At 72.7% G+C, this 228,072-nt stretch carries 218 protein-coding genes, 5 tRNA genes and 1 riboswitch (1 of these 224 only partly in view); of the genes, 173 read left to right on the forward strand and 50 right to left on the reverse strand.

Annotation, left to right across the window (positions count from 1 at the left end):
• Positions 1-76: 76 nt before the first annotated feature.
• Positions 77-1,207 (forward strand): C40 family peptidase, encoded by a 1,131-nt coding sequence (locus FRAAL_RS03870; protein ID WP_011602137.1) that lies wholly within the window; start codon positions 77-79, stop codon positions 1,205-1,207.
• 113 nt (positions 1,208-1,320) lie between these two features.
• Here the strand turns inward: FRAAL_RS03870 and FRAAL_RS03875 are convergent, their stop codons facing one another.
• Positions 1,321-2,010, reverse strand: coding sequence for a metal-dependent transcriptional regulator (locus FRAAL_RS03875; protein WP_011602138.1), 690 nt, complete (start codon positions 2,008-2,010; stop codon positions 1,321-1,323).
• A gap of 202 nt (positions 2,011-2,212) precedes the next feature.
• Here FRAAL_RS03875 and FRAAL_RS03880 point away from each other — a divergent pair, with 202 nt between their 5' ends.
• The 3 genes from FRAAL_RS03880 to FRAAL_RS03890 all read left to right on the forward strand — a co-directional run bounded on the left by FRAAL_RS03880 (position 2,213) and on the right by FRAAL_RS03890 (position 4,263).
• On the forward strand, positions 2,213-2,437 hold the full coding sequence (locus FRAAL_RS03880) for a DUF3039 domain-containing protein (RefSeq protein WP_011602139.1): 225 nt from the start codon (positions 2,213-2,215) through the stop codon (positions 2,435-2,437).
• A gap of 153 nt (positions 2,438-2,590) precedes the next feature.
• Positions 2,591-2,663: transfer RNA gene (locus FRAAL_RS03885), tRNA-Arg, on the forward strand.
• A 349-nt stretch (positions 2,664-3,012) separates the two neighbouring features.
• Positions 3,013-4,263 carry a hypothetical protein gene (locus tag FRAAL_RS03890; protein WP_011602141.1) on the forward strand — a complete coding sequence of 417 codons (1,251 nt, stop codon included), beginning with the start codon at positions 3,013-3,015 and terminating at the stop codon, positions 4,261-4,263.
• A 47-nt stretch (positions 4,264-4,310) separates the two neighbouring features.
• Here FRAAL_RS03890 and FRAAL_RS03895 read toward each other — a convergent pair whose 3' ends face one another.
• Positions 4,311-4,754 carry a type II 3-dehydroquinate dehydratase gene (locus tag FRAAL_RS03895; protein ID WP_041938808.1) on the reverse strand — a complete coding sequence of 148 codons (444 nt, stop codon included), beginning with the start codon at positions 4,752-4,754 and terminating at the stop codon, positions 4,311-4,313.
• 336 nt (positions 4,755-5,090) lie between these two features.
• On the opposite strand from FRAAL_RS03895, the gene FRAAL_RS03900 reads away from it, so the two are divergent.
• From FRAAL_RS03900 to FRAAL_RS03910, 3 genes are all read left to right on the forward strand, one after another.
• Entirely contained in the window at positions 5,091-6,257 is a 1,167-nt protein-coding gene (locus tag FRAAL_RS03900) for a DegT/DnrJ/EryC1/StrS family aminotransferase (RefSeq protein ID WP_041940149.1), read from the forward strand.
• Entirely contained in the window at positions 6,254-7,384 is a 1,131-nt protein-coding gene (locus tag FRAAL_RS03905; RefSeq protein WP_041938809.1) for a Gfo/Idh/MocA family protein, read from the forward strand. The genes FRAAL_RS03900 and FRAAL_RS03905 overlap by 4 nt, the downstream gene beginning before the upstream one ends.
• A 78-nt stretch (positions 7,385-7,462) precedes the next feature.
• Complete coding sequence (locus tag FRAAL_RS03910; RefSeq protein WP_011602146.1) at positions 7,463-8,191, forward strand: HAD-IA family hydrolase; 729 nt, start codon at positions 7,463-7,465, stop codon at positions 8,189-8,191.
• Positions 8,192-8,213: 22 nt separating this feature from the next.
• On the opposite strand, the gene FRAAL_RS03915 is transcribed toward FRAAL_RS03910, so the two are convergent.
• Genes FRAAL_RS03915 through FRAAL_RS03925 form a run of 3 tightly spaced genes read right to left on the reverse strand, consistent with a single transcriptional unit; the run spans position 8,214 to position 11,233 of the window.
• Positions 8,214-9,305 (reverse strand): ROK family protein, encoded by a 1,092-nt coding sequence (locus FRAAL_RS03915; protein ID WP_011602147.1) that lies wholly within the window; start codon positions 9,303-9,305, stop codon positions 8,214-8,216.
• A gap of 30 nt (positions 9,306-9,335) precedes the next feature.
• Positions 9,336-10,166, reverse strand: a complete 831-nt coding sequence (locus tag FRAAL_RS03920) for a shikimate dehydrogenase family protein (protein ID WP_197537246.1) — start codon at positions 10,164-10,166, stop codon at positions 9,336-9,338.
• Positions 10,163-11,233 (reverse strand): 3-dehydroquinate synthase family protein, encoded by a 1,071-nt coding sequence (locus tag FRAAL_RS03925; RefSeq protein ID WP_011602149.1) that lies wholly within the window; start codon positions 11,231-11,233, stop codon positions 10,163-10,165. The genes FRAAL_RS03920 and FRAAL_RS03925 overlap by 4 nt, the downstream gene beginning before the upstream one ends.
• 240 nt (positions 11,234-11,473) lie before the next feature.
• Between FRAAL_RS03925 and FRAAL_RS03930 the strand changes: the two genes are divergently transcribed.
• Positions 11,474-11,926 (forward strand): MarR family winged helix-turn-helix transcriptional regulator, encoded by a 453-nt coding sequence (locus tag FRAAL_RS03930; protein WP_011602150.1) that lies wholly within the window; start codon positions 11,474-11,476, stop codon positions 11,924-11,926.
• Between the two features lie 450 nt (positions 11,927-12,376).
• A complete protein-coding gene (locus FRAAL_RS34580) occupies positions 12,377-12,598 on the forward strand; it encodes a hypothetical protein (RefSeq protein ID WP_231861498.1) in 222 nt (73 codons plus the stop codon).
• Positions 12,599-12,922: 324 nt separating this feature from the next.
• Here the strand turns inward: FRAAL_RS34580 and FRAAL_RS03940 are convergent, their stop codons facing one another.
• Complete coding sequence (locus tag FRAAL_RS03940) at positions 12,923-13,492, reverse strand: VOC family protein (RefSeq protein ID WP_041938810.1); 570 nt, start codon at positions 13,490-13,492, stop codon at positions 12,923-12,925.
• A gap of 116 nt (positions 13,493-13,608) precedes the next feature.
• On the opposite strand from FRAAL_RS03940, the gene FRAAL_RS03945 reads away from it, so the two are divergent.
• Together FRAAL_RS03945 and FRAAL_RS03950 are read left to right on the forward strand one after the other, a co-directional pair.
• Positions 13,609-13,977 carry a cupin domain-containing protein gene (locus FRAAL_RS03945; RefSeq protein ID WP_011602153.1) on the forward strand — a complete coding sequence of 123 codons (369 nt, stop codon included), beginning with the start codon at positions 13,609-13,611 and terminating at the stop codon, positions 13,975-13,977.
• A 45-nt stretch (positions 13,978-14,022) separates the two neighbouring features.
• Entirely contained in the window at positions 14,023-15,075 is a 1,053-nt protein-coding gene (locus FRAAL_RS03950) for a pirin family protein (protein WP_011602154.1), read from the forward strand.
• A 26-nt stretch (positions 15,076-15,101) separates the two neighbouring features.
• Here the strand turns inward: FRAAL_RS03950 and FRAAL_RS03955 are convergent, their stop codons facing one another.
• The 3 genes from FRAAL_RS03955 to FRAAL_RS03965 form a co-directional block, all read right to left on the reverse strand.
• Positions 15,102-15,539, reverse strand: a complete 438-nt coding sequence (locus tag FRAAL_RS03955) for a hypothetical protein (RefSeq protein WP_041938811.1) — start codon at positions 15,537-15,539, stop codon at positions 15,102-15,104.
• 170 nt (positions 15,540-15,709) lie between these two features.
• On the reverse strand, positions 15,710-17,359 hold the full coding sequence (locus FRAAL_RS03960) for an NAD(P)/FAD-dependent oxidoreductase (protein ID WP_011602156.1): 1,650 nt from the start codon (positions 17,357-17,359) through the stop codon (positions 15,710-15,712).
• A gap of 368 nt (positions 17,360-17,727) precedes the next feature.
• Positions 17,728-17,988: a hypothetical protein gene (locus FRAAL_RS03965; protein ID WP_173402673.1), complete on the reverse strand. Its 261-nt coding sequence runs from the start codon at positions 17,986-17,988 to the stop codon at positions 17,728-17,730.
• Positions 17,989-18,381: 393 nt separating this feature from the next.
• On the opposite strand from FRAAL_RS03965, the gene FRAAL_RS03970 reads away from it, so the two are divergent.
• Positions 18,382-19,083 carry an HD domain-containing protein gene (locus FRAAL_RS03970; RefSeq protein ID WP_011602158.1) on the forward strand — a complete coding sequence of 234 codons (702 nt, stop codon included), beginning with the start codon at positions 18,382-18,384 and terminating at the stop codon, positions 19,081-19,083.
• On the opposite strand, the gene FRAAL_RS03975 is transcribed toward FRAAL_RS03970, so the two are convergent.
• On the reverse strand, positions 19,066-19,599 hold the full coding sequence (locus tag FRAAL_RS03975) for a hypothetical protein (RefSeq protein WP_011602159.1): 534 nt from the start codon (positions 19,597-19,599) through the stop codon (positions 19,066-19,068). The two genes, FRAAL_RS03970 and FRAAL_RS03975, sit on opposite strands and share 18 nt — an antisense overlap.
• Positions 19,596-21,176 (reverse strand): L-seryl-tRNA(Sec) selenium transferase, encoded by a 1,581-nt coding sequence (gene selA / locus FRAAL_RS03980; protein WP_041938812.1) that lies wholly within the window; start codon positions 21,174-21,176, stop codon positions 19,596-19,598. Before selA ends, FRAAL_RS03975 begins: the two co-directional genes overlap by 4 nt.
• A 446-nt stretch (positions 21,177-21,622) precedes the next feature.
• Here selA and FRAAL_RS03985 point away from each other — a divergent pair, with 446 nt between their 5' ends.
• The gene (locus tag FRAAL_RS03985) at positions 21,623-22,318 is read left to right on the forward strand and encodes a TMEM165/GDT1 family protein (protein ID WP_011602161.1); all 696 of its coding nucleotides are present in this window, start codon (positions 21,623-21,625) and stop codon (positions 22,316-22,318) included.
• Between the two features lie 15 nt (positions 22,319-22,333).
• On the opposite strand, the gene FRAAL_RS03990 is transcribed toward FRAAL_RS03985, so the two are convergent.
• Positions 22,334-22,789: a hypothetical protein gene (locus FRAAL_RS03990; protein WP_011602162.1), complete on the reverse strand. Its 456-nt coding sequence runs from the start codon at positions 22,787-22,789 to the stop codon at positions 22,334-22,336.
• Between the two features lie 316 nt (positions 22,790-23,105).
• On the opposite strand from FRAAL_RS03990, the gene FRAAL_RS03995 reads away from it, so the two are divergent.
• Positions 23,106-23,465 (forward strand): STAS domain-containing protein, encoded by a 360-nt coding sequence (locus tag FRAAL_RS03995; RefSeq protein ID WP_011602164.1) that lies wholly within the window; start codon positions 23,106-23,108, stop codon positions 23,463-23,465.
• 6 nt (positions 23,466-23,471) lie between these two features.
• Here the strand turns inward: FRAAL_RS03995 and mshD are convergent, their stop codons facing one another.
• Positions 23,472-24,473, reverse strand: a complete 1,002-nt coding sequence (gene mshD / locus FRAAL_RS04000; RefSeq protein WP_011602165.1) for a mycothiol synthase — start codon at positions 24,471-24,473, stop codon at positions 23,472-23,474.
• Positions 24,474-24,608: 135 nt separating this feature from the next.
• Positions 24,609-25,361: a response regulator transcription factor gene (locus FRAAL_RS04005; protein ID WP_041938813.1), complete on the reverse strand. Its 753-nt coding sequence runs from the start codon at positions 25,359-25,361 to the stop codon at positions 24,609-24,611.
• 274 nt (positions 25,362-25,635) lie between these two features.
• Here FRAAL_RS04005 and FRAAL_RS04010 point away from each other — a divergent pair, with 274 nt between their 5' ends.
• The 9 genes from FRAAL_RS04010 (at position 25,636) to FRAAL_RS04045 (ending at position 31,065) form a co-directional block, all read left to right on the forward strand.
• Positions 25,636-26,367 (forward strand): alpha/beta hydrolase, encoded by a 732-nt coding sequence (locus FRAAL_RS04010; RefSeq protein WP_231861667.1) that lies wholly within the window; start codon positions 25,636-25,638, stop codon positions 26,365-26,367.
• Between the two features lie 98 nt (positions 26,368-26,465).
• Entirely contained in the window at positions 26,466-26,762 is a 297-nt protein-coding gene (locus FRAAL_RS04015) for a MoaD/ThiS family protein (protein ID WP_231861500.1), read from the forward strand.
• A gap of 92 nt (positions 26,763-26,854) precedes the next feature.
• Positions 26,855-27,823: a hypothetical protein gene (locus FRAAL_RS04020; protein ID WP_157734125.1), complete on the forward strand. Its 969-nt coding sequence runs from the start codon at positions 26,855-26,857 to the stop codon at positions 27,821-27,823.
• On the forward strand, positions 27,820-28,557 hold the full coding sequence (locus FRAAL_RS04025) for an LmeA family phospholipid-binding protein (RefSeq protein WP_041938815.1): 738 nt from the start codon (positions 27,820-27,822) through the stop codon (positions 28,555-28,557). The genes FRAAL_RS04020 and FRAAL_RS04025 overlap by 4 nt, the downstream gene beginning before the upstream one ends.
• A gap of 129 nt (positions 28,558-28,686) precedes the next feature.
• Positions 28,687-29,304: a thioredoxin family protein gene (locus tag FRAAL_RS04030; protein ID WP_011602171.1), complete on the forward strand. Its 618-nt coding sequence runs from the start codon at positions 28,687-28,689 to the stop codon at positions 29,302-29,304.
• A gap of 37 nt (positions 29,305-29,341) precedes the next feature.
• Positions 29,342-29,419: a putative leader peptide gene (locus FRAAL_RS35995; RefSeq protein WP_372666999.1), complete on the forward strand. Its 78-nt coding sequence runs from the start codon at positions 29,342-29,344 to the stop codon at positions 29,417-29,419.
• A gap of 93 nt (positions 29,420-29,512) precedes the next feature.
• Positions 29,513-29,932 (forward strand): DUF4395 domain-containing protein, encoded by a 420-nt coding sequence (locus FRAAL_RS04035; RefSeq protein ID WP_041938816.1) that lies wholly within the window; start codon positions 29,513-29,515, stop codon positions 29,930-29,932.
• A complete protein-coding gene (locus tag FRAAL_RS04040) occupies positions 29,929-30,762 on the forward strand; it encodes a sulfurtransferase (protein WP_041938817.1) in 834 nt (277 codons plus the stop codon). The genes FRAAL_RS04035 and FRAAL_RS04040 overlap by 4 nt, the downstream gene beginning before the upstream one ends.
• A gap of 3 nt (positions 30,763-30,765) precedes the next feature.
• The gene (locus tag FRAAL_RS04045) at positions 30,766-31,065 is read left to right on the forward strand and encodes a DUF1416 domain-containing protein (protein ID WP_011602174.1); all 300 of its coding nucleotides are present in this window, start codon (positions 30,766-30,768) and stop codon (positions 31,063-31,065) included.
• Positions 31,066-31,256: 191 nt separating this feature from the next.
• On the opposite strand, the gene FRAAL_RS04050 is transcribed toward FRAAL_RS04045, so the two are convergent.
• Both FRAAL_RS04050 and FRAAL_RS04055 read right to left on the reverse strand, forming a co-directional pair.
• Positions 31,257-31,523 carry a hypothetical protein gene (locus tag FRAAL_RS04050; RefSeq protein WP_011602175.1) on the reverse strand — a complete coding sequence of 89 codons (267 nt, stop codon included), beginning with the start codon at positions 31,521-31,523 and terminating at the stop codon, positions 31,257-31,259.
• A 104-nt stretch (positions 31,524-31,627) separates the two neighbouring features.
• Positions 31,628-31,990: a DsrE family protein gene (locus tag FRAAL_RS04055; protein WP_011602176.1), complete on the reverse strand. Its 363-nt coding sequence runs from the start codon at positions 31,988-31,990 to the stop codon at positions 31,628-31,630.
• Positions 31,991-32,189: 199 nt separating this feature from the next.
• On the opposite strand from FRAAL_RS04055, the gene FRAAL_RS04060 reads away from it, so the two are divergent.
• Positions 32,190-32,771 (forward strand): nitrobindin family protein, encoded by a 582-nt coding sequence (locus tag FRAAL_RS04060; protein WP_041938818.1) that lies wholly within the window; start codon positions 32,190-32,192, stop codon positions 32,769-32,771.
• A gap of 54 nt (positions 32,772-32,825) precedes the next feature.
• Here the strand turns inward: FRAAL_RS04060 and FRAAL_RS04065 are convergent, their stop codons facing one another.
• Together FRAAL_RS04065 and mshA are read right to left on the reverse strand one after the other, a co-directional pair.
• Positions 32,826-33,320, reverse strand: coding sequence for a type III secretion system chaperone family protein (locus FRAAL_RS04065; protein WP_011602178.1), 495 nt, complete (start codon positions 33,318-33,320; stop codon positions 32,826-32,828).
• A 73-nt stretch (positions 33,321-33,393) separates the two neighbouring features.
• Positions 33,394-34,698 carry a D-inositol-3-phosphate glycosyltransferase gene (gene mshA / locus FRAAL_RS04070; protein ID WP_041938819.1) on the reverse strand — a complete coding sequence of 435 codons (1,305 nt, stop codon included), beginning with the start codon at positions 34,696-34,698 and terminating at the stop codon, positions 33,394-33,396.
• 368 nt (positions 34,699-35,066) lie between these two features.
• On the opposite strand from mshA, the gene FRAAL_RS04075 reads away from it, so the two are divergent.
• A complete protein-coding gene (locus FRAAL_RS04075; protein ID WP_011602180.1) occupies positions 35,067-35,930 on the forward strand; it encodes a class I SAM-dependent methyltransferase in 864 nt (287 codons plus the stop codon).
• On the opposite strand, the gene FRAAL_RS04080 is transcribed toward FRAAL_RS04075, so the two are convergent.
• A complete protein-coding gene (locus FRAAL_RS04080; protein WP_041938820.1) occupies positions 35,896-36,420 on the reverse strand; it encodes an O-acetyl-ADP-ribose deacetylase in 525 nt (174 codons plus the stop codon). The two genes, FRAAL_RS04075 and FRAAL_RS04080, sit on opposite strands and share 35 nt — an antisense overlap.
• A gap of 256 nt (positions 36,421-36,676) precedes the next feature.
• Here FRAAL_RS04080 and FRAAL_RS04085 point away from each other — a divergent pair, with 256 nt between their 5' ends.
• On the forward strand, positions 36,677-37,177 hold the full coding sequence (locus tag FRAAL_RS04085) for a DUF1269 domain-containing protein (protein ID WP_011602182.1): 501 nt from the start codon (positions 36,677-36,679) through the stop codon (positions 37,175-37,177).
• A 91-nt stretch (positions 37,178-37,268) separates the two neighbouring features.
• Here the strand turns inward: FRAAL_RS04085 and FRAAL_RS04090 are convergent, their stop codons facing one another.
• The 4 genes from FRAAL_RS04090 to FRAAL_RS04105 form a co-directional block, all read right to left on the reverse strand.
• Complete coding sequence (locus tag FRAAL_RS04090) at positions 37,269-38,225, reverse strand: aldo/keto reductase (protein ID WP_085949656.1); 957 nt, start codon at positions 38,223-38,225, stop codon at positions 37,269-37,271.
• A 118-nt stretch (positions 38,226-38,343) separates the two neighbouring features.
• Positions 38,344-38,895 carry a hypothetical protein gene (locus FRAAL_RS04095; RefSeq protein WP_011602184.1) on the reverse strand — a complete coding sequence of 184 codons (552 nt, stop codon included), beginning with the start codon at positions 38,893-38,895 and terminating at the stop codon, positions 38,344-38,346.
• 285 nt (positions 38,896-39,180) lie between these two features.
• Positions 39,181-40,167, reverse strand: a complete 987-nt coding sequence (locus tag FRAAL_RS35725) for a helix-turn-helix domain-containing protein (protein ID WP_011602185.1) — start codon at positions 40,165-40,167, stop codon at positions 39,181-39,183.
• A gap of 354 nt (positions 40,168-40,521) precedes the next feature.
• Positions 40,522-41,736, reverse strand: coding sequence for a DUF349 domain-containing protein (locus FRAAL_RS04105; protein WP_173402674.1), 1,215 nt, complete (start codon positions 41,734-41,736; stop codon positions 40,522-40,524).
• A gap of 470 nt (positions 41,737-42,206) precedes the next feature.
• On the opposite strand from FRAAL_RS04105, the gene FRAAL_RS04110 reads away from it, so the two are divergent.
• From FRAAL_RS04110 to FRAAL_RS04130, 5 genes are all read left to right on the forward strand, one after another.
• Positions 42,207-43,109, forward strand: a complete 903-nt coding sequence (locus tag FRAAL_RS04110; RefSeq protein ID WP_041938821.1) for a carbohydrate ABC transporter permease — start codon at positions 42,207-42,209, stop codon at positions 43,107-43,109.
• Entirely contained in the window at positions 43,106-44,077 is a 972-nt protein-coding gene (locus FRAAL_RS04115; RefSeq protein ID WP_011602188.1) for a carbohydrate ABC transporter permease, read from the forward strand. Before FRAAL_RS04110 ends, FRAAL_RS04115 begins: the two co-directional genes overlap by 4 nt.
• 12 nt (positions 44,078-44,089) lie before the next feature.
• Entirely contained in the window at positions 44,090-45,448 is a 1,359-nt protein-coding gene (locus FRAAL_RS04120) for an extracellular solute-binding protein (protein ID WP_011602189.1), read from the forward strand.
• Entirely contained in the window at positions 45,445-46,719 is a 1,275-nt protein-coding gene (locus FRAAL_RS33940; RefSeq protein WP_011602190.1) for an ABC transporter ATP-binding protein, read from the forward strand. The genes FRAAL_RS04120 and FRAAL_RS33940 overlap by 4 nt, the downstream gene beginning before the upstream one ends.
• Positions 46,720-47,537: 818 nt before the next feature.
• Positions 47,538-48,887: an NsdA family TPR-like regulatory protein gene (locus tag FRAAL_RS04130; protein ID WP_041938822.1), complete on the forward strand. Its 1,350-nt coding sequence runs from the start codon at positions 47,538-47,540 to the stop codon at positions 48,885-48,887.
• A 22-nt stretch (positions 48,888-48,909) separates the two neighbouring features.
• Here the strand turns inward: FRAAL_RS04130 and ygfZ are convergent, their stop codons facing one another.
• Positions 48,910-50,067 carry a CAF17-like 4Fe-4S cluster assembly/insertion protein YgfZ gene (ygfZ, locus tag FRAAL_RS04135; protein WP_041938823.1) on the reverse strand — a complete coding sequence of 386 codons (1,158 nt, stop codon included), beginning with the start codon at positions 50,065-50,067 and terminating at the stop codon, positions 48,910-48,912.
• Between the two features lie 652 nt (positions 50,068-50,719).
• On the opposite strand from ygfZ, the gene FRAAL_RS04140 reads away from it, so the two are divergent.
• Positions 50,720-51,454: a phosphoglyceromutase gene (locus FRAAL_RS04140; protein WP_011602193.1), complete on the forward strand. Its 735-nt coding sequence runs from the start codon at positions 50,720-50,722 to the stop codon at positions 51,452-51,454.
• Between the two features lie 91 nt (positions 51,455-51,545).
• Here FRAAL_RS04140 and phoU read toward each other — a convergent pair whose 3' ends face one another.
• Positions 51,546-52,193 (reverse strand): phosphate signaling complex protein PhoU, encoded by a 648-nt coding sequence (gene phoU, locus FRAAL_RS04145; RefSeq protein WP_011602194.1) that lies wholly within the window; start codon positions 52,191-52,193, stop codon positions 51,546-51,548.
• 383 nt (positions 52,194-52,576) lie between these two features.
• Here phoU and FRAAL_RS04150 point away from each other — a divergent pair, with 383 nt between their 5' ends.
• From FRAAL_RS04150 to FRAAL_RS04195, 11 genes are all read left to right on the forward strand, one after another.
• Positions 52,577-53,971: a sensor histidine kinase gene (locus FRAAL_RS04150; RefSeq protein WP_011602195.1), complete on the forward strand. Its 1,395-nt coding sequence runs from the start codon at positions 52,577-52,579 to the stop codon at positions 53,969-53,971.
• Positions 53,968-54,648 carry a response regulator gene (locus FRAAL_RS04155; protein ID WP_011602196.1) on the forward strand — a complete coding sequence of 227 codons (681 nt, stop codon included), beginning with the start codon at positions 53,968-53,970 and terminating at the stop codon, positions 54,646-54,648. Before FRAAL_RS04150 ends, FRAAL_RS04155 begins: the two co-directional genes overlap by 4 nt.
• Before the next feature lie 47 nt (positions 54,649-54,695).
• Positions 54,696-55,955, forward strand: a complete 1,260-nt coding sequence (locus tag FRAAL_RS04160; protein WP_231861501.1) for a Ppx/GppA phosphatase family protein — start codon at positions 54,696-54,698, stop codon at positions 55,953-55,955.
• Between the two features lie 291 nt (positions 55,956-56,246).
• Positions 56,247-57,188, forward strand: coding sequence for a sugar phosphate isomerase/epimerase family protein (locus FRAAL_RS04165; RefSeq protein WP_011602198.1), 942 nt, complete (start codon positions 56,247-56,249; stop codon positions 57,186-57,188).
• A gap of 31 nt (positions 57,189-57,219) precedes the next feature.
• Positions 57,220-57,990, forward strand: a complete 771-nt coding sequence (locus FRAAL_RS04170) for a class I SAM-dependent methyltransferase (RefSeq protein WP_041938824.1) — start codon at positions 57,220-57,222, stop codon at positions 57,988-57,990.
• Between the two features lie 767 nt (positions 57,991-58,757).
• A complete protein-coding gene (locus tag FRAAL_RS04175) occupies positions 58,758-61,559 on the forward strand; it encodes an acyltransferase (RefSeq protein ID WP_011602201.1) in 2,802 nt (933 codons plus the stop codon).
• A gap of 95 nt (positions 61,560-61,654) precedes the next feature.
• Positions 61,655-62,452, forward strand: a complete 798-nt coding sequence (gene proC / locus FRAAL_RS04180; protein WP_041938825.1) for a pyrroline-5-carboxylate reductase — start codon at positions 61,655-61,657, stop codon at positions 62,450-62,452.
• Between the two features lie 81 nt (positions 62,453-62,533).
• Positions 62,534-62,632 (forward strand): 30S ribosomal protein bS22, encoded by a 99-nt coding sequence (locus FRAAL_RS31315; RefSeq protein WP_003948845.1) that lies wholly within the window; start codon positions 62,534-62,536, stop codon positions 62,630-62,632.
• Between the two features lie 227 nt (positions 62,633-62,859).
• Positions 62,860-63,723: an SAM hydrolase/SAM-dependent halogenase family protein gene (locus FRAAL_RS04185; protein ID WP_041938826.1), complete on the forward strand. Its 864-nt coding sequence runs from the start codon at positions 62,860-62,862 to the stop codon at positions 63,721-63,723.
• 214 nt (positions 63,724-63,937) lie between these two features.
• Positions 63,938-64,978 carry an NAD-dependent epimerase/dehydratase family protein gene (locus tag FRAAL_RS04190; RefSeq protein WP_041938827.1) on the forward strand — a complete coding sequence of 347 codons (1,041 nt, stop codon included), beginning with the start codon at positions 63,938-63,940 and terminating at the stop codon, positions 64,976-64,978.
• A 54-nt stretch (positions 64,979-65,032) separates the two neighbouring features.
• Positions 65,033-66,601, forward strand: coding sequence for a 1-acyl-sn-glycerol-3-phosphate acyltransferase (locus FRAAL_RS04195; RefSeq protein ID WP_173402675.1), 1,569 nt, complete (start codon positions 65,033-65,035; stop codon positions 66,599-66,601).
• A gap of 49 nt (positions 66,602-66,650) precedes the next feature.
• Here the strand turns inward: FRAAL_RS04195 and FRAAL_RS04200 are convergent, their stop codons facing one another.
• Together FRAAL_RS04200 and FRAAL_RS04205 are read right to left on the reverse strand one after the other, a co-directional pair.
• Complete coding sequence (locus FRAAL_RS04200; protein WP_041938828.1) at positions 66,651-67,532, reverse strand: HAD family hydrolase; 882 nt, start codon at positions 67,530-67,532, stop codon at positions 66,651-66,653.
• 286 nt (positions 67,533-67,818) lie between these two features.
• On the reverse strand, positions 67,819-68,745 hold the full coding sequence (locus tag FRAAL_RS04205) for a sigma-70 family RNA polymerase sigma factor (protein WP_011602207.1): 927 nt from the start codon (positions 68,743-68,745) through the stop codon (positions 67,819-67,821).
• 182 nt (positions 68,746-68,927) lie between these two features.
• Here FRAAL_RS04205 and FRAAL_RS04210 point away from each other — a divergent pair, with 182 nt between their 5' ends.
• The 8 genes from FRAAL_RS04210 (at position 68,928) to FRAAL_RS04245 (ending at position 79,724) form a co-directional block, all read left to right on the forward strand.
• The gene (locus FRAAL_RS04210) at positions 68,928-69,239 is read left to right on the forward strand and encodes a glutaredoxin family protein (RefSeq protein WP_011602208.1); all 312 of its coding nucleotides are present in this window, start codon (positions 68,928-68,930) and stop codon (positions 69,237-69,239) included.
• A 170-nt stretch (positions 69,240-69,409) separates the two neighbouring features.
• Positions 69,410-70,564 carry a redox-sensing transcriptional repressor Rex gene (locus tag FRAAL_RS04215; RefSeq protein WP_083866704.1) on the forward strand — a complete coding sequence of 385 codons (1,155 nt, stop codon included), beginning with the start codon at positions 69,410-69,412 and terminating at the stop codon, positions 70,562-70,564.
• Positions 70,561-71,973: a glutamyl-tRNA reductase gene (locus FRAAL_RS04220; RefSeq protein WP_041938829.1), complete on the forward strand. Its 1,413-nt coding sequence runs from the start codon at positions 70,561-70,563 to the stop codon at positions 71,971-71,973. Before FRAAL_RS04215 ends, FRAAL_RS04220 begins: the two co-directional genes overlap by 4 nt.
• Positions 71,970-73,178 carry a hydroxymethylbilane synthase gene (gene hemC / locus FRAAL_RS04225; RefSeq protein WP_011602211.1) on the forward strand — a complete coding sequence of 403 codons (1,209 nt, stop codon included), beginning with the start codon at positions 71,970-71,972 and terminating at the stop codon, positions 73,176-73,178. The genes FRAAL_RS04220 and hemC overlap by 4 nt, the downstream gene beginning before the upstream one ends.
• 2 nt (positions 73,179-73,180) lie before the next feature.
• Positions 73,181-75,001: a bifunctional uroporphyrinogen-III C-methyltransferase/uroporphyrinogen-III synthase gene (locus FRAAL_RS04230; protein WP_011602212.1), complete on the forward strand. Its 1,821-nt coding sequence runs from the start codon at positions 73,181-73,183 to the stop codon at positions 74,999-75,001.
• A gap of 95 nt (positions 75,002-75,096) precedes the next feature.
• The gene (gene hemB / locus FRAAL_RS04235; RefSeq protein ID WP_083866705.1) at positions 75,097-76,215 is read left to right on the forward strand and encodes a porphobilinogen synthase; all 1,119 of its coding nucleotides are present in this window, start codon (positions 75,097-75,099) and stop codon (positions 76,213-76,215) included.
• A gap of 664 nt (positions 76,216-76,879) precedes the next feature.
• Positions 76,880-77,092 (forward strand): heavy-metal-associated domain-containing protein, encoded by a 213-nt coding sequence (locus tag FRAAL_RS04240; RefSeq protein ID WP_041938830.1) that lies wholly within the window; start codon positions 76,880-76,882, stop codon positions 77,090-77,092.
• A 109-nt stretch (positions 77,093-77,201) separates the two neighbouring features.
• Complete coding sequence (locus FRAAL_RS04245) at positions 77,202-79,724, forward strand: heavy metal translocating P-type ATPase (protein ID WP_231861670.1); 2,523 nt, start codon at positions 77,202-77,204, stop codon at positions 79,722-79,724.
• On the opposite strand, the gene FRAAL_RS04250 is transcribed toward FRAAL_RS04245, so the two are convergent.
• The gene (locus FRAAL_RS04250) at positions 79,721-81,232 is read right to left on the reverse strand and encodes a methionine--tRNA ligase (RefSeq protein ID WP_011602217.1); all 1,512 of its coding nucleotides are present in this window, start codon (positions 81,230-81,232) and stop codon (positions 79,721-79,723) included. The genes FRAAL_RS04245 and FRAAL_RS04250 overlap by 4 nt on opposite strands.
• A gap of 441 nt (positions 81,233-81,673) precedes the next feature.
• On the opposite strand from FRAAL_RS04250, the gene FRAAL_RS34590 reads away from it, so the two are divergent.
• Positions 81,674-82,504: an FG-GAP repeat domain-containing protein gene (locus tag FRAAL_RS34590; protein ID WP_231861502.1), complete on the forward strand. Its 831-nt coding sequence runs from the start codon at positions 81,674-81,676 to the stop codon at positions 82,502-82,504.
• A gap of 90 nt (positions 82,505-82,594) precedes the next feature.
• Here the strand turns inward: FRAAL_RS34590 and FRAAL_RS04260 are convergent, their stop codons facing one another.
• Complete coding sequence (locus FRAAL_RS04260; protein ID WP_011602220.1) at positions 82,595-83,431, reverse strand: alpha/beta fold hydrolase; 837 nt, start codon at positions 83,429-83,431, stop codon at positions 82,595-82,597.
• A 304-nt stretch (positions 83,432-83,735) separates the two neighbouring features.
• Here FRAAL_RS04260 and FRAAL_RS04265 point away from each other — a divergent pair, with 304 nt between their 5' ends.
• From FRAAL_RS04265 to ccsB, 10 genes are all read left to right on the forward strand, one after another.
• Positions 83,736-85,379, forward strand: coding sequence for a DHA2 family efflux MFS transporter permease subunit (locus FRAAL_RS04265; protein ID WP_041938831.1), 1,644 nt, complete (start codon positions 83,736-83,738; stop codon positions 85,377-85,379).
• A 337-nt stretch (positions 85,380-85,716) separates the two neighbouring features.
• Complete coding sequence (locus tag FRAAL_RS04270) at positions 85,717-86,652, forward strand: beta-ketoacyl-ACP synthase III (RefSeq protein WP_011602223.1); 936 nt, start codon at positions 85,717-85,719, stop codon at positions 86,650-86,652.
• Between the two features lie 830 nt (positions 86,653-87,482).
• Positions 87,483-88,841, forward strand: coding sequence for a glutamate-1-semialdehyde 2,1-aminomutase (gene hemL, locus FRAAL_RS04275; protein WP_041938832.1), 1,359 nt, complete (start codon positions 87,483-87,485; stop codon positions 88,839-88,841).
• Positions 88,838-89,518, forward strand: coding sequence for a histidine phosphatase family protein (locus FRAAL_RS04280; protein WP_011602225.1), 681 nt, complete (start codon positions 88,838-88,840; stop codon positions 89,516-89,518). The genes hemL and FRAAL_RS04280 overlap by 4 nt, the downstream gene beginning before the upstream one ends.
• 143 nt (positions 89,519-89,661) lie before the next feature.
• Positions 89,662-90,597 carry a putative RNA methyltransferase gene (locus FRAAL_RS04285; protein ID WP_041938833.1) on the forward strand — a complete coding sequence of 312 codons (936 nt, stop codon included), beginning with the start codon at positions 89,662-89,664 and terminating at the stop codon, positions 90,595-90,597.
• A 184-nt stretch (positions 90,598-90,781) separates the two neighbouring features.
• Positions 90,782-91,561: an SDR family NAD(P)-dependent oxidoreductase gene (locus tag FRAAL_RS04290; protein ID WP_011602227.1), complete on the forward strand. Its 780-nt coding sequence runs from the start codon at positions 90,782-90,784 to the stop codon at positions 91,559-91,561.
• Between the two features lie 241 nt (positions 91,562-91,802).
• Complete coding sequence (locus FRAAL_RS04295) at positions 91,803-92,369, forward strand: TlpA family protein disulfide reductase (RefSeq protein WP_050997008.1); 567 nt, start codon at positions 91,803-91,805, stop codon at positions 92,367-92,369.
• Between the two features lie 34 nt (positions 92,370-92,403).
• A complete protein-coding gene (locus tag FRAAL_RS04300; RefSeq protein WP_011602229.1) occupies positions 92,404-93,468 on the forward strand; it encodes a cytochrome c biogenesis CcdA family protein in 1,065 nt (354 codons plus the stop codon).
• Positions 93,465-95,642: a cytochrome c biogenesis protein ResB gene (gene resB / locus FRAAL_RS04305; protein ID WP_011602230.1), complete on the forward strand. Its 2,178-nt coding sequence runs from the start codon at positions 93,465-93,467 to the stop codon at positions 95,640-95,642. The genes FRAAL_RS04300 and resB overlap by 4 nt, the downstream gene beginning before the upstream one ends.
• Entirely contained in the window at positions 95,642-96,796 is a 1,155-nt protein-coding gene (gene ccsB, locus FRAAL_RS04310; RefSeq protein WP_011602231.1) for a c-type cytochrome biogenesis protein CcsB, read from the forward strand. The genes resB and ccsB overlap by 1 nt, the downstream gene beginning before the upstream one ends.
• A 492-nt stretch (positions 96,797-97,288) precedes the next feature.
• On the opposite strand, the gene FRAAL_RS04315 is transcribed toward ccsB, so the two are convergent.
• The gene (locus tag FRAAL_RS04315; protein ID WP_011602232.1) at positions 97,289-97,705 is read right to left on the reverse strand and encodes a PLD nuclease N-terminal domain-containing protein; all 417 of its coding nucleotides are present in this window, start codon (positions 97,703-97,705) and stop codon (positions 97,289-97,291) included.
• 347 nt (positions 97,706-98,052) lie between these two features.
• Between FRAAL_RS04315 and FRAAL_RS04320 the strand changes: the two genes are divergently transcribed.
• The 8 genes from FRAAL_RS04320 (at position 98,053) to FRAAL_RS04355 (ending at position 105,536) form a co-directional block, all read left to right on the forward strand.
• Positions 98,053-99,504 (forward strand): menaquinone biosynthesis decarboxylase, encoded by a 1,452-nt coding sequence (locus FRAAL_RS04320; RefSeq protein WP_041938834.1) that lies wholly within the window; start codon positions 98,053-98,055, stop codon positions 99,502-99,504.
• 84 nt (positions 99,505-99,588) lie between these two features.
• Positions 99,589-100,545: a menaquinone biosynthesis prenyltransferase MqnP gene (gene mqnP, locus FRAAL_RS04325; protein WP_083866979.1), complete on the forward strand. Its 957-nt coding sequence runs from the start codon at positions 99,589-99,591 to the stop codon at positions 100,543-100,545.
• 115 nt (positions 100,546-100,660) lie between these two features.
• A complete protein-coding gene (locus FRAAL_RS04330) occupies positions 100,661-101,470 on the forward strand; it encodes a UbiX family flavin prenyltransferase (RefSeq protein ID WP_011602235.1) in 810 nt (269 codons plus the stop codon).
• Between the two features lie 992 nt (positions 101,471-102,462).
• Positions 102,463-102,723: a hypothetical protein gene (locus tag FRAAL_RS04335; protein WP_011602236.1), complete on the forward strand. Its 261-nt coding sequence runs from the start codon at positions 102,463-102,465 to the stop codon at positions 102,721-102,723.
• Positions 102,724-102,878: 155 nt separating this feature from the next.
• Positions 102,879-104,027: an aminofutalosine synthase MqnE gene (gene mqnE / locus FRAAL_RS04340; RefSeq protein ID WP_041938835.1), complete on the forward strand. Its 1,149-nt coding sequence runs from the start codon at positions 102,879-102,881 to the stop codon at positions 104,025-104,027.
• 11 nt (positions 104,028-104,038) lie between these two features.
• The gene (locus tag FRAAL_RS04345; RefSeq protein ID WP_041938836.1) at positions 104,039-104,374 is read left to right on the forward strand and encodes a hypothetical protein; all 336 of its coding nucleotides are present in this window, start codon (positions 104,039-104,041) and stop codon (positions 104,372-104,374) included.
• Positions 104,374-104,679 (forward strand): hypothetical protein, encoded by a 306-nt coding sequence (locus FRAAL_RS04350; protein ID WP_011602239.1) that lies wholly within the window; start codon positions 104,374-104,376, stop codon positions 104,677-104,679. The genes FRAAL_RS04345 and FRAAL_RS04350 overlap by 1 nt, the downstream gene beginning before the upstream one ends.
• Positions 104,676-105,536, forward strand: coding sequence for a menaquinone biosynthetic enzyme MqnA/MqnD family protein (locus FRAAL_RS04355; RefSeq protein WP_011602240.1), 861 nt, complete (start codon positions 104,676-104,678; stop codon positions 105,534-105,536). The genes FRAAL_RS04350 and FRAAL_RS04355 overlap by 4 nt, the downstream gene beginning before the upstream one ends.
• Before the next feature lie 105 nt (positions 105,537-105,641).
• Here the strand turns inward: FRAAL_RS04355 and FRAAL_RS04360 are convergent, their stop codons facing one another.
• Positions 105,642-106,814: a helix-turn-helix domain-containing protein gene (locus tag FRAAL_RS04360; RefSeq protein WP_041938837.1), complete on the reverse strand. Its 1,173-nt coding sequence runs from the start codon at positions 106,812-106,814 to the stop codon at positions 105,642-105,644.
• A gap of 505 nt (positions 106,815-107,319) precedes the next feature.
• On the opposite strand from FRAAL_RS04360, the gene FRAAL_RS04365 reads away from it, so the two are divergent.
• From FRAAL_RS04365 to cobA, 6 genes are all read left to right on the forward strand, one after another.
• Positions 107,320-107,850: a response regulator gene (locus FRAAL_RS04365; protein ID WP_231861504.1), complete on the forward strand. Its 531-nt coding sequence runs from the start codon at positions 107,320-107,322 to the stop codon at positions 107,848-107,850.
• A 272-nt stretch (positions 107,851-108,122) separates the two neighbouring features.
• Complete coding sequence (locus FRAAL_RS04370) at positions 108,123-108,311, forward strand: putative leader peptide (protein WP_011602243.1); 189 nt, start codon at positions 108,123-108,125, stop codon at positions 108,309-108,311.
• Positions 108,312-108,371: 60 nt separating this feature from the next.
• Entirely contained in the window at positions 108,372-110,171 is a 1,800-nt protein-coding gene (locus FRAAL_RS04375; protein ID WP_011602244.1) for a nitrite/sulfite reductase, read from the forward strand.
• Entirely contained in the window at positions 110,158-110,433 is a 276-nt protein-coding gene (locus tag FRAAL_RS04380) for a hypothetical protein (protein WP_041940160.1), read from the forward strand. Before FRAAL_RS04375 ends, FRAAL_RS04380 begins: the two co-directional genes overlap by 14 nt.
• Positions 110,433-111,104: a phosphoadenylyl-sulfate reductase gene (locus tag FRAAL_RS04385; RefSeq protein WP_041938838.1), complete on the forward strand. Its 672-nt coding sequence runs from the start codon at positions 110,433-110,435 to the stop codon at positions 111,102-111,104. The genes FRAAL_RS04380 and FRAAL_RS04385 overlap by 1 nt, the downstream gene beginning before the upstream one ends.
• A gap of 102 nt (positions 111,105-111,206) precedes the next feature.
• Entirely contained in the window at positions 111,207-112,772 is a 1,566-nt protein-coding gene (gene cobA / locus FRAAL_RS04390; RefSeq protein WP_011602247.1) for a uroporphyrinogen-III C-methyltransferase, read from the forward strand.
• A gap of 60 nt (positions 112,773-112,832) precedes the next feature.
• Here cobA and FRAAL_RS04395 read toward each other — a convergent pair whose 3' ends face one another.
• Together FRAAL_RS04395 and FRAAL_RS04400 are read right to left on the reverse strand one after the other, a co-directional pair.
• Entirely contained in the window at positions 112,833-113,297 is a 465-nt protein-coding gene (locus FRAAL_RS04395; protein ID WP_011602248.1) for a sirohydrochlorin chelatase, read from the reverse strand.
• Between the two features lie 39 nt (positions 113,298-113,336).
• Positions 113,337-114,302 carry an NAD(P)/FAD-dependent oxidoreductase gene (locus tag FRAAL_RS04400; RefSeq protein WP_173402723.1) on the reverse strand — a complete coding sequence of 322 codons (966 nt, stop codon included), beginning with the start codon at positions 114,300-114,302 and terminating at the stop codon, positions 113,337-113,339.
• A 529-nt stretch (positions 114,303-114,831) separates the two neighbouring features.
• Between FRAAL_RS04400 and FRAAL_RS34595 the strand changes: the two genes are divergently transcribed.
• From FRAAL_RS34595 to FRAAL_RS04430, 6 genes are all read left to right on the forward strand, one after another.
• Entirely contained in the window at positions 114,832-117,027 is a 2,196-nt protein-coding gene (locus FRAAL_RS34595) for a serine/threonine-protein kinase (protein ID WP_011602250.1), read from the forward strand.
• A 72-nt stretch (positions 117,028-117,099) separates the two neighbouring features.
• Entirely contained in the window at positions 117,100-117,528 is a 429-nt protein-coding gene (locus FRAAL_RS04410; RefSeq protein ID WP_011602251.1) for a hypothetical protein, read from the forward strand.
• Between the two features lie 97 nt (positions 117,529-117,625).
• Positions 117,626-118,831 carry a cyclic dehypoxanthinyl futalosine synthase gene (mqnC, locus tag FRAAL_RS04415; protein ID WP_050997010.1) on the forward strand — a complete coding sequence of 402 codons (1,206 nt, stop codon included), beginning with the start codon at positions 117,626-117,628 and terminating at the stop codon, positions 118,829-118,831.
• A 302-nt stretch (positions 118,832-119,133) separates the two neighbouring features.
• Positions 119,134-120,567, forward strand: coding sequence for a cupredoxin domain-containing protein (locus FRAAL_RS04420; RefSeq protein WP_011602253.1), 1,434 nt, complete (start codon positions 119,134-119,136; stop codon positions 120,565-120,567).
• Positions 120,568-120,667: 100 nt separating this feature from the next.
• On the forward strand, positions 120,668-121,876 hold the full coding sequence (gene add / locus FRAAL_RS04425; protein ID WP_011602254.1) for an adenosine deaminase: 1,209 nt from the start codon (positions 120,668-120,670) through the stop codon (positions 121,874-121,876).
• A gap of 61 nt (positions 121,877-121,937) precedes the next feature.
• A complete protein-coding gene (locus FRAAL_RS04430) occupies positions 121,938-122,816 on the forward strand; it encodes a demethylmenaquinone methyltransferase (RefSeq protein ID WP_011602255.1) in 879 nt (292 codons plus the stop codon).
• A gap of 254 nt (positions 122,817-123,070) precedes the next feature.
• Here the strand turns inward: FRAAL_RS04430 and FRAAL_RS04435 are convergent, their stop codons facing one another.
• The gene (locus FRAAL_RS04435) at positions 123,071-123,787 is read right to left on the reverse strand and encodes a dienelactone hydrolase family protein (RefSeq protein ID WP_011602256.1); all 717 of its coding nucleotides are present in this window, start codon (positions 123,785-123,787) and stop codon (positions 123,071-123,073) included.
• Positions 123,788-124,528: 741 nt separating this feature from the next.
• Between FRAAL_RS04435 and FRAAL_RS04440 the strand changes: the two genes are divergently transcribed.
• The 16 genes from FRAAL_RS04440 (at position 124,529) to FRAAL_RS04515 (ending at position 144,390) form a co-directional block, all read left to right on the forward strand.
• Entirely contained in the window at positions 124,529-125,833 is a 1,305-nt protein-coding gene (locus tag FRAAL_RS04440) for a geranylgeranyl reductase family protein (protein ID WP_173402676.1), read from the forward strand.
• 425 nt (positions 125,834-126,258) lie between these two features.
• Positions 126,259-126,621, forward strand: a complete 363-nt coding sequence (locus tag FRAAL_RS04445; protein ID WP_041938839.1) for an NADH-quinone oxidoreductase subunit A — start codon at positions 126,259-126,261, stop codon at positions 126,619-126,621.
• Positions 126,612-127,457 (forward strand): NuoB/complex I 20 kDa subunit family protein, encoded by an 846-nt coding sequence (locus tag FRAAL_RS36005; protein ID WP_041938840.1) that lies wholly within the window; start codon positions 126,612-126,614, stop codon positions 127,455-127,457. The genes FRAAL_RS04445 and FRAAL_RS36005 overlap by 10 nt, the downstream gene beginning before the upstream one ends.
• A complete protein-coding gene (locus FRAAL_RS04455; RefSeq protein ID WP_011602261.1) occupies positions 127,444-128,196 on the forward strand; it encodes an NADH-quinone oxidoreductase subunit C in 753 nt (250 codons plus the stop codon). Before FRAAL_RS36005 ends, FRAAL_RS04455 begins: the two co-directional genes overlap by 14 nt.
• Positions 128,197-128,254: 58 nt before the next feature.
• Positions 128,255-129,667 (forward strand): NADH-quinone oxidoreductase subunit D, encoded by a 1,413-nt coding sequence (locus tag FRAAL_RS04460; RefSeq protein ID WP_011602262.1) that lies wholly within the window; start codon positions 128,255-128,257, stop codon positions 129,665-129,667.
• On the forward strand, positions 129,667-130,437 hold the full coding sequence (gene nuoE / locus FRAAL_RS04465) for an NADH-quinone oxidoreductase subunit NuoE (protein WP_041938841.1): 771 nt from the start codon (positions 129,667-129,669) through the stop codon (positions 130,435-130,437). The genes FRAAL_RS04460 and nuoE overlap by 1 nt, the downstream gene beginning before the upstream one ends.
• A 3-nt stretch (positions 130,438-130,440) precedes the next feature.
• Positions 130,441-131,772 (forward strand): NADH-quinone oxidoreductase subunit NuoF, encoded by a 1,332-nt coding sequence (gene nuoF / locus FRAAL_RS04470; RefSeq protein WP_011602264.1) that lies wholly within the window; start codon positions 130,441-130,443, stop codon positions 131,770-131,772.
• Between the two features lie 2 nt (positions 131,773-131,774).
• A complete protein-coding gene (locus FRAAL_RS04475) occupies positions 131,775-134,495 on the forward strand; it encodes an NADH-quinone oxidoreductase subunit G (protein WP_011602265.1) in 2,721 nt (906 codons plus the stop codon).
• Entirely contained in the window at positions 134,492-135,841 is a 1,350-nt protein-coding gene (gene nuoH / locus FRAAL_RS04480; RefSeq protein WP_011602266.1) for an NADH-quinone oxidoreductase subunit NuoH, read from the forward strand. The genes FRAAL_RS04475 and nuoH overlap by 4 nt, the downstream gene beginning before the upstream one ends.
• Before the next feature lie 3 nt (positions 135,842-135,844).
• A complete protein-coding gene (gene nuoI, locus FRAAL_RS04485; RefSeq protein ID WP_011602267.1) occupies positions 135,845-136,507 on the forward strand; it encodes an NADH-quinone oxidoreductase subunit NuoI in 663 nt (220 codons plus the stop codon).
• Complete coding sequence (locus FRAAL_RS04490; RefSeq protein ID WP_011602268.1) at positions 136,504-137,580, forward strand: NADH-quinone oxidoreductase subunit J; 1,077 nt, start codon at positions 136,504-136,506, stop codon at positions 137,578-137,580. Before nuoI ends, FRAAL_RS04490 begins: the two co-directional genes overlap by 4 nt.
• Positions 137,577-137,876 (forward strand): NADH-quinone oxidoreductase subunit NuoK, encoded by a 300-nt coding sequence (nuoK, locus tag FRAAL_RS04495; protein ID WP_011602269.1) that lies wholly within the window; start codon positions 137,577-137,579, stop codon positions 137,874-137,876. Before FRAAL_RS04490 ends, nuoK begins: the two co-directional genes overlap by 4 nt.
• Before the next feature lie 99 nt (positions 137,877-137,975).
• Positions 137,976-139,961, forward strand: a complete 1,986-nt coding sequence (gene nuoL / locus FRAAL_RS04500) for an NADH-quinone oxidoreductase subunit L (protein ID WP_011602270.1) — start codon at positions 137,976-137,978, stop codon at positions 139,959-139,961.
• Position 139,962: 1 nt separating this feature from the next.
• A complete protein-coding gene (locus FRAAL_RS04505; RefSeq protein WP_011602271.1) occupies positions 139,963-141,795 on the forward strand; it encodes an NADH-quinone oxidoreductase subunit M in 1,833 nt (610 codons plus the stop codon).
• Positions 141,792-143,366: an NADH-quinone oxidoreductase subunit NuoN gene (gene nuoN / locus FRAAL_RS04510; RefSeq protein ID WP_011602272.1), complete on the forward strand. Its 1,575-nt coding sequence runs from the start codon at positions 141,792-141,794 to the stop codon at positions 143,364-143,366. Before FRAAL_RS04505 ends, nuoN begins: the two co-directional genes overlap by 4 nt.
• Before the next feature lie 7 nt (positions 143,367-143,373).
• A complete protein-coding gene (locus FRAAL_RS04515; protein WP_041938842.1) occupies positions 143,374-144,390 on the forward strand; it encodes a polyprenyl synthetase family protein in 1,017 nt (338 codons plus the stop codon).
• Between the two features lie 132 nt (positions 144,391-144,522).
• Here the strand turns inward: FRAAL_RS04515 and FRAAL_RS04520 are convergent, their stop codons facing one another.
• The 3 genes from FRAAL_RS04520 to FRAAL_RS04535 form a co-directional block, all read right to left on the reverse strand.
• Positions 144,523-146,424, reverse strand: a complete 1,902-nt coding sequence (locus FRAAL_RS04520; protein WP_041938843.1) for a hypothetical protein — start codon at positions 146,422-146,424, stop codon at positions 144,523-144,525.
• Between the two features lie 856 nt (positions 146,425-147,280).
• Positions 147,281-148,342: a 2-oxoacid:ferredoxin oxidoreductase subunit beta gene (locus tag FRAAL_RS04530; protein WP_011602277.1), complete on the reverse strand. Its 1,062-nt coding sequence runs from the start codon at positions 148,340-148,342 to the stop codon at positions 147,281-147,283.
• The gene (locus FRAAL_RS04535) at positions 148,339-150,225 is read right to left on the reverse strand and encodes a 2-oxoacid:acceptor oxidoreductase subunit alpha (RefSeq protein WP_041938845.1); all 1,887 of its coding nucleotides are present in this window, start codon (positions 150,223-150,225) and stop codon (positions 148,339-148,341) included. The genes FRAAL_RS04530 and FRAAL_RS04535 overlap by 4 nt, the downstream gene beginning before the upstream one ends.
• Before the next feature lie 490 nt (positions 150,226-150,715).
• Here FRAAL_RS04535 and FRAAL_RS04540 point away from each other — a divergent pair, with 490 nt between their 5' ends.
• The gene (locus FRAAL_RS04540) at positions 150,716-151,714 is read left to right on the forward strand and encodes a Rossmann-like and DUF2520 domain-containing protein (protein WP_083866706.1); all 999 of its coding nucleotides are present in this window, start codon (positions 150,716-150,718) and stop codon (positions 151,712-151,714) included.
• Between the two features lie 40 nt (positions 151,715-151,754).
• Positions 151,755-152,627 (forward strand): zinc metalloprotease HtpX, encoded by an 873-nt coding sequence (gene htpX / locus FRAAL_RS04545; RefSeq protein ID WP_011602280.1) that lies wholly within the window; start codon positions 151,755-151,757, stop codon positions 152,625-152,627.
• A 222-nt stretch (positions 152,628-152,849) separates the two neighbouring features.
• On the opposite strand, the gene FRAAL_RS04550 is transcribed toward htpX, so the two are convergent.
• The gene (locus tag FRAAL_RS04550) at positions 152,850-153,338 is read right to left on the reverse strand and encodes a YajQ family cyclic di-GMP-binding protein (RefSeq protein WP_011602281.1); all 489 of its coding nucleotides are present in this window, start codon (positions 153,336-153,338) and stop codon (positions 152,850-152,852) included.
• Between the two features lie 197 nt (positions 153,339-153,535).
• On the opposite strand from FRAAL_RS04550, the gene FRAAL_RS04555 reads away from it, so the two are divergent.
• Positions 153,536-153,620 (forward strand) — tRNA-Tyr (locus FRAAL_RS04555).
• A 245-nt stretch (positions 153,621-153,865) separates the two neighbouring features.
• On the opposite strand, the gene pyrE is transcribed toward FRAAL_RS04555, so the two are convergent.
• Positions 153,866-154,399, reverse strand: a complete 534-nt coding sequence (pyrE, locus tag FRAAL_RS04560) for an orotate phosphoribosyltransferase (RefSeq protein ID WP_011602282.1) — start codon at positions 154,397-154,399, stop codon at positions 153,866-153,868.
• Between the two features lie 137 nt (positions 154,400-154,536).
• Here pyrE and FRAAL_RS04565 point away from each other — a divergent pair, with 137 nt between their 5' ends.
• The gene (locus FRAAL_RS04565) at positions 154,537-155,010 is read left to right on the forward strand and encodes a gamma-glutamylcyclotransferase family protein (RefSeq protein WP_011602283.1); all 474 of its coding nucleotides are present in this window, start codon (positions 154,537-154,539) and stop codon (positions 155,008-155,010) included.
• Positions 155,011-155,084: 74 nt separating this feature from the next.
• Here FRAAL_RS04565 and FRAAL_RS04570 read toward each other — a convergent pair whose 3' ends face one another.
• Both FRAAL_RS04570 and FRAAL_RS04575 read right to left on the reverse strand, forming a co-directional pair.
• Positions 155,085-155,693 carry a DUF7144 family membrane protein gene (locus tag FRAAL_RS04570; RefSeq protein ID WP_041940166.1) on the reverse strand — a complete coding sequence of 203 codons (609 nt, stop codon included), beginning with the start codon at positions 155,691-155,693 and terminating at the stop codon, positions 155,085-155,087.
• A gap of 198 nt (positions 155,694-155,891) precedes the next feature.
• A complete protein-coding gene (locus FRAAL_RS04575; protein ID WP_372666449.1) occupies positions 155,892-157,607 on the reverse strand; it encodes a GH25 family lysozyme in 1,716 nt (571 codons plus the stop codon).
• Positions 157,608-157,995: 388 nt separating this feature from the next.
• On the opposite strand from FRAAL_RS04575, the gene FRAAL_RS04580 reads away from it, so the two are divergent.
• The 5 genes from FRAAL_RS04580 (at position 157,996) to FRAAL_RS04600 (ending at position 159,833) form a co-directional block, all read left to right on the forward strand.
• Positions 157,996-158,071: transfer RNA gene (locus FRAAL_RS04580), tRNA-Thr, on the forward strand.
• Positions 158,072-158,172: 101 nt separating this feature from the next.
• Positions 158,173-158,246 (forward strand) — tRNA-Met (locus tag FRAAL_RS04585).
• Between the two features lie 97 nt (positions 158,247-158,343).
• The gene (gene rpmG, locus FRAAL_RS04590) at positions 158,344-158,508 is read left to right on the forward strand and encodes a 50S ribosomal protein L33 (protein ID WP_009740545.1); all 165 of its coding nucleotides are present in this window, start codon (positions 158,344-158,346) and stop codon (positions 158,506-158,508) included.
• Between the two features lie 344 nt (positions 158,509-158,852).
• Complete coding sequence (locus FRAAL_RS04595; RefSeq protein ID WP_041940167.1) at positions 158,853-159,311, forward strand: MaoC family dehydratase N-terminal domain-containing protein; 459 nt, start codon at positions 158,853-158,855, stop codon at positions 159,309-159,311.
• Positions 159,312-159,404: 93 nt separating this feature from the next.
• The gene (locus FRAAL_RS04600; RefSeq protein ID WP_011602287.1) at positions 159,405-159,833 is read left to right on the forward strand and encodes a MaoC/PaaZ C-terminal domain-containing protein; all 429 of its coding nucleotides are present in this window, start codon (positions 159,405-159,407) and stop codon (positions 159,831-159,833) included.
• Positions 159,834-159,870: 37 nt separating this feature from the next.
• Here FRAAL_RS04600 and FRAAL_RS04605 read toward each other — a convergent pair whose 3' ends face one another.
• Positions 159,871-161,079: a pyridoxal phosphate-dependent aminotransferase gene (locus FRAAL_RS04605; protein ID WP_041938846.1), complete on the reverse strand. Its 1,209-nt coding sequence runs from the start codon at positions 161,077-161,079 to the stop codon at positions 159,871-159,873.
• 404 nt (positions 161,080-161,483) lie between these two features.
• On the opposite strand from FRAAL_RS04605, the gene FRAAL_RS04610 reads away from it, so the two are divergent.
• The 10 genes from FRAAL_RS04610 (at position 161,484) to FRAAL_RS04655 (ending at position 175,381) form a co-directional block, all read left to right on the forward strand.
• Positions 161,484-161,556, forward strand: a tRNA-Trp gene (locus FRAAL_RS04610).
• Positions 161,557-161,604: 48 nt separating this feature from the next.
• Positions 161,605-161,868, forward strand: a complete 264-nt coding sequence (gene secE / locus FRAAL_RS35520; protein WP_041938847.1) for a preprotein translocase subunit SecE — start codon at positions 161,605-161,607, stop codon at positions 161,866-161,868.
• Between the two features lie 170 nt (positions 161,869-162,038).
• Positions 162,039-162,914: a transcription termination/antitermination protein NusG gene (nusG, locus tag FRAAL_RS04620; RefSeq protein WP_011602289.1), complete on the forward strand. Its 876-nt coding sequence runs from the start codon at positions 162,039-162,041 to the stop codon at positions 162,912-162,914.
• A 35-nt stretch (positions 162,915-162,949) separates the two neighbouring features.
• Positions 162,950-163,384: a 50S ribosomal protein L11 gene (gene rplK / locus FRAAL_RS04625; protein ID WP_009740540.1), complete on the forward strand. Its 435-nt coding sequence runs from the start codon at positions 162,950-162,952 to the stop codon at positions 163,382-163,384.
• Positions 163,385-163,512: 128 nt separating this feature from the next.
• On the forward strand, positions 163,513-164,229 hold the full coding sequence (gene rplA / locus FRAAL_RS04630) for a 50S ribosomal protein L1 (protein ID WP_011602290.1): 717 nt from the start codon (positions 163,513-163,515) through the stop codon (positions 164,227-164,229).
• A gap of 468 nt (positions 164,230-164,697) precedes the next feature.
• Positions 164,698-165,282: a 50S ribosomal protein L10 gene (rplJ, locus tag FRAAL_RS04635; protein ID WP_011602292.1), complete on the forward strand. Its 585-nt coding sequence runs from the start codon at positions 164,698-164,700 to the stop codon at positions 165,280-165,282.
• Positions 165,283-165,458: 176 nt separating this feature from the next.
• The gene (gene rplL / locus FRAAL_RS04640) at positions 165,459-165,851 is read left to right on the forward strand and encodes a 50S ribosomal protein L7/L12 (RefSeq protein WP_009740537.1); all 393 of its coding nucleotides are present in this window, start codon (positions 165,459-165,461) and stop codon (positions 165,849-165,851) included.
• A gap of 974 nt (positions 165,852-166,825) precedes the next feature.
• Positions 166,826-170,251: a DNA-directed RNA polymerase subunit beta gene (gene rpoB, locus FRAAL_RS04645; protein ID WP_011602294.1), complete on the forward strand. Its 3,426-nt coding sequence runs from the start codon at positions 166,826-166,828 to the stop codon at positions 170,249-170,251.
• A gap of 105 nt (positions 170,252-170,356) precedes the next feature.
• Complete coding sequence (locus tag FRAAL_RS04650; protein WP_011602295.1) at positions 170,357-174,247, forward strand: DNA-directed RNA polymerase subunit beta'; 3,891 nt, start codon at positions 170,357-170,359, stop codon at positions 174,245-174,247.
• Between the two features lie 222 nt (positions 174,248-174,469).
• Positions 174,470-175,381, forward strand: coding sequence for an RluA family pseudouridine synthase (locus FRAAL_RS04655; RefSeq protein ID WP_011602296.1), 912 nt, complete (start codon positions 174,470-174,472; stop codon positions 175,379-175,381).
• Between the two features lie 13 nt (positions 175,382-175,394).
• Here the strand turns inward: FRAAL_RS04655 and mug are convergent, their stop codons facing one another.
• On the reverse strand, positions 175,395-175,985 hold the full coding sequence (gene mug, locus FRAAL_RS04660) for a G/U mismatch-specific DNA glycosylase (protein WP_011602297.1): 591 nt from the start codon (positions 175,983-175,985) through the stop codon (positions 175,395-175,397).
• Between the two features lie 788 nt (positions 175,986-176,773).
• Between mug and rpsL the strand changes: the two genes are divergently transcribed.
• The 36 genes from rpsL (at position 176,774) to truA (ending at position 200,348) form a co-directional block, all read left to right on the forward strand.
• A complete protein-coding gene (rpsL, locus tag FRAAL_RS04665; protein WP_009740532.1) occupies positions 176,774-177,148 on the forward strand; it encodes a 30S ribosomal protein S12 in 375 nt (124 codons plus the stop codon).
• Positions 177,148-177,618 (forward strand): 30S ribosomal protein S7, encoded by a 471-nt coding sequence (gene rpsG / locus FRAAL_RS04670; protein WP_011602298.1) that lies wholly within the window; start codon positions 177,148-177,150, stop codon positions 177,616-177,618. Before rpsL ends, rpsG begins: the two co-directional genes overlap by 1 nt.
• 6 nt (positions 177,619-177,624) lie before the next feature.
• The gene (fusA, locus tag FRAAL_RS04675) at positions 177,625-179,721 is read left to right on the forward strand and encodes an elongation factor G (RefSeq protein WP_011602299.1); all 2,097 of its coding nucleotides are present in this window, start codon (positions 177,625-177,627) and stop codon (positions 179,719-179,721) included.
• Between the two features lie 72 nt (positions 179,722-179,793).
• The gene (gene tuf / locus FRAAL_RS04680; RefSeq protein WP_009740529.1) at positions 179,794-180,987 is read left to right on the forward strand and encodes an elongation factor Tu; all 1,194 of its coding nucleotides are present in this window, start codon (positions 179,794-179,796) and stop codon (positions 180,985-180,987) included.
• Positions 180,988-181,292: 305 nt separating this feature from the next.
• Positions 181,293-181,601: a 30S ribosomal protein S10 gene (gene rpsJ / locus FRAAL_RS04685; protein ID WP_007514815.1), complete on the forward strand. Its 309-nt coding sequence runs from the start codon at positions 181,293-181,295 to the stop codon at positions 181,599-181,601.
• A gap of 17 nt (positions 181,602-181,618) precedes the next feature.
• Positions 181,619-182,323, forward strand: coding sequence for a 50S ribosomal protein L3 (gene rplC / locus FRAAL_RS04690; protein ID WP_011602300.1), 705 nt, complete (start codon positions 181,619-181,621; stop codon positions 182,321-182,323).
• Complete coding sequence (rplD, locus tag FRAAL_RS04695; RefSeq protein WP_011602301.1) at positions 182,320-183,030, forward strand: 50S ribosomal protein L4; 711 nt, start codon at positions 182,320-182,322, stop codon at positions 183,028-183,030. The genes rplC and rplD overlap by 4 nt, the downstream gene beginning before the upstream one ends.
• Positions 183,027-183,323, forward strand: a complete 297-nt coding sequence (gene rplW / locus FRAAL_RS04700) for a 50S ribosomal protein L23 (RefSeq protein ID WP_009740526.1) — start codon at positions 183,027-183,029, stop codon at positions 183,321-183,323. Before rplD ends, rplW begins: the two co-directional genes overlap by 4 nt.
• 61 nt (positions 183,324-183,384) lie before the next feature.
• Positions 183,385-184,218, forward strand: coding sequence for a 50S ribosomal protein L2 (rplB, locus tag FRAAL_RS04705; protein ID WP_009740525.1), 834 nt, complete (start codon positions 183,385-183,387; stop codon positions 184,216-184,218).
• A gap of 90 nt (positions 184,219-184,308) precedes the next feature.
• Complete coding sequence (gene rpsS / locus FRAAL_RS04710) at positions 184,309-184,590, forward strand: 30S ribosomal protein S19 (protein WP_009740524.1); 282 nt, start codon at positions 184,309-184,311, stop codon at positions 184,588-184,590.
• Positions 184,583-185,008, forward strand: a complete 426-nt coding sequence (rplV, locus tag FRAAL_RS04715; RefSeq protein ID WP_011602302.1) for a 50S ribosomal protein L22 — start codon at positions 184,583-184,585, stop codon at positions 185,006-185,008. The genes rpsS and rplV overlap by 8 nt, the downstream gene beginning before the upstream one ends.
• A complete protein-coding gene (rpsC, locus tag FRAAL_RS04720) occupies positions 185,008-186,060 on the forward strand; it encodes a 30S ribosomal protein S3 (protein ID WP_011602303.1) in 1,053 nt (350 codons plus the stop codon). The genes rplV and rpsC overlap by 1 nt, the downstream gene beginning before the upstream one ends.
• Positions 186,061-186,063: 3 nt before the next feature.
• On the forward strand, positions 186,064-186,480 hold the full coding sequence (gene rplP / locus FRAAL_RS04725) for a 50S ribosomal protein L16 (RefSeq protein ID WP_009740521.1): 417 nt from the start codon (positions 186,064-186,066) through the stop codon (positions 186,478-186,480).
• Positions 186,480-186,746, forward strand: a complete 267-nt coding sequence (gene rpmC / locus FRAAL_RS04730) for a 50S ribosomal protein L29 (protein WP_197537247.1) — start codon at positions 186,480-186,482, stop codon at positions 186,744-186,746. Before rplP ends, rpmC begins: the two co-directional genes overlap by 1 nt.
• 5 nt (positions 186,747-186,751) lie before the next feature.
• On the forward strand, positions 186,752-187,060 hold the full coding sequence (gene rpsQ, locus FRAAL_RS04735) for a 30S ribosomal protein S17 (RefSeq protein WP_050997011.1): 309 nt from the start codon (positions 186,752-186,754) through the stop codon (positions 187,058-187,060).
• A 120-nt stretch (positions 187,061-187,180) separates the two neighbouring features.
• The gene (gene rplN, locus FRAAL_RS04740; RefSeq protein WP_009740518.1) at positions 187,181-187,549 is read left to right on the forward strand and encodes a 50S ribosomal protein L14; all 369 of its coding nucleotides are present in this window, start codon (positions 187,181-187,183) and stop codon (positions 187,547-187,549) included.
• A gap of 2 nt (positions 187,550-187,551) precedes the next feature.
• Positions 187,552-187,878, forward strand: a complete 327-nt coding sequence (gene rplX, locus FRAAL_RS04745) for a 50S ribosomal protein L24 (RefSeq protein ID WP_085949702.1) — start codon at positions 187,552-187,554, stop codon at positions 187,876-187,878.
• Positions 187,879-187,916: 38 nt separating this feature from the next.
• A complete protein-coding gene (gene rplE / locus FRAAL_RS04750; protein WP_011602307.1) occupies positions 187,917-188,501 on the forward strand; it encodes a 50S ribosomal protein L5 in 585 nt (194 codons plus the stop codon).
• 4 nt (positions 188,502-188,505) lie between these two features.
• On the forward strand, positions 188,506-188,691 hold the full coding sequence (locus FRAAL_RS04755; protein ID WP_011602308.1) for a type Z 30S ribosomal protein S14: 186 nt from the start codon (positions 188,506-188,508) through the stop codon (positions 188,689-188,691).
• A gap of 147 nt (positions 188,692-188,838) precedes the next feature.
• Positions 188,839-189,249 (forward strand): 30S ribosomal protein S8, encoded by a 411-nt coding sequence (rpsH, locus tag FRAAL_RS04760; protein ID WP_041938849.1) that lies wholly within the window; start codon positions 188,839-188,841, stop codon positions 189,247-189,249.
• Positions 189,250-189,261: 12 nt separating this feature from the next.
• Positions 189,262-189,798 carry a 50S ribosomal protein L6 gene (gene rplF, locus FRAAL_RS04765; protein ID WP_011602310.1) on the forward strand — a complete coding sequence of 179 codons (537 nt, stop codon included), beginning with the start codon at positions 189,262-189,264 and terminating at the stop codon, positions 189,796-189,798.
• Between the two features lie 10 nt (positions 189,799-189,808).
• The gene (gene rplR, locus FRAAL_RS04770; RefSeq protein WP_041938850.1) at positions 189,809-190,183 is read left to right on the forward strand and encodes a 50S ribosomal protein L18; all 375 of its coding nucleotides are present in this window, start codon (positions 189,809-189,811) and stop codon (positions 190,181-190,183) included.
• Between the two features lie 53 nt (positions 190,184-190,236).
• Positions 190,237-190,845 (forward strand): 30S ribosomal protein S5, encoded by a 609-nt coding sequence (rpsE, locus tag FRAAL_RS04775; protein ID WP_009740511.1) that lies wholly within the window; start codon positions 190,237-190,239, stop codon positions 190,843-190,845.
• The gene (rpmD, locus tag FRAAL_RS04780; protein ID WP_011602312.1) at positions 190,845-191,030 is read left to right on the forward strand and encodes a 50S ribosomal protein L30; all 186 of its coding nucleotides are present in this window, start codon (positions 190,845-190,847) and stop codon (positions 191,028-191,030) included. The genes rpsE and rpmD overlap by 1 nt, the downstream gene beginning before the upstream one ends.
• Positions 191,031-191,032: 2 nt before the next feature.
• Complete coding sequence (gene rplO / locus FRAAL_RS04785) at positions 191,033-191,563, forward strand: 50S ribosomal protein L15 (RefSeq protein WP_011602313.1); 531 nt, start codon at positions 191,033-191,035, stop codon at positions 191,561-191,563.
• A gap of 255 nt (positions 191,564-191,818) precedes the next feature.
• The gene (gene secY / locus FRAAL_RS04790) at positions 191,819-193,111 is read left to right on the forward strand and encodes a preprotein translocase subunit SecY (protein ID WP_011602314.1); all 1,293 of its coding nucleotides are present in this window, start codon (positions 191,819-191,821) and stop codon (positions 193,109-193,111) included.
• Complete coding sequence (locus tag FRAAL_RS04795; RefSeq protein WP_011602315.1) at positions 193,111-193,764, forward strand: adenylate kinase; 654 nt, start codon at positions 193,111-193,113, stop codon at positions 193,762-193,764. Before secY ends, FRAAL_RS04795 begins: the two co-directional genes overlap by 1 nt.
• Positions 193,765-193,928: 164 nt before the next feature.
• Entirely contained in the window at positions 193,929-194,774 is an 846-nt protein-coding gene (gene map / locus FRAAL_RS04800; protein ID WP_011602316.1) for a type I methionyl aminopeptidase, read from the forward strand.
• A gap of 254 nt (positions 194,775-195,028) precedes the next feature.
• Positions 195,029-195,250: a translation initiation factor IF-1 gene (gene infA / locus FRAAL_RS04805; RefSeq protein ID WP_006541558.1), complete on the forward strand. Its 222-nt coding sequence runs from the start codon at positions 195,029-195,031 to the stop codon at positions 195,248-195,250.
• Positions 195,251-195,329: 79 nt separating this feature from the next.
• The gene (rpmJ, locus tag FRAAL_RS04810) at positions 195,330-195,443 is read left to right on the forward strand and encodes a 50S ribosomal protein L36 (RefSeq protein WP_003956441.1); all 114 of its coding nucleotides are present in this window, start codon (positions 195,330-195,332) and stop codon (positions 195,441-195,443) included.
• A gap of 205 nt (positions 195,444-195,648) precedes the next feature.
• Positions 195,649-196,029: a 30S ribosomal protein S13 gene (rpsM, locus tag FRAAL_RS04815; RefSeq protein WP_009740504.1), complete on the forward strand. Its 381-nt coding sequence runs from the start codon at positions 195,649-195,651 to the stop codon at positions 196,027-196,029.
• An 81-nt stretch (positions 196,030-196,110) separates the two neighbouring features.
• Positions 196,111-196,515 carry a 30S ribosomal protein S11 gene (gene rpsK / locus FRAAL_RS04820; RefSeq protein ID WP_009740503.1) on the forward strand — a complete coding sequence of 135 codons (405 nt, stop codon included), beginning with the start codon at positions 196,111-196,113 and terminating at the stop codon, positions 196,513-196,515.
• A gap of 95 nt (positions 196,516-196,610) precedes the next feature.
• Positions 196,611-197,240 (forward strand): 30S ribosomal protein S4, encoded by a 630-nt coding sequence (gene rpsD / locus FRAAL_RS04825; RefSeq protein WP_011602317.1) that lies wholly within the window; start codon positions 196,611-196,613, stop codon positions 197,238-197,240.
• 223 nt (positions 197,241-197,463) lie between these two features.
• Entirely contained in the window at positions 197,464-198,513 is a 1,050-nt protein-coding gene (locus tag FRAAL_RS04830; protein WP_009740501.1) for a DNA-directed RNA polymerase subunit alpha, read from the forward strand.
• A gap of 117 nt (positions 198,514-198,630) precedes the next feature.
• The gene (gene rplQ, locus FRAAL_RS04835; RefSeq protein ID WP_011602318.1) at positions 198,631-199,245 is read left to right on the forward strand and encodes a 50S ribosomal protein L17; all 615 of its coding nucleotides are present in this window, start codon (positions 198,631-198,633) and stop codon (positions 199,243-199,245) included.
• Between the two features lie 206 nt (positions 199,246-199,451).
• Complete coding sequence (gene truA / locus FRAAL_RS04840) at positions 199,452-200,348, forward strand: tRNA pseudouridine(38-40) synthase TruA (RefSeq protein ID WP_231861507.1); 897 nt, start codon at positions 199,452-199,454, stop codon at positions 200,346-200,348.
• A 21-nt stretch (positions 200,349-200,369) separates the two neighbouring features.
• On the opposite strand, the gene FRAAL_RS04845 is transcribed toward truA, so the two are convergent.
• The gene (locus FRAAL_RS04845; RefSeq protein ID WP_231861508.1) at positions 200,370-202,226 is read right to left on the reverse strand and encodes a hypothetical protein; all 1,857 of its coding nucleotides are present in this window, start codon (positions 202,224-202,226) and stop codon (positions 200,370-200,372) included.
• A gap of 321 nt (positions 202,227-202,547) precedes the next feature.
• On the opposite strand from FRAAL_RS04845, the gene rplM reads away from it, so the two are divergent.
• The 4 genes from rplM to glmS all read left to right on the forward strand — a co-directional run bounded on the left by rplM (position 202,548) and on the right by glmS (position 207,064).
• Positions 202,548-202,991 carry a 50S ribosomal protein L13 gene (rplM, locus tag FRAAL_RS04850; protein WP_041938851.1) on the forward strand — a complete coding sequence of 148 codons (444 nt, stop codon included), beginning with the start codon at positions 202,548-202,550 and terminating at the stop codon, positions 202,989-202,991.
• A gap of 93 nt (positions 202,992-203,084) precedes the next feature.
• Positions 203,085-203,492: a 30S ribosomal protein S9 gene (rpsI, locus tag FRAAL_RS04855; protein ID WP_011602322.1), complete on the forward strand. Its 408-nt coding sequence runs from the start codon at positions 203,085-203,087 to the stop codon at positions 203,490-203,492.
• A 115-nt stretch (positions 203,493-203,607) separates the two neighbouring features.
• Complete coding sequence (gene glmM, locus FRAAL_RS04860; protein WP_041938852.1) at positions 203,608-204,975, forward strand: phosphoglucosamine mutase; 1,368 nt, start codon at positions 203,608-203,610, stop codon at positions 204,973-204,975.
• Between the two features lie 103 nt (positions 204,976-205,078).
• Positions 205,079-207,064, forward strand: a complete 1,986-nt coding sequence (gene glmS / locus FRAAL_RS04865) for a glutamine--fructose-6-phosphate transaminase (isomerizing) (protein WP_011602324.1) — start codon at positions 205,079-205,081, stop codon at positions 207,062-207,064.
• A gap of 426 nt (positions 207,065-207,490) precedes the next feature.
• Here glmS and FRAAL_RS04870 read toward each other — a convergent pair whose 3' ends face one another.
• Positions 207,491-208,066: an SWIM zinc finger family protein gene (locus FRAAL_RS04870; RefSeq protein WP_041938853.1), complete on the reverse strand. Its 576-nt coding sequence runs from the start codon at positions 208,064-208,066 to the stop codon at positions 207,491-207,493.
• Positions 208,067-208,224: 158 nt separating this feature from the next.
• Between FRAAL_RS04870 and FRAAL_RS04875 the strand changes: the two genes are divergently transcribed.
• The 4 genes from FRAAL_RS04875 (at position 208,225) to alr (ending at position 212,582) form a co-directional block, all read left to right on the forward strand.
• A complete protein-coding gene (locus tag FRAAL_RS04875; RefSeq protein WP_041940175.1) occupies positions 208,225-209,145 on the forward strand; it encodes a PadR family transcriptional regulator in 921 nt (306 codons plus the stop codon).
• 191 nt (positions 209,146-209,336) lie between these two features.
• On the forward strand, positions 209,337-209,693 hold the full coding sequence (locus FRAAL_RS04880) for a holo-ACP synthase (RefSeq protein ID WP_011602327.1): 357 nt from the start codon (positions 209,337-209,339) through the stop codon (positions 209,691-209,693).
• A 78-nt stretch (positions 209,694-209,771) separates the two neighbouring features.
• Positions 209,772-211,379, forward strand: a complete 1,608-nt coding sequence (locus tag FRAAL_RS04885) for a bifunctional ADP-dependent NAD(P)H-hydrate dehydratase/NAD(P)H-hydrate epimerase (protein WP_011602328.1) — start codon at positions 209,772-209,774, stop codon at positions 211,377-211,379.
• Positions 211,380-211,427: 48 nt separating this feature from the next.
• Entirely contained in the window at positions 211,428-212,582 is a 1,155-nt protein-coding gene (gene alr / locus FRAAL_RS04890; RefSeq protein ID WP_041938854.1) for an alanine racemase, read from the forward strand.
• Here the strand turns inward: alr and FRAAL_RS04895 are convergent, their stop codons facing one another.
• Positions 212,583-212,930 carry a hypothetical protein gene (locus tag FRAAL_RS04895; RefSeq protein WP_231861509.1) on the reverse strand — a complete coding sequence of 116 codons (348 nt, stop codon included), beginning with the start codon at positions 212,928-212,930 and terminating at the stop codon, positions 212,583-212,585.
• A 160-nt stretch (positions 212,931-213,090) separates the two neighbouring features.
• Positions 213,091-213,176: riboswitch (ZMP/ZTP riboswitch) on the forward strand.
• Positions 213,177-213,203: 27 nt separating this feature from the next.
• Here FRAAL_RS04895 and glyA point away from each other — a divergent pair.
• From glyA to rimI, 5 genes are all read left to right on the forward strand, one after another.
• Positions 213,204-214,466, forward strand: coding sequence for a serine hydroxymethyltransferase (gene glyA, locus FRAAL_RS04900; protein WP_011602332.1), 1,263 nt, complete (start codon positions 213,204-213,206; stop codon positions 214,464-214,466).
• Between the two features lie 138 nt (positions 214,467-214,604).
• Positions 214,605-215,813, forward strand: a complete 1,209-nt coding sequence (locus FRAAL_RS04905) for an alpha/beta fold hydrolase (protein ID WP_041938855.1) — start codon at positions 214,605-214,607, stop codon at positions 215,811-215,813.
• Positions 215,814-215,853: 40 nt separating this feature from the next.
• Positions 215,854-216,342, forward strand: a complete 489-nt coding sequence (gene tsaE / locus FRAAL_RS04910; RefSeq protein ID WP_011602334.1) for a tRNA (adenosine(37)-N6)-threonylcarbamoyltransferase complex ATPase subunit type 1 TsaE — start codon at positions 215,854-215,856, stop codon at positions 216,340-216,342.
• A 143-nt stretch (positions 216,343-216,485) separates the two neighbouring features.
• Complete coding sequence (gene tsaB, locus FRAAL_RS04915) at positions 216,486-217,292, forward strand: tRNA (adenosine(37)-N6)-threonylcarbamoyltransferase complex dimerization subunit type 1 TsaB (protein WP_011602335.1); 807 nt, start codon at positions 216,486-216,488, stop codon at positions 217,290-217,292.
• Positions 217,293-217,456: 164 nt separating this feature from the next.
• On the forward strand, positions 217,457-218,023 hold the full coding sequence (gene rimI, locus FRAAL_RS04920; protein ID WP_041940176.1) for a ribosomal protein S18-alanine N-acetyltransferase: 567 nt from the start codon (positions 217,457-217,459) through the stop codon (positions 218,021-218,023).
• A gap of 36 nt (positions 218,024-218,059) precedes the next feature.
• Here rimI and FRAAL_RS04925 read toward each other — a convergent pair whose 3' ends face one another.
• Positions 218,060-218,695 carry an FMN-dependent NADH-azoreductase gene (locus FRAAL_RS04925; protein WP_011602337.1) on the reverse strand — a complete coding sequence of 212 codons (636 nt, stop codon included), beginning with the start codon at positions 218,693-218,695 and terminating at the stop codon, positions 218,060-218,062.
• A gap of 150 nt (positions 218,696-218,845) precedes the next feature.
• Here FRAAL_RS04925 and FRAAL_RS04930 point away from each other — a divergent pair, with 150 nt between their 5' ends.
• Positions 218,846-219,472 (forward strand): MarR family winged helix-turn-helix transcriptional regulator, encoded by a 627-nt coding sequence (locus FRAAL_RS04930; RefSeq protein ID WP_011602338.1) that lies wholly within the window; start codon positions 218,846-218,848, stop codon positions 219,470-219,472.
• Positions 219,473-219,550: 78 nt separating this feature from the next.
• Here the strand turns inward: FRAAL_RS04930 and FRAAL_RS04935 are convergent, their stop codons facing one another.
• On the reverse strand, positions 219,551-219,847 hold the full coding sequence (locus FRAAL_RS04935; RefSeq protein WP_041938856.1) for a hypothetical protein: 297 nt from the start codon (positions 219,845-219,847) through the stop codon (positions 219,551-219,553).
• Between the two features lie 283 nt (positions 219,848-220,130).
• Between FRAAL_RS04935 and groES the strand changes: the two genes are divergently transcribed.
• Positions 220,131-220,436, forward strand: coding sequence for a co-chaperone GroES (groES, locus tag FRAAL_RS04940; protein WP_009740479.1), 306 nt, complete (start codon positions 220,131-220,133; stop codon positions 220,434-220,436).
• Between the two features lie 126 nt (positions 220,437-220,562).
• A complete protein-coding gene (gene groL / locus FRAAL_RS04945) occupies positions 220,563-222,215 on the forward strand; it encodes a chaperonin GroEL (protein WP_011602340.1) in 1,653 nt (550 codons plus the stop codon).
• A 278-nt stretch (positions 222,216-222,493) separates the two neighbouring features.
• Here the strand turns inward: groL and FRAAL_RS04950 are convergent, their stop codons facing one another.
• Together FRAAL_RS04950 and FRAAL_RS04955 are read right to left on the reverse strand one after the other, a co-directional pair.
• The gene (locus FRAAL_RS04950) at positions 222,494-222,826 is read right to left on the reverse strand and encodes a WhiB family transcriptional regulator (protein ID WP_011602341.1); all 333 of its coding nucleotides are present in this window, start codon (positions 222,824-222,826) and stop codon (positions 222,494-222,496) included.
• Between the two features lie 961 nt (positions 222,827-223,787).
• Complete coding sequence (locus tag FRAAL_RS04955; protein WP_009740476.1) at positions 223,788-224,204, reverse strand: DUF5319 domain-containing protein; 417 nt, start codon at positions 224,202-224,204, stop codon at positions 223,788-223,790.
• A 211-nt stretch (positions 224,205-224,415) separates the two neighbouring features.
• Between FRAAL_RS04955 and FRAAL_RS04960 the strand changes: the two genes are divergently transcribed.
• From FRAAL_RS04960 to FRAAL_RS04975, 4 genes are all read left to right on the forward strand, one after another.
• Positions 224,416-224,595 carry a hypothetical protein gene (locus FRAAL_RS04960; RefSeq protein WP_055749742.1) on the forward strand — a complete coding sequence of 60 codons (180 nt, stop codon included), beginning with the start codon at positions 224,416-224,418 and terminating at the stop codon, positions 224,593-224,595.
• Complete coding sequence (guaB, locus tag FRAAL_RS04965) at positions 224,592-226,214, forward strand: IMP dehydrogenase (protein WP_041938858.1); 1,623 nt, start codon at positions 224,592-224,594, stop codon at positions 226,212-226,214. The genes FRAAL_RS04960 and guaB overlap by 4 nt, the downstream gene beginning before the upstream one ends.
• Before the next feature lie 158 nt (positions 226,215-226,372).
• Complete coding sequence (locus FRAAL_RS04970; RefSeq protein WP_011602345.1) at positions 226,373-227,503, forward strand: GuaB3 family IMP dehydrogenase-related protein; 1,131 nt, start codon at positions 226,373-226,375, stop codon at positions 227,501-227,503.
• Between the two features lie 190 nt (positions 227,504-227,693).
• Positions 227,694-228,072, forward strand: the beginning of a protein-coding gene (locus FRAAL_RS04975) for a hypothetical protein (RefSeq protein WP_011602346.1). Its footprint extends 1,031 nt past the window's final position; 379 of the gene's 1,410 nt are visible here — the first part of the coding sequence; its start codon is at positions 227,694-227,696; its stop codon lies off the right edge, out of view.

Consider the following 228,072-nt stretch of genomic DNA (forward strand, 5'->3'; position numbering starts at 1 on the left):
GCGCGACAACGTCGCGGGCCCGAAAGTCGCAGGCCTCTTTGTCCTCGGCCTGGTCGGCATTCTGTTCGCCGGTCCTGTGACGATCGGCGGCCCGGCGGGCTCCGCCTGGGCGGTTCCTGCGACGTCGGCCGCTCGCCCGACGTCGCAGAGTCTCGCCGACGTTCAGGCCGACATAGGACGTACACGCTCAAAGCTAGACGAATCGGCCCAGCAGGCGGCCAGCGCCACCGAGGCCTTCAACGCCGGACGGATCCGGCTCGCCGAGGCGGAACGGGCCGCCCGGGACGCCGCCGACCGGGTCGACCGGGCCGACCGGGCGGTGCGTGAGGCCGCGGATCGACACCGGGGCCTCGCCGTGTCGGCGGACCGGGCGGGGGGCTTCGCCCAGGTGTCCCTGCTGCTCACCGGCGATCCTCGCCGCGCTCTGGACCGGGCGGGCGCCGTCGAGGCCCTGGCTCGCCGGCAGCGGGTCGCGGACATCGGTCTGCGGCTGGCGCGCCGAGATCTCACCGAGGCCCGCCGCGGTGCCGACGCTGCCCTCGCCGACAAGAAGAAGATCATCGAGGATCTCGCCCGGCGCAAGCGGACCATCGAGGCCGCGGCGGACGAGCAGCAGGGGCTGTTGCAGCGGCTGGAGTCGCGCTACGCCGAGCTGGAGCGGCAGGCCAAGGCTCGGCAGGCGGCCGCCGCGCGGGCCCGGAAGGCGGCTGAGGCCGCCGCGGCGGCGCGGGTGGCCCGCGAGGCAGCGGCGGAGCGGGTCCGCTATCAACAGGAGACCGGGGTGGCCGCGGCGGCGGGCCGGGCCTTCGCCGCGGCGCCGGTCACCGCTGCGGCGGCCGCGCCGATGGGTGGCGGTGGTGGTGCGGTGGCCGCGGTGCGGGAGGCCTACGCCCAGCTCGGGAAGCCCTATGTGTGGGGGGCCGAGGGGCCGGCGACCTTCGACTGCTCCGGGCTGACCCAGTGGGTCTGGGGAAAGGCGGGCGTCGCTCTCAGTCACTACACCGGATCGCAGTGGGACGAGGGGCGTCGGGTGAGCCGCGCCGCGCTGGTTCCGGGAGACCTCGTGTTCTTCCACCCGGATGTCGACCACGTCGGGATCTACGTGGGGAACGGGAAGATGATCCATGCTCCCCGCACCGGAGAGGTGGTTCGAGAGGAGAACGTCTGGTGGTCGAGCTTCCAGGGAGGCATTCGGCCGGGAGCCTGACGCCGGCCACCCGGGGAACGGGTGGCCGGCAGGCCCGACGTCGGCAGGCCCGACGTCGGGGGTGCGGCGTCGGCAAGGTGCGGCGCCGAAGGGGGGCTGGGGGTGCGGCGAGGTCAGCGGTCCACGTAGACGAGGGCCGCCGTGCTGCGACTGATCTCCGCGTCGCTCTGGCCGTTTGGAGAGACGACGTGGATCAGGTCGCCGCGCGAGCCCGGCATGATCTGAGCGCCGGGCACGATCGCCGCATCCTGCAGGCGGCGCATGGCGACCTCATCGGTCTGCAGCCGTTCGGAGATCCAGCTCACCGTCACCGGCCTGCTGCCGTCCGCGGCTGCCCGATCGGCCGAGGCCAGCAGGCTCACCGGCGCGGACGCGGGCCGCGGCGCATCGCCTCGCTGGGCGGGCGGGATCTCGTTACCGAACGGACAGCGCTTCGGATCACCGAGCAGCACGGTGAGCCGGGCCTCGACCTCGTCGGAGATCACATGCTCCCAGCGGCACGCCTCGTTGTGCACCAGGGCCCAGTCGAGCCCGATGACCTTGGTGAGCAGCAGCTCGGCCAGCCGGTGCTTGCGCATGACGGCGGTGGCCCGCAGCAGACCCTTCTCGGTGAACTGGACGGTCCGGTCGTCAGCGAGGGAGACCAGCCCCTCGTTGGCCATCCGAGCGGTCGACTCGCTGGCGGCAGGCGCGCTCACGTGCAACCGCTCCACCAGACGCGCGCGTAGCGGGGGGATGCCCTCTTCCCTCAGTTCGTACAGGGTGCGGAGGTACATCTCGGTACTGTCGATCAGTCCAGTCACCGGTCTCCTTCGTCCCGTCCAGAGTACGCCCCGTCCCCAGGGTGCAAGGGCCATGCGTCCCGTGTATGCCGTGTCCCCCGGACAGTTTCCCCGTGGGTCCGGACCCGCCCGCACGCCGGTCAGGCGCCCGCCCGGTCGGCCGCCGCCGAACGGGGGCTCACCCGCCCGGGACGCCGGCGGTGTCCGCACTAGAATCAACACCATGAGCACGACTCAGATCGCACCTGAGACGTCGGACACCCGCACGGACGAGGGCGACGACCACTCCCACTACGCCCGCCGGGAGGAGATCGTCCGCGCGTCCATCGAAGGCGGTCGGGTCACCGCGCTCTGCGGCTACAAGTTCGAACCCGTCCGGGACCCCTCGCGGTTCCCGATATGCCCGAAGTGCAAGGAGCTCGTCGAGATGGCCCAGCAGTTCGGTTGACCGGGCGGGCCGCGCGAACCCGGACGAAGCGGAAGAATCGGGACGGACTTCCGATCTCGCGCGGCATATCGCGGTCGTGACGCGTCAGCCTGCCGTCGGCATCCCCGCCGGCGGCCGTAAGATCGCCCATGGCGTCGATTCGATGCCCCGTCCGCCCCAGTAGCTCAGTGGATAGAGCGACCGCCTCCTAAGCGGTAGGCCGTAGGTCCGATTCCTACCTGGGGCACGTTCCCGCACCGCGCAGAGAGTCTCCCGGTCGGGCCGCCTCTGTGGGAGGCGGTGTGACGCGTCGGCGCTCACCGCCCTGTCCTGCCGGCGGCGCGGGGGGCGAGGCACCCGGGCCGGGCCGCCGGAACGTGCTTGCACAGGTGGCGCGTCCGACGCCGCTCGGGTCAGGATCTCGGTATCGGTGAGAAAATCGGCCAACCGCCGGAAGTACGCATAATCCGCTCCCGCGAGCGGTGGCGCTTCGCCGCGGCGGTGGCGGGCCCAGCGATGGCGCGGCGTCTCCGCGTCGCCGGACCGGACCGGTCCACCGGCTCCGTCCCGGGTGGGACGATCATGGAGAGTGGCTCGTGACAGGGCGGGTACCAGGCCAGGGCGACGCCGGCGGGTCCGGGCCGGCCGCCGCGGCCAATCCGGCATACAGCGTCACGATCCGGGTGCCGCGCGGAGTCCGGGCGGACATCGACGCCGTCATCGCCGCAGGTCCCGGCGCGATCACCTGTTATGCGGACGAGCCGGACCCGGCCGGCCGCCGGATCACGCTCGACGCCGACAGCGGCCCGACGTTGACGTGGCTGCTGAGCGCCCTGCGCAACCGTCTCGGCGCCGACCTGCTCCAGACCGAGGACCCGGTCTTCGTCGTCGCGTCGACGGGCAAACTCACCCAGGCCCTGTGCGCGTCGGTGACCACGGGGCACGATCTCGCGCTCCTCGACGCGGACGCGGATCGTCGGGTGATCCGCCATCTGGCCACCCACCCGACCCACACCGACCTTTTCACCGGGCGACCCCGCCGGGTGGCGCTGCTCTCCGACGCCAGCGCCGTGCTGGACTTCGAGCCGCTCGCCGCCGAGGCGGCCCTGCCCGCGGTGGAGTCCCAGGCGGTCCACCTGCACCGGGCCACCGGTCTGGACGTCATCCCGATGCCCATCGCGGCGCGGGATGCCGCGGAGCTCGGCCGGGCGATCGGCATGCTGGCACCCGGATTCGCCGCCACGGTGCTGGTCCACACGCACGTCAGCCACATCGACGCTGTCCGCGCCGCGCAGCTGCCGAGCGCCACGCCGCTGCTCGACACCGTCAACGACGGCCTCGCCGTAGCCGCCACCGCCGCCGTCCTGACCCACCTGCGCGGCCGGGGAGTGCGGCCGCAGTCGGCCCGGGTCGCCGTCGTGGATCCCGCCCGCGGTGGCGACCTCGCCGGCCTGCTCCTCGCCGCGGGGATCCGGGACCTCACCCTCTACGATCCGCTCGCCTTCGGGATCCAGCCGCTGCATCGGCTCGCGGCCCACCTCGACCTGCTCGTCGACCTCATCGGCCTGGCCTCGCCGCCGGAGCAGGTACCGGTCCTGCGGACCCGGCCCGAGACACCCCCGCCGCTGGCCTCGGCCACCTCGGGTCCGCGTCCGCTGCACGCCCTGCCCGGCCTGTTGCGCGCCGCGGTGCGCACCCACCGACCGATCAGCGCGGCGGCGCGACTGGCCGCCGTCCAGGCCCTGGTCGACCTGACCCCGCCCGGCGGGCTGCTGCCGCCCGTCGACCATCCGCGCCTGACCCCGGCCGTCGCCGACGCGGCCGCCCGGGCACTGGCCGCGGACTGACGACGGCGGTGGTACGTGACGGATCGGCCGGATCGGCCGTGGCCGGATCAGCCGGACGAGGAGGGCACCAGGCTGAGCAGTGCCTGGGCGGCGAGCTCGTAGCCCAGCGGGCCGAGGCCGACGATCACTCCGCGGGCCAATGCCGACAGAATCGACTCGTGCCGGAAGGACTCCCGCGCCCAGACATTCGACAAATGGACCTCGATCCATGGATTCGGGTAGTTCGCGAGCGCGTCCCGCAGGCTCCAGCCGTACATCATGAGCGCCCCGGGGTTGACGATTGCGCCGACCGAGTCGTAGTTATCCTGAATCGCGTGGATCAGCTCGCCCTCGGATTCCCGTTGGACGGAGACCAGTTTCCAGCCGCGCTCGGCGATCCGGGCGGTGACGGCGGTTTCAATGTCGGCCAGAGTGGCCGTGCCGTACACCTCCGGCTGCCGCCGACCGAGTATGCCCAGGTTCGGACCGTTCACCAGAAGAAGCGTGCTCACCAGACCTCATCACTCGCGCCGGCACCGGTGCCGACCGGCCGGGTCGGTCGGCGTCCCGTGGACGATATCGCAGCTATGGCGCGGTCAGCGACGGGCCATATCGACCCGTAGACGACACGACCGAGCGCGTTGGTAGTGTCTCCGTGGCGTGTCGATTGCTCTCTCGTTGGTGAAGCGGTAGTCCCGTCCGGGGGACGACAGGCGAGTCCGAGGCGTTGAGGTACCGTCCGTCGCGCACCTCTCGCGTAAATCCTTCGGTCAGCTCACGGTAATGAACCGTAGACGGCCTGGATCCTTGCGCGAACCTTATCGTCACGTAAGAAAAGGGTGGGGACCATGAGCGGTGTAGTGCGACGCGCACCGGAGTTGCCGGCCTGGCCGCAGTACTCCGACGAGGAACGCGCCGGACTGATCCGAGCCTTGGAGCAGGGTCAGTGGTGGCGCATGGGCGGCAGCGAGGTCGACAGCTTCGAGCGGGAATTCGCCGACTATCACGGCGCCGACTATGCGCTCGCCGTCACCAATGGCACCCACGCCCTCGAGCTCGCCCTCCAGGTTCTGGGCGTCGGCCCGGGCACCGAGGTCATCGTTCCGGCGTTCACGTTCATCTCCTCATCCCAGGCCGCGCAGCGCCTCGGCGCGGTCGCCGTGCCGGTCGACGTCGACCTGGACACGTACTGCATCGATCCGGCGGCGGCGGCGGCCGCGGTCACCCCCCGCACCAAGGCGATCATGCCGGTGCACATGGCCGGTCAGGTCTCCGACATGGACGCCCTGGCGAAGCTGTCCGCCGACACCGGCGTCCCGCTCATCCAGGACGCCGCCCACGCGCACGGTGCCCAGTGGCAGGGACGCAAGGTCGGCGAGCTCGGCTCGGTGGCGGCGTTCAGCTTCCAGAACGGCAAGCTGATGACCGCGGGCGAGGGCGGCGCCGTCACCTTCCCGGACTCGGAGCTGCACGAGATCGCCTTCCTGCGGCACAGCTGCGGACGACCGCGCACCGACCGCCGGTACTTCCACCAGACCTCCGGGTCGAACTTCCGGCTCAACGAGTTCTCCGCCTCGGTCCTGCGCGCCCAGCTCGGCCGCCTGGCCGGCCAGATCGACACCCGCGAGCAGCGGTGGCCGGTGCTCGCCGAGGCCCTGTCGGCCATTCCCGGCGTCGTGCCGCAGAGCCGCGACGAACGCTGCGACCGCAACCCGCACTACATGGCGATGTTCCGCCTTCCGGGATTCAGCGAACAGCGGCGCAACGCCGTCGTGGACGCGCTCGTCGAGCGGGGCCTGCCCGCCTTCGCCGCCTTCCGGGCGATCTACCGTTCCAACGGGTTCTGGGAGACCGGCGCTCCGGCGGAGTCCGTCGACGACATCGCACGGCGGTGCCCCAACACCGAAGCGCTGAGCGCGGACGGCGTCTGGCTGCACCATCGCACCCTGCTGGGCAGCGAGGAGCAGATGCACGAGGTCGCGGCAGTCGTGGCCGACACCCTGGCGGCGCAGTGACGGCGCCGTTGCCGGTGCGGGTCGCCGTCGTCGGGCTGGGCTGGGCCGGCCGGTCCATCTGGCTGCCCCGGCTGCGCGAGCACCCCCGGTTCGCGGTGGCCGCGGCGGTCGATCCCGATCCCGCCGCCCGCGCCGCGGTGGCCGCCGAGCACCCGGACCTGGCGCTGCTCGCCGACGTCGCCGAGCTCGGCTCGGCCCGGTTCGACCTCGCCGTCGTGGCGGTGCCCAACCATCGGCACGCCGACATCGCCGAGCGGCTGCTGACCGCCGGCATCCCGGTCTTCCTGGAGAAGCCGGTCTGCCTGAGCTCGGCGGAGGCGGACCGGCTCGCCGCCGCCGAACGGGCCGGCGACGTTACCCTGCTGGCCGGCAGTGCCGCGCGGTACCGCGCCGACGTCAGCCGGCTCTACGAGGTCGCCGCGGGGCTCGGCGCGATCCGCCACGTCGACCTCGCGTGGATCCGCGCCCGCGGCATCCCCGACGCGGGTGGCTGGTTCACCCGCCGGGAGCAGTCCGGCGGTGGCGCGCTGGTCGACCTCGGCTGGCATCTGCTGGACACCCTCACCCCCCTGCTCGGCAGCGTCGAGTTCCGCCAGGTGGTCGGGACGACGTCCGACGACTTCGTCAGCGACGGCGCGTGGGCGGCATCCTGGCGGCACGGTGAGCAGGTCGCTTCCGCCGGTCCGGCCGGTCCGGCCGGTCCGGCCGCCGGCGGGGACGTCGAGGACACGGCGCGCGGATTCCTGGTGACCGAGAACGGGACCTCGGTGTCGTTGCGGGCGAGCTGGGCCTCGCACGAGGCCCGCGACCTCACCGCGATCAACGTCGAGGGGGCCGCCGGAACCGCCTCGCTGCGCTGCACCTTCGGCTTCGGGCCGAACCGGCAGGATCGGTCGGTCCTGTCCCTGACCCGCAGCGGGCAGACGACCGCGGTGGCGCTGCCCGACGAGCCGATCGGGACCGAGTACCGCCGCCAGCTCGACGAGCTGCCGGCCATGCTGACCGATCCGGCCTCCCGAGGGCGGGCGATCGCCGAGGTCCGGCCGACGATCGCGGCCATCGAGCGCCTCTACGACTCGGCGCGCTCGCACCGCCCGACGCCGCAGCTCGTCCGCGCGGGCTCATGATGTCCCGCAGATAAGGCACCGTTGTTCTCGTCGTCGAGCCCGGGGGGGCATGTGGGAACGGAACCGGGGGGCCGGCCGATGGCCGGCGGCGCGCACCGGCAGACAGTGATCTTCGATCTGGACGGCGTGCTCGTCGACAGCTTCGGCGTGATGCGGCAGGCGTTCACGATCGCCTACGCGGAGGTGGTCGGTCCCGGCGAGCCGCCCTTCGAGGAGTACAACCGCCACCTCGGCCGCTACTTCCCGGACATCATGCGGATCATGGATCTGCCGCTGGCGATGGAGGAGCCGTTCGTGCGGGAGAGCTATCGGCTCGCCCGCGAGGTGGTTCTCTTCGACGGCGTGGAGGAGCTGCTGCGCCGGCTGCGCGCCCGCGGCCACGGGCTCGCGGTCGCCACCGGCAAGTCCGGCCCGCGGGCCCGCCACCTGCTCGGCGAGCTCGGCGTGCTGTCGTTGTTCGACCACGTCATCGGCTCCGACGAGATCCCGCGGCCGAAGCCCGCCCCGGACATCGTGCTGCGCGCGCTCGACCTGCTGGGAGCGGCGCCGGGGGAGGCGATGATGCTCGGTGACGCGGTCGCGGACATCGACAGCGCCCGCGCCGCCGGCGTGATGGCGGTCGCCGCGCTGTGGGGCGAGACGGACGGCGTCGAGCTGCGCGCGGCCCGCCCGGACGCCGTGCTGCACCGTCCCGCGGAGCTGTTGGCACTGCTCGGCGACGCCGCCGTCGATGGGGATCCGCCGGCCGGGCCGCCGTCGCTGGCGGCCGCGGCCGGCGGGGCCGGGAGTCTGCTCGCGCGCGACTGACCCACGAGCCGGCGGGGCCGGGTCAGGACCCCTGGCGTGCCAGCAGGATCGCGCCCGCCAGGGACGACAGGCCGCCGAGCGTCGCCGCCCGCACCGGCGCGGGCGGATGACCCGGGCGGCCGAGCTCGCGGGCGCGTTCGTCGACGGCCTGGGCGAATCCGGGCAGCCCGTCGGCGAACCCGCCCCCGACCACCGCCATCGCCGGATGCAGCAGCTCGGTCAGCCCGACCACGGCGACGGCGGCCGCCTGCGCGCTTTCCCCCACCGCCCGCGCCGCCCAGCCGGTCCCCGCGAGCCAGGCCGCGCGTAGCTCGGCGAAGGTCACCTCCGCACGGGACGCCGACCCGCCGTCCCCGCCGTCCTCGGCGTCCTCGGCGTCCTCGGCGACACTGTCGACATCGCCGTCGCGGTACCGCGCTGCCCGGTGCAGGGTGGCGGGGCCACTGGCCGTGGCCTGCACGCAGCCCCGCCGACCGCAGGTGCACCGCGGGCCTCCCGCGGAGATCACCAGATGGCCGATCTCGGCCGAGCCGTGGCCGGGTCGCGGGCAGGGCCGACCGTCCAGCACGATCCCGCCGCCGACGCCCGTGCCGAGGCCGAGGTACACCAGGTCGGGGCAGCCGACCGCGTGCGCCTCCGCGAGCGCGGCGAGGTCGCCGTCGTCGGCGCAGGCGACGGTCGCCCCCGGCACGAGGTCACGCAGCGCCTCGGCCAGTGCCAGTCCCGTCCAGCTCGGCCGGCCCGGCCAGGTCGTCACCCGGCCGGCGGCGTCCAGGGTCGCGGGCATCGCGACCCCGACCGCGGTCACCGGCCCGGCCCACTTCGTCCGCAGTGCGGCGACGTGCGCGGCGAGATCGTCGAGATCCCGCGTGGCGCTCGCCGACGGCTCCCAGCGGAACGTCGCCTCGACCGGCGTGACGGTGCCGTCGGGAGCGTCCACGCGGCCTGGCCCGCCGACCTGGGTCAGGCCGCCGGTGGTGGTGGGCGTGGTGGTGGATGTCGCGGCGTGGGCGGGCGCGGTGACGTGAGCCGGTTCGAGGCGCAGCGCGACCTTGGTCCCGCCGATGTCGATGCCCAGAACGCCGGGCGTCACCGGCGGGGCGAGGGTGTGCATGTGCAGTGCATGTGCAGCCTCCGGGGCTCGTCAGGGGCGGTCCGCCGGGCCGAGTTGGAAGAACGACCGGTACAGGTCCACCTGATGGGCAAGCATGTGGATGCCCGGATGGGTCGCCAGCCCGAGCGCGCCGGCCGCGTCGAGCAGCCGGGTCCGCGGGGGCTTCATGATGATGTCGGCGACGACGCATCCCGCTGGCAGCGCAGCGGGCGGGAAGGGCAGCGGGTCTTCGGGACGCAGGCCGAGCGGGGTCGCGTTCACCGCCAGGTCCGCGTCGCCCAGCGCCGGCTCGGCCACGGCCACCGCGGCGGCCCGGCCCGGCCAGTGTTCGTCCAGTCTGGCGAGCAGGGCTGCGCACTTCGCCCGGTCCGGGTCGTGGACCGACAACGGCCCGCAGCCGGCGTCGAGCAGCGCGACCGCGATGGCGCTGCCGGCTCCGCCGGCCCCCATGAGCGCGACCCGCCGGCCGCGCACGGGATGGCCGGCGGCGGTCAGCCCGCGGACGAACCCGGCCCCGTCGAAGTTGTCGGCCCGCCAGCCGCCGCCGGGAATCGGGCGCAACACGTTGGCGCTGCCGCTGATCCGCGCGGCGGCGCTGTGCTCGGTGGCCAGGGCGCAGGCGGCGACCTTGTGCGGGATCGTGACGAGAACGCCGTCGAGGTTCCCGGTGGCCGCGAGCCCGCGCAGGACGGTGGCGAAGCTCGCCGGTCGGGCGTGCACCGGGACGAGGACGGCATCGATCGCGAGCCGGGCGAACAGCGGATTGAGCAGCGACGGCGCCTGCACCTGGGCGACCGGGTCACCGATGACGGCATACAGCCGGGTGGTGCCGCTCACCGGCAGCCCCGCCGGGGCCGTCACGCCGGGTCCTCGCGGGGCATCGCGGCGAGCGCCGCCAGCACCACGTCCTCGTCGACATCGGGCACGAGTTCCGGGCCGTGCGCGCCGTCGAGGACGAAGGTCAGCCCAGTACTCGTCGACTTCTTGTCCAGCCGCATCACCGCGACGAGCTCGGCGGGCTCCACCCCGGCGGGCAGCGCGGCGGGCAGCCCGTAGCCCTGCACGACGTCGAGGTGTTCGCGGATCCGCTCGGGCCCGATCCGGCCGAGTGCCCCGGCGAGCCGGCCGGCGAACACGGTGCCGACGGCGACGGCCTCGCCGTGGCGCAGTGCGTAATCGGTGGTGCGTTCCAGGGCGTGACCGAGGGTGTGCCCGTAGTTGAGGATGTGGCGCAGGTGGGAGTCCCGCTCGTCGCGGGCGACGACCCCGGCCTTGAGCGCCACGCTGGCCGCGATCTGCTCGGCGACCGGCCGGCCGAGCAGCCCGGGTGCCCCGATGAAGTGGGCTCGCGCGATCTCGCCGTAGCCGTTGATCCATTCCCGGCGGGGCAGGGTCGCCAGGTAGTCGGTGTCGCAGAGGACGGCGCTGGGCTGCCAGTAGGCGCCGACCAGGTTCTTGCCGGCCGGCAGGTTCACCGCGGTCTTCCCGCCGACGCTCGCGTCGACCTGGGCGAGCAGCGAGGTCGGCAGGTGCACCACGGCGACGCCGCGGTGGTAGAGCGCGGCGGCGAGCCCCACGACGTCGGTGGTCGTCCCGCCGCCGCAGGAGATGACGACGTCCCCGCGGGTCAGCCCGAAGTCCGCGAACCGGCTGCACAGCGCCTCGACGTTGGCGAGCGTCTTGTCCGCCTCGCCGTCGCGGGCGGCCAGCCGCAGCGCCGGCACGCCCGGGTCGGGCACGGCGTCGAGGGGGCGGGCGGACACGATGGCGGCCCGCCTCGCCCCGATGGCGGCCACGACGTCGGGCAGGGTCCGGCGGACCCCGGCGCCGATGTCGACCGGGTAGCTGCGCGGACCGAGTTCCACCGGGATGCGCCGGTGGTCGGCGGCGATCCGCTCGATCGGGCTGAGCGGAAGGGTTGCAAGCATGCCCGTCACGTTTCGTCTCCGGATTTGCGAGGTGTCGTGGCCGTCCGCCGTGCTCCCCGATGGTCCGCCGCGGCGCCTGCGCCCCAGTCTGCCGAAGCGCCGCCAGGACGCCCCACCCGGGGCACCCGACCCGAAGATCGACGTTGTGTCCCGGTCCGCGTGGCGGGTCCCCAGGCGTGTCCTGGTGTCCACCAGATGGCGGCCGGCTCGTGCACCGTGCACGCAGAGTAAGGTCGAGCGGTGGGATCAGAGGACGGCGCCAGGCTCGCCGCCGCGCTGGGGATGCTGCTCGCGCGGCCGACCCGGATGCGGCTGTTCGGAGACCTGCTGGCCGCGGGCGATGTCAACCTGGACGAGGCGACCTACCCCGTGCTCAGCGGTCTGGCGCGGACGGGCCCCACGACGGCGCGCAAGCTCAGCACGGAGATCGGCATCGACCGGTCGGTGGTGAGCCGGCACAGCGACCGGCTTGAGGCGCTCGGGTTGCTGCGTCGCTCGGCCGATCCCGACGACGCCCGGGCCACCCGGCTCACCCTCACCGACGAGGGGCACGCCGCCATCGAGCGGCTGCGCGGCCGGCTGGCGGGCGCGTTCCAGCGCAGGCTCGACGCCTGGCCGGCCGAGGACGCGCGGGCCTTCGTCGCGGGCATGGAGCGTTTCGTCGAGGAGAACCTGGCCGAGCGGGGCCGTTAGTCGCATTTCACCGAGGCCGCGGGCGACGGCGACCTATGTCACGGTCGGTGGCGCTTTCGGGTGGCCGATGCCTCCGCGCGGCGTGCCTTTCGGGAGGATCTGGGACACCGGCGGGATTCTGCGTCAGGCTCTGTGGCCACGGGCCGGTTCTCCGACCGCAGATCCGTCGAGAAACCCGGAAAGTACGTAAACGAGGAGTCCGTGATGACCAAGCCGACCCCGGTGACCAGCGCTGATTCCGGCTCGCTTCCCGCGGAAACGCCCGCCGGTGCACCGGGCACGGCGCCGGACGGGTGGACCGCAGCGCAGGTCGGGGATGGTCGAGGTCGCTCCACGCCGACGTCGAAGGAGCCGGAACAGGCCGGGACCGCTTCCCCCGTTCCCGCTGGGGCCCCACCTGCTCCGTACCCTGACGGTGGCCTGGACCAGGGGGAACACGCTGCGTCGGCGGTGTCGGAGGAGGCGGAGCTGCCCGGCGCCCGCGCGCTGTGGATCCTGGCGTTCACCTTCGCCGCACTCGGGCTGTTCTTCCCGCTCGCCGGGCTGATCGCGATCGGCTGCGGGGCGATGGCCTGGCGGAAGGGCAGCGGGCGAGGCAGGATCGCGACGTTCGTCGCGCTCGCGACGACCCTGGTCGGCCTGATCCTCACGATAGTCGTCGTCACCACCTGACCGGCGGTCTCCGACGGGATCGACGGGGCCCTTTCCTCGGCTGGCCTCGCTCTGACCGGCGGAGGGTTCTTTCCCGGCTCGCAATGTGCGGTGGGGAACGCGGCGCGGCTGGTGGGCCGACCGCCGGGATGCTTTTCGGGAGTTCCCCCGACGGCACGTACCCTGCGGAATTGTCCGTACCCGGCGGGCCTGCGCCGGGCGGCGCCTTCATGGCGCAGGTGAGGCCGCCCAGCTCGGGGGGTGCCGGGCGGCCTCTGAACCGATGATGACATTCAACGGGTCGCCGGCACAAGTCCATGGGATCGCGCCACGGCGTGCCGGTGGTCAGACCGGCCAGGATGAGCCGCTTTGGACCAGGTCGACCAACAGACCGGAGCCCGCGTCCAGACAGGCCTCGACCGGATGCCGCGCATCCGGCCTGACCTGCTCGATCCGGGCCCCGGCGGAGACCGGGACGCGAAGCTGGGCGGCCACGTCGTCGACGAGGTAGCCGATGGCGAAGAGGCCCTCGCCGCGCCGGTCGAGGGTCTCCCGCGCCGCCGACGGCTGGCAACCGGGGGCGATCAGCTCCACCAGGCCGGCACCGAGCCGCCCGATCGCGACGCGGGCGCCGTCGAGCGCGACGGGCCGGCCGCGGTACACGGCGGGCCCGGACAGCGCCCGGGTGTGCCAGGAGTCGATGCCGAGGGAGACGGTGTAGAGCTCGCGGGCGAGCTCCAGATCCGTCACCACGATGGCGAAGTGATGGAACGTCAGCCCGGCCAGCGCCGCCTCGACGGCGCCGAGACCGGTGAACGGCGCACCGGCTGGCGGGGGATCCATGGCGCCGTGACGTGCGGGAATGACCCCGGTCGCCATCCAGGCCCTGGGGTGAAAGATTGATTCGGTTGTCACGACGCCCCCTCCGCGCCCCGCCTGAACCGGGGGAGCGCGACCGGATCGTACCGTCGGCCGTCGCGACCTGCCTTCCACCGTCGCCGGGCCGGCGGCCAGGCACGATGATGCATCCCATGCCGACCTTCATCGAGTCCCCGACCGTCGTCGAGGCCGCCGGGAACCTTCCAAAGATCATTCGCGAGTACGTGGGCGGAGTGAACACGGGCACGCGGAGCCTGAGCATCGCGCACATGTCGAGTCCGGGCGGCTGGGCCGAGCCGGGGCAGCGGCCGGAGTTCGACGAATACACGATCGTCCTGCGCGGCTCGGTGACGGTGGAGCACGCCGACGGGATCATCGAGGTCGCGGCCGGCCAGGGGGTGCACACCGCCGCCGGGGAATGGGTCCGTTACAGCACGCGTGGCGCGGACGGCGCGGACTACATCTCGGTGTGCCTGCCGGCCTTTCTCCCGGAGACCGTCCACCGGGACGAGGGTGAGTAGGGCGACTGTTTGTTGCGTATGCAACGATTGTCGTAACGTTGGGGGATGAGTGGACCCGTTCTGCCCGTCGACGTCGCCCCCGTGCCGGCGGAACCGCCGGTGCCGAGTCTCCCCCCGTCACCGCCGTCGGGAGCCGACCGGGCCTCGGCGGTCGAATCGGAGCGGGCGGTCGGATCGGAGCGGGCGGTCGGATCGCAGCGGGCGGTCGGGCCGGAGCGGGCGGTCGGGCCGGCGCTGACGGTCATCGAAGGGCGGACCGCCGAGGTGGGCGGCATCCCGGTGCGGCGGGTCCTGCCCCGCCGGGCCCGGCGAACCATCGGTGCCTGGTGCTTCGTCGACCACCTGGGTCCGATGGCGATCTCACCGTCGAATCCGGTGTCCGTCGGGCCGCATCCGCACATCGGGCTGGCCACCGTCACCTGGCTGCTGAGTGGTCGCCAGGTCCATCGGGACAGCCTCGGGTCCGAACAGGTCCTACGTGCGGGCGAGCTCAACCTGATGACCGCCGGGCACGGGGTGACCCACGCGGAGGAGTCCGAGGATCACCGGGGTGACCTGCACGGCGTGCAGCTGTGGGTGGCACAGCCCGAGCACACCCGGCACGGCCCACCCGCCTTCACCCACCACGCCGAGCTGCCCGTCGCCCGATTCGGGGCGGCCGAGGCGACGGTGCTGCTCGGCGAGCTCGACGGCAACGTCTCCCCGGCGCGCACCGACACCCCGCTCGTCGGCGCCGACCTCGTGCTGCGGACCGGCGGCACCGTTCTGCCGCTGCGGCGCGACTTCGAGCACGGGCTGGTGGTTCTGGCCGGGGCGGTGCAGGTCGGCGCGCAGGTCCTGGGCCCCGGTCGGCTGGGCTACCTGGGCGCCGGGCACGACGAGCTGCCGCTGCGCGTCGGCGACGGCGCCCGCGCGCTGCTGCTCGGCGGGGAGCCCTTCGCCGACCGGCTGGTCATGTGGTGGAACTTCGTCGCCCGCTCCCGGGCCGAGATCGACGCCGCCCGCGCCGACTGGCAGGCCGGGGCGGACCGGTTCGGCGCCGTGGCGACCGCCACCGGGCGGATCCCCGCGCCCAGGCCCCCCTGGGCAGTCCGCTGACCCGGGCTGATCGGTGGCGGCGCGGGCTAGTCGGTGGCCCGGCTTCGGCGGGCGCCGAGACCCTGGACGACGAAGCCCAGTCCGATGCCGAGCAGCCAGACGTCCTTGGCGATGGGCAGCCCCTGCTGCGTCGGCCAGATCGTGCCCTCCTCGCGCATGCCCTCCGTGTGGGCGTAGAGCCCGAGCAGCCCCCCGGAGAAGGCGGACAGCCCGAGGCCGGCGAGTGCGGTGGGGACGACGGGGGTGACGAGTGCCGTACCCAGGGCGATCTCGGCGCCGGCGAGCACCTTCGTGAAGGTCACCGGGTCGAGCTTCGCCAGGAACGGATAGGTGTTCGCCGCCAGGCCGTGCAGTCCCTCGGCGGTGGCCCGGTCGGCCTTCCACTTGCCCAGACCCGAGTGCAGGATGAACGCCCCGGCCGCGGCGCGGCCGGGGACGTCACGTGCCTTGAGGGGCAGTCCCATGGTGGGCAACCTTCCGTCAGGCGGCGCTGCCTCCGCTGGCCGCTGGGTGCCGGACGGCTCGCGCCGGCCGACGTGTCATCCCAAACGTAACGTCGCCGGCGGCCGGACGGCGAGCGGGACCGCCCGACCGGCGGTACGGGCGGACCGCGCCCGACCGGGGCCCGGCGGTGTCAGAAGACGGCCGGTTGCGGCGTCCCGCCCGTGCGGGTCAGCAGCTCGTCGAGGTCGTAGTCGTACCAGCGCCGCAGCGGCGTCGGGGAGTCGGTCCGACCCCACTCGTACATCCGGCGCTGGGCCTCGAAGGAGCCGTCGTGCCAGCGTCGCAGCACGTCGCCGAGCCGCAGCGGCGCGGGCAGGAAGTCGGCCCCGCCGAGCAGGCCGGCGAGCCGTTCGACCGCGGCCGCCGGGGCCAGCCGGCTGGCCTCCACCTCGACCATCACCGCGCTCAGGGAGTCGAAGAACGGCTGGAACTCCGGCAGGTCCGGGCAGAAGGTGCCCAGGTGTGGGGCGTCGAGCAGCCGGTCGAACAGGGCTCGGTCACCCTTCTCGAGATAGCCGAAGTAGGTCCCGACGATCCTCGCGATGCCCATGTTCCAGCCGAGGAACCACACCTTCGACCAGGCCCGCCACAGGTCGAAGTCCCGGAACGAGACGTACGAGCCGTGCACGAGCTTGTCGTTGACGTCGAGGATCGTCTGGTTGAGCGTGTCGATGTGGCCGAACCGCTCGGCGGAGAAGTCGTCGTCGGCGAGCGCGGCCAGCAGCGTCGGGGTGAAGGCGTAGATCACCTGCATGGTGTTGGCCATGCCCCGGGAGAACAGCGCGTCGATGGCCCCGGCGGCGTGACTCATCATCGCCCAGCGGTCGCCGACCGTGCGGGTGCTGGAGTACTGGGTGCGCCCGGTGGAGACCCAGTCCCAGGCGGGTCGGGCGCCGGCGAACTGGCGGGCCACGCTGGGGAAGCGGTCGAGGTAGGCGGCCCACTCCTGCTCGGCGGTGCGCCCCGGCTCCTTCGGGAAACGGCCGGCGTCCAGGTTGAGCCCGACGCTGCACAGCGGGTTGGTGGCCCTGCGATGGTTGTCGAACGGGATGACCCACAGCCAGCCGCCGTCGAAGATGTGGTGCAGGGTGCCCTGGTGCCACAGCGACGGCTGACCGCTGGGGGTCGTCACGTCGTCGAACGGGGTGACGCCGACCATGTGGGTGAACAGCGTCCGGGAGTTCGTCCGGAACCGGCAGGGCTCCTCCCGCAGGGCGAACTGGTTCGCGAGCACCGAGTTGCGGCCCGAGGCGTCCACGACGTACCGGACCCGCAGCGTCTCGCCGGACTTCGTCGTCAGGGTCGCCGCGTCGGCGGTGAACTCGACGCGCTCGACCATGGTCCGCTGGCGGGGGTCCGCTCCGTAGCGGACCGCGGAGTAGAACAGGTAGGAGTCGATGTCCTGACGGTGCATGTGCATTTCAGGACCGTTCGGGAACTCCGAGACGCTGCACTGGGTGACCTCCTCGGGGTTCTGCACCTGCCCGTCCCGGTGGTACACGAAGCCGAAGTTTCGCTTGACGCCGCAGGCCGAGGTGACGTGCGAGCGCACTGCCTCGAAGCTGCTCACGTGGCCGAGTTCGGGTACGTCGAACCGCTCGGCGAGCAGTTTCAACAGGTATGTCGTCTCTCCGATCGTCGACTCGCCGAGCGCGAAGCGTGGGTGGGTGCCGCTGTCGACGAGGACCACGCTGTGACCGTGTCGGGCGAGGATGTTGGCCAGTGTCGAGCCGGCGATGCCGCTACCGAGGATGGCAACCGAATAGTCGTACCCGCTCATTACGAGACTCCCTGTACGCCGCTACACGAAGTGGGCCGGCTGCGTCCGTCCTCTCGTAAAGATCACAATCACCGCAACCGGTGCACAAATAACACCTAACCAGCTCGACGGATCATGGTTGAGGTAAACGGCGCATCAATGCCAATGCGTAAGCGATCATCCCGAATCTGAGCTTTTACCCGTATGTCGGAAAGTTGCCGCTTGGTCCGGATGGTCCGACGGGGACCTGGGGTGGCGGTGGCTGGTGACCTGGGCGGACGGGTGTCGGTCGTGTCGACGCCGGGTCGCATCGTGAACCGCGTGTTTCCCAACCATTGTTGAGGTAATGCAGGCGCGCGCACCGGCCGGACACGGATGATCGGATCTTGCTAGTGGTCGCCGACCCGCCGCCGCTCGTGCCCGGTGTCGTTCTCGCGGCCCTCCGGGCGAGGCGGCGGGTCCGCGTCCGAGCGGACCTCGATGAGTCGGACGGACCGCCAGTTGACCAGCATCGTCCGGCCGTCCGCGAGGTGGAGCTGCTCGACCTCGCAGCGGAAGACCGCCTGGGCGATCCGCCTGCGCAGTTCGTCCGGATCGGTACCCGCCGGCAGGAGGTAGGGCTGCCCGTCGATCACGATCTGCACTGCCACGGCCCAACACTCGCACGCCTGTTCGATTCACGCAAACGCCGGGTGGCCCGGACGGGTGATGCGTCCCCGGCGGGCGCGACCCCGGCCGCCGGCGGCGCCCTGGCCCCGTGCGGGTGTCAGGGGGCCGGGGCGGTGACCGGTAGGGAAGAACCATTCTGGTATCAGGTGGAGGCATTCGTCCGGTCGCGGACCCGTGTCGGGAGCACGCTCGTCGTCGTGATCCCCCGCCGGTGGCCTGCCGGGCCGGCGACGACGCGAGGGTCCGGGAGGGGGTGTGCGGGGGTGCGCGGGCATGAGGGGGCGTGCGGACGTGAGGGAGCGCGCGGACGTGAGGGAGCGTGCGGACGTGAGGGGCTCGCGGAGGTGAGAGGGCGGGTGGACAGGGGCGAGAACATGAGCCACGTCAGCGAGGTCGCCGAAGCCATCCCCCGATCGCCGCTGGCCCGGGTCTTCGACGACGCGCTGGTCACCGCGGGCTCCCGCGCCGACGTGGGCGAGCGGGTGGCGGCCTTCGTCGACCTGGCTCGGCGCTACCAGGAGCCGGGTAGGCACTACCACACCCTGCGACACGTCGCGGAGATGTCGGCCGCACTGCGGGTGCTGCTCGCCGCCGACCGCCGGGCGCCGGCGGCCTGCGCCGTGCACGTCTGCGTGCTCGCCGTGTACTTCCACGACGCCGTCCACGAACCGCGGCTGGCGGACAACGAGCGGCGGTCCGCGGAGTTGGCGATCGACGTGCTTGCGCGACTGGGCTGCCCCGAGCGGATCGGGGCGGATGTCGCCCGGCTGGTCCTCGCCACGGCCTCGCATCGCTCGACCCACGACGACGAGGCCCTGGTCAACGACGCCGACCTGCGGGTGCTGGCGCGACCACCGGCCGCCTACGACCGCTACGTGCGCCGGGTCCGCCGGGAGTACGGCTGGGTCGGCGAACGCGCCTGGCGCGAGGGGCGAGGGGCGCTCCTGCGCGGCCTGCTGGACGGCGGTCCGCTCTACGCGACCGCATGGGCGCGGCGGAACTGGGAGCCGCTGGCCCGCCTCAACGTGACCCGGGAGCTGCACGCCCTCGGCCGAGGCCTAGACGCCGGCCCGTGAGCGCGTCTTCGCCCCGGCCGGGTGGCTTCGGTCGGGTTGGCGGGCGCCGGCCGGCGGGGGGTGGCGCCGGGCCCACGCCGTCGCGACGACACTTGCCAGCAGCACCCCGCTGACGATCGGACCGGCGCTGAACTCGGTGGGTGTGGGTGCCAGGCCGGGCCAGGCCACCGCGAACAGCGCGAGGGAACCGGCCGCTCCCGTCCCGGTCGCGGCCAGCCGGTACCGACGCGCGACGGGCAGCCCGGCGAGTCCGGCCCCGCCGACGGCGTGGCCCAGCACGGCGGCGGCCAGCAGCACCCCGCTGACCGTCCAGACCGCCCAGAGGGGCAGCCACCCGAGCAGCTGCGTCTGCCCGTCCCAGCCGTAGCGCTCGCCCGGCGTGCCGGTCGGGGCGCCGGGCCAGACCAGCAGGTGGACCAGCCCGTAGCAGAGCAGGGCCGAGCCACCGGCCGCACCGGCGAGTCGGCGCCCGGCGTCGGCGACGGCGGGGATGTCGCGCAGCCGGGCGCGGCTCACAGCGCCCGCCGATCCGCTACGGCGATGGGCGGGATCGCCAGGGACTCGACGGTCACCATGTCCGCTGCCGCGACGGCGCCGCCCGGCGCCTGGATGCTGCCCGCCACCGCCGAGCCGCCCGCCACCGTCGGGATGCCGCCCGCCATTGCCGACCCGCCCATGCTCGCCGACCCGCCCATGCCCGCCGACCCGCCCATGCCCGCCGACCCGCCCACCGTGGCGACGGTGTCGGACGGCGCTGTGCCGTGCGGCTCGGTGGGGGCGTCGGTGAGGACGGCGGCGCCGGCCTCGGTCGCCGCGGCGAGGACGGCGGCGGCGAGCACCGGATCGAGCTCCGCCGGCACGGTCCGCAGGTCGAGCAGGCAGCAGCCCTGCTCGACGCGCCCGAGGACGGCCGGCTCCCCATGGCGCAGCGGCGCGGCGATCATCGCGTCCAGCGCGACCGCCGCGCTGGGCAGCTCGGCCCCGACGCACCCATACCCTCGTGCACCGCAGGCTGCTCGCCCGGCGGCCTGATCGACTCCGGTGGCGTACCCACGCCGACATCCGCAGGCGTGGATGTCCACCGTCGCGCCGGTGCCGCCGTCGACGAGCGCGCGGCTGGCGACGGCGGACGCCGCGATCCCGGCGCGGCGCAGCCAGGCCGCCAGCGTCTCGGCACGGGCGGCGAGGCGTTCCGGCCGGGCGCGCAGGGCCTGCCGGACCGGCGAGTCGGGGTGGCGCAGGGTCGCCTCCAGCGCGGCGAGGGTGAGCTTGCCGGCGCGCAGCGCCCGGGACATCGGATGGCGGCGCAGCCGGTCGATCAGGTCGGCCCGGCCGAGGAGAAGACCGCACTGGGGGCCGCCGAGCAGCTTGTCGCCGCTGGTCGTGACCACGCCGACCCCCCACCCGAGCCAGCTCGTGACGTCGGGCTCGGCGGCGAGCAGCGGCTCGTGATGGAGCAGGCCCGAGCCGCAGTCGCCGACGAGCGGCACCTCGAAGTCGGCGCAGAGGGCGGCGAGATCGCTGATGGCGGGGCTGTCGGTGAACCCGACAACCTGGTAGCTGGCCGTGTGCACACGCAGCACCAGGCCGGTGTCGGGGCCGATGGCGTCCGCGTAGTCGCCGAGGGTGGTGCGGTTGGTCGTGCCGACCTCGCGCATCCGCGCGCCGGTGGCAACCAGCAGTTCCGGCAGCCGGAATCCGTCGGTCGTCTCGACGAGCTCCCCCCGGCTGACCACCACCTCGCGCCGCCCGGCGAGCGCGGCCACCGCGAGGGCGAGGCCCGCCGCGTTGTTGTTGACGACGTGCACGCCCGCCGCCGCCGGCACTGCCGCGGCGAGGGCGGCCAGGGCGGTGCGCCCCCGGCGGTCGCGGCGGCCGGTGTGCAGGTCCAGCTCGAGATCGGTGGTGCCGGCGGCGAGATCCACCGCGGCACGCGCGGCCGCGGACAGCGGGGCCCGACCGAGCGCGCCGTTGAGGATGACCCCGGTGGCGTTGATCACAGGGTGTAGTCCCGTCGCTGTGCGGGCGAGCGTCATGGGCGCCGGCACCGGACCGTCCCCGGCGCGGTACGCAAGGGGAAGCGCGTCGTCCATCACTCCACGTGAAGTTAGTGCTTCTTTCCGAGATTTTCACGGACGCCACCACCGATGGATGGTGTCCTTTCGTGTTCCTGTGGCTCGTTCCACGTCAGGGCGCCCGTTGGAGCGGAGTCGGGGAGAACGAGGCGGATGCCGACGGTCCGCCCAGGCTGTACTGTCTCCCCCGAAGGGGAGTAGCCCCGCCGAGCGGCCCGATCCCGGTGTGCGCGGCCTGGGACGACGGACGTGACCGTCGCCGGGCCGGCCGGGTGCGGCGCCGAGCGGCCCGGTCGTCGACATGCTGGCGTCCGCCGATCGACCCGTCGTGGGCCGGTCTGCGGGTACCCGGCGGCCGGGCCCGGCCCACGCGGCCGGGTGGGCGAGACCTTCGACACGGCAGGCATGCCGGGTCGAAGGCGCGTCCCCGCTCCCGGCCCGGTTCCACGGAGAGGTCCCGGGCATTGAGCATCACCGCAGCACTCATCACCTTCGGCGTGATCTTTCTGGCCGAGCTGCCCGACAAGACGATGGTCGCGAGCCTCGTGCTGGGCAGCCGCTTCCGGCCGCTGCACGTCTGGGCCGGGGTCGCACTCGCCTTCGTCGTGCACGTCACCGTGGCCGTGGCGGCCGGCAGTGCCTTCTCGCTGCTGCCGCACCGGATCGTCGACACGATCACGGCGGTGCTTTTCATCGCCGGAGCGGTGCTCGTGCTGCGCGAGGGCCGCGAGAGCGACAGCGGGGACCAGAGCGGTACGGACCACAGCGGCGGCGGGAAGCCGGACGACGGTCTGGATCAGGACGGTCTGGATAAGGACGGGCCGGATCGGGCCGACGCCGCGGCCCGGCGGCCCGCGTCCCCGGCGCCGGTCGCGGCCCCGACGTTCTGGCGGGTGGCGGCCACCTCCTTCGGGGTCGTCTTCGTCGCCGAACTCGGCGATCTGACGCAGATCTCGACGGCGAACCTGGCCGCCCGCTTCGACGCGCCGGTGGCGGTCTGGATCGGCGCGGTGCTGGCGCTGTGGACGGTGGCCGGCCTGGCCATCGCCGGGGGACGCGGGCTGCTCCGCCTCATGCCCATCGCGGTGATCACTCGGATCGCCGCGGGTGCCTTTCTCGTCCTGGCCGTCGTGTCGGCGATCGAAGCGGTGCGCGGCTGAACCGGCTCGCGGCGGCTACCGGGGCACAGGCCAGCGCGGGTCGTCCGTGGCAAACACGAGGACGACGTCGGTGTCCGAGGTGAAGTCGACCAGTCGCGCCCGGGCCGGCAGCAGCGCAAGCGCATGGCGCAGCTCCTCGGCCGCGGATCCCTCGGCGACGCACACGACGTGGTGCGAGCGGACGGCGGCCCGTCCGCCGCCGTCCTCGCCGCAACGGTCGGCGGGGGTGGAAGGCGCCGCGGCGCAGGCGGCCGCGGACAGCAGCCGCGCGAGCCGGTCCGCCTCGTCCGGTGCCAGCCGCAGGACGGCCGGGTCACGGTGGGGACGCTGGGTGGTCAGCACCACCTCCGGCGTCGGCGGGGTGCCGGACGGCGGCCCGACGGAGACGGCGGCGCCGTCGAGCTGGCCGAGGAAGGTGACGACGTTCGGATGATCGGTGCCGCCAGGGGTCCGGGGCGGGTTGGTGTTCATGGGTCGACGTTCTCATCCGGCGACTGGTCATCCCATCCCGCGCGGCGGGGAGAAGGCGGAAGGGAGCGCCCGTAGGGCAGGCCGCGGGCGGCGGCGGCCCGCCACCCCGCCACCGCCACCGCCACCGCCGGTACCGGTGATGGCAGTGTCGGTCTGGTGTGAGGAAAACCGCTTCCCGGTGGGAATCGGGCGGGTGTGGGAGTGGTGTGGTGGGGGTAGGTGACCATCGTCGCGCTTGCCAGGGGCGCGGCGCGTAGCGGGAGGCAGCCCGGCCGGCTTCCCGTGGCGCCCATGCCGTCCGGTCGCCAACGGAGCCATGGAACCCAGCGTTCGCGTCGAAGTGATCGGCCGTGAGGCCATCGTCGTGCACCCGGTCGGCGACATCGACTACTCTTCCCTGGACCCCCTGCGCGAGGCGTTGCTGGACGCGCGCGTCGCCGGAGTCAGGGACATCGTGGTCGACCTGGCCCAGGTGAGCTTTCTGGACTCCCAGGGGCTGGCGGTCATCCTGTTCGCCCACCAGCGGCAGCGTTCCGCCGGCGGCCGGCTGGCGTTGCGCAACCTCAACGAGGACGCCTACCGGTTGCTGCACGTCACCAACCTGACCTCGGTCATCGAGGTCGATCACGGCAGCGCGGCCGCGGCGTCCGGTCTGGCGACCCGCCGGGGTGCGTGACCGGCCTCAGTCGGCGGCCGCCCCGCGCCAGTGGTAGGACACGTCTCGCGTGTGGACGGTGAAATCGAGGCCGGTGTACATCCGCACGGCTCGTTCGTTGTCCTCGTCCACGTAGAGCAGGACCGCCGCGAGCCCCTCGGCCTGCAGGTGGCGCAGGCCGATCAGGGTCAGGGCGCGGCCCAGCCCGGCGCCGCCCGCACCGGGCAGCACCCCCACCACGTAGACCTCGCCGATCGGACCGGGCCGCGTGCCCGGCGGCGGGGTCTCGTCCACCTCGTGGATCTTCGTCCAGTGGAAGCCGACCAGCTGGCCGTCGCGTTCGGCGACGAAGAAGCCGCGCGGGTCGAACCACGGCTCGGCCCGCCGCAGGGCCAGGTCGTCGAGCGTCCAGCGGCCCTGCTCGGGATGATCGGCGAACGCGGCGGCGTTGACGGCCAGCCAAGCCTCGTCGTCGCGGCCGGGGACGAACGCGCGGACGGTGACCCCGGCGGGCAGCTGCGGCTCCGGCAGGGGCGCGACCGCGCCCAGCGGCCGGCGAAGCTGGAACAGCACCCGGGTGCGGGCGAACCCGAGCCGAGCGGCCAGCGCCGCCGCGGGCGGCAGATCCCCGTGCGCCCACACGTCGAGTCGGGCCGGCGGGTCGCCGAGCGCCTCGGTCAGCGCGGTGGCCAGCGCACGGCCGATCCCCAGGCCGCGGTGCCCGGGGTCGACCACGATCTCGGCCTGACGGCTGTCGAGCGCGCCGCCGAGATGCGCGTAGCCGACGATCGGGCGCCGCGGACCCGATGCCTCGACACCGGTGGCGCTCACGGCGAGCAGATGACGGGCCGCCCCGACCCGCTGGTCGGGGCGCAGGGTCAGCCGGACGTCCTCCGACACCGGCCCGGTGCCATCCGCCCGTTCGGCGGTGGCGAGCAGGCTCACGATGTCGTCCACGTCCGCGGCGCTGAGGGTCGGCTGCCAGGTCAGGGAGGCGGTCACCGGACGACCGTACGGGCCCTCGGCCACGGCTGTCCCGTGATCTGTCGCTGCGACTCGACGATGCAGGGCGGGAGACGTGGACATCTCCCACCCGGCATCGTCAGGTCGGCCGCGCCGCCCGCCGATGGGCTCCGCCCGCCGCTGCCAGGGCCCGTGGGCGGACTAGACCCGCTCGGGCGTGCGGGCGTCGTCCCGGTCGACGCGGGCGGTCGGTCCGGAGGCGTTCTCCGGCAGGGGCGCGATCGGCGGCGCCACGAACTTGTAGCCGACGTGCCTGACCGTGCCGATCATCGCCTCGTGCTCGGGGCCGAGCTTCGCCCGCAGCCGGCGGACGTGGACGTCCACGGTCCGGGTGCCGCCGTAGTAGTCGTAGCCCCACACCTCCTGGAGCAGCTGCGCCCGGGTGAAGACCCGGCCGGGGTGCTGCGCCAGGTACTTGAGCAGCTCGAACTCCTTGAAGGTGAGCTCGAGTGGGCGGCCCCGCAGCTTGGCCGAGTAGGTGGTCTCGTCGACCGACAGGTCGCCGGACCGGATGACACCGGCCTCGGCCGTGCCGCCGGCGGCAGCGACCCGACCGATGGCCAGTCGCAACCGGGCCTCGACCTCCGCGGGACCGGCGGAGTCGAGGACGACGTCGTCGACCCCCCAGTCCGCGGACACCGCGGCCAGCCCGCCCTCGGTCACCAGCGCCAGCAGCGGCGTCGTGAGACCGGTCGTGCGCAGCAGCCGGCACAGGCCACGAGCGATGACGAGTTCCCGGCGTCCGTCCACCACGATCACGTCCACGGGCGGAGCGTCCAGCAGAGCACTCGCCTCCAGCGGAGCGACCCGTACCGTGTGGGTGAGCAGGCCAAGAGACGGAAACGACTCGGCGGAGGGACCGGGGGCGTTGGTGAGCAAAAGGACGACGCTCAAGACGACTCCTCCAGGTGGTGTGTGGTGGGGCAGCGTCGACCCGGTGAGTAACTCGATGCCCGGCCCTGGGCGTCTCACGACCGTCATGGGCATGAAACGAAGGCCGGTATGTGGGGAGGATAGCGGAGTGTCGTACTCGGCTCCTACCGTCTACGGGCTACTGCCTACCGCTGATTCTGAGATTCTGGCCACGAGTCATGATCAAAGAAGCGGGGTCGTGCACGGAGAGTCGCGGGACCTGGCGGTTGTGATCGCTCATGGCTTCTCCTGCTCGATGGCGCATCCGGCGTTACGGCGTGTGGCGACTGGGTTACGAAAATATGTAGGAGTGCTGGTCATGGACCTGCGAGGTCATGGTCATTCTACCGGATCATGCACGTTTGGTGATCGTGAGGTCTTCGACGTCGACGCCGGCGTCGGCGAGGCTCGCCGGCTCGGCTACCAGCGCGTTATCACCATGGGCTGGTCGATGGGCGGGGCGGCGGTTCTCCGTCATGCCGGATTGGCCAAAAACGGTACGCTGAGTCACGAACTACGCTTGCGTCATCCCCCGGATGCGGTCGTCAGTGTGAGCGCCACCAGCAGATGGTTCGTCCGTGACACCGCGCCGATGCGGCGGATCCACTGGCTCGCCGAGCATGCCACTGGCCGGATGGTGGCACGAGGCGCGTTACGAGTCCGTATCGACCCCCGCGCTTTCGTGCCCATTCCCGTCGCTCCGGTCGAGATCGTCGGCACCATTGCGCCGATGCCTTTACTGATCGTTCACGGGCATCGTGACCGGTATTTCACCCTGGAGCATCCGCGTGCGCTCGCCGCGGCCGCCGGAGAGTCGGCCCAGATGTGGCTGGTCCCCGAGTTCGGCCACGCCGAGGCCGGGCTCTGTCCGGGCCTGCTCGACCGCATCGGCGGGCACCTGGCGAGCCTTGCGGCAGCCGGCCCTGGTCGGCGGGGGAAGGCAGACGCCTCGGCGCACTGGGGCGGCGCGGTGGTGCGGACCCGATGACGGCGCCCCCCGGCCCAAGGCCGCCCGTGGCGGGTGCACCTTCCGTGCCGTCCGCACCTTCCGTGCCGGCCGCACCTTCCGTGCCAGGCGAGGCGTCCGTGTCGTCCGAGCCGGGCGTGGCGTCGGCGCCGGGCGCGCTCACGGCGCGGGTCACCGTCCGGTACTGGGCCGCCGCCCGCGACGCGGCGGGGGTACGCGAGGAGACGATCGAGGCGGACACGCTGGCGGCGCTGTTCACGGTCGTCGCGGCCCGCCACGGGGGAGACCTGCCCGCGCTGCTGCGGCGCTGCTCCTACCTGGTGGACGACCAGCCGGTGGGTCGGCGCGACCCGGCCGGGGTCGTCCTGCGCGACGGGGCGGTCGTGGAGGCCCTGCCGCCGTTCGCCGGCGGCTGAGCACCGGCGACGCCGCTGCCCGCCGCCCGCGCGACCCGGCCCGCGACCGGTGCGGCGCCGGGTCCGCGGACGGGGCATGGCAGCATGTCGGCGTGAGCGCTGGCGATCCCGGGCTGTCCCGCGGCGTGCTGTCGGGACGGACGGCCCTGCCGGCCGCCGCACCGCCCCGGCGGGTGCGGCTCGGCGCGCCTCTGGCCGCGCTGGTCGCGACCGGCCTGGCCGCCGGCGCGGCGGTGTTGGCCACGTGGGTGCTGGCGGCCGTGCTGGCCGTCGAGCAGGTCGCGTTCGCGTGGGCCTGGGGCCGCGCGCTGCGCGCCTCCCCGGGCACGATCCCGCTGGTCGCGGCGGGGGCGGTGCTCGCCGACGTCGTCCTGCTGGTCTCCGACCGGCACGCCTACGGTTCGGTCGCCGGTGTCATCGGGGCTGCCGTCGCGGTCGTGGTGCTCTACCAGCTTGGTCTGCGACGGGCCCTGACGCTGCGCGCCCCGGTCGCCGCGTCCGTCGGCGCCGGCGCGCCCGTCGGCGCCGCGCCGGGCCGGGCGGGCCGTCCGGACACCGCTGCGCCGTCGGCTCCCGCGGCCCGGGTGAGCGCCGAACTGGCCACCGCGCTGAGCGGGATCATCCTCGTCGCCCTGTTCACGGGGTACCTCGCGCTGCGGGCGGGGCAGGGTGCACACCATCCGGCCGATCTGCTGGTGATCGCCGGCCTGCTGGGCGCGGGCAGCGCCGTCGTGGCCGCCCGGCTGTTCGGCTGGGCCGGCCTGGCGGCGGTGCCGGCCGACATGCTGGGCGTGGCGGTCGCGGTGGCGGCGGGCGCGATCCTCGGAGCGCTGGGGCCCGACGACCTGACGCTGAACGCCGCACTCGCGACGGCCGCGTCGGGTGCCGCCGTCGCCGCGCTGGTCGACCTGGTGCTCGTCCGCGCCCACGAGGCCGGCTCGCCCGCCGACGAGGTGGACGCGCCGGCGGGTCGGCCGGCAGCTGTCCTGCTCGCCGCGATCCTGCCGCTGGCGTGCGCAGCGCCCCTGGTCTACCTGGTCGGACGGCACCTCCCCGGATGAACGGCCGTGGTCTGCGGATCACGGCCGTGGTCGTGGTCGTCCTGCTGATCGTGCTCGTCGTCGTGGACCGGGTCGCCGCGCGCGTCGTCGCCGGCCAGATCGCCACGCAGGCGCAGCGGGCCGAGCACCTGCCGTCGCGTCCCGCGGTGTCGCTCGGCGGTTTCCCGTTCCTCACCCAGGTCGTCGCCGGGAACTACCGGGACGTGCGGGTGGACGTGCGCGGTCACGTCGAGCAGGACGTCCGCGTGGACCGGGTGCGCGCGGACCTCGCGGGCGTGCGGGTCCCGCTCGCCGACGTCGTCCGCGGCGACGTGCGGCGGATCCCGGTGGACCGGCTCGCCGCCCGCGTGGAGCTGACGTTCGCCGATGTCAACGCCTACCTGCGCCGCCAGGGCTCGGCCATCACCGTCAGCCCGGACGGGCAGGCGATCCGGGTCGCGGGCTCGGTGCAGGTCCTGGGGACCACCTACCCCGTGTCCGGGACGGCGGACATCGGGGTCCAGCCCGCCTCGGTCACGTTCACCCCCCGCGAGCTGGCGGCATCGGTCGGCGCGATCCTGCCGCCCGCGCTGCGCCAGGCCGCCACCGAGCTGCTCACGGTGCACGTGCCGGTCGCCGGCCTGCCGTTCAACATGCAGCTGACCTCGGCGACGGTCGCGGGCGATCGCATCACCTTCGCCGCCGACGGTCGCCACGTCGTGCTCGACGCCGACGCCGCCATCGCGGGCCGATGACGTACCAGATGGCGCCGGCCGAGGAAGAGGCCCGGGCCGGGGAAGAGGCCTGGGCCGGGGAAGGGGCGCGGGCCGGGGAAGGGGCGCCGGTCCGGGAAGAGCGCGTGCCGCCGGCACGCTGTAGGAGCTGTGACGGGAGTCTGGGTACTGGTCGGGGCCGTTGTCGTGGCGGTGGCGCTGGGCACGGCGATGCGCGCGCGGGACGGGCGGTTCCGTCCGTCCCGGGGGCGACGGGTCGCCGCGGACGGCGGGCCGGCCAGGGCCGTCGTGGCTGAACCGTCCCCGGCCGACGGCACCTCCCCAGCCGACGGCACCTCCCCGGTGGCGGCGGGTCCCGACGGCGGGCTGCGGGCAGAGCTCGCCGCGCTCGGCGAGGCGCTGGGGGAGCGGGCGACGTTGCTGCAGTTCTCCACGGCGTTCTGCGCGCCGTGCCGGTCGACGCGGCAGGTGTTGGCCGGGGTTGCCGCGCTGGTGCCCGGGGTGCGCCACGTCGAGGTGGACGCCGAGGCGCACCTTGATCTCGTCCGCCGGCTTGCCGTCCGGCGGACGCCCACGGTGCTCATCGTCGACGCCTCCGGCCGCGAGGTTCGGCGGGCCAGCGGCGCACCGCCGACGCGGCAGGCGGTGTTCGCGACGCTGGCGCAGATCGTCCCGGCGGACGAGATCGTCCCCACGGGCCAGACCGTCCCCACGGACGGGACCAAACGGGCAGATAGTGATTCTTCGGAACCGCCGCCAGCGGGTTAACACAGACGTGACTTTCGCTGCTACCGTGGCACGAACCATGTACCAGACGCAGCTCGTGAGGCGCCGCGCGGTCGACCTGTGCCGCGTGGGCAGCTGCCTGTGTCGTTCTTCCTGATCGCGGGTTGGCGCCCCTGATGTGATCGGTTTACCCGGCGCATCGCTGTGTGTCCGACCGGGTAGCTCGAGCCGGCAGTCAGGAGAAAGTCTCATGGTGGATCCTCGTGGCCTGCGGTTCACCGCTGCCGTCACCTCGGTCGTGCTCGCCGTGGTGCTGGTGACGGGGAGCGGATGGCTGTTGCTCGCACAGACCGTGGTGTTCGTCGTGGGAGCGGTCGCCGGCGTGCGGTACGCCCCCTACGGCCTGCTGTTCCGGGCGCTGATCAGGCCGCGGCTGGGCCCGCCCGCGACGACCGAGGACGCCACTCCGCCCCGGTTCGCCCAGCTCGTCGGTGCGATCTTCGGCGCCGTGGGGGTCGCGGGATTCCTCTCGGGCGTCGCCGTCCTCGGTTATGCCGCTGCCGCGGCCGCCTTCGTGGCGGCCTTCCTCAACGCGGCGTTCGCATTCTGTCTCGGGTGCCAGATGTATCTGTTCTTTCGTTCCATCACCGTAGGAGGAGCGCGCGCATGAGCCGCGAGAAGGCATTGGTCGACGCCGCATGGGTCGAGGCGAACCGCGACGACCCCAAGGTCGTTCTGGTCGAGGTCGACGAGGACGTCTCCGCCTACGACAAGGGGCACATTCCGGGTGCCGTGCGGCTCGACTGGAAGTCCGAGCTGCAGGACCCGGTCATCCGGGACTTCGTCAACAAGGAGCAGTTCGAGAAGCTGCTGTCCGGCAAGGGCATCGCGAACGATGACACCGTCGTCCTCTACGGCGGCAACAACAACTGGTTCGCGGCCTACGCCTACTGGTACCTCAGCCTGTACGGTCACGCGGACGTCCGGCTGCTCGACGGCGGACGCAAGAAGTGGGAGCTCGACGGCCGTGAACTGACCGCCGAGGTCACCCCGCGGCCGGCGACGAGCTACACCGCCAAGGAGGCGCGCACCGACATCCGCGCCTTCCGCGAGGAAGTCGTCGCCGCGATCGGTGAGAAGGCGCTCGTCGACGTCCGTTCCCCCGACGAGTTCTCCGGCAGGCTGCTCGCGCCGGCACACCTGCCGCAGGAGCAGTCCCAGCGGGCCGGTCACATCCCCACCGCGAAGAACATCCCGTGGGCGAAGACCGCGAACGAGGACGGCACCTTCCGCAGCAACGACGAGCTGACCACTCTCTATGGCGAGGCCGGCGTCGACCTCTCGCAGGACATCATCGCCTACTGCCGCATCGGTGAGCGTTCGGCGCACACCTGGTTCGCCCTGCACGAGTTGCTCGACCTGCCGAACGTGAAGAACTATGACGGGTCGTGGACCGAGTACGGCTCGCTGGTGGGCGTGCCGATCGAGAAGGGTGCGTGAGACATGTGCGGCGCGAGGCGCGGTGGACCGTCGGTGGAGGGAATTGACGTGGCCAAGGAGACCGTGATCCAGGGCGTCGTGGTGCAGGGCGGCGAGCCGGTCTCGACCGGCTACGCCCGGCTGCTCGACGAGGGTGGCGACTTCACCGCCGAGGTTCCGCTGTCCGCGACCGGCCAGTTCCGCTTCTTCGCGCGGCCGGGGCAGTGGACCGTGCGGGCGCTCGTGCCCGGCGCGAGCGGCGAGCAGAAGGTCGTCGCGCGCCAGGGCGAGCCGGTCGACACGCAGGTCGAGGTCGCGGCCTGACGGACGCTGGAGAGGGCGCGCCAGGCGCGGCAAAGGGGGACGGCGGGCAGTTTCCGCTGTCCCCCTTTTTTTTTCGGAAGTGTCGCCTCGCGGGGAGCGGGCTGGCCGAGGCCGGTACTGCGTGCGTGTGCTGCGGTGCGTGTGCTGCGGTGCGTGTGCTGCGGCTGGGGCGCTGCTGGCTGCGGCGGTGCTCAGGCTGCGGAGTCGCCGAGCCCGGTGCCTGCGTGGACGGCGGCGGGCAGCAGCGGGCGGGGACCGCCCGGCAGGTCCGCGGGCGCCACCGTCGTCGGCACCGCGAAGTGCATCGGGCCCACGGAGAAACAGTGCAGGCCGTTGTCGCGGGCGAACGCGACCGCGGAGCCCCGGTCGGGGAACGGCGCAATGATCCGGCGGACGGTGCGCTGCCCGGCGGACGCGAACAGGACCACCGCGAAGAGTATGTCGGAGTCTACCGTCATGCGATCATGAAAGCGCATGCGATGGCCGGCGATACGCGTTTCGACGTGTCCCGTTCGTGGTCTGTTGTTGCGCCCGCGGTGGCTTCTGCAACGGCTTTCCGGTCTCAGTAGACAAGCGCCTGAACCCCGTCGGCGAGCACCTCGTCGACGAACGCGGCCGCGCCGGCGATGCGGACACCGGGGATGACGTCGTCCGGGCCGAACGAGCGCCGGGCCGCGCACTGGGTGCACACGGTGACCCGGCCACCGGCGAGGATGCCGGCGAGGAGGTCCGGCAGCGGCGCGGCATGCGGCAGGTCGAACTCCGCGGCCCGACCGGGCAGCGCGAACCAGGCGGATTCGCCGGTGAGCCAGACCGAGACGTCCGTCCCGGCGGCGACGGCGACGGCCGCCACCGTGAACGCCTGCGAACAGCGCTCCGGCGCGTCCATCCCAGCGGTGACCTTGACGACGAGGGGACGGGTCATCGGCCCAGTCTGCCCCATCGGCGGCCGCCGACGGGTAGCCGCGGAGCCCGCCACCCGACCGCCGGAAGCCGTCGGCCCGGCGCGGGGCTAGGCTGCGGAGCGTGCTGCACTACTTCTTCACCGGGCTCCTGGTGGCGATGTCCGTACTGATCGCCTGGTTCTCCGGCTACGTGGTCTACAAGCTGTACGAGGGGCAGCGCTGAGCGCCCGGGGCCGGTCGGCCGCCGGGCGGCCGCGGTCCGAGACCACGACCGGGACCGGGGGAGCCGGGCCCGCCGATCTGCATCCCAGCCTGCTGCCGCTGGCCTTCCTCGTCGGCACCTGGCGCGGTGAGGGCGTGGGCGGCTACGAGGACATCGAGGGCTTCCACTACGGCCAGGAGATCACCTTCGCCGCCGACGGCCGCCCGGCGCTGGGCTACGTCTCCCACACCTGGTGGGCGGACGAGCCGCGCGACGGCCGGGAGCCCGGTAGCCCACTGGCCACCGAGACCGGCTTCTGGCGCGTCCAGCCCGGCGAGGACGGCGGGTCGGTCGTCGAGGTGACGCTGGCGCATCCGTTCGGCATCGCGGAGATCTACGTCGGCACGGTGACGGGAACCCGCGTCGACCTCGACCACAACGTGCTGATCCGCACGGCGACCGCCCGCGACGTCACCCGCTCGGTGCGGCTCTACGGGATCGTCGAGGGCGGGGACCTGGCCTACGCGATCGACATGGAGGCCGAGGGCAAGCCGTTGCAGTCGCACCTCTCGGCGCGTCTGCACCGCGTCACGGACTGACCGGCCGGCCGGCGACGAGGGCCGACCCGGCGACGAGGGCCGGCCGGCGACCGGTCAGCCGGGCTTCGCGGCGTTGCCGGCGTCGGCGGCGAGCTTGGCCCGCCACGCCTTCTCCCGCTCGATCGCCGCGGCGAACCCGAGGGCGATCGCCGGGTCGAAGTTGTCGTCGGCGTAGGTGCCGACGCAGCCGAGGATCCGGTCGATCTCCTCCGCCGTGACCGCGAGCAGCGGGATCTGCCCGGTCAGGAAGATGTCGCCGACCCGGTCGATGGAGAAGTGCACGCCGTAGGTCTTCGCGTTGCGGCCGAGCAGGAAGGCGTAGGTGCCCGCCGCGTTCTCCGCCGGGGCGCGCATGAAGAACGCCTCGACCAGCAGGGTGTGGTCCTGCACGACGAGCCAGGTCATCGTGCGCAGCTTGTGTTCACCCTCCAGCGTGACCAGGAACGAGCCCGCACCGACGCGCTCGTAGGCGAGCTCGAGGTCGGCCAGGGTCTCGGAGATCAGGCCGTCGAGCCGTTCGCGCTCCGCCGTGTCGATGGGTGCCGTCATGGCTCCAGACCTCCCCGCCTGCAACTGTGATGATGCCGGATCAGGTGGAGATCCTCCCACCCGACCCGACGACTCACACCGCGACGGCGGCGGGGCTCAGCGCGTGCCGGTAGCTGCGCAGCACCCCACGGGCGGTGGCCGACCAGCCGAAGCCGGCCGCCCGGCCGACCGCGCCGGCGGCGAGCCGACTGCGCCAGTGCGGCTGGCGCAGCAGCCGGTCGAGGGTGTCGGCGTAGCGGGCCGGGTCACGACCCGCCACGAGCAGCCCGGAGACCCCGTCGGCGACGGCGGTGCGCAGGCCGCCGACCGCGGCGGCGACCACCGGCGTGCCGCAGGCCTGGGCCTCCAACGCGACGAGGCCGAAGCTCTCGCTGTGGCTGGGGACCACCACGGCGGTGGCCGCCCGGTACCAGTGGGCCAGCTCGTGCTGCGGCGCCGGCGGCTGGAACCGGACGAGGTCGGAGATCCCGAGGTCCGCGGCGAGCTTGACCAGGGCGTCCGGCTGCTCCAGCCCCGAGCCGCTCGGGCCGCCGACGACGGCGACGGTCAACCTCGAGCGGCGGGTCGGATCGCGGCGCAGCAGCTCGGCAGCGGCGTGCAGCAGCAGGTCCGGTGCCTTGAGCGGCTGGATCCGGCCGACGAACAGCAGCAGGTCGCCATCCCGGTCGAGGCCGAGGCGCGCCCGTGACTGCGCCGGATCGCCCGGCCGGAAGGTCTCCAGGTCGACGCCCGGCGCGACGACGTCGACCCGGTCGGGGTCGGCGTCGTAGAGGTCGATGAGGTGGCCGCGCTCGTCCGCGGTGGAGGCGATCAGCCGGGTGGACCCGGCGATGACCTCCTGCTCGCCGAGCAGCCGGCCGGGCGGCTCGGGGCGGTCCCCGACGGCCAGCGCGCCGTTCTTGATCTTCGCCAGGGTGTGCGAGGTGTGCACGAACGGCACGCCCCACCGCCGGGCGACCGCGAGGGCGACCTGGCCGGACAGCCAGTAGTGCGAATGGATGACGTCGAAGTAGCCCGGCTCGTGCCCCGCCTCGGCGCGCAGCACATCCGCGGTGAACGCGCACAGCCAGGCCGGCAGGTCCTCGCGGTGGATCTCCTCGAACGGCCCGGCGTCGACGTGGCGCACCGTCACGCCGGGGGCCAGCTCCGCCGAGGTCGGCAACTTGCTGCTCACCGCCCGGGTGAACACCTCGACCTCGACGCCGAGCGCCGCGAGCTGCCGCGAGAGCTCCACCACGTAGACGTTCAGCCCGCCGGCGTCCCCCGTGCCGGGCTGCTCCATCGGCGACGTGTGCATCGACAGCATCGCCACGCGCCGGGGCCGGGTGCCCCGGTTTGGCTCGGCGCGGACCGCGGCACCGCTCCTGATCAACCGCACCGGGCACCTCCGCATCCATCCGTCTGGGTCGCCTGCCCGGCACGACCAACCCTGCACAGGACCGACACGACAACCACCGTTCTACCCGCCCCGTTGTCCGGTCAACTGGTCGCCCCCCGCCCCAGCGCCCACGACGGGCCGCAAATTACGCTGTCATTGCAGGTCAGAGGGGTGCGAGTGGTGAGGTCGCCGGGCCGACGGTCACAAAGCTGTAAGGAAACAGACGCGGTGACGCGCCCCGGGCGCCGGCCCGACCGGGCGGTCGAGCGCGATCCGGGTCACCGCCGCGGCGCGGGGAGACGCCGAACGTCGGCGGTCGGGGTGGATGCCCGAGGCGACCGGAACGGCCGATCTGCGAGGCTGGTCGGGTGCCGAATCCCCGCCGTGCCCCGCGCCTGGCGGCCGGCCGGGCCCGCGCCCTCGGGGAACCCACCCGGGGTACCACGGCGCCGAACCGGCTGCGGCGGGTCGACCGCTGGCTGCTCGACGCCGCCGGCCCCCTGCTGCGGGGCAGCGCGGACCCGCTGGTCGTCGATCTCGGCTTCGGTGCGTCGCCGGTCACCACCGTCGAACTCCACCGGCGGCTGCGGACGGCCTGCCCGCGGGTGCGCGTCGTCGGCCTCGAACTCGACCCGCAGCGAGTGGCCGCCGCGACGGATGCCGCCCGGCCGCCCGGGCTGACCTTCGCCCGCGGCGGGTTCGAGCTGCCGCCCGCGCCTACGCGTCCCGCCGTGGTCCGTGCCCTGAACGTGCTCCGCCAGTACCCCGAACCAGCCGTCGCCGGCGCCTGGGCGACGATGACGGCGCGGTTGGCGCCCGGCGGCCTGCTCGTCGAGGGGACCTGCGACGAGATCGGCCGGCGGGCCTGCTGGTTCTGCCTGCCGGCCCCGGGGCCGGCGCCCGGCTGGCTGCCCGCCGGGCGGGTCACCGCCCGCCCGACCCTGACGCTCTCGGCCCACCTGCCGAGCCTCGGCCGCCCCTCCGAGCTCGCCGAGCGGCTGCCCAAGGCACTGATCGAACACAACGTTCCCGGTCACGACGTCCACCGCCTGCTCGGGGCGCTCGATCGGGCCTGGGAACGGGCCGCGCCACGGGCCGTGTTCTCGCCGCGGCAGCGTTGGATCGCCGCGGTGGCCGAGCTGCGGGCGCAGGGCTGGCCGGTGCGCGCAGACGCCCGGCGCTGGCGGCTGGGCGAACTTACCGTCGACTGGCCGCCGCGAGCGCCGCGCTGAACGCGCGGTAGGCCTGATCGTCGTACAGCACGAAGCGCGCCTGCGCGACCCGGGTGTCCGCCGCGAGGACGGTCGTCACGGCCAGGCGGGCGGCGTCGTCCAGCGGCCAGCCGTACACCCCGGCGCTGACGGCGGGGAAGGCGACGCTGGCCGCACCGAGCTCGTCGGCGACCGCGAGCGCCCGCGTGTAGGCCGAGCGCAGCAGTGCGGAGCGGTCCTCTGCCGGGTCGTACACCGGGCCGACGACGTGGATGACGTGCCGGGCGGCCAGCCGGCCCGCCGGCGTCGCCACCGCCTCACCGGTCGGCAGCCCCCGCGGGAGGGAGGTCGCGCGCAGCCGCTCGCAGGCGGCACGGATCTCCGGTCCGCCGGCGGCGTGGATGGCGCCGTCGACGCCCCCACCACCGAACAGTCCGCTGTTGGCGGCGTTGACGATCGCGTCGGCCTCGACGAGCGTGATGTCGCCCTGCTGCAGGGTCACGTGCACCATGGCGACCAGTCTTCCCGAGCCGGCGTTCGCTGTGACGGTCCTCGGCGGTACCCACCCGGACGAGGGAGGGGCGGGGCCCACAGGGACTGGTGCGTTTGCGGGTGGACGGGGACTGCGATCCGATGGAGGATATTCGGCCTCGCAGCGGGGCCGGGGCCCGGGCCAGGACCGGGGCTCAGGGCAGAAACCGGGGCTCAGGCCAGGACCCGGGGCTCAGGCAGGAGAGGAAGCCGGAAGGCTGGAAGGGATGGCGGCGATGGCGGAACAGCTCGTGGTTCTCGGGTTCGACAGCGTGGAGCAGGCGCGGCAGGCCTGGTCACTCGGCCGCCGACTGCGCCGGGACAAGCGGCTCGATCTGGCCGACGGCACGCTGGTGTGGCGGGATGAGCGAGGCCGCGTCACCATGCGCCGCGTGGCCAACCCGGCCCGGACCGCCGCTCTCGGCGGGGCTCTGTGCGGCGGGGTGATCGGAACGGTGTTCCTCGCCCCGTTCGTCGGCCTCGGCATCGGGGCGGGCGCCGGGGCGCTCGCCAGCAGGCTCAGCGGGCCGGGCGTGGACGACGATCTGGTCCGGCGCATCGCCGGGCATCTGCAACCGGGACGGGCCGCGATCTTCGCCCTGGTGCGCCGTTCGGCGGCCGAGGAGGTCACCGCCGCACTGCGCCCGCACCACCCGGTCGTCATCATGACGACCCTGCCGCCGGAGCGGGAACACCGGCTGGCCCGGGCCCTGGGCCGCCGGCCAGCTCCCGCCTGACGGCCCCCGCGACCGGGGCCCGCCCGCGGCGGCTGGTCGCGGCGGCTGGTCGCGGCGGGCGCGGTGGCCGCCCGCCGCGGTCTGCGGCGCGTCAGGAACCGGCGGGGCGGCGGGTCGGCGCGATCTTGTCGAGCACCGCGAGGTCGTCCGGGCGGGGCTGCCACTGGCCGGCCGCGGCGTTTGCCCGCACCTGGACGGCGCTCGTCGCGCCGGCGATGACCGAGGCGACGCCGGGCTGTGCGGCCAGCCCGCCGATCGCCACGTCGAGCAGGGAACGGTCCCGCTCCCGGGCGAAGGTCTCCAGCACGTCGATGCGGTCGAAGACCTCGTCGGTCAGCTCGTCCTGCCGCCCGGCGAGCCGGGTCCCGGGTGCGGGCGCCTCGTCGCGCTGGTACTTGCCGGTGAGCAGCCCGTTCGCGAGCGGGAAGTAGGGGATGACGCCGATGCCGTACTTCAGCGTGGCCGGCACCAGTTCCGCCTCGACGCCGCGTTCGAGCAGGCTGTAGTGGTTCTGGGCGGAGATGAACCGGGTGGCACCGGAGGCCCGCGCGGTCCACTCGGCGTCGGCGACCTGCCAGGCGTCGAGGTTGCAGGCGCCGATGTAGCGGATCTTGCCTTCCTTGAGGATCTCGTCGAGCGCCTCGAGCGTCTCCTCGATCGGCGTGAAGGCGTCCAGCTTGTGGAGCTGGTACAGGTCGATGTAGTCCGTCTGCAGCCGGCTCAGGGAGCCCTCGACGGCCTTGCGGATGTACCGCCGCGATGCCCGGGCGCTGAAGTCCTGGCCGTACATGCCGCCCATGTCGCTGCCGAATTTCGTGGCCAGGACGACGTCATCGCGGCGGCCCCGCAGAACGTGCCCGAGCAGGGTCTCCGAACCACCCTTGTTCCCGTAGGTGTCGGCGGTGTCGAAGAAAGTGATCCCGGCGTCGAGCGCGGCATCGACGACCGCGCGGGTGCCGGCCAGGTCGACGCGTGAGCCGAAATTGTTGCATCCCAGACCGACGACTGACACGAGCAGTCCGGACGATCCCAGCGGGCGATAGCGCATGTACTCAATACAACACATCGGAGTGCCGCCCGCGGACACCAGGTCCGCGGGCGGCGGTCGATCTGTGTACACCGGTGGTCGTCCATAGCGGATCCGATGTGTACGGGTTTTCCCGGTGTTACTTCTCCGGAGCGGCGTCGACCACCGCGCGACCGACCGCCTCCGCCGCCCGGCGGGTCGACGTGCGCGCCGCGCGGGTCTGGCTGACCGCGGTCCGGGTGCGCTGCTCGGCCTCCGCGGTGGACGGGCTGCGTCGGATGCTCGCCACCCGGCGCTCTCCCCGGGACGCGAAGGTGTTGTAGAGCTGGGTGGCGCGGTCCTGCAGGTCCGAGATCTGGGAGGTCACGGTCGCCGGCAGCGCGCGAACGGCGGTGCCGACCTGGGTGGGCACCCGGGCGGCCTGCACGGGCAGCGACCCGACCCGGTCGGAGAGCCGGCGGACCTCGCTCGTCGTCGTCGTGGGCAGGGCGAGAAGCTTCGCGACGGCGAGGTCGGCGGCCCCCACCGAGGCGTAGATCGGCTTACGGACCTCCGCCAGCGGAACCCTGATCTCGGCCTTCACCGCGGCCTCGTCGTGATCCGTCTGCGCGGTGGCGCGGGCGGTGGGCCGGGCGGCGGACCGGTTGGCCGGGCGGCTCGTGGTACGGGATGTCGTGCGCGTGGTGGCCATGGTGTCTCCCTCGGGTCGAGGATCTGTTGTCGTCGTGTAGGTGATTCCTGGGGTTCGGCCGCCGCTGCGGGTGTGCTCCGGTGGCGGCTGTCGGGTCAGGGATGTGCGGTCGACTCGGTGCGTTCCGTGCGTTCCGTGCGTTCCGTGCGTTCCGTGCGGTCCGTGCGGTCGAGGTGGTGTCGTGGCGACGGATCCGCCGCTCTGGCCGCGGCCGAGCGGGTCGGTGCCGGTGCCGGTGCCGGTGAGACGCTGTCGTCCGGCGGGGGGCGAAGGCCCGGGAGCAGGTCAGGCGCCGGTTGCTCCGGCGGACCCGTCCGTGTCGGGTCCAGGGGCGGCGGTCGAGCCGGTGGTGCCTTTCGAGCCGGTGGTCCCTTTCGAGCCGGTGGTGGTGTCGGCACCGGGAGTGGTGTCCGAACCGGGAGTGGTGTCGGGGCCGGGACTGGTGTCGGGGCCGGGGGCGGTCGACGGGGTGGCGGTGCGGCGACGGGTGCGGGTGGTGGCTGCGGTCGACGAGGTGCCGCCGGCCGACCTGGTGCGCCCGGCTCCCGCCGAGCCGCCGCGGGTGGTCGCCGTCGCCCGCTTGGGGCTACGGCGCTTCGGCGCTTCCGCGATGGCCGGCTGCGCCGCCGCGTCGTCGGCCGGCACGGCCGCGCCCAGAGCGTCCTGCGCCGCCTCGGCAGCGGCGCGACGACTGGCAGGCCGCCGCCGAGCGGTACCCGCGGGGCGGGTCTTCGCCGTCGCCGTCACCCTCGTACCGGCGGTGGCGTCGCCACCGGCGACGGGCACGTCGCCCGCTGCGCCGCCGGCGCTCGCCTCCGCGACGGTGTCGTCGTCCGCACCGGACGCTTCCTCCGCACCGGAGTCGTCATCCACGCGGGTACCGGCTCCGCCCGCGGCCGGCCCGCCGGTCGCCGCGCCGGCTCGGGCGGCGACGGCGTTCTCCGTGCAGAACGCCTCGTAGATGTCGAGCACCACCTGCTTCTGCCGCTCGGAAAGGGAATCGTCCGCGAGGATCGCCGCCATGACGTCCTCACCGCCGTGCCGTTCCTCCAGAATCCCGGCCTGGACGTAGAGCACCTCGGCGGAGATGCGCAGCGCCTTGGCGATCTGCTGGAGAATCTCCGCGGACGGTCGGCGCAGACCTCGCTCGATCTGGCTGAGGTAAGGGTTGCTCACCCCCGCCTGCTTGGCGAGTTGACGCAGGGAAATCTGCGCGGCGCGCCGCTGATCCCGGATGAAATCGCCGAGATCGCGAACATTCAGGGCCGCCACCGGGTCACACGCCTCCTTCGACGGACGGGTCGGGCGCCGCCCGACCGCTGCGGGCACCCCGCGCCGAGGACGCGGCCGACGGTGATCGGCGCTCGGCCACCGGGACGGGGAGCCCGGCACAACGCAACGTCAACGCGATCGACGATACGTCCGAGTGCTAACTCTGGCAAGCGCGCGAGTTAGCACCTTTGGGTCGCTCCGCCCGACGGGCACCCGATGTCCGCCTGCCCTGGCGGGCGATCGGCGGGCGGGCGGGCGGCGACCCCCGTAACCCCCGTAACCCCCGTAACCGCCCGAGACGCGGAAGTCCGGACCAGGGCGGGATGGCCCTGGGCTCGGATGGCCTTGGGACGGTCAGTTCTCGGCCTGGGCCAGCCACGCGCGCTGGGTGGCCAACGCGGCTTCGGTCTCGGCGATCTCCTTGGTGCGCCCGGCAGCCTGGGCGCGGGCGAGTTTGGCCTCCAGCTTGGCGACGGATTCTCGCAGCCTGGTCACGAAGGGCGACGCGGCGATGGAACGCTGCGCCCATCGGGCGTCCGCGGCCTCGCGCAGCCTGTCGCCGATCGCCGCCATCTGGCGTTCGAGTGTGCCGGCCGTCTCGCGGGGAACCCGGCCGATCTCGTCCCACCGGTCCTGCAGTTCGCGCAGGCGCCGCAGCGAGCGCTCGGTGTCGGTCGGGTCGAGCGCGCTCGCCTCGGCCAGCAGCTTCTCCTTCTGGACCTGGTTGTCCCGCAGCTCCGCGTCCCGCTCGGCGTTCGCGGCGTTGCGCCGGCTGAAGAAGACGTCCTGCACCTCGCGGAACCGGTTCCACAGCGCGTCGTCGACGTCCTTGGCCGCCCGGCCGGCCGCCTTCCAGTCGGCGAGCAGAGCTCGGTAGCGGGCGGTCGTGCCGGCCCAGTCGGAGGATTCGACCAGCGCCTCCGCCTCGGCGATGATCGCCTCCTTCCGCTCCCGCGAGCGGGCCCGCTGGGTGTCCAGGGCGGCGAAGTGCGCGGTGCGCCGGCGGGTGAACTCCTCGCGGGCGCCGGTGATGCGCCGCCACAGCGCCGAGTCGGTGCGCTTGTCCAGGGACCCGACGGCCCGGAACTCCTCGGCGAGAGTGCGGAAGCGTTCGCCGGCGGTCTTCCATTCCGAGCTGCGGCCGAGCCGCTCGGCCTCGGCGACCAGCTCCTCCTTGGCCGCGGCGATCCGGGCGGTCCGCTCGGCCCGCTCGGCGGCGAGCACGGTGCGCCGCTCCTCGGTGCCCGCGAGGACGGTCTCGAGCCGGGCACGCAGGGCGTCGAGATCACCGACGACGGCGGCGGAGTCGAGGGAGTCGAGCAGCCGGCGGGCGCTGCCCGCGATCCCGCCCGGATCGACCCCGCTGAGGGTCAACCGCCGTTCCAACAGCACGACCTCGGCACTCAGATCGTCGTAGCGGCGCTCGAAGTGGGCCAGGCCCTCGCTGGGGCTCCCGGCCCGCCACGATCCGACGGCGCGCTCACCGCTCGCCGTGCGAACGAAGACGGTGCCGTCCTCGGCGACGCGCCCCCAGGCGGACGCTTGGCCGGATTCGCTGCGGTCACTCATCGTGTTCCCGAAGATCGACTGACGTTTCCTGTCATTCTTGCAGGCGTTGGCCGCGGAGGGGACGGCCGCCACGTATCCGGACACCGTGAATCGGTGCCCGCACCGCCGCAGCGCGTCGGGATCCGGAACGCGGGGCGCCGATGCCCGCTGGTGGCGTCCGTCCACGCACCCGTGGACCCGGTCCGTCCGCTGCCCCGATCGGCGGCTCGCGGACCGGAGGGTCACAGGTAGGCACCGGTTGTTCCTGCGGTGGCCCGACCCCGGTCTAGGCATCCCGGCACGGGTGGGGCCAAGATGCGTAACCGTGACGAGTGGGGTGCATGGGTGATGCGCCGCGCAGGGATGATGGTGCGCCGTCCGTGGATGGTGCGCCGTCTGTGGATGGTGCGCCCTGCGTGCATGATGCGCGGTGCGTGCATGATGCGCGGTGCGTGGGTGATGCGCGGCGGGCGGATGAGCGGGATGGGTGGATGACCGGGGTGGGTGGCGGCCGGGTGGGCTGGCGGGTCGGCGCGTTGTTGGCGCCCGCCTTCGTCGGGCTCGGCGTGTTCGTCATCGGGCCCGCCCTGGTCTCGGCCTTCGTGGCGGGGACCGACAAGACGCTGACCGGTCCGCGTTTCAGCTGGGTGGGCACGGCGAACGCCCGCACCGCCTTCTCCGATGGCGACCTCGGCGGGGCCGTGCGCAACACCCTCCTGTACTGCCTCATCACGGTCATTCCCGCGGTCGCGATCGGGCTGGCACTGGCGCTGGCCGCGGAGCGGGTGACCCACGGCCGTGCCCTGGTGCGTTTCGCGTTGTTCCTGCCGGTCAGCGCGAACATCGTCGCGATGGCGGTGGTGTTCGCGTACATGTTCGACAGCAGTCCCGACGGATTCGCGAACACGGTGGTCGGTCTGTTCGGGGTGGCGCCGGTCGACTGGCTCGGCGACACCTCGACCGCCCTGCCGGTGGTCGCCCTCGTCGGGGCCTGGCGGCTGACCAGCTTTGTGTTCATCGTCTACCTGGCCGGCCTGACCACCATCCCGCGCTCGGTCTACGAGGCGGCCGACGTCGACGGCATCCGCGGATTCGCCCGGCTGCGCCACATCACCCTGCCGCTGCTGGCGCCCACCACGGTCTTCCTGGGTGTCTTCGTGACAATCCTGACGCTGCAGACCTTCGAGACGGTCGCCGTTCTCACCAAGGGCGGCCCCCTCGATTCGAGCACCACCATCATTTACTACATTTACGAGGTCGGTTTCACCGGATCGTTCCGCATCGGATACGCCTCGATGATCGCTCTGTTGCTGCTCGTCGTCATCGTGGCGCTCGGCGCCGGCGGAGCGCTGCTCGGGCGGCGTATCCGGCGGGCGCGGGAGGCCGCCGCGTGACCGCCGGGACCAGCAGCGGCGCCCCCGCCGGCCCATCCGTCCCCGCCGGCCCGCCTGCCCCGGCCGGACCACCGGCCCGCCACCGCGGCCCGGCCGCCCTGCGGACACGCGCGGCCCGCGCGGCGGGACCGCGTCGTCGGCTGCCGGGCGCCGCGACCCTCGCGCGCCTCGCCCTGCTCACCGTCGGCATCGTGGTCGCGGTCCTGCCGTTCGTCTGGATGCTGCGAACCGCGATCGGCCCTCCGCAGACCGCCCTCGCGCTCGATTCCAACCCCATCCCGTCGCGGGTGCAGTTCCACTCGTTCGACCAGGCCTGGCACGCCGGCGACCTCGGACCCGCGCTGCTCACCGGCGTCGGGGTCAGCCTCGCGATCCTCGCGCTCCAGCTCGCCACGGCCGTCCCCGCCGCCTACGCCTTTGCCTGCCTGCGCTTTCGCGGGCGCACCGGCCTGTTCGCCGTGGTGCTGGCCACGCTGCTCGTGCCCGCGCAGGTCACCGCGGTGCCGAACTACGTGACGATCTCCGCGCTGGGCTTCGCCGACACCCGCGTCGGCCTGGTGCTGCCGTTCATGACCCACGCCGGCATGATCTTCATGCTCCGCCAGTACATGACCACCATTCCCGCGTCGGTCCTCGACGCCGCGCGGATGGACGGCCTGGGCACCTGGCGGACGCTACGCTCGATCATCGTGCCGCTCGCGGCGCCGGCGATCGCCTCGGTGTCCGTGTTCAGCTTTCTGCTCTCCTACAACGAGTACCTGTGGCCGCTGCTGGTCGCCCGGTCGCCCGGCATCGCCACCCCGCCGCTCGCCCTTGCCCGCCTGCTGACGGACTCCTCGTCGATCATCCCCGACTTCGCCGAGCTCGCCGCTGCGGCGCTGGTCATCAGCCTGCCGTCGCTGGCCGTCTTCGTCGTCGCCCAACGCCGTCTCGCCGCCGGGATCACCGGCACGGGCGCCGGTGCCTGAGAGGAACAACGCGTGATCCGCATCCGCCGCTTGCTGCCCCTGACCGTGGCGGTCACCATGCTCACGTTGACGGCGTGCGGCGGAGGCGGTGACTCCGGCCCGGCGAACCCGGCGGAAAGCCTGCGTCCCACCGCGCGTTCCGCCGCCGCGGGCGTCGACAACGTGGCCGGCGCGACGGCGTCCCCGGAATGCGCCGCCAAGGTGAAGACCCTGCGGATGGCCGCGGTCGGCACCCTCAACGACGTGGCGAAGTCCGGCAAGGCGTACATGGAGAAGGCCCATCCCGGCCTCACCGTGGACCTGAACACCACCGCCCCCGACTACACCGCGCTCGTCCAGCAGATCAGCGCCGACCGGTCGGCAGGCCGCTCCGTCGACGTCGCGGTCGCCGGCTTCGACCTGCTGCCGGTCTTCGCCCGCGAGCTCGGCGCCCAGGAGCTCTCCCCGCGGCTGCTGCGCGCCTCCTACGACCAGCGCCTGCTCGGCCTCGGCACCGTCGGCGGCAAGCAGATCGGGATCCCGCAGCAGGTCTCCTCGCTCGCCCTGGTCTACAACCTCGACGTTCTGACCAAGGCCGGCGTCGACCCCGCCACCCTCACCACCACCGCCGGCGTGCTCGCCGCCGCGGACAAGATCAAGGCATCCGGACAGAACGTGCAGCCGATCGACCTGCCGACCGGCCAGCAGTTCGGGCAGTGGATCCTCAACACGCTGGCCAGCTCCAAGGGCACCCCGATCCAGGACGCCTCGGGCCGCCCGGCGCTGACCACCCCGGCGGCGCAGGAGGCCGCGGAGTTCCTGGCGAAGGTCGGCACCTACGGCCCGCAGTCCACCGACCCGACCCAGCAGGGGCTGCTGCGCTTCGGCATCCGCAAGCAGACCGCGATGACGGCGGTCACGGTCGCCTCGCTCGCCGGCGGGCTGAAGTTCATCGCCGGGCAGGGAGCGAAGGGATTCCGGGCCGGCGCCATCCCGTTCCCGACCCTGCCCGGCGGCACCCAGCATCCCGTCGCCGGCGGGAACGCGCTGACCGTCCTGGCCACGGACCGCTGCCAGCGGGAGATGGCGACCGAGCTGGTCGTCTCCCTGCTGTCCCCGGACGTCGTGGTCGCGAGCACGGAGGCGCTCAGCTACATCCCGGTGGACACCCAGGCCGCCAGTCAGCTCGGTGCGTTCTACGACACCTACCCGCAGCTGAAGCCCTTCCTCGCGCTCACCGGTTCGCTGGTCAAGGCGCCCGCGTGGGGCGGGGCCCGCGGCGGCGAGCTGCCGACCGCGCTGTCTGACCAGGTGCTGCGCATCGTCAGGGGCGAGGACCCGGCGAAGACGTTGGCCGCGGCGCAGGCCGAGGCCGTGGAGCTGACCCGGTGAGCGCCCCGGCCCCCGCCAGGCCCGATCTCCCGCTCGGGATGGTCACCGGCGTGCCGATCGAATTCGACCGGATCGGCCGCTCGTTCGGCTCCGTGCACGCGCTGCACGAGGTCTCGCTCACGGTCGCGGCCGGGGAGATCGTCGCGCTGCTCGGGCCGTCGGGCTCGGGAAAGTCGACGCTGCTGCGGATCTGCGCCGGGCTGGACGAGCCGACCACCGGCGACGTGCGCTTCGACGGGACCAGCCAGCTCGGCCTCCCGCCGCACCGCCGGGACGTCTCCATGGTGTTCCAGCACTTCGCGCTCTACCCGCACAAGTCCGCGCTGGACAACCTGACGCTCGCCCTGCGCCACGGCCGCGGCCTGCCGAAGGCTGCCGCCGTCGCAAGGGCCCGGGAGACGCTCGCCATGCTCGGCATCGCCGAGCTGGCCGGCCGCCGTCCCCCGCAGATGTCCGGCGGCCAGCGCCAGCGGGTCGCGATCGGGCGGGCCCTGGCGACCCGAGCGCGCGTCATCCTCCTCGACGAGCCCATGTCCGGCCTCGACGCCCAGCTCCGGGTCGAACTACGGGTCGAGATCGTCGGCCTGCTGCGCAGCCTGGGCACCACCGCGCTGTTCGTCACCCATGACCAGGCCGAGGCGATGGCCGTGGGGGATCGCGTCGCCGTCCTCGGCGAGGGCCGCCTGCAGCAGATCGGCACCCCCGACGAGATCTACGACCGGCCCGCCACCCGCTTCGTGGCCGCCTTCGTCGGCAGCCCGCCGATGAACGTCTGGGACGGCCACTGGCACGACGGCCGCCTGCGCGCCGACGGCTTCGACGTGCCGGCGCCCGCGGGCGCGGCGGCCTTCGGCGTCCGGCCCGAGCACCTCACCCTGGACCTCGGCGCCCTGGACGTCGACAGCCCGGGGGCGGGCACCCCGGGCGTCGGCACCCCGGGCGTCGGCACCCCGGGCGTCGGCACCCCAGGCGTCGGCACCCCAGGCGTGGGCGGCCTGGACGGCGGCAGCCTGGACGTCGGCGTTCCCGAGCAGCCCGGCAGCCTGCGCGGGGTGGGCGGCTCCGAGCAGCTGCGACTGTCGGGCGAGGTCGTCGTCTCCGAGCGGCTGGGGGCGGAGCGGACCGTCCACGTCCGCACGCGCGCCGGCGTGCTCGCCGTCCGCGTGAACGCCGCCCTCGCCCTGACCCCCGGTGCCTTCGTGGTGCTCCGGGCTCCGACGTCGGCACTCACCTACTTCGCGCCCGACGGCGACCGCCTCGACCATCCCTGACCGCTGCTGCCGGGACTGGCGCTGCGATCACTCCCGTGACCACGGACGCCTGAGCCCGCGGCGTGCCGGAAGGACCTCGATCTCCACCGATGGTCACGACGCAGCAGCAGGGCCGCCGTCGTGCCGAGGGGTGGGCACGGTTTCCGGGCCGGGAACCGTGCCAGGCCTCGGCACGATCCTCGTTCGCCGCCGCGGTGATGACTGTCGGTTGTTGCCCGGCCGAGACCGAGGCCGGGACGCGGACGTGACCATGGACGATCCGTCGTGCCCGCGCTGGGCGGTGCGGTCCGCGACGTGGACTGCGAGAGCCTGACGGCGTTTCCACGGGAACGAAGGACATCTCGACCTGGAATCGTCGTCGTCGGCTAATTGTATTGCGGTTGATGCGGATTCTGGTCACGGGTCGCGTCGTTTCTCAAAATGGGTGACGGCGCGCCGCTCACTGTGCTTTGCTGTCTGTCAAACGCCCATCGCGCACATGGTGTCCGACCGAGTCCTGGTCCTCGGATTCCGTCGGGTAAAACGAGGATAGGCGCATGTGACCAGGATGCGTCGAAGATGGCATCCGTGCCCGTATTGACCGGATGGGGCCCCAGGTCGCGGCCGCATGGCCGCAATGTTGGAGAACTGGACATGACGCCCGGATGTCCGGGCAGTCCCCGGCGACATCCGTGCAATCAAGGCCCCCAGTGGTCCGGCCGTGACCTCTGTGCACGCATCGCACCGGGGTCATCACTATGGACACCAGGATGTCGCGACATAGCGTCAGTGGGCGCTCACAGATTTGACCCAGGAGTTCCGACTCGAGGAGATCGTCGATGCTGACGGATAACGCGCACGCCTGCACACATCCGCTCGCATTCGTCCGCGCGCAGCGTGGTTGGTCCTATCAGCGACTGGCCCGTGTGGTGGCCCGTCGCGCCCGTGACCTCGGGGTGGCGAACATGGCGGCCGAGCGCCAGAAGGTCTGGCGCTGGGAGCACCGCGGCGTCGTCCCGGACCGGGTCTCCCAGCTCGCCCTCGCCGCCGAACTCGGCGTCCCGAACGACCGGCTGGAGTCGCATCCGTGGCCGGCCTGGCTGCCGACCGGTGACGCCGTGCGCACCGAGTACCCGTGGACGCCGGCCGGCGGCATCACGGCGATCATGGACGTCGTCGAGGACGCCCTCTCCGACCGGCGCGGTTTCCTCACCATCACCGGGGTCGGCGTCGCGGAGCTCGCGACGCAGTGGCTCGGCCTGGAGCCCAGCCGGCTGTCCGCCGCGCTGAACGGCGGACGAGTCGACGATCAGATCGTGAACCGGATCGAACACAACATCCCCGGCCTGCGGGTGATGGACGAGCGCCTCGGTGGCGAGAGCGTCCGCCGCCTGGTCGACGCCGAGCTCGGGGTGGTGGCGGACCTGCTGGTTCGCGGGTCCTACACCGAGCAGGTCGGCCGTCACCTGCACGTGGTCGCGGCCGAGCTCGCCCGGTTCGCCGGCTGGGTCTCCTTCGACGCCGGCTTCCAGACCGCCGCCCAACGCTACTGGATCACCGCGCTGCACTCCGCGCACGCCGGTGGTGACCGGATGCTCGGCGCGAACGTGCTGAAGAACATGTCGCTGCAGTGCGTCGACTTCGCCCGTCCGCGGGAGGCGGTGGATCTCGCGGAGGCCGCCGTGACCAGCATCGGGGGCGCCAGCGGCCGGGTCGGCGCCATGCTGCACATGCGGCGCGCCCGCGCCCACGCCGCGCTCGGCGAGGCCGGCGCGTGCGCGGAGGCACTGGCCCGTTCGGAGGAGGCGATGGACGCCGCCCGGCCCGAGGACCCGGCCTGGGCCGACTACTTCGACGACGGCGAGTACCACGCCCAGATCGGCAGTTGCTACATCGATCTCGGTCATCTCGCGCAGGCCGACCGGTGGCTGGAGAGATCCCTGACGATGCTGCCGACCTCGCGGGCCCGGGACCGGGCGACCTACCTGCTGCGCCGGGCCGCCCTGCAGATCGACCTGGGCAACGTCGAGCACGGCTGCGCGCTGACCCGGGAGGCGATGCCGATGCTGGAGGCGACGCGCTCCAAGCGCAACGCCCGCCGGGCCGACGAGCTGCGGCGCCGGTTGCGCCGGCACAGCTCCGACCCGGAGGCGCGCGAACTCGACCAGGTCCTTTCGCGCACCGCCTGAGCGCAGGTCAGGGCCGGGACCGTCAGGGGGAGCGCAGCAGCCGGCCCGCCGGGCGCTTCGGCGCGGCCGCCGCGCTGGCGTCGTCGTCGTCCGGGTCGATCGCGGCGGCGACGGGGGCGCCGTCGGGGTCGGTGACGACGAGGGCGGCGCCCGCGGGCACCGAACGCTTCACGATCGCCAGGGCGATGGGGCCGAGCTCCTCGTGCATCTCGGAGGTGCCGACGAAACCGACCTCGCGCCCGTCGGCCGTCACCGCCGAACCCGGGGCGGCCACGGTGCCGTCGAGGTGGAGCAGGACGAGCCGGCGCGGCGGACGGCCCAGGTTGTGCACCCGGGCCACCGTCTCCTGGCCGCGGTAGCAGCCCTTGTCCAGATGCACCGCGTCGGCGAGCCAGCCCACCTCGTGCGGGATCGTGCGATGGTCGGTCTCCCGGCCCAGCCGCGGCCGGCGGGCGGCGATCCGCAGGGCGTCGAAGGCGGACAGGCCGGCGGGCACCGCGCCGGCAGCGAGCAGCCGTTGGGCCGTCGCCGCGAGCGTCGCCCGGTCGACGAGCAGATCGACGCCGTATGCCATCCGGCGGACCAGCGTGCCGTCCGCCGCTCGGGCCACCGGGTAGGGGCCGGTGACCGGCGCGCCGGTGGGCTCGAGGGCCAGCGGTTCGGGCAGGTCCAGATCGGCACCGCCGAGGGCCGCGGCGACGGTGGGCACCGCGGCCGGTCCGACCACGCTGAGCACCGCCGTCCGCGCGCTGACGTCCGCCGGCTCCACCCGGAGCAGGAAGCGCATCGACTCCAGGTAACGCAGCAGCCCGGCGGCCGTGCCGGGCTCCACGTCCACCCAGGTGGCCGTGCCGTCGTCGGCGAGGACGAGATGGTGCTCGACGTGGCCCTGCGGGGACAGCACCAGCGCCTCGCTGCCGCGCAGCGCGCCCAGCCCGGACAGGTGCTGGGAGGTGATGCTGTGCAGCCAGGAAAGCCGGTCCGGGCCGCCGATGCGCACCACCTCGCGGTGCGACCGGTCGACGAGGGCGGCGCCGTCGCGCAGCGCGCGCTGCTCGCGCAGCGGATCGCCGTAGTGGGCGGCGACGGTCGCGTCGTCGCCGGCCGCCGGCACCGCGCCGGGCAGGTCGAGCAGCGGGGATCGGGTGGCTGTGGTGCTCGGGGTGGACCCAGAGGTCATACCGTCGAGTCTAGGTCCCCCCTCGGGGCCCGGGGCCGCCCTCACGGCCCGGCTGGGCCGACGCGATCGCCGCCGAAGCACGGCGGCCGGCGGCGGCTTGCCGTGTTCCCGAACGGAGTGTCGCGAGCATCCCATCGACGCGTCCAAAAAAGCCGTTGCGAGGTGGCCGCCCGGCCGCGTAGCGTCTGCGGTACACGAGAAGGGAGGTGGTCCAAACTTTGTATGCTCATAGGACTCGTGAGGTGACTGTCCGCTAGCCGGTCTCGTGGTCCTCACCTCTAGCCGGGTGGCCCCACGGGCACCGGCACCGGCGAGTACCAGGCAGATCACCCGACCCCCGGGCGCCGTCGACAAGTCCCGACGGCCCGCCACCGCTTCCAGCGGCGGCGGAGCGCCCGGGGGTCGCTTCATGTCTGGCCCCAGGAGACCTCGCCGCAGCCGACCCGCTGCCAACGACCTGTCGCAGTGGACCCGCCGCCCGCCGCGGCCCCGCTGCTCGACCCGGGCGGCGGCGTCCGACCTGGGGCCCGGCCCCTTCGGTGGGTCTGGCGCATCCGCCGAACCCGGCTGCGACCGGCGGCGATCCGGCGGGTCGGCGGTGGGAACCGGCAATGCTGGCCGAGGGCCCGGGCGAACAGGCAGGATCTCGGGTATGACGACCCTCGTCCTGCTCCGCCACGGTGAGAGCAACTGGAACCGCGAGAACCTGTTCACCGGCTGGGTGGACGTCGACCTGTCCGAGAAGGGCCTGAAGGAGGCCACCCGCGGCGGTGAGCTGCTGGCCGAGGCCGGTGTCCTGCCCGACGTGGTGCACACGTCCCTGCTGACCAGGGCGATCCGCACCGCCTGGCTGGCGCTGGACGCCGCCGGGCGGACCTGGGTACCGGTCCGCCGGAGCTGGCGGCTGAACGAACGGCACTACGGCGGCCTGCAGGGTCTGAACAAGGCCGAGACGCTGGAGAAGTTCGGCGAGGAGCAGTTCCAGCTCTGGCGGCGCTCCTACGACACGCCGCCGCCGGAGATCGGTCCGGAGCAGGTCAGCGGGGTGGACGAGCGCTACGCCGATCTCGCCCCCGACCTCATCCCGCGCACCGAGTGCCTCGCCGACGTCGTCGCCCGCATGCTGCCCTACTGGTACGACGCGATCGTGCCGGACCTGCGGGCCGGCCGCACGGTCCTGGTGGCCGCGCACGGCAACTCGCTGCGAGCCCTGGTCAAGCACCTCGACCACATCAGCGACACCGACATCGCCGGGCTCAACATCCCGACCGGCATCCCGCTGCGGTACGAGCTCGACGACGACCTGGGCGTGCTGAGCTCGGGATATCTCGACCCGGATGCGGCCGCGAGTGCTGCGGCCGCCGTCGCCGCCCAGGGGAAGAAGTAACGGAAAAGGTAACGACGATCAGCCTCCAGGCCCGCGGTACCCGCGCGGGCCTGGCGCGTCGTCCCGGGGGAGTCGCCGGACCGGGCGCCGGTCAGGACGAGGCGATGTCCCCGGTGACCAGGTAGATCACCCGGCGGGCCACGGAAACGGCGTGGTCGGCGTACCGCTCGTAGTAGCGGCCGCAGAGGGTGATGTCGATCGCGGCCTCCATGCCGTGCGGCCAGGGCTTCTCGATCAGCACCCGGAACAGGGTGCGGTGCAGCCCGTCCATCGCGTCGTCGTCCGACTCGAGCTGCTTGGCGAGCTCGGTGTCCCGGCTGGCGATCACCGAACCGGCCTTCGCGACGATCCGCTGCGCGACCTGACCCATCTCCAGCAGGGTCCCGCGCAGCTCCGGCGGGACCGCCCGGCCGGGGTACCGGCGGCGCGCCACCTTCGCCACGTGCAGCGCCAGGTCGCCCATCCGCTCCAGGTCGGCGACCATCCGCAGGGTGGTGACCATCATCCGCAGGTCGGTGGCGACCGGCGCCTGGCGCGCCATGACGTCGAACGCCCGCTCCTCGATCTCGTTGCGCAGCAGGTCGACGGTCTCGTCCCCGCTGATGACGTTCTCGGCGAGCTGGAGGTCGGCGTCGAGGAGGGCGGTCGTCGCCCGGGCCATGGCCGAGGCGACCAGGTTGGTCATCTCGATCAGGGACTGGTTGATGCTTTCGAGTTCATCGGTGAAGGCGTCCCGCACGGACGGCTCCTCCTGTTCGCTAGTGGGCCGAGGGGCGGCTGTGGGGTGGTGGGGGCGGCTGTCGGGAGGGGGCGGTTGTCGGATGGGGCGTGGACCGAACGAACCGAACTATGGGACGAATCGCCGCGATCGCGATGACGGCGCTGTGTCGCGCCGAACCTCGACGATGATGCGCACCTCTCGCGGTCCGGTGAACATCGACGATAGGTCCGATGAACAACTGGCGACCATCGGCGGTGGAGGCTTGCGGAGCGATGCCCGGGCGGCGCGCAGGCACCTAGCATGCGGCGAGTGGGTGACAGGTCGGCGGATGCCGTGACAACCGGTGCACACCACACCGAGCCGCCCCCGCCTACCGGGCGGCCCGACACGATGGATGGACGATGACGGTGGTACCCGGCAGCAGCGCCCCGCCAACCGGCCCCGACGGGGGCACGGAAGGCGGAACGATGCTGCCCGCGAAGCTGGTCCGACGGGTCATCTCCGGTCTGCCGATCGGCCTGATCGTCCTGGACACCAGCGACCGGGTCGTCCTGGTCAACACGGTCGCCAGGCGGATGGGCGTGGTCGACTCCGACGAGCTCGCGGTGGTGGAGCTGGCCGAGCTGGTGCGGGCGACCCGGGGGGCGGGCAGTGCCCGGGAGCGCCAGATCGACCTGCCCCCGGTGCCCGAGCCGCCGCTGACCCGGCCCCGGCCCGACCAGGAGGGCGTGGCCGTCCGCGCTCGGGCCCGCCTGCTGGACTCGTCCGGTCATGTCGCCGTCATCCTGGATGACATCACGGAGTCGCGCCGGGTCGAGGCGGTGCGGCGGGACTTCGTCGCCAACGTCAGCCACGAGCTCAAGACGCCGGTCGGAGCGCTGCACGTCCTCGCCGAGGCGGTCGCCGCGGCGAGCGAGGACCCGGTGGCCGTGCGTCGGTTCGCCTCCCGGATGACGCACGAGTCGGCCCGGCTCGCCCGGTTGGTGCAGGAGATCATCGACCTGTCCCGGCTGCAGGGCGCCGAACCGTTGCCCGATCTGCGGCCGCTGCCGACGGCGGCGCTGCTCGCCGAGGCGGTGGACCGCACCCGGCTCGTCGCCCAGGCGCAGGCCATCTCCATCGCGGTGATCGGCGACGGCCAGCTGCAGGTGCTCGGCGACGAGGGCCAGCTCGTCACCGCGGTCGCGAACCTTCTGGACAACGCGATCAGCTACTCGCCGCACGGCACCCGGGTGGTGCTCGGCGTGCGCCGCAGCGGGATGACCGTGGAGATCTCGGTCGCCGACGAGGGCATCGGGATCGCGGAGAAGGACCTCGAGCGGGTCTTCGAACGCTTCTACCGCGCGGATCCGGCCCGCTCGCGGGCGACGGGCGGGACGGGGCTGGGCCTCGCGATCGTCAAGCACATCGCCACCAATCACGGTGGGTCGGTGACCGTGTGGAGCGCGGAGGGCGCGGGGTCCACGTTCACCCTGCGGCTGCCGCTGTTCACCGGTCCGACGCAGTCGTTCACCCTCACCGACCGCCTCACTGCGGCGGCGGCCGGCTCCGAGGTCCCTGACGTGGAGGGCGCGCCGGGTGACCATCCCGACATCATCGCCGGTGCCGGTGCCGGTGCCGGTGCCGGTGCCGGTGCCGGTGCCGGTGCCGGTGGTGGCGGTGGCGGTGGCGGTACTGGTGGTGCCGGCGGCGGTGGCGGAAGCAAGGCCGCCGGGGCGGCGCGCCGCCCCGGCGGGGCCAGGAAGCGGTCCGGGTCGGCCGGTCCGTCCGATGTGACAGGGGGAGCGAACAGGTGACCCGGCTGCTCGTGGTCGAGGACGAGGAGTCCTTCTCCGATGCGTTGTCCTTCATGCTGGAACGGGAGGGCTTCGAGGTCGGGGTCGTCGCCGACGGCCCCAGTGCGCTGGCCGAGTTCGACCGGCGCGGCGCCGATCTCGTCCTGCTCGACCTCATGCTGCCCGGCCTGTCCGGCACCGAGGTGTGCCGCACGCTGCGGACCAGGTCCAGCGTGCCGATCATCATGTTGACCGCGCGGGACAGCGAGATCGACAAGGTGCTCGGCCTGGAACTCGGCGCGGACGACTACGTCACCAAGCCGTTCTCGGCCCGCGAGCTCGTCGCCCGGATCCGGGCCGTGCTGCGCCGCCGGTCGGAGACGGAGGAGGTCGCGGAGGCCACCCTGGAGGCCGGGCCGGTCCGGATGGACGTCGAACGGCACGTCGTCACGGTCGACGGCAGCATGGTCACCCTCCCGCTCAAGGAGTTCGAACTCCTCGAGATGTTCCTACGCAACGCCGGGCGGGTACTCACGCGGGGTCAGTTGATCGACCGGGTGTGGGGCTCGGACTACGTGGGTGACACGAAGACCCTGGACGTACATGTCAAGAGGCTGCGGACGAAGATTGAGCGCGAACCCGGGAATCCGCGGCATCTGGTGACCGTGCGGGGCCTGGGTTACAAGTTCGAGCCGTGATCAGGTAGGTCGCGGTCGGAGGGGGCGGTGTTCAGGTGCTCGGTGGCGTGCGTCCGACAGGGTGGTTCCCGCTCGGGGCCGGCCGTGCGACCTCTCGCGCCGAGCCTGGAGCGCAGGGCGGGGACGCCGCGGGAGACCGCCAGGCGCCCGATGGCCGGCAGGCCGTCGAGGCCCTGGACGCCGCCGAGGTCGGGCCGGTCGGCGCGGTCGGGCCGACCGGGTCGGTGGGGTCGGCCGGGTCGGTGGGGTCGGCCGGGTCGGTCAGTGTGGTCGATGCGACCGTGGCGGTGGTCGGTGGCCCGTCCGGGTCGGTGCCCGCGCGGCCCGCGGTCGACGTGAGCCCACTGCCGGCCGGGTCCCATCCCGGTCCGATGCGGCTCGGCGTGATCGACATCGGCTCGAACACCGTCCATCTGCTGGTCGTCGACGCCCATCGCGGCGGTCAGCCGCAGCCGGCGGCCAGCGTGCGGGCTCCGCTGCGGCTGGTCGAGCTGCTCGACGCCGACGGGTCGCTCGGGCCCGCCGGCGAGCAGGACCTGACCGCCTGCGTGCTGGACATGCGCCAGCAGGCGGACGCCCTGGGGGTGCACGATCTGGCCGCCTTCGCGACCTCGGCGCTGCGCGACGCGACCAACGGCGAGCAGGTGCTGGACCGGGTCAAGGGGGCGACCGGGATCGCGATCGGGGTCCTGCCGGGCGAGGAGGAGGCCAGGCTCACCTTCCTCGCCGTGCGGCGCTGGTTCGGCTGGAGCGCCGGGCGGCTGCTGGCCCTGGACATCGGCGGCGGCTCCCTGGAGATCGGCGCCGGCATGCACGAGGACCCGGAGGTGGTCGCCTCGCTGCCGCTGGGCGCGAGCCGGCTCAGCCGGGACTGGCTGGCCGACAACGACCCACCCAAGCGGGCCGAGCTCGCCGAGCTGCGGCGCTATGTGCGCGCCCAGATCGCGCCCGTCGTCGGCACGATCTACCACCTCGGCGAGCACACCCGGGCGGTGGCGACGTCGAAGACGTTCCGTTCGCTGGCGCGCATCGCCGGCGCCGAGCCCTACAGCCGCGGGCCGTACACCCGCCGGGTGCTGCGCCGCGACGATCTCGCCGAGGTCCTGGCGAGGCTGTCCCGGATGCCGGTCGAGGAGCGGGCCGGGTTGCCGGGCGTCTCCGCGTCGCGGGCGGGACAGCTCGTCGCCGGCGCCGTCGTCGCGGCCGAGGCGCTCGACCTGTTCAGCATCGACGAGGTGGAGATCTGCCCCTGGGCGCTGCGGGAAGGCGTCATCCTGCGCCGCCTCGACTGGCTCACCTCGGCCTGAGGCGGACCTGCGGAAGGGGGCGGCGCCGCGGGGCCGGTGGGCGCGGGGCATAGGGGTACTTGTCCTGTTGCGGGCGGGACGCGGTAGCGTCACGATGACGGGATGTTGCCGTTGTCACGTGCGATATGGGGGTACGTACCCTCGTCAGCCGGGCATGGAAGCGAGCGGCTTCGCGAAGATGGCCTAGCCTGGATGAGGGGAACGGTCGAGCAGGCCGGTTCCCGATCCGTACGGCAGGGAGATGGTTTGCAGGCGTCGCGTGAGGATGCGTGGCCGGTGCCGCCGGCCGCGATGGCAGCCGCCCAGGTTCCGCCGGAGCGGGCCGCCCCCGCGGCGCACGCGCCCGCGCGCGCGGTTGCCCGGGCCCCCCGGTCCGCGGTCGTCCTGCCCCGCGGCGCCCCCGCCCCCGCCCCCGCTCCGCCGAGCGCGCGGGTGGCGCTGTCCACCGCGTCGACCTATCCGGAGTCCACGGCGTCCGCCTTCGAGATGGCGGCGCGGCTGGGCTACGACGGGGTCGAGATCATGGTCTGGACGGACCCGGTCAGTCAGGACCCGGAGGCGCTGCGCCGACTGGTCGACTACCACGGCATCCCCATCCTGGCGATCCACGCACCGTGCCTGCTGCTCACCCAGCGGGTCTGGGGCACCGACCCGTGGGCGAAGCTGGTACGGGCGCGCACCGTCGCCGAGACGCTCGGCGCCCCGACGGTCGTCGTCCACCCGCCGTTCCGCTGGCAGCGGGACTACGCCCGGGAGTTCGTGACGGGCATCGAGCGGATGGCCGGGGAGACCGCCGTGCGGTTCGCGGTGGAGAACATGTTTCCGCTGCGTGCCCGCGGCCGGGAGGTGTCCGCGTACGCGCCGGACTGGTCGCCGGTCGAGGACGACTACGCCCACGTCACCCTTGACCTGTCGCACACGAGCGTGTCGCGCTCGGACCCGATCGCGCTGGCCGGCATCCTCGGGGAGCGGCTGGTCCACGTGCACATGGCCGACGGCCTCGGATCGGCCAAGGACGAGCACCTCGTCCCCGGCCGCGGCACGCAGCCCTGCGCCGAACTGCTCGAACTGCTGGCCGGCGGCAGTTTCGACGGGACGATCGTCGTCGAGATCAACACGCGACGCGCCGAGTCGCGGGCGCAGCGGGAGGCCGACCTGGCCGAGGCGCTCGCGTTCACCCGGCTGCACTTTGCCGCGCCGTCCACAGCAGGACTTCACCACACCTACGGCTGACACGCGGGCGGTTGGTCGCCACCATGGTGGCATGTCCCGAGGACGGACCCCGACCGGCTCGTTGTTCGACCCGCTGGCGGACGCCTACGCCGCCGCCCGGCCGAGCTATCCCGAGCATGTGTTCGGCGATATCGAAAGAGTTCTGGGCCGTCCGCTGGCGGGGACGGACGTCATCGACGTGGGTGCCGGCACCGGCATCGCCACCCGGCTGTTGCTCGCCCGCGGCGCGCGCGTCGTCGCGGTGGAACCCGGCCCGAGCATGCTCGCCCGGCTGCTTGACCGCAGCCCGGGTGTGCCCGCCGTCCGGGGTGACGGGGAGGCGTTGCCGCTGCGGGCGGGGATCGCCGACCTGGTCTGCTACGCGCAGGCCTGGCACTGGGTGGACGTGCCGGTCGCCGCGGCGCAGGCCGCGCGGGTGCTGCGCCCGGGCGGCGCGATCGCCGTCTGGTGGAACGATGTCGACGCGGCGGAGTTCCGCTGGTGGCAGCGTCAGCAGGAACGGCTGGAACGGATGAGCCCCGGCTACCGGCGCGAATACCGCACCCGCCCGTTCGCCGACGAGCTGCGCTGGACCGGCCACTTCAGCGAGGTCGTCACCCTGACCGGGCGCTGGCAGCGGCGCATCGGAATGGACGACTACCTCACGTGGCTGCGCTCGAAGTCGTACGTCGCGGCAATCGGTGATCGCCTCGAGGACTTTCTCGACGCCGAGCGTCGGACCATGCTTCGGGCCTTTCCCGACGGTGTCGTCGTCGAGCCCTTTCGCACCCTGCTGGTGATTGCGCGGACGCCGGAGGGCTGAGCCGCGCGCGGCCGTCCGCGGGCGGCTCGGTGCGCATTTCCGGACCGGTTGGTGACGCCCTGCCGCCCTCTATGTCCTATATGTAATGTATCGGATACTGTGGGTACAGGAGGCTCTCCTGTCGTTTTCGGGACTGAGTACCCGACTCGCCCCAGATTTACTGGTCCGTTAGTCTTGCGGCGTTCGCGGGGGTGGTGTCCAACTTTGTTGGCGAAGCGCAGTGTTGTGGGTACCGCATGCTGATCTGACCCTGATGGGCGGACCCGTGCGTGGCTGGCAGCGCCGCGTCCGGCCCGTCCCGGCGCCACAGGTCACCCCTGAGTCGGACGCCGACCGCCGGCGTTCCGGTAGAGGAGGCGACGGTCATCATGCGGCGTGGTCCGGAACAGGCTGGAGCGGCGGACTCCTGGGCGGCGGCGACCGGCCCGATGACCTCCTGGCAGACGGAGACCGGGGCGATGTACCCCCGCTCCGGAGACCTGCGTTCCGGAGACCTGCGCACAGGGGATCGGCACTCCGGGGACCGGCGCTCCGGGGACCGGCGCACGGGCGATCAGCGCGCGGGAGATCGGCGGCCCACCGTAGATCGGCGTACGGGAGACCGGCGCTCCGGGGATCGGCGCACCGGGGATCTGTATACGGCGGACCGGCGCACGAGGGACCCGTATTCGGGGGATGAACGTAGGGGGAACCCCCGAACGGGGGATCCGCGCTCGTCCGATCCGCGCCCGTCCAGTCCGCGCGCATCCAGCCCGGGGGCGCGGGAGGTGCGGGCCGGACGCGAGCGTGGCGGGGCGGACGACGGCACCGGCCCACGGCGCGGCGCCCAGCCTCCGCCGCGTTCCTCGGCGCCGGCCCGGCAGGCCGGAGCCTCGTCCGCGGACGCCGCGGCGAAGTTTGCCTACAACCCGGCCCTCGACGGGCTGCGGGTCGTCTGCATCTACATCATCCTTGCCGGCCACATGGGCGCCATCCACGCCAGCAACGTGGCGGTCGACGTCTTCTTCGTGCTCAGCGGATTTCTCATCACCGCGCTGCTGCTGGCCGAGCGCAGTCGGACCGGGACGATCTCCCTGGGCCGATTCCTGGTCCGGCGTGCCTACCGGCTCATGCCCGCGATGTGGGTCTACCTGCTCGTCGGGCTCGCCGTCACGGTGGCGTTCAAATGGAACGACGTCCCCTTCCGGGACGACTACATCGGCAGCGCGCTGTCTGCGTTCTTCAACGTCAACAACTGGTACAAGGTGGTGCACCCGGCGGCCGGCGGTCGCTGGCTGGCCCACGTCTGGTCACTGTCGCTGGAGGAGCAGTTCTACCTGCTGTGGCCGGGGCTGTTCCTGCTCGTCTCCCGGTCCGCGCGGCTACGGCCGCACCTGATCAAAATTCTTCTCGCGATGATCGTGGTGTGCGCGGTCTGGACGTACACCGTCGCCAGCGGCGGCGCGCCGCACTCGCGGGTGTACCTGGCGCTCGACACCCACGTCGCTCCGCTGCTGATCGGCTGCCTGCTCGCCGTCTGGCGCGACGCCCGGCTGCGTGCCCTGGCCGAGGAGGAGCCGGTCGCCGACCCGCCCACGGGCGGACGCCGCCGCCGGCACTCCCCGCAGCCGGGGAGCAGGGTCACGCCGGTCACCTCGGCCGCCGTCGAGCGCTGGACGGTGGGGCGGCGCATCGCCGATCTCGGCCTCCTGGCCGGGATCGGGCTGATCCTCTTCGCCTTCCTCGGGCCGAACAAGGACACCCACGAGGCCAACTGGCTCGATCATGCGGCGTACATCCCGAGCGCCCTGCTGGGTGCGATCGTCATCCTCAGCGCGGACCTGCGCCGGGACACCGCCTGGGTCCGCCTGCTCGGCAGCCCGCGGATGGCCTTCCTCGGCAAGATCACCTTCAGTATCTACCTGTGGCACTACCCGGTCATCTCGGCGGCCAACGGTCAGCTCGTACCCCGGATCGGGCTGTGGCCCTCGGTGGTGTGCGCCGCCGCCGCCAGCACGTTCATCGCCTACTTCTCGAACCGGTTCGTCGAGAAACCCGCGCAGCGGGCCCGCCCCACGTGGGCGGACACCCCGCGCGGACCGGCGACGACGAAGAGCTCCGCCGGCCGCCCCGCGCCCGAGCCGACCGGACGGTCCCAGGCCACCGGCCGGCCTGAGGAGACCGGCCGACTCCAGGGGGCTGGTCCGCTCGAGGGGGCTGGTCCGCTCGAGGGGGATGGCTGGATCGAAAAGGACTGGCGGTCCGAGGACACCGGCCGCGACGAGGACACCGCCCGGCTGGTACTCCCGGGCAACGCCGGCCGGGCCGCCGCCGGCCATCGCACCGGTGGCAACAGGCGCGGCGATGCCCGGTATGCCGACCCCGACCTCCTTGACGCCCCGCTCGCCGACTCCGGGTACGTCGACGCGGGATACGGCAGCGGCCGCCCGGACCGCGGCGAACCGAGCGCGCCCGACCGGCGATACCCGCAGCCGGTCGGGCGTGCCGCGGGCCCCGAACCCGGTACCCGTCCCGACCCGCGATGGCACGACGCCGCCCAGGATCCTGGCGCCCAGGAACGTGCCGTCCAGGATCGTGGCGGCCGAGGCTGGGGCGAGCAGCAACCGCCCGGCTTCCACGACCGGGAACCGGGCGGCCGCCCGGTTCCCGATCCGCGCGGGGGAGGACTGCCGGGCTTCGCGGAGCCGGACGCCGGCGACGATGCCGACGTCTGGATCGACGAGGGGTACGCGCGCCCCCGTGCCGGCTACGCGGCCACGACGGCCGACCGGACCTGGCCACCGCGCACCGTTGGTCAGCGCGGTTACAGCAGCGTCGGGGAGCACGAGGATCCCGACGGCTACGGCGTTCCGGCCGACTACGGCCCGTCGGTCGGCTACGACGTTCCGGCCGGCTACGGCGTTCCGGCAGGCTACGGCTCAACGGCCGGCTACGGCGCTCCCGGAGGCTACGGCGCCGCCGGAGGCTACGGCTCTTCGCCCGACTATGGCGCTGCGGCGGGCTACGGCCCTTCGGCCGATCACGGCGCTCCTGGCGGAGGCTACGGCGCTTCGGGAGGCTACGGCGCTTCGGGAGGTCATGGCGCTTCGGGAGGTCGTGGCGCTCCCGGGGTCTCCGACGCCTCGGCGGCGGGGTATGGCGTTTCGGCGGACTACCGCGGCGCAGGCGGTTACCACGGTCTGGGTGGTGACCCGCTCACCGGCCCGACCCCGCCGCCGGTCGGGCCCGCCTACGTGGACCATGCCTATCTCGAGGAGCCGCACTTCGGGCCGGGATCCGGGTACGGGCCGGGGCCGGGGCTCGACGCGGACGAGCGGCCCCGGGTGCAGGGGTACGACTCCCACCCGCCGCGTGACCCGCTCGCTCACCCCGGGCATGATCCGGACCGACGCGGCTACGCCGACGGCGCCGGCCACGACCGCGGGGTGGGCGGCGGCTGGCCGTCTGCCGCGGGTCCCGATCCCGGGCGCGGCACGACCGACGGTCGTCTTCGGGGCGATGAGGGCGGGCGCCACGGCGGGTACGACCGGTGGTCCGGCGACGGGGGCGTGCCCCGCAGGGGCCGCTGATCCGGGCATCCCGGATCCGGGGTGACCCGCGTACCTGGCCTCGCCCGATCGGGCCGTACCCTCCAGGTCGAAGCGGACGGAAGGGAAGGACGGTCATGATCGTTGCGGTCATGGGGGCGGGGCGGCTGGGCGGGGCGGTGCTGTCCGGCCTGTTGGGCTCCGGGCACGCGCCCGGGGACGTCGTCGTGGCCGAGCGGGACGCGGGCCGGGCCGCCGAGATCGCGGCCCGCCACGGCGTCGAGGTGCACCCGCCGACGGCCGCGGCGGCCAAGGCCGACGTGCTGCTCATCGTGGTCAAGCCGCAGGACGTCGCCGCGTTGCTGACCGAGATCGCGCCGGTGGTCCCGGCCGGCACACTGGTCGTGTCGCTCGCGGCCGGGGTCACCACGGCGGCGATCGAGCAGCGGCTGCCGTCGTCGCCCCCGGTCATCAGGGTCATGACGAACACGCCGCTGCTCGTCGGGGAGGCGATGTCGGCGATCTGCGGCGGCCGCCACGCCGCGCCGGAGCATCTTGCCGCCGCGCAGGCGCTGCTCGAGCCGGTCGGGCGGGTCACCCAGGTCGCGGAGTCCCAGCTCGACGCGGTCACGGCGCTGTCCGGCAGCGGGCCCGCGTACTTCTTCTACCTGGTCGACGCGATGGTGGAGGCGGGCGTGCTGCTCGGCCTGCCGCGGCCGCTGGCCACGGAACTCGTCACCCAGACGGCGCTGGGGTCGGCCCGGATGCTGCGCGAGAGCGGCGAGCATCCCGCGCTGCTGCGGGAGGCGGTCACCTCACCCGCGGGAACGACCGTCGCGGCGCTGCGGGAGATGGATCGGCGGGGGGTGCGCGCGGCGCTGATGGACGCGTTGGAGGCCGCCGCCGACCGCTCCCGGGAACTGGGCCGTTCGTAGTCGGGACACCGGGCGCGACGTGGTTGGTCCCCGCGGCGGGTAGGCTCGCCCGGTAACTTCCTCAACAGATCGGTCGGGTACGTGGGCTCAGTCATCAAGAAGCGTCGCAAGCGGATGGCCAAGAAGAAGCACCGCAAGCTGCTGAAGCGCACGCGCGTTCAGCGTCGCAACAAGAAGTAGGTTCCCGGCCCACGGCCGGCGGGGGGACAAGCCGGCGGCCGGCGGATGGTCGGCTGGGCCCACGTTCCCCGTCATCGACGTCTTTCGACGTTTCATCACTGCCTGGCGTAGGTCTCCCGTGCTGACAGGAGCCTCGCCGCGTCGCTCTGCGTGCTTAAGCCATGACTCTGTGGCAGGCTTGCTCCGCGGGGGCGGCAGCGCGGCCGGTCCGCGGGCAGGGGGACGGCATGACGGGATCGTGGATCAACTTTCTGTCCGACTACGGCGTCGACGACGCCTGCGTCGGGGTGTGCCACGGGGTCATCGCGCGGCACGCCCCGTCCGCGCGCGTTCTCGACGTCTGCCACTCGATCGCGCCCCAGGACGTGGGGCATGCGGCGATCACACTCGCCGGGGCGGTCGGCTACCTGCCGGCCGGGATCCACCTCGTCGTCGTCGAGCGCCTCGACGCCGACGGCTACACCCGCGGGGTCGCGGTCCGCACCACCGACGGCTCGGTGTTCGTGTGCCCGGACAACGGCGTGGCCTCCCTGGCCTGGGAGGCCCTCGGGGGGATCGCGGACGTCCACGAGATCGCCAACCGGGAGCTGTGGCTGCCGCTGCCCACCGCGGTGTTCCGCGGCCGGGACGTCTACGCGCCGGTCGCGGCGCGGCTCGCGGCCGGCCTGGAACTGACGGACGTCGGTCCGCGGCTCGACGCCGCCTCGCTCACCCGGTTCCGGCCGCGCGCGTGCAGCGTCGACGACGATCACGTCCACGGTGAGGTCGTCTCCATCGACCACTTCGGCAACCTCTCGCTGAACGTGACCCGCATCGACCTGGAGGCCGCCGGCATCCTGCTCGGCGATCGGGTCGAGGTCCGGGCCGGCAACCGGCTCATGCGGCTGACCTTCACGCAGACCTACGGCGAGGTGCCGCGGGGCGGAGTCACCGTGTGCGAGGACGCCCTGCGCCGCGTGATGATCGCGGTGAACTGCGGCCGGGCGTCGGACGCACTGCGGCTGCGCCGCCAGGACGCGGTCGTGATCGCGCAGCTTCCCCGGGACCCCTCGGCGTTCCGCATCGTCCAGGATCTGCCGCTCCCCGCCTGACGATGTTCACATGCTGTAGTCGACACGCCGAATAATCTCACGCTGCGCAGTGAGGGTAGGAAGTATGGGCGTACGATGACCGCGGCGGGGTCGCGTGCATCGTCCCCGACCGGGTACGGCCACCGGCGATCGAAGGTGGCCGACGGGTCAATCCGGCGGGCCCGTGCGGCCCCGGCGCCGGAGGGACACCTGCGGGCGTTGCGGGGAGACTGTCATGAGACCACGCCGGGTGCTGGTTACCGGTGTCGCGCGGCCGCTGGGTGCCCAGGTGGCGATGGCTCTCGCCGCGGATCCCGCCATCGAGGCCGTGGTCGGGGTCGACACGGCGGCGCCCGACGCGGATCTCGGTCGCACCCGGTTCGTCCGCGCCGACATCCGGCACCCGTTGATCGCCAAGGTCATCTCCACCACGGAGGTCGACACGGTGCTGCATCTCAACGTCATCGCGACCCCGCTGGGGGCGGGCGGCCGGGCCGCGATGAAGGAGATCAACGTGATCGGCACGATGCAGCTCCTTGCCGCCTGCCAGAAGGCGAGGAGCGTCAGCCGGCTGGTCGTGAAGTCGACGACGTCGATCTACGGCTCCTCCCCGCGCGACCCGGCGCTGTTCACCGAGGACACCGAGCCGCGATCCCTGCCCACCGGCGGCTACGCGAAGGACGCCGTCGAGGTCGAGGGCTACGTGCGCGGCTTCAGCCGGCGCCGACCCGACATCGCGGTCACGGTGCTGCGCTTCACCAACATCCTTGGTCCGCAGGTGGACAGCCCGCTCGCCCGGTACCTGGACCTGCCGGTGGTGCCGACGGTGCTCGGCTTCGACCCTCGCATCCAGCTTCTGCACTCCGACGACGCCCTCGCGGTCCTCCTGCGCGCGACCCGCGGCGACCACGCGGGCACGTTCAACGTCGCCGGGGACGGGGTGCTGCTGCTCTCCCAGGCGATCCGTCGGGCGGGCCGCCCCTACCTGCCGGTGCCCTTTCCGGCGATCGGCGCGCTCGGCGGCGTTGCCCGCCGGCTGCGGCTCGTCGACTTCTCCGCCGAGCAGCTCGATCTGCTCGCCCACGGGCGCGCGGTCGACACCGCCCGCCTGAAGACGGTCTTCGGGTACCGGCCCCGATACTCGACCGTGGAGACCTTCGACAACTTCGTCCGGTATCGCGACCTGCGGTTCACCATCGACCACGAGCTGGTGTCCCGGATCGAGCACGGCCTGCTCGGCTCGCTGGACCGGCGCCGGCTGGTGGGTTCGCCGTGACGCCTCCGACGGGTGGGAACGGCCGGCCACGGCGGACGGGGGAGGGCGCAGCGCATGGCGGACCGTGACGAGTCCCGGGGGGACGCGCAGATCATCCCGCTGAACAGCGAGGAGCGAGCGGGCCTGGCGGACGGCGCCCGCCCGGCCCGCCGCGCCCGCCCGCGACCCGCCGCCCGCACTCCGGCGGCCCGGCCCGCGCGGCCCGGCGGATCCGCCGCGGACGCCCCACCGTCGGATGCCCCGGCGGCGGATGCCCCACCGTCGGATGCCCCACCGTCGGGTGCCCTGTCGGCGGACGCCCCGGCGGCGGATGCGATGACGGGGGCGTCCGCGGCCGCCACCCACGGCGTTGCGGGGAGCGTCGATTCGGCCGCTGCGGATGCCGGCGAGCCCGCTCCCCGACGGCGGGTCGACCCGGGTGTGCATCGGCTCAACGGCGCCCGCCCCTCACGAGCGAAGCGGCCTACCAGCCGCCCAGGGCCCACCGACCGTGCCGCCGGCGACCCGGCCGCCGTCACCGACCCCGCCACCGCCGCCACCCGTGACGGCACCGGCAGCGACCGCACCGGCACCAGCACCGGCACCGGCCGTACCGCAGCAGACCGCACCGGCGGTGGTCGCACCGCCGCGGGCCGCACCTCCGCAGGGCGCACCGCCGGCGACCGGGCGAGCTCCGGACCGGGCGCCACCGCGAGGCAGGTCCCGCGGATCAGCGTGGACGGCGGTGCCGCAAGCAGCGCCGAGGACGGCACCACCGAAAGCGACCGCGGCGGCTTCGAGGCCGGCGACCTGGAGACGGCCCTGGCCGGCGTACTGGCCTTCCTGCGCCGGCGCATCACCGGCGACTACGTCGTCGACGAGCACGGGTTCGATCCCGACCTCACCGAGCACGTGATCGCACCGCTGCTGCGCCCCGTCTACCGCGACTACTTCCGGGTCGAGACGCGCGGGCTGGAGAACATTCCCGACGTCGGCGGCGCGCTGGTGGTGGCCAACCATTCCGGCACCCTGCCGATGGACGCGCTGATGATGGCGATGGCGATCCTCGATCACCATCCCGCCCACCGCAACCTGCGGATGCTCGCGGCCGACCTGGTGTTCGCCGTGCCTTTTCTCGCCCCGTTGGCCCGCAAGATCGGTAACACGCTGGCCTGTCAGGCGGACGCGGAGCGGCTGCTCACCGCGGGGCATCTGGTGGGAGTCTGGCCGGAGGGCTTCAAGGGCGTGGGCAAGCCGTTCAGCGAGCGCTACACGCTGCAGCGCTTCGGCCGGGGCGGCTTCGTCTCCGCCGCGCTGCGGACCGGGGTGCCGATCATCCCGTGCACGGTCGTCGGCGCCGAGGAGATCTACCCGATGATCGGCAACGCGAAGTCGCTCGCCCGCCTGCTCGGCCTGCCCTACCTGCCGATCACGCCCACCTTCCCGTGGCTGGGCCTGCTGGGCCTGATCCCGCTGCCGTCTAAGTGGATCATCGAGTTCGGGGAGCCGGTGCCGACGGATTCCTACCCGGCGGAGGCGGCGGACGATCCGATGCTCGTCTTCGAACTCACCGACCGCATCCGCGAGACCATCCAGCACACGCTGTACAGCCTGCTGATGCAGCGCCGGTCGGTGTTCTTCTGAGCCGAGCGACGCCGCGGCCGGGCCGGCCGACCGCGGCGGGCCGCGGCGATCAGACGCTGGCCACCCGGCGACGCAGCGCCATCCCGGCGGCGACGCCGCCGGCCAGCGCGCCGGCGCCGGCCGCGGCCGGAATGCCGATCCTGACCGCCTTGCGGGCCGTGCGGAAGTCCTTGATCGGCCACTCCCGCTCGCGGGCGACCGTCTTGAGGTCGGGATCCGGATTGATCGCCACCGGGTGGCCGACCAGCGAGAGCATCGGCAGATCATTGATCGAGTCGGAGTAGGCCCAGCACCGGGACAGGTCCAGCCCCTCCCGCTCGGCGAGCGCCTGCACCGCCTCGGCCTTGGCCTGGCCGTGGAGCAGCCCGCCGACCAGGTGGCCCGTGTAGGTGCCGTCGGTGACCTCGCTGACCGTGCCGAGCGCGCCGGTCAGGCTGAGACGTCGGGCGATGACCGAGGCGAGCTCCACGGGCGTCGCGGTGACCAGCCACACCCGCTGGCCGGCGTCCAGGTGCTGCTGGGCCAGGGCGTGCGCGCCGGAATAGATCTGCTCGGCCATCCGCTCGTCGTAGATCTCCTCGCCGTAGCGGACGATCTCGGCGACCGAGCGCCCGGCCACGAAGGCCAGGGCCGTCTCCCGGGCGTCGCGCATCCCGTCCGGGTTCTCGTGGCCGCGCAGCCGGTACGTGACGTGCTGCCAGCCGAACCGGAGCAGGTCACGCGAGTCGAAGAAGTCCCGCGCGGCGAGGCCGCGGGCGAAGTAGAAGATCGAGGCGCCGGCCATCATCGTGTTGTCCACGTCGAAGAACGCGGCGGCGGACTCGTCGAGCGGGGGCCGGGGAACCTCTTCGGCCGCGACCTTCAACGCGGCGATGGCGGCCGCCTCGGCCGCCTGCCTGGTCTCGGCCACACCCCTGCGTCGCACCCTCATCAGTCATCTCCATGCAGTTCGCGGTGGAGCGAGGGGCTCGGCCCGGACGGTGACGCTCGGCCCGGACGGTGACAGGCCCACCGCCCACTCGTCGTCACCACCTCGGCGCGTCAGATTCCACACCTCGGTTCGTCGGCACGCCGTCAGACTACGGCCCGACCCCTGTCGGTGGCTGCAGGCGGTTCAGATCCGGCGGCGCAAAAGTGCCGGTGGGGCAAGAAAGGTGTCGTGGTCCACGGATGATCCGAAGATCCGTCGTCACCGGCGCCGGTGGGTGCCCGGGCCGTCAGGCCGGCCCCGCCGCGGGCAGGCTGCGGGCGAGGGCGCGCAGGGCGCGCAGCTGCAGCGCCCGCACGGCACCTTCGTTGCGGCCCATCGCGAGTGCCGTCTCCCGGACCGACAGGCCCTCCAGGAACCGCAGTGCGATGCACTCCTGCTGGTCCGGGCGCAGCCGGCGGACCGCGTCCAGCAGCTCGCGGTGGGTCAGCACGGCGACGATCGACTCCTCCGGGCCGGGCACGGCGAGCGCGGTGGCCCGCTCGTCCGCCGCGGCGAGGATGTCGGCGGTCGGGATCTCGAACCGGCGCCGCGCCGAGCGGGCCTGGTCGATCAGCAGGTTGCGGGCGATGGTGACGAACCACGCCCCGATGTCGCGGCCCTGCCAGCGGAACGCGCCGATGGTGCGCAGTGCTCGCAGGAACGTCTCGCTGACGATGTCCTCGGCCGCGACGGGGTCGCCGCCCAGCCGGTACAGCGCGTACCGGAACACCAGCTCGGCGTAGTGGTCGTAGAGCAGGCCGAAGGCCTCGGCGTCGCCCTGGCGGGCCCGCGCGACGAGGGCGGCGCGCTCCGACTCCGTCGGTCCCTCGGGGGCGGCCGTGCCGCGGCCCTGGGTCGGGCTGCCAGCCCCGAGCTGTTCGGGGGCAGGCCGACCGCGGCGTGCCGCGGGGCCCATCCGGACCGCCTCGGCACCCCCGCCTGCCCTGCCGCCCGCCCCACCTGCCTCGCCCACCGAGGGCGGTGTCTCGGTGGGCGTCCCGGCTGCCGGCAGGGGGACGGCCACGGCCGCGACTGCCGACCAGAACCGGCGCAGGGTCACGCGGATCCGCGCGTCGCTGGGCAGTAGGGGAGCCGGCGACCGCAGCCACGCGTCCGGACCGCGCCGCACCGCGGCGAGGCCGGCGGCGAGGTCGGCGAGCGTGCAGTCGGTCACAGCCCGGCTCCGGAGGATGCAGTCGCGACAGGACGGGCCGGCAGGCCCGGTGCACGTGAGGGCGCAGGTAGCTGAGTGTAGCCGCAAGACGAACGCGCGGCAGTCGTAGATCGAGGTCGCGCCGGTCCCGGTCACCGTCGTGACCGGCGGAAGCCGCCTCGCGGCGGACTTACCATCGGGTTATGGACGACGACGGGTCGGGATCGGCGCAGCCCGGCGGCGGGAGCGCTCGGATCACCCTGCTCACCCGGGTGGGCTGTCATCTGTGCGACACCGCGCGGGACGCGGTCGCGCGGGTGGCGGAGCAGGAGAGGGTCGGGTGGCGCGAAGCGGATGTCGACGCCGATCCGCGGCTGGCCGACGAGTACGGCGACCGGGTGCCGGTCATCCTGGTCGACGGTCGGGAACACGGTTACTGGCGGGTGGAGGAGGAGCGGCTGCGGCGGGCGCTGGCCGGACGCCGGTGGTCCCTGCGTTCCGGCGGGGGTCGCTGATCCGCTGGTCGGGCTCTCCCCAGCACTTCGTGAATCCCTTCACGAAGTCGTACACTGCCCGTCGACAGCCGACTTGTGGCGCCGGCAACCGCATGCGGAGGGTCGGCGGGGCCACGGGTTCGGGCGCACAGCTCCGGGCGGCGACGCGCGCCCACAGATCGGAGCCGCGGATGAGCCAGCCCCGGCGTCGCCCAGCGGTGATCCGGCGACGAGCCCGCAGTGAACCGCATTCCGGCCGCTCCGTGGTGCCGGAGGCCACGGTCGCCCGGCTGCCCCTCTACCTCCGGGTACTGACCACGCTCGCGGAGGGTGGGGTGCACACTGTGTCTTCGGACACCCTGGCCGCCGCCGCCGGCGTCACCCCGGCGAAGGTCCGCAAGGACCTTTCCCACCTCGGTTCCTACGGGACGCGGGGCGTCGGTTACGAGGTCGACGTCCTGCTCGACTGCATCGCCGCGAAGCTCGGCCTCACCGAGGACCGCTCGGTGGTGCTCGTCGGCGTCGGCAACCTTGGTCACGCCCTGGCCGGCTACGGCGGGTTCCACGCCCGCGGCTTCCGTATCGTGGCTCTGGTCGACGCGGATCCGGAACGGGTCGGCGAACGGGTCGGTTCGGTGATCGTCCGGCCCGTGGACGAGCTGGAGCGGGTCATCGTCGAGTGCACGGTCACGATCGGCGTGATCTGCACTCCGGCCGCCGCGGCGCAACAGGTGTGTGACCGACTGGTCGCCGCGGGGGTCACGAGCATTCTCAACTTCGCCCCCACGGTGCTGTCGGTGCCGGAAGGGGTGGACGTGCGTAAGGTCGACCTCGCCGTGGAGCTTCAGATCCTTTCCTTCCATGAGGCACGGAAACGTCCGTCCGCGCCTCGCGAGGGACCGCCCGGTGGGCCGGCGCTCGCCGGCACCGGCGCTGTCGCGAGCCTCGACGGGACGGGCGCCGACGGGGCGTCGCCGGACGGCGCGTGGCCCGATCGAGCCCGTCAGGCATCGCAGGGGTTTCCCGCCGCCGAGACCGCGGCGGACGGGCGCTCGGCCGGGGAGACCGCCTCGGGCGAGACAACCAGGGTGAGGACCGAGACGGATGAGGTCGTGCGGGTGACTCGTCAAGCCGGACAGACACGGCCGGCGCAGGCGGTTCGTCAGGTCGGGCCGGTCCGGGAGAGCCGGCTCGGGCAGCCGGCACCGCACCGGGTCCATACCGGCGAGCCGTCCCCGCCGAGCCGCGGCACCCCGCCGGGCGCGGGCGCACCGTTCGCCGGCGACCGCCGGTGGGGTCTGGCCGGAGGACGCGCGCAGGGTCTGGCGGGGGGTGGGGTGTCGTGAGCCTGCTGGTGGTGGGCCTCAACCACCGGACCGCCCCGACCTCGCTGCTCGAGCAGGCGTCGGTGTCCGGCGACGACACCCCGAAGGTCCTGCACGATCTCGCCGCCGCGGCGCACGTCAACGAGGCGGTCGTGCTCTCGACCTGCAACCGGACCGAGATCTACGCCGACGTCGAGACCTTCCACGGCGGGGTGGCCGACATCTCCGACCAGCTCAGTCGCATCTCCGGGATCGATCTCGGTGATCTGGCCGGCCATCTGTACGTCCACCACGACGCCCGCGCGGTCGGCCACCTGTTCTCCGTGGTCTGCGGGTTGGACTCGATGCTCGTCGGCGAGTCGCAGATTCTCGGGCAGGTGCGCGGCGCGTTCCGGACCGGGCAGTCGGCCGGGGTCGCGGGCAGCGCGCTGTCCGGGCTGTTCCAGGCGGCGCTGCGGGTCGGCAAGCGGGCCCACTCCGAGACGTCGATCGACGCCGCCGGCGCCTCGATCGTCGCGGTGGGCATCCGGCTCGCCGCCTCCAGCCTCGGGATCCTCAGCGAGGTGCCGGCCGTGCCGGTCGCGCCGCCGGGCGGGGTCGCGGGCGAGCTCGGGGGCGCCGCGGTGCTCGCCGCGCCCGTGGCCGAGCCGCCGCCGCTGGCGGGTGCCCGGGTGCTGCTCATCGGTGCCGGCGCGGTCGGCTCGCTGGCGGCGCAGACCGCCCGCCGGGCCGGCGCCACGGAGATCGTGATCGCCAACCGGACCCCGGCCCGGGCGGCTCGGGTCGCCGAGATGCACGACGGCCGAGCCGTCGGCCTGACCGACCTTCCGCACGAGATCCTCATGGCCGACCTGGTGATCTCCTCGACCGGCGCCACCGGTCTCGTCGTCGACCACGACCTCGTGGCCGCCGCGCTGCCCGGGCGCGGCGGGCGACCGCTGGTGTTCCTCGACCTGGCCCTGCCGCACGACATCGACCCGGGCGTGCGCGCCCTGCCCGGGGTGAGCCTGATCGATCTGGAGGCGCTGCGGGTCGCGCTCGACGGCGCCCAGGTGGCGCACGACGTGGAGGCGGTCCGCGCCCTGGTCTCGACCGAGGTCGCGGGCTTCCTCGACCGCCGCCGCGCGGGTCGGGTCGCGCCGACCGTGGTCGCGCTGCGGGCGCACGCCGACTCCGTCGTGCACGGCGAGCTTGCCCGGTTGCACTCCCGCCTGCCCGACCTCGACGATCGGGAGTGGGAACTGGTGGAGGGCGCGGTCCGCCGCGTCGTCGACAAGCTGCTGCACGCCCCGACCGTGCGGGTGCAGCAGCTCGCCGGCGCGCCCGGCGGCGATTCCTACGCCGAGGCCCTGCGGGAACTGTTCGATCTGCCGCGCGAGGTGCCCGCCGTGGTGTCCGCGCCCGATCTTGATCTTGTGGAGCGTTCGTGACGGCGATGGAGCCGACCAGCACCGAGACCGACCCGACGGCCCTGGGCGCGACGCTGCGCGCCCGGTTCGCGGGTCGCCGGCTGCGGCTGGGCACGCGTCGTTCCGCGCTGGCCCTGACCCAGTCCGGCATGATCGCCGCGCAGTTGCGGGAGAGGGTGGGCTGCGCGGTCGACCTCGTTCCGATCGTAACCGCCGGTGACCGGTCGCCCGCGGAGATCAGTCAGATCGGCGGTACCGGCGTGTTCGTCAGCGCGCTGCGCGACGCCCTGCTGGCCGGCGAGATCGACCTGGCCGTGCACTCCCTGAAGGACCTGCCGACGGCCACCCCGCCCGGCCTCGTGCTCGCCGCCGTCCCGACCCGGGAGGACACCCGGGACGTGCTCGTCTCGCCCAGCGGGCGGGGGCTCGCCGCGCTCGGGCCGGGCGCCCGGGTCGCGACCGGCGCCCCGCGCCGCGCCGCCCAGCTGCGGGCGCTCGGGCTCGGGTTCGACGTGGTCGCGATCCGCGGCAATGTCGACACCCGGCTGAAGAAGGCCATCGACGGCGAGGTCGACGCCGTCGTCCTCGCCTATGCGGGACTGGCGCGCCTGGACCGTCTGGACGCCGTCACGGAGATCCTCGACCCCGAGGTCATGCTGCCGGCGCCCGGCCAGGGCGCGCTGGCGGTCGAGTGCGCCGCGGAGGCCGGGCTCAGGCTGGCCGGACCGGCCCGCGCGCTGGTCGCGGCCGGGGCCGGGGACCACGCCGACGGGGATCGCCCGGGCGCGGAGGCCGGGCGGGACGGGCGGGGCCGGGGTCCGGATGTGGGACGGAACAGTGGCCAAACGCGGTCAGATCATGGTCAGCCGCTCGATGGTGGCCTTGCCGAGCTGCTACGGTTTGTGCTCGATGACGCATCGTCGTCCGTCGCGATCAGAGCGGAACGCGCGTTTCTCGCTGGGATCGAGGCTGGATGCACCGCCCCGGTCGGCGCTTTGGCAGTGGCAGAGCCTGCGCCGGCGGCGGCCGTCGGCACTGTGGCACCGGCCGGCGATGCGTCCCCCGCGGGTCGACTGCGCCTGCGGGCGGTCGTCGCCGCGCCGGATGGCAGCACCGTCCTCCGGCGTGACGTGACCGGGTCCGCCGTCGACCCGGAGGCGCTCGGGCAGCGCCTCGCGGACGACCTGCTGTCCGCCGGAGCACACTCGCTGATGGGAATTCGCTGAGCATGGCCACCCGACGCACGAAGAAGCCCGTCTCCCCGGTCGCACTCGTGGGTGCCGGCCCCCGTGACCCGGGCCTGCTGACCGTCCTCGCGGTCGAGACCCTCTCGTCGGCCGACCTCGTCGTCGCCGACCCCGACGTCGCGCCCGCCGTCGTGGAGAACCTCTCCGCCGAGGTGCTGCGCATCGGGGACCTGGAGGCGTCCAAGCCGGTCCGCGACGCCGAGGCGGCCACCGCCGCGGTGGTCAGCCGGGCCCGTGCCGGGGACAGGGTCGTCCGGCTCTACGCGTCGGACCCGTGGCTGACCCGCATCGGCGCCGCCGACGCCCAGGCGCTCGCCAAGGCCAAGATTCCCTACCGGGTCGTGCCCGGGGTCCTCACCGGCGCCGCGGTGGCCACCTACGCCGGTGTCGCGCCCGGCTCGCCGATCACCTTCGCCAGCACGTCGGGCGTGTTCTCCTCGTCGGGGACGCTCCCGGCGCCGTCGCCGTTCGGCGTGGGCGAGCCCGTGGGCCCGCTGACCGGCCCGCCCTTCGGCGCCGGCCGGCTCGGCGCCCGTCCGATGACCGGGCTGGGCGGCGGCCTCGGCGGCGGGCTGGGCGCCGGCTTCGGGTCGCCGCTGGGGCTGGGCAGCCCGGGTGGGTTCGGCGGGTTCGGCGCGCCGGTTCCCTCGCCCGGCGACGTCGACTGGGCCGCGCTCGCCCAGGCGCCCGGCACGCTCGTGGTCACCGCGGCGCCGACCGAGGTCGGCAAGGTCGCGGCGGCCCTGGTGGAGCACGGCCGCCCCGGGGACACCCCGATCGCGGTCACCGTGGACGGCACCACCACCGACCAGCGCACCGTCACCTCGACCCTCGACCGGGTCGAGGCGGACGTCGCGCCGCTGCTGACCGCCGCCCCCGCGCCGATCACTCAGGTCGTGCTCTCCGTCGGGGCCGTCGTCGCCACCCGGACGAAGTTGTCCTGGTGGGAGACCCGGGCGCTGTTCGGCTGGACGGTGCTGGTGCCGCGGACCAAGGAGCAGGCGGCGATCCTGTCCGACCTGCTGCGTTCGCACGGTGCGAGTCCGCTGGAGGTGCCGACGATCGCGGTCGAGCCGCCGCGGACCGCCGCCCCGATGGAACGCGCGATCACCGGCCTGGTGTCCGGGCGTTACCAGTGGGTCGCCTTCACCTCCGTCAACGCCGTGCGCGCCGTGCAGGAGAAGGTCGAGGAGCGCAGCCTGGACGCCCGCGCCTTCGCCGGGGTCAAGGTGGCGGCGATCGGCGAGGCGACCGCCGAGGCCCTGCGCGCCTTCGGGATCCGTCCCGACCTGGTCCCCACCGGCCAGCAGTCCAGCGAGGGCCTGCTGGAGGACTGGCCGGAGTACGACGAGTCGCTCGACCTGCTCGACCGGGTGCTGCTGCCGCGGGCCGACATCGCCACCGAGACCCTGGTCGCGGGCCTGAAGGACCGCGGCTGGCAGGTCGACGACGTGACCGCCTACCGCACGGTCCGGGCCGCCCCGCCGCCCGCCCCGATCCGCGAGGCGCTCAAGGGGGGCCGGGTCGACGCCGTCGTGTTCACCTCCTCGTCCACCGTGCGCAACCTCGTCGGCATCGCCGGCAAGCCGCACGAGACCACGGTGATCGCCGTCATCGGCCCCGCGACCGCGGCGACCGCCCAGGAACTCGGGCTGCGCGTCGACGTGCAGGCGCCGGAGGCGTCCATCCCGGCTCTGGTCGGGGCGCTCGCCGAGTTCGCCGCCGAGCACCGCGAGGAGCTGGGCAAGATCGGTCCGCTTGCGGCCCGCCTGCCCAAGCCGCGCCGCGGCTCGCGGCGGTAGGCCGGCGCCTTCCTGGCCTGTCCAGCCGCAGCGGCGGGGCGGGTAGCGTCGGCGTGGGCCGGCCGTCGTCGTCATCGTCGGGAGGTGCGGGGCTGATGAGCGGGATAGCGGGAGCACGGGGCGCCGGCGGCGCAGGGGCGGGAAACTCCGGTCCGGCGAGGTCGGGGTCGGGCGGCCCGGGGAGCCCGGGCTCGGGCGGTTCGGGCTCGGCCGGTTCGGGGTCGGCCGGGTTTCCGGCGGCACGGCCCCGCCGGCTGCGCCGCTCGCCCGCCCTGCGCCGGCTCGTGTCGAACGTGCGGCTGCACCCGGCGGACCTGGTCCTGCCGCTGTTCGTCAAGGAGGGTGTGGACCAGCCGGTTGCGCTGACCTCGATGCCCGGCGTCGTCCAGCACACCCGCTCGTCGCTGCTCAAGGCCGCCGTCGAGGCGGTCGAGGCCGGGGTCGGCGGGCTGATCCTGTTCGGCGTGCCGGCGGCGAAGGACGCCCGGGGCTCGGCCGCCGACGACCCCGCCGGGATCGTCCAGCTCGCGCTGGCCGACCTCGTCGCCGAGGTCGGCGGGGACATAGTGCTGATGACCGACCTGTGCCTGGACGAGTACACCGACCACGGCCACTGCGGCCTGCTGACCGACGCCGGCGAGGTCGACAACGACGCCACCCTGGCGCGCTACGCCTCGATCGCCGTGGCGCAGGCCCGCGCCGGCGCCGAGGTCGTCGCGCCGAGCGGGATGATGGACGGCCAGGTCGGCGCGATCCGGGCGGCGCTGGACGCCGAGGGCTTCACCGACCTGCCGGTCCTCGCCTACTCGGCGAAGTACGCCTCGGCGTTCTACGGCCCGTTTCGCGAGGCGGCCGAGTGCGCCCCCCAGTTCGGCGACCGCACCGGCTACCAGCAGGACCCGGCCCGCTCGGTGGCCGAGGCGCTGCGCGAGGTGGCGCTGGATCTCGCCGAGGGCGCCGACGCCGTGATGGTCAAGCCGGCGCTGGCGTACCTGGACGTGCTGCGCGCGGTCGCGGACACCGTGGACGTGCCCGTCGCCGCCTACCAGGTCTCCGGCGAGTACGCGATGGTCGAGGCCGCCGCCGCCGCGGGGTGGATCGACCGGGACCGGGCGATCGCCGAGACGTTGACGGCGATCCACCGCGCCGGCGCCGACATCATCCTCACCTACTGGGCCGTCGAGGTCGCTCGCGGCCTCGCCGCCCCCCGCTGACCCCCTCGCCGCTGCCGGCATCGCTCCCGCCCTCGTCGCTCCCGCCCTCGCCGCTCCCGAGTCGGCCCCACCCTGGTGCGGTCCAGCTCCAGCTGTCCCGCCTGTCCGGAGGGATAAATCGCCCGCCGAGGGCTCCGGATTGCGGGGGCGTTCGACGATCGGACTGGTGGGAGGCGTGCGGCCAGATGGTGGCGGGCGCTGAGCGGCGGCGCGCCGGTGTGAGGCTTCTCCGGCATGCGTCGATGGTGGCGCCGGGCGGCCGACTCGACCGGCCGCAGGCGGGTACCCGGCGCGGGCCGCGCGTCGCCGGGCCGCACGTCGCCGGCGTTCTCCCAGGCCACCAGGCGGTGATCCCCCGTCCGGGGGATCACCCCGTTTGGCCCGGCCTGCGCTCGATCGCTGGTCAGGGCGTTGCCGGGCGCAGGGGTCGGGCGGGGTTTCCCGGCCCGGCCGGCGGGTGGGGAAGTTCGGGAGGCTGGGCGGGGGCGCAGCGCCGCGGCCAGGGGTTGCGGGAAGCGCGTCCAGGTCTGTTCCCGTGACTTGCGTCGCCGTGTCGCAGGTACCCCTGGGGGGTAATTGTGTGCCATACGGGGGAGGGGTATGTTCGGGCTGCCGGGCGGATCCGCTCGGCCTGTGGACTGTGGCTGAGGAGACGAGGACCGCGATGACCGCGACCGCCTACACCGTGACCGGAATGACCTGTGAGCACTGCGCCCGCTCCGTCACCGAGGAGCTGGAGCGGTTGCCGGAGGTGTCCAGCGTCGCGGTGGATCTCGCGGGCAGCCGGGTCACGGTCGTGAGCGCCGGGGAGCTGGCGGACGGCGCCGTCCGCGAGGCCGTGACCGAGGCCGGATTCGAACTGGTCGGCCGGGCCTGACCGAGCCCGCGGGCAGTGCGTCGCCGGGCGGACCGGGGAGGGGAAGCGCGTGACCAACGTCGGGGTCGAGGCCGGTGAGCCGGCCCGGGTCGAACTCGCGATCGGCGGCATGACCTGCTCGTCCTGCGCGGCGCGGGTGGAGCGCAAGCTCAACCGGATCGACGGCGTGAGCGCCTCGGTGAACTACGCCACGGAGAAGGCGACCATCACCCTCGCCCGGCCGGCGCCGGCCGACACGGCAGGCACGGGGGGTCCCGTGACGATCGACGAGCTGATCGGGGCCGTGCAGGCCGCCGGCTACACGGCAAACCTGCCCGCCGCCGCGATGCGGCCGCCCGCCGGGCAAGGCCGCGCGACGGCGACCGCGACAGGAGCGGGCGGTTCGACCGCCGTCGGTTCGACCGCCGTCGGCTCGGACGACGCCACGGAGTCCACCGGCGATGCGGCCGGCGCCGGCGGCGATGCGGAAAGCGCCGCGGACGACGAGGCAGGGCGCCACGGCGCGGATCTGCGGGCGATGCGCCGGCGCCTGACCGTCTCGGCGGTGCTGGCGCTGCCGGTGGTCGTGCTCGCGATGGTGCCCGCCTGGCAGTTCGACTACTGGCAGTGGGTCAGCCTGGCGCTGGCGACACCGGTCGTCTTCTGGGGCGGCCGCCCCTTCCACGCCGCGGCGGCTCGCGGCGCCCGGCACGGTGCGGCCACCATGGACACCCTGGTCTCCCTCGGCACGCTCGCGGCCTTCGGGTGGTCGCTCTACGCGCTGGTCTTTGGTGGGGCCGGTGACCCGGGGATGCGGCACTCGTTCTCGTTCACCGGCGGCCTGTCCGACGTCGGCACCGGCACCGCCGGTGCGGGAATGTCCCACGGCGGCGGAATGTCCCACGGCGCCGGCGGGCACTCCGGCGGCGCCACCGCGATCTACCTGGAGGTGGCCGCCGGGGTCACGGTGTTCCTGCTTGCCGGACGGTTCCTTGAGCTGCGTGCTCGGCGCCGCTCCGGTGCCGCGCTGCGTGCCCTGCTGCACCTCGGGGCGACGGACGTGACGGTCCGCCGTCCGGTGTCCGGGCCCGGGGGTCTGATGGTCGAGACGCGGATCCCGGTCGACGAGCTGTGCCCCGGCGACGAGTTCGTCGTCCGCCCCGGCGAGAAGATCGCGACCGACGGGGTCGTGCTGGAGGGGGTCTCCGCGGTCGACGCGAGCATGGTCACCGGCGAGTCGGTGCCGGTGGAGGTCGGGCCGGGGGATCCGGTGGTCGGCGCGACCGTGAACGCGGGTGGTCGTCTCATCGTGCAGGCCACCAGGGTCGGCGCCGACACGCAGCTCGCGCGTATCGCGCGGCTCGTCGAGCAGGCCCAGAGCGGCAAGGCGCGCGTCCAGCGGCTGGCCGACCGGATCTCGGCGGTCTTCGTCCCGGCCGTGATCACGGCCGCGTTGATCACCCTGGGTGCCTGGCTCGCCGCCGGGCAGCCGGCGACGGCCTCGTTCACCGCCGCGGTCGCCGTCCTGATCGTCGCCTGCCCGTGCGCGCTGGGACTGGCCACCCCGACCGCCCTGCTCGTCGGCACGGGGCGGGGTGCGCAGCTCGGCATCCTCATCCGTGGCCCGGAGGTCCTCGAATCGACGCGGCGGGTGCAGACCGTGCTGCTCGACAAGACCGGCACGGTCACCACCGGCAGGATGCGGACGGCCGCCGTCCACCCGGCGCCGGGGGAGAGCGCCGCCGACGTGCTCCGCCTGGCCGGGGCGGCCGAGGACGCCAGCGAGCACCCCATCGCCCGCGCCGTCGCCGACGCCGCCCGGGCCGCCGCCGGCGGGTCGCTGCCGCCGGTGACGGACTTCGCCAGCGACGCCGGGCTCGGCGTGCGCGGCACCGTCGAGGGCCGGGCGGTCGTCGTCGGCCGGGCCCGCCTGTTCGCCGAGCTGCCGGCCGAGCTCGCGGACGCCCTGGCGCGGGAGCGCGATGCCGGGCGCACCGCGGTCGTGGTCGGCTGGGACGGCGCCGCGCGCGGGCTGATCAGCGTCGCCGACACGGTCAGGCCCACCGCCGCGGAGGCGGTCGCCGCCCTGCGCCGCCTCGGCCTGCATCCGGTCCTGCTGACCGGGGACGCCCACGCCGTGGCCCGCGCGGTCGCCGCCGAGGTCGGGATCGCGCCCGAGGACGTCATCGCCGAGGTGCTGCCCGAGGAGAAGGTGGCGACGGTCCGCCGGCTGCAGGGCGAGGGCCGGGTCGTGGCGATGGTCGGCGACGGGGTGAACGACGCCGCTGCGCTGGCCCAGGCCGACCTCGGGCTGGCGATGGGCGGCGGGACCGACGCGGCGATCGAGGCGTCCGACCTGACCCTGGTCAACGCCGACCCGCGGCTGGTGGCGGACGCGATCCGGCTGGCCCGGGCCACCCTGCGCACGATCCGGGGGAACCTGTTCTGGGCCTTCGCCTACAACCTGGCGGCGCTCCCGCTGGCCGCGGCTGGGCTGCTCAACCCGATGATCGCCGGCGCGGCGATGGCGTTCAGCTCGGTCTTCGTCGTGACGAACAGCCTTCGCCTGCGTCGGTTCGCCCCGCTGCCGCCAGCCGGCCCCGCGGCGTTGCCGTCCGCGCGGCCGGCCCCCACGGTCGCGGCGCGCTCCTAGGCCGGGGCCTCCAGGCGGGGGAACACCGGGGCGGGGTCGGCGACGCGGGGACCGCCGTCGCCGCACTGGGCGGCGATGCGCGGCGCCGCGTCGGGCAGGAACGGGGTGAGATGCGCCGCGAGTTCCCGGCAGGTGGCGACCAGCTCGGCGAGCACGGCGTCGAGGGCGGCGGGGCCCGCGTCCTCCTTGCGCTCGGCCTTGGCGAGGTCCCAGGGACGCGCGGCCTCGACGTAGCGGTTGCCCTCGTTGCCGATCGCCGTGACGGCCTCGGCGGCGCGGCGGAAGTCGAACGCGGTGAACGCCGCATCGATCGTCGCCGGGGCCTGCTCCCGAACCGCCCGCAGCGCCGCTGCCCCCGGGTTGTCCGCCGCGACGGGCGGGATCACCCCGTCCCGGTAGCGCTTCACCATCGACACGGTCCGGTTGACCAGGTTACCGATGTTGTTCGCCAGGTCCTCGTTGGCGCGGGCGAGCAGCCGCTCGGTGGTGTAGTCGGTGTCGCCGCTGCGGGCGACGTCGCGCAGCATCCACCACCGCAGCGCGTCGGTGTTGGACGCGGCGACGATGTCCGCCGGGTCCTCCGCGTTCCCGGCCGACTTGGAGATCTTCTGGCCGTCCGCGGTGAGGTACTCGTGCACGAAGATGGTGTCGGGCAGGCGCACGCCGGCGGAGAGCAGCATCGCCGGCCAGTAGACGGCGTGGAACCGGATGATGCCCTTGCCGATGACGTGGACGCGGGCGTCGCTGTCGTTCCACCAGTGCTGGAAGGTGGCGTCGTCGGTGCCGTACCCGGGTGCGGTGATGTAGTTGCCGAGGGCGTCGAACCAGACGTAGATGACCTGGTCGGGATCGCCGGGCACCGGAATGCCCCAGCCGCGCGCCCGGCTCATGCTCCGGGATGCGCTGAAGTCCTCCAGCCCGGCCTCGATGAACGACAGCACCTCGCGCTTGCGGGTGGCCGGCTCGATACGCAGCCGGTCGGTGGAGATGAGCTCGTGCAACTGGTCCTGATAGCGGCTCAGCCGGAAGAACCAGTTGCTCTCCTCGACGAGGTCCGGCACGGTGCCGTGCTCCGGGCAGCGGCCGTCGACCAGCTCGTCGGGGGAGTAGAACAGCTCGCAGCCGACGCAGTACAGGCCGGCGTAGCTCTTGCGGTAGAAGTCGCCGCGCTCGGCGCAGGCCGCCCAGAGCTTCTCCACGCCGGGCCGGTGCCGCGGGTCGGTGCTGGTCTTGATGAAGTCGTCGAAGGAGAGGCTCAGCGGCTCGCGCAGGGAGATGAAGCGGGCGGCCACCCGCTCGACGTATTCCGCGGGGGTGATTCCCTCGGCCTCGGCGCCCTGGACGTTCTTCAGCGCATTGTCGTCGGTGCCGGTCTGACACCGGACCTCGTCACCGCGCGCCCGCAGGTGCCGGGCGAACGCGTCGGTCTCGACCAGCTCCAGCGCGTGCCCCACGTGCGGCTTGCCGTTGACGTACGGGATGGCCGTCGTCACGAAGTAGCGACCCATCGGTTTCGGATCCTCCCGCCCCGGTGCGCAACCTCGCTGATGAGGCTCCGTCGGGGCCTCATCGGTGGTCTGTCAGGACGCGCGGAAAAGGCCGGATGGCATGGACATCAGCATCATCCGGGGGCTCGCCGCCTCGGCGGTGACACGTGCCGTCGACACAGGGAAATCCTACCCGCCCGCCCCGACCGCGGCCGCCGCGCACGACCCGGCCCGCCTACGGCTTGCGGGCCACACCGGCATGGACACTGACCTCGGCGTCGGTGAGTCCCCCCGCCGACCACCTCCCCCCGCCGGCAGACGGCCACGTTGTGGTGGCACACCCGCGGCACGGCAGCGGCACGCCTGTGGGGTGATCGGTGAACAACGCACGGCTGACCGGGAGTGGTGTGCCGTGGGCATCCGATCATCCGCCAGGTAGCAGCATGTGACCGAAGGAATGCCGTGCCTCGCAGCCGCCTCCGTCCCGGACTCGCCATCCTCGCCGGGACGCTCCTCCTCGCCGCCTGCGCCGACGACCGAGCGTCGGGTGCCCCGACACCTGGCGGTGCCGTCACCACGGGGATCTCCGCGACGCCGACCGCCACCGCGGGCACAGCGACGACGAGCACGACCACCACCCGCACGCCGACGACCACCCGCACGCCGACGACCACCCGCAGGCCGACCGCGAACCGCACACCGAGCACGAGCACGACGCCGGTCCGGTCGGAAGCCGCCCTGGACGGCGATGTCGACGGTGACGGTCGACCGGACACCCTGACCATCCCCCGGCCGGGGACGCTCCAGGCCCGTTACACCGGCGGAGGCACGGACTCGGTCCGTTTTCGGGCCGGCGACCCTGCGTTCGTCGACATCCACGTCCTCGGTGCGGCCGACGCCGATCGCGATGGCCACGCCGAGGTGTTCGTTCAGGCCGACCAGGGCGCGTCCGTCCGGACCGCGGCCGTCTTCCGCTACGTCGACGGTCACCTGCGCCTGGTCACCCTCGCCGGGAGTCAGGCCGGGCTCGCCTACGGCGGATCAACCGGTTTCGTCGCGACGTGGGCGTGCCGCCCCGCCGCCGTCCCCGCCGCGGCGGTCGTCACCGCGTCGGGGCCGAGTGACGCGTCCGGCGCGTACACGGTGACCCTCGACTACTACCGATTCCAGCAGGCCAGCCTGGTGCCGCTCGCCCACCGCACTGTCGGCCCCGGCCCCCTCGACAGTCTGCCCGGCATCCGTGACGGGGTCTCGGGAGAGGCCGGCTGCGGGCAGGCGCGGCTCAACCCATGACCGGCCTGGTGCCAACCGGCGTAGCGATACGACGGGTCACAGCAACCGACGGGTCACAGCGACCGGAAGAAGCGGGAGTGGGAGAAGCGACTATCGGGCGTCGACGGCCTCGGTCATGACCTTGGCGAGCCGATCGGGAGCGTCGAGCATGACGAAGGTGGAACTGTCGGGGATCTCGACCAGTCGGGCGTGCGGGAACGCCTGCTCGAGCCGGCGGGCGTGGTCGAGCGGAAAGAGCTTGTCGTCTGTGCCCCAGGCCAGCACGACGGGCCGGGAGAACCGTTCGATCGCGGTAGCCGCCCGCATGGTCAGGGCGGGGTCGAGGGATGCCGTCACGCGCACCGCCTCCCGTCTGGTACCGGAATTCGTCGCGAACTGCCCGAAAATCTCGTCCTGCCTTGCCCGAGGCACAGCCGTCGCGCAGACCGCCTTCAGGAAGAACGCACGGCCGCGCCCGCTGGCGAGCGCGCCCAGCACGACAGCGCCGAGCCGGCGGCTGGTTCGGCACAGCCGGACGATGTGCCGGAACGACCCCGGCGGGAAGTGCTCGTAGCTGTCACAGTTGGTCAGGATGAGCCCGCCGATGCGGGACAGGTCCAACGAGTCGTCCCCCAGGGCGGTGAGGACCAGCCCGCCGCCGGTGTCGTTCGCGACGACCGTCACGTCGTCCAGGTCGAGAAGCTCGATCAGATGGACGATTCGACGGGCGGCCGCCCCGGCGCTCAGGTCCGCGTCGCCCACCGGCTCGTGCGCGCCGAGGGGCCAGGTCGGGACGATGCAGCGGTACCGGTCGCCGAGCGAGGCGACGAGGTCCTTCCACAAAGCGCCGGTCACATAGACGCCGTGGACGAACAGGAACACCGGCCCGGTACCGGTATCGGTGTAGCTGACCGATACCCCGTCGACTCGGCACTGGTTGACGGCCATCGCCGCCTCCCTTTCCGCGGCCCTGGGCCGTCTGAGCTGTTGGAGCCCGCCTGGCGGTACCGGTTGTACGCCTCGGCTCCGCGACGAGGGCGATGCTGACCTGTAACCGGGCGATTGTCCTACTGCACGGCCTGGCCGTGCTCTGCCTCGCCGGCTCGGATCGCCGACCTGCCCGACGTCCGCTGGTCTTACTCATCCACCGGCGTCGGTCGCCTTGACTTCATGGTGACTTCAGGTTTGAGGGTGGTGGGCGACCGGGTGTGGTGGAGACTCCGCCGGACGGCCCGGGCCGAGGAGGACCGTGATGGCAGGCAGTTCGCCCAGGACAGCCCCCGACCGTCCAGGTGCGCCGAACCCGCGGGCCGGTGAGATCGGCCCCGCGCACGCAGGTGCCCGGGCGAACGCTTCCGCCGCGCCCTGGCGGGATCCCAGTCCGTCGGCCGGGACGCTGGCCGAGCCGGCAGTATCGCCGCCGCCTGGGGGAATCGACCGGCAGACCCGGCTGACGCTGGCCGTGCTGGTGCTCGGCGGGCTGATGGTCGTGCTCGACGTGACCATCACCAACGTCGCGATCCGCAGCCTCTCCCGCGACCTGCACGCCCCGTTGGCGGTGATTCAGTGGGTCACCACCGGGTACACGCTGGCGCTGGCGGTCGCGGTGCCGACGACCGCATGGCTGGCCGCACGCCTGGGCACCCGCCGCGTCTACGTCGCCGCGCTGGCCCTGTTCGGGCTGGGCTCGCTGCTGGCGGGGCTGGCCCCGAACATCGGTTCGCTGGTCGCCTTCCGAGTGCTGCAGGGCATCGGCGGTGGGCTGGTCAACCCGATCGCGATGACGATCGCGATGCGCAGCGCGCGGCCGGAGGTCCGGGGCCGCACGATGGGCGTGCTGGGCCTGCCCGTGCTCGTCGGCCCGCTCGTCGGGCCGACGCTCGGCGGCTGGCTCGTCGAGTACTCCTGGCGGTGGATCTTCCTGATCAACGTGCCGATCGCGCTGGTGGCCATCCCGCTGGCGCTGTGGCTGCTGCCGCGAGACGCGCCCGCGGGTGCCCGCGAGCGGCTCGACGTGCCGGGGCTCGTGCTGATCGGGCCGGGGCTGGCCGCCGTCGTGTACGGGCTGGCGGAAAGCGGCCGGCGCGGCACCCTGGTTTCGGCGGCCGTGCTGGTCCCGGCGCTGCTCGGCCTGGCGCTGTGCGTCGTGTTCGTGCTGCGGGCGCTGCGGCTGCGCACGCGCCGCCCGCTGGTCGAGGTGCGCCTGCTGGGACGGCGGGCCGTCGCCTCCGGGGCCGGCACGCTGGGTCTGTTCGCGGCCGCCTACTTCGGCTCGATGTTCATCGTGCCGCTGTACTGGCAGCTCGTCCGGGGGCAGAGCCCGGCGGCGGCCGGACTGCTGGCCATCCCGCAGGCGCTGACCACCGGGGTGTCGCTGCAGGTCGCGAGCCGGCTGATCGACCGGATTCCGCCGGCGCGCGTCGTCGGGGCGGGCATCGTGATCGCGACCGCCGGCCTGCTGACCACCCTGCTGCTGCTCGAACGGGACACGCCCTACTGGCAGCTGCTCACGTCGATGGCGGTGACCGGGATCGGGACCGGTGCGACGATCATGCCCACGATCACGACGGCGATGCGTCACCTGCCCGACCGGGACACCGCCGCCGGCAGCACCCTGCTGAACATCACCAACCAGGTCGCCGTCTCCGTCGGCACCGCGCTGACGTCGGTGCTGCTCGCGTCGAACCTGGCGAGCCGGGCCGGCCTGGACCAGGGCGCCGACCTCTCCGGCGACATCCCCGCCACCGCGGCCGGCGGCGTGGTCGCGGCCTTCCGCCACACCCTGCTGCTCCCGTTGGCCCTGATGGCGGTGGCCGGGGCGGTGGCGCTCCTGTTGCTGCCCCGCCCACCCCGGCCCGCCCCCGCACCGGCGCAGCCGGCCGGCCCGGCGCGCTGACGCTCACGCCCGCGCTGGTGCCCGTGACGGGCTGATCCCGTGCAGGAGGCATACGTGTCGACCCGGTGTCCGGCAGAAGCGCGACGGATAACTCGGTCCACGACGCAGGCGGTGGCGATCCGGTCATTCCCTGTTCACCTACCACGGTTGACCAGGGCTGATGTGCCACATTCGTCTGCGGGGGCAGGTAGATGGTCCCTAAAGACGGTTGATATCAGTCCGGCGCTAGAGTGGGAGTTCAGGCTCGCCAGAACGTATGCAGGTCAACGGTCAGAGCCGCACTCCCGGCACAGGAGGGCGGCCAGCCTTCCGTCGATTGAAGGGGATGCCTCCCGAAATGGGCTCTCGAGTGCTGGCTCTCGGCCATTATCAGCCGACCAGAATACTGACAAACGACGACCTCACGGAGCTCGTCGACACGAGCGACGAATGGATCAGAACGCGGGTGGGCATCCGCACCCGGCATATTGCTGGAAAAGACGAGTCCGTGGCGGACATGGCTGCGCAAGCCGCAGAAAAGGCCCTGGCCAACTCCGGACTCGCTGCCGACGAGATCGACCTGGTCGTGGTGGCCACGTGCACGGCCGTGGACCGCTCTCCGAACACGGCGGCCCGGGTGGCTCTCCGCCTGGGGATCCCTGCCCCTGCGGCCCTGGACATCAACACCGTGTGTTCCGGATTCTCCCACGCCCTGGCCACGGCCGACCACGCCATCAGCGCGGGCTCCGCGACCAGGGCACTGGTCATCGGCGCGGATAAACTGACCGCCTTCACCGACTGGACCGACCGGACGACCTGTGTGCTGGTAGGCGACGGTGCCGGCGCCCTCGTGGTCGTCGCTGCCGAGCAGCCGGAGATCAGTCCCGTGGTCTGGGGATCCGTGCCCGACATGGGACATGCAATTCGCATCCAGACCCCGACGAACACCTTCTCCCAGGAGGGGCAGGCCGTTTACCGCTGGGTGACCACCGCGCTGCCCGCTGTCGCCCGGCAGGTGTGTGAACGTGCCGGCATCACCCCCCAGGAACTGGGTGGCGTGGTGCTCCACCAGGCCAATCTGCGGATCATCGAGCCCCTCGCCCACAAGATCGGTGCGGTGAACGCCGTCATCGCCCGCGACGTGGTGGAATCCGGTAACACGTCCGCCGGCAGTATCCCCCTGGCCTTCTCCAAGATCGTCGAACGCGGCGAGATTCCCAAGGGCGCCCCGGTGCTGCTCTTCGGCTTCGGCGGTGGTCTGTCCTACGCCGGCCAGATCGTGCGCTGTCCCTGAGGCCGGCACCGCGCGCATCGCGCCGAAGGCGGCGATCGCGCAGAACCAGTAGACGTCGAGAGAATTGCCCAGCGGGTCGGGGGTGTCGCCGGTGAGGAGCACGGCCATGACGGCGACCCCGACGGCGCCGCCGAGTTGGCGCGCGGTGAGCGTCAGCCCGGTGCCGACCGAGAATCGGATCGGGGGCACCGAGACGGCCGAGATCGAGGACAGCCCGGTGAGCACGGCGCCGATCCCGACGCCGCCGACGATCCCCGCCGGCAACCAGATCGCGGCGAACCGTGGCTCGTGGCCGAGGGTGGCCGCCATGAACGCGCCGACCGCGGCGAAGAGCGCGCTGCCGAGTACGACCGCGAGGAATTGCGCCTTCGGCGTCGCGCGGGGTGAGAGTGCTCACGCCCGAACGGGCCATCCGCGGGGTGGCCCGGCCGGAAAGTCCGCTGCTGCGGCGAACCACCCGTCGGGGGACCCCCGGCTAGGCCAGGCTCGCCTATCGATCAGTCGTTCGGCGCCGGGCGCGTGGCCGTTGCAGCGGGCACTATCAGGACAACGTCGCCATCCCTCCGCCTCCGCCCCGGGCCCGGCATCCCTGCCGAACCGCCCGCGACGGCGGTCCGGAAGGTGGCCTCGGAGCTGCTGGCGGGCGCGATCCGCGTCCCCGGCCGGCCGGGGTCCGGCGCACAGACCGCCGCCGGTGGGCGGCCGGGGCAGACCCCCGTCCACCGGCGGCGCTCCACCGGCGCTTCGCCGCCACGCCGACGGGTGGCGGCTGGCGTGCCGCTGGCCACGCGAGGCGCAGGTGACCGAGTGGACCTGCGAGGATCGTGGGCATGGTGGTTCCCTCTGCCGCGCCGGCCTCCGAAGAGCTGTTCCGGCGTGCCGAGCGTGTCGTTCCCGGTGGGGTCAACTCCCCGGTCCGCGCCTTCCGGGCCGTCGGCGGCACCCCGCGTTTCATGGTGTCCGGCAACGGCCCGTATCTGACGGACGCGGACGGGCGTACCTACGTCGACCTGGTCTGCTCCTGGGGGCCGATGATCCTCGGCCACGCCCATCCCGCCGTCGTCGAGGCGGTGACCCGGGCGGTGTCCGCCGGCACCAGCTTCGGCACGCCGACGCCGGGCGAGGTCGAGCTCGCCGAGCTGATCGTGGAGCGGGTCGGCCCGGTCGAGAAGGTGCGTCTGGTCAACTCCGGCACGGAGGCGACGATGAGCGCCGTGCGGCTGGCCCGGGGCTTCACCGGCCGGTCGACGATCATCAAGTTCGCCGGCTGCTACCACGGGCACGTCGACGCCCTGCTCGCCGCCGCCGGCTCCGGCGTGGCCACCCTCGGACTGCCCGACACCCCCGGCGTGACCGGCGCCGCGACCGCCGACACCATCGTCCTGCCCTACAACGACCTCGCCCTGGTCGAGGCCGTCTTCGCCGAGCGCGGCGACACGATCGCCGCGGTCATCACCGAGGCCGCCGCGGCCAACATGGGCGTGGTCCCGCCGCTGCCCGGCTTCAACGCCGGGCTGCGCCGGCTGTGCGACGTCCACGGCGCGCTGCTCATCTTCGACGAGGTGATGACCGGCTTCCGGATCTCCCGCGCCGGCTGGTGGGGCAACGAGGGCGCCATCGAGGACTGGTCGCCGGACCTGTTCACCTTCGGCAAGGTGATGGGCGGGGGGCTGCCCGCCGCGGCCTTCGGCGGCCGCGCCGACGTGATGGCGCGGCTCGCGCCCGCCGGCCCGGTCTACCAGGCCGGCACCCTGTCGGGTAATCCGATCGCGGTCGCGGCGGGCCTGGCCACCCTGCGGGCCTGCACCGACGACGTCTACGCCACCGTCGACGCCCGCGCCGTCGACGTCGCCGGCATCGTGTCGACGGCGCTCACCGAGGAGGGCGTCGCCCACCTGCCCAGCAGCGCCGGCTCGCTGTTCAGCTTCTTCTTCACCGACGCCGCGGCCGTCGTCGACTACGCAGGCGCCCAGGCGCAGCACGCCGCCCGCTACGCCGCGTTCTTCCACAGCATGCTCGACGCGGGGATCTACCTGCCGCCGTCGGCGTTCGAGGCGTGGTTCGTCTCGGCCGCCCACGACGACGCCACGATGGAGCGGATCGCCGCCGCCGCGCCCGCCGCCGCCCGCGCCGCCGCCGCCGTGCCCGAACCGGCTCCCGTGCCCGCGACCAGCGGGGGCCGGTCGTGAGCGGCCCGGCGCTGGAACCGGCGGACGACGAGCCGGGGCGGGGCCCGCTGACACGGGTGCACCTGGTCCGCCACGGGGAGGTCTTCAACCCGGAGAAGGTCCTCTACGGCCGGCTGCCCGGATTCGGGCTGTCCGAGACGGGCCACCGCCAGGCGAAGGTGACGGCGGAGTTCCTCGCCGGGCTGGACGTCGCCGCCGTGGTCGCGAGCCCCCTGGACCGCGCGCAGCAGACGGCCACTCCCATCGCCGCCGCCCACGGCCTGCCCGTCGAGGTCGACCCGAGGCTGATCGAGAGCCGCAACGCCTTCGAGGGCAAACCGTTCGAGGCGGGCCCCGCGGTCCTGCGCTACCCGCACCTGTGGCGGCTGCTGGCCAACCCGTTCCGGCCGTCGTGGGGCGAGCCGTACACCGAGATCGCCGAGCGGATGCTCGCCGCCGCCGCCGAGTGGCGCGACGCCCATCCCGGGCGGCACGTCGTGCTGGTCAGCCACCAGCTCCCGGTGTGGACGGCGCGGCGGGCGCTGGAGGGGGTGCACCTGTGGCACCGTCCCGACCGGCGTCAGTGCGGCCTGGCCAGCGTCACCACCGCGGTCTACCGGGGACGGGAGCTCGTCGGGATCGAGTACGCCGAACCGAACGGCCCGACCGCGAACCTGCCCGGATCGGTCGGCGCCTGACCGGCCCAAACCCGCCCCGGCCGCCCGCGCCGCCTGAACCCGCCGTCGTCGGCGGCGGTGCCGGTGACGCCGATGTCGGCGGCGTTGGCGGCGTTGGCGGCGGTGTCGGTGATGGCGGGTTCGGCGCTGTCGGTGTCGATGCGGTGCTGCCGGTGCTGCGCTGCCCGGTGTGCGCCGGCGCGCTGCATCGGGACGGCGGTGCCCTGCGTTGTGCCACCGGGCACGGTTTCGACCTCGGGCGCGGCGGTTACGTGAACCTGCGCACCGGCCGCGCCCGCCGGGTCGCCGGCGACACCGCCGCCATGGTCGCCGCGCGGGAGTCCTTCCTCGGGGCCGGGCACTACCGGCCGCTCACCACCCGGCTGGCCGAGCTCGCGACCGCCGGGCCGCCCGCCGTCCGAACGGCGCAGGCCCCGGGCCGGGAGGCGGGCACGATCACTCACCCCGCCTCGCGGGCCGATCCGGGGCTGGCCGATCCGGGGCCGGCCGGCGCAGGGCCGGTGGTGCTCGAGATCGGGGCCGGCACCGGCCATCACCTGGCCGGAGTGCTCGCCGCGCTGCCCGCCGGGGCGGCCGGGGTCGCGGTCGACGTGTCGAAGTACGCGCTGCGCCGGGCCGCGCGGGCCCACCCCCGGATCGGCGCGGTCGCGTTCGACGCCGCCGGCCCGTGGCCGGTCGCCGACGGCTGCGTCACCGTGCTCCTCGACGTCTTCGCGCCGCGCAACCCGGCCGAGATGGGCAGGGTGCTCCGACCAGACGGGTTGCTCATCGTCGTCACCCCCGAACCGGGCCATCTCGCCGAGCTTCGGGACCCGCTCGGGCTGGTCGGGATCCAGCCGGACAAGGGCGACCGACTCGACGAGCGGATCGCCGACCGGTTCGCCCCGGCCGCCGTCGAACGCCTGGACATTCCGCTCGTGCTGTCCCCCGACGAGGCCGTCGACCTGGCCCTGATGGGCCCGACCGGCCACCACCGCACGGCCGAGGACCTGCGTGCTCGTGCGGCGGCGGCCTGGCCGCGGCGTCACGCCGCGGTGACCGTCCGCCTCGCGGTCCGGTGCTATCGGCCGCGCGGATGAGGGACCGTTCGCTGCGCGATACCCGGCGGCGTCACCCCTTTGGTCATCCCGTTCAGGACCGGACCAGCCGTCGGCCCTGGCCTGCCTGCGCGGCGGTGCCCGGAGGGCGCCGGGACGGCCCGCACGGACACCGGCGGTCACACTCGACGGCCGGACACGGCTCGGCCGACGATGGAGGTTCGGAATGGACATGGGACTGCTCGGGCGGATCGCCGTCGTCACGGGGGCGAGCCGGGGCATCGGCCTGGCGGTGGTTCGGGCCCTGGTCGCCGAGGGCGCCACGGTGGTGGCCGGAGCCCGTCGCAGCTCGCCCGAGCTCGACGAGCTGGCGGCCGGCGGCGCGGTGCGGGTCCACCTGGTGGATCTGGCCACCCCCGACGGTCCGGCCGCGCTCGTCGAGCGGGCCGGCGAGCGGGTCGACATCCTGGTCAACAACGTCGGTTCCGCGCCCGCCCGGACCGGCGGGTTCGGCTCGGTCACCGACGAGATGTGGCTCGGAACACTCAACCTGAACCTGCTCGCCGCGGTGCGGGCAACCCGGGCGGCGCTGCCGCTGATGCTCGCCGCCGGTGGCGGATCCATCGTCACGATCAGTTCGGTGAACTCGGTCCTCGCCGATCCGGCGGTCATCGACTACTGCGCGGCGAAGGCCGCGCTGGCGAACTTCTGCAAGTCGCTGGCCCGGGAGGTCGGTGGCCGGGGCGTGCGGGTCAACACGGTCAGTCCCGGCCCGGTCGCCACCGACCTGTGGCTCGGGTCCGACGGCGTCGCCGCCACCGTCTCGCGAGCCACCGGCGCGGATCCCGCGAGCGTCGTCGACGCCGCGGCCGGCAGCTCCGTGACCGGCCGGTTCAGCACACCGGAGGAGGTCGCTGCCGCCGTCGTCCTGCTCGCCGGGGACCGCAGCGGGAACATCACCGGCGCGGACCTCCGGGTCGACGGGGGGATGGTACCCACCTGGTAGCCGCCGAGCCCAGTGGTGTCCGCCGTGTCGAACTCCACGCGCGCCGGCCAGCCTGGCCGCCTACGCTGAGTTGAGTTCTACAGTTGGTCGTAGACGGGTTCCGGGCCGGGAAGGGGCAGGGCACATACTGGTTCGCGTGGCGGAGAAGGGACGGCGGTCCGCGTCGGGTGACAGGTCGGACACGCCGGTGGCAGACGTTGTCCACGACCGGTTCGCCGGGTCGCGCCGGCAGCGGACCAGGATGAGGCGGGTCGGGTTCGTCGCGGTGATGCTCGCGGTGGCGGGGTTCGCGGCGGCCTGTTCCGGCGGGGGAGGCACGGTCGACGCGACCGGCGGCGGAGGCTTCAACTTCGTCCAGCAGTCCGCCGGCAAGGACTTCGTCCCGGCCGGGAACCGGCACGAGGCGCCCCGACTGGCCGGGAAGAACCTCGACGGTGCCGACTTCGACGTCGCGTCCCTGCGCGGCAAGATCGTCGTGGTCAACTTCTGGGCCTCGTGGTGCGCTCCCTGCCGGGCGGAGACGCCGGGTCTGGTGCGGCTCTCCAAGGCGAACCCGACGGTGGCGTTCCTCGGCGTCAACGAGAAGGACCCGTCGGGCGCCAAGGCCTTCGTGCGTGACAACGGCGTGCCGTACCCGAGCGTCGTCGACCGGCTGGGCACGCTCGCCGCTGGCTGGCCGGTCGCCCCGGGACTGCCGTCGACCTTCGTGCTCGACGCGGACGGGCGCATCGCGGCCCGGTTCACCGGCCCGGTCGTGCCCGACGACGACCTCAAGCCCGTGCTGACCCGGTTGCAGGCCGAGGCGTGAGCGGGCGGCGGCCGAGCGGGACGGGGGACCCGCGGTGAGCGTGGTCGGGCTCGTCACGGACGGGCCCGTGCTGCTCGCCGCCCCGGTCGCGGCGGCCGCCGGGCTGCTGTCCTTCCTGTCACCGTGCGTGCTGCCCCTGGTGCCCGGCTACCTCAGCTTCATCACCGGCCTGTCCGGCGAGGAGCTCCAGGACCGCCAGCGCCGCCCCGCTCGGCCACCGGCCAGCTCGCCCGAGCCCGAGCCCACGCCTGCGGCGGCCATGGCCGCCGCCGTGGCCGCGCCGCCGCTGCCGGCACCGGCCGGCGCACCGCTGCGGGTCGGCCGGGTCGGTCCGTTCGCGGCCGGCGACGGGCGCAATGCCGGCGACGGGCGCAACGCCGGCGACGGGCGCAACGCCGGCGACGGGCGCGTCGGTGACGTCGGCGACGTCGGTGACGTCGGAGGTGCCGGGAACGGCGCGGGCGGTGGGTGGTTCGCGGGTCTCGGGCCGCGGCTGGGCCGGCTGCGCGTCGGCGGGCGGGTCGCCGCCGGCACCGGCCTGTTCGTGCTCGGGTTCACCGCGGTGTTCGTCTCCTTCGGTGCGGCCTTCGGCGGACTCGGTCAGTGGCTGGTCCGCCATCAGGTCGGGGTGAGCCAGATCCTGGGGGCGTTCACCATCGTCATGGGTCTGGCCTTCGCCGGGATGTTCTCCCGGATGTCCTGGGCGAACCGCGAGTGGCGCATCCACCGGCTGCCGCGCCCCGGCCTGCTCGGCGCGCCGGTGCTCGGTGTGCTGTTCGGCATCGGCTGGACCCCCTGCCTCGGCCCCACGCTGGCGGCGGTGCAGGGGCTGGCGGTGACGAGTGCGACGGCCGGGCGGGGCGCGTTCCTCTCCGCCGTGTACTGCCTCGGACTCGGGTTGCCGTTCCTCGCCGTCGGGCTCGCCTTCCGGCGTGCCGTCGGCGCCCTGCACCTGCTGCGGCGACACACCCGCGCCCTGACCCTGGCCGGTGGCGTGCTGCTCGTCGCGGTCGGGGTGCTTCAACTCACCGGGGAGTGGGCCGACCTGATCGCGAACCTGCGGCCCTATGCCCCCGGCTTCTCGGAGACGCCGCTGTGACCTCTTCCACCCGTCCCCACCAGCCTGCCGGTGCGGCCACCGACCTCGCGCCGAAGCCGGGCCCCGGCGACCCGGCCGCGGCCGATCCGGCGGGCACCCTGGATTCGGCGGGCACCATCGACGAGGAGGCCGTCGGGTTCGACCCGGACTCCTCGGGCGGGCGTCGACTGCCCGAGGGGCACGCCGATGCCCGCGTCGCCGTCGCGCCGGACGCGTTCGCGCCACCCGGGGCCGACCGGGCTGACGGGCTCGACCCGGACCCGGCCCCTGCGGGGGGAGCTCGCCGCGCCGCAGCCGGAGGTGCTCGCCGCGCCGCGGCCGGGGGGGCCGACGGCGCCGGCGGGCAACCCGGCCCGGCGCCGGGCGGGACCCGGGCCGGGCGGCATCCGGCGTTGGCGCTCGCGGTCCGCTCCTGGCGTCAGCTCACCAGCATGCGCACCGCGTTGGTACTGCTGTTCCTGCTCGCCCTGGCCGCCGTGCCGGGGTCGCTGCTGCCACAGCGCAACATCAACCCGATGCGGGTCGATCAGTACCTGTCGAAGCACCAGACCCTCGGGCCCCTGCTCGACAAGCTCTCCGGCTTCGACGTCTTCGCCGCCCCCTGGTTCGCGGCGATCTACCTGCTGCTGTTCATCTCGCTGATCGGCTGCCTGTCGTCGCGCATCCGCTGGCATGCCAGGGCGCTGTTCACCGCCCCGCCGAAGGCGCCGGCGCGGCCCGGCCGGCTGCCGGGTGGCAGTGCGTGGACCAGCCCGCTGGCCCCCGCCGACGCGACGGCCGCCGCGCGCGCGGCGCTGCGCCGGCGCCGGTTCCGCGCCAGCGTCGCCCGCGCCGGGACGCGGCGGCCGGACGGTTCGGCGGACCACTCCGTCGCGGCCGAGAAGGGCTACCTGCGCGAGACGGGCAACCTCGTCTTCCACGTCGCGCTGGTCGGGCTGCTCGCCGCGGTCGGCTTCGGCTCCTGGTTCGGCTACCAGGGGACCACGCTCGTCGTCACCGGGGACAGCATGGCCAACACGATCATCTCGTACGACCAGTTCAGCGGCGGCAAGCTCGTCGACACCGCGAAGCTGCGCCCGTTCTCGCTGACGCTGAACCGCTTCGCGGCCGCCTACGAGCCGAACGGCGAGCCGTCGGACTTCCGCGCCGACGTCACCTACTCGCCCGACCTGGACGCACCGACCCGGCAGGCGACGATCCGGGTGAACCATCCGCTGGTCCTCGGCAACGCCAAGATCTACCTCATCGGGCACGGGTACGCCCCGCACTTCGTCCTGCGCGACGCCCGGGGCCGGACCGTCTGGCAGGGCAACGTGCCCTGCACCCCGCGCGACGGGATGTTCACCTCGACCTGCACGGTCAAGATTCCCGACACGGGCCTGGCGCCGCTCGGCGTCCGCAAGGAGCCCCAGCAGCTTGCCTTCAGCGGCGTGTTCACCCCGACGACGCACCTCGACCCGACCCAGGGCTACGTCTCGACCTTCCCGGCGGCCCGCGCACCCGGCCTGACGATCACCGGTTTCGTCGGCAACCTCCACCTCGACGAGGGCGTGCCCCAGAACGTGTACACGGTCGACACCCGGGACATGCGCCAGCTCACCCTGACCGGCCCGGCCGGAGCGGCCCGCAACGCTCAGGTGCTCGCTGTGAACAACCCCCGGCAGCGGACCCTGACCGGGCTGCCCGGCGGGCTGAGCCTCGAAGCCGACAGCGTCGCGGAGTTCGCCACCTTCCAGGTGAAGTCCGACCCGTTCAAGCGGGAGGCCCTGATCTTCGCGGTGCTCATCATCGTCGGGCTGATCGCCAGCCTGCGGGTGCACCGCCGCCGCCTGTGGGTCCGGGCGAGCCCGGCGCCCGGCGGCGGTTCCGTCGTCGAGATCGGCGGCCTGTCCCGGTCGCACGGGGACGGCTTCGTCGTCGAGCTCGGCCAGCTCACCACCCTCGTCCGCGAGGCCACCGGCCCGACCGGCGGACGGGATCCGGCGCCGTCGGCGGGGTCGCCGGGGTCGCCGGGGTCGCCCGAGTCGGCGGGTCCGGCGGCACCGTCCGGGGCCGTGGCACCGCCGGACACGTCCGCGGCGCCGGGCACTGGCGCCGCGGCGCCGGGCACTACGGAATCGCGCGGCACCGCAGCCGGTGGCGCCGCGTCGAACGCCAGCGAACGGGAGCACTGATGGCGGTCAACGAGGGCGTAGCCAGCCTCTCCGATCATCTGTTCGGCAGCGGCATGGCGGTCTACGCCGCGGCCATGCTCGGCTACGCGGCCGAGTTCGCGTTCAGCCGCCTGGGCGCGCGCCGCGGTGCCGCGGAGCTGGCGGTCGAGGTTCCCGCCGCCCGCGCGGCCGATCGGCCGGCCGTGCTCGTCGGGGCCGGCGCCCCCGCGGACGCCGGATCCGTCGCGGAGATCGACCCGGACGATCCCGCCGCGGCCGCGCTCGCGGCGGCGCGCGCCCGCGAGATCGAGGCGGTGCGCCAGCGGGACACCGCCGCTCACACCCTGGTCGCCGGCAACGACGGCGACGTCGAGGTGCCCGCCCGCGCCCAGTGGATCGGGCGGATCGCCGTGCTGCTCACGGTGGTGGGCTGGGCGCTGCACCTGGGCTCGGTCGTCACCCGTGGCATCGCGGCGGACCGGGTGCCCTGGGGCAACATGTACGAGTACTCGTCGATGATCTGCCTGATCGCGGTCACGACGTTCCTCGCCCTGATGACCCGGCAGCGGGTCCGCTGGCTGGGCGTCTTCGTCATGGTGCCGGTGGTGCTCTACCTCGGCTTCGCCGGCACGGTGCTCTACGTCGCGCCCGGGCCCCTGGTGCCCGCGCTCAACTCGTACTGGCTGAAGATCCACGTGGTCGGTGCGATCGTCTCCAGCGGGGTGTTCCTGATCTCCGCGGTGACCACGGTGCTGTTCCTGGTCAAGGAGCGCTGGGAGAACCGGCTCGCCGAGGTGGCGGCCGGCCGGGCCGACGCCAGCCGCGCGATGCAGAGCCGCGGCGGCATCGTGATGCGCCTGCCGTCGTCCGCGGCTCTCGACACCCTGTCCTACCGGGTCATCGCGTTCGCGTTCCCGATCTGGACCTTCGCGATCATCGCCGGGGCGATCTGGGCCGAGGCGGCGTGGGGCCGGTACTGGGGCTGGGACCCCAAGGAGACCTGGTCGTTCATCACCTGGGTCTGCTATGCGGCCTACCTGCACGCGCGGGCGACCGCAGGCTGGCGGGGCCGGCGGGCCGCCGCCATCTCCCTGGTCGCGTTCACCGCGCTGTTCGTGGACTACTACCTGGTGAACCTCGTTATCACCGGCCTGCACTCCTACGCGGGCGTCTGACCAACGGCGGCCGCCGACCCAGGGTCGGGCGGGGCCCCGGGCCTCCGGGGCCCCTGCACGCGTCCCTGGTGGTGATCAGGGGCGCGGACGACGCGGTGGCGTCCACGCCCCCGGAGCGTGCCACGGTCACGAACCGGTGACAGCCGGCTTGGGGACGTGCGGGTATCGCGGTGCGATGGGCCCGGTTCTCGGGTTCACCGGGCAGAACGCACCGCACCCGGCCCTGCCGGCAGGATCGCCCTCGCGGCCGAGCGTGGCCCCGGGTCCCGGAGCAGTCTCGGACGGCCGAGCTCGGTTCAGCTCGGCCGTGACCGGTGTGGCCAGGTGCGGGTGCACGCGGTGCCGCATGGGCCGCCCGGGCGTGTGGTGCGGCCCGGGCGTGGGTGCGGCCCGGGCGTGGGTGCCGTCCAAGTGTGTGGTGCGGTTCGGGCCGAGCGGGTATGGCCTTGGGGGGATAGGGCGGTGCCGCCTCGGCTTGGGGCAGGGGCGGTGTCAGCCGCGGGCGGACGGCGGCTCCGCGTCGCCGCCGCGGATGCGGTCCGCGAGCTCGCGGAGGAACTCCGGGTCGTCGTCCGGGCCCTTGGGGCGCACGGCCGGGCGCCGGGTACCCATCCGCGAGCCGGGCCGTCCCAGGCCCCCCTCGCGGCGGTCGACGTCCCAGGTCGGACGCTGGCCGAAGGCCGGGTGGTCCGAGACCGCGCGCCGCGGCGGGCGCGCTCCGAGCCCGTTCGCCCGCGGCCGTCCGAAGAAGTACCACGCGACGGCACCAGCGAGGGCGAAGAGAACCACGACCACGATCCAGATCGGTTTGGACAGACCGCGTACCTCGTCGGACGGGGTCCCGAACACGTCGGCGACCATGTACGCCCAGAAACCGATGAACACGAAACTCAGTGCGAGGCCCAGCACAGGCTGGTCGCTCCTTCCGCTCTCCTTGATCGATTACATCCGGTTCGACATATCGGGTATGAACATCGGTCGGCGGGTGTGTAGTCCCGGCCCTACGCGGCATCGCCGAAGGGGGCAGACGAGCGTGCGGCGCCCTCCCCGGAGAGCGCACATGTCGCGGTGATGGCCGGCCCGTGTATCCCTAGTGTGCCCTCCGGCCCCGGCCCGCGTCCGGCCGGTCCGCCATCAGCCGCTGCCGGCGTCCGCCCGCTTACCGTTACAGCCGCGCGTCGTGACTCCCCGGGTTTCAACTGTGACGGATGGTGGGAGCCCGGACGGCCGGGCGCGCCGGCTGCCAGGATGGAGGCATGGCCTGGGCGGATCTACGTGCGTTCCTCGCGCATCTCGAACGGCGAAAGGACCTGCGGCGGATCTCCGTGCCCGTCGACCCCCACCTGGAGGTCACCGAGATCGTGACGCGGGTGGTCCGCGAGCGCGGGCCGGCGCTGCTGTTCGAGTCCCCCCGCGGCGCCGACATGCCGCTGGCCATCAACCTGTTCGGCACCGAGGCCCGGATGGCCACCGCGCTCGGGGTCGACCGCCTCGACGAGATCGGCGACCGGCTCGCCGCGCTGCTGCGCCCGGAGCTGCCGACCGGCCTGTCCGGGCTGCGCGACGCGCTGGGCAAGGCCGCCTCGCTCACCTCGATCCCGCCGCGACGGGTCCGCACCGCGCCCTGCCAGGACGTCGTGCTCAAGGGGCCGGACGTCGACCTGTTCCGGCTGCCCGGCGTGCACGCCTGGCCGAACGACGGCGGCGCCTTCCTCAACCTCGGCCTCACCCACACCCGTCACCCGGAGACCGGCGCCCGCAACCTCGGGATGTACCGGCTGCAACGGCACGACGCGCGCACCGTCGGCATGCACTGGCAGATCCACAAGGACTCCAACGCCCACCACGCCGTCGCCGAGCGGCGCGGGGAGCGGCTGCCCGTGGCGATCGCGTTCGGCTGCGACCCGGCGGTGACCTACGCCGCCTCCGCGCCGCTGCCCGCCGACATCGACGAGTACCTGTTCGCCGGCTACCTGCGCGGCGAGCGGGTGGAGATGGTCGACTGCCTGTCCGTGCCGCTGCGGGTGCCGGCGAACGCCCAGATCGTGCTGGAGGGCTGGCTCGAGCCGGGCGCACGGCTGCCCGAAGGCCCCTTCGGCGACCACACCGGCTTCTACACGCCGGTCGAGCCGTTCCCGGCGCTGCACGTCGACGTGATGACGATGCAGCGCGACCCGGTCTTCCAGACGATCGTCGTCGGCCGCCCGCCGCAGGAGGACGGGCCGATGGGCAAGGCCACCGAACGCATCTTCCGCCCCCTGATCAAGATGATGATCCCCGAGATCGTCGACTACGACCTGCCCGAGGCCGGCGTCTTCCACAACTGCTGCATCGTCTCCATCGACAAGCGTTTTCCCAAGCACGCGCAGAAGGTGATGAACGCGGTCTGGGGCGCCGGGCTGCTGTCGCTGTCGAAGCTGATCGTGGTGGTCGACGCCGACTGTGACGTGCACGACTACGCCGAGGTCGCCTGGCGGGCGTTCGGCAACGTCGACTACGCCCACGACCTGATCACCACGATCGGCCCCGTGGACCATCTCGACCACGCCTCCTACGAGCAGTTCTGGGGCGGCAAGGTCGGGGTGGACGCGACGCGCAAGCTGCCGACCGAGGGCTACCGCCGCGAGGGCGGCTGGCCCGAGGAGATCGTCATGGACGACGCCGTCCGGGCCCAGGTGACCCGCCGCTGGAAGGAGTACGGCCTGTGACCACCTCTTTTCGCCTGTCCAGAGGGATATTTCGGACACCAATGCCTCCGGACAAGCAGGAGAGGCGACGGGTGGGTGCGCGCGGTGAGTGACGCGGCGTTCCTGCCGGGCGCGTCGGGTGGCACCGCCAGGCCCGGCGGAGGCGCCGGCGGCGGCCAGGAGCAGGCGATCGGGCACGTGCGCGCGTTCCTGCGGCTCGTCGCCATCGAGCACTCCGTCTTCGCGCTGCCGTTCGCCTACATCGCCGCCCTGGCGGCATCGTTCACCGCGTCCGGGTCGGTGCACTGGGGTGCCCTCGGGCTCGTCACGGTCGCCATGGTCGCCGCGCGGACCTTCGCGATGGCCGCGAACCGGATCATCGACCGCGCCATCGACGCCCGCAACCCGCGCACCGCCGGCCGGGAGCTCGTCACCGGCGCCGTGTCGGTGCGCGTCGCCGTCGTCGGCTCCGTCGTCGCCCTCGCCGTCTTCCTCGCCGCCGCCGCCACGCTGTCCTGGCTGTGCCTCGCGCTCGCCCCGATCGCGGTGGCGCCCCTGGTGATCTACCCTTACGCCAAGCGCTTCACCGACTTCCCGCACGCCGTGCTCGGCATCGCCCAGGCCGTCGCGCCCATCGGGGCCTGGATCGCGGTGACCGGCCACTGGTCGTGGGCCGCCGTCGTGCTCGGCCTCGCGGTGGGCGCCTGGATCGGCGGCTTCGACCTCATCTACGCCTGCCAGGACGCCGAGGTCGACCGCCGCATCGGCGTGCGGTCCGTGCCGGCGCGGTTCGGGGTCCGCGGCGCGCTCATCGGCTCCACCGTCACCCACGTCGTCACCTTCGCGCTGTTCGTCACCTACGGGCTGATGGAGAACAACGGCGCCTGGTGGTGGGCCGGCCTCGCGGTCACGGCGGCGGCGTTCAGCTACGAGCACGCGATCGTCTCGCCGAAGGACCTGTCCCGGGTCAACCGGGCCTTCCTCACCGCGAACGGCTTCGTCGGCATCGCCCTGTTCGTCTTCGCCGTCGCCGACCTGATCAGCCGCGGCCTGTCGGTCTGAGCCGGCCCCGCCCATCCCCGCCGTGACCACTCCCGACCTGCAGGGCCGCGACCAGCAGCCCGGCCAACACCGCGGCGGCCCCGATGCCCCGGCGGGCGGTGGGCGGGTGCCCTGGGTGGTCGGCGTGAGCGGGGCCAGCGGGACCCCGTACGCGGCCGCCGTGCTGCGCGGCCTGCTCGCCGCCGGGCTGCCCGTCGACCTGGTGCTCTCCCGGGCCGCCCGGCTGACCCTGCTCGACGAGACCGGCATCGCCTGGCACGACGTCGCCTGGCAGCAACCACTGGAACGCTGGCTGTCCGCCCCCCTCGGCGAGCCCGTTCCCGATGCGGCCGCCACGTCCCCGCCAGCGCGTCCCGCGCAGCCTGTTGTACCTGCGCCACCCGTTCTACCTGCATCACCCGCCGAACCGGCCGAACCGGCCGAACCGGCCGAACCGGCCGAACCGGCCGAACCGGCCGAACCGGCCACGCTGGCCGCCGCCGTGGAGACGCTCGTCACGGTGCACGCGTCCGGCAACCTTGCCGCGCCGACGAGCAGCGGTTCCTATCGGACCCACGGCATGATCGTCGTCCCGGCCAGCACCGCGTGCCTGGCCGGGATCGCCCTCGGTCTGTCCAAGGACCTGCTGCAGCGATCCGCCGACGTGACCCTCAAGGAGGGCCGGCGCCTCGTCGTCGTGCCGCGGGAGATGCCGTACACGGGCGCGACGCTGCGCCACATGCTCACCCTGCACGACGCCGGTGCGGTGGTCGCCCCGGCCAGCCCCGGCTTCTACGCCGGGGCGCGCACCGCCGCCGACCTCGTCGACTTCGTCGCCGGCCGCGTACTCGACGCCGCCGGAGTCGACCACGCCCTCTTCCGCCGCTGGACCGGCGAACTCGGCCACGCCCGACGACCCGACCAGGCCGCCCGCCGGACGGGTTGACCGGGGGCACCGGGCCCCTGTCCGGGGCAAATTCTCCGTTTGCATCGTGGAGCTCCGCGGCGTCCAACGACTTGTGTGGGATCCGGCCACTGGTGCTCGTCTACGTCCACGCGTTCGACTAGCGGCTTGGCCGTCGGTCCGTCGCACATGTTCGGGATCACGGTGCGTCGTGTTTGGCTCGAGCCATAGCCGACTCATGTCGGCCAGGCCGTCTCCTCGCTGGACGATCAAGGCCACTTCCGCGAAGTGCGGGAGTGGCTGCGTTCGCTGCACCGGCTGGATCCGGGCAACTATCGGTCGGTCAACGCGGCGATCGACATGCTCGCTGAGGGCGGGCCTGGGCTCGGACGACATCCGCGCCGAGATCGAGAACGGAGATCTTGACGTGAACGAGGTCGCAACGCTGAGTCGTTATGCCTGGGCGCTGGGCGCTGGGCGCTCGGATGCGGATCATCTTCGGCTATGGAGACGATCTTCGGCGGCTCGCTTGATCCAATGCCGTGTGGGGTCGTTTGCGAGGTCAGGACCTCTGGGCATGCTCTCCAAGCTGCGTCCGGTGACACCACCGCCGTCGGACTCGGCCCGCATGTCCCTACACCAAGATTGCCGGGTTGGGGCGGAAGTGACGGCGCCTCGTGCTCGACCGGGCAGTTCCGGGATCCCTCTGGCAGGGGCGGTGCCTAGGCAGGCAGAGTGGGCGGCGACGGCCGAGGGCCGGGGACGGTGGGTTGTGGCCACGGGCCGGCGGGCGCGGAGTTCAGTGGATCGAGGGCGACATGGCGACGAACGGGCGCGGGGCGGCGAAGGGCCGGGGACGCGGTTCGGGTCGATCGAAGGCGGCCGGGACGGGCCGCCCTGACTCGGCGGCAGGCGGCAACTCGGCGACGGGCGGTGGTCGATCGTCAGGCGGTGGCCGTGCGGCGGGCGGTGGCCGTGCGGCGGGGGGTGGCCGGTCCGAGGGCGCGGGCAGGCCGGGGCGCCGGGAGCGGCCGGTGCAGCAGGACGTCGACCTGCGGGTGCAGTTGCCGTACTTCCTGATCCGGCTGGCCGCCCTCGTGGTGATCACGGTCGTGCTCGCGGTGGTCGGGGTGAACCTGCTGCTCGCGGTGCTGATCGGGTTCGCGGTCGCCGGCCTGCTGACCTGGCCGCTGGGGCGGATGCAGCGCCGGGCGGCGCAGCGGGCCGCCGAGGCCAAGGGCGCGGCGGGGCCACGGCCTCCGGGCGCGGGCAAGGGTAAGGGTGGGGACGCGTGAGCGGACGCCGGCCAGCCCAGCGGCCGCTCGTGACGGGTCGGCCCGGTCGGCTGTGCTGGTCATGACGGGTCAGCTCGGGTGGTTCCGACGGTTGTGACGGGTCAGCTCGGCCGGCTCGGGTAGGTCTGACGGTGTCGCGGGCTAGTCTGGACGTCATGGATGCTGGGCTCAAACGGGAGATCGAGGCCAAGGTTTCCGCCGGCGAGCGGCTGAGCCGCGCCGACGGGGTGGCGCTGTACGCCAGTGACGATCTCGCCTGGCTCGGCGGCCTCGCCCACGAGGTCCGGACCAGGAAGAACGGCGACCGGACCTTCTTCAACGTCAACCGGCACCTGAACCTGACCAACGTCTGCTCGGCGTCCTGCGCCTACTGCTCGTTCCAGCGCAAGCCCGGCGAGGCCGACGCCTACACGATGCGCATCGAGGAGGCCGTCCGGCTCGCCAAGGAGATGGAGCCGGCCGGCATCACCGAGCTGCACATCGTCAACGGCCTGCACCCAACGCTGCCGTGGCGGTACTACCCCCGCTCGCTGCGGGAGCTGCGCAAGGCGCTGCCCGGCGTCGCGCTCAAGGCGTTCACCGCCACCGAGATCCACTGGTTCGAGAAGATCAGCGGCCTGCCCGCCGACGAGATCCTCGACGAGCTCATCGACGCGGGCCTGGAGTCGCTGACCGGCGGCGGTGCGGAGATCTTCGACTGGGAGATCCGGCAGCGGATCGTCGACCACAACACCCACTGGGAGGACTGGTCGCGCATCCACCGCCTCGCCCATGCCAAGGGCCTGCGCACTCCCTGCACCATGCTCTACGGGCACATCGAGGAGCCGCGCCACCGGGTGGATCACGTGCTGCGGCTGCGTGAGCTGCAGGACGAGACGGGCGGCTTCGCGGTGTTCATCCCGCTGCGCTTCCAGCACGACGCCGCCGGCGACCCGCGCAACCGGCTGATGAACCAGCCGATGGCGACCGGCGCGGAGGCGCTGAAGACGTTCGCCGTCTCCCGGCTGCTGTTCGACAACGTCGACCACGTCAAGTGCTTCTGGGTGATGCACGGGCTGACCACGGCGCAGCTCGCGCTGAACTTCGGCGCCGACGACCTGGACGGTTCGGTCGTCGAATACAAGATCACCCATGACGCGGACCGCTTCGGTACCCCGAACACGATGACGCGCGAGGACCTGTTGGCGATCATCCGGGACGCCGGCTTCCGGCCGGTCGAGCGGGACACCCGTTACCGGGAGATCCGCTCCTACGACGGTCCCGATCCGGCCCGCCGCGAGATCCCCACCTCGATCGACGCCTGAGGCGGGAGTCGATGGCCAGCAAGGACGACCCGACGCCGGCAGGCGCGGCGAGCCAGCCGACGCCCACGAACGCCGGCTCCGTGAACGCCGGGTCGGTGAACTCCGGATCCAGCCCCCTTCCGCGGGTGCGGCCGCCGGGCGCGCCGGGCATCGGCTCGATCTTCGTGCTCGCCTTCCTGGTGATCCTCGTCCCGGGCGTGGCGGTCTACGTGCTGCTCGACTGGGCCGGTCTGCCGATCGGCGGCGCCAGCCTGCTCGGCCTGCTCGTCGTCTTCCTCGGGCTGGGGTTCTTCCCGACCGTGCTGCGCAGGCTCGGCTGGGTGCCGACGAAGAAGCGGAGGTCCTGATGGAACTGCGCAAGCGTCCCACCGCGCGCCCGAGGCGGGCCGCGGCCGCGGCACCGGGGACCCCGGCGGCCCCGGCCCCGGCGGCGAGGGAACGCGGCCTGCTCGGCATCAACCTGCGGTACTTCGCCCTGCGCGCGGTGCTCTTCGGGGTGGTGCTCGCCGTCGTCCTGCTGCTCGGGGCGGGCGGGTTTCTCGCGTTCGTGCTGGCGTTGGCCGTCAGTGGGCTGATGAGCTATCCGCTGGCGCTGAGGCAGCGCCGCGCGGTCGTCGCCGTGATGGAGAACCGTCACGGCGGCCGTCGTTGACCGGGCCGGCGGGCGCCGAAGCCCGGCCGCGGGTCGGGCACATCCAGTTCCTGAACTGCCTGCCGCTGTACTGGGGCCTGGTCCACTCGGGTGCGCTGCTCGACATCGAGCTGACCAAGGACGCCCCCGATCGGCTCAACGAGGCCCTCGTGGCGGGCGACCTGGACATCGGCCCGATCAGCCTGGTCGAGTACCTCCGGCACGCGGATGATCTCGTCGTCCTGCCCGATCTCGCGGTCGGCTCCGACGGGCCGGTGCTGTCGGTCGTGCTGAGCACGGCGGTGCCGCTCGCCGAGGTCCGCACCGTCGCGCTCGGCTCGACGTCGCGGACCAGTGTGCTGCTGGCCCGGATGCTGCTGGAGGAACGCCACGGCCTGCGGCCTACGTACGTGACGATGCCGCCCGACCTGCCGTCGATGCTGCGGGAGGCCGACGCCGCGGTGATCATCGGGGACGTGGCGCTGCGCGCGACCTACGATGCCGAACGCGGCGGCGAGGGCCATCCGCTGGGCCTGATCGACCTGGGCGCGGCCTGGCGGGAGTGGAGCGGGCTGCCGATGGTCTTCGCGGTGTGGGCGGCCCGCAGGTCGTTCGCGCAGCGGCATCCCGGGACGGTGAAGGAGGTCCACGACGCGTTCCGATCCGGGCTGGACCTCGCGCTGCGCGATGTCGACCAGGTGGCGACGCGGGCGGCCCGCTTCGAGGTGTTCGACCCGGCGACGCTGGCTCGCTACTTCACCACGCTGGACTTCCGGCTGGGCGAACGGCAGCAGGCGGGCATCCGCGCCTTCGCGGACAAGGCCGCGCGCCGCGGCGATGTCCCCCCGCTTCGGGCGATGACCTTCGCCGAGGTCTGATCCGCCGTCTGACCTGACGGCGTCTGACCTGTCGGTGCCTGATCTGTCGGCGTCTGATCTGTCGGCGTCAGTCGGACCGGGGCAGGGCCAGCTCGGCGCCCGTGGTCAGACCGGCGGGCGGAACGCGTGCGAGATGCCGGACGGTGGGACGGCCCGATGGGTGTTCGCGGTCGCAAAGCGGGCGATGCGCCCCTTGACCAGGGCGATCAGCCGGGGCGGGGTGGCCCGCCCGCCGGGCGCGATCAGCATCTCGTCGAGCGAATCGCCGCCGTCTCCACCGGGGAGGGCGGGTTCGAAGGAGGCCGCATCCTCCGGGCGCGCGCCGGACCCGGCCGGCGTGAACGCCTCCGCCGCCGCGCCTGACCCGACCGGCGACGCCGGCCCCTCCGCGGAATCCGACCTGGCCGGCGGGGCTGCGCTCGGTGGGGGAGAGCTCGGTGGGGGAGCGGGCATCGACGGGGTGCGGCCCGCGGTTCCCGGCCGGCCATGCAACGGGGTGACGGTCGGCCCGCCGAGCCCGCCGTCGCCGATGCGGCCGTCGACAGTCGCATCCGGCGCGGCGGCCTCCGGCCCCTGGCCGGTGTCGGCGGCGCATCCCCGCCGGGCGGCGGCGTCGATGAGCCCGTTGACGGCGAGGGTCCAGGCCCGCAGCCCCTCGTGCCCGGTCAGTTCGGTGAACACCGCCGCCTCCAGGCAGCAGGTGCTCGCGCCCGCGAGTTCGTCGACGTCGAGCAGCGAGATGGCGAGCAGGCCGGCCAGATGGCCCGCGAGCATGAACAGCCGGAACTGCTGGTGCGGCAGCAGCGGGGTGCCCAGCAGACTGTCGACCACGCTCTGCTGATCGAGGACCCGGGCGGTGACGTCCTGCGGGTCGAGCCGATCGGCCTTGGCGATGAGGTCCGCGACCAGGCGATCGAGGTAGTCGAGCTCGCGGTCCGACCGGCGGTGGTCGAGCAGGTCCGACACCCGGCGGCGGGACTCCCGCTCCGGGTCGGGCCGGCGACGCAGGCGCTCGGCCCGCGCCGCCACGGCCGCCTCGCGCAGGTCGACGAGGGCGCCCCCGGCCTCCAGTGCGGCGTCGACGGCCGCGATCACGGGCCGCGAGGGAATCCCACGACTGGGCTGCTCAAGCTGCGAGATGTACTGGCGGCTGTAGCCGGTGCGCCGGGCGAGCTCGTCCCGGGAGAGAACGCGTTCACAGCGCCGCCGCCGGACCTCCACGGGGAGCAGGTCTTCAGCGGTCGCCGCGCCCTGCCTGCCTCGGCTCCGTTGCCGCATCTGTTGACGTCCTTCCGCGTGGCAGAGGTCGCCTCCCACCGAGGGAGGCCAGTCGTCGTGCGCCGCCTCTCGCGCCCCCCGAGAGCCGGCAGGAATTCACCGGTAGTGATCAGGCTACTCCATGGCGCACCCTAGTAGACTAGAGGCCAAAAGTCCCATACGCGAACGCTTGCGATGATTACTCTCCGTCATAAAGTGGGCCACTTGGACTGGCCTGTGTCGCTTCAGGTGCGTGATCGGCTACATGGCGTCCGGAAGACCGGAGGGGCGCGGCGGACCCGTCGAGACATTATGCCTGTATTCTTGGGCTCTTGTTGGGAAACGGGAGTGTTGCTGAGGAAGTCCTGCCGGAAAATCGCGGAATCTTCGAGAGATCGTCTCCGGCGAGCTATTCCCACAACGCGGGCTATCACTGTCACGCCGGGCGTGCGGCACTTCGCCACGGTCTGTGGGTATCGCGGGGATGACCGACATGGGTCATCCCCGAAAACCATCCTGAATGACGATGCGCGGAGTCGGGTGGGGCGCGTACAAAAGAATGGTGGATACCGGCCGTTCGGTGGACGCCGACACCGTCGGGCTCGGCCGGGACGACGCTGTCGCCCCGGCTCGGGGCTCCTCCGGGACGGCCCGCAGCCCCGACTCCCCACGCCGAGTCGTCGTCGTGGACGACGCGGACGGCGTGCGCGAGCTGCTCTGCCTGCTGCTGAGCACCGAGCCCGACTTCGTGGTCGTCGGCGCTGCCGCCAACGGGGCGGAGGCCATCGACGAGGTCGTTCGCACGGCGCCGGACCTGGTGCTGCTCGATCTCGCGATGCCGGTGCTCGACGGCCTCGGCGCGCTGCCGCGGATCCGGCGGGTCGCGCCGTACGCCACCGTGGTCATCTTCACCGGCTTCTCCGAGGACGCGCTGCTCGACCGGGTGCTCGCCCTGGGCGCGGACGCCCTGCTGGAAAAGGGCCTCGCCACCGGCCCGCTGGTCGACCAACTCCGCCGCCTCTGCGCCGCCCGCGCACCGGCGGCCGAGTCCCCCTGACGGGCCCGAGTGCCTCTGACGGGCCCGAGTGCCCCCGACCGGCCCGAGTCCCGTCCGACCGGCCGAGTCTTCCGTGATCGAATGTCGGCGTCGATCGCGTTGTTCACTTTCTCCGTCGGTGCGGTAGAGTTGTGATGGCGGTGTCGGAAGGTCGGAAAGGCCACCGATAGCCGCCCGATTTGGCCCGGTTTGCGGGGTGATGCGCTGCTGGTGGCGGGGTGCTGGGACCCACAACGCGCCCATCAGCGTCACTTCTGTGGAAACATGGGGTCGTGGTTGCGCGTGCCCTCACCCTCGGGGCGCCGGTCGAGCGAGCGACGGGTCTGATCCCCGTCTCGCCCCGGCGCGGGTTCGCGTCGCACCCCGCGGCCGCGTGCCTCGTGATTGAGCCGATGCTCGTCGCGCGCCTGCACGTCGATCTGCTGCGGGTCTCCAGCGCCGGCTGTCGCCGCTTCCGCTGACGTTCCCGTTCGCGGCGCCGCTGTGCCGGCGTCGCGTTTCCCCGCGCATCGAGAGATCTCATGACTTCTCCTGCCCGTCCCGTCCGTTCCGCACGCCCGTCCCGTCCCAAGGGGGCGGGCCAGTGGGCGTTGGGATACTCCGAGCCGCTCAACGCCAACGAGCGGATGAAGAAGGACCAAGGCGGGCTGGAGGTGCGCGACCGCATCCTCAACGTCTACCCGCACACCGGCTTCGACGGGATCGACCCCCAGGACCTGCGTGGCCGGTTCCGCTGGTGGGGGCTGTACACGCAGCGCCGGCCGGGGATCTCCGGCGGGCGCACGGCGGTCCTCGAACCGGAGGAGCTCGACGACTCCTACTTCATGCAGCGGATCCGGCTCGACGGCGGCCGAATGACCGCCGAGCAGCTTCGGGTCATCGCGGACATCTCCACCCGGTACGGCCGGGACGTCGCCGACGTCACCGACCGGCAGAACATCCAGCTCCACTGGATCCGCATCGAGGACGTGCCCGCCATCTGGGCCGCCCTCGAGGGCGCCGGGATGACGACCGCCGAGGCCTGCGGCGACACCCCGCGGGTCATCCTCGGCTGCCCGCTGGCGGGCGTCGACGGCGACGAGGTCATCGACGGCTCGGCCGCGATCGACGAGGTGGTCGAGCGTTTCGTCGGCGACCCGACGCTGGCGAACCTGCCCCGCAAGTTCAAAAGCGCGATCTCCGGCTGCGCGGACCACTGCACGCTGCACGAGATCAATGACATCGCGTTCGTCGGCGTCGTCCACCCGGAACTCGGTGCGGGCTACGACCTGTGGGTCGGCGGCGGACTGTCGACGAACCCGAAGCTCGGCGTGCGGCTCGGCGCGTTCGTGCCGCCGGCGCGCGTCGCCGAGGTCTGGCACGGCGTCGCCTCGCTGTTCCGTGACTACGGCTACCGCCGCCTGCGCACCCGGGCGCGGCTGAAGTTCCTCGTCGCGGACATGGGCGCCGAATGGGTGCGCACCACCCTGGAGAAGGAGTATCTGACGGCCGCGCTGCCCGACGGGCCGCCGCCGGCACCGCCGCGCAACGAGGGCCGCGACCACATCGGCGTGCACCGCCAGCGCGACGGGCGCAACGCGGTGGGCTTCGCCCCGCGGGCGGGGCGGGTCTCCGGATCGATCCTGCACGCCGTGGCGGATCTCGCCGATCGGTTCGGGCAGGGCCGCATCCGCGCCACGACGACCCAGAAGCTGGTCATCCTCGACGTCGCCGACGAGGCCGTGGCCCCGCTGGAGGCCGAGCTCGCGGCGCTGGATCTGGTCGTCCGGCCGAGCGTGTTCCGCCGCGGCACGATGGCCTGCACCGGGATCGAGTTCTGCAAGCTGGCCATCGTCGAGACCAAGGGCAACGCCCGCGACCTCATCGAGGAGCTGGAGCGCCGCCTGCCCGACTTCGACGAGCCGATCGGGATCAACGTCAACGGCTGCCCGAACGCCTGCGCCCGCTTCCAGGTCGCCGACATCGGGCTGAAGGGTTCGCTGGTCCCCGACGACAACGGCGAGATGGTCGAGGGCTTTCAGGTCCACCTCGGCGGCCACCTGGGCACCCGGTCACGGCTGGGCCGCAAGTCGCGAGGCCTGAAGGTCACCGCCGACGGCCTGCTCGACTACGTCGTCGGCCTGCTGGAGACCTACCGGCACGAGCGCGCCGACGGGGAGAGCTTCGCCGACTGGGCGGAGCGGGCCGACGAGGCGTCGCTGGCCGCCGTCGGCGCCGTGAGTTCCTCGGCCGGTGCCGGTGCCGGTGCCGGTGCCGGTGGCGGTGGCGGTGGCGGAGCCGGAGCAGGGCCGGCGGGCGGGGGTGGCGATGGCCGGCAGTGATCGGGCGGTGCCCTTCTACTGCCCGTACTGCGGCGAGGAGGACATCGTCCCGGAGCCGGCGCCGGACGGCGTCGGCACCGGGCACGGGCACTGGGCGTGCCGGTCCTGCCGGCGAGCCTTCCGGCTGAACCTGACGGCCCTCGCGGTCGCCGCGGGCCCGGTCGGGGCCACGCCGGCGGGCAGGCCGGCGGGCAGGCCCGACGCAGCGGGGGACCAGACGGCACGGCGAGGCGCCGCGCGCGACGACGAGGAGACGAGCTGATGGGTGCCACGTTGCAATCCCGGGCGTTGCGGGCCGGGGACGAGCTCGACGGCGCGCCGGCCGAGGAGATCCTCGGCTGGGCAGTCGAGGAGTTCGGCCCGAAGCTGGTGGTCGCCGCCTCCATGGCCGAGGCGATCCTGGTCGACATGCTCGCCCGGATCCGGTCGGACGTGCCCGTGGTCTTCATCGACACCGGGTACCACTTCGCCGAGACGGTCGGCACCCGCGACGCGGTGGCCGCGACCTACGACCTGCCGCTGATCAGCGTCCGCCCCCAGCTCACCGTCGTCGGCCAGGACGCCGTCTACGGCCAGGACCTTTACAAGACCGACCCCGACCTGTGCTGCCGGATGCGCAAGGTGGTGCCGCTGGACCGGGCGTTGGCGCCGTACGACGCCTGGGCCGCCGGGTCGCGGCGCGCCGAGTCCGCCGGCCGGGCGAGCCTGAAGGTCGTCGACTGGGACGCGCGCCGCGGCAAGGTGAAGATCCACCCGCTGGCCGCCTGGACCGACGCCGACGTCGACCGGTACGTCGCCGAGCACGAGGTCATCGTCAATCCGCTGCTCTCGGACGGCTACGACTCCGTCGGCTGCCAGCCGTGCACCCGCCGCGGTGCCGGCCGCGCGGGCCGCTGGTCCGGCACGAACAAGACGGAGTGCGGCATCCACTGACCGACCCCGCTGCTGACCTGTGCCGCTGACCTGTGCCGCTGACCCGGCCGGGATGTGGCGCCGCCCGCGTGAGCGCTCGCCGGACGAGGACGAACAGGTACGGTGCACGCCGTGACGGACGGGCAAATCGCGGGTGAGGTCTGGCTGGTCGGGGCTGGGCCGGGTGATCCCGGGCTGTTGACCGTGCGTGGTCGTGAGCTGCTTGCGACCGCCGACGTGGTCGTGGTCGACCGGCTCGCCGCGGCCGTCCTGCTCGACGCCGCGCCGCCCGACGCGGAGATCATTCACGTCGGCAAGAGCCCGACCGCCCGCTCCTGGGCCCAGGAGAAGATCAACGCGGTCCTCGTCGACCGGGCCCGGGCCGGCGCCCGGGTCGTGCGGCTCAAGGGCGGCGATCCCTACGTCCTGGGCCGGGGCGGGGAGGAGGCCCAGGCCTGCGCCGAGGCTGGCGTGGCCTGCACCGTCGTCCCCGGCATCACCTCGGCGCTGGCCGTGCCGGCGCTGGCCGGCATTCCGGTCACCCACCGCGACCTGGCGCAGGAACTTGCCGTCGTCTCCGGTCACCTGCCGCCCGGCCACCCCGACTCGACCGTCGACTGGGCGGGACTGGCCGCCTCCCGGGCGACGATCGTCATCCTCATGGGGGTGGCGCGGCTGATGGACATCGCCGATGCCCTGCTCGCCGGCGGCCGCCCGGAGGTCACCCCGGTCGCGGTGATCGAGCGGGGCGCCACCCCGGCCCAGCGGGTCCTGCGCACCACGCTCGACGCCCTGGCCATCGACGCGATTGCCGCGGGTGTGCGCTCACCGGCGGTGATCGTGGTCGGCGAGGTCGCCGCCCGCAACGACGCCCCGGCCGTCGGTGCGGCGCCGCTCGCCGGCGTGCGCGTCCTGGTCGCCCGCACCCGGCCTCGCCCCGGCCTGCTGGCCCGCCGGCTGCGGCAGCTCGGCGCGGACGCGGTCGAGACCGTCGTGGCCCATCCCGCCCCGCCCGACGACGCCGGCGCGGCGTTGCTGGCGGCGCTGCCCGGGGCCGCGGGCCTCGTGCTCGCCGACCCGGACGAGGTCGCCGCGGTGGTCGCCCTGCTGCGCCGGGCGGGCACCGACGTGCGCGCACTGGCCGGGCTGACCCTGGTGGCCGCCCGCCCCGACGTCACCGACGCCCTCGACGCGCTGGGCCTGGCCGCCACCACACTCGACCAGCTCGGCCAGGCCGACCGGACCGACGCGGGCGCGGGCGACGCCGGCCGGGTCGCCCGTGCGGCGGGTGCCGGGCCGGCAGCGGCGGGCCGCCGGCCGGCCCCGGGGCCGGCGGTGCTCGTCGTCGGCGCGGCCGATCTGCCGGCGGGCGGCCCCTGGACTCCGCGCCGCGTGCCGCTGTTGACCGACGTGACCGCCGATCCCGATCCGCGGATCGCCGACGAGCTGCGGCACGGCGACTTCGACGTCGCGGCCTTCGCCTCCTCGACGGCTGCCCGCAGTACCGCCCAGCTGTACGGGCCGCTGCCCCCGGACCTGCTCGTCGCCGCGATGGGCCGGCGTAGCGCCGAGGCCTGCGAGGCCGCCGGCATCCGGGTGGACATCGTGCCGACCGAGCCGGGGGTGCGCCCGCTCGCCGCCGCCGTCGCCGACTTCGTCACCGCCAGCCGCGCCGCCGCGGCCTCCTGATCCGTCCGACGCCACGGCGCGGTTCCGCGGAACACCTCGGTCATCGGGCGTCGGGCTTGATCAGCCGGTGGGGTGGTCGGCGGCGTCGACGAGTGCGCGCAGCGTGTCGTCGAGCCGCGCCCGCACGGCCTCGACGACGCAGGTGTGCAGGCCGAGGGGCTCGGAGAGGATCCAGCGGGTCGTCGGGTGCCGTCCGCGCGCCTCCTCCAGCGCCGCGGGGAGGTCGCGGCGGGTGTGGTTGCCGCCGAAGAGGAAGAACGGGTAGACAACGATCTCGGTGCAGCCCGCGTCCGCGAGCGTGTCATAGCCCTCGCCGATGTCGGGCCGACTGACCTCGAGGAACGCCGCCTCGACGGCCCCCCACGGCCGCGGCCCGGCCGGCGACGGCTGCATGGTCGGCGGGCGCCCCGCGCAGCCGTCGCCGTCCTGGCGGGGCTCGGTCGCCAGGCGGCGGGCCAACTCCCGGACCGTGGCGTTCGCCTCGTCCCGTCGTGAACCGTGGCCGATAACCAGAAGACCGCGCATGGCACCAGTGTGCGCCGGATGCCCGACCGCGGCTGCCGGTCAGGAGGCGGTGCTGTCGCCGGAGCTGTGCCCCGGGAACACCTTCGCCGCGGGGTCGACGACCGGAGCGGCGTTGTTGACGGCGGTCGCGACCTCGCCGAAACCGGTGGCGATCAGGCGGACCTTGCCGGGGTACTCGGTGATGTCCCCGGCCGCGAAGACACGGTCGACGCCCGTGAACATCGTCGAGTCGACCGCGATGTGGCGACGGGCCATGGTGAGCCCCCAGCGGGTCAGCGGCCCGAGATCGGCGGTGAAGCCGAGCGCGGCGACCACGGCCTGCGCCGGGCGGACGTGCCGGTCCCCGGTGCGGGTCTGCACCAGCTCGACCTTCTCGATCCGGTCCTCGCCGTGGATGGCGGCGACCTCGGAGAAGGTGAGGATCTCCACGCGCGACGCCTCGACCCGCTCGATCGTCGCCGCGTGCGCGCGGAACCGGTCGCGGCGGTGCACCAGCGTGACCGAGCGGGCGATCGGCTCCAGGGCGAGTGCCCAGTCGAAGGCGCTGTCCCCCCCGCCGACCACGATGACGTCCTGGTCGGCGTAGACGTCCAGCTTCGGCACGAAGTAGACCAGGCCGCGGCCGAGATGGCCGGTCCCGGTCGGCAGCGGCCGCGGGGTGAACGTGCCGAGCCCACCGGTGATCACGACCACCCTGGCGCGGACCCGGTGGCCCTGACTACTGGTGACCACGACCGCGTCCGGTTCGTGGGCGAGCTCGGCGGCCTGCTGGTCGAGCAGGTAGGTCGGGTCGAACTGGGCCGCCTGGGTGACGAGGGCGTCGACCAGCTCGCGGCCGCGGATGGCCGGGAAGCCGGCCACGTCGTAGATGACCTTCTCCGGGTACATCGCGGTGACCTGGCCGCCCGCCTCGGGCAACGAGTCCATCAGCGCGACCGACATGCCCCGGAACCCCGCGTAGTAGGCGCCGTAGAGCCCTGCGGGGCCGGCGCCGACGATCAGCATGTCCACAGTCGTGTCGACGTCGCCGGTGCCCACGTCGCCGGTGCCCACCTCGCCGGTGCCCACCTCGCCGGTGACGATGTCGCTGGTACTGACGTCGCCGTCCGCGGCGGCCTCCGGGCGGACGACGGTGCCGTCGTTCGCCTCGACCGACTGCGTGACCATGGGCAGCTCCCCGCACCTCGCGGCCCGACCGGTTGGACAGGAGTGCCCGGTCGGTGCCACTGGACGTTCCTTCGTCTCATCCTGCCGGAGAACGGGACGGCACGCCTTCCTGTGGTCCCGGCCCATGGGAGGTGGTGTTGCGCTTGTATCGTCTTTCTGTTGCACGGTTCGTTGCCGGGCCCACCGGTTGTTCAGGCAGTATCCCGGGACGTGCCCGGAGGAACGGAGTGCCGTCGCGGCCGTCGGATGGCGGACAGCGCTCCCCGCGCCGCGTCCGGCGAGGGCTAGCGTGCAGCGGCAGGCACCCGCAGTCGCCGGGCCGCACCGGGCGGCGGTGGGGACTACAGCGGACACGGGCGGGAGAGCGGTGGCGGATCGATCGACGGGCCGGGACGCGCCGGGCGGCACCCGGGGTGAGGCGCTGTACCCGGACGACCCCACCGTGATCGGCGCCTACCGGGTCCTGCGCCGGCTCGGCTCGGGCGGCATGGGCACGGTGTACCTCGCCCGGGACACCGCGGGAGCCCCCGTCGCGATCAAGGTGATCCGCTCGGAGCTGGCCGCCGACCCCGAGTTCCGCGACCGGTTCCGGGACGAGGTCGCCGCGGCACGCCGGGTCGCCCCGTTCTGCACCGCGCAGGTCCTCGACGCCGACCCCGCCGCTCGCCGCCCCTACCTGGTCACGGAGTACATCGACGGCGTCCGCCTCGATGACGTCGTCGCCCGGTCCGGGCCGTTGCCGATGTCGACCCTGCAGGGCGTGGCGATCGGCGTGGCCAGCGCGCTGACCGCGATCCACAAGGCCGGCATCGTCCACCGCGACCTCAAGCCGAGCAACGTCATGCTGTCGTTCTCCGGCCCCCGGGTCATCGACTTCGGGATCGCCCGGGCGCTCGACGCGGCGCAGGGACGGACCCAGACCGGCCTCGTCCTCGGCTCGGTCGGCTGGATGGCCCCCGAGCAGATGGAGGGCTCGCCGATCGGCCCGGCGGTCGACGTCTTCGCCTGGGGCCTGCTCATCGCCTACGCCGCCGTCGGCGCCCACCCCTACGGAGAGGGCACCTACCTGGCGATGTCGGAGAAGATCCAGACGGGTCGGCCCGACCTGCGGGACGTGCCGGCGCAGCTCCAGCCCGTCGTCCGCGCCGCGCTCGCCCGCGACCCGCGGGACCGCCCGTCGGCCGAACGTCTGCTGCTGACCCTGCTCGGGGAGGAGGCGCCGCCCGGCGGGGACGCCCGGGTCGCGGCCACCGCCGTCCTCGACGACACGTGGCCGCGGGGCCGCAGCGCCGCCGCCGCCGCGGTTGGAGCGGTTGGAGCGGCCGGGATAGCCGCGGCCGCGGGTGCCGCGGCGGGCGCGGACGCCTTCCGGACGAGGCGCTATGACGACTCGGCGGCCGCCGACCGCTCGAGGGGACCCGACGTCGACTCCGCCGCGCCCGGCGCCCGACGCGCCGACGCGGCCAGGGCGGCGCGAACCCGCGTCGCCGACGCCGGCGAGCTGCACGGCTCGCGGGAGGCCGGTGCCCCGCCGGTGGGGGAACGCTGGTGGGACGAGCCGGCCGATCTTCCGCCGCCGGCCGGGCCGCCCGTGCCGCCGCCGGCCCTGGCCGGTCTCGGCGTCGAGGACCGCGCCCCGGGTGCCCGCGCCGGAGCCGCCGAGGATGCCGGCCGCGCCGGCGGCGCCGGTTTCGATGCCGCCGGCGGCGGTGGCGCCGGCTTCGGTGGTGCCGGCGGGCAGGGGGCGCCGGGGCGCCGGCGGCGGCGCGCCGGATTCGTCCAGTACGAGGATGAGCAGCCCTCCGCCCCGCCCGCCGCGCCCGGAGCGGCCGCCCGCGACCGCCGCGCCGAGCCGGTGCCGCCCGCGGACGACCGCCGCTCGCCCCCGTCGCGCTACCCGCCTGCGGCTCCGTACTCGCCCGCGGCTCCGTATCCGCCTGCCGCACAGTCCCCGTCCGCGGCACCTCGCCAGGCGGACCGCCCGTACCCGCCGCCTCAGCAGCAGCCACAGCCGTATCCGCAGGCTCAGCCCTACCCCCAGGCCCGGCCCGACCAGCGGCCCCGGCTCGACCAACGAGCCCAGCCATACCCGCAGGCCCAGCCGTACCCGCAGGCCCAGCCGTACCCGCAGGCCCAGCCGTACCCGCAGGCCCAGCCATACCCGCAGGCCCAGCCGTACCCGCCGGCTCGTCCCGAGGGGCGGCGCGCCGAGGGGCGGCGGGCGGCCGACCGCGGCGATGCTGCGCGCCCGCAACCGGCGCCACGCCCGGTCGCCGAGCGTCCCCGGGAGCGGGCGCCGGAACCCCAGGGACTCCCGGCGCCGCGCCGCCCGCGCCGACGGTTCCGGCTGCGGATCCCTTTCAAGCGGACGATCGTGTTCGTTCTGGTCGTCCTGCTCCTGCTCTCCGCGGCCGACCAGATCGCGTCCATGGTCGACGAGCAGCGCAGCCGGCTGTGGGACAAGGTGGCCACCTCGGTCAGGAACGGCGTGGGCGACCAGGTGGACAGTCTGTGGAACCAGGCAAAGGACACCTTCGGCGGTTCCTCGGGCGGTCCGGGGTGACTCCGGGGTGACGGATCTCGGAACCGCTGCCCGGCAGGCGTAAAACCACCGCCGGATAGGTACACCGACCTCATGGCGAGCATCTCAAGCAAGATCAACGAATTCCTGCACAGCCCGAAGACGCGAGAAATGGTCGACAAGGCCAAGGCCGCGGCCAACAAGCCCGAGAACCGAGCCAAGATCAAGCAGGTGCAGCAGAAGTTCACCCACCGCACGCACGGTCCTGGTCAACACGACGCCCCCGGTAGCCCCCCGACCGCCGGCGGCCCGACCACCGGCTCGACCCCGAGCCACCCGGGCGGCTACGGCGCGGAGCGCGGCTACGTCGAGCGGCCGTCCGGCTCCGGCGGCTCCGGCTCCGGCGGCTCCGGATCCGGCTACGGTGAGCGGCCGTCCAGTGGTGCTGATGCCGGTTACGGTGAGCGGTCGCCCAGCGGCTACGACGCGGACGTCCCCCCGGGTACCGGTCCGGCCGACACGGGCGGTCGTTCCGGCTACTGATCGTCCGGTCGTCTCACCTCGACCGCCCCGCCCTGACCGTCCCGGTGCCGGCCTGAACGCCGGTCCGACACCGGGACCCAGGTCGTACCATCGCGCCATGAGCCTTGTGGATGCCGACGGCGGGACTGCGGTGGGTCGGGGCGACGGCGCCGACGAGATCCGGTCGATCCTGGACCGGGCCGCCGAGGGCGGCCGCATCTCGCCCGAGGAGGCGCTGCTTCTCTACACCCGAGCGCCGCTGCACGCGCTCGGCACGGCGGCGGACACGGTGCGTCGCCGCCGCTATCCCGACGGCATCGCCACCTACATCATCGACCGAAACATCAACTACACGAACATCTGCGTGACGGCCTGCCGGTTCTGCGCGTTCTACCGGGCGCCGAAGCACGCCGAGGGCTGGGTCCGCGACGTCGACGACCTCGTCACCAAGTGCGGTGAGGCCGTCGAGCTCGGGGCCACCCAGATCATGCTCCAGGGCGGCCACAACCCCGACTTCGGCATCGAGTGGTACGAGCAGGTGTTCGGCGCGATCAAGGCGGCCTACCCGCAGCTCGCCCTGCACTCGTTGGGCGCCAGCGAGGTCGTGCACATCGCCCGCACGTCCGGCCTGACGTTCCCCGAGGTCATCACCCGGCTGCGCGACGCGGGCCTGGACAGCTTCGCCGGCGCCGGCGCGGAGATCCTCACCGAGCGCCCCCGGCACGCCATCGCCCCGCTCAAGGAGCCCGGTCACGTCTGGCTGTCGGTGATGGAGACCGCGCACACCCTCGGCCTCGAATCGACCGCGACCTTCATGATGGGCACCGGCGAGACGAACGCCGAGCGCATCGAGCACCTGAAGATGATCCGGGACGTGCAGGACCGCACCGGCGGTTTCCGCTCGTTCATCCCGTGGACCTACCAGCCGGAGAACAACCACCTCGGCGGGCGGACCCAGGCCACGACGCTGGAGTACCTGCGCCTCGTCGCCGTCGCCCGGCTGTTCTTCGACAACATCGCCCACCTGCAGGGCTCGTGGCTGACGACCGGCAAGGAGGTCGGCCAGCTCACCCTGCACATGGGCGCCGACGACCTCGGCTCGGTGATGTTGGAGGAGAACGTCGTCTCCTCGGCGGGCGCCCGCCACCGGACCAACCGTTCCGAACTGATCAGCCTGATCCGCACGGCCGGCCGCATCCCCGCGCAGCGCGACACCCTCTACCGTCACCTCGTCGTCCACCGCGACCCGGCCCAGGACCCGACCGACGACCGCGTCGCCTCCCACTTCTCCTCCACCGCACTCCCCCTCGTCTCGACCACCTGACGGGCATCGACCACCTGACGGGCATCGGCCGGACGGACGGCGCGATGTCGGTTTGTGGACACGCCGGTCAAAAGCCCAATCCATCCTGAGAGCGGTCCTTCCCGGCTACTCTTTCCCAAGTGAACGCGCCGTCGTACGCGGCTTTCCGTGATAAGGGACGGCGCGCGTCTCGGGGGTATGAAGATGGCGCACCGTGGGCTGCCGGTACTTTCGTCGTATGCGCTGTCCGTCAAAGGCGGATCGTTTGCGCTACCCGTACTCGCCCGTCGTGAGGTCGGCCGCCGGCCGGCGGGCGGCTAGCGGTGCCGCTGCCGGCGTGGTGGGCGCGGGTGCGGGCGTGGCTGAACACGCACGGGTGGACGCTGGCCATCGGCCTGGTTGTCGGCGGTACGGTGGTCGTCGCAGCCGCGTTCGATTCGCCGTTCTGGATGGTCGCTGCGGCCGTCGTCATTGTCGCCGTCGTCGTCTGGGCCGGTGGACGGCGGCGCGCCGCCCTGTCCGACGCCATCGCGGTGTTGACCGTCGCCGGAATGCTTTTCGGAATCTATCTCGGCGCGCGTACTTTTTTCGGTGGTGCCGAGGCCCCCACACCGCCGGGTGGATCGGTGCCGGCGGCCGAACCGGGCGTCTGCATTCCTCCCGGGGCCGGGCAGCCGGACTACGAGAAGGCGTTCACCGCCGCGTTCCGCGCGGCCGGCGGCCAGGCCGCGCTCGGCTGCGGGAAGGGCCTGGCGGGCCGCTGGGGTGACGGGGTGAGTCAGAGCTTCCAAAGCCCCCGGGGCATCGCCACGATTGCGGCGGTGTCCCCGGACCGGGCCTACGTCCTCGACGCCGACGCCGTGAAGTGCATCAACGAGGCGGTCAACGGGGGCGAGACGTTTCCCACCGCCGGTTATCCACGCGGGGCACCGAGCCGGATACCCGGTGGTCTACGGATTGACCTGGGCGCGGGAGCGACCGCCGACAAGGGCGCGCAGGTGGTGCTGCGCAGAGGCTCGGGCCGCTGCTACTGGGTAAGCGACCCCATCTGGCCCCGGTACGAGCAACTCGGTGGTCCGTCCGGCCCCTATGGCTTCCCGACCAGCCCGGTTCACAGTTTCCAGGACGGCCTGCGGCAGGACTTCGAACACGGATGGCTGTACCGGAAGCCGGGGGGCGCGGTGCTCACCGCCGACGAGGAGCGGGCCGCGCCATCATCCGCCGCGACGCCGGCATCCCCGACCGCCGGCACCACCGGGACCGCCGGCGCGCAGCCGCCTTCGGACCGGCATGTGTCCTACGACGTCAACGGGGACAGAGCACGCGGCGCCCTGAGCATCGTGGTGCGCGCGGGCGGCTACGTCACGCAGCAGTTCGTCGCCGCCTCCTCCACCGTCACCTGGGCCGGTGTCATCGCCGGCTGCGATCCCGGCCTCACCGCGACCTGCGGCCCGGATGGCACCAGCTTCGGCCCGCTGAACGTCCAGATCCTCGACGACACCCGAGTGGTGGCCTCGGCCCAGGTCGACACGACCAACAACGGGACGTCCGGGGGTGCGCTGGGGCCGGTCACCGTGACGCCCGGGCGGCGGTATGTCCTGCGGGTGGTGAACGCCTCCGGCATCCCGGTCGGCTTCTACTTCAACCGCAACGCCGATCCCGCGCTCGATACCGTGATCTCGGGCGCGTGGCACAGGGGAGACGACGGCCCCGATGCTCTCGATCTCGCCGCGTTGGTCGACGACCGCTCTGGGTGACGGTCCGCCGTCGCCGGCCTCCGCCGCGCCGGGCGGGCCGGTGGCGGGCGTGAGCTGAGGCCTCGTCGCCCCGCGGGCGCGGACGCCATAGATTGTCCTGATGAGCGAGCTTGCCGGGTCCTCGGCCGTGGTCGGACCGCCGGGGGGATCGTCGCCGAGCGGGCCGAAGATCGAGCTGCATGTCCATCTGGAGGGGACGGTCCGGCCGGCGACGCTGCTGGAGATGGCGCGGCGTAACGAGGAGGCGCTGCCGTCGCGGACGGTCGAGGGCCTCGCGGAGTTGTACCGGTTCCGCGACTTCAACCACTTCATCCAGGTCTGGGTCATGACGACGCACGTGATGCGGACCGAGGCCGACTTCCGCCAGGTCGTCGTCGACTACGCCGCCGAGGCGGCCGCGCACGGCGCCGTCTACGTGGAGGGCATCTTCTCGCCGTGGTTCCGCGTGCAGCGCGGTGTCCGGGTCGAGGAGATCTTCCACGGCTACGCCGACGGGGCGATCGAGGCCCGGGAGCGGTTCGGTGTCGAGGTGCGGCTGACCCCGGACATCGACCGGGTGCTGCCCGTCGAGGCGGCGACCGAGGTGGCCCGCTGGGCGGCGCGCTTCGCCGAGCGGGGCGTCGTCGGCCTCGGGCTCGGCGGTCCCGAGATCGGCCATCCGCCGGAGCCGTTCGCGCCCGCGTTCGCCCTGGCCGCGGACGCCGGGCTCGCCGCGGTGCCGCATGCGGGGGAGACCGACGGCCCGGCGTCGATCCAGGGCGCGCTCGACGCGCTTGGCGCCCGGCGGATCCGCCACGGCATCCGCGCGATCGAGGACCCGGCGCTGCTGCGCCGCCTGGTCGACACGGGGACCGTGCTGGACGTCTGCCCCGTGTCGAACCTGCGCACCCGCTCGGTGGTCCGCCTGGGCGACCATCCGCTTGCCGCGTTGCACGCGGCCGGCGTGGCCTGTTCACTGGCCACCGACGACCCGGCGATGTTCGGCACCGACCTCGGCACCGAGTACGCCGTCGCCGCCGGGCTCGGCGCCCGGGCCCGTGACCTGTACGCGGCCGGCGTCGCCGGGGCGCTGTGCGACGAGGCGACCCGCGACCGGCTGCGCCGCCTCGGTGCGGCCACCGACTGGGACGCCGCCGAGCAGGCGGCCCGCGCCGCGGCCCCGGCGGCCCTCGCCCGCTTCGACGCCGAGCTGCTCGACGGCGGGTCCACCGCCGGTAGGTCTGCGGGCGGGGGATCTGCGGCCGGGGGAGGCGCGGCGGCGGGACCGACGGCCAGGGGCCTCGCGGCCGGTGGACCGGCCGGTGGCTGAGCGGAGCGGAGGGTTCGGATCGGTGCGGCGTGGATCGGGGTCGACGACGGGAGGGGGCGCTGTGGGTAGGGCCGGGCTGGACAAGCGACCGCAGGAGGTCGCGGCGATGTTCGACGGGGTGGCCGGGCGCTACGACCTGACCAACGCCGTGCTCTCCGGCGGCCTCGACCGGACCTGGCGGCGCGCCACCGCCGCCTTCCTCGATCTGCGCCCGGGCCTGCGGGTCCTCGACCTCGCCGCCGGCACGGCCACGTCCTCGCGGGCCTTCGCCGAGGCCGGCGCGGACGTCGTCGCCTGCGACTTCTCCCTGGGCATGCTGCGCGCCGGCCAGCGTCGTCTCGCCGAGAAGCCGCTGCCCGCCAGCCCGACCTTCTCGGCCACCGGAGCCCCGGCCTCGGGCGCCCCGGGTTCGGTTGCAGCAGGTTCGGTTGCCGCGGGTTCAGGCGCCGCGGACCCGGGCGCCGCGGACCCGGGCGCCGCGGACCCGGGCGCCGCGGATCTGGGGGCGGCGGACTCGGGTGTGGGACGGGTGGTGCTGGCTGGCGGGGACGGGCTGCACCTGCCGTTCCCCGACGCCGCGTTCGACCGCACGACGATCTCGTTCGGGCTGCGCAACGTGGCCGACACCGTGCGCTGCCTTACCGAGCTGCGCCGGGTCACCCGGCCCGGCGGCTCGCTCGTCGTCTGCGAGTTCTCCCGCCCGGTGTGGGGCCCCTGGCGGACCGTCTACCTGGAGTACCTGATGCGGGCGTTGCCGAAGGTCGCCCGCACGGTCAGCAGCAGCCCGGACTCCTACGTCTACCTGGCCGAGTCGATCCGGGCGTGGCCGGCCCAGGCCGAGCTCGCCGACCTGCTGCGCGAGGCCGGCTGGTCCCGCGTCACCTGGCGCAACCTCACCGGCGGCGTCGTCGCCCTCCACCGCGGCCACGCCCCCGACTGACCACGCCCCCGACTGACCACGCCCCCGACTGACCACGCCCCCGACTGACCACGCCCCCGACTGACCACGCCCCCGACTGACCACGCCCCGACTGACCATGCCCTCGACCTGACCACACCTCCGACCCGCCCGCAGTGCCACACCGGACTGCGGTGCGTTCAGCACGGTTCTCGGCGTCAGAGCGTGCATTCCGCACCGCACTTCGGCCGCACCGCACTTCGGCCCCGCAGTTGCGCGCCGCGCCGGAGGCGGGGTCAGCCGGGCAGGTGGGAGTCGAACCAGGTCAGGGTGCGCGACCAGGCGTCGCGGGCGGATGTCGGATGGTGGGACGCGGGGCGGGCGTCGTTGTGGAAGCCGTGCCCGGCCTCGGAATAGCGGATGATCTCGGTGGGCACGGGAGCCTCGGCCGCCGCGGCCCGCAGCGCCTCGACGTCCTCGACGGGGATGCTCGGATCCTGGTCGCCGTACAGGCCGAGCCACGGTGCCTGCAGCCGCCCGGCGATCTCCAGCAGGCTCGGCTCGCCGAAGCGCCGGGTGCGGATCCCGCCGCCGTAGAACGTGACCGCGGCACCGAACGGGCGGGCGACCGCGGCCTGGAAGGCGATGTTCCCGCCGAGGCAGAAGCCGACGACGGCGCAGCGGTCCAATGCCGTCCCCTCCTCGGCGAGGACGGCGAGGGCGGCGTCGACGTCGTCGAGCAGGTCCGTGCCGTCGAGGTCCTCGACCACCTTCACCGCCGAGGCGATGTCGTCGTAGTCGAACACCGGCGAGCCGACGCGGTGGAACAGGTCGGGCGCGATCGCCCGCCACCCGGTGCGGGCGAAGCGGGCACAGAGTCCCTGCACGTGCTCGGTGAGGCCGAACGCCTCATGCAGGACGACGACGCCGCCGCGCACGGGACCGTCGGGTTCGGCGAGCATCGCCGGGGCAGGTCCGTCGGCGGTGGGGAGGACGACGGTCTCTTCGGTCATCGGCTCTCTCGATTCGGAACCATTGCGGCAGTTTGGGCTACTTTGCGCTACTCGGGGTTAGATGACACGGCGTGGGCGAGGCGGCTGGCGGTCGGGTGGACAGAGGGGCGGATCGGGTCGGGGCAGAATGTCGTGGCTGCCAGGTCAGGGTGGTCCCTTCCGGCCGGACGTCACCCGCCTGGGCCGGTCGAGACCGCCCGTTCGGGCGGCGCCGCCTGGTCCGGACGTGCCCCGTACGGTCCCGACGGCACCGCCGCGACGCATCCGGCGCCCGCGGACGAGCGCCGCGTTTCGGGCGGCCAGCGGGTGACTACCCCGCACAGGCGGTGATCCCACCCCGTGGGGAGAAGGTGCCATGGGCCGTTTCTGGCCGTCGGCTGCACGTAGTGGGTGAGTTGCGAAGCGTGACGCGCCGGAGAGGCCGGAGGGCGTGCCCCGCTCGCGACCAGCGGTCCTGAGAGGAGAGAGGTCGGGATTATACGCCTATCTAGAAGTTGCGCCAGGACGCCGCGACGGCTCCATGCGGGCCGGGAGCGGGAAACGGTCGCTCACAGTGGTCATTGGGTGCGCGAAGTCGACTCGTCCGGTCTTCAGCGCATCCTGGTTGGTGCGATTGGCCTGCGTAGGGCCTACACTCGCCGAGGACGCTCGTGAAGAATTTCACGAGCACTCAAGCGGAGGGTCCCGGCCGGGAGTACTCCCGGGACGGGTGGTCGAGCAGATCCGGAGCAATGGGTGGCCATGGCGACGACAAGGACTGACGGCGTGGGCGGCGGGTCGACAACCGACGCCGACGTCATCGTGGTCGGCGCCGGCCCCGGTGGTTCGTCGGCCGCCTACCACCTCGCCAGCACCGGGCTCGACGTCCTGTTGGTCGAGAAGACGACCTTCCCGCGGGAGAAGGTCTGCGGCGACGGGCTGACCCCGCGCGCCGTGCGCAGCCTCGTCGAGATGGGCATCGACACCTCGCCCGCCGCCGGCTGGGCCCGCAACAAGGGGCTGCGCATCGTCGGCGGCGGCGTGCGGATGGAGCTGCCCTGGCCGGACCTGGCGAGCTGGCCCGACTACGGCCTCGTGCGCCCCCGGCTGGACTTCGACGACCTGCTCGCCAGGCACGCGGTGAAGGCCGGCGCCCGGCTGCAGGAGGGCACGGCCGTGACCGGGCCGCTGCTCGACGAGCGCACCGGCCGGGTCGTCGGGGTCCTGGCGCGCACCGGGCCCGACCGGGAGCCGGTGACCTACCGTGCGCCGCTGGTCATCGCCGCGGACGGCAACAGTGCCCGGATCGCGCTGGCGCTCGGCATCCGCCGCCGGGAGGACCGGCCGCTCGGCGTCGCCGTCCGCCGGTACTACCGCAGCCCCCTGACCCACGACGACCACCTCGAGTCCCACCTCGAGCTGTGGGAGGGCCGCCCGCGCGAGAGCCGGCTGCTGCCCGGCTACGGCTGGATCTTCGGCGTCGGCGACGGCACCAGCAACGTCGGTCTCGGCCTGCTGAACACCACCGACGCCTTCCAGAACACCAACTACACCGATCTGTTGCGTCGCTGGCTCGCGGCGCTGCCGCCGGAGTGGGGCTTCACCGAGGACAATGCGATCGGCCCGGTGCGCGGCAGCGCCCTGCCGATGGGCTTCAACCGCACCCCGCACTACCGCGACGGGGTGCTGCTCGTCGGCGACTCCGGCGGCATGGTCAACCCGTTCAACGGCGAGGGCATCGCCTACGCGCTGGAGTCCGGCCGGTACGCGGCCGAGGTCGCCGTGCAGGCGCTCGCCCGCGCCGAGGGGCCCGCCCGGGAACGCGCCCTCGGTCACTATCCGGCGATGATCCGCGCCCAGTACGGCGGGTATTACACGCTCGGGCGGTACTTCGTCCAGCTCATCGGGAATCCGACCATCATGGCGCTCGGCACGAAGTACGGGCTGCCGCGGCCGACCCTCATGCGTTTTGTCCTGAAGATCATGGCGAATCTCACCGACCCCCGGGGAGGGGATGCGATGGACCGACTGATCAATGCCATGACCCGGCTCGCTCCCGCGGCCTGACGTGTTATCCGGGTCGATCCGGTGGCGTGCGGCGCGGGCCGGATCGACGGAATTGCGCTATGTCGCGCGCTTCGGTGTCGGTGCCGGTGGACCGGTTGCGCACCGGAGTGCGGCAGGTCGCCGAAGCGTGTTCGGACCGCTTTCTCCGCTTTCTCCGCGGACAGGACTGTGGGACCAGCCCGTCGTCGGAGGTTCTCGGGTCACAGGTCCTGGGGGGAACCGGTCGGAGCGGCCGGCGAGGCGGCGAAGTACCACCGGGCCAGGGGATCTGGCACGGGAATCCCTGTGGGCGCCGCGCTGTCGGCGCCGCGGGCACATGGCCAGAAGCGTGACGAACACCGAGTGCGGACCGTTTGCGATCCGTTCACCGGAAAGCCATTCCTTATAACGTCCGGCAACACTCTTTCGAAGGGGAGGAGTTCGGCATGCTCTCGAACTACGTGCCGATCCTCGTTCTGCTGGCGATCGCGACCCTGTTCGCGGTCGGTTCCGTCGCGGCGGGCGCGCTCATCGGCCCGCGCCGGTTCAACCGCGCGAAGATCGACGCCTACGAGTGCGGGATCGAACCCTCTCCGGCCCCGGCCGGACCGCAACGCTTCCCGGTGAAGTACTACAACACCGCGATGCTTTTCATCGTCTTCGACATCGAGATCATCTTCCTGTTCCCGTGGGCGGTCGCCTTCGACAGCCTCAAGGTGTTCGGCCTCGGTGCGATGGCGCTGTTCATGGCGACGATCTTCGTCGCATACGCCTACGAGTGGCGTCGTGGAGGTCTGGAATGGGACTAGAGGAGAAGCTGCCCGGTGGCGTGCTCCTCGCCAGCGTCGAGAAGCTCGCCAACTGGTCGCGGCGGTCGTCGCTGTGGCCGGCGACCTTCGGGCTGGCCTGCTGCGCGATCGAGATGATGTCCACCGGCGCCGGCCGCTACGACCTGTCCCGGTTCGGCATGGAGGTCTTCCGGGCCAGCCCCCGCCAGGCCGACCTGATGATCGTCGCCGGCCGGGTGAGTCAGAAGATGGCGCCGGTGCTGCGGCAGATCTACGACCAGATGCCCGAGCCCAAGTGGGTGCTGTCGATGGGCGTCTGCGCCAGCAGCGGCGGCATGTTCAACAACTACGCCATCGTGCAGGGCGTCGACCACATCGTCCCGGTCGACATGTACCTGCCCGGCTGCCCGCCGCGGCCGGAGATGCTGATGGACGCCATCATCAAGCTGCACGAGAAGATCCTCGCCGGGCCGGTCACCGGCAGGACCGCGCACACCGAGTCCGGTTCGTCGCCCTACCCCAAGCCGATCGACGTGGCCACCGCCCGCGCCGGGCTGCCCGCGGGTGAGCTCGACACCCGGACGCTGTCCGTCAACGACCGCAAGCGTTTCCGGATCCCGGCCGGCGCGCCGGTCCCGACGGGCCGCGGCGCCGTCGAACCCGTCCTCGACACCCGCCGGCCGGCCGCGATAGCCCCGCCGTCGGTGTTCGGGCGGGCCAAGGGAATCCCCGTCGACGCCAAGCCCCTCGACGAGTCGCGGGCCCACGGTCCCGGTCCGACTACCGCCGACATCGCCGACGCAGCCGACACGGCCGACAGCGACGCCGCCCCGGGAGCGACCCATGACACCCCCTGACGCCGGCGCCCTCGACGAGAGCGGGGCCGCGGCGAACGGCGCCGGCGAGCTGGTGGGCGGCGGCAACGGCGTGGGCGGCGGCGACGGTCTGCGGCCGGGTCGGCGCCACGACGCGTTCGGTGCCGGCGGCACCGGCGACACCTCCGGGTTCGGTCGCCTCGTCGCCCCGGCCCCGGTGCTGGCCGCCAGCGAGCGGCCGTTCGGCGACGCCGACGCCGACGCGGTCTACGACACCCTCGAACGCGTCTTCCCGCAGCTCGGCGACGCCGTCGAGCGGGCCGTCGTCGACCGCGGCGAGCTGACCCTGCACGTGCGCCGGGAGGGTCTGCCGGCGCTGGCCCAGACCCTGCGCGACGACCCGGGGCTGCGCTTCGAGCTGCTGTCGTCGCTGTCCGGAGTGGACTATCCGGACGACGTCACCGGCCGCCGACTGCACTCGGTGGTCCACCTGACCTCGATGACCCACCGCCGCCGGCTGCGCCTGGAGGTCTCCGTCGCCGACGCCGACCCCACGCTGCCGAGCCTGACCTCGGTGTGGCCCACCGCGGACTGGCACGAGCGGGAGGCCTACGACCTGTTCGGCATCATCTACACCGGCCACCCCGGGCTGACCCGGATCATGATGCCGGACGACTGGATCGGGCACCCGCAGCGCAAGGACTACCCGCTGGGCGGCATCCCGGTCGACTACAAGGGCGCCACGGTCCCACCACCGGACGAGCGCCGGAGCTACTCGTGATCCCGCACCAGGCCCTGACCGGCCGCCTGCATCCCCGAGGCGACATCCGAGGTTCGCTATGACGCCCAGCACGTCGACCCCGCACACATCCACCGCGCCCCACACGTCCACCGGCCAGTCCACCGACGGCGCCGCCCAGCCCGGCGACGGGTCCTCGGCCTACGAGGCCGGCTTCACCGAGTCCGCCTCCGGCCGCGTCTACACCGTCACCGGCGGCGACTGGGAGGAGATCCTCGGCGCCGGCGAGCAGGACGCCGAGCGCATCGTCGTCAACATGGGGCCGCAGCACCCCTCCACCCACGGCGTGCTGCGCCTCGTGCTGGAGATCGACGGCGAGACGGTCACCGAGACCCGCCTCGTCATCGGCTACCTGCACACCGGGATCGAGAAGAGCTGCGAGTACCGGACCTGGACCCAGGCGGTCACCTTCCTCACCCGTGCGGACTACCTGTCCCCGCTGTACAACGAGGCGGCCTACTGCCTGTCGGTGGAGAAGCTGCTCGGCATCACCGACGACATCCCCGAGCGGGCGACCGTCATCCGGGTGCTGGTGATGGAGCTGCAACGGATCGCCTCGCACCTGGTGTGGCTGGCCACCGGCGGGATGGAGCTCGGCGCCACCACTGCGATGATCTTCGGGTTCCGGGAGCGGGAGAAGGTTCTCGACCTGCTGGAGCTCATCACCGGGCTGCGGATGAACCACGCCTTCATCCGCCCCGGCGGCCTGGCCCAGGATCTCCCGGACGGCACGGAGCGGGCCATCCGGGAGTTCCTCGCCGACATGCCCAAGCGGATCCGCGAGTACCACCGGCTGCTGACCGGCCAGCCGATCTGGAAGGCGCGGATGGTCGACGTCAACGTCCTCGACGCCGCCGGCTGCATCGCGCTGGGCGTCACCGGGCCGGTGCTGCGGGCCGCGGGCCTGCCCTGGGACCTGCGCAAGACCATGCCCTACTGCGGCTACGAGACCTACGAGTTCGACGTGCCGACCGCCCTGGAGGCGGACTCCTTCGCCCGCTACCTGGTGCGGCTGGAGGAGATGGGCGAGTCCCTGAAGATCATCGAGCAGTGCCTGGACCGGCTGCGGCCGGGGCCGGTCATGGTCGCCGACAAGAAGATCGCCTGGCCGGCGCAGCTGTCGATCGGCGCGGACGGGATGGGCAACTCGCTGGCCCACATCAGGAACATCATGGGGACCTCGATGGAGGCCCTCATCCACCACTTCAAGCTCGTCACCGAGGGCTTCCGGGTGCCGCCCGGCCAGGTCTACACGCAGATCGAGTCGCCCCGCGGCGAGCTCGGCTACCACGTCGTCAGCGACGGCGGGACGAGACCGTTCCGCGTCCACGTCCGCGACCCCAGCTTCGTCAACCTGCAGGCCGTCCCGGCGCTGACCGAGGGCGGCCAGGTGGCGGACGTGATCGTCGGGGTCGCCTCGGTGGACCCGGTGCTCGGGGGAGTTGATCGGTGATGGCCTTCTCGCCCGAGACCCACGCCGCCGCGGCCGAGATCATCGCTCGCTACCCGGCCGGCCGCTCCCGCTCGGCGCTGCTGCCGCTGCTGCACCTGGTGCAGGCGGAGCAGGGCAGCGTGACGACCGAGGGGGTGACCTTCTGCGCGGACACGCTCGGCATCACCCAGGCCGAGGTCGGCGCGGTCGCGACCTTCTACACGATGTACAAGCGCCGGCCCGTCGGCGACTACCTCGTCTCGGTCTGCACGAACCTGTCCTGCGCGCTGCTCGGTGGGGACGAGGTCTTCGCCCGGGTCGCCGAGCGCCTCGGCGTCGGCCACGACGAGACGACCCCGGACGGTTCGATCACCCTCGAACACGCCGAGTGCCTCGCCGCCTGCGACTACGCGCCGGTGATGACGGTGAACTACGAGTTCTACGACCAGGTCGACCCGGACTCGGCGGTGGCGATCGTCGAGGGCCTGCAGGCCGGGGAGCGCCCGGCGCCGACCCGTGGCGGTCCGCTGTGCTCGTTCGCCGAGACGTCCCGCCAGCTCGCCGGGTTCGCCGACGAGCGCCCGGCCGGCGTCGCGGGACCGGGCGTCGGCGAGCCGTCGGTCGCCGGCCTGCTGCTCGCCGAGGCCGCCGGCTGGCGGGCCGACCAGGCCCCCGCGCCGCTGGTGGCCGCCACGCCGCCCGTCGCGGGCCAGGGCACCGGCCCCGCGGCCCCGGCCGCGGCTCCGGTTCCGGTTCCGGCTCCGGCATCCTCCGAGCGGAAGGGGAACTGATCGATGCCTGTCACCCCGGTCCTCACCCGGCGCTGGAACACCCCGGAGTCGTGGACGATCGAGACCTACCGCCGGCTCGACGGCTACGTCGCGCTGCGCACGGCGCTGGCCGGTGACCCCGACGACCTGATCAAGCTCATCAAGGACTCGGGGCTTCGCGGGCGCGGCGGCGCCGGCTTCCCCACCGGGATGAAGTGGGGCTTCATCCCGCAGGGCGACGGCAAGCCGCACTACCTCGTCATCAACGCCGACGAGGGCGAGCCCGGCACCTGCAAGGACGCCCCGTTGATGAAGGCCGACCCGCACTCGCTCGTCGAGGGCATCATCATCGCCGCCTACGCGGTGCGGGCCAACCGGGCGTTCATCTACCTGCGCGGCGAGCTGATCCACGCCGGCCGCCGGCTGCGCGCCGCGGTCGCCGAGGCGTACGCCGCCGGCTACCTCGGCCGCGACATCCTCGGCAGCGGCTTCGACCTCGACCTCGTCGTCCACTCCGGCGCCGGCGCCTACATCTGCGGCGAGGAGACGGCCCTGCTCGACTCGCTGGAGGGCCGGCGCGGCCAGCCGCGGCTGCGCCCGCCGTTCCCGGCGACGCACGGGCTGTACGCGTCCCCCACCGTCGTCAACAACGTCGAGACGATCGCGACCGTGCCGTACATCGTCAACTACGGGGTCGACTGGTTCCGCACGATGGGCCGGGAACGCGCCCCGGGCCCGAAGATCTTCAGCCTGTCCGGCCACGTCACCCGGCCCGGCCAGTACGAGGTCCCGATGGGCACCACCCTGCGCGAGCTGCTGGAGCTGGCCGGCGGGGTGCGCGGGGGGCGCGCGCTGAAGGCGTGGACGCCGGGCGGGTCGTCCACCCCGATGCTCACCGCGGAGCACCTCGACGCCCCGCTCGACTTCGAGGGCATGCAGGAGGCCGGCTCGCTGCTGGGCACCGCAGCTTTGATGATTATGGATGAGACGACCGACATGCTCCGGGTCGTCCGCCGGCTCACCCAGTTCTACGCCCACGAGTCGTGCGGCAAGTGCACCCCGTGCCGCGAGGGCACGAGCTGGATGGTGAAGATCCTGTCCCGGCTGGAGCGGGGCCAGGGCGACGCCTCCGACGTCGACACCCTCGTCGACGCCTGCGACAACATCTTCGGCCGGGCGTTCTGCGCGCTGGCCGACGGGGCCACCTCCCCGATCGTGTCGGGGATCAAGTACTTCCGGGACGAGTTCATCCCGGTGAGCGCGGTGACCTCGAAGCCGGATCCCACCCCGGGCGGCGACGCGGCCGGCAACGGCGCGCCCGCCCCCACCCCGGGCGCCTACGCGGGAGCGCACTGATCATGACCGTCGCCCCATCCCAGCCGGCCGCGCCGGCCGCCCCGGATCTCGTCACCCTGACCGTCGACGGGCTGCCGGTCAGCGTCCCCAAGGGCACGCTGATCATCCGGGCGGCGGAGCTGCTCGGCATCGAGATCCCGCGGTTCTGCGACCATCCGCTGCTCGACCCCGTCGGCGCCTGCCGGCAGTGCATCGTCGAGGTGGAGGGCCAGCGCAAGCCGGTTGCCTCCTGCACGACGACCGTCACCGCCGACATGGTCGTGAAGACCCAGCTCACCTCGCCGGTCGCCCGCAAGGCCCAGGCCGGCAACATTGAGTTCCTGCTGCTCAACCACCCGCTCGACTGCCCGATCTGCGACAAGGGCGGCGAGTGCCCGCTGCAGAACCAGTCGATGGCCAACGGCGGCGCCGTCTCCCGGTTCAAGGAGACCAAGCGGGCCTACCCGAAGCCGCTGGCGATCTCCACCGAGATCCTTCTCGACCGGGAACGCTGCGTGCTGTGCGCCCGCTGTACCCGGTTCTCCGCGCAGATCGCCGGGGACCCGTTCATCGAGCTGTTCGAGCGCGGCGCCGCCGAGCAGGTCGCGGTCAGCGACGGCCAGCCGTTCTCCTCCTACTTCTCCGGCAACACGGTGCAGATCTGCCCGGTCGGCGCGCTCACCAGCGCCGCCTACCGGTTCCGGGCGCGCCCGTTCGACCTGGTCTCCACGCCGACGGCGTGCGAGCACTGCGCGTCGGGATGCAGCCTGCGCACCGACCACCGCCGCGGCAGGGTGATGCGCCGCCTCGCCGGCGACGACCCGGCGGTCAACGAGGAGTGGAACTGCGACAAGGGCCGCTTCGCGTTCGCCTACGCCCGCGCCGCCGACCGGCTGACCACGCCGCTGATCCGCGACGACGACACCGGGCAGCTCGTCGAGGCCACCTGGTCCGAGGCGCTCGAGTACGCCGCCCGGGGCCTGGCCGAATGCCGTGACCGGCACGGCGTCGGCGTGCTCGCCGGCGGCCGGCTGACCCGCGAGGACGCCTACGCCTACGCCAAGTTCACCCGGGTGGCGCTGGCCACCAACGACGTGGACTTCCGCGCCCGGCCGCACTCCGCCGAGGAGGAGCAGTTCCTCGGCCACACGGTCGCCGGCACCGGCATCGGGGTGACCTACGCCGACCTGGAGGCGGCGCCGGCGGTGCTGCTCGTCGCCTTCGAGCCGGAGGAGGAGTCGCCGATCGTCTTCCTGCGGCTGCGCAAGGCCGCCGACAAGCACGCCACCGCCGTGCACGCGCTCGCGCCGCTGGTCACCCGCGGGCTGGCCAAGCTCGCCGGGACGCTGGTCACCACCGAGCCCGGCGCGGAGCCGGCCGTCCTCGACGCGCTCGCCGACGCCGGCCTCGGGGTGGGCGGCACCTCCCCGCTGGCCGCGACGGCCCGCGCCGTGCGGGAGCCCGGCGCGGTCATCCTCGTCGGCGAGCGGGCCGGTGAGATCCCCGGGACGCTGTCCGCCGTCCTGCGCCTCGCCGAGGCCACCGGCGCCGCGCTCGCCTGGGTGCCGCGCCGCGCCGGGGACCGCGGCGCCGTCTCCGCCGGGCTGCTGCCCTCGCTGCTGCCCGGCGGCCGCCCGGTCGCCGACCCCGCCGCCCGCGCCGAGGTCGAGGCATTCTGGGGCGGCCGGCTGCTCGGCGCGCCCGGCCGCGACACCGACGGCATCCTCGCCGCGGCCGCCGCCGGTCGCCTCGACGGGATCCTCGTCGCCGGGGTGGACGCCGAGGACCTGCCCGACCCCGCCGCCGCGCTGGCCGCGCTGGCCCGCGTGCCGTTCTGCGTGTCGCTGGAGGTGCGGCGCTCGGCCATCGCCGAGGTCGCCGACGTGGTGCTGCCGGTCGCGCCGGTGGCGGAGAAGGCCGGCTCGTTCGTCGACTGGGAAGGCCGACTGCGGCCGTTCCAGCGGGCGCTGGACACCCCGGCGCTGCCCGACGTGCGCGTGCTCCACCTGCTCGCCGCCGAGATGGGCATCGACCTGCGCCTGCCCGACACCGGCGCCGCCGCCCGCGAGCTGCGCGACGTCGGCCGCGCCGGCAGCGGCGTCCCCCGGGTGCCCGCGCCGGCCGATCCCGCCGAGGCCGCGAGCGTCCCCGGACCGGGCGAGGCGGTGCTCGCCACCTGGCACCAGCTCGTCGACGACGGCGCCCTGCTCGTCGACGAGCCGTACCTCGCCGGCACCGCCCGGCCCGCCCGCGTCCGCCTGTCCGCGGCGACCGCCGCCGAGATCGGAGTGGCCGCCGGGGAGCTGGTGACGGTGCGCAGCGGCCGGGGGTCGGTCACCCTGCCCTACGAGCCGGCCGCCATGCCCGACCGCGTCGTCTGGGTGCCCACCCACTCGCCGGGCTCGCACGTGCGCCGCTCGCTGGCCGCCCGCGCCGGCGTCGTCGTCCGGATCGCGGCCGGCGGCACCGCCCGGCCCGCCGGCACCGACACGTTCGGCGTCGACCAGCGCCGCGGCACGGCGCTGGGGGCCGAGCTCACCGCCGCCCGCGACACCGCCGTGACGGTCGAGACGTCGCCCGCCGGCTCCCGGCCACCCGCGGCCGGACCGCCGGGAACGGCTGCACCGCCGACGTCGCCCCCGCCCGGGGGTCCGGCCGCGCCGCCGGTGCTGCCCAGGACCGTGGACGCGGTCGCCCCGGCGCCGCGCCGGGTCGGCGACGAGCCCGCGGGGGGCCGGCCATGAGCGTCACCGCCTCCACGCTCGTGCTCGCCGCCCCGGTCGACCCGGACCTCTCCGGCTTCGGCGACGACCCGTTCTGGCTGATCCTGCTCAAGGGCGTGGCGGTCTTCGCCTTCCTGCTGCTGATGACGTTGTTCTCGATCGTGTTCGAGCGCAAGGTCGTCGCGAAGATGCAGCAGCGGGTCGGGCCGAACCGCCACGGCCCGAAGGGCTGGCTGCAGAGCCTCGCCGACGGCGCCAAGCTGATGCTCAAGGAAGACCTGATCCCGGCCCTTGCCGACAAGCCGATCTTCATCCTGGCGCCGATCCTCTCGGCGGTCCCGGCGTTCCTCGCCTTCGCCGTCATCCCGTTCGGCCCGGAGGTCTCGATCTTCGGTGAGCGCACCACGCTCCAGCTCGCCGACCTGCCCGTCAGCGTCCTCTACATGCTCGCCGCGGCCTCGCTCGGGGTGTACGGGCTGATCCTGTCCGGCTGGTCGAGCGGGTCGACCTACCCGCTGCTCGGCTCCCTGCGCTCGGCGGCCCAGATCATCTCCTACGAGGTGGCGATGGGCCTGTCGTTCGTCGCGGTGTTCATCTACGCGGGCACGCTGTCGACGTCCGGGATCGTGGAGAGCCAGTCGGGGCGCTGGTACATCGCGCTGGTGCCGTCGTTCGTCCTGTACTGCATCTCGATGGTCGGGGAGACGAACCGGACCCCCTTCGACCTGCCCGAGGCCGAGGGCGAGCTGGTCGGCGGCTTCCACACCGAGTACAGCTCGATCAAGTTCGCCTTCTTCTTCCTCGCCGAGTACATCAACATGGTCACCGTCTCCGCGATCGCGACCACGCTGTTCCTCGGCGGCTGGCAGCCGCCGCCCATCCCGGGCCTGTCCGGCCTGGACCACGGCTGGGTGCCGTTGATCTGGTTCGTCCTGAAGCTGCTGCTGTTCCTGTTCTTCTTCATCTGGCTGCGCGGGACGCTGCCCCGGCTGCGCTACGACCAGTTCATGGCGTTCGGCTGGAAGGTGCTGATCCCGGTCGGCCTGCTGTGGGTCCTGGTCATCGCGACCTTCCGCGTCTACCAGAAGGACGTCGACGACCGCACGCCCTGGCTGATCGGCGCCGGGGTGGTCATCGGCATCATGCTGATCGTCGCGCTGCTCGATCCCGGCGGCGCGAAGCACCAGCGGGAGCTGGAGGAGGCCGAGCGCCGCAAGCTCGCCGAGGCTCCGAGCCTCGAAAGCATCCCGTGGCCGCCCCCGCCACCGGGCGGCGCGCACCACCGCCCGGCGGTGCCTGCGGGTACCTCGGCCAACGGGTCGTCCACCGTCATTCCCGCGGATCCTCCTCCGCGTCAGGAGAGCTGAGTCATGGGCTTCTTCGACCCCTACAAGGGCTTCGGCGTCACCTTCTCGACGATGTTCAAGAAGCCGACGACGGAGCAGTACCCGGAGTACAAGAAGGAGACCGCGCCCCGGTTCCACGGCCGCCACCAGCTCAACCGTCATCCGGACGGGCTGGAGAAGTGCGTCGGCTGCGAGCTGTGCGCGTGGGCCTGCCCCGCCGACGCCATCTACGTCGAGGGCGCCGACAACACCGAGACCGAGCGCTACTCGCCGGGGGAGCGGTACGGCAGCGTCTACCAGATCAACTACCTGCGCTGCATCCTGTGCGGGCTGTGCATCGAGGCGTGCCCGACCCGGGCGCTGACGATGTCGAACGACTACGAGCTCGCCGACGACAGCCGCCGGGATCTGATCTTCACCAAGGAGCAGCTCCTCGCCCCGCTGGCCGCCGGCATGGAGGCCCCGCCGCACCCGATGCGGCTCGGTTCCAGCGAGACCGACTACTACGTGCGCGACCCCGACGCACCGCTGCCCTGGCAGGTGACCGACGAGCAGCGCGCCGCCGCCGGCGGCTCCGACTCCAGTACCGACCGCGCCGCCGACGTCATCGACCGACGCACGGCCGGCGAGCACTCCCGGGCCGACGAGGTGCCCGCGCACGGCGCCGGTTCGGAGCGGCCGCGATGACCCACGGGAGTCTGCTCGCCGCCGCGGGCGAGATCACCAGCACCTCCACCGGCGAGGCCACGGTGTTCTGGATCCTCGCGCCGATCGCGGTGCTGGCCGCCCTCGGCATGGTGTTCGTCCGCAGCGCGGTGCACTGCGCGCTGCTGCTGGTGGCGAACCTGTTCTGCGTCGCGGTGTTCTACCTGGTGCAGCAGGCGCCGTTCCTCGGCTTCGTGCAGATCATCGTCTACGCGGGCGCGATCATGGTGCTGTTCCTGTTCGTGCTCATGCTCGTCGGCGTCGACTCGTCGGACTCGCTGGTGGAGACCATCCGCGGCCAGCGGCTCGGCGCGGCGATCTTCGGGCTCGGGTTCGCCGGACTGCTGGTCTTCCCGATCGGCTCGGCCATCGACGGCGAGACCGCCAAGGGCCTCGACACGCCCAACGAGGGCGGCAACGTCCAGGCGATCGGCCGGCTGCTGTTCAGCGACTACGTCTTCGTCTTCGAGGCGGTCTCGGCGCTGCTCGTCGTCGCCGCGATCGGAACGATGGTGCTCGGTCACCGCGAGCGCGAGGGCGGCCGGGTGGACCAGCGGGAGCGGATGCGCCGCCGGTTCGCCGAGCCCGGCCGCCAGCTCACCCCGCTGCCCGGACCGGGCGTCTTCGCCCGGCACGACTCGGCCGACACCCTCGGCCTGCTGCCCGGCGGCGGCCGCGCCTCCGGGATCGGCGGCATCCCCGGCGTCCCCGGGGCCGCCGACGCACCGGGTACGGCGGACCTTCCCAACGGCCGGTCGGCGGCGGACACCCCGGACGCCTCCGACAGCCCGGGCTCCCCGGGCGCCCCGGGCGCCCCCGGAGTGTCCGACGGCCCGGGGTCGGCGGGTCCCGGCGGCCCGCGGGGATCCGGCGGGCCGGCCGGGCCCGGCCGGCCCGGCGGACCGGGCGCGGGCGGCGGCACCTCGCCGGGCGCGCCGACACCCCCGGCGCCGACGGACGGCGCCGCGGCGGACGGCGGCACCGGGGGCGCAACGGATCCGGTCGACGTGAACGGCTCGGCGCTGGCCGGCGCCGGGAAGGGGGACGAGCGGTGAATCCCGCGAACTACCTGATCCTTTCGGCGCTGCTGTTCACCATCGGCACGGTCGGGGTCCTCGTCCGGCGCAACGCGATCGTCGTGTTCATGTCGATCGAGCTCATGCTCAACGCCGTGAACCTGACCCTGGTCACGTTCTCCCGGATCAACGGCACCCTCGACGGCCAGGTCATGGCGTTCTTCGTCATGGTCGTCGCCGCCGCCGAGGTCGTCATCGGCCTGGCCATCATCCTCAGCATCTTCCGCACCCGTCGCTCGGCGTCGGTGGACGACGTGAACCTGCTGAAGTACTGACCTGCGACCCAGCGGCCGCGGCGCTCCCGGCGGTCATGGAAGAACGGACGAGACTGCAGTGACGCTTTATCGCCAACGACGCGCCGTGGCGGGGTCGCGATGAAGGTCGACCCGGCTCTGTTCGCCGCGACCGAATCCGGCGGCCATCCGATCCACTACGCCGCCGCCTCCGGAGTGTTCTCGCTGTCCTGGCTGCTCATCGTGCTGCCGCTGGCCGGCGCCGCGGTCCTGCTGCTGGGGGGTCGGCGCACCGACCGGTTCGGCCACCTCATCGGCACGCTCGCGGCGGCGGCGAGCTTCGTGCTCGGCCTGGTGCTGTTCGCCACGCTGCTCGGCCGCGACGGCGACGACCGGGCGCTGTCCCAGCACCTGTACTCCTGGATCCCGGTCAACGGTTTCCAGGTGGACGTCGGCCTGCTCGTCGACCAGCTCTCGATCGTGTTCGTGCTGTTGATCACCGGCGTCGGCACGCTGATCCACATCTACTCGATCGGCTACATGGCGCACGACCCGAACCGGCGCAAGTTCTTCGCCTACATGAACCTGTTCCTGGCGTCGATGCTGCTGCTCGTCCTGGGGAACAACTTCCTGTCGCTCTACGCCGGCTGGGAACTCGTCGGCCTGTCGTCGTACCTGCTCATCAAGTTCTGGGAGGACCGGCCGGCCGCGGCCACCGCGGCGAACAAGGCCTTCTACATGAACCGGGTCGGCGACGTGGGCCTCGCCCTGGCCATCATGTTCATGTTCGCCACCGTGGGTTCGACCAGCTACGCGGACGTGTTCGGCGCCGCCGCGGCGGGCGTCATCGGTTACGGCACCCTGACCGCCATCGCGCTGCTGCTCCTGCTCGGCGCGTGCGGCAAGTCCGGCCAGTTCCCGCTGCAGGCGTGGCTGCCGGACGCCATGGAGGGCCCCACCCCGATCTCCGCGCTCATCCACGCGGCGACCATGGTCACCGCCGGGGTGTACCTCATCGTGCGGGCCGGGCCGATCTTCGACGGGACGCAGGCGGCGCGCACCGTCGTCGTCATCATCGGCGCCGCGACGATCCTCATCGGCTGCGTCATCGGCTGCGCCTACGACGACATCAAGAAGGTGCTGGCCTACTCGACCGTCAGCCAGATCGGCTACATGTTCCTCGCGGTGGGCCTGGGGCCGGCGGGCTACGCGCTGGGCATCATGCACCTGCTGGCCCACGGCTTCTTCAAGGCCGGCCTGTTCCTCGGCGCCGGGTCGGTGATCCACGGGATGGACGACGACCAGGACCTGCGACATTACGGCGGGCTGTGGCGGTACATGCCGATCACCTGGGTGACCTTCGGCCTCGGCTACCTGGCGATCATCGGTTTCCCGGGGCTGTCCGGATTCTTCACCAAGGACCGCATCATCGAGACCGCCTTCGACAAGGGGGGCACGTCCGGCTACCTGCTCGGCTCGATCGCGCTGCTGGGCGCGGGCATCACCGCCTTCTACATGACCCGGCTGTTCCTGATGACCTTCCACGGCAAGCCGCGCTGGTCGGCGGAGGGCCCGGCCGCCAAGCACCCGCACGAGTCGCCGGTGTCGATGACCGGGCCGATGATCGTGCTGGCGGTCGGCTCGGTGTTCGCCGGCGGCCTGTTCGTCCTCGGTCACTCGCTGCAGGACTGGCTCGAACCGGTCGCCGGGACGGGCGTCGGGGGCGTGCACACGTTCTCCCCGGTCGTGCTCACCCTGCTCACCCTGGTGGTCACCGCGGGCGGTTTCGCCGGCGCCTACCTGCGCTACCAGCTCCGACCGGTCGAGTCCGTGGCCCGGCCGGACACCGAGGTCAGCCTGGTCACCTTCGCCGCCCGGCACGACCTGTTCGCGAACACGTTCAACGAGACCGTCGCCATGCGTCCCGGCCAGTACCTGACCCGCTTCCTGGTCTGGCTGGACCTCGTCGGCATCGACGGGCTCGTGCGGGGCAGCGCCGCCGCCATCGGCGGGCTGTCCGGGCGGATGCGCCGCCTGCAGACCGGCTTCGTCCGGTCCTACGCTCTGTCGATGTTGGGAGGTGCCGTCCTCGTGGTCGGCGCACTGCTGCTGGTGAGGGCGGGCTGACGTGAACACAGTCCCCTGGTTGACGATCCTGCTCATCGTCCCGGCCGCGGGGGCGGTGGTCGTCGCCGCCCTGCCGCGGCGCCTCGCCACGCTCGCCAAGCAGCTCACCCTCGGCCTCACGCTCGCGGTCCTGGTGCTCGCCGTGCTCGCGACCTTCGCCTACGACCCCGACAAGGCCGGCTTCCAGTTCGGCCAGTCCTACGACTGGATCTCCACGTTCGGCATCTCCTACTCGGTCGGGGCCGACGGCATCTCGCTGGTGCTGATGTTGCTGGCCGCGCTGCTGGTGCCGGTCGTGGTGCTGTCGTCGTGGGACGAGGTCGACGGCGGCGCCCCGGGCGGCGGGCGCGTCCCCGCTCCCACGGTCGCCCCCGACGCCACCGGCGGCGTCGACCGGTTTGATGGCGGTGGCGGCCTGGGTGGCGGTGGTGGCCTGGGTGGCGGTGGCGGGCTGGGTGACGGTGGCGGGTCGGGTGGGACCGCGGTCGCGCTGGCCGCCCCGGCGCGGACCGCGACGGCCCCGCCGGTCGTCACGCGGGACGAGGTCGCCGAAAGGCACGGCCGGCGCTCGGTGCCGGCGTTCTTCGCGCTGCTGCTCGCCCTGGAAGCCGGGATGATCGGCGTGTTCGCCGCGACCGACGTCTTCCTGTTCTACGTCTTCTTCGAGGCGATGCTGATCCCGATGTACTTCCTCATCGGCAGCTACGGCCCGGTGAAGGAGCAGGCGCAGCGTTCCTACGCGGCGGTGAAGTTCCTGGTCTACAGCCTGTTCGGCGGCCTGCTCATGCTCGCCGCGGTGATCGGGCTGTACGTCGTGTCCGCGGACAACCTCGGGCACGGCACGTTCGACTTCGCCACCCTGCGGCAGATGGAGATCACTCCCGGGGTACAGAAGCTGCTGTTCCTCGGGTTCTTCGTCGCATTCGCCATCAAGGCCCCGCTGTTCCCGTTCCACACCTGGCTGCCCGACGCGGGCGCCCAGTCGCCCACCGGCGGCGCGGTACTGCTCGTCGGTGTGCTGGACAAGGTCGGGACCTTCGGGTTGATCCGCTACTGCATCCCGCTGTTCCCGGACGCCGCGGACTACTTCGCCCCGCTGGTGCTGGGCCTGGCGGTCGTCGGGATCTTCTACGGGGCGCTGCTGGCCATCGGGCAACGAGATATGAAACGTCTCGTCGCGTACACCTCGCTCGCCCACTTCGGCTTCATCGCGCTGGGTCTGTTCGCCTTCACCAGCCAGGCCGGCACCGGTGCGGTGCTCTACATGGTCAACCACGGGCTCTCGACGGGGCTGCTGTTCCTGGTCGTCGGCTTCCTGGTGACCCGACGGGGCAGCCGCGACGTCGGCGCCTACGGCGGGCTGGCCAAGGTGACGCCGGTGCTCGCCGGGGTCTTCCTCCTCGCCGGGCTGTCGTCGCTGGCGCTGCCCGGGACGAACAGTTTCGTCAGCGAGTTCCTCGTCCTGGTCGGCACGTTCACGGCGAACAAGCCGCTGGCGATCGTGGCGACCTGCGGCATCGTGCTCGCGGCGATCTACGTGCTGTACCTGTACCAGCGGACGATGACCGGCCCGGTCGTCCACGAGGAGAACAGGGTCCTGCACGACCTCGGCCTGCGCGAGAAGGTCGTCGTGGCCCCGCTGGTCGCGCTCATCGTCGCCCTGGGGGTGTACCCGAAGCCGCTGCTTGACATCATCAGGCCGACGGTGACGGCGACCTACGCCGACATCGGCAAGTCCGATCCGGCACCGACCCATCCCGCGGCCGCCCATCCCGGGGCGACCCATCCCGGGGCGACCCATCCCGCCGCGACGCAGCCCGGAGGCCACTCGTGAGCGCCGATTCGACCATCCTGCTGGCGCAGGCGCCGAAGTTCACGCCGCCGTCGATCGAGTACTCCTCGTTGAGCCCGCTGCTCATCGTCTTCGTGGTGGCGCTGGTCGGGGTGCTCGTCGACGCCTTCGCCCCGCGCGCGGCGCGCCACGTCATCCAGCCGATCCTGGCCGGGGGCGGGTTCATCGCGGCGCTGGTCGCGGTCGCGGTGCTGCATGGCCGGCACGCGGTGCTCGCGTCACGCGCAGTGGCGATCGACGCGCCGACGCTGTTCATGCAGGGCACGATCCTGGTCTTCGCGCTGCTGTCGGTGCTGCTCGTGGCCGAGCGCCGGCTCGACTCCTCCGGCGGCGCGATCGTCGCCTCCGCGGCGATCACGCCCGGCTCGAAGGGCTCGACCGCGCAGCAGACCTCCACGCACATGCAGACCGAGGCGTACCCGCTGATGGTCTTCTCGGTCACCGGCATGATGCTTTTCGTCGCCTCGAACAACCTGCTGGTGATGTTCGTGGCGCTGGAGATCCTGTCGCTGCCGCTGTATCTGCTGGCCGGGCTGGCCCGGCGCAGGCGCCTGCTCTCGCAGGAGGCGGCGATGAAGTACTTCCTGCTCGGAGCATTCTCCTCGGCGTTTTTTCTCTACGGTGTGGCGTTCGCCTACGGATTTGCCGGCAGCGTGGAGCTCGGCAAGATCGCCGATGCGGTCGGTGACGCCGGAAAGAACGATCTCTACCTCTACCTCTCGCTTGCCCTGCTGGCCGTCGGCCTGTTCTTCAAGATCGGCGCCGCGCCGTTCCACTCGTGGACGCCCGACGTCTACCAGGGATCGCCGACCCCGGTGACCGCGTTCATGGCCGCCGGGACCAAGGTCGCCGCCTTCGGTGCCCTGCTGCGAGTCTTCTACGTCGCCTTCGGCGGCCTGCGGTGGGACTGGCGGCCGGTGCTGTGGACCGTGGCGATCCTCACGATGGTCGTCGGCGCGGTGCTGGCGCTGACCCAGCGCGACATCAAGCGGATGCTGGCCTACTCGGCGATCGCCCACGCCGGCTTCCTGCTCGTGGGGCTCGCCGGCACCAACACCGACGGCCTGCGCGGCTCGATGTTCTACCTGGTCACCTACGGCTTCACCACGATCGCCGCGTTCGCCGTGGTCTCGCTGGTGCGCACGGGCGACGGCGAGGCCAGCGACCTGTCCCAGTGGCGGGGCCTCGGCCGCACCTCGCCGCTGCTGGCCGGCACGTTCTCCTTCCTCCTGCTTGCGCTCGCCGGCATCCCGCTGACCAGCGGCTTCACCGGGAAGTTCGCCGTGTTCCAGGCGGCGATCGAGGGCGACGCGACCCCCCTGGTGGTCGTGGCGCTGGTCTGCAGCGCGATCGCGGCCTTCTTCTACGTGCGGGTGATCGTGCTGATGTTCTTCTCGGAGCCGCTCGCCGAGGGGCCCGTGGTGGTCACCCGGCCGACCCTGACGTTCGCCACGGTCGGCATCGGCACCGTGGCGACGCTTGTCCTGGGAGTAGCGCCACAGCCCCTTCTGGACCTCGCGAATACCGCGGCGACGTCCGGCTTCGTACGCTGACGGTGGTATGAGCGCTATCGGGCTGGACGTCGTGGGGATCAGGACCGATCCTGATCTGGAAAAAGCCGTGCGAGATGGGCTTGGTCAGGTGGAGGAGCTGCTACGAGCATCTGTGCGCAGCGAGTTCTCCTTCGTGACCGAGACCTCGCGGCATCTCGTCGATGCGGGGGGTAAACGCTTCCGCCCCATCGTCGTGCTGCTGGCGGCGCAGTTCGCCGATCCGCACGCCCCCGGGGTGGTGCCGGCGGCCGTCGCGATCGAACTCACCCATCTGTCGACGCTGTACCACGACGACGTGATGGACGAGGCCCCCCGCCGCCGGGGAGCGGCGTCCGCCAACGCCCGCTGGACGAACACGGTCGCGATCCTCACCGGCGACTACCTGTTCGCCCGCGCCTCCGACATCACCGCGGACCTGGGCCCCGCGGCGACCCGGATCCTCGCCCGGACGATCGCGACCCTCTGCGAGGGCCAGATCCGTGAGACCGTCGGCCCCGCCCCCGACCAGGACCCGGTCGAGCACTACCTGCGGGTGGTCACGGAGAAGACCGCCTCGCTGATCGCCACCTCCGGCCGACTCGGCGCGATGCTCGCCGGCGCGGACCCGGTCACCGTCGACACCCTGGCGACCTTCGGCGAGCTGTTCGGGGTGGCCTTCCAGCTTTCCGACGACATCATCGACGTCGCCTCCGACCCGGCCGACTCCGGCAAGACCCCCGGCACCGACCTGCGGGAGGGCATCCCCACCCTGCCGGTGCTCTACGCGCTGCAGGCCGACGACCGGCCCGCCGCCCGGCTGCGGGAGCTGATCAACTCGGACTTCGCCGCCGGGGGCGGGAATCCGGAGGAGGGCGTCGCGGAGGCGATCGAGCTGCTGCGCGCACACGAGGGGATGGCCAGGGCGCGCCAGGAGCTCGTCACCTGGTCGACCCGCGCCCGGGAGTGCCTGGCGCCGCTGTCGGACAACGGGGCGAAGGCGGCGCTGGAGTCCCTCGCCGACTTCGTCATCGACCGCACCGGCTGACGCCCCGGCCCCGCCGGCACCCCGCCCCGCCGCGGGGCAGCACCGCGCCGCGCCGGAGCGGACGCCGCGCTCCGGGACAGGAGCGGGCGCCCCGGCGCAGTGGCGGCCGCCCCGGAGAGGGCGGCTGTGCGACTAGTGAGCGGCGTGGGCCGTGATCGGCGTGCTGCTGGACCGTTGCGCCGGAACCCCCGACGACGTGGACGCCGACGACGTGGTGGCGGTCGAACCGGACGAGGACGAGGACGGGGCGCTGAACCAGGAGCCGAGCAGCGGCTCCACATCGATCGGATGGAACGGCAGCGCACCGGTGCCCGGGGACGCGGTGGTGCTCGGCGTGGCCGACGGACTCACCGCCGGGCTGGTGGCTTCGCCATCGTCGGACGCCGACGGGGTCGCCGTGGTGGTCGGGGCCGCCGTGGCGGAGGCGCCCGTCACGGTGCCGGCGCTCGGCGCGATGGACCGTAGATCGGTCGGCCCGGTCGTCGGCTGGTCCCGTGGAGTCAGGGAGATGATCGGAATCGGGGCGGTGGTGGGGCCCAACGCGACCGTGGTGACCGCACTCGACCCCGACGCGCCGGAACCGCCGGTCCCGCTGCCCGCTCTGTCGGCGCTCGGCGCAAGCGCGGCCCGCGGCGGCGAACTCTGCGTGCGGTCCCGCGACGCCTGGGACTGCGACGCGCCGTAGGCGAGGGTGTCCGTGCCGCTGTACTGGATCCGCGACGCCTCGCCGGCGTTGGGGACCGCCGCGCCGCCACCCCCGTCGCCCCCGAAGGCCACTCCGGCGACCAGCGCCGACAGCCCGGCCAGCGAGGCGGTGCCGGCGGCGGCCAGGCGCACCCGCCCGTTGCCGCGCCGGATGGGGGCGCGATGGGCACCCGGCACACGCTCGGCCGGCGCGTGGTTGCGGGCGGCCGCCGATGGCCCGCTGCGCCGGGGACCGGTGGGCGTCCGGCTGGTGGTGGGCATCCGGCTGGCGGTGAAGGATGCGCCGAAGGAGGGGCTCATCAGCCGCGAGGAGGCTGCGAACCGGGAGCCCTGCTCCCAGGAGGGCACGTCGTGCGCCGGGAAGTCCGACCATCGGCCGTCCTCGAACCGGCCGTCCTCGTCGAACTGGCCGTGCTCGAACCGGCCGTCCTCGAGCCGGCCGTCCTCGAGCCGGCCGTCCTCGCCGAGGCGATCGCCCGCGGCGAACCGGTCGTCCTCATCGAACCGATCGTCCGGGTAGAACCGGTTGTCCGCGGCGAAGCGGCCGTCAGTGTCGAACTGGTCGTCCGCGTGGAACCGGTCGCCCTCGTCGAACTGGTTGCCGGCGTCGAACCGGTCGGCGTCGAAGCCCGCGTTCGGGGACGGGCCGGTGTGGAAGCGATCCTCCGCGTCGAATCCGTCCGCGGCGTCGTACCAGTCGTCCGAGTCGTGCCATGTGCCTGTTCCGTACACACCGTCCGCGCCGTACCGGTCATCGTCGAGCCGGTCGTCCGCGGGGGACTGGCCACCTGCCACCCCGTCGCCGTCGCCGTCGAACCGGCTCTCGCCCTGGAAGTCTCCGAGCGAGTCGGCCTCGTACCGGTCGGCCTCGTACCGGTCGGCGTCGTACCGGTCGGCGTCGTACTGGTCGGGCTCATCCTGGTCGTTGTCGTACCGGTCGTCGTCCTGCCGGTCGGTGCCGAACCGGCCGCCCGCGGTGAATCGGCCGTGTCTCGGCCAGCCACGCCGCTGCCCGTCCGCGGGGTGGTCGTCCCAGCCGGGTGCGGACTGACGGGCCTGGCGGGCGGTGGTGCTGACCGACAGCGGGCCGGTGAGGGTGTCGAGCTCGCCGGGTGGGGCGAACGGGGGCCGCGGCGGGATTCGCCGCACGGTCGGGGTGGCTGCGGGGCCGTACCAGCCGCCGGAGCGGTCCGAAGTGTCCCAGGCCGCGGCGGTCCCGGTGGGGGGCGTGGGAGCGTAGGCACGCTCGTCGAAGCCGAGCGGGGTCCGGGCGGCCGGACGGCGCGGGGCGGCACCGCGGGAATGCCGGCCGGCGGAGTGGCTACCCACGGTGGCCCCCGGCGGGCAGCAGCGCCTCGGGCCCGGCCGGCCGGGCATCATGGCCAGCCCGAGAGCAGGGCCGTCGCAAACAGGCCGCCTCGGCGGCATGGTCGGTGCCCACCGACGAACGCGGACTGGCCGCGGACCGCGGGCTGAGGGCTCGATGACCCCGCACTACGCCTCCGGCTGCATTGGTGTTGTGAGCCCCCCCGGGCCACACGGCACCCCCACGCGCAATCTGACCTTACCCGACCTGATCGGAGCAGCAAATACCGGACTTATCCGAACTAACTAGTTAAAGGTTAGTGCGAGGGAGGATGGTCCGTGGCCGGAACGGCGTCGTCGGACCGCTCCGCAGCCCATTCCGGCGCATGGTCGTGCTCCATCGGGACGAGTCCTGGCCGCCGTGGCCGTCCGGGCGCCGACCCGGTGGGCATGCGTGGGCGGGGCAGGCCGGGCCGTTCGCGCCGAAGCTCGCTCGGCAGCCGGCCGCGGCCGGCGGGACGGCGGGATGGTGAGACGGCAGCGCGCGGGCCGGCGGGCGGAGTCCTGGCCGGGCACCGCTTTCGGGGTCCCCCGCTGGTCCCCGGGACGGCCGTTCGGGTGCCCCCGGGGGGATCCCCAGAGCGGCCGGGGCGCCGGAACGCCGGGGCGCTGAAGCGCTGAAGCGCAGAAGCGCCAGAATGCCGAAAGGCCGGGGCGGCGTCGATGCGCGCGCCCCGGCCTTCCTACCGGTCTGCTGGTCGGCCGGGCCACTCGGCTGGCCGAGCGGCCCGGCCGATCCGGTGGGCTCCCGGATCGGGTTGGCGGTCGGCCGGCGGGTGCCGGCCGGTAGTGCCGACCAGACCCGGCGGCCACACGTGGATCAGTCGATGGTCCAGGTCTCCCCACCGGAGATCAGCGACATGAGGTCGCCCTCGCCCTGCCGGGCCCGAGCGTCGCTGATCTGCGTGTTGAGCGCCTCGTCGTACGTGGGTGCGTCGACGCTGCGGAAGATCCCGATGGGCGTCACCCCGTGCGTGTCGCCGGTGAGCCGGGACAGCGCGAAGGACTGGCTCGGGTCCGCCGCGGCGGCGTCGTGGACGAGGACGCCGGGGCTGCCCGCGGGCACGACCTCCAGGCTGCCGTCCGCCGCGCGGCGGATCGCCTTGTCGCCCTCGGCGCCGAAGACGAGCGGCTCGCCGTGGGTGAGCTTCAACGTCGCGTCGTCGCGGCTCGACCGGTCCTTCAGCGTGTCGAAGGCGCCGTCGTTGAAGATGTTGCAGTTCTGGAAGATCTCGACGAACGCGGTGCCCGGGTGCTCCGCCGCGGCGCGCAGCACCGAGGTCAGGTGCGCCCGGTCGGAGTCGATCGACCGCCCGACGAAGGTGGCCTCCGCACCGAGTGCCAGCGACACCGGGTTGTACGGCCGGTCCAGCGAGCCGAACGGCGTCGACTTGGTGATCTTGCCGACCTCGGAGGTGGGCGAGTACTGGCCCTTGGTCAGACCGTAGATCCGGTTGTTGAACATGAGGATCTTGAGGTTGACGTTGCGGCGCAGCGCGTGCAGCAGGTGGTTGCCGCCGATGGACAGCGCGTCGCCGTCTCCGGTGACCACCCAGACCGACAGGTCCGGTCGCGAGGTGGCGAGGCCGGTGGCGATCGCCGGCGCACGACCGTGGATGGAGTGCATCCCGTAGGTCTGCAGGTAGTACGGGAACCGCGAGGAGCAGCCGATTCCCGAGATGAAGGCGATGTTCTCGCGGGCGACCCCGAGCTCGGGGAGGAAGCCCTGGACGGTGGCGAGGATGGCGTAGTCACCGCAGCCCGGGCACCAGCGCACCTCCTGGTCGGAGGTGAAGTCCTTGCGGCTCTGCTGGGCCGGCGCGGCCGGCACCAGGTCGAGCAGCCGATTGCTGATACCGGTGTGGTTCGTCGTGACGGTCACTGGTTGATCACGTCCTCCAAGACGCCGGCCAGCTCCGCCGCCTTGAACGGCAGCCCGCGGACCTGGTTGTAGCCGATCGCATCGACAAGGAACTCGGCCCGGATCAACGTCCGAAGCTGGCCGAGGTTCATCTCGGGGATCAGCACCTTGTCGTACGACCGCAGGATCTCCCCGGTGTTGGCCGGGAAGGGGTTGAGATGGCGCAGGTGCGCCTGGGCGACGTGCAGGCCCTTGGCGCGGACCCGCCGGCAGCCGGCTGCGATCGGGCCGTAGGTGGAGCCCCAGCCGAGCACGAGCACGCGTGCCTGCCCGGAGGGATCCTCCACCTCCAGCGGGGGGATGTCGTTCGCGATGCCGGCGACCTTGGCCGCGCGCAGGCGAACCATCCGGTCGTGGTTGGCCGGGTCGTAGGAGATGTTCCCCTGCCCGTCGGACTTCTCGATGCCGCCGATGCGGTGCTCGAGACCCGGCGTGCCGGGAACCGCCCACGGCCGGGCGAGCGTCTCCGGGTCGCGCAGATAGGGCCAGAACTCCGGCCCCTTCGGCCCGGTGTGGTTCGGCTCGGTGGTGAAGGCGACCGTCAGGTCCGGCAGCGCCTCGCGCTTCGGCAGCAACCACGGCTCGGAGCCGTTGGCGAGGTAGCCGTCGGAGAGCAGGAACACCGGCGTGCGGTACTTCGTCGCGAGCCGGGCGGCCTCGACCGCGGCGTCGAAGCAGTCCCCGGGCGAGCGGGGCGCCACGATCGGCACGGGGGCCTCGCCGTTGCGGCCGAACATCGCCTGCAGCAGGTCGGCCTGCTCGGTCTTGGTCGGCAGCCCGGTCGACGGCCCGCCACGCTGGATGTCGACGACGACCAGTGGTAGCTCAAGGCTCACCGCCAGACCGATGGTCTCGCTCTTGAGCGCGACTCCGGGACCCGAGGTCGTGGTGATGCCCAGCGAGCCGCCGAAGGACGCGCCCAGCGCGGCACCGATCCCGGCGATCTCGTCCTCCGCCTGGAACGTCCGCACGCCGAACCGCTTGTGCTTGCTCAGCTCGTGCAGGATGTCCGAGGCGGGGGTGATCGGGTAGGACCCGAGGAACACCGGCAGGCCGGTCAGCTCGCCGGCCGCGATCAGCCCGTAGGACAGGGCGAGATTGCCCGTGATGCGCCGGTAGGTACCGGACTTCATCCGGGCCGGCGCCACCTCGTAGGTGACGGTGAAGGACTCGGTGGTCTCGCCGTAGTTGAACCCGGCACGGAAGGCCGCGATGTTGGCCGCGGCGATCTCCGGCCGCTTCGCGAACTTCTTCTCCAGGAAACCGACGGTGCCCTCCGTCGGACGGTGGTACAGCCAGCTCATGAGGCCCAGGGCGAACATGTTCTTCGCCCGCTCGGCCTCCTTCTTGTTGACTGAGCCGGCGGTCTCCTCCGCGGCGTGCACCGCGTTGATGGTCATCGAGGTCAGGGGGACCCGATGCACCAGGTAGGGGTCCAGCGTGCCGTCCGTCAGCGGGTCTGTCGCATAGCCCGCCTTCTTGAGGTTTCCGCCCGTGAACGCGTCCGTGTTGACGATGAGATTCGCACCGGGAGGCAGATCCTTGAGATTCGCCTTCAACGCGGCGGGATTCATCGCTACCAGGACGTCCGGTGCGTCACCCGGGGTGAGGATGTCGTGATCGGAAAAATGTAGTTGGAATCCGGATACACCGGCCGGGGTGCCGGCTGGGGCACGGATTTCGGCGGGAAAGTCCGGGAGCGTCGACAGGTCGTTGCCGAACGTGGCCGTCTCGCTGGTGAACTGCTCTCCGGTGAGCTGCATACCGTCGCCGGAGTCGCCCGCAAAGCGCACGACCACCCGGTCGAGCCGGCGGGTCTCCCTCTCCCTGACCTGCTCAGACACCTTCAGTAACCTCCTCGGGTACCACACCAGCCTACCGGCTGTAGCAATGGGACGCGTGCGGCGTGCCGGGCCGACCGATCGCACGCGGTGGCCCGACGATCAGACCCGAATCTGTTGATCTCGGCGTGCTCTGGCTGAGAGTGATTGCCTGTCAACTCTGTGTATGTCTGCCCCTGTCCTGACGGTCGGCTGCTGCCACCCGTGTCCGGATGGTCGGGTGCGTCGCCCGCCCGGCGGGTGCGGGCGGTACGGATTCAATACGCTTCCGGGCGGCTTTCCATACAGATCTGGTCGGGCGGCCTGTCGGCGAATAGACACATTCGCAACTTTGTTTCGATTACTCCATGTGCGCGACTCGCTATCTTCCGTTGCCGCCGCGGTGGGAGCCGCACCACGCAGCGTATCGGTCGCAAGGCACGGGCCGGATGGTGCCGAGGTGCCAGCGCGACCGGCGCGACCGGCGCGTGGGCGGGGGAGCAGCATCGCAGCCATGACCTCGCACCCCCGCCCGGCCCGACCCCGCCCGGCCCGACCCGGTCCGACGCGGAGACGGCCGGAGCAGGACTCTTCCGAGGGTCGGCACCGGGAGACGGTCGGGCTGGTCGGGGCTGGTCGGGCCGGCAGCGCCGTCGCCCTCGCCCTGGCCGCCGCGGGGCACCCGGTGGTGGCGGTGACCAGCAGGTCCACCCACGGCCGCGCCGACGCGGCGGCTCGGTTCCCGGCCGCGCGGATCGGCTCGGTGCCGCAGGTGGCACCGGTGTTGCGGGCGGCCGAGGTGCTGCTCGTCGCCGTCCCGGACGACGCGATCGCACCGGTGACCGCCGAGCTCGTGGCCGCGGACGCCGTGCGGGCGGAGCAGATCCTCGTGCATCTCAGCGGCCGGCACGGGCTGGGTGTGCTCGGCGCCGCCACCGCCACGGGCGCGGTCCGGATGGCACTGCACCCGATCATGACGCTGCCCGAGGCGGTGGGGGACCCCGACACGTTCGCCGGGGTGCCGTTCGGCATCACCGCGGACCCGGGTGCCGAGGCCCGGGCTCGGGGGCTCGTCGCCGACGTCGGCGGCATCCCCCTGCTGATCGAGGACGACCGGCGTGATCTCTACCACGCCGCGCTGGTCCTCGGTGGCAACTTTCTGACCAGCCTGACCGTGGCCGCCCAACAGACGCTCGCGGCGGCGGGCGTCGCCGATCCGGGCGCCGCCCTCGCCCCCCTGCTGCGGGCGTCCCTGGACAACGCCCTCACCGGTGGCTGGCCGGCGTCGACCGGTCCGGTCCGCCGGGGCGATCTCGGCACCGTCCGAGCCCACCTGCGGGCGTTGGACACCGCGGATCCGGCGGTCGCGGACGTCTACCGGGCACTGGTCGCCTTCACCGCCGGTGGCCTTGAACGGGCCGGTCTGCTCGAGGCGTCGGTGGCCGACCGGCTGCGCGCGGGTGCGGCCGGCCACACGGCGCCCGGGAACGATGGTGCGCAGTCCCCGCGTTGAACAGCTCGTACCGGCTCGACAGGACGGACACCGGATCGCCATGCCACACCGCCACCTCAACGGTCTGAAGACCGCGCTGCTGCTCGGCGTGCTCTCCGCAGCCATCCTGCTGGTGGGGTCCCTGTTCGGGCGGGGTGGCCTGCTCGTCGCGCTGGTGCTCGCGCTCGCGATGAACGGCTTCTCCTACTTCTTCTCGGATCGCATCGCCCTGCGGGCGATGCGGGCCTATCCGGTCACCCAGGTCGAACAGCCGCGGCTGTACGCCATCGTCGGGGAGCTCGCCCGCAATGCCCGCATGCCGATGCCTCGGCTGTACCTGAGCCCCACCGGCTCGCCCAACGCCTTCGCCACCGGCCGCAATCCGGGGAATGCGGCGGTCTGCTGTACCGAGGGCATCCTGGCGCTGATGGACGATCGCGAGCTGCGCGGCGTCCTCGGGCACGAACTCAGTCATGTGTACAACCGCGACATTCTGATCGCCTCGGTCGCCGGCGCCCTCGCGAGCGTCATCGTGTACCTCGCCAACATGGCCCAGTTCCTGGCCATCTTCGGCGGGCGGGACGAGGAGAACGGCCCGGGCATCTTCGAGCTGTTGCTGCTGATGATTCTCGGTCCGGCCGCAGCGTCGATCATCCAGCTCGCCATCAGCCGCTCCCGGGAGTACCAGGCCGACGAGTCGGGCGCGACGCTCACCGGCGACCCGCTCGGCCTGGCCAGCGCGCTGCGCAAGCTGGAGGCGGGCGCGTCCGCCCGGCCGCTGCCGCAGAACTCGAAGCTGGGGCCCGCGGCCGCGCTGATGATTGCCAATCCGTTCCGCGGCGGCGGGGTGGGCCGGCTGTTCTCAACCCATCCGCCCATGAACGAGCGAATCGCCCGGCTGGAACAGCTCGCGCGTATGAATCCCTATCGCTGACGCGTAACGGACCGCAGTGTTGCCTGTAGTGGCATCGTCGTATTACAGTGGATGACTCAGAGTAAACTTGCACCGTCGGCCGCGTATCGCGGACGGTAGCCGGGAACCTCGTTGTTCCACGGCCACGACGGCGGCGGAGCGAACCCCCCAGGTTCCGCCGCAGGCACCCCGCCCGAAACCCCCCATCGGGCGGGGTGCGCCGTTTCCGCGTACGGACGGACCTCAGCGGTAGTTGACGAACTGGAGCGGAACCTCGAAGTCCTCGGCCTTCAGGAGCTGGATCACCCGCTGCAGGTCGTCCCGCTTCTTCCCGGTGACGCGCAGCTGGTCGCCCTGAATCTGGGCCTGTACCCCCTTGGGGCCATCCGCCCGGATCTTCTTGGCGATCGCCCGGGCCTTGTCGTCCGCGATGCCCTGCTGGACGGTCACCGACAGGCGGAACTCCTTGCCCGAGGGCTTGGGCTCGTCGAACGACAGCGCCTTGAGCGAGATGCCGCGTTTGACGAACTTCTCCTGCAGGACGTCGAGCACCGCCTTGACCCGCTCGTCGGTGTTCGCTACGAGCAGAATCGACTCGCCGGACAGGGTGGCCGACGCGCCCGTGTCGCGGAAGTCGAAGCGGGTTCGGATCTCCTTGGCTGTCTGGTTGACGGCGTTGTCTATCTCCTGTTCGTCGACTTTGCTGACGATGTCGAAGGACGGGTCTGCCACGTGCGCGGACCTCCAGTTCGATTCGGGAGGGGATGTCTGGCCGAGCGAGGGTGTCGAGTCAGGCACCGTACGTGGTCATCACGGGCGGTACCCGCCTCGGGGGACGGTCACTCGCCGTTGTATTCGATCGACGACAGCCTTGCAGGACGGTCCCGCCGTCCCGGTGGTCCCGCGGGACCGGTATGCTCCTCCACGAAGGCAGGTTGCCCGAGCGGCCAAAGGGAACGGTCTGTAAAACCGTCGGCTCAGCCTACGATGGTTCGAATCCATCACCTGCCACCATCCCCGGGTTCGACCCGGGGCACGTACCGCCCTCAGGCCCGGAGCGACGCTCCGGGCCTGCTTGTTTCCGGGCTCGGTTGCGGTCCGGAAGGGGACCGCGTGGGGCCCATCTCGCGGCGATGCGCGGTCCCCGTCATCACCGGTGCCACGGTGCACGCGACGGGAGGGCAGCGCCTCGTCTGACTCTGACCGGCGGGCGACGCCGGGGAGAGACGGACTGGCCGCTCGCTGCTGCGCCCCGCTGCTCAGGGGGCCGCGGCGGCGTCCAGTTCGGCACGGGTCAGCAGCGGGCGCAGGGTCAGACCGAGCTCGGCCAGCCGTTCCCGGCCGCCCTCGCCGCGGTCGATCACGCAGAGCACGTCCTCGACGATCGCGCCGTCGTCGCGCAGCACCTTCGTCGCGTCGAGCACGGCTCCGCCGGAGGTGACGACGTCCTCGACCAGGACGACGCGGCGGCCGGTGACCTCGCCGCCCTCGGCGATGCGCCGAGTGCCGTACTCCTTGGCCTTCTTCCGCACGAACCGCGCGGGCAGGCCGGTGCGCTGGGACAGCAGGGTGGCCAGGGGCACGCCACCGAGCTCGAGCCCGGCCAGGAGGTCGGTGCCCGGCGGCACCAGCCCGGTCAGGCCGTCGACGATCGCGGCCAGCAGCTCCGGGTCGGCCTCGAACAGGTACTTGTCGAAGTACTCGGTGCTCGTCCGGCCCGACCGGAGCAGGAAGGTGCCGGTCAGATGGGAGGCGGCCCGGACCCGGGCGGCCAGCGCCGCATTGTCGCTCACGTCAGAGCACTCTAGGCGTGCGGAGCTGGGCGGCGTGGCGCGGTGGCGGGGAGCAGCGTGGTTGCCGGTCCGTCCGCCGGCCGCCCGCACCCGGCGCATCGGGAGGTTCGTCGCACGACCGGCGCTACGGTGACTCCATGTCGCGATCCGCCGCCGGGCGCCGTGCGCAGGGATCGGCGGACGGCTTCGGCGCACTGCTGTTCGTCTACGGGACCCTGATGTTCCCCGAGGTCGTCTCGACGCTGATCGGCAGGGTGCCGCCGATGGAGTCCGCCGCCGCCCCCGGGTGGCGGGCCGCCCGGCTGCGCGACCGCCTCTACCCGGGGCTGGTGCGCCGGGTCGCTCGGGACGATGCCTCGGCCCCGGGCCGGGTGCTCGTCGGCCTCGATCGGGGAGAACGAGCCGTGTTCGACGCGTTCGAGGGCTCGGCCTACGAGGCCGCTCCGCTCGTCCTGGCCGACGGGCGCCCGGCAGTCGCCTATCTCTGGAAGGACGCCGCCGAGGCGACCGACGAAGACTGGAACCCCCGCGCGTTCGCGGACGGGCACCTCGGCGACTACGTCCTGCGGTGCGCGGCCTGGCGAGCCCGACTGACCGACCCGTTGCCCTGAGCGGGCGCACCTTCGATCAGGCCGGTCGGGCCGGTCGGGCCGGTCGGGCCGGTCGGGCCGGTCGGGCCGCCGGCTCAGCCGTGGACGGTGGGCGGTCGACCTTCGTCGCCGTGCCCGGTTCTGCCCGGGCCTCCCGAGTCTCCCGGGCCACGCCCGGTGAACCCACCGGAGCCCGGCGGAACACCCGCCGCCTCCGGGTGGCGACCGCCGACGCCCGCGCCACGGCCGGCGGCCTCACCGACGCCGGCGCGATCGCCCGGGTACGGCTCCTCGTAGCCGCCGCGGGTACGGGCGGTGTCGTAGGTGCACAGCGCGTAGATCACCAGGATGTCGATCGCGATGATGATGACCGACCACACCGGAAACGCGGCCATGAAGGCAAGCTGGCCGATCGCGTTGATCGCCGCGATCACGATGCCGGCCCAGCGTGCCGCGTCGTTGCGGATGTAGATCCCGTAGGAGATCAGCATCTCGACGACGCCGACCGCGATCCACAGCCACCCCCAGAAGTTGGTGTCGGCGTAGATCACGTTGGTGCCGCCGTTGAGGTTGTTCACGACCACCGTGTAGTCGCGCAGGGTCGCGATGCCGTAAATCAGGTTGTGGAAGCCGACGATGAACATGATCACGGCGGCGAAGGTGAGCCATCCGCTCAGCGGGCGTACCGCCCGATTTCCTGCCATCTGATCCTCCCCGTTCGACGCCGACGCCTCGCCCGACCGGTGAACCGCCATGCCCTCGACGAGAGGGCCACCGGGACAGGCTGGGCGCGACCTCGTGGTCGCGGCGGCTCGATACCGGCACCATGCGGTCCGGTGTGCATCTGGTAGCCAGACAACTACCGTCCGCCGCTTAGGTGCGATACCCGCCCCGCCCCGACGTCACCCCCTTTCGGCCGAGGCGGCCGGCGGCACCCTGTCGGTCGGGGCGGCCGGCGGCACCCCGTTGGTCGGGCCGGCCGGCGGTACCCCGTCGGTCGGCGCGGCCGGCGGTATCCCGTCGGTCGGGGCGGCTGGCAGCGTCGTGACCTTGTTCGTCGCGGCGTCCCAGCGCAGCCGGCCGTGCTGGAAGGTGCTCTCTCGTCCGCCCGGCACCGAGTACTCGTCGGTCGTGGGCAGGCCGAGGCCGGACGCCGTGCCGCCGAGGGACAGGTAGGTCTGCAGGATGCGGCCGTGGACCTCGTGCGCGCCGGTCAGGGGATGCCAGTAGATCCAACCGCCCTGGAACCGGGCCTGCTGGGCGCCGGGCGCGCTGGCGATCTCGATGTCGCTCACCGGGCGTCGCAGGAAGCTGTTCGACCCGCCGATGCCGAGGTACTTCGTCGAGATCGGGCCGTACAGCCCGTGCACCCCGGTGGCGACGGACCAGAAGGCCAGGCCGCTCGCGTACTGCTGCCAGCGGCCCCCGCCGCCCGCGGGATTCTCGCCCCCGACCTTGGCGCCGAGCGCGGCCTGGGTCGGCCCGCCGGCCGCGTACCACTTCTCGATCTCGCTGCGGGTGCCGTCCGCCTGGGCGGCGAGCGCGGTCGACGTGCAGCACAGCACGTTCATGTCCACGTTGCCGGTGATCCCGGGCACGGTGCCGCCGGAGGTGTACTGCCACAGTGCCCAGTTCGGCCAGCCGCCGGGTAGCCAGCCGGGGGTCGCCTGGTTGTTGTAGATCGCGAACCAGAACGGGTACTTCGCGAAGTCATGGGTGTCCGCGACCTTCCCGGTCCAGAACGACCGGTAGGTGTAGAGGATGGGAGCCCGTCCTGTCGCCGACTCGACCTCCTCCAGGAACGCCCGGGTCCAGGCCGCGAGTGCCCTGGGGTCGAGTCCGCCGGTGTCCTCCAGGTCCAGCACGGGCGCGAGATGGCCGGCCGTGCGCGTCAGCCCGCTGACGGCGATGAAGTGCCGCGCCTGGTCCACGGCGGTCGACAGCGGCTGCGCCGGGCGCGCGTAGTGGTAGGCGCCGACCACCAGTCCGGCCCTGGTGGCGGCGTCGCGGTCGGTCACGAAGAACGGGTTGGTGTAGTTCGTCCCCTCGGTGGCCTTGATGATCACAAAGCTGACGCCGGAGGCGCGAGCCGCGGTCCAGTCGATCGGTCCGCCACCCGGATGCTGCCACGAGGCCACGTCGATCCCGCGTGGCCACAGCGGCGAGGGGGCCGCCCCCTGGGCCACGCCGGTGGTGCCGGACATGGTCAGCGCGGCGGCGGTGAGCGCGGCGATGCTGAGCAGTCGCCGGGGCAGTGGGATCGGCAGCGCCGACCGGGCCGGCAGGCCCCGGTGGCGCGGCAGGCAGTCGGCGTCCGCCCGGTGCGGCGGGGTGAGGTCCGATGCGCGGATCCGTCGTGGGTTCGGGGCGCGAGGCGGCACGTGGCCAGGGGTCTGGCCAGCCACCGCCGCGAGTCGTTCGGGTGAGGGCAACCACTCGGGTGGCGGGAACCGGTCGGGTGGCGGGAACCGGTCAAGTGGAGGGAACCGGTCTGGTGGAGGGAACACCGTGCCGGGTGGCAAGGGGGTGCCGGGCCGGATCGGGATGCCGACCGGGCCGGCGTCGCCGCCGGTGCCGCGGGTAGTCGGATACCGGCCAGGACGATGCGTGGAACGCATGGGCAACCCTCGGATGCTCGGGAGGCGACGGTCGGGGAGGCTCGTGAGCCGGTTGGCCGCGCCAGGCGGGCGCACCAACGGGTGTGCCACACGCTAAGCATTCAAGGAATTGCTTACAGCTATCAAAGGTAGGGGAGTCCGAGTTATTCACTACGGACAGTTGCTCCCGCCGGCAATCTGCGCATCTTCCGGTCGGAACGGCCGCCGGGTCGGGCGTGCCGGCGTGCCCGGGGGCAAGACTGGCTATGGGGATGTTCCGCGCATCCGGCGGCGGATCGTCGCCGCCGACGGGCAGGTCCGGGGGTCCCGTCATGATCGGGGACGAAGTGGACGGGGGTGCCTCCCCAACCACGCTCAGCGTCGTGTAATCTGAGCACCGCGACCTCGCGCCCCTTTAGCTCAGTCGGCAGAGCGTCTCCATGGTAAGGAGAAGGTCTACGGTTCGATTCCGTAAAGGGGCTCCACGTTCCGGTCCTCGGGCAGGTTCGTGTCCGGGATGGGCGGTTCCGCCGGTTCTCCCGGGTAGGCTTGTGGTCGGGTCTCCGGGCATCCTGGAGACCATCCTGGCGGTGTAGCTCAGTCTGGCAGAGCAAGCGGCTCATAATCGCTGTGTCGCCGGTTCAAGTCCGGCCACCGCTACTATCGGGGAGCGGCGCGCCGTGACCCCTGTAGGGGCTCGCGGCCTGCCGCGTCGCCCGATCAGTTCAGCACCCGACTCAGGAAGAGGCATCACGCCGTGGCCGCCACTGACGTCCGCCCGAAGATCACGATGGCGTGCCAGGTGTGTAAGCACCGGAACTACATCACCCGCAAGAACCGGCGCAACGACCCGGACCGCCTCGAGCTGAAGAAGTTCTGCCCGAACTGCGGCAAGCACACGGAGCACCGCGAGACCCGCTGACGATGCCCGGCGTCGCCGTGGCGGCCACGCCGCCGTCCGCCTGACGTGCGCGGGTCACGCGAGCCAGCATGCGATCACAACCGGCCAGGGAGCATCCTGGCCGGTTGTTTGCGTCTAGGCCGCCCCGTCCGGGGCGGGTCGACTCTCGTCGCAGGCCTGGGGACGGCGGACCGAAGCCCGGGGCGCCGGCGTGATAGCTAGGACACATCGACCCGTCCGTCGATGGGCCGGCTCATGAGGTTCGTGGTGGGATGCTTCCCGTCGCGGCCCGTCCGGCCCGACGCGCCGCGGCCAGGTGTGCCATGGCATTCGGCCCTGCCGTGGCCGTCGAGATCGGAGCCTTGATGTCGCTGAACCAGGACTTCGTGGGACGGAGTTTCGTCTCGCCCGTCCCCTTCCAGGTCGGACGCGAGCAGATCCGGCAGTTCGCCCGGGCGATCGGGGACGACAACCCGCTTTACCACGACGTGGAGGCGGCCAAGGCGGCCGGGCACCCCGATCTCGTCGCGCCGCCGACGTTTCTGATCACCGCGATTCCCGGAGCCCTGGGGCTGCCCACCGACGATCCGGCGCTCGGGCTGGACTATGCCCTGGTCGTGCACGGTGAGCAGCGCTTCGTCCTGCGCCGGCCGGTGTTGGCGGGCGACGAGCTGATCACCACCTCGACGCTGACCGCCATCCGCGCGGTGGGCCGCAACGAGGTGCTCGTCACCACCTACCGCTACACCACCACGAGTGGCGAGGAGGTCGCGGTCGGCACGTGCACCCTGGTCTCCCGCGGCACGGCACCGCCGCGGGCGTAAGCGCGCGTGCCCTGACGCCCGGTGGGAACCGGGCCGCCGGTCCGGCCGCACCCCCGACGGTGTCGGGAGTGCCTCACCCTGGGGAGAACAACGATGACGGCGACCGTCGGCTATGACGACGTCGAGGTCGGCACCGAGCTGCCGGAACGGCTGTTCCCGCTGCGACGGGTCGATCTCGTCCGCTACGCGGGAGCATCCGGGGACTTCAATCCCATCCACTGGAGCGAGCGGGCCGCCGCGGACGCGGGCCTGCCCGGCGTGCTCGCGCACGGGATGCTGACGATGGCGACGGCCACCCGGCTCGTCACCGACTGGGCCGGGGACCCGGGCGCCGTCCTCGAGGTCGGGGTGAAGTTCTCCGCACCGGTGGTGGTACCGGACGACGACGACGGCGCCTCGGTGTCGGTGCGCGGCGTCGTCGAGAAGAAGCTCGACGACAACCGGGTGGTCGTGAACCTCACCACCCGGTGTGGCGGCGAGAAGGTACTGATGGCCGCGCGGGCCACCGTCCGGCTGGGCTGAGCCGGCTGGCTGGCTGGCTGGCTCAGCCCAGGGTCGTTCAGGCAGCCTCGCTGAGCAGGGCGGACAGCCGGCTCACGCCCTTGACCAGGTCCTCGTCGCTGAGCGCGTAGGACAGCCGGGCGAAGCCGGGGGTGCCGAACGCCTCACCGGGGACGATGGCGACCCCGGCCTCCTCCAGGATGAGCTGGCACAGCTCGGCGCTGGTCGTGGGCGTCCGGCCGCGAAGGCTGCGCCCGAGCGCGCCCTGCAGGGAGGGGTAGCAGTAGAACGCGCCCTCGGGCAGCGGGCAGGTCACTCCCGGGGTCTCGGTGAGCATGCGGTGCATCGTCAGCCGGCGGCGATCGAAGGCGGTGCGCATCTCGGCGACGGCGTCGAGGGGCCCGGCGACGGCGGCGAGCGCCGCGGCCTGGGAGACGTTGGCGACGTTCGAGGTGGCGTGCGACTGCAGGTTCGCCGCCGCGGAGACGACGTCCGTCGGCCCGATCAGCCAGCCGACCCGCCAGCCCGTCATCGCGTAGGTCTTCGCGACGCCGTTGACGATGACGCAGCGCTCGGCCAGCTCCGGCACCTGGGTCAGGATCGAGGCGAACCGCGCCTCGCCGTAGACGAGGTGCTCGTAGATCTCGTCGGCGAGCACCCAGATGCCGGCCTGCTCGGCCCAGCGACCGATCTCGCGGACCTCCTCCGGCTTGTGCACGGCGCCGGTCGGGTTCGACGGTGAGTTGAACAGCAGCACCTTGGTGCGCTCGGTGCGGGCCGCCTCGAGCTGCTCGACGGTCACCCGGTAGCCGGCCTCCGGCCCGGTGACGACGTCGACCGGCACACCACCGGCCAGGCGGATGGACTCGGGGTAGGTGGTCCAGTACGGCGCCGGCAGCAGCACCTCGTCACCCGGGTCGAGCAGCGTCGCGAAGGCCTCGTAGACGGCCTGCTTGCCGCCGTTGGTCACCAGGACCTGGCCCGCGGAGACGGTGACGCCGGAGTCCCGGGCCGTCTTCTCGGCGATGGCCTGCCGCAGCTCCGGCAGACCGCCCGCCGGGGTGTAGCGGTGCATGCGGGGCTCGCGGCATGCCTTCTCCGCGGCGGCGACGATGTGGTCCGGAGTCGCGAAGTCCGGCTCGCCGGCGCCGAAGCCGACCACGTCCTGGCCCGCGGCGCGCATCGCCTTCGCGGTGGCGTCGACGGCCAGCGTCGCGGACGGGGCGATGCCGCCGATGCGGCTTGAGATCCTGCTCATAGTGCCCATGCTGCCATGGCGTCCGGACGGGCGTCGTACGCAGGCGGCCGGGATCCGGCGTCCGTGCGGACCGGTTCCGGGGTGGCCGGTGGACCCTGTCCCGCGGGTCCTGCGGACGGCGTGCCGTGGGTCCTGTGGACGTTGCCGCGAGGGTCCCGCGGACGATGTTCCGGGGGACTGTGGACGGTGTCCGAAGGGACTGTGGACAGTGTCCGGAGGGTGCTCTCCGGGCCCCGGGGGCCGTGTTCGGCGGTGCCCGCGCACGGTCCGCGGCGGAGTCGGGGCGATGAAGGGGTATGCTCGATCCGCTCGGGTACCCATTCCGGTAACCGGCTCACAGGCTGGACTGTGCGCTATGGTGCAGAAGCGCAGCGTGTGGGTTCGATGCGGTCGCGGGGATCCGGGCGTGTCCAAGGGGCGTGGCTCAATTGGTAGAGCACCGGTCTCCAAAACCGGCGGTTGCAGGTTCGAGTCCTGTCGCCCCTGCGCTGTTCGACAGTTGGCTGGTTCGGCGACGGAGTTGGGTGGAGTTGAGTGGCGACCGATACCCGTGACGCGGCACCGCGTCCCAAGCGGGCGACGCGTGCCGCGGGTCGGGGTCGACCGCTTCAGTTCATCCACAAGATCCTCCGGTTCATCCGCGAGGTCATGGCGGAGCTCCGGAAGGTCGTCTACCCCGGCCGGAGCGAGCTGATCACCTACGTGCTGGTCGTGCTCGTGTTCGTCAGCGTGATGACGGCCTTCGTGGCTAGTCTCGACTTCGGGCTCACGAAGGCGGTCCTCGCGATCTTCGGCTGACGGGCCCGTCAGCCGGCGGGGTCGGGCAGTACGGACGGACGGGTCCGGGCGGGTGATCGATGCCGGTGCGCCGGTCGGTCGGCTGCCGCCCGTTCGGCACCACGCCCGCGCAGCGCCCGCTCCGCGGAGTCCACAGCAGCAGAAGCGTCCACGAGAGAAGGAACGTCCGCGTGTCCCAGTCGCCCGAGCACGCCTCCTCCGAGCAGGGGGAGGCCCTCGCCCGTCTCGATCTCCTCGCGGCGTTCGAGCACGACGAGGTGGCGAGTACGGACGCCGGCGCCGACCTCGACGACCCCCACGCCGACTCCGACGACGCCGATGACGAGTCGAGTGCCGAGGCCACCGCCACCAGCGAGGCCGACGAGGCCGGTTCCGTGACCGACCCGGGCTCCGCGCCCACCGCGCAGGACGAATCCGCCGCGGCCGTCGAGCCTGCGGCCGTCGAGCCCGCGGTCGCCGCGGCCGACGACACCGATGACGACGACGATCTGCGTCGCGCCATCGAGGACGCGCCGGGCGAGTGGTACGTCGTGCACTCGTACGCGGGATACGAGAACAAGGTCAAGACCAACCTCGAGACCCGTATCTCCAGCCTCAACATGGAGGACTACATCTTCCAGATCGAGGTGCCCACCGAGGAGGTCCCGGTGGTCAAGAACGGCAAGAGGCAGCTGGTCCAGCAGAAGAAGTACCCGGGTTACATCTACGTCCGGATGGACCTGACGGACCAGTCCTGGTCCGCGGTCCGAAACACGCCGGGTGTGACCGGGTTCGTGGGGCTCACCAACCGGCCCTCACCGCTGCGGCGCGAGGAAGTCCTGTCCATCCTCGCCCCGGCGGCGCCGAAGGAGAAGAAGGTCGAGACCGTCCGGGTCCAGGAGTTCGAGGTCGGGGAGTCGGTCACCGTCATGGACGGCCCCTTCGCCACGCTTCCGGCGACCATCAGCGAGATCAACCTCGACGCCCAGCGGCTGAAGGTGCTGGTCTCGATCTTCGGTCGGGAGACGCCCGTCGAGCTGCAGTTCAATCAGGTCGCGAAGATCTGATTCGGTCCGTGGAACTCCGGTAGGAAGACGAGCACATGCCGCCCAAGAAAAAGAAGATCACCGCGATCATCAAGCTCCAGATCAACGCCGGCAAGGCCACGCCGGCGCCGCCGGTCGGCCCCGCGCTGGGTCAGCACGGCGTGAACATCATGGAGTTCTGCAAGCAGTACAACGCCGCGACGGAGTCGCAGGCCGGCAACGTCGTGCCGGTCGAGATCACCGTGTACGAGGACCGCTCGTTCACCTTCGTCACGAAGACCCCGCCGGCCGCGCGGCTCATCCTCAAGGCCGCGGGCGTCGAGAAGGGCAGCGGGACCCCGCACCGGGACAAGGTCGCCAAGCTGACCCCGGCCCAGGTGCGCGAGATCGCCCAGACCAAGCTCCCCGACCTCAACGCCACGACGATCGAGGCGGCCGAGAAGATCATCGCGGGGACCGCCCGCTCGATGGGGATCACGGTCGGCGACTAGCCCTCCGCACCTCGCCACACCGAACCGACGCCGTGGGAGGGCGATCGGTGCGAGCTTGCGCGGCCCGGACGAGATCCGCGCCGCGGCGAGCCGCGCCGAGGCGTCCGCCGGCACCACGAGGAGACAGCATGAAGCGCAGCAAGGCCTACCGGGCCGCCGCCGAGAAGATCAACCCCGAGAACCTGTACAGCCCGCTGGACGCCGTCCGGCTCGCCCAGGAGACCTCGACCACGAAGTACGACGCGACCGTCGAGGTCGCGATCCGCCTCGGGGTCGACCCGCGCAAGGCCGACCAGATGGTCCGCGGCACCGTCAACCTGCCGCACGGCACCGGCAAGTCGCCGCGCGTCGCCGTCTTCGCCGCCGGTGAGAAGGCTGCCGAGGCCACCGCCGCCGGCGCCGACATCGTCGGCAGCGACGACCTGGTCGCCCGCATCCAGGAGGGCTTCCTGGACTTCGACGCGACGGTGGCGACGCCGGACCAGATGGCCAAGGTCGGGCGGATCGCCCGCATCCTCGGTCCCCGCGGGCTGATGCCGAACCCGAAGACCGGCACCGTGACGCTGGACATCGGCAAGGCCGTCGCCGACATCAAGGGCGGAAAGATCAACTTCCGGGTGGACAAGCAGGGCAACCTGCACATCGTCATCGGGAAGACGAACTTCACCGACGCCCAGCTCATCGAGAACTACACGGCCGCCCTGGACGAGATCGTCCGGGTGAAGCCCTCGGCGGCGAAGGGGCGTTACCTGAAGAAGGTCACCTTCGCCACCACGATGGGCCCGGGCATCCCGGTCGACCCGAACCGCACGCGCAACCTGCTCGAAGAGAGCGTTCCTGCCTGACCCGCCCTCGCGGGTGGCTCCGGACCGTGCACACGACGCCCGCGTGGGCGCGGGTGCTTGTGCCGGCTGTCCGTCCTCCTGCTTCCCTGCCCTTCCAGCGGTGTGCGTGTCCGTTGCGTCCCGCTGGAAGGGCCGGGTAGAGCGGCCAGGCCGGTGACCGTGTAGGCGAGATCGTCGCGTACACTTTGTTCGAACACGTTTCACGTTTCACGCCGAAGACCGCTGGTCGCCGTCGTCGCCCAGGTGGGGGAGATCCCGCCCGGACGTAGCGACGGCCGAAGGCCCGACTTCCCCGGGCGGCCCGCGCAGGTGACGGATGCCAAGGACCGTGGCAGTTCCGAGGCGGTCGGCGCAGGTGCGCCGTCCTCCCCGCTCGATGCCGCTCTTCACGCCCCGTGCGCCTGCGCCGGGGCGTTCGTCGTCTCCCGGGGTTGAACGGATGACCGGCCGACACCCCGAAGGAGCCCCATGGCGAAACCTGAGAAGACCGCCGCGGTGGCGGAGATCGCCGAGGAGTTCCGTGGCGCGACCGCCGCGGTCCTCACGGAGTACCGCGGTCTGACGGTGAGCCAGCTCACCGAGCTGCGGCGCACCCTCGGCGAGGGCGCGCGTTACGCGGTGGTCAAGAACACGCTGACCAAGATCGCGGCTGAGCAGGCCGGCGTCACCGGGCTCGACGACCTGTTCGTCGGCCCGACCGCCGTCGCCTTCGTCACCGGCGACCCGGTCGAGGCGGCCAAGGGCCTGCGCGACTTCGCCCGCGCCAACCCGGCCCTCGTGGTCAAGGGCGGCGTCGTCGAGGGCAAGGCGATGACGGCCGACGAGATCCGCAAGCTGGCGGATCTGGAGTCCCGCGAGATCCTGCTGGCGAAGCTCGCCGGCGCGATGAAGGGTTCGCTGTCCGGCGCGGTCGGCCTGTTCGCCGCCCCGCTGTCGCAGGTCGCCCGGCTGGCCGAGGCGCTGCGCGAGCAGCGGGCGAGCCAGTCCGCCGCCGAGACGCCGGCCGCGGAGGCCACCGAGGCCGCCGAGGCCGCCGAGGCCCCCGCGGAGTAACCGCCCGCGCCGCCGCGGGATGACGGTCGCCGCTCCGGTGTCCGTCGGACCGGCGGAGCATCCCGCGCCGGACGGGCCACCGCGCCCGGCCGGCACCATGCACGAGCCACCCCGATCACCGGTCGCCCATCCGGCCGGCCGAGATCATCGCCCATGACGAGGAAGGAACCGCCATCATGGCGAAGCTGTCGACCGAAGAGCTGCTCGACGCGTTCAAGGAACTGACCCTGCTGGAGCTCTCGGAGTTCGTGAAGCAGTTCGAGGAGACCTTCGGCGTGACCGCCGCGGCGCCCGTCGCCGTGGCCGCGGCGCCGGCCGCCGGCGGGGCGGGCGGCGAGGCTCCGGCCGCCGAGGAGCAGGACGAGTTCGACGTCATCCTCGAGTCCGTCGGCGACAAGAAGATCCAGGTCATCAAGGAGGTTCGGGCGCTGACCAGCCTCGGGCTGAAGGAGGCCAAGGACCTCGTCGACGGGGCGCCCAAGCCCGTCCTGGAGAAGGTCGCCAAGGAGGCCGCAGACAAGGCCAAGGCGGCCCTCGAGGGCGCCGGCGCGTCGGTCACCGTCAAGTAACTCGGTCACCGTCCCAGCACCCTCAAGCACCATCTTGCACCATCGCCCGTCTTCCGGGTCCGGTCCGGGCGGCGTTTCGCCGCCGCCGCGGACCGGTGCGGCCGCTCGACGCGGCCGCGGCGCATCCCGCGTGCCGGGGCACCTCCGAGGTGTCCCGGCACGCGGCGTCTGTGCCTGGCGAATCGCCGAGACACGCTGCAACGTAAGCGGATGGGCAGGTCGGGTCGTTCGTGACGTTTTCCGAAGGGGGTTGACGGCCCCTGTAGATCGGAGTTCCATCATGTCGCGAACGCTCGTCGGGAAGCAGATGCGGTGCTCTACGTTCCCCCCGCGTGGTCCTGCCACGCACGTCCTTGCCAGTGGTGTGCCCTTCGGCTACACTGCTAGTTTGCGCTGCCCTTTTCGTCGCATCGGCTCCGCCGACACCGGTTCTCCGGTGAGGTCGGGCTCTCTGTGGGGGTCCGGTACGCGCCGCCGGGCGGTCCCGACCATGGTGTCGGGGCTGCGTACGCGGTGGGTTCCGGTTCGACGTGAAGGCGCGCTGGCCGTGCTGGTGCGTGGCACGGCTGTATGGCAGCCACACCGAGGACTCTGAGCAGACCTTTGCCCGTGCACCGACCCGTTGTTCTCAGCGGACACCGGCGTCGCCGCGCGCTTGCGCCGCGACGGCGCTTTGGCGTGCCCGCAGTCAGCCGAACGCCTGCCGCGACGGATTTTTGCGGTTCCGCGGACCGACGGACTCTGGATCGGCGGACCTGCTGCGGGACGAGGGCCGACTCCGACCGCGCGACCGGCCGCCGGGACTCCCGGCACCGCCGCACCGATGCGCCTCGCGGTCATCCTCTCACCGGCGGGGCACCCCCCGTCGCTGTTCCCGACAACCGTAGCGAGACACTGATCACCTGACCACCCCCCGACGGATCCTTGACGTCCGCGACGCCAGCCCGACGATCAGGCCACCCGGAAGGACCACCTTGGCCGCCTCGCGCTCTTCCTCCCGCATCTCGTTCGCTAAGATCATCGAGCCCCTCGAGGTCCCGGATCTCCTTGCTCTTCAGACGCAGTCCTTCGATTGGCTGATCGGTAGTGACGCCTGGGCGGAGCGGGTTCAGGAGGCCATCGACTCGGGCCGGGACGATGTTCCGATCACCTCCGGTCTGGAGGAGGTCTTCGAGGAGATCTCCCCGATCGAGGACTTCTCCGGCTCCATGTCCCTGTCCTTCCGGGACCACCGGTTCGAGCCCCCCAAGTACTCCGTGGAGGAGTGCAAGGACAAGGACATGACCTTCTCGGCCCCGCTGTTCGTCACGGCCGAGTTCACCAACAACACCACCGGTGAGATCAAGAGCCAGACGGTCTTCATGGGCGACTTTCCGCTCATGACGCCCAAGGGCACCTTCGTCATCAACGGGACCGAGCGTGTGGTGGTCAGCCAGCTCGTCCGGTCGCCCGGCGTGTACTTCGAACGCAGCCTGGACAAGGCGTCGGACAAGGACCTGTACTCCTGCAAGGTGATCCCGTCGCGCGGGGCCTGGCTCGAGTTCGAGATCGACAAGCGGGACACCGTCGGGGTCCGCATCGACCGCAAGCGTCGTCAGTCGGTGACGGTCCTGCTCAAGGCGCTGGGCTGGGACGAGGCGCGCATCCTGGAGCGGTTCGGCGACTTCCCGTCGATGCGCATCACCCTGGAGAAGGACCACACGGCCAGCCAGGACGACGCGCTGCTGGACATCTACCGCAAGCTGCGCCCGGGCGAGCCGCCGACGCGGGAGTCGGCGCAGACCCTGCTGGAGAACCTCTTCTTCAACCCCAAGCGCTACGACCTGGCGAAGGTCGGCCGCTACAAGGTGAACAAGAAGCTCACGCTGGAGATCGCCCACGACGTCGGCGTCCTCACCGAGGATGACATCGTGCGCACGATCGAGTACGTCGTCAAGCTGCACGCGGGCGCCGACCCGGCCGAGTACGAGGTCGACGACATCGACCACTTCGGCAACCGGCGGCTGCGCACGGTCGGCGAACTGATCCAGAACCAGGTCCGGCTGGGCCTGGCCCGGATGGAGCGGGTCGTCCGCGAGCGGATGACCACCCAGGACGTCGAGGCGATCACGCCGCAGACCCTGATCAACATCCGGCCGGTCGTCGCCTCCATCAAGGAGTTCTTCGGCACCAGCCAGCTGTCGCAGTTCATGGACCAGACGAACCCGCTGGCCGGCCTGACCCACAAGCGCCGCCTGTCGGCGCTGGGCCCCGGCGGTCTGTCCCGGGAGCGGGCCGGCTTCGAGGTCCGCGACGTGCACCCCAGCCACTACGGCCGGATGTGCCCGATCGAGACGCCGGAAGGCCCGAACATCGGCCTGATCGGCTCGCTGTCGACGTTCGCGCGGGTCAACCCGTTCGGCTTCGTCGAGACGCCGTACCGCAAGGTCGTCAACGGCCGGGTCACCGACCAGATCGACTACCTCACCGCGGACGAGGAGGACCGGCACGTCAAGGCGCAGGCCAACACGCCGCTGAGCCCCGACGGCACGTTCGCCGAGGACCGCGTCCTGGTCCGCCGCAAGGGCGGTGAGGTCGAGTTCATCCCGCCGGACGAGGTCGACTACATGGACGTCTCGCCGCGGCAGATGGTGTCCGTGGCCACGGCCATGATCCCGTTCCTCGAGCACGACGACGCCAACCGCGCGCTCATGGGCTCCAACATGCAGCGCCAGTCGGTGCCGCTGCTGCGCTCCGAGGCGCCGCTGGTCGGCACCGGGATGGAGGCCCGCGCGGCCAAGGACGCCGGCGACGTGGTCGTCTGCGTCCAGGCCGGCGTCGTCGAGGACCTCTCGGCGGACTACATCACCGTCATGCACGACGACGGCACCCGGCGCACCTACCGGCTGGCGAAGTTCCGCCGGTCGAACCAGGGCACCTGCATCAACCAGAAGCCGATCGTGTTCGAGGGGGACCGGGTCGAGGCCGGCCAGGTCATCGCGGACGGCCCGTGCACCGACAACGGCGAGATGGCGCTCGGCAAGAACCTGCTGGTCGCCTTCATGCCGTGGGAGGGGCACAACTACGAGGACGCGATCATCCTGTCGCAGCGCCTCGTGCAGGACGACGTGCTGTCCTCGATCCACATCGAGGAGCACGAGGTCGACGCCCGGGACACCAAGCTCGGCCCGGAGGAGATCACCCGCGACATCCCCAACGTCGCCGAGGAGGTCCTCGCCGACCTCGACGAGCGCGGGATCATCCGGATCGGTGCCGAGGTCTCGCCCGGCGACGTCCTGGTCGGCAAGGTCACCCCGAAGGGCGAGACCGAGCTGACCCCCGAGGAGCGGCTGCTGCGGGCGATCTTCGGGGAGAAGGCCCGGGAGGTCCGCGACACCTCGCTGAAGGTGCCGCACGGCGAGTCCGGCAAGGTGATCGGCGTCCGGGTGTTCTCCCGCGAGGACGGCGACGAACTCCCGCCCGGCGTCAACGAGCTGGTCCGGGTCTACGTCGCCCAGAAGCGGAAGATCACCGACGGCGACAAGCTCGCCGGTCGGCACGGCAACAAGGGCGTCATCGCCAAGATCCTCCCGCAGGAGGACATGCCGTTCCTCGAGGACGGCACTCCGGTCGACATCGTGCTCAACCCGCACGGCGTCCCGCGCCGGATGAACATCGGCCAGATCCTGGAGACCCACCTCGGGTGGGTGGCCAAGACAGGCTGGCAGGTGGACGCCGGCACCGAGGACTGGAAGGAGCGGCTGCGCGGGATCGGGGCGGACTCGTCCACCCCCGGGACCAACGTGGCCACCCCGGTCTTCGACGGCGCCCGCGAGGAGGAGATCACCGGTCTGCTCGACTCCACCCTCCCGAACCGGGACGGGGTCCAGCTCATCGGCTCCTCCGGCAAGGCCACGCTGTTCGACGGCCGCACCGGCGAGCCCTACCCCTACCCGGTGGCGGTCGGCTACATCTACATCCTCAAGCTGCTGCACCTGGTCGACGACAAGATCCACGCTCGGTCGACCGGCCCCTACTCGATGATCACTCAGCAGCCCCTGGGTGGTAAGGCGCAGTTCGGTGGCCAGCGGTTCGGTGAGATGGAGGTGTGGGCGCTGGAGGCGTACGGCGCCGCCTACGCCCTCCAGGAGCTGTTGACCATCAAGTCCGACGACGTCGTGGGCCGGGTCAAGGTCTACGAGGCGATCGTCAAGGGCGAGAACATTCCGGAGCCCGGTATCCCGGAGTCGTTCAAGGTGCTCATCAAGGAGATGCAGTCGCTGTGCCTCAACGTCGAGGTCCTCTCCAGCGACGGTGTGCAGATCGAGATGCGTGACACCGACGAGGACGTCTTCCGTGCGGCGGAGGAACTCGGGATCGACCTGTCCCGGCGGGAGCCGAGCAGCGTCGAGGAGGTCTGAGCGGGCGCCGGGGGCCCGAACCGCGCGCCGTGAGGCGGCGGCCGACCCCCGGCGGTCCATCCGACTCCAGCGTCCCGACCGAGAAAGAGAGAGCAGGCGACAGTCTTGCTGGACGTCAACTTCTTCGACGAACTGCGCATCGGTCTTGCCACCGCGGACGACATCCGTCAGTGGTCGCACGGTGAGGTCAAGAAGCCGGAGACGATCAACTACCGCACCCTGAAGCCGGAGAAGGACGGGCTCTTCTGCGAGAAGATCTTCGGTCCGACCCGGGACTGGGAGTGCTACTGCGGCAAGTACAAGCGGGTCCGGTTCAAGGGCATCATCTGCGAGCGCTGTGGCGTCGAGGTCACCCGCGCCAAGGTGCGCCGTGAGCGCATGGGGCACATCGAGCTGGCCGCCCCGGTCACCCACATCTGGTACTTCAAGGGTGTTCCGAGCCGGCTCGGCTACCTGCTGGACCTGGCGCCGAAGGACCTCGAGAAGGTCATCTACTTCGCCGCCTACATGATCACCAAGGTCGACGCCGAGGCGCGCCACCGCGACCTGCCCACCCTCGAGGCCCGCATGGGCGTCGAGAAGCAGCAGCTCGAGGACAAGAAGAACGCCGACGTCGAGACTCGGCAGAAGCGGCTCGAGACCGACCTCGCGCAGCTCGAGGCCGAGGGCGCCAAGGGCGACGCGCGGCGCAAGGTCCGCGAGTCGGCCGAGCGCGAGATGCGCCAGATCCGCGACCGCGCGCAGCGCAAGATCGACGATCTGGACCGGGTGTTCGACCGCTTCAAGAACATGAAGGTCCAGGACCTGGAGCCGGACGAGCTGCTCTACCGCGAGCTGCGCGACCGGTTCGGCCAGTACTTCGACGGCGGCATGGGCGCCGAGGCGCTGCAGCGGCGGCTCGCCGACTTCGACCTGGCCGCGGAGGCCGAGTCGCTGCGCGAGACCATCCGCAGCGGCAAGGGGCAGAAGAAGGCCCGCGCGCTCAAGCGGCTCAAGGTCGTCTCGGCGTTCCTGAACACCCGCAACTCCCCGATGGGGATGGTGCTCGACTGCGTTCCGGTGATCCCGCCGGACCTGCGGCCGATGGTGCAGCTCGACGGTGGCCGGTTCGCCACCTCCGACCTCAACGACCTGTACCGCCGGGTGATCAACCGGAACAACCGCCTCAAGCGGCTGCTCGACCTCGGCGCGCCCGAGATCATCGTCAACAACGAGAAGCGGATGCTGCAGGAGGCCGTCGACGCGCTGTTCGACAACGGCCGCCGCGGCCGGCCGGTCACCGGCCCGGGTAACCGTCCGTTGAAGTCGCTGTCCGACATGCTCAAGGGCAAGCAGGGCCGGTTCCGCCAGAACCTGCTCGGCAAGCGGGTCGACTACTCCGGCCGGTCGGTCATCGTCGTCGGTCCGCAGCTCAAGCTGCACCAGTGCGGTCTGCCCAAGCAGATGGCGCTGGAGCTGTTCAAGCCGTTCGTGATGAAGCGCCTGGTGGACCTCAACCACGCGCAGAACATCAAGTCGGCGAAGCGGATGGTGGAGCGGGCCCGCCCGGTCGTCTGGGACGTGCTCGAGGAGGTCATCACCGAGCACCCGGTGCTGCTCAACCGGGCGCCGACCCTGCACCGCCTCGGCATCCAGGCCTTCGAGCCGCAGCTGGTCGAGGGCAAGGCCATCCAGATCCACCCGCTGGTCTGCACGGCGTTCAACGCCGACTTCGACGGCGACCAGATGGCGGTGCACCTGCCGCTGTCCGCCGAGGCGCAGGCCGAGGCGCGGATCCTGATGCTGTCGAGCAACAACATCCTCTCGCCGGCGTCCGGTCGACCGCTGGCGATGCCCAGCCTCGACATGGTCACCGGGGTGTTCCACCTGTCGACGCTGGCCGAGGGCGCCGTCGGGGAGGGGCGGGCGTTCTCGTCGGTCGCCGAGGCGCAGATGGCCTTCGACGCCCGCGAGATCGCGCTGCAGGCGCGGATCAGCGTCCGGCTGCGCGACACCACCCCGCCGTCGGACTGGGTGCCGCCGGCCGACTGGGTCACTGGGGACGTGTTCACCCTGGAGACCACGTTCGGCCGCTGCCTGCTCAACGAGGCGCTGCCGGAGGGCTACCCCTTCATCAACGCCCAGCTCAACAAGAAGGCCCAGGCCGCGATCGTCAACGACCTGGCCGAGCGGTACCCGAAGATCCAGGTCGCGGCGACCCTGGACGCGCTGAAGAGCGCCGGTTTCTACTGGGCCACCCGGTCCGGGGTCACCGTCGCGATCGAGGACGTCGTCGCGCCGCCGAACAAGGCCGAGATCCTCGACGACTACGAGCAGCGGGCCGACCGGGTGCAGAAGCAGTTCGACCGCGGCTTCCTGTCCGACGAGGAGCGCCGCAGCGAGCTGGTGCAGATCTGGACCGAGGCGACCAACAAGATCGCCGAGGCGATGGAGAAGAACTTCCCGCAGACCAACCCGGTCTACGTGCTGGTCAACTCCGGAGCCGCCGGAAACATGATGCAGATCCGGCAGCTCGCCGGCATGCGTGGCCTGGTCTCCAACCCGAAGGGCGAGATCATCCCGCGGCCGATCAAGGCGAACTTCCGCGAGGGCCTCACCGTGCTCGAGTACTTCATCTCGACCCACGGTGCCCGTAAGGGTCTCGCCGACACCGCCCTGCGGACCGCCGACTCCGGCTACCTGACCCGCCGGCTCGTCGACGTCAGCCAGGACGTCATCGTCCGCGAGGAGGACTGCGGCACCGAGCGCGGCATCCTGACCCGGATCGCCCGGCGCGGCGCCGACGGCGTGCTCGTGCGCGACCGCTACGCCGAGACCTCGGCGTACGCGCGGACGCTGGCCTCCGACGCCGTCGACGAGCACGGTGAGATCATCGTGCCCGCCGGCACCGACGCCGGGGACGTGGCGATCGGCCAGATCATCGAGGCCGGCATCGAGTCGGTCCGGGTGCGTTCGGCGCTGACCTGCGAGTCCCGGATGGGGGTGTGCGCCCAGTGCTACGGGCGTTCGCTGGCCACCGGCAAGCTGGTCGACGTCGGCGAGGCCGTCGGGATCGTCGCCGCGCAGTCCATCGGCGAGCCGGGTACCCAGCTGACGATGCGTACCTTCCACAGCGGTGGCGTCGCCGGTGACGACATCACCCAGGGTCTGCCGCGTGTCGTCGAGCTGTTCGAGGCCCGTAGCCCGAAGGGCAAGGCGCCCATCACCGAGGTCTCCGGTCGGGTGAAGATCGAGGAGACCGAGAAGACCTTCAAGGTCGTGGTGGTGCCGGACGACGGCAGCGAGGAGATCGCCTACCCGGTCTCGCGGCGCTCGCGCCTGCGGGTCCGCGAGGGCGACCGCATCGAGGTCGGCAACCAGATCGTCGACGGTGCCGTCGACCCGCACGAGGTGCTGCGCATCCTCGGCCCGCGCCAGGTCCAGCTCCACCTGGTCGACCAGGTCCAGGAGGTGTACCGGTCGCAGGGCGTGTCGATCCACGACAAGCACATCGAGATCATCATCCGCCAGATGCTCAAGCGGGTGAACGTGCTGGAGTCCGGCGAGACCAACCTGCTGCCCGGCGAGCTGTGCGAGCGGGCCCGGTTCGAGTCGGAGAACCGCCGGGTGGTCGAGTCCGGCGGCCAGCCGGCCTCGGCTCGTCCGGTGCTGATGGGGATCACCAAGGCGTCGCTGGCCACCGAGTCGTGGCTGTCGGCGGCCTCCTTCCAGGAGACGACCCGAGTGCTCACCGACGCGGCGATCAACGCCCGGTCGGACTCGCTCGTCGGCCTCAAGGAGAACGTCATCATCGGTAAGCTCATCCCGGCCGGCACCGGCATCTCCCGGTACCGCAACATCCGGGTCGAGCCGACCGAGGAGGCGCGCGCCGCGATGTACTCCGTCGGCGCGTACGAGGACGGCGGCAGCGTGGAGTACGGCGCGTTCGGCACCGGCTCCGGCCAGGCCGTCCCGCTGGACGAGTTCGACTACCGCAGCTCGGGCGACTTCCGCTGACCCGGAACCGCTGATCCGGAACCGCTGAGCCGATCCCGCCGGCCCGGTGCCCCCCGCTCGGGGGCGCCGGGCCGGCGGCGTTCTCCGCCCGGTGCCGCGCCGGGTCCGGGCGGGTGCCGGTCGGTTCCCCCTGCTTGTCCAGAGGGATATTTCGGGCGCGGAGGCCTCCGGACAAGCAGGGAGGTCGGGACCGGCCTGGCCGGAGACGACGGTAGGTGATCAATGGGTGGGGAACTCGCGGCGGACTGGGCCGACATCCGGCGGCTGCACGCGATCTACGAGGACGAGGCGGTCCTGGCGCTCGACAAGCCCGTCGGCATCTCGGTGATGGGGGAGCGCCACGACACCGACCTCGTGCGCCTGGCCGCCGACGCCGGCGAGGAGCTGTTCCCCGTGCACCGGATCGACAAGGTGACCTCGGGGATCGTGCTGTTCGCCCGGGAGCTGCGCTACCACGGCGACCTGACCAGGCAGTTCCAGCGGCGCACGGTCGGCAAGTGCTACCTTGCGCTGACCCGAACCCGCGGCCTGCCGGCGGCGGGGACCATCGACCTGCCGCTCAGCGTCGGCCGCAAGAGCCGGGTCCGGGTGGCCGCGAACCGCGCCGACATCACCCTGCTCCCATCCGGCGACCCAACCGCGTCCGGCGACCCAACCGCGTCCGGCGACCCAACTGCGTCCGGCGACCTGGCCGCGTCCGACCACGCGCTCGCAGCGGGCGGAGTGGTCGCGGCCGGCAACCTGGTCGGTGCGGGCGCAGTGGCGGACGAGGGGCACTGGTCCGTTCCGCCCGAGGCGGTCTTCGGCCACGTGCGGACCTATCCCTCGGTCACGACGTTCGTCCGGATCTGGGAGGGCGGCGAGCACACCCTGCTCGCCGCGACGCCGCAGACCGGGCGGCGCCACCAGATCCGCGTGCACCTGGCCTGGATCGGCCATCCGATCGCGGGCGACCCACTGTTCGTCAAGGCGCCGCAGACCCGCGCCTTCCTGCACTCCTGGCGGCTGGCCTTCGACGCCGCCTGGGCCGGCGGCGCGCGCGTCGAGGTCGAGGCGCCCCCCGACGCCGACTTCCTCGCCCCCATCGGTGACCGGCCGCCCGCAGACCTGCTCGACGACGCTCGACGCCAGTGACGAGGCCGAGCGATCATCGGTCGGGGTACGCCGCCTCGCGGAGCTCGCCGTACACCCGGACCAGGTCGGGTAGCTGGTAGTGGGCGTTCAGACCGCTCGGGTTGGGCAGCAGCCAGACGCCCGCCTGACCCAGGGTCTCCGGCTGGCGACCGACCTGCGCCCGGCGCCGGCCGAAGCCGACCCGGTAGGCGGCCAGGCCGAGGAAGGCCACCCAGTGCGGCGAGATCCGCTCGACGAGCCCGGTGAGCCGGTCGACGCCGGCCCGGACCTCGTCGTCGCCGATCTCGTCGGCGCGGGCGGTGGACCGGTTGACCAGGTTGGTGATGCTGATGCCGCGGCTGGTCAGCTCGGCGGTCTCGCTGGGGTGCAGCCGGCGTGGGGTGAACCCGGCGAGGTGCAGGACGGGCCACAGGCGGTTGCTCGGCGTGCCGAAGTGGAAGCCGGTCGCCCCGGACTCCAGGGACGGGTTGATCCCGCACAGCAGCACGGTGGTCCGCGGGGCGAGGAGGTCGGGAACCTCGGTGTCGTAGGCGGCGAGCAGCTCGGCCCGGGTCGGCCGGGCGGGTGGGGCGGCCGGCGGCTGCGAGCCAACTGCGTCAAACATGTCCTCGTGGACCTCCGGTGCCGGTATCGTGCTGTCTCGTACAGCGTGCCAGGACCAGGATCGCGGTCGTACGAGGGCTGCGGTCGTACGAGGGCTGCGGATGTACCAGGGCCGTGGGTGTACCAGGGCCGTGGGATGCCGCCGAGGTCCCCGGGTTCCGGCTCGCTGCCTTCGGTGCTGATGCCGGAGTCCGGCCGCCCCGCCATGCGGGTAGTGGATTGTCGGCTCCGGTGGGCCCGATCGACGCGGGCCGGTGTGATCCCGGGCTGTGCCGGGTTCTGGGCGAGTTGCGTGTTTCGGGACCGCCGGTGCGGCTGTCGTGTGCGACGGCCGGGCCCGCCGTCCGAGGTCATGGGCTTGTGGGGCTGCGGTGTCTGCGTCGGACGTCGGCCGATACCCCGTTCGACACGTGACGCGGCCGTGGAGTACTGTTGATTCCTGTGGCCGGAGTCCACGTGACTCCGGCGTGCGTCTTGCACTTCGATGTGGCGCCGTGGTGCCTGGCAGGCTGACGTAAAGTCACCGCCCGGGTGTCCGTCGGCGACTGTCGGGCTCGGTTCCGCGAAGCGGCCGGGCGGGTTGGCGCGCTGTCCACCGCAGTTGGATCAATCGAATGTGTGATCCTCTTCGGACGAAACGGCGCGACACGCCCGACCGCGTGGGTCGGAGAAGCCGGTCGAGGCCACCGCGGTGGCCCTGGTGCGGTTCGCAAGGAAAGCAGGTAGGCCGGCGTACCGGTCTGGTTGCCCAAGGCAGTACGACGAGGCGTCACAGGAACGGGAGCGGCGTTGCCCACGATCCAGCAGCTGGTCCGCAAGGGCCGGCAGGACAAGGTCGAGAAGACCAAGACCCCGGCACTCAAGGGGAGCCCTCAGCGTCGTGGTGTGTGCACCCGCGTCTACACGACCACCCCCAAGAAGCCGAACTCGGCGCTGCGCAAGGTCGCGCGTGTCCGGCTGAACAGCGGGATCGAGGTCACCGCCTACATTCCCGGCGTCGGCCACAACCTGCAGGAGCACTCGATCGTCCTGGTTCGCGGCGGTCGAGTGAAGGACCTTCCGGGCGTTCGCTACAAGATCGTCCGAGGCGCTCTCGACACGCAGGGCGTCCGTAACCGCAAGCAGGCTCGTAGCCGCTACGGCGCGAAGAAGGAGAAGGGCTGATGCCGCGCAAGGGGCCCGCGCCCAAGCACGCCGTCGTCGTCGACCCGGTGTACGGGTCGGCGCTGGTGACCGCGCTGGTGAACAAGGTGCTGATGAGCGGCAAGAAGTCGGTCGCGGAGCGCATCGTGTACGGCGCGCTGGAAGGCGCGAAGAACAAGACCGGCAACGACCCGGTCGTCACGCTCAAGCGGGCGCTCGACAACGTCAAGCCCACGCTGGAGGTGCGCAGCCGCCGGGTCGGTGGCGCCACCTACCAGGTGCCGGTCGAGGTTCGCGCCGGCCGCAGCACGACCCTCGCTCTGCGCTGGATCGTCGGCTACTCCCGGGCTCGTCGTGAGAAGACGATGACCGAGCGGCTGATGAACGAGCTCATCGACGCGAGTAACGGCCTCGGCGCGAGCGTGAAGCGCCGGGAGGACACCCACAAGATGGCGGAGTCCAACAAGGCCTTCGCCCACTACCGCTGGTAGCTCGACATGCCATCTGACGCACCTTCCTCGCTGGCCAGTACCCGCAACATCGGGATCATGGCCCACATCGACGCGGGCAAGACCACCACGACCGAGCGCATCCTCTTCTACACCGGTGTGAACTACAAGATCGGTGAGGTCCACGAGGGCGGCGCGACGATGGACTGGATGGAGCAGGAGCAGGAGCGGGGGATCACCATCACCTCCGCGGCCACCACCTGTATCTGGCGCGACCACACCATCAACATCATCGACACGCCCGGCCACGTCGACTTCACGGTTGAGGTCGAGCGGTCGCTGCGCGTCCTCGACGGCGCCGTGGCGGTGTTCGACGCCGTCGCCGGCGTCGAGCCGCAGAGCGAGACGGTCTGGAAGCAGGCCGACCGGTACAACGTGCCGCGGATCGCCTTCGTCAACAAGATGGACCGGGTCGGCGCGGAATTCCACCGCTGCGTGGACATGATGGTCGAGCGGCTCGACGCGACGCCCGCCGTCATCCAGCTCCCCTGGGGCGTGGAGTCGGACTTCCGCGGCGTCATCGACCTGATCCGGATGAAGGGCCTGCTCTGGAAGTCCGAGGACAAGGGCGCCTCCTACGAGGTCGTCGACATTCCTCGGGACCACCTGGAGGCCGCGCAGGAATGGCGCGACAAGCTCCTGGAGACGGTCGCGGAGAACGACGACGAGCTCATGGAGCTCTACCTCGAGGGTGAGGAGCCCTCCGAGGAGCAGCTCATGGCCGGTCTGCGGCGCGGCACCCTCGCCAGCAAGATCAACCCGGTGCTGTGTGGCTCCGCGTTCAAGAACAAGGGCGTCCAGCCCATGCTCGACGCGGTCGTCGACTTCCTGCCGAACCCGCTGGACATCGGCGCCACCATCGGTCACTCGGTCAGCGACGAGGACGCCGAGGTCCGCCGCGAGCCCAGCGAGGACGAGCCGTTCTCGGCGCTTGCCTTCAAGATTATGAGCGACCCGTACGTCGGCAAGCTGACCTACATCCGGGTGTACTCGGGCAGGCTCACCGGCGGCTCGCCAGTGCTGAACTCGACGAAGGACCGCAAGGAGCGCATCGGGCGCATCCTGCAGATGCACGCCAACCACCGGGAGGACCGGGACGGCGTCGGTGCGGGGCAGATCGTCGCCGTGGTGGGGCTGAAGAACACCACCACCGGTGACACGCTCTGCGACCCGAACGCGCCGGTGATCCTGGAGTCGATGACGTTCCCGGCGCCGGTCATCCACGTCGCGATCGAGCCGAAGACGAAGGCCGACCAGCAGAAGCTGGGCACCGCCATCCAGCGGCTCGCCGAGGAGGACCCGACCTTCCAGGTCCGCACCGACGAGGAGACCGGCCAGACGATCATCGCCGGCATGGGCGAGCTGCACCTCGACGTGCTGGTCGACCGCATGCGTCGCGAGTACGGCGTCGAGGCCAACGTCGGCAAGCCGCAGGTGGCCTACCGGGAGACGATCCGCCGCAAGGTGGAGAAGGTCGACTACACCCACAAGAAGCAGACGGGTGGGTCCGGCCAGTACGCCCGAGTGATCATCAACCTGGAGCCCTCCGGCGGCGACGGCGGCGGCTACGAGTTCGAGAACAAGGTCACCGGCGGTCGCATCCCCCGGGAGTACATCCCGTCCGTCGATGCCGGCTGCCAGGAGGCCATGGAGTTCGGCGTGCTCGCCGGCTACCCGCTGGTCGACGTCAAGGTCACCCTCCTGGACGGTCAGTACCACGACGTGGACTCGTCCGAGCTCGCCTTCAAGATCGCCGGCTCGATGGCGTTCAAGGACGCGGCTCGCAAGGCCGATCCCGTGCTTCTCGAGCCGCTGATGGCCGTCGAGGTCACCACGCCCGAGGACCACATGGGCGACGTCATCGGTGACCTGAACTCCCGCCGCGGACAGATCCAGGCGATGGAGGAGCGCGGCGGTTCCCGGATCGTGCGGGCGCAGGTGCCGCTGTCGGAGATGTTCGGCTACGTCGGCGACCTGCGGTCCAAGACGTCCGGCCGGGCCAGCTACTCGATGCAGTTCGACTCCTACGCCGAGGTTCCCGGGAACGTCGCCAAGGAGATCATCGCCAAGGCGAGGGGGGAGTGACCGCCCTCGTGGCGTGAACGCCTCCCGACCTGACTACACAGCACGACACCACCCGTCCTTGGAGGGACACCCGTGGCGAAGCAGAAGTTCGAGCGGACGAAGCCGCACGTCAATATCGGCACCATCGGTCACATCGACCATGGCAAGACCACGCTGACCGCGGCGATCACCAAGGTCCTGCACGACGCGCACCCGGACCTCAACCCCTTCACGCCGTTCGACCAGATCGACAAGGCGCCGGAGGAGAAGGCCCGCGGCATCACGATCTCGATCGCGCACGTCGAGTACCAGACCGACAAGCGGCACTACGCGCACGTCGACTGCCCCGGGCACGCGGACTACATCAAGAACATGATCACCGGTGCCGCCCAGATGGACGGGGCGATCCTGGTGGTGTCCGCGACCGACGGCCCGATGCCGCAGACGAAGGAGCACGTGCTCCTCGCGCGTCAGGTCGGCGTGCCCTACATCGTCGTCGCGCTGAACAAGGCCGACATGGTCGACGACGAGGAGATCCTGGAGCTCGTCGAGCTCGAGGTCCGCGAGCTGCTCAGCTCGTACGAGTTCCCGGGTGACGACGTCCCGGTCATCCGCGTCTCCGCGCTCAAGGCGCTGGAGGGCGACAAGGAGTGGGGCGCCAAGCTCCTCGAGCTCATGGCCGCGGTCGACGACTCGATCCCCGAGCCGCAGCGTGACATCGACCGGCCGTTCCTCATGCCGATCGAGGACGTCTTCACGATCACCGGTCGTGGCACGGTCGTCACCGGCCGCGTCGAGCGTGGAATCGTCAAGGTCAACGAGACCGTGGAGATCGTCGGCATCAAGCCGGAGACCACCACGACGACCGTCACCGGCGTCGAGATGTTCCGCAAGCTGCTCGACGAGGGGCGTGCCGGCGACAACGTGGGCCTGCTCCTTCGTGGCATCAAGCGCGAGGACGTCGAGCGCGGCCAGGTCATCGTCAAGCCGAAGACGATCACCCCGCACACCGTGTTCGAGGCGCGCGTCTACATCCTGAACAAGGACGAGGGCGGTCGCCACACGCCGTTCTTCAAGAACTACCGGCCGCAGTTCTACTTCCGCACCACTGACGTGACCGGCGTCGTGACCCTCCCCGAGGGCACGGAGATGGTCATGCCGGGCGACAACACCGAGATGACGGTCGAGCTCATCCAGCCGATCGCCATGGAGGAGGGTCTGCGCTTCGCCATCCGCGAGGGTGGCCGGACCGTCGGCGCGGGCCAGGTCACGAAGGTTCTCAAGTAGTAGCGGTGGGCGGTGGGTCCGGATCCCCCGGGCCCACCGCCCACATTGCTGCCCGGGCGGCGCGATTGCCCTCACCGCCCGGGCGGCCCGGCTGCCGGTGCCACCCGGCTGCCGACGTGGCAGGTAATCCGGCCCGAGCGTCGATCGATCGACGCGGGGCCGGCACGAGACAGCGGTAACCGGCAGATTCCCTCCGCCGGCGGCGGGGCACGGGCCTCACGCCACCGGCGGAGGCGTGGATCTACGGGCGGTGACCCGGTAGCGGTACCGGCCGGACGAGACAGACAGGACAGGCGAAGCCCACCATGGCGGCACAGAAGATCCGCATTCGGCTCAAGGCCTATGACCACGAGGTCATCGACAGCTCGGCGCGGAAGATCGTCGAGACGGTGACCCGGACGGGTGCGCAGGTCGCGGGACCGGTGCCGCTGCCGACGGAGAAGAACATCTACTGCGTCATCCGGTCGCCGCACAAGTACAAGGACAGCCGCGAGCACTTCGAGATGCGGACGCACAAGCGGCTGATCGACATCCTTGACCCGACGCCGAAGACGGTCGACTCGCTGATGCGGCTCGACCTCCCCGCCGGTGTCGACATCGAGATCAAGCTGTAAGAGGGGCCGGCGCAGTCATGCTCATCCGCAACTACAGAGGGCTCCTGGGCACCAAGCTCGGGATGACCCAGGTATGGGACGCGAACAACCGCGTCGTGCCGGTCACCGTCATCAAGGCCGGACCCAATGTCGTCACGCAGGTCAAGACGCCTGACTCGGACGGATACTCGGCCGTCCAGCTCGGTTACGGCGAGATCGACCCGCGTAAGATCAACAAGCCGGCCCGTGGGCACTTCGCCACGAGCGGGGTGACGCCGCGGCGCCACCTCGTCGAGCTGCGCACCGCCGACGCCGGCAACTACCGGCCCGGCCAGGAGCTGACCGGCGAGGTGTTCGCCGAGGGGACCGTCGTCGACGTCACCGGCACCTCCAAGGGCAAGGGCTTCGCCGGTGTCATGAAGCGTCATGGCTTCAAGGGCCTGGGCGCCGGGCACGGCGTCGAGCGCAAGCACCGCTCGCCGGGTTCGGTCGGCGGCTGCGCCACCCCCGGGCGCGTCTTCAAGGGCCTGCGCATGGCGGGCCGGATGGGCCACGCGCGCACCACCACGCCGGGCCTGACCATCCACGCCGTCGACACCGAGCGTGGCTTTCTGCTGGTGAAGGGCGCGATTCCCGGCCCGGACGGCGGCCTTGTCTTCGTGCGCAGCGCGGCCAAGCGCCCGGCGCCCGAGGCGATCGCCCCGGCCGCGACCGTCGGCGCCGGTGAGGAGGTCTCGGCATGAGCCCGGTGGCGACCGCATCCGATCCGGATGCCACCACCACGCGCACCGTCTCGGTGCACGCGCCGAACGGCGGTGACGGTGGCAGCGCTGAGCTGCCCGGCGGCGTGTTCGACGTGCCGCTGAACGTCCCGCTGATCCACCAGGTCGTGGTCGCGCAGCTCGCCGCGGCCCGCCAGGGCACCCACGCCACCAAGACCCGCGGCGAGGTCCGCGGCGGTGGTCGCAAGCCGTACCGGCAGAAGGGCACCGGCCGCGCCCGGCAGGGCTCACTGCGCGCTCCGCAGTTCACCGGCGGTGGCGTCGTGCACGGCCCGACCCCGCGCAGCTACGACCAGCGCACCCCGAAGAAGATGAAGGCCGCCGCGCTGCGCGGCGCGTTGTCCGACCGGGCGCGCAACAACCGGGTCCACGTCGTGTCCTCGCTGGTCTCCGGTGAGGCGCCGTCGACCAAGGCCGCGGTGACGGCGCTGCGCACGGTCGCGGACACCCGCCGCGTGCTGGTGGTCGCGAGCCGTACCGACGAGCTGACCTGGAAGAGCCTGCGCAACGTCGCGGCGGTGCACCTGCTCGACCCGGGGCAGCTCAACACCTACGACGTGCTGGTGAGCGACGACGTCGTCTTCACCGAGGAGGCGCTGGCCGCGTTCCTCGCCCGCGACAGCCGTCCGGCGTCGCCCGCTGCGGCCGGGGCGGAGGAGAACAAGTGATTCCCGACCCGCGTGACGTCATCCTGCGGCCGGTCGTCTCCGAGAAGAGCTACGGCCTGCTCGACGAGAACGTCTACACCTTCATCGTGCACCCGGACGCGAACAAGACCCAGATCAAGCTCGCGGTCCAGCAGATCTTCAGCGTGCGCGTCCTGCGGGTGAACACCATCAACCGGCAGGGCAAGCGCAAGCGGACCAAGCACGGCTGGGGACACCGGTCCGCGACCAAGCGGGCCCTGGTGAGCCTGGCTCCCGGTGACACGATCGAGATCTTCGGAGGCCCCGGTGCCTGAGCGCGTGCGCCGCGCCGCGGCGGCGGCCCACCGGTCGACGGGCCAGGGACGGTAGGAAGCCATGGGAATTCGTAGGTACAAGCCGACGACGCCGGGGCGTCGTGGCGCGAGCGTGGCCGACTTCGTCGAGATCACCCGTGACCATCCGGAGAAGTCGCTGGTCCGCCCGCTGCACTCCAAGGGCGGGCGCAACGTCCACGGCCGGATCACCACCCGGCACCAGGGCGGCGGGCACAAGCGGGCCTACCGGATCATCGACTTCCGGCGGGACAAGGACGGCGTGCCGGCGAAGGTCGCGCACATCGAGTACGACCCGAACCGCACCGCCCGCATCGCGCTGCTGCACTACGCCGACGGCGAGAAGCGCTACATCATCGCCCCGGTGAAGCTCAAGCAGGGCGACCAGGTCAGCTCCGGGGTGGGCGCCGACATCAAGCCCGGCAACGCCCTGCCGCTGCGCAACATCCCGACCGGCACCGTGGTGCACGCCATCGAGCTGCGTCCCGGCGGCGGCGCGAAGATCGCCCGCAGCGCCGGCGCCAGCGTGCAGCTCGTCGCGAAGGACGGCCCCTACGCCCAGCTGCGGATGCCCTCGGGCGAGATCCGCAACGTGGACGTCCGCTGCCGCGCCACCGTCGGCGAGGTCGGTAACGCCGAGCAGAGCAACATCAACTGGGGTAAGGCCGGCCGGATGCGCTGGAAGGGCCGTCGGCCCACCGTGCGCGGTGTCGCGATGAACCCGGTCGACCACCCGCACGGTGGTGGTGAGGGCAAGACCTCCGGTGGCCGCCACCCGGTCAACCCGAAGGGCCGTCCGGAGGGACGGACCCGCGCCAACCACAAGTCGTCCGACGCGCTCATCGTGCGTCGTCGCAAGCAGAACAGGCGGCGGTAGTGACCTCACGCACCCGGACCCCGGCGCCCGTGAGCCCGCCGTCCGCCCCCCGTACCCACCGGATCTGAGCAGGAAGGAGGAGACACAGCCATGCCACGCAGTCTGAAGAAGGGCCCGTTCGTCGACGACCACCTGCTCAAGAAGGTGGACGTGCAGAACTCGAAGGGCACCAAGCACGTCATCAAGACCTGGTCCCGGCGCTCCACCGTGATCCCCGACATGCTGGGGCACACGATCGCCGTGCACGATGGCCGCAAGCACGTCCCGGTCTTCATCACCGAGGGCATGGTCGGGCACAAGCTCGGCGAGTTCGCCCCGACCCGGACGTTCCGCGGCCACGTCAAGGAGGACCGGAGGTCGCGCCGTGGCTGACGATCTCGTCGAGGGCCTGACCCGCGCCGGCCTGCCGGGCGCCAAGGCGTCGGCCCGCTACGTGCGGGTCTCGCCGACGAAGGCTCGCCGGGTCGTCGACCTGGTGCGCGGCCGGTCGGTCAGCGAGGCGCTCGACATCCTCCGGTTCGCCCCGCAGGCGGCCAGCGACGACGTGTACAAGGTCGTCGCCAGCGCCGCGGCCAATGCCGAGAACAACCACAGCCTCGATCCCGCCACCCTGTGGGTGGGCGAGGTCTACGTGGACGAGGGGCCGACGCTCAAGCGCATCCGGCCCCGCGCCCAGGGCCGGGCCTACCGGATCCGCAAGCGCACCAGCCACATCACCGTCGTGGTGGAGAGCCGGGAGCCGGTCTCCGCGGCCGGTCGGGGCGCGAAGACGACTAGGAGGGCCCGGTAGTGGGGCAGAAGGTCAACCCGCACGGGTTCCGGCTTGGCATCACGTCGGAGTTCACCTCCCGCTGGTACGCCGACAAGCAGTACAAGGCGTACGTCGGCGAGGACGTGAAGATCCGCAAGATGATGTCGCGGGGCATGGAGCGGGCCGGTATCAGCCGGGTCGACATCGAGCGGACCCAGGGTCGGCTGCGGGTGGACATCCACACCGCGCGCCCGGGCATCGTGATCGGCCGCCGCGGCGCCGAGGCCGACCGCATCCGCGGCGACCTGGAGAAGCTCACCGGCAAGCAGGTGCAGCTCAACATCCTCGAGGTCAAGAACCCCGAGGTCGACGCGCAGCTCGTCGCCCAGGGCGTGGCCGAGCAGCTCTCCAGCCGTGTCAGCTTCCGCCGCGCGATGCGCAAGGCGATGCAGACCGCGATGAAGGGCGGCGCCAAGGGCATCCGGGTTCAGTGCTCGGGTCGCCTCGGCGGCGCGGAGATGAGCCGGTCGGAGTTCTACCGTGAGGGTCGGGTGCCGCTGCACACCCTGCGGGCGGACATCGACTACGGCTTCTACGAGGCCCGGACGAACTTCGGCCGCATCGGCGTGAAGGTCTGGATCTACAAGGGCGACATCGTCCAGAGCCGGGCCGAGCGCGAGGCGCAGGAGGCCCTGCAGCGCCAGACCCGTCGGGACCGCCCGCGCCGCGGGCCGCGTTCCGGCTCGTCCGGCACCACGCAGGGCGGTACCGACGCCGGTCGCGCCGCGGCGCGCAGCGAGCGCCGGGGTCGTGGCGGAAACGCGCCGGCCGCCGAGACCGCTGCGTCCGAGGCAGGCGCGACCGAGTCGACCGCACCCGAGTCGACCGCACCTGAGTCGACCGCACCTGAGTCGACCGCACCTGAGTCGACCGCACCCGAGTCGACCGCACCCGAGACCACCGCGCCCGAGGCCGCGTCGTCGCCGGCCCCGGCGGCCGAGTCGACCGCGCCCGCCACCGCCGCGAGCGAGTCGGCCGCCACGCCGGCCGCCGCCGCGACGCCGGGCACTCCGGAGAAGGCGGAGGAATAGATCATGCTGATTCCCCGGAAGGTCGCGCACCGCAAGCAGCACCACCCCGGGCGGACCGGTGCGGCCAAGGGCGGAACCCGCGTCACGTTCGGCGAGTACGGGATCCAGGCCCTGGAGTCGGCCTACGTGACGAACCGGCAGATCGAGTCGGCGCGTATCGCGATGACCCGCCACATCCGTCGTGGTGGCAAGGTCTGGATCAACATCTACCCGGACCGCCCGCTGACCAAGAAGCCCGCCGAGACCCGGATGGGTTCCGGCAAGGGCTCGCCCGAGTGGTGGGTCGCGAACGTCAAGCCCGGCCGGGTGCTGTTCGAGCTGTCCGGGGTCGCGGAGCCCGTGGCCCGGGAGGCGATGCGGCGCGCGATCCACAAGCTGCCGATGAAGTGCCGTTTCGTGGTCCGTGAAGGTGGTGCGTGATGGCTGTCGCTACCGCGGACGAGCTGCGGAGCCTGTCGGGCGACGAGCTCGTCGACAAGCTCCGGGAAGCCAAGGAGGAGCTGTTCAACCTCCGGTTCCAGGCGGCGACCGGACAGCTTTCCAACAACCGGCGGCTGCGGGCCGTCCGGCGTGACATCGCCAAGATCTACACGGTGATGCGCGAACGGGAGCTGGGTATCACCGGCGATCCGGCGCTGGTCGCCGGTGCGGCGGACGATGACGCGACGCAGTCGGAACGGGCGTGAGGGCAGTGGCAGACGAGACGGCCTCCCAGGAGGCTTCGCAGAACACCGAGGCGGCGGTCGCGGACCGCGGCTTCCGCAAGGTCCGCGAGGGCCTCGTGGTCAGCGACAAGATGACCAAGACCGTCGTGGTCGCGGTCGAGGACCGCGTGCAGCACCCGCTGTACGGCAAGACGATCCGCCGGACGAAGAAGGTCAAGGCGCACGACGAGAACGGCACCACCGGTGTCGGCGACCGCGTGCTGCTGATGGAGACCCGGCCGTTGTCGGCCACCAAGCGGTGGCGGGTCGTGCAGGTCCTGGAGAAGGCCAAGTAGTTCCGGGGCGAGGCGACCTCGGGGGCCAGACGGCCCCCGAGGCGCCCGGCCCGGCGCCCGGGTGACCGGGTCCGACGCAGTACCGGTTGATCAGTAGTACCGGGTGATCAGGAGCGGAAAGTGATTCAGCAGGAGTCGCGACTTCGGGTCGCCGACAACACCGGAGCGCGGGAGATTCTCTGCATCCGGGTGCTTGGCGGCTCTGGGCGTCGTTACGCGGGGATCGGCGACATCATCGTCGGCACGGTCAAGGATGCCCTGCCCGGCGCCGGCGTGAAGCGCGGCGACGTGGTCAAGGCGGTCGTGGTGCGCACCACCAAGGAGCGCCGGCGGCCGGACGGCTCCTACATCCGTTTCGACGAGAACGCGGCGGTGCTCATCCGGGACGGCGGTGACCCCCGGGGCACCCGCATCTTCGGGCCGGTCGGCCGGGAGCTGCGTGACAAGAAGTTCATGAAGATCATCTCGCTGGCGCCGGAGGTGCTGTGACCGTGGCCACTTTGAAGATCAAGAAGGGTGACACGGTCCAGATCATCACCGGCAAGGACCGCGGCCTGAAGGGGAAGGTCATCCGGGCCTACCCCGAGCAGAACAAGGTCCTCGTCGAGGGCGCGAACCGGATCACCCGGCACACCCGGGTCCAGCAGAGCGCTCGGGGCTCGCAGTCCGGGGGGATCGTCACCCAGGAGGCGCCGATCCACGTGAGCAACGTGATGATCGTCGACCCGTCGGACGGACGGCCCACCAGGATCGGGTACCGCATCAACGAGGACGGCACCAAGGTCCGCATCTCCCGGCGCACCGGCGCCGAGCTGTAGGCCGAGCGAGCAGTCGAGCAGTTGGGAATCGAGATCAAATGACTGTGACCACCGAAGACCGGACCACCGGTGCTCGCCCGGTCCCACGGCTCAAGCAGCGGTACCGCGAGGAGATCGCCGCAACGCTGCGGGAGGAGTTCTCCTACCGCAACGTCATGCAGATCCCCGGCGTCGTGAAGGTCGTCGTCAACATGGGCGTCGGCGACGCCGCCCGGGACGCGAAGCTCATCGACGGCGCCGTGCGCGACCTCGCCGCGATCACCGGCCAGAAGCCGGCCGTGCGCCGGGCGAAGAAGTCCATCGCCCAGTTCAAGCTGCGTGAGGGCATGCCGATCGGGGCCAAGGTGACCCTGCGCGGCGACCGGATGTGGGAGTTCCTCGACCGCCTGGTCTCCATCGCGCTGCCGCGCATCCGCGACTTCCGCGGGCTGTCGCCGAAGCAGTTCGACGGCGCGGGCAACTACACGTTCGGCGTCACCGAGCAGTCGATCTTCCATGAGATCGACATCGACCGGATCGACCGGGTTCGGGGCATGGACATCACGGTCGTCACCACCGCGACCACCGACGACGAGGGCCGGGCGCTCCTGCGGGCGCTGGGCTTCCCCTTCCGGGAGAACTAGACAGATGGCCAAGAAGGCACTGATCGAGAAGTCGAACCGCAAGCCGAAGTACGCGGTGCGCGGCTACACGCGCTGCCAGCGCTGCGGCCGCTCCCGCTCCGTGTACCGGGTCTTCGGACTCTGCCGGGTCTGCCTGCGGCAGATGGCGCACCGCGGCGAGCTGCCCGGCATCACCAAGAGCTCCTGGTAGAACACGGGAGCAGCCCGGTCAACACCGGAGCAGCCCGGTAGACCGCTCCACCTCCGCACCTCCCCCCGATCGCGGCAGGCCCACACGACGGCTGCCGGGGACGACCCCCGGCGCCGGCGGGAACCGCCGTGAGAAAGGCGTCAAGCCATGACGATGACCGACCCGATTGCGGACATGCTCACGCGTGTCCGCAACGCCAGCCGGGCGTACCACGACAGTGTGGTGATGCCTCACAGCAAGATCAAGACCCACATTGCCGAGATCCTCCAGCAGGAGGGCTACATCTCCAGCTGGCACGTCGACGACGCGACCCTGGCTGGCGGCGTCGGCCACACCCTGGTCATCGATCTGAAGTACGGCCCGAACCGCGAGCGTTCGATCGCCGGGATCAAGCGCATCAGCAAGCCGGGCCTGCGGGTCTACGCCAAGGCGACGAACCTTCCCAAGGTGCTCGGGGGACTGGGCGTTGCCATCATCTCCACCTCGTCGGGGCTGCTGACCGACAAGCAGGCGGGCAAGCGGGGCGTGGGCGGGGAAGTCCTCGCCTACGTCTGGTAAGGAAGGCGAGCGATGTCTCGGATCGGGCGCCTGCCCATTCCCGTCCCCAGCGGTGTCGACATCACCGTCGAGGGGGCGACCGTTACCGTCAAGGGGCCCAAGGGCACCCTGAGCCACGTTGTGGTCGAGCCGATCGCGGTCAACCGGGAGGAGGGTCAGCTCGTCGTGACCCGCCCGGACGACGAACGTCGGTCCCGCTCGCTGCACGGCCTGACCCGCACCCTGGTCTCCAACATGGTCACCGGTGTCACCGCCGGGTACTCCAAGACCCTGGAGATCGTCGGCGTCGGATACCGCGTCCAGGCGAAGGGCTCCGACCTGGAGTTCGCGCTCGGCTACAGCCACCCCGTCCCGGTCAAGGCCCCCGAGGGCATCCGCTTCGAGGTGCAGACCCCGACCCGCTTCGTCGTCCATGGGATCGACAAGCAGCTGGTCGGTGAGGTCTCCGCGAAGATCCGCGGACTGCGCAAGCCCGACCCGTACAAGGGCAAGGGCGTGCGCTACCAGGGCGAGGTCGTCCGCCGCAAGGTCGGGAAGACCGGGAAGTAGGAGATAGATCATGGCAGTGAGCCTCGGCGCCAGCGCGCGTCGGCGGACCGCGAAGCTCCGTCGGCATGTCCGCGTGCGCAAGAAGGTGGCGGGCACCCAGTCCCGTCCCCGGCTCGTCGTCACCCGGTCCTCGCGGCACATCTACGCCCAGGTCATCGACGACGTCGCCGGCCACACGCTGGCCTCGGCGTCCACCCTGGACGTCACCCTGCGCGGTGGCGAGGGCGACAAGTCGTCCCAGGCCCGCAAGGTCGGCGAACTGGTCGCCCAGCGGGCGAAGGCGGCCGGGATCGATGCGGTCGTGTTCGACCGCGGCGGCCGGACCTACGCCGGTCGGATCGCCGCGCTCGCGGATGCGGCGCGGGAAAGCGGGCTGGACTTCTGATGACCACCCAGCCCCAAGCCACCCAGTTCAGCCAGCACAGGGAGATGTTGTAGATGCCAGGCCAGCAGCGCCGCGGCGGCGGGTCCGGCGGCTCGGACCGTCGGGAACGCCGGGACCGGTCGGGCGGCGGCCCGGCCCAGGAGAAGAACGCCTACGTCGAGCGGGTCGTCGCGATCAACCGCGTCGCCAAGGTCGTCAAGGGCGGTCGTCGCTTCAGCTTCACGGCCCTCGTCGTGGTCGGTGACGCGGACGGGACCGTCGGCGTCGGCTACGGCAAGGCCAAGGAGGTCCCCGCCGCCATCGCCAAGGGCGTCGAGGAGGCCAAGAAGCACTTCTTCAAGGTGCCCCGGATCGGCTCGACGATCCCGCACCCGGTGCAGGGTGAGGAGGCCGCGGGCGTCGTGCTGCTCAAGCCGGCCTCGCCCGGTACCGGCGTGATCGCCGGCGGTCCGGTGCGCGCCGTGCTGGAGTGCGCCGGTGTGCACGACGTACTGTCGAAGTCGCTCGGCTCGTCGAACCCGATCAACATCGTGCACGCGACGGTGGCCGCCCTGCGCGGCCTCATGCGGCCCGAAGAGATCGCGGCTCGGCGCGGCCTGCCGCTCGAGGACGTCGCCCCGCCGGCCATGCTGCGCGCCCGCGCGGCCGGGGCCGGTGTGTGATGGCCAAGCTGCGCATCACGCAGATCCGTTCGGGGATCGGCGGTACCCACAACCAGCGGGCCACGCTGCGGACCCTCGGCCTGCGGAAGATCAACGCCACGACCGTCCGTGACGACCGTCCCGAGGTTCGCGGGATGATCAGGACTGTGACCCATCTTGTCCGGGTCGAGGAGGTGGACTCCTAGCCATGGCCGAACTGACCAAGACCGACAAGGGCGAGACCGCCAGCGGTGCGTCCGCCCAGGGCGACGCCGGCTCGGCGCAGACCGAGCGTGGCCGTGGCCTGAAGGTGCATCACCTGCGTCCGGCGCCCGGCGCCCACCGCAGCCGGATCCGCGTCGGTCGCGGTGAGGGCTCCAAGGGCAAGACGGCCGGTCGTGGCACCAAGGGCTCCAAGGCCCGCAAGCAGGTGCCCGCCCGGTTCGAGGGTGGCCAGATGCCCCTGCACATGCGGCTGCCCAAGCTCAAGGGCTTCAGCAACCCGGCCCGGGTGGAGTACCAGGTGGTGAACCTGTCCACGCTGGCCGAGCTGTTCCCCGAGGGCGGCGAGGTGGCCAAGGCCGACCTCGTGGCCAAGGGGGCAGTGCGCGCCAAGCTGCCGGTGAAGGTGCTGGGCAACGGTGACATCGACGTCGCGCTGCACGTCAGCGCCGACGCGTTCTCGGCCTCCGCGCGAGAGAAGATCGCGGCTGCCGGCGGGAGCGTCACCCAGAGTTGAGACCCCGGGCGAGGGGCGGCCCCACGGCCGCCCCTCGCCCTGCTTGTCCGGGCAGCCCCCGCAACACCCCGGCGCGCACCGGCATCAGACAGGTTCTTCCCGGCCACCGCTGCTTACTGGGCGTGATGTCCGGACGAGTGGACCGGGTGTCCTGTTACAGTCGCCTAACCAACGTCGACCGCCGGCCGACGTAGGCGCTCCGCACAGGGCAGGACGTCCACTCCCCGTCGGTCCGCAATCCCAGCAGGAGGAGCCGTGCTCACCGCCTTCACGCGGGCATTCCGCACTCCTGACCTGCGCAAGAAGCTGCTGTTCACCGTCGGGATCGTGGTGCTGTTCCGGTTCGGCAGCGTCATGCCGTCGCCCGGCGTCTCAACCCGCGCGGTCAACACCTGCCTCAACAGCGCGAGCGCCGACAGCAGCAACGTCTACTCGCTGATCAACCTGTTCAGCGGCGGCGCACTGCTGCAGCTCTCCATCTTCGCGCTGGGCATCATGCCCTACATCACCTCGAGCATCATCATCCAGTTGCTCGTCGTCGTGATCCCCCGCCTCGAGCAGCTCAAGAAGGAAGGCAGCTCGGGCGAGCAGAAGCTCACCCAGTACACGCGCTACCTGACGATCGCGCTCGGCGTCCTGCAGGCGACCGGCATCGTGGCGCTGGCCCGCAGCGGACGGCTCTTCCCGAGCTGCTCGGCCGCCATCATCCCGGACACGAGCCTGTTCCGCGTCGCGACGATCGTCATCACGATGACCGCCGGCACCTCGGTCATCATGTGGATGGGTGAGCTGATCACCGCGCGCGGCGTCGGCAACGGCATGTCGCTGCTGATCTTCACCTCGATCGCGGCGCGGCTTCCCTCCGAGGGCAGCCGGATCCTCCAGGTCGCCGGCGGCGTGGTGTTCAGCCTGGTGATTCTGCTGGGGCTCGCGATCATGGTTTTCGTGGTGTTCGTGGAGCAGTCCCAGCGACGGATCCCGGTCCAGTACGCGAAGCGGCTGATCGGTCGGCGGATGTACGGGGGCACCTCCACCTACCTGCCCATCAAGGTCAACCAGGCCGGGATCATCCCCGTCATCTTCGCCTCCTCCCTGCTCCAGCTCCCGCAGCTCGCCGGGCAGGTCTGGAGCAACCAGGGCTTTCAGGACTTCGAGCAGAGGTATCTCTCTCGCGGGGACCATCCGCTCTATCTCGTGACGTACTTCGCACTCATCATCGCCTTCACCTACTTCTATGTTGCGATCACCTTCAACCCAACGGAGGTCGCGGACAACATGAAGAAGTATGGTGGGTTCATCCCCGGGATCAGACCGGGTAACCCGACGGCGGAGTACCTCAAACACGTCCTAGACCGGATCACTCTCCCCGGCTCGCTGTTCCTCGGGGTGATCACGGTCCTTCCGTTGGCACTGTTGAACCTGACCAAGGACCAGCCGTTCCCCTTCGCGGGCACCTCGGTCCTGATCATGGTGGGGGTGGGGCTGGAAACCGTGAAGCAGATCGAAAGCCAGCTCATGCTCCGCAATTACGAAGGTTTCCTCCGGTAGTGCGCCTCGTACTGGTGGGACCGCCCGGTGCCGGAAAGGGTACGCAGGCCGCGTTCATTGCCCAGGCGCGGTCCATCCCCAAGATCTCGACTGGGGACATCTTCCGAGCGAACGTGCGACAGGGAACCGAACTGGGCGTCAAGGCCAAGACCTTCATGGATGCCGGTGACCTCGTGCCCGACGAGATCACCATCGGGATGGTTCGCAACCGGCTCGCCGAGGACGACGCGGTCAAGGGCTTCCTGCTCGACGGGTTCCCCCGCAACGTTCCCCAGGCCGAGGTGCTCGGGCAGATGCTCGACGGGATGGGAACCCGCCTGGACGTGGTCCTGGAGCTCGTCGTCGACGACGACGAGGTGGTGCGGCGGCTCTCCGGCCGGCGGACGTGCCGCGCCTGCGGCCACATCTGGCATCTCGACTTCGACCCGCCGTCCGTCGAGGGCCTGTGCGACCGGTGTGGTGGCGACCTGTTCCAGCGCGACGACGACCAGGCCGCGACCGTACGCCACCGGCTCGAGGTGTACGCGGACCAGACGTCGCCGCTGGTGGCGTACTACGCCGAGAAGGGCATCCTGATCGGCATCGACGCCACCGGCCCGGTGGACAACGTCACCGATCGGGCGCTCGACGCGCTGCGGCACTACGGGGACTGAGACGTCCGCCGCCCAGCGGGTCCCGCCCTCGCGGTGGGTGGCGGCCGACGGCGGTCCTCGGGGTGGGCGCCGGTGGCTCGGATGATCGTCCGTACTGCCGGCACCGGGTCGACGGTTAGCATCGGGTATCGGACCAGGACACGGACACAGACCGAGGCGAGAGCGTGGCGCGACGAGAGCACGTCCAGATCAAGACCGCGGCGGAGATCGCCAAGATGCGGGTGGCCGGCCTGCTCGTCGCCAAGACGCTCGCCCGGCTGCGTGAGGCGGTCGCCCCCGGCGTGACGACCGCCGACCTCGACGCCCTCGCGGAGAAGACGATCCGCGACGACGGCGGAATCCCCTCGTTCAAGGGCTATGCCCAGCCGCCGTACCCGGCGTCGATCTGCAGTTCGGTCAACAACGAGGTCGTCCACGCGATCCCGACCCGCCGACGGGTGCTGCGCGAGGGCGACATCATCTCGATCGACTGCGGCGCGATCGTGGACGGCTGGCACGGGGACGCTGCGATCACCGTCCCGGTCGGCGAGGTGTCCCGCGAGGCCCTCGACCTGATCGAGACCTGTGAGGGCTCGCTGTGGGCCGGCCTGGCCGCCGCCCAGCTCGGCGGCAAGCTCACCGACATCAGTGCCGCCGTGGAGCGCCACATCCGCCCGCACGGCTACGGCATCGTCGACCACTACGGTGGCCACGGCATCGGCACCGAGATGCACCAGCCCCCCCACGTGCTCAACTACGGCCGGCCCGGTCGCGGCATCCGGCTGGTCGAGGGACTGGCGCTGGCGATCGAGCCGATGATCACCACGGGCTCGCCGGACACGACCGTGCTGTCCGACGACTGGACCGTCGTGACCCAGGACGGCAGCCTCGCCGCGCACACCGAGCACTCGGTGGCGATCACCCCGCGGGGCCCCTGGGTGCTGACCGAGCCCGACGGTGGGGTTGCGCGGCTCGCCGCGCTCGGCGTCGCCTGCGGGCAGCCCGCCGACGCCCCGTCCGGCATCGGCTGAGCCTGTGTTGGCCCTTGACGGATGGGCCACGTACACTCTTCAGTTGGCGGTCTCCTCACGCCGGTGTGCTCCACCGCGTCGATAGCAGTCCTGAAACGTGGCAGTTGCGGTCGGTGGCAGTGTGGTTGGCGGTCCGTGGTCCCCTTCGGGGTCGGCGGGCCCTGACCTGGGTCTTTCCGGACTAATGTCCGGTCAGCTCGACCGGGCGCGGCCGAACCGCCGATTCAGTCGTCGACGTCAGGACAGCGGAGGACATGCCGAAGAAGGACGGGGCCATCGAGATCGAGGGCCGTGTGGTGGAGCCGCTCCCGAACGCAATGTTCCGGGTCGAGCTCCAGAACGGTCATCGCGTTCTCGCCCACATCAGCGGCAAGATGCGTCAGCACTACATCCGGATCCTGCCGGAGGACCGCGTCGTGGTCGAGCTCTCGCCCTACGACCTGTCTCGCGGCCGCATCGTCTACCGCTACAAGTAGTCGATCTCCTCCACCTCGCTCGTACCACCATCCCATCGCCACGCGCGGCCCGCGGCTGCGCAGGAGGTCCGCAACAGCCGTGAAGGTCAAGCCCAGCGTCAAGAAGATCTGTGACAAGTGCAAGGTGATCCGCCGCCACGGGCGCGTCATGGTCATCTGCGACAACCTTCGTCACAAGCAGCGTCAGGGCTGAAGCCACTGACGGGTGGGCCTCGCCCTGCCGGCGGCGCGCGCAGGCGCGCCGCGCGGCCCGGCTGAGGAACACCGCACCCAAGCGATGCCAGGCGTCCCCGCGCGGGACGTCTCACCCCCGGTCGGAGGCCGGGGCCCGGCCGGCACTGTGCCGGCCGGGGCGGCATCGCCCGAGACCTCCGGTTGCAGGAAGGAAACATCCGTACATGGCACGCCTCTCCGGCGTCGACCTCCCCCGCGAGAAGCGGGTCGAGATCGCCCTGACCTACATCTTCGGGATCGGCCGTACCCGCTCTCGGGAGACCCTCGCCGCCACCGGGGTCAATCCGGACACCCGTGTCCGCGACCTGAGCGAGGACGAGATCGTCCGGCTGCGCGAGTGGATCGACGCGAACTACCGGGTGGAGGGCGACCTCAACCGGGAGATCAAGCAGGACATCCGCCGCAAGATGGAGATCGGCTGCTACCAGGGTCTCCGGCACCGCCGGAACCTGCCGGTCCACGGTCAGCGCACGCACACCAACGCCCGCACCCGCAAGGGCCCGCGCCGTGCCATCGCCGGTAAGAAGAAGGCCGGCAAGAAGTAGTCAGGGCGCCCGGCGGGCCGCTCGGCCCGGCCTCGGACGACCACTGATCGACGACCTCGCAGACGGAGACCACACGCGAAGATGCCTCCCAAGACTCGCGCCGCCGGCGCCAAGAAGGTCCGGCGCAAAGAAAAGAAGAACGTCGCCCACGGGCACGCTCACATCAAGAGCACGTTCAACAACACGATCGTTTCGATCACCGATCCCACCGGGAACGTGATCTCCTGGGCCTCCGCCGGCCACGTCGGCTTCAAGGGCTCCCGGAAGTCCACCCCCTTCGCCGCGCAGATGGCCGCCGAGAACGCGGCCCGCAAGGCGCAGGAGCACGGGATGCGCAAGGTCGACGTGTTCGTGAAGGGCCCCGGCTCCGGCCGGGAGACCGCGATCCGCTCGCTGCAGGCCGCTGGCCTGGAGGTCGGGGCGATCCAGGACGTCACCCCGACCCCCCACAACGGTTGCCGCCCGCCCAAGCGGCGCAGGGTGTGACCGTGCGGCGTGACGACCGCGGCCGGGATGGCGTCCCGGCCGGAGTCGTGGCGTCGCGTTCGAGTTCGCGCCAGGAGACGAGAGAGAAGGACTAGATGGCCCGTTACACCGGCGCGGACTGCAAGCGTTGCCGCCGCGAGAAGACGAAGCTGTTCCTCAAGGGCAGCAAGTGCGACACCCCGAAGTGCCCGATCGAGATCCGGCCCTACCCGCCGGGCGAGCACGGTCGGGGCCGTACCAAGGACTCCGAGTACCTGCTGCAGAAGCGCGAGAAGCAGAAGTGCGCGCGGATCTACGGCATCCTGGAGAAGCAGTTCCGGGGCTACTACGACGAGGCGAACCGTCGGGCCGGCAAGACCGGTGACGAGCTGCTGAAGATCCTCGAGTCGCGGCTCGACAACGTCGTCTACCGGGGGGGCTTCGCGCCGTCCCGCGACGCCGCCCGCCAGGCCGTCCGGCACGGCCACGTCCAGGTCAACGGGCGCAAGGTCGACATCCCGAGCTACCGGATCAGCGAGAACGACATCGTCGAGATCGCGCCGAAGGCCCGGGAGCTCACCCCGTTCATCGTCGCCCGGGAGACCGCGGGCCAGGGCCGGGCCGTCCCGGCGTGGCTGGAGTCCATCCCGAGCCAGATGCGGATCCTGGTGCACTCCCTGCCGGCCCGGCAGGTCATCGACACCCAGGTCCAGGAGCAGCTGATCGTCGAGCTGTACTCCAAGTAGTTCCGGTCGCCCGTAGTTCCGGTCGCCCCCGTCGCGTGGCAGCGGGGCACACTGGAGGAGCGACAACCGGTGCCGTGCGCGCCGCCCGGGTGGTTGACCGGGCGGCGGGCGGACACCGGGCCCGCGGGTGGGACGGACCGATGTCCCACCCGCCGGCTCCCGAACCGGGAGCCCGCAGCACACGGCGTCATATGGCGGTCGCCGTGGTCGGAAGGATCGCAACATGCTGATCGCTCAGCGTCCCACCCTCGTCGAGGACCCGATCTCCGAGTTCCGGTCGCGTTTCGTGATCGAGCCGCTGGAGCCGGGCTTCGGCTACACCCTCGGCAACTCGCTGCGCCGGACCCTGCTGTCCTCCATCCCCGGCGCCTCGGTGACCAGCATCCGCATCGACGGGGTGCTGCACGAGTTCTCCACCGTGCCCGGCGTCAAGGAGGACGTGACCGACCTGATCCTGAACCTCAAGGAACTGGTCGTCAGCTCCGACAACGACGAGCCGACGGTGATGTACCTGCGCAAGCAGGGCCCCGGCGAGGTCACGGCGGCGGACATCGCCCCGCCGGCCGGCGTCGAGGTGCACAGCCCCGAGCTGCGCCTGGCCACCCTCAACGACAAGGGCAAGCTCGAGATCGAGCTGACCGTCGAGCGGGGTCGCGGGTACGTCAGCGCGGCCCAGAACAAGCAGGCCGGCCAGGAGATCGGGCGGATCCCGATCGACTCGATCTACTCGCCGGTGCTGAAGGTGACCTACAAGGTCGAGGCGACCCGCGTCGAGCAGCGCACCGACTTCGACCGGCTCATCGTCGACGTCGAGACGAAGCCGTCGATCTCCCCGCGCGACGCGATGGCGAGCGCCGGCAAGACCCTGGTCGGCCTGTTCGGGCTGGCCCAGGAGCTCAACGCCGAGGCGGAGGGCGTGGACATCGGCCCGTCCGCCGCGGACGCGGCGCTGGCGGCCGACCTCGCGCTGCCGATCGAGGAGATGGACCTGACCGTCCGCTCCTACAACTGCCTCAAGCGCGAGGGCATCCACACGATCGGCGAGCTGGTCTCCCGCAGCGAGGCCGACCTGCTCGACATCCGCAACTTCGGGCAGAAGTCGATCGACGAGGTCAAGACGAAGCTCGGCGCGATGGGCCTGCAGCTCAAGGACTCCCCGCCCGGATTCGACCCGCGTCAGGCCGTGGACACCTACGGCACCGACAGCTACAACCCGGCGTTCTCCGACCCGTCCGACGACGGCGCGGAGTTCGTCGAGACCGAACAGTACTGACCTTCACGAGGGCCCCCGCCCACCGGCGGGGGCCCTCGACGACCTCCGGTGGCGCATGCCGCCGTCCTACGGGCGGGCAGCCTGGCGGGACAGTGAAAGGAACGAGGAGCACTCATCATGCCCACGCCAACGAAGGGCGCCCGGCTCGGCGGCAGCCCCGCACATGAGCGGCTGCTGCTGGCCAACCTCGCCACCGCGCTGTTCGAGCACGGCGGCATCACCACCACCGAGGCCAAGGCCAAGCGGCTGCGCCCGTACGCCGAGCGGCTGGTGACCTTCGCCAAGCGCGGCGACCTGCACGCCCGGCGCCGCGTCATGCGCCACGTGCGGGACAACTCGGTGGTGCACACCCTGTTCACCGAGATCGGCCCGCGGTACGCCAACCGGGACGGTGGCTACACCCGGATCATCAAGCTCGGCAACCGCAAGGGCGACAACGCCCCGCTGGCCCGCATCGAGCTGGTGGAGGCGCTGACCGTCGGCCAGCAGGCCGTCGGCGAGGCCGAGCGCGCCCGCGGAACCCGCTTCTCCGAGCGGCGCAAGCCGACCGGTGCCACCGCCGAGGCCGCCGAGGACCTGGCGAGCGAGTCGCCGACCGCCGCCGCCGTGGCAGCGCAGTCCGCCGAGGAGCAGGCCCCCGTCGAGGAGACGCTCACCGCCCAGGCGGCCGAGACGTCGGCGGCCACCGTCGAGGAGACGGACGACGACGGTCCGGCCGAGTCGAAGTCCTGACCAGGGAGATCCCTCGTCGAGGACGCGGTCTGCCGCCGCCGCCCGCGTCCCGCCGGTAGCTCCCGCAAGGCCCGCCGCCCATCATGGGCGGCGGGCCTTCGCCGTTCAGGTCGCCGCGTTCGTTCCACGCTCGGGGTGCCTGTCGGGGTGCCGCCGGGACCGCCGCGTCGTGCCCCACCTGCACGCCGCCGTACGGGGAGAGACAGATGTCCGATGTCGTGGGATCCGATCCGCGGGTGCCCCACGCGGTGCCCGGCGCCGTGACGGACGTGGCGGCGCGGGCGGCGGGCCTGGTCCGGCTGCGCCTGGACATCGCCTACGACGGCACGCCGTTCGCCGGCTGGGCCCGTCAGCCTGGCCAGCGGACCGTGCAGGGCGACGTGGAGGATGCGCTCATCCGGGTCGCCCGGCTGGCGGCCGTGCGCCTGACGGTGGCCGGGCGCACCGACTCCGGGGTGCACGCCGCCGGGCAGGTCGCCCACGTCGACCTCCCCACGGACGTCCCGCTCGGCGGGCTCGCGCGGCGGCTCAACGGCGTCCTCGACCGGTCGGTCCGGGTCACCGGCCTCGCCCCCGCGCCGGCCGGGTTCGACGCCCGCTTCTCGGCGCTGTCCCGGCGTTACGTCTACCGCATCACCGACGCGCCGTTCGGCGCCGAGCCGCTGCGGCGGTTCGACACCCTTGCCTGGCCGCGGCCGCTGGACGTACCGGCGATGGCCTCGGCGGCGCTGCTGCTGGTCGGCGAGCACGACTTCGCGGCCTTCTGTCGTCGGCGGGAGGGCGCGACGACCGTGCGCACCCTGCTGCGCCTCGATGTGCTGCGCCGCCCCGACGGGGTGGTCGTCGCCGACGTCGAGGCGGACGCCTTCTGCCACTCGATGGTCCGGGCGCTCGTCGGGGCGTTGCTGGCGGTGGGAGAGGGGCGTCGGCCGCCGCAGTGGCCGGCCGCGGTCCTGCGCCGCGGACTGCGCGATCCGGCCGTCACCGTCGCCCCCGCGCACGGGCTGACGCTGGTCGAGGTGCGTTACCCCCCGGACACTGAGCTGGCGGCGCGGGCCGAGGTCACCCGGGCCGTGCGCGTGCCGACCACCCCGTCCGGCTGAGGTCTGCCGAGGCCCGTGACGTCAGCGGCGCGGACCGTGCCCGAGCACCGCCCGGTCGCCCATCGGCTCGGTGGCGAGCGTGGCAAGGTCGGTCTGGGCGTTGCGCAGCGCCGGGTCGGTGGCCGCGCCCGCGGTGCCGTCGACGTACGCGATCTGGGTGTAGACGAGATAGTGCCCGCGGCTCAGCGCACTGCGCCAGGAGTTGTTCCCGCCCGGCCCGGTGATCTGCGTGTTCTGGATCGTGCCGGCCGGGATCGGCAGCGGCACGATGCCGCCGCGGCCCTGGTTGAGCACCTGCGCGGCCTGGGTGGCCGTCGCGCTGGTGTCCAGGGAGAACACGGTCACTCCCGCGAGTACCTGCCGTGCGCCCGGCTGGGGATGGCTGAGGAACAGCGAGCGCACCACCTGCCGGCAGTGCGGGGCCTTCACCTGGGCGATCAGATCGCCGGTGAGGTTCGGGCAGCCGGAGTCGAGCTTGCGGGCGAGTCGCTGGTAGCCACGCCCGTCGACCGCGACGGACGACTCGGGGAAGAACTCCTCGGGGGTGATCGGATCCGCGTCGACCGCGGCGCTGTCGAGGAAGTTCGCCGGTATCGGCGGCAACGAGGCCGTCGCGGCCGGCGCGGCGGCGCCCTTGTCGTCCCCGCCGCGCAACGCGACGACCGCCACAGCCGCGATGAGTACCAGGACGGCTCCGGCGACGACGGCCAGCAGCCGCCGGGAACCGCTGACCCGGCCCGCCAGGCCGGATCGTCCTCCTCGCCCGGCCGCGGGAGGAGGAGGACCGGCGCCGGTGCGGCCGCCGGCGCCGTCGGGCTCGTCGGGGTAGCCGTCCCCGTCGGGGTCTTCGTCCCCGTCGGCGTACCTGTCCCCGTCGGGGTACTCGTCGCTGTTCGGGTACTCGTCGCTGTTCGGATACCCGTTGTTCGGATACCCGTTGTCCGGGTAGCCGCCGCCGGCTGCCTGGTTGTCCAGGTCGCCGAGGTCGGTCCAGGCGGGAGGGGCGGGCGTGTCGGTCGGGGAGCTGGTGCCGGACAGGGGATGCGGCTCGGTCTGGGGATGTGGCTCGGTCTGGGGATGCGGGTTGGTTCGGGGACCTGGGTGGGCGAGGGGGGTGACGCCGGTCAGCCGGCCGGGCGCGCCCGACCAGCCCCGGATCGACCAGCCGCTCGCCGGTTCGGACGGCGCGGGCTGCGCGCCCGACCGCGGTGGGAAGCCGGTGCCGGCTTCCGCGCCGATCCCTGGGGCAGCACTCGTCGGCGCGGCGTCGCCGGCCGCGGGTCGTTCCGATCGCGGTACGCCGAGGCCCACGGCCCCGGTAGCCGGTCGGGACGCCGGACGTTCGTGGCGGCCCGGCCAGGCCGCCGTGGCAGCACCCGGGTGCGTCCCTGCCGTGCCGGTGGATGCCGTGCCGGTGGACGCCTGATCGGTGGATGGCTGGTCGGTCGGGGACTGGTCGGTCGAGGTCTGGTCGAAGGACGGCCACTCGGACGCGGACGGCTCGGGCGGCGCGGCCTCGGACGAGGTCGACCCGGCCGGCCCCGGAGCCGAACTCGCGCTGGTGGCGAGGTGGTCGAACGAGAAGGCGTAGCTGCGGGGGCCGCCGAAGAGGGGATCGTCGCTCGGGGGCGTCCAACCGTCGTAGCTGACGTAGCGGCCGCGCAGGTCCTGGCCTCCGGATGACGCCGGACTCGGCAGATCGGGACCGGGCACACCGGCCGCGCCGGTGAGAGCCGCCGCGGCGGCTCCCGGGGGTCCGGACGGCCTGCCGGCGGAATCGATCGGGTCGTCCGGCCGGGCGGCGCGGTCCGGTCGGTCGCGCGGCGGAGTGCCCGACCCCGCGCGCGTCTCGTGTCCCTCGCCACCCAATTCAGTCATCTCGGTCAGAATAGCTAGCTCGCTGGAGGGTGCCAGCCCATCTGCGGGCATCCCCGCGCGGGCGCCCCGTCCGACGCCCGCCCGATACACTGGGCAGCCAGCGAGGTTTCGACGGGCCGGGTGGGTCGGGCGCGTGTGGTGCGGTTGGCGTCCTGACGGCGATGGCTGGTCGGGCCGCTCGGCGGTCCGCTCAGATCGCCTGGTAACCTCAAAGACTGCTGCGCGTGACACGTCCCGTCTGCGCGCTCACCATTCTTGACGAGATCCGCCCGAGGCCCCTCGGAGTTCCAGGCGGAGTCGTCCGAACGAGAAGGCAGACCTGTGCGCACGTACCAGCCCAAGCCCGCGGATGTCCAGCGTGTGTGGCACGTCATCGATGCCACCGACGTGGTGCTCGGTCGGCTGGCGACCCAGGCCGCCACGCTGCTGCGTGGCAAGCACAAGCCGTACTTCGCCCCGCACATCGACACCGGCGACTTCGTCATCGTCGTCAACGCCGGCAAGGTCGCGCTGAGCGGGAACAAGCGTCAGCAGGCCCAGTACCACCGGCACTCGGGCTTCCCGGGCGGTCTGCGCAGCACCTCGTACGGTGAACTGCTCGACACGCGGCCGCAGATCATCATTGAGAAGGCCATCAAGGGCATGCTGCCGAAGAACAAGCTCGGCCGCGCCCAGGGCACCAAGCTGAAGGTCTACGCGGGGCCGACGCACCCGCACGACGCTCAGCAGCCCACCCCGTTCGAGATCATCCAGGTCGCGCAGTAACCGCTGACCTCCTCCAGCCGGTCGGCGGGCGGTGTTGATCCGCTCCGGGCGCCGGCTACGGGAACCACGCATCAACCGAGGAAGGAACGCGACGTGGCTGTCGTGACCGACGTACAGGGCAACCCCCGCGCCACTGGGCGGCGCAAGGAGGCGGTCGTCCGCGTGCGCCTGCTCCCCGGCAACGGGAAGTGGACGCTCAACGGGCGGACGCTGGAGGAGTACTTCCCCAACAAGGTGCACCAGCAGCTCGTCAACGAGCCGCTGAAGGCGCTGGACAAGGCCGAGTCGTACGACATCGTCGCCCGGCTGCACGGCGGCGGGGTGTCGGGCCAGGCCGGCGCCCTTCGCCTCGCCATCGCCCGCGCGCTGACGCTGGCGGAGGAGGAGTCACGGCCTACTCTCAAGAAGGCCGGCTTCCTGACCCGAGACGCCCGGGTCAAGGAGCGCAAGAAGTACGGGCTGAAGAAGGCCCGTAAGGCTCCGCAGTACAGCAAGCGCTGACCTTGCGTCCCCCTCGTCGGCGCGCCCCCGCGATGGGCGCGCCTGCGGAGGGGACGGGTGCCGCCGGTGCGTGCCTCGGTCTCCGCCTGAACCTTCGACTTCATGGGAGACCTCAGTGACGAGGCTCTTCGGCACCGACGGCGTCCGGGGCGTGGCGAACGTCAACCTCACCGCGGAGCAGGCGCTGTCCCTGGCCTCCGCGGCCGTGGAGCTGCTGGGCGCGCCGGGCCGCTCTGCCGGGCCGGCGCAGCGGCCTCGCCCGCTCGTGGTCGTCGGCCGGGACACCCGTCCGTCCGGTGAGTTCCTCGAGGCCGCGGTCGTCGCCGGCCTGGCCGCCTCAGGTGCCGACGTCGCCCGCATCGGCGTCGCTCCGACCCCGGCCGTGGCGCACGCGGTCGCCGCCAGCGACGCGACCTTCGGCGTGATGCTCTCCGCCAGCCACAACCCGATGCCGGACAACGGCATCAAGGTGTTCGCCGCCGGCGGTCTCAAACTCCCCGACGAGGTCGAGGACGCCATCGAGCGGCGGATGGCGCAACCACCCGGCCCCCGACCCGTCGGTGCCGACGTCGGGCGGATCCGGGACGAACCAGGGCTTCTCGACCGCTACGCGGACCACCTGCTCGCCGCCCTTCCGGTGCGGCTCGACAACCTGCGGGTCGTCGTCGACTGCGCCCAGGGCGCGGCCTCGGCGCTCGCGCCGCGGGTACTGCGCGCCGCCGGCGCGGACGTCATCGCGCTGCACGCCGACGGCGACGGCGCGGCGATCAACGACGGCAGCGGCGTCACCCATCTGGACAGCCTGCGGGCGGCGGTTGTCGACCAGGCCGCCGATGTCGGCATCGCCCACGACGGCGACGCGGACCGCTGCCTCGCGGTGGACGCCGCCGGCGAGATCGTCGACGGCGACCAGATCCTCGCCATCTGCGCGCTCGCCCTGGCCGAGCGCGGCGAACTGGCCGACGACACGGTCGTCGTCACCGTGATGTCGAACCTGGGCTTCCACCACGCGATGCGCGAGGCGGGGATCACCGTCGTGACCACGCCCGTCGGCGACCGGTACGTGGTGGAGGCGATGCGCGCCGGCGGCTACGTGCTCGGCGGCGAGCAGAGCGGGCACGTCGTCTTCCTCGACCACGCCACCACCGGCGACGGGCTGCTGACGGCGCTGCGGCTGCTCGGCCGCGTCGCCGAGACCGGCCAGCCCCTCGGCGAGCTCGCCAAGGCCATGACCCGATTGCCGCAGGTGCTCGTCAACGTGCGCGGCGTCGATCGCACCCGGGTGGACACCTCACCGCAGCTGCGGGCGGCCGTCGCCGCGGCGGAGGCCGAGCTCGGCGACGGCGGCCGGGTGCTGCTTCGGCCCTCGGGAACCGAGCCGCTGGTCCGCGTCATGGTGGAGGCGGAGACCGACGCCGTCGCGCGGGACACCGCCCAGCGCCTCGCGGCCGTCGTCCGCGCCGCGCTGCCGGCGCCCCGCTGAGTCCGCCCTCGCCAACCCGCCGGCGAGGCCACGCCAGGACAACTCACCCGGTGTTCGGCCGGCCAGGTCCGCCCGCCCGGGGAACCTGCGTACGCTGAGTCGCATGTGCGGGATCATCGGGTACGTCGGTGACCAGTCGGCCCTGGACGTCGCGTTGAACGGCCTGCGGCGCCTGGAGTACCGCGGCTATGACTCCTCCGGCGTCGCGGTCGTCGGCGCCGGGGCCCTGCGGACGGCGCGGCGGGCCGGCAAGCTCGCCAACCTGGAGAAGCTGCTGGCCGAGAGCGCGGCGGCGGATCCGATGCCCGGGACGACCGGGATGGGGCACACCCGGTGGGCCACCCACGGCGGCCCGACCGACGCCAACGCCCATCCCCACACCGACTGCACCGGCGCGATCGCCGTCATCCACAACGGCATCATCGAGAACTTCGCCGCGCTGCGCGCCGAGTTGGAGGCGATCGGGCACGAGCTCGCCAGCGAGACGGACACCGAGGTCGTCGCCCACCTGCTGGAAGTCGAGCTGGGCAACGCCGCCGCCGCGCCGGCGGCGGCGATCCCGGAGGACGTCACCCCCCGGCCGACCCGCCCCGGCACGGCTCCCGCGTCCGCGTCCGTGCCCGGCTCGGGCGAGCCGGTCGGCCGCGTCGCGGAACCGGGGACGCACCCGTTGACCGTGGCGTTGCAGCGCGTCTGCCGCCGGCTGGAGGGTGCCTTCACCCTCGTCGTGCTGCACCGCGACTTTCCCGAGGTGGTCGTCGGCGCCCGGCGCAACAGCCCCCTGGTCGTCGGGCTGGGCACGGGGGAGACCTTCCTCGCCAGCGACGTCTCGGCGTTCATCGCCCACACCCGCGAGGCGCTGGAGATCGGCCAGGACCAGGTGGTCGAGGCCCGCCGGGACGGCGTCACCGTGACCGACTTCGCCGGGGAGGTCGTCGAGGGGCGCCACTACCACGTCGACTGGGACGCGGGCGCCGCGGAGAAGGGCGGCTACCCGTACTTCATGCTCAAGGAGATCAACGAGCAGCCGACCGCGCTCGCCGACACCCTGCGGGGTCGGCTGTCCGCCGACGGCGCGATCGTCCTCGACGAGGAGCGGCTGTCCGCCCAGGACTTCCGGGACGTCGACAAGGTCTTCATCGTGGCCTGCGGGACGGCCTACCATGCCGGACTGATCGCGAAGTACGCCGTCGAGCACTGGACGCGCCTGCCCTGCGAGGTCGAGATGGCCTCGGAGTTCCGCTACCGGGATCCCGTGCTGGACCGCTCCACCCTCGTCATCGCGATCAGCCAGAGCGGCGAGACGCTGGACACGCTGATGGCCGTCAAGCACGCACGGGAGCAGAAGGCCCGGGTGCTGGCGATCTGCAACACGAACGGGTCGACGATCCCCCGGGAGTCCGACGCGGTGCTGTACACGCGCTGCGGGCCCGAGGTCGGCGTCGCCTCGACCAAGACCTTTCTCGGCCAGGTCGCGGCCTGCCTGCTCGTCGGTCTGTACCTGGCGCAGGTGCGGGGCGTGCTCTACGGCGACGAGGTCGCCGCCTACGTCGAGCGGCTGCAGCGGATGCCCGACCTGGTGGAGCGGACGCTGGGCCGGCTCGAACCGATCCGCGAGCTCGCCCGCAGCCTGGCCGACGCCAAGGCCGTGCTCTTCCTCGGCCGCCACGTGGGCTACCCGGTGGCGCTGGAGGGGGCCCTCAAGCTCAAGGAACTCGCCTACATGCACGCCGAGGGGTTCCCGGCGGGCGAGCTCAAGCACGGGCCGATTGCGCTCATCGAACCGGGCCTGCCCGTGATCGTCGTCGTACCGTCACCGCGCGGGCGCGCGCACCTGCACGGAAAGATCGTTTCCAACATTCAGGAGGTCCGGGCGCGGGGCGCGCGGACCATCGTGATCGCCGAGGACGGCGACGTCGCGGTGGAGCCCTACGCCGACCATCTCATCCGGGTACCGGCGACGTCGTCCCTGTTCGCGCCCCTGGTGACGACCCTGCCGCTGCAGGTGTTCGCCTGCGAGCTCGCCCTCGCCCGCGGCCTCGACGTCGACCAGCCGCGCAACCTCGCGAAGTCCGTCACGGTGGAGTAGGCCATCCCCCGTGAGTCGCCTTCGGCGACTCACGGGGACCCCTGGCCTCGGGGTGGTAGCCGGTTTCCGTCAGATCGCCTTTGGCGATCTTCCTGGGTTGGTCGGCGGGGCCTTCGGCGACTCACGGGGACCTCTGGCCTCGGGGTGGCAGCCGGTTTCCGTCAGATCGCCTTTGGCGATCTTCCTGGGTTGGTCGGCGGGGCCTTCGGCGACTCACGGGGACCCCTGGCCTCGGGGTGGCAGCCGGTTTCCGTCAGATCGCCTTTGGCGATCTTCCTGGGTTGGTCGGCGGGGCCTTCGGCGACTCACGGGGACCTCTGGCCTCGGGGTGGTAGCCGGTTTCCGTCAGATCGCCTTTGGCGATCTTCCTGGGTTGGTCGGCGGGGCCTTCGGCGATTCGCGGGGCCTCTGGCCTCGGGGGCTGGGTCAGGGCGAGGGGGCGGCGCCGTGCTGGCGGCCGTGCCAGGCGACGGTGGCCTCCCAGAGCGCGTCGGCGACCGCCTCGTTGTCGTCCGCGGCGTCGAGCAGGGTCTCGACGAGCTCGGCGCGGGGGACACGGCTGAGGAACACCCGCATCGCGGCGTGCACCGGATCGTCGGTGAACAGCGAGCTCTCGCCGATGATCCCGCCGTTGTCCTCGTCGTCGTCGGCATCCTCGTCGTCGTCGGCGAGTCCCGCCGAGCCGGTGGCGACCAGGGCGACGGCGACCGCGTGGCGGCAGAACGAGCCGGTCGCCCCTTCGGGGCAGGTGCAGCCGGTGCGCGGCCCGTCGTCGGCGGCCTCCAGCCGGACCTCGTGCGGCCCGTCGTCGTCGACCGTGCCCGAGGCGTTGGTAGGCCGGATGCGCAGCTGCTCGACGCGGCCGAGCAGGGCCAGGTTCACCCCTTCGATGAACACGTCGGTACCCGCGCGCTGTGCGCAGGCACGTTCCTCGAAGGCTGCTTCGAGCGGGGTGACGGCGTCCCCGCCGTGCCCGTTCTCTCCGGACACAGAAATGATCACTGGTCAATCCTACGGAATGCGAGGGCGGATCGTACCGGCCAGGTCCCCGGCGTTACCAAGGCCGTCTTGTCAGACGTAGCATCGCGATATATCGTTAGCGTACGCGATAGCGAGCGGATGACCTCCGTTGGTCTTCCGTGGAGATGAAGGGCAAGATCATGACATCGCAGGCGATTCCAGGCCCATGGGGACCCTGGGGCAAGTGGGGGCGCGCGGCGGGTTTCGATCCCGCGCGGCTGTCGGAGTTCTTCGAGACGGTGGCCGGCTGGGCGGAGCGTGAGGCCGGCGGGTGCGGGACGAAGGAGTCGGCGGCTCGCGAGCGCACCAGCCGCACGGCGCGCGGCGGGCACGGCGGCGGGCGGCATGAGCACGGCGGACCCGGCGAGGGGCGGCCGCGCGGGCGCCGCGGCGGTGGCCCGGGCTGGCCGCCGTTCGGCGGCTTCCCCGGTCCCGGGTTCGGTCCCGGGTTCGGTCCGGGCTTCGGCGGGCCGGGTGGCTTCGGCCGTGGGCCGCGGGTGGGGCGCGGCGACGTCCGCGAGGCGTTGCTGGCCCTGCTCGCCGAGCAGCCCATGCACGGCTACCAGATGATCCGCGAGCTGGCCGAGCGCAGCGGTGGCACCTGGCGGCCGAGCCCCGGCTCGGTCTACCCGGTGCTGTCCCTGCTCGCCGACGAGGGGCTCGTGCGCGCGGAGGAGGCGGAGGGCAAGCGGGTCTTCCACCTCACCGACCTCGGGCGGGCCCACGTCGAGTCCCGGGTGGGGCACCGCAAGCCGTGGGAGACCGCCGCGGCCAGCGCCGACGACGAGCTGACCAGCCTGCGCTCCCTGGCCTTCGCGGTGGGTGCCGCGGTGGTCCAGGTCGCCCAGGCCGGGGACGACGCGCAGATCGCCGCCGCCCGGTCCCTGCTCACCGAGACCCGCCGCAGCCTTTACCGCATCCTGGCCGGCGACGAAGGCGAGCCGGCGACCGCGGAGGGGGCCCACAGCGCCGGGCAGGCCGCCGCCGGGAACGACGCCGCCGCGCAGGACGGTGACGGGACGGTGGACGGTCCCGCGTCGGGCTGGGATGCGAAGTCCTGACTCTGATCCCGGCCCCGGCCCTGGCCCTGGCCGGGGACTGTCGGGACCGCGGCTCAGGATCCGCCGGCGGGCCACCCCTTCGGGCAGGGCGAGGCCCTGATTCGAGGGGGTGCGCCCGGCCGCGGCGCGATCGGCGCGGCGCGGCGCACGGTCCACCGAGGGCCGCGGCACCGGTATGGGACGCTTGCGCGATGGCGGTGGTCGGTGTCGGCGTCGACGTGGTGGACGTGGACCGTTTCGCCGCGACGCTGTCCCGGACGCCGGGGATCGCGATGCGCCTGTTCACCCCGGCGGAGCGCGGTCTGGCCCGCCCGGAGCGGCTGGCCGCCCGGTTCGCGGCGAAGGAGGCCGTGGCGAAGGTGCTTGGGGCGCCGCCCGGGCTGGAATGGCACGACGCCGAGGTCGTCCTGGCCACGGGTGGGCGGCCGTCGCTGCGGATTCGCGGCACCGTGGCCGCCGCGGCGCAGCGGCTCGACATCGCCTCCTGGCACCTGTCCCTCACCCACGACGGCGGGGTCGCCATCGCGATGGTCGTCGCCGAGAGCTGACCGCCTTCCTACCGGCCAACTCTCCTGCTGACCGCCTTCCTGCGGCACCGGCCGCTCGGCGCGGGGCAGCATGGCGGCATGCGGAACGCGCACACGGTCACCCAGATCCGGGACGCCGAGGCAGTGCTGCTCGCCTGCCTGCCGCCCGGAGCCCTCATGCAACGCGCGGTGTACGGCCTGGTCGCCCATGTCGCCCGCCGCCTCGGCCACGTCTACGGCGCCCGGATCGTCGTGCTTGCCGGGGGCGGTGACAACGGCGGTGACGCCCTGTGGGCCGGCGCACGCCTGGCCGCGCGGGGCGCTCGGGTCGACGCCGTCGCACCCGGCCGCACCCATCCGGAGGGCAGCGCCGCCCTGCTCGCCGCCGGCGGCAGGCTGCACGGCCCCGCCTCGGAGCTCGACGACGAGACGCTGCGCGGACTGGTGGACCGCGCCGACCTCGTCCTGGACGGGTTGCTCGGCATCGGTGGCCGCGGCGGCCTGCGGGCGGACCACGCCCGGCTGGCGGCCCTCGCGCCGCCCGAGCGCACCGTGGCCGTCGACGTTCCCAGCGGCGTCGACGCGGACACCGGCGCCGTCACCGGACCCGCCGTGCGGGCCAGTGCCACCGTCACGTTCGGCACGCACAAACGCGGCCTGTGGCTGATGCCGGGCGCCGCCCACACCGGGCCGGTGGAGCTGGTCGACATCGGGCTGGCGCTGCCCGAACCCGACCTGCGGGCGCTCGACGACGCCGACGTCGCCGCCATGTTCCCGGTGCCGGGCCCGGAGTCGTCCAAGTACCGCCGGGGGGTCCTCGGCCTGGTCGCGGGCAGCGACGCCTATCCGGGTGCCGCCGTGCTCGCCGTCGGCGGTGCGCTGCGCGGCGGCGCCGGCTACCTGCGAGTCGTGACCGAGGGCCACGCCCTGACCGAGACGCCCGACGCCCACGCCCACGCCCACGATGACGGAGACGGAGACAGAGACAGAGCCGATGACGCCGGCGGTTCCGCGGTGGGTGTCGCCAGCCGGGCGGGGGAGTTCGTCCGGCTGGCGCACCCCGAGGCGGTGGTGACCGCCGTCCGGGCCGGGGACCGCGCGGCCATGCTCGCCGCCGGCCGGGTTCAGGCCTGGGCGATCGGCCCGGGACTGGACCCGGGGCCCGCGGTCCGGGAGCTGGTGGCCGGACTGCTCGGCACCGACCTTCCGGTCGTGGTCGACGCGGGCGCGCTCGACCCGCTGGCGGAGATCCTCGCGGCGGATCCCGCGGCGCTGCGTGACCGGGGCGCGCCGGTTCTCCTCACCCCGCACGAGGGCGAGTTCGGCCGGCTCACAGCCGCCGCCCTGGGCTGGGATCCCGACCGCACGACGGCGGACCTCGCGGCGGACCGCCTCGCCACCGTCCGGCGGGCCGCCGCGGCGACGGGCGCGGTGATCCTGCTCAAGGGCACCCGTACCCTGATCGTCGAACCGGCCGGGGCGGCCTGGGTGAACACGACCGGTTCCGGCTGGCTGGGCACCGCCGGCACGGGGGACGTCCTGACCGGGCTGATCGGCTCGCTGCTCGCCGCCGGGCTGCCCGCCGCCGGTGCCGGGGCGGTCGGCGCGTACCTGCACGGGCGCGCCGCCGAGCGGGCTGCCGCGCCGCTCGCCGCCGGCGACCTGCCCAACCTGCTGCCTCGGGTCATCGCGGAGCTGCTCGCGTAGCCGGTCGGGGGCACCCGGCGGGCGGTCACGGCGAGTAGCGTGGCGGCCATGAGCGTGCAGGGGCCAGGGGCGTCCGCCAGCAGCGAACCCCGGACGTATGCCGCCGTCGAGCTCGACGCGGTCCGTGATTCGGTGGCCGCTCTCGCGGCCCGCGCCGGCGACGCCGCCACCATGGCCGTCGTGAAGGCCGACGGGTACGGCCACGGCATGATTCCCTGCGCCCGGGCTGCCCTGGACGCCGGGGCGAGCTGGCTGGGCACGGCCGTCCTCGAGGAGGCGCTCGCGCTGCGCGCGGCCGGGATCACCGCGCCCGTGCTGTGCTGGCTCGCGACGCCCGGTGAGCGTTTCGGCGAGGCGATCTCGGCCGGCATCGACGTGTCGGCCTCCGCGTCCTGGACCCTCACGGAGATCGCCGCGGCCGCGCGGCTGGCTGGCCGACCGGCCCGGGTGCACCTCAAGGCGGACACCGGCCTCGGCCGGGCGGGGGCGATGCCCGGCGACTGGCCGGGGTTGTGTGACCAGGCCGCGGCGCTGCAGGCCGAGGGCGTGATCGAGGCGTTCGGGGTGTGGAGCCACTTCGCGTTCGCCGACGCCCCCGGGCATGCGACGGTGCAGGCTCAGATCGGGGCGTTCCGGGACGCGGTCGACATCGCCGAGAAGGCTGGGCTGGCGCCGACCGTGCGGCATCTTGCGAACTCCGCGGCGACCCTGGTCAGCCCCGAGGCCCACTTCGACCTGGTGCGGCCCGGGGTGTCGGTCTACGGGCTCTCCCCGGGCCCGGAGGTCGGCCCGCCCGCGCGGTTCGGCCTTCGGCCGGCGATGTCGCTGGTCAGCCATGCCGCGCTGGTCAAGCGGGTGCCGGCCGGCACGGGCGTGTCCTATGCCCACCGCTACACCACGGCGCGGGAGACGACGCTCGCCCTGGTACCGCTGGGCTACGCCGACGGCATCCCCCGGGCCGCCACGAACACCGGCGAGGTGCTGTTCGGCGGCCGCCGGCGGCGCATCGCCGGCACCGTCTGCATGGACCAGTTCGTCCTCGACGTCGGGGACGACGAGGTGGCCGCGGGCGACGAGGTGCGGCTGTTCGGCCCGGGCGACCTCGGCGAGCCGACCGCGGACGACTGGGCCGTGGCGCTGGGCACCATCAACTACGAGATCGTGACCCGGATCGGCCAGCGCGTCCCGCGCGTCTACGTCTGATCAGCCGCAGCCGCCGGAGGAGCAGCCGCCGCCGGTGGGGGCGCTGCCGCCGAGCGCGCCGCGCTCGATCCGGCGGCGCACCGGACGGGCGGCGGCCTCGGTGGCCTCCCGCTCGGCCTGCTCGATCTTCGAACGGGTGGTCAGCGTCAGCATGACCGGGCCGGGGGCGGCCGGGGCCGCCGCGGCGGGCGTCAGCTCCAGCTCCGCCTCCGGCTCGGACTCGTCGACCATCCCGAGCGCGGCGGCCCGCTCCGGGCCGGTCAGGCCGCGACCGGCGCTCACCGGGATGTCCTTGCTCCTGCGCCACGCCAGCTTCACGATTCCCGCCTCCGCAACGAAAACATCCACCGCCCCCACCGGGCGTCCCGGCCTCGTTCCACGGTAAGGGACTCCGCCCGGCTCGGCCCGGCCCGGCGGCCCGGATGTGACCCGGCCGTGCTGTCGGTCGGCCGACCGATCGGACAGATGTCGGCCGTGCCGGGTCCGGGGAGACCGGTGGCTACACTTGGCTGGGAGTCGCGACTGGCGCACAGAGGTGGAACTGACCACCGGGGAGCGATGAGCGGGTCGGTGCCGTGCGCCTGGGTGCCTCCGGCCGGATGAGACCTGCCGGAGGTCAGCATGCACAATCCCCCGCTTCCCGAACTCACCGTCGCCGATCCCGAGCTCGCCGGGCTGGTCGAGGCCGAGGCCGCCCGCCAGCACGCGTCGATCAGGCTGATCGCCTCGGAGAACTACGTCTCCACCGCGGTGCTGGAGGCGTCCGGCTCCGTCCTGACCAACAAGTACTCCGAGGGGTACGTCGGCCGGCGGTACTACGAGGGTCAGCAGGTCGTCGACCCGATCGAGACGCTGGCCGTCGATCGGGCCAAGTCGCTGTTCGGCGTCGAGCACGCCAACGTCCAGCCGTACTCCGGCTCGCCGGCGAACCTGGCCGTCTACCTCGCCTTCGCCCAGCCCGGGGACACGGTCATGGGCCTGTCGCTGCCGATGGGCGGCCACCTGACGCACGGCTGGAGCGTGTCGGCGACCGGCAGGTGGTTCCGCAGCGTCCGCTACGGGCTGCGCGCGGACACCGGCCGGATCGACCTGGACGAGGTGCGCGACCTGGCCCGCACCGAGCGGCCGAAGATCATCTTCTGTGGCGGGACGGCGATCCCGCGGACGATCGACTTCCCGGCCTTCGCCGAGATCGCGCGCGAGGTGGGCGCGGTGCTCGTCGCCGACATCGCGCACATCGCCGGGCTGATCGCCGGCGGTGCCCACCCCTCCCCGGTCGGCCACGCTCCGGTGATCTCGACCACCACGCACAAGACGCTGCGCGGCCCGCGCGGGGCCATGCTGCTCACCGACGCCGAGCACGCCACGGCGATCGACAAGGCGGTCTTCCCGGGCCTGCAGGGCGGCCCGCACAACCACACCACGGCGGCCATCGCGGTCGCCCTGCGGGAGGCCTCGACGCCCGCGTTCCGCGACTACGCCCACGCGGTCGTGGCGAACGCCCGCGCGCTGGCCGAGGCACTGGTGGAGCGCGGGTTCGACCTCGTCACCGGGGGCACCGACAACCACCTCATCCTCATCGACCTCACCGGCAAGGACATCGGCGGAAAGCCGGCGGCCAAGGCGCTCGACGCGGCGGGGATCGAGCTGAACTACAACGCGGTGCCCTTCGACAAGCGCAAGCCGTTCGACCCCTCCGGCATCCGGCTCGGCACCGCCGCGATCACCACCCGCGGTCTGACCCCGGCGCACATGCCGGTGCTCGCCGGCTGGATCGACGACGTCGTCAAGGCCGCCGGTGCCGGCGACACCGCGACGATCGGCCGGGTCCGGGAGCAGGTCACCGAGTTGGTCAGCGGCTTCCCGATGCCCGGTTTCGCCTGATCGTCGCGGCGCTCCACGCGCGACCACGCTCCGACCCGCCGGGTCCGGAGCGTGGTTACGCGTGCGTCACGTGACGCCTGCTCCGGGCGCCCCCGCGGTGCATCATCGGTTCAGGGCAGCCCGGAGGAGGGAGCACCGATGGTGAGGACCGTGGGCCCGTTCGCGGGTTCCCGGGCGGCACGCGCCGCCACGGGATCGGTCGGTGTGGTCGGCGCGGCCGTCGCGGCCGGCCTGGTCGCGCAGCAGCGGGCGATCCGCCGCCGCCGCACCCGGCCGGACGGGCCGCCGGAGCCGGCGCTGGAGCCGATCGGCGGCCGTGTCGCCACGGTGATCGCGACCGACGGCGTGCCGCTGCACGTCGAGGAGACCGGTCCGCCGGACGCGCCGCTGACGCTGGTGTTCGTGCACGGGTTCTGCGTGTCCGCCGAGTGCTGGACCCTGCAGCACCAGGCCCTCGCGGACCTCGGCCGGATGGTCTTCTTCGACCAGCGCGCGCACGGGCGCTCCGGGCCGTCCGAGGTTGGCAACTGCACCATCGACGTGCTCGCCGACGACCTCTACCAGGTGATCCGCGAACGGGTGCCCGGCGGGCCGATCATCCTCGTCGGCCACTCGATGGGGGGCATGGCGGTCCTGGGCCTGGCCGACGCCCATCCCGAGCTCTTCGACGACCGGATCGTCGGAGTGGCGCTGCTGTCGACCAGCGCGTCGGAGCTGGCCCAGGTGACCCTCGGGCTGCCCGCGCTGGCGACGGCGGTGGTGCGTCGGGTGCTGCCCGGCATCGCCGTCGGCATGCGGCACACCTCGGGCCTGCTGGAGCGGGTTCGCGGGCGGGGCAGCGACATGTCCTGGGAGGTGACCCGCCGGATCGGTTTCGGCGCGACCGATCTGCCGCCGGCGGTGGTCACGTTCCTGGAGACGATGGTCTCGGACACCTCGGTAGCGGTGATCGCCGCGTTCCTGCCCACCCTGCTCGACAACGACCGGCTGGACGCCGCCGCCCGCCTGGTGGGGATTCCCACCGTGCTGGTCGTCGGCGACGCCGACCTGATCACCCCGGTGGCACACAGCCGGACGATCGCCGAGATCCTGCCCGACGCGGAGCTGGTCGTCGAGCAGGACGCCGGCCACGCCATCATGTTGGAGCGGCCCGAGGCGGTGAACGCCGCGATCCGCAGGCTGGTGCAGCGGTCACTCGCCGAGTTCTCGCTGCCGCTGCCCCGGTCGCGGTCGGGTCTCCCGCCCGCCTCGGTGGGTGCCGCCCCGGTCGGCGCCGCCGCGGATGGCGCCCCGTCGGCCGACCGGGCGGCGGTCGCCGACCGCGACGCCGGCGGGACGGCCGCCTGACCGGTCCCGGTCGACCCGGGCCCGCGAGGAGGTGATGGGCATGAACGCCGCCCGGCAGCGCGACGTGGTCGTCGTGCCCACGGCGGACCGGATGCGGGACTTCGGCGCCCGGCTGAGCGTGTTGCTGCGCCCGGGCGACCTGCTCGTGCTCTCCGGCCCGCTCGGCGCGGGCAAGACGGTCCTCACCCAGGGCATCGCCGCCGGGCTCGGCGTGCGGGAGACGGTCACCTCGCCGACGTTCGTGCTCGCGCGGATCTACCCGGACGGCCGGATCCCGCTCGTGCACGTCGACGCCTACCGGCTCGGCGGGGTGACCGAGGTCGACGACCTCGACCTCGACGCCGACGCCGACACCTCGGTGACCGTCGTCGAATGGGGCGCCGGGCTGGTCGAGGGGCTCGCCCAGGACCATCTCGAGCTCGTGCTCACCCGGCCCACCGCCGACGAGGCCGGCGAGACCAGGACGGTCCGCCTCGTCGCCACCGGCCCGAGCTGGGCGCGCCGGCTGCGCGACCTCGCCGCGGACTGAGCGCGCCGGCTGCGCGACCTCGCCGCGGACTGAGCGCGCCGCCTGCGTGCCGCCACCGCCGCGGATCGAGCGCGCGGCCTGCGCCGGGCCGCGGTGGGGCGGGTACCCGACGTGGCCGATGCGGCGGTCCGTAGTCTGGATGCGTGCTGGTGCTGGCCCTCGACACATCCACGGCCGCGTGCGCGGTGGCGCTCGCCGAGCTGACCGCCTCCGATCCCGCGCGGGCGGGGAGCGCGGCGGCCGGTGATCCCGCCGGCCCCGGCGTGCACGTCTGGCCGCGGGGCAGCGTTGTCACCGTCGACGCCCGCCGCCACGGGGAGCTGCTCGCGCCGTCGATGCGGGCGGTCCTCGACGAGGCGGGCGCGCGCCCGTCGGACCTCGCGGCCGTCGTCGTGGGGGCCGGGCCCGGGCCCTTCACCAGCCTGCGGGTCGGGATGGTGACCGCCGCGGCCTTCGCGGACGCGTTGGACATCCCCGTGCACGGCGTCTGCTCGCTCGACGGTATCGGCGCGGCCACGGCCGGCGCGGTCGGCGTGGTCACCGACGCGCGGCGCCGCGAGGTCTACTGGGCCCGCTACGTCGGCGGGGTCCGGGTGGGTGATCCCGCCGTGGGGCGTCCGGCGCAGGTCGCCCAGACGTTGCGGGAGCTCGGCGTCGGCGCCGTCACCGGCCCCGGCCGGGCGCTGTACCCGGAACCGTTCGCCGGGTTCGCCACCATCGACGACGACGTGACCGAGAATGACGCGACCGGGAATAGCGCGACCGGGAATGGCGGGGCGGCCGGGGCGGGCGCAGGCACGCCGGCGGGCGGGTATCCGCGTCCGGAGCTGCTCGTCGGTCTCGCCGGGGCGGACCTGCTGGCCGGTCGCGATCCGAGCGTCCTGGCTCCGCTCTACCTGCGGCGGCCGGACGCGACCGAACCGCACGCGCCGAAGCCGGTCAGGGTGTGACGCGGCGGCTACCGCAACCCGACGGCGTGGCGCCGAGCGCCGCCACGCCGATCGAACCGGACCGGAACCGAGCGCAGGACGAGAACCGCGAACGGGACCGGCTCCGTGCGTTGGGGCAGTACGGCGAGCGGGGGCAGGACGGCGACCGGGGGCCGGACGGCGAGTTGGGGCCGGACGGCGATCTGGATCTGGTGCTCGTTCCGATGCGCTGGTGGCACGTCGCCACCGTCGCCGAGCTGGAACCGACCGTCTTCGCCACCGACCCCTGGACCGCGGAGCTGTTCTGGTCCGAACTGGCCCAGGGCGACCAGCGGCATTACCTGACCGCGCTGTGGCAGCCCCGAGGGGCGGCCGCGCACGACCTGTCCGCGATCATCGGTTACGCGGGGCTGGCGCTCGCCGACGACGGCGCCTACATCCAGACCGTCGGCGTCGTGCCGCGGATCCGGGGCCGCGGGGTGGGCGCTCGGCTGATGATCGCCCTGCTGCGCCACGCGCGTCGGGCCGGGGCCCGCTCCTGCGGGCTGGAGGTCCGTACCGACAACCATGCCGCGCGGGCGCTGTACACCCGGCTCGGTTTCGTCGACATCGGCGTGCGCCGCGGCTATTACCAGCCCTCCGGCGGCGACGCCTACGTCATGCGGGCCAGACCGATCGACACGGTCGGATACGCCGCGCTGCTGGACGAGGTCGAACGCGCACTGCCCGGCCGGGTGCGCCTGGAGCCGTGACCGGCTCGCCGGGGCGCCCCGGCCGGTCGCGCTGACTCAGGCCGCCGCCCGCGCCCGCAGGGCGCTCTCGCCCGCGGCGCGGCTGCGCTCGTAGACGTCGGTGAAGTCGGCCAGCGCCGGGTTGACGGGGGCGAGCGTCATCTCCACCCGGACCAGCTCGACGTCGGTCGCCCCGAGCGACTCGAGGACGTGGGCGATGAAGGGGAGCTGGTGGTCCCAGCCCTCCTTGGGCGTGCCCACCCCGTACGAACCGCCCTGGGTGGCGATGACGGTGACGCGGTCACCGGTCAGCACCGACTCCGCCGGAGGCTGCTGCAGGGTGCGCCCGACCAGGATCACCTGGTCCACCCACGCCTTGAACGTGGACGGCACCGAGTAGTTGTACATCGGCAGCGACAGCAGGAGCTCGTCGGCGGCCTCGAGCTCGCCGATCAGTTCCTCGCGCAGCTTGACGCCCTCGGTCTGCTCCGGGGTGTGCTGCTCGGGCGGCGTGAAGGCCGCCGAGAGGGTGGCCCAGTCGAGGTGCGGCGGGGGCGTGAGGGCGAGATCGCGGTAGGTCACGGTGCCGTCGGGGTGGGCGGCGCGCCAGGCGTCGATGTAGGTGGCGGCCAGCGATCGGGAGGTCGAGCCCTCCTGAGCCAGGCTCGCGTCCACGTGCAGCAGGTTGGGCATTGCGGCGCCTCCGTTGTTCCACAGGTCGTCATAAGTTGAGATCTTCTGCTGTCGCGAAGATCTGTAGAGAGACTATCTGATGGATAAATCGTCTCTACAAGCACTCATCTGGGGGGAGATTACTCTGACCGGGACGGGTACCCTGGGGCGGTGAGCGACGCCGCAGCGGCCGCGGAGCCCGAGACCGGGGCCGACGGCCTGCCCGAGGATCTCGGGCAGGATCTGGGCTGGCTGCTGGGCCAGGTGCAGTACGGCTACCTCGCGGCCTCGGCCGCCGCGGTCGGCGAACTACCCGGCGGCCTGCGCGCGCTGCACGTCCTCGGCGCGGCCGTCGGCGGCGAGGCGCGCAACCAGATCGAGGTGGCCCGCCGGTTCGGCATCGACCGGACGGTGATGGTGCGCCTCGTCGACGATCTCGAGCGGGCGGGTCTGGTCGAGCGCCATCCCGACCCGGCCGACCGGCGGGCCCGCATCATCACCGCGACCGACCAGGGGGCGCGCCTGTACGCGTCGACCCAGGAGGACCGTCGCCTCGTCGATCAGCACGTGCTCGCCGGGCTGGCCCCGCAGGAGCGGGAGCGGTTCGTCGCGCTGCTGCGCCGGATCGCGGCGCGGCTGCTGGCCGTCGATCCCACCCACGGCGCGGCCGCCTGCGACGCGGCTCGGCGGGAGATCGAGGCGCACGAGGCCGGGTGCCCGTCGGCGGACGACTGCCCCACGGGCGGTGAACCCGCACCGGGCGGCGACCGCGGGCAACGGGCGGCCGCCGGCGGCTGACCGCGGCTCAGGCGGTGGCCACGGAGGTGCCAGGGGCGGGGATGGACCGGCGCGGCCGACACCGGCGTGGCGCTGGGCTCAGTGGGCGGGGTGGACCTGGTGGAACGGCCAGGCGTGGGGGGTACCGGCGACCAGTCCGTCGGGTGGCGGCGGCAGCGGAGCCGTGGCGGGCTCGTTGGTGGTGGCGGTGTCCGGGCCGGCGGCCACGTCGGTCGGTGCGGCGTCGGGCAGCCGGAGGATCATCACGACGAGGTCACCCCCCGGTTGGCGACTGAGATATACCTCACCTTTTCGGCCGCCGAGGGCGGCGACAGCCCAGTCCCGCAGGTCCGTCAGGCGGCCGGGCGTCGCCCTGGCCTCCCACATCCAGATCATGTCCGGGTCCCATCCAGCGTGGCCGAAGGCGGTCGGGGCCGGTTGCGCGGTCCCGCGCCGGGAAGGGGCCGGGGCGAGTCGGCGCGGCCGGCGCGGTCGGGCGGGCGGTGCCCGGTTCCCGGCCGTCTTGACAGATCCGACCTTGTTGGTTGACGTGTGTGGTGCGGGTGCTAGGTTGGCACTCGGCACGTGAGAGTGCCAGCGACAACAGGCGCCTGTTCACCCGCGACGGCAGGCCGCCAGGGTCGCTCTCTCATCCAGCGCAGGAAGGGGGAGGTCGATCGTGACGACCGCCACCAAGGTTGCTATCAAGCCTCTCGAGGACCGCATCGTTGTGCAGCCCTCCGACGCCGAGCAGACCACCGCATCCGGCATCGTGATTCCGGACACGGCGAAGGAGAAGCCCCAGGAGGGCACCGTCCTCGCGGTCGGCCCGGGTCGATTCGAGGACGGCAAGCGCGTCCCGCTCGACGTCAAGGTCGGCGACGTGGTGCTCTACAGCAAGTACGGCGGCACCGAGGTCAAGTACTCGGGCGAGGAGTACCTCGTGCTCTCCGCTCGTGACGTCCTCGCGATCATCGAGAAGTAGACCGCTCGCCGGTAGCAACGCAAGGGGCGCGCCCCGCTGGTGGCCGTCCGGTTTCCGCCGGGCCCGCCGGCGGGGCGCGCCCTTGCGGTTTCCCACCGGTCATCGGTGTCGGGAGGACAACCAGGTATGCCGAAGATTCTCACGTTCAACGAGGACGCCCGCCACGCGCTCGAGCGCGGCGTCAACGCGCTGGCCGACGTGGTCAAGGTGACGATCGGCCCGCGTGGGCGCAACGTCGTCATCGACCAGTCCTACGGCGCGGCGACGATCACCAACGACGGGGTGACGATCGCCCGGCTGGTCGAGCTGGAAGACCCGTACGAGAACCTGGGTGCCCAGCTCGCCAAGGAAGTCGCCACCAAGACCAACGACGTCGCCGGTGACGGCACCACCACCGCGACGGTGCTCGCCCAGGCGATGGTCCGTTTCGGTCTGAAGCAGGTCACCGCGGGGGCCGCGCCGCTGTCGCTGAAGCTGGGCATCGAGGCCGCCGTCGAGGCCGTCTCCGCCGCCCTGCTGGAGCAGGCGATCGAGGTCAGCTCGAGGCAGACGATCGCCCAGGTCGCCGCCATCTCCGCCCAGGACACCCAGGTCGGGGAGCTGATCGCCGAGGCGATCGACAAGATCGGCAAGGACGGCGTCATCACGGTCGAGGAGAGCCAGACCCTCGGGCTGGACCTCGAGCTGACCGAGGGGATGCAGTTCGACAAGGGCTACATCTCGCCGTACTTCGTCACGGACGCCGACTCGCAGGAGGCCATCCTCGAGGACGCGTACGTCCTGCTGTACCCGGGCAAGATCTCGGCGCTGAACGAGATCCTGCCCATCCTCGAGCAGGTCGTGCAGGAGCGTAAGCCGCTGCTGATCATCGCCGAGGACATCGAGGGCGAGGCGCTGTCCACCCTGGTGGTGAACTCGATCCGCAAGACCTTCCAGGTCGTCGCGGTGAAGGCGCCCGGCTTCGGGGACCGCCGCAAGGCGCTGCTGCAGGACATCGCCGTACTCACCGGCGGCCAGGTGGTGGCCGGCGAGGTCGGGCTCTCGCTCGACGCGGTGACCCTCGCGGACCTCGGCCGGGCCCGGCGCGTCGTGGTGGACAAGGAGAACACCACCATCGTCGACGGCGGCGGCGAGGCCGACGCGGTCGCCGACCGGGTGCGCCAGCTCAAGGCGGAGATCGAGACCAGCGACTCCGACTGGGACCGCGAGAAGCTCCAGGAGCGGCTCGCCAAGCTCGCCGGCGGGGTCGCGGTCATCCGCGTGGGTGCCGCCACCGAGGTGGAGCTCAAGGAGAAGAAGCACCGCCTCGAGGACGCCGTCTCGGCGACCCGCGCGGCGATCGAGGAGGGCATCGTCGCCGGCGGCGGCGCGGCCCTGGCGCACGTCACCTCCGTCCTCGACGACGGCCTCGGCCGCACCGGGGACGAGCTCGCCGGTGTCCGGATCGTGCGTACGGCCCTCGACGCCCCGCTGAACTGGATCGCGCGCAACGCGGGTCTGGAGGGCGCGGTCATCGTCGCCAGGGTCAAGGACCTCGCACCGGGTCACGGCTACAACGCCGCGACCGGGGAGTACACCGACCTGATCGCGGCCGGAGTCATCGACCCGGTCAAGGTCACCCGTTCGGCGGTGGCGAACGCCGCCTCGATCGCGGCGTTGCTCATCACCACGGAGAGCCTCGTCGTCGAGAAGCCGGCGGTGTCCGACGGCGACCATGGGCACTCCCACGGTCACGGCCACAGCCACGGGCACAGCCACCCGCAGGGCCCCGGTTTCTGATCGGAAGCCGTCCCGCGAGGCCCGGCCGGGTGACTCCGGCCGGCGCCCCGCCCGCGGCAGCGAAACGGCCCGCTCGGTCCCCGATCAGGGGTCCGAGCGGGCCGTCGCCGTTTCCGGGTGTTCATCCGGCGGCCGGCCGCTCGACGAAGGGCGGCCGGCCGGCGGGCGCCACCCGAACGACTGGGCGAGACCGGCCGGTGGGCCCGCTCACCCGTCGCGGGTGATCGTCATGGTCGGGATCGGATGTCCGGCCAAGTCGTCACCTGCCGCGGGGCCGGTCAGCAGGCCGGCGCGAGCCCCGGCCGCGCGGGGACGCGGCGAGCCACCCCCCGCCGCGAGCGGCCGGTGAGGATCGCCTCCCGTTCCGATTCGCTGAGCCCTCCCCAGACGCCGTAGGGCTCCCGGGCGGTCAGTGCGTACTCCCCGCAGGCGCGGATGACCGGGCACCGGGCGCAGATCGCCTTGGCCGCGGCCTCGCGGGCGGCCCGGGCCGGTCCGCGTTCGCCCTCCGGGTGGAAGAACAGCTCGGTGCTCTCCCCGCGGCACGCGCCATGCAGTTGCCACTCCCACTTCTCCGCGCCGGGGCCGGGAAGTCGTCGGACGTCGGTCATCGGCCTGAGCCCCCCTTTCGACCTGAGCGGCAAGCGCCGCGGGCTCACCGTAGTACGGTCACCCTTTCGGTGATCTTGAAAAAATTCACCCGGGCGACCCCGCGTCGCCTGTCGTCAGGTCCGGTGTGCCGCGCCGGCACAGCCCCCGCCGGGACGCGGCGCGGATCCACGGGTCGTCCGATGGTCGCGTGACCGGGCGAGGCCTCCCGTCCGGTGCCACCGGCCGCCCGGACGGATCCGGAATCGGGAGGGACGTCCGGTCCGTGGGTCCGGCGGACAACTTCGTGGACGGTGGTTCGCCTACCCCGGCGATCGCCTGGTCACACGGCCCGGCCGGAACGTCACCGGCGAAGGCTGCAACTCGGGGCCGCCTGGGCGGCCTCCGCGGCCCGGCATATCCCCGGCGGGGCCACCGGCGCCGGACTAATCGTGCGAAACGGAAGAAATAAACAAAACGGATTAACCGGTACAAGCGACCGATGGAGAGCCGACGTCGGACGGCCGGGGAACGCCCTGGGTCGACCGTCGGCTGGCAGGGACATGCCAGCGGGCGACAGGTGGCGCCGGGCTGCCCGCGGACTGTCCGGGAACGGACAGTCCGGGCTGGCCCGAAAGTCGTAATGGCGGCGGGTCGGCGGGAGGCGCGCGGGCGGCGCCGGGACGCCGGCCGGAGTCGAAGCCGGCCGTCGGGATCGCCGAGAACAGGGCTCGGGAGCCCGCGATGGTGGGCCGGAGGGGGCGTGGTGTGGCGCCGGCGAACCCGGTGATCGGCCGGGTGCACGCCGCCGACCACATGCGCGGCGACGGTCCCGCGGCGAGAACGCGAAGGTGGTCACGGCGGCGCGGGTGCGCCCAGGCGGCCGGAGGGGGAGGTCCGGCGCACAGGCGCTACTGGACCTGCCCGCGGTGGCTCCCGCCTCCACCCGCGGGGGCTCCCGCCAGGCCGGGGACGTGCCCGGGCTCAGCGGGAGTCGGCCTCCGAGGCGGCTGAGGCCTCGTACACGCCGTCGGCGAAGCCGCGGGCATATTCCCAGCTCACGTAGCACGACGGGTCGGGAGAGAAGGCCGGCTCGTGGACGCGCGTCCGCCCCTCGTTGAGGAGGTTGCGCAGATTGCCAGCCAGCAGCTCCCAGTCGAAGTAGTGGGGCTCGGCGCAGCCCTCGCAGTCGACGACGAGGCCGCGGTAGCCGCGCGGCTCGAGCAGCGTGCGGAAGACGTCGAGGTCTCCCAGCTCGGCGAGGACCTCCTCCCGCTCGTGCAAGGACAGCGGTTCGAGCAGGTCGAGGTCGTCGACGGAGTCGAGGCGCGCGAGCTCGGCGGCCGGATCCTCGGGGTCACCCGCGAAGGGGTCGACAGGCTCGTCGCTCACGTCGACCACGCTACGCTTGCCCGGACTGCTAAGTGGTCCCGATCAGGAGTCTCGGCACCGTTGTGCAGTGCTTGTGGACAGGTCCGTGTAGGTCCGTCTGCTGTTGCGCGACCCGCGTGGCGCTGGTCGGACCCCGGATGAGCCGCCCGCGGCGGACCTGCCGCGATCTCCGTCACGCCGCGACCGCCCACAAGCGCCACCGACCTCTACGATGGGGTACATGCCGCCGCCTGGCGACCGGCTCGCCGGTGACGGGTTGATGACCCGTTCCGCCTGGTGGGCGGCCGGGCCGGCCGCCCACCAGGCATCCGGCGGGGCCGTGGCCGCCGGGCGGGTTCCCAGCGCCGCGGTACCGGTCAGCGCCGCGGCACCGGTCATCGCGGAACGGAAGGTGCCATGAACGCTCCCGTCGCCACCGATCACTCCCCGTCGGCTCCCCGCACGTCGGCTCGCGCGGCGTCGGCGGGTGGCTCCGTCGACTCCCAGGTGGACCTGTTGGGAGCCGACGCACCGGTGCCGCCAAAGCTGGCAATGCTGGGCCTGACCTTCGACGACGTCCTGCTGCTGCCGGCGGCCTCCGATCTCGTGCCCGCCGAGGCCGACACCACGACCCGGTTGTCGAGGTCCATCTCCCTCGCCGTGCCCCTGGTGTCCTCCGCCATGGACACGGTGACCGAGGCGCGGATGGCGATCGCGATGGCGCGCCAGGGCGGCGTCGGGGTGCTGCACCGCAACCTCTCGATCGAGGACCAGGCGCAGCAGGTCGACATGGTGAAGCGGTCCGAGTCCGGGATGATCACCGCGCCGGTGACCTGCGGGCCGGAGGCCACCCTCGAGGACGCGAACGTGCTCATGGCGCGTTACCGCATCTCGGGTGTTCCGGTCACCGAGCCGGACGGCCGGCTGGTCGGGATCGTGACCAACCGCGACATCCGCTTCGAGCGGGACTACTCCCGCCGGGTGCAGGACGTCATGACGCGAATGCCGCTGATCACCGCGCCGGTCGGCGTGTCGCCCGAGGACGCACTGGAGCTGCTGCGCCGGCACAAGATCGAGAAGTTGCCGATCGTCGACGATCAGGGTCGGCTGTGCGGGTTGATCACGGTCAAGGACTTCACCAAGCGTGAGCAGTACCCGCATGCCACCAAGGACGCCGACGGCCGGCTGATGGTCGGTGCCGCGATCGGGGTGGGCGAGGACGCCTACAAGCGGGCGCAGGTCCTCGTCGCGGCGGGCGTCGACTTCCTCATCGTGGACACCGCCCACGGCCACCAGCGGGCCGTGCCGGACATGGTCCGCCGCATCAAGACCGACATCCCGACCGGGGTCGACGGTCGGCCCCTGGACGTCATCGGCGGCAACGTCGCGACTGGCGCGGGCGCCGCGGCCCTCATCGCCGCGGGCGCGGACGCGATCAAGGTCGGCGTGGGTCCCGGCTCGATCTGCACCACCCGGGTGGTCTCCGGGGTCGGCGTCCCGCAGGTGACGGCGATCTACGAGGCGTCCCGGGTCGCCCGGGAACACGGGGTGCCGGTGATCGGGGACGGCGGCCTGCAGTACTCCGGCGACATCGCGAAGGCCATCGCGGTCGGGGCGGACACCGTCATGCTGGGCAGCCTGCTCGCCGGCGTCGACGAGAGCCCGGGCGAGCTGATCTTCATCAACGGCAAGCAGTACAAGGCCTACCGCGGCATGGGGTCGCTCGCGGCGATGCGCAGCCGGGGCGGGGCCCGGTCCTACTCGAAGGACCGCTACTTCCAGGACGACGCGCTCTCCGACGACAAGCTCGTCCCGGAGGGCGTCGAGGGGCAGGTGCCCTACCGTGGCCCGCTCGCGGCCGTGGCGCACCAGCTCGTCGGCGGGCTGCGGGCCGCGATGGGGTACACCGGCTCGCCGACCATCCGGCGGCTGCAGGATGATGCGCAGCTGATCCGGATCACTTCCGCGGGCCTGACCGAGAGCCACCCGCACGACATCCAGATGACCGTCGAGGCGCCGAACTACAACTCCTCGCGCTGAGGCCGCCGCCGCGGTTGCGCCCCTCGTCACCCCCCGGCCCCGTCCCGACACCGGCGATCAGGTGCCCGTGACGGGGGCGTCGGCGCGCGGGCGACCAGAGCAGGTACGTCAGTGTCCGGCCGGCGTGAGCCCGCCGACCCAACCAGGAGGCGCCAGCAGTGGCAGAGGTCGAGATCGGTATCGGCAAGAACGCGCGGGTCGCGTACGGTCTCGACGCCGTCGGCATCGTCCCGTCGCGTCGGACCCGCGATCCGCAGGACGTCTCGCTGGCCTGGGAGATCGACGCCTACCGCTTCGACCTGCCGCTGGTGGCGGCCGCCGCCGACGCCGTCACCTCGCCGGCGTCGGCGATCGCGCTCGGCCGGCTCGGCGGGCTCGGCGTCCTGCACGTCGAGGGGCTGTGGACCCGGTACGAGCAGCCCGAGGACCACATCGGCGAGCTCACCGAGATCGGCGCCAAGGAGGGACAGCAGGCGGCGACCGAACGGCTGCGCGCGCTGTACGAGTCGCCGGTGCTGCCGGAGCTCATCGCTCGCCGTCTCGGCGAGCTGCGCGACGCCGGGGTGGTCGTCGCCGCGGCGCTGCGCCCGCAGAAGGTCCGCGCGCTGAGCCAGCACGTGCTGGCGGCCGGTGTCGACCTGCTGGTCATCCACGGCACCGCGGTCTCCGCCGAACACCAGTCCCGGCGCAGCGAGCCCCTCAACCTCAAGCGGTTCATCGGCGAGCTGGACGTTCCCGTGCTGGTCGGGGGGTGCGCGTCGTTCTCGACCGCGCTGCACCTGATGCGGACCGGCGCCGCCGGGGTCATCGTCGGCGTCGGTTCGGGCCTGGGCGACCGGACCCATGACGTGCTCGGGGTGGGGGTCCCGCTCGCCACCGCCATCGCGGACGCCGCCGGAGCCCGGATGCGCTACCTCGACGAGTCGGGTGGCCGCTACGTCCACGTCGTCGCGCACGGCGACCTGCAGACCGGCGGTGACCTCGCAAAGGCGATCGCCTGTGGCGCCGACGCGGTCATGGTGGACGCGGCGCTGGCGGCGGCAGAGGACGCGCCGGGCCAGGGCGGGATGTGGCCGATGGACGTGCTGCACTCCGACCTGCCGCGTGGACGGTGGGCGCCGGCCCCCCCGACGGGCACCCTGGCGCAGATCGTCACAGGGCCCGGCGCGGCCACCGGAACGGGCCTGCTCAACCTCGCCGGCGGTCTGCGGACCGCCATGGCGACGACCGGGTACGCGACCCTCAAGGAGTTCCAGAAGGCCGAGATCATGGTGACCGCCGGCTCCTGACCGGCCCGGGGGCCGTCGGCGCCCGAGCCGGCCGCGGGTATCCCTGCGGGCGATCGGCCGCGCGGCGGGCCGATACCCGACTCCGGCGGAACAGTCCACGCCCCGACGGTGGCGGCGGTACCCGGCCGATCCGGACCCCTGGTGGACATGGCACCCTGGGAGCGTCCGTCTCCGGCACGAAGGACGACAGATGCGCCTCGACGAGCACGGCCGCTGGGTCAGCGATGACGGCGCCTACCTCTGGGACGAAGCCGCCCAGACGTGGCAGCCGTCCTCCGCTGTGCCGCCGGCAGGCTCCAGCGGCGACCCGGCGCGGGCGCAGCCGGCCGGCACCGTCGACGCCGGGTCGCGTGATGGCGGCGATGCGCGCCCGGGCGGCCTGGCCGACGCCACCGCTGCGGGCTCCCCGGCCTACCCGGGGTCGGTCTTCGGGTCCGGCCCGGGTGGCACGCCGGACGGTGGGCGGGGCGCCGCCGCCCCGGCGCGCGGTGCGGGGCTCGGATCGCCCGCCGTGGTGCGCCACGAGGTCCGTCCTGGATCGCCGCGTCCCGGAAGCTCGGCCGCGGGCG

It is taken from the genome of Frankia alni ACN14a (assembly GCF_000058485.1).
Lineage (GTDB): Bacteria > Actinomycetota > Actinomycetes > Frankiales > Frankiaceae > Frankia > Frankia alni.

Coding starts and splice junctions, on each gene's coding strand:
- FRAAL_RS03880 (WP_011602139.1), top strand. CDS start 2,213: ATGAGCACGACTCAGATCGCACCTGAGACGTCGGACACCCGCACGGAC.
- FRAAL_RS03900 (WP_041940149.1), top strand. CDS start 5,091: ATGAGCGGTGTAGTGCGACGCGCACCGGAGTTGCCGGCCTGGCCGCAG.
- FRAAL_RS03910 (WP_011602146.1), top strand. CDS start 7,463: ATGGCCGGCGGCGCGCACCGGCAGACAGTGATCTTCGATCTGGACGGC.
- FRAAL_RS03915 (WP_011602147.1), bottom strand. CDS start 9,305: ATGCACACCCTCGCCCCGCCGGTGACGCCCGGCGTTCTGGGCATCGAC.
- FRAAL_RS03925 (WP_011602149.1), bottom strand. CDS start 11,233: ATGCTTGCAACCCTTCCGCTCAGCCCGATCGAGCGGATCGCCGCCGAC.
- FRAAL_RS03945 (WP_011602153.1), top strand. CDS start 13,609: ATGCCGACCTTCATCGAGTCCCCGACCGTCGTCGAGGCCGCCGGGAAC.
- FRAAL_RS03950 (WP_011602154.1), top strand. CDS start 14,023: ATGAGTGGACCCGTTCTGCCCGTCGACGTCGCCCCCGTGCCGGCGGAA.
- FRAAL_RS03955 (WP_041938811.1), bottom strand. CDS start 15,539: ATGGGACTGCCCCTCAAGGCACGTGACGTCCCCGGCCGCGCCGCGGCC.
- FRAAL_RS03960 (WP_011602156.1), bottom strand. CDS start 17,359: ATGAGCGGGTACGACTATTCGGTTGCCATCCTCGGTAGCGGCATCGCC.
- FRAAL_RS03970 (WP_011602158.1), top strand. CDS start 18,382: ATGAGCCACGTCAGCGAGGTCGCCGAAGCCATCCCCCGATCGCCGCTG.
- selA (WP_041938812.1), bottom strand. CDS start 21,176: ATGGACGACGCGCTTCCCCTTGCGTACCGCGCCGGGGACGGTCCGGTG.
- FRAAL_RS03990 (WP_011602162.1), bottom strand. CDS start 22,789: ATGAACACCAACCCGCCCCGGACCCCTGGCGGCACCGATCATCCGAAC.
- FRAAL_RS03995 (WP_011602164.1), top strand. CDS start 23,106: ATGGAACCCAGCGTTCGCGTCGAAGTGATCGGCCGTGAGGCCATCGTC.
- FRAAL_RS04010 (WP_231861667.1), top strand. CDS start 25,636: ATGGCGCATCCGGCGTTACGGCGTGTGGCGACTGGGTTACGAAAATAT.
- FRAAL_RS04025 (WP_041938815.1), top strand. CDS start 27,820: ATGAACGGCCGTGGTCTGCGGATCACGGCCGTGGTCGTGGTCGTCCTG.
- FRAAL_RS35995 (WP_372666999.1), top strand. CDS start 29,342: ATGTACCAGACGCAGCTCGTGAGGCGCCGCGCGGTCGACCTGTGCCGC.
- FRAAL_RS04035 (WP_041938816.1), top strand. CDS start 29,513: ATGGTGGATCCTCGTGGCCTGCGGTTCACCGCTGCCGTCACCTCGGTC.
- FRAAL_RS04040 (WP_041938817.1), top strand. CDS start 29,929: ATGAGCCGCGAGAAGGCATTGGTCGACGCCGCATGGGTCGAGGCGAAC.
- FRAAL_RS04045 (WP_011602174.1), top strand. CDS start 30,766: ATGTGCGGCGCGAGGCGCGGTGGACCGTCGGTGGAGGGAATTGACGTG.
- FRAAL_RS04050 (WP_011602175.1), bottom strand. CDS start 31,523: ATGACGGTAGACTCCGACATACTCTTCGCGGTGGTCCTGTTCGCGTCC.
- FRAAL_RS04055 (WP_011602176.1), bottom strand. CDS start 31,990: ATGACCCGTCCCCTCGTCGTCAAGGTCACCGCTGGGATGGACGCGCCG.
- FRAAL_RS04065 (WP_011602178.1), bottom strand. CDS start 33,320: ATGACGGCACCCATCGACACGGCGGAGCGCGAACGGCTCGACGGCCTG.
- FRAAL_RS04080 (WP_041938820.1), bottom strand. CDS start 36,420: ATGGTGCACGTGACCCTGCAGCAGGGCGACATCACGCTCGTCGAGGCC.
- FRAAL_RS04085 (WP_011602182.1), top strand. CDS start 36,677: ATGGCGGAACAGCTCGTGGTTCTCGGGTTCGACAGCGTGGAGCAGGCG.
- FRAAL_RS04090 (WP_085949656.1), bottom strand. CDS start 38,225: ATGCGCTATCGCCCGCTGGGATCGTCCGGACTGCTCGTGTCAGTCGTC.
- FRAAL_RS04095 (WP_011602184.1), bottom strand. CDS start 38,895: ATGGCCACCACGCGCACGACATCCCGTACCACGAGCCGCCCGGCCAAC.
- FRAAL_RS04105 (WP_173402674.1), bottom strand. CDS start 41,736: ATGAGTGACCGCAGCGAATCCGGCCAAGCGTCCGCCTGGGGGCGCGTC.
- FRAAL_RS04110 (WP_041938821.1), top strand. CDS start 42,207: ATGACCGGGGTGGGTGGCGGCCGGGTGGGCTGGCGGGTCGGCGCGTTG.
- FRAAL_RS04130 (WP_041938822.1), top strand. CDS start 47,538: ATGCTGACGGATAACGCGCACGCCTGCACACATCCGCTCGCATTCGTC.
- ygfZ (WP_041938823.1), bottom strand. CDS start 50,067: ATGACCTCTGGGTCCACCCCGAGCACCACAGCCACCCGATCCCCGCTG.
- FRAAL_RS04140 (WP_011602193.1), top strand. CDS start 50,720: ATGACGACCCTCGTCCTGCTCCGCCACGGTGAGAGCAACTGGAACCGC.
- FRAAL_RS04150 (WP_011602195.1), top strand. CDS start 52,577: ATGACGGTGGTACCCGGCAGCAGCGCCCCGCCAACCGGCCCCGACGGG.
- FRAAL_RS04165 (WP_011602198.1), top strand. CDS start 56,247: ATGGCAGCCGCCCAGGTTCCGCCGGAGCGGGCCGCCCCCGCGGCGCAC.
- FRAAL_RS04170 (WP_041938824.1), top strand. CDS start 57,220: ATGTCCCGAGGACGGACCCCGACCGGCTCGTTGTTCGACCCGCTGGCG.
- proC (WP_041938825.1), top strand. CDS start 61,655: ATGATCGTTGCGGTCATGGGGGCGGGGCGGCTGGGCGGGGCGGTGCTG.
- FRAAL_RS04185 (WP_041938826.1), top strand. CDS start 62,860: ATGACGGGATCGTGGATCAACTTTCTGTCCGACTACGGCGTCGACGAC.
- FRAAL_RS04190 (WP_041938827.1), top strand. CDS start 63,938: ATGAGACCACGCCGGGTGCTGGTTACCGGTGTCGCGCGGCCGCTGGGT.
- FRAAL_RS04195 (WP_173402675.1), top strand. CDS start 65,033: ATGGCGGACCGTGACGAGTCCCGGGGGGACGCGCAGATCATCCCGCTG.
- FRAAL_RS04200 (WP_041938828.1), bottom strand. CDS start 67,532: ATGAGGGTGCGACGCAGGGGTGTGGCCGAGACCAGGCAGGCGGCCGAG.
- FRAAL_RS04210 (WP_011602208.1), top strand. CDS start 68,928: ATGGACGACGACGGGTCGGGATCGGCGCAGCCCGGCGGCGGGAGCGCT.
- FRAAL_RS04215 (WP_083866704.1), top strand. CDS start 69,410: ATGAGCCAGCCCCGGCGTCGCCCAGCGGTGATCCGGCGACGAGCCCGC.
- FRAAL_RS04230 (WP_011602212.1), top strand. CDS start 73,181: ATGGCCACCCGACGCACGAAGAAGCCCGTCTCCCCGGTCGCACTCGTG.
- hemB (WP_083866705.1), top strand. CDS start 75,097: ATGAGCGGGATAGCGGGAGCACGGGGCGCCGGCGGCGCAGGGGCGGGA.
- FRAAL_RS04240 (WP_041938830.1), top strand. CDS start 76,880: ATGACCGCGACCGCCTACACCGTGACCGGAATGACCTGTGAGCACTGC.
- FRAAL_RS04245 (WP_231861670.1), top strand. CDS start 77,202: ATGACCTGCTCGTCCTGCGCGGCGCGGGTGGAGCGCAAGCTCAACCGG.
- FRAAL_RS04250 (WP_011602217.1), bottom strand. CDS start 81,232: ATGGGTCGCTACTTCGTGACGACGGCCATCCCGTACGTCAACGGCAAG.
- FRAAL_RS04260 (WP_011602220.1), bottom strand. CDS start 83,431: ATGGCCGTCAACCAGTGCCGAGTCGACGGGGTATCGGTCAGCTACACC.
- FRAAL_RS04265 (WP_041938831.1), top strand. CDS start 83,736: ATGGCAGGCAGTTCGCCCAGGACAGCCCCCGACCGTCCAGGTGCGCCG.
- FRAAL_RS04270 (WP_011602223.1), top strand. CDS start 85,717: ATGGGCTCTCGAGTGCTGGCTCTCGGCCATTATCAGCCGACCAGAATA.
- hemL (WP_041938832.1), top strand. CDS start 87,483: ATGGTGGTTCCCTCTGCCGCGCCGGCCTCCGAAGAGCTGTTCCGGCGT.
- FRAAL_RS04290 (WP_011602227.1), top strand. CDS start 90,782: ATGGACATGGGACTGCTCGGGCGGATCGCCGTCGTCACGGGGGCGAGC.
- FRAAL_RS04295 (WP_050997008.1), top strand. CDS start 91,803: ATGAGGCGGGTCGGGTTCGTCGCGGTGATGCTCGCGGTGGCGGGGTTC.
- ccsB (WP_011602231.1), top strand. CDS start 95,642: ATGGCGGTCAACGAGGGCGTAGCCAGCCTCTCCGATCATCTGTTCGGC.
- FRAAL_RS04320 (WP_041938834.1), top strand. CDS start 98,053: ATGGCCTGGGCGGATCTACGTGCGTTCCTCGCGCATCTCGAACGGCGA.
- mqnE (WP_041938835.1), top strand. CDS start 102,879: ATGGATGCTGGGCTCAAACGGGAGATCGAGGCCAAGGTTTCCGCCGGC.
- FRAAL_RS04345 (WP_041938836.1), top strand. CDS start 104,039: ATGGCCAGCAAGGACGACCCGACGCCGGCAGGCGCGGCGAGCCAGCCG.
- FRAAL_RS04350 (WP_011602239.1), top strand. CDS start 104,374: ATGGAACTGCGCAAGCGTCCCACCGCGCGCCCGAGGCGGGCCGCGGCC.
- FRAAL_RS04360 (WP_041938837.1), bottom strand. CDS start 106,814: ATGCGGCAACGGAGCCGAGGCAGGCAGGGCGCGGCGACCGCTGAAGAC.
- FRAAL_RS04365 (WP_231861504.1), top strand. CDS start 107,320: ATGCGCGGAGTCGGGTGGGGCGCGTACAAAAGAATGGTGGATACCGGC.
- FRAAL_RS04375 (WP_011602244.1), top strand. CDS start 108,372: ATGACTTCTCCTGCCCGTCCCGTCCGTTCCGCACGCCCGTCCCGTCCC.
- FRAAL_RS04380 (WP_041940160.1), top strand. CDS start 110,158: ATGGCCGGCAGTGATCGGGCGGTGCCCTTCTACTGCCCGTACTGCGGC.
- FRAAL_RS04385 (WP_041938838.1), top strand. CDS start 110,433: ATGGGTGCCACGTTGCAATCCCGGGCGTTGCGGGCCGGGGACGAGCTC.
- FRAAL_RS04395 (WP_011602248.1), bottom strand. CDS start 113,297: ATGCGCGGTCTTCTGGTTATCGGCCACGGTTCACGACGGGACGAGGCG.
- FRAAL_RS04400 (WP_173402723.1), bottom strand. CDS start 114,302: ATGCTGATCGTCGGCGCCGGCCCCGCAGGGCTCTACGGCGCCTACTAC.
- FRAAL_RS04410 (WP_011602251.1), top strand. CDS start 117,100: ATGGCGAGCATCTCAAGCAAGATCAACGAATTCCTGCACAGCCCGAAG.
- mqnC (WP_050997010.1), top strand. CDS start 117,626: ATGAGCCTTGTGGATGCCGACGGCGGGACTGCGGTGGGTCGGGGCGAC.
- add (WP_011602254.1), top strand. CDS start 120,668: ATGAGCGAGCTTGCCGGGTCCTCGGCCGTGGTCGGACCGCCGGGGGGA.
- FRAAL_RS04435 (WP_011602256.1), bottom strand. CDS start 123,787: ATGACCGAAGAGACCGTCGTCCTCCCCACCGCCGACGGACCTGCCCCG.
- FRAAL_RS04440 (WP_173402676.1), top strand. CDS start 124,529: ATGGCGACGACAAGGACTGACGGCGTGGGCGGCGGGTCGACAACCGAC.
- FRAAL_RS04445 (WP_041938839.1), top strand. CDS start 126,259: ATGCTCTCGAACTACGTGCCGATCCTCGTTCTGCTGGCGATCGCGACC.
- FRAAL_RS36005 (WP_041938840.1), top strand. CDS start 126,612: ATGGGACTAGAGGAGAAGCTGCCCGGTGGCGTGCTCCTCGCCAGCGTC.
- FRAAL_RS04455 (WP_011602261.1), top strand. CDS start 127,444: ATGACACCCCCTGACGCCGGCGCCCTCGACGAGAGCGGGGCCGCGGCG.
- FRAAL_RS04460 (WP_011602262.1), top strand. CDS start 128,255: ATGACGCCCAGCACGTCGACCCCGCACACATCCACCGCGCCCCACACG.
- nuoE (WP_041938841.1), top strand. CDS start 129,667: ATGGCCTTCTCGCCCGAGACCCACGCCGCCGCGGCCGAGATCATCGCT.
- nuoF (WP_011602264.1), top strand. CDS start 130,441: ATGCCTGTCACCCCGGTCCTCACCCGGCGCTGGAACACCCCGGAGTCG.
- FRAAL_RS04475 (WP_011602265.1), top strand. CDS start 131,775: ATGACCGTCGCCCCATCCCAGCCGGCCGCGCCGGCCGCCCCGGATCTC.
- nuoH (WP_011602266.1), top strand. CDS start 134,492: ATGAGCGTCACCGCCTCCACGCTCGTGCTCGCCGCCCCGGTCGACCCG.
- nuoI (WP_011602267.1), top strand. CDS start 135,845: ATGGGCTTCTTCGACCCCTACAAGGGCTTCGGCGTCACCTTCTCGACG.
- FRAAL_RS04490 (WP_011602268.1), top strand. CDS start 136,504: ATGACCCACGGGAGTCTGCTCGCCGCCGCGGGCGAGATCACCAGCACC.
- nuoL (WP_011602270.1), top strand. CDS start 137,976: ATGAAGGTCGACCCGGCTCTGTTCGCCGCGACCGAATCCGGCGGCCAT.
- FRAAL_RS04515 (WP_041938842.1), top strand. CDS start 143,374: ATGAGCGCTATCGGGCTGGACGTCGTGGGGATCAGGACCGATCCTGAT.
- FRAAL_RS04540 (WP_083866706.1), top strand. CDS start 150,716: ATGACCTCGCACCCCCGCCCGGCCCGACCCCGCCCGGCCCGACCCGGT.
- htpX (WP_011602280.1), top strand. CDS start 151,755: ATGCCACACCGCCACCTCAACGGTCTGAAGACCGCGCTGCTGCTCGGC.
- FRAAL_RS04565 (WP_011602283.1), top strand. CDS start 154,537: ATGTCGCGATCCGCCGCCGGGCGCCGTGCGCAGGGATCGGCGGACGGC.
- FRAAL_RS04570 (WP_041940166.1), bottom strand. CDS start 155,693: ATGGCAGGAAATCGGGCGGTACGCCCGCTGAGCGGATGGCTCACCTTC.
- FRAAL_RS04575 (WP_372666449.1), bottom strand. CDS start 157,607: ATGCGTTCCACGCATCGTCCTGGCCGGTATCCGACTACCCGCGGCACC.
- FRAAL_RS04595 (WP_041940167.1), top strand. CDS start 158,853: ATGTCGCTGAACCAGGACTTCGTGGGACGGAGTTTCGTCTCGCCCGTC.
- FRAAL_RS04600 (WP_011602287.1), top strand. CDS start 159,405: ATGACGGCGACCGTCGGCTATGACGACGTCGAGGTCGGCACCGAGCTG.
- FRAAL_RS04605 (WP_041938846.1), bottom strand. CDS start 161,079: ATGGGCACTATGAGCAGGATCTCAAGCCGCATCGGCGGCATCGCCCCG.
- rplK (WP_009740540.1), top strand. CDS start 162,950: ATGCCGCCCAAGAAAAAGAAGATCACCGCGATCATCAAGCTCCAGATC.
- rplA (WP_011602290.1), top strand. CDS start 163,513: ATGAAGCGCAGCAAGGCCTACCGGGCCGCCGCCGAGAAGATCAACCCC.
- rplJ (WP_011602292.1), top strand. CDS start 164,698: ATGGCGAAACCTGAGAAGACCGCCGCGGTGGCGGAGATCGCCGAGGAG.
- rplL (WP_009740537.1), top strand. CDS start 165,459: ATGGCGAAGCTGTCGACCGAAGAGCTGCTCGACGCGTTCAAGGAACTG.
- FRAAL_RS04655 (WP_011602296.1), top strand. CDS start 174,470: ATGGGTGGGGAACTCGCGGCGGACTGGGCCGACATCCGGCGGCTGCAC.
- mug (WP_011602297.1), bottom strand. CDS start 175,985: ATGTTTGACGCAGTTGGCTCGCAGCCGCCGGCCGCCCCACCCGCCCGG.
- rpsG (WP_011602298.1), top strand. CDS start 177,148: ATGCCGCGCAAGGGGCCCGCGCCCAAGCACGCCGTCGTCGTCGACCCG.
- fusA (WP_011602299.1), top strand. CDS start 177,625: ATGCCATCTGACGCACCTTCCTCGCTGGCCAGTACCCGCAACATCGGG.
- rpsJ (WP_007514815.1), top strand. CDS start 181,293: ATGGCGGCACAGAAGATCCGCATTCGGCTCAAGGCCTATGACCACGAG.
- rplC (WP_011602300.1), top strand. CDS start 181,619: ATGCTCATCCGCAACTACAGAGGGCTCCTGGGCACCAAGCTCGGGATG.
- rplD (WP_011602301.1), top strand. CDS start 182,320: ATGAGCCCGGTGGCGACCGCATCCGATCCGGATGCCACCACCACGCGC.
- rplB (WP_009740525.1), top strand. CDS start 183,385: ATGGGAATTCGTAGGTACAAGCCGACGACGCCGGGGCGTCGTGGCGCG.
- rpsS (WP_009740524.1), top strand. CDS start 184,309: ATGCCACGCAGTCTGAAGAAGGGCCCGTTCGTCGACGACCACCTGCTC.
- rplP (WP_009740521.1), top strand. CDS start 186,064: ATGCTGATTCCCCGGAAGGTCGCGCACCGCAAGCAGCACCACCCCGGG.
- rpmC (WP_197537247.1), top strand. CDS start 186,480: ATGGCTGTCGCTACCGCGGACGAGCTGCGGAGCCTGTCGGGCGACGAG.
- rplE (WP_011602307.1), top strand. CDS start 187,917: ATGACTGTGACCACCGAAGACCGGACCACCGGTGCTCGCCCGGTCCCA.
- FRAAL_RS04755 (WP_011602308.1), top strand. CDS start 188,506: ATGGCCAAGAAGGCACTGATCGAGAAGTCGAACCGCAAGCCGAAGTAC.
- rpsH (WP_041938849.1), top strand. CDS start 188,839: ATGACGATGACCGACCCGATTGCGGACATGCTCACGCGTGTCCGCAAC.
- rplF (WP_011602310.1), top strand. CDS start 189,262: ATGTCTCGGATCGGGCGCCTGCCCATTCCCGTCCCCAGCGGTGTCGAC.
- rplR (WP_041938850.1), top strand. CDS start 189,809: ATGGCAGTGAGCCTCGGCGCCAGCGCGCGTCGGCGGACCGCGAAGCTC.
- rpsE (WP_009740511.1), top strand. CDS start 190,237: ATGCCAGGCCAGCAGCGCCGCGGCGGCGGGTCCGGCGGCTCGGACCGT.
- rpmD (WP_011602312.1), top strand. CDS start 190,845: ATGGCCAAGCTGCGCATCACGCAGATCCGTTCGGGGATCGGCGGTACC.
- rplO (WP_011602313.1), top strand. CDS start 191,033: ATGGCCGAACTGACCAAGACCGACAAGGGCGAGACCGCCAGCGGTGCG.
- infA (WP_006541558.1), top strand. CDS start 195,029: ATGCCGAAGAAGGACGGGGCCATCGAGATCGAGGGCCGTGTGGTGGAG.
- rpsM (WP_009740504.1), top strand. CDS start 195,649: ATGGCACGCCTCTCCGGCGTCGACCTCCCCCGCGAGAAGCGGGTCGAG.
- rpsK (WP_009740503.1), top strand. CDS start 196,111: ATGCCTCCCAAGACTCGCGCCGCCGGCGCCAAGAAGGTCCGGCGCAAA.
- rpsD (WP_011602317.1), top strand. CDS start 196,611: ATGGCCCGTTACACCGGCGCGGACTGCAAGCGTTGCCGCCGCGAGAAG.
- FRAAL_RS04830 (WP_009740501.1), top strand. CDS start 197,464: ATGCTGATCGCTCAGCGTCCCACCCTCGTCGAGGACCCGATCTCCGAG.
- rplQ (WP_011602318.1), top strand. CDS start 198,631: ATGCCCACGCCAACGAAGGGCGCCCGGCTCGGCGGCAGCCCCGCACAT.
- truA (WP_231861507.1), top strand. CDS start 199,452: ATGTCCGATGTCGTGGGATCCGATCCGCGGGTGCCCCACGCGGTGCCC.
- FRAAL_RS04845 (WP_231861508.1), bottom strand. CDS start 202,226: ATGACTGAATTGGGTGGCGAGGGACACGAGACGCGCGCGGGGTCGGGC.
- glmS (WP_011602324.1), top strand. CDS start 205,079: ATGTGCGGGATCATCGGGTACGTCGGTGACCAGTCGGCCCTGGACGTC.
- FRAAL_RS04875 (WP_041940175.1), top strand. CDS start 208,225: ATGACATCGCAGGCGATTCCAGGCCCATGGGGACCCTGGGGCAAGTGG.
- FRAAL_RS04880 (WP_011602327.1), top strand. CDS start 209,337: ATGGCGGTGGTCGGTGTCGGCGTCGACGTGGTGGACGTGGACCGTTTC.
- FRAAL_RS04885 (WP_011602328.1), top strand. CDS start 209,772: ATGCGGAACGCGCACACGGTCACCCAGATCCGGGACGCCGAGGCAGTG.
- alr (WP_041938854.1), top strand. CDS start 211,428: ATGAGCGTGCAGGGGCCAGGGGCGTCCGCCAGCAGCGAACCCCGGACG.
- glyA (WP_011602332.1), top strand. CDS start 213,204: ATGCACAATCCCCCGCTTCCCGAACTCACCGTCGCCGATCCCGAGCTC.
- FRAAL_RS04905 (WP_041938855.1), top strand. CDS start 214,605: ATGGTGAGGACCGTGGGCCCGTTCGCGGGTTCCCGGGCGGCACGCGCC.
- tsaE (WP_011602334.1), top strand. CDS start 215,854: ATGAACGCCGCCCGGCAGCGCGACGTGGTCGTCGTGCCCACGGCGGAC.
- FRAAL_RS04925 (WP_011602337.1), bottom strand. CDS start 218,695: ATGCCCAACCTGCTGCACGTGGACGCGAGCCTGGCTCAGGAGGGCTCG.
- FRAAL_RS04935 (WP_041938856.1), bottom strand. CDS start 219,847: ATGATCTGGATGTGGGAGGCCAGGGCGACGCCCGGCCGCCTGACGGAC.
- groL (WP_011602340.1), top strand. CDS start 220,563: ATGCCGAAGATTCTCACGTTCAACGAGGACGCCCGCCACGCGCTCGAG.
- FRAAL_RS04950 (WP_011602341.1), bottom strand. CDS start 222,826: ATGACCGACGTCCGACGACTTCCCGGCCCCGGCGCGGAGAAGTGGGAG.
- FRAAL_RS04960 (WP_055749742.1), top strand. CDS start 224,416: ATGCCGCCGCCTGGCGACCGGCTCGCCGGTGACGGGTTGATGACCCGT.
- guaB (WP_041938858.1), top strand. CDS start 224,592: ATGAACGCTCCCGTCGCCACCGATCACTCCCCGTCGGCTCCCCGCACG.